Source organism: Streptomyces sp. NBC_00289, assembly GCF_041435115.1.
In the GTDB taxonomy this organism is placed as follows: Bacteria; Actinomycetota; Actinomycetes; order Streptomycetales; family Streptomycetaceae; genus Streptomyces.
In genome coordinates this window covers 7289449-7518298 of sequence record NZ_CP108046.1, presented here as the reverse complement: position 1 = coordinate 7518298, position 228850 = coordinate 7289449, and the positions used below count along the sequence as shown (strand labels likewise).

Annotated in this window: 203 protein-coding genes, 1 tRNA gene, 2 pseudogenes and 2 riboswitches (2 of these 208 running past the window's edge); of the genes and pseudogenes, 79 read left to right on the top strand and 127 right to left on the bottom strand. The window is 71.6% G+C overall.

Translation table 11 applies throughout. The features are described 5' to 3' along the window. Positions 1–812, bottom strand: partial view of a pyruvate kinase gene (pyk, locus tag OG985_RS33960; protein ID WP_371672178.1) — the 5' portion only. 625 nt of this gene lie to the left of the window's left edge; the window shows 812 of its 1437 coding nt (coding positions 1–812); its start codon is at positions 810–812; the stop codon falls past the left edge of the window. Between the two features lie 223 nt (positions 813–1035). Then, the gene (locus tag OG985_RS33955; RefSeq protein ID WP_371672177.1) at positions 1036–1752 is read right to left on the bottom strand and encodes an SIMPL domain-containing protein; all 717 of its coding nucleotides are present in this window, start codon (positions 1750–1752) and stop codon (positions 1036–1038) included. A gap of 148 nt (positions 1753–1900) precedes the next feature. Here OG985_RS33955 and OG985_RS33950 point away from each other — a divergent pair, with 148 nt between their 5' ends. Beyond that, positions 1901–3700: a bifunctional UDP-sugar hydrolase/5'-nucleotidase gene (locus tag OG985_RS33950; RefSeq protein ID WP_371672176.1), complete on the top strand. Its 1800-nt coding sequence runs from the start codon at positions 1901–1903 to the stop codon at positions 3698–3700. 49 nt (positions 3701–3749) lie between these two features. Here the strand turns inward: OG985_RS33950 and OG985_RS33945 are convergent, their stop codons facing one another. From OG985_RS33945 to OG985_RS33895, 11 genes are all read right to left on the bottom strand, one after another. Next, positions 3750–4127 carry a hypothetical protein gene (locus tag OG985_RS33945; RefSeq protein ID WP_371672175.1) on the bottom strand — a complete coding sequence of 126 codons (378 nt, stop codon included), beginning with the start codon at positions 4125–4127 and terminating at the stop codon, positions 3750–3752. Between the two features lie 4 nt (positions 4128–4131). Then, positions 4132–5862: a hypothetical protein gene (locus OG985_RS33940; RefSeq protein WP_371672174.1), complete on the bottom strand. Its 1731-nt coding sequence runs from the start codon at positions 5860–5862 to the stop codon at positions 4132–4134. A 107-nt stretch (positions 5863–5969) separates the two neighbouring features. After that, positions 5970–6350 carry a hypothetical protein gene (locus OG985_RS33935; protein ID WP_371672173.1) on the bottom strand — a complete coding sequence of 127 codons (381 nt, stop codon included), beginning with the start codon at positions 6348–6350 and terminating at the stop codon, positions 5970–5972. A 5-nt stretch (positions 6351–6355) separates the two neighbouring features. Next, positions 6356–7078 (bottom strand): VWA domain-containing protein, encoded by a 723-nt coding sequence (locus OG985_RS33930; protein ID WP_371674580.1) that lies wholly within the window; start codon positions 7076–7078, stop codon positions 6356–6358. A 186-nt stretch (positions 7079–7264) separates the two neighbouring features. Next, positions 7265–8377: a hypothetical protein gene (locus OG985_RS33925; RefSeq protein WP_371672172.1), complete on the bottom strand. Its 1113-nt coding sequence runs from the start codon at positions 8375–8377 to the stop codon at positions 7265–7267. Further along, positions 8374–9639, bottom strand: coding sequence for a protein phosphatase 2C domain-containing protein (locus OG985_RS33920; RefSeq protein ID WP_371672171.1), 1266 nt, complete (start codon positions 9637–9639; stop codon positions 8374–8376). Before OG985_RS33920 ends, OG985_RS33925 begins: the two co-directional genes overlap by 4 nt. Before the next feature lie 407 nt (positions 9640–10046). Next, positions 10047–11483 (bottom strand): lysine N(6)-hydroxylase/L-ornithine N(5)-oxygenase family protein, encoded by a 1437-nt coding sequence (locus tag OG985_RS33915; protein WP_371672170.1) that lies wholly within the window; start codon positions 11481–11483, stop codon positions 10047–10049. Beyond that, positions 11480–12838: an aspartate aminotransferase family protein gene (locus OG985_RS33910; protein WP_371672169.1), complete on the bottom strand. Its 1359-nt coding sequence runs from the start codon at positions 12836–12838 to the stop codon at positions 11480–11482. The genes OG985_RS33915 and OG985_RS33910 overlap by 4 nt, the downstream gene beginning before the upstream one ends. A gap of 681 nt (positions 12839–13519) precedes the next feature. Further along, positions 13520–16051, bottom strand: a complete 2532-nt coding sequence (gene pepN / locus OG985_RS33905; RefSeq protein WP_371672168.1) for an aminopeptidase N — start codon at positions 16049–16051, stop codon at positions 13520–13522. Positions 16052–16107: 56 nt separating this feature from the next. Further along, entirely contained in the window at positions 16108–16689 is a 582-nt protein-coding gene (locus OG985_RS33900) for a two-component system response regulator (protein WP_371672167.1), read from the bottom strand. A gap of 139 nt (positions 16690–16828) precedes the next feature. Next, complete coding sequence (locus OG985_RS33895) at positions 16829–17179, bottom strand: chorismate mutase (protein ID WP_371672166.1); 351 nt, start codon at positions 17177–17179, stop codon at positions 16829–16831. 140 nt (positions 17180–17319) lie between these two features. Here OG985_RS33895 and OG985_RS33890 point away from each other — a divergent pair, with 140 nt between their 5' ends. After that, on the top strand, positions 17320–18201 hold the full coding sequence (locus OG985_RS33890; protein WP_371672165.1) for a hypothetical protein: 882 nt from the start codon (positions 17320–17322) through the stop codon (positions 18199–18201). 38 nt (positions 18202–18239) lie between these two features. On the opposite strand, the gene OG985_RS33885 is transcribed toward OG985_RS33890, so the two are convergent. Both OG985_RS33885 and OG985_RS33880 read right to left on the bottom strand, forming a co-directional pair. Beyond that, complete coding sequence (locus OG985_RS33885) at positions 18240–19145, bottom strand: SDR family oxidoreductase (protein ID WP_371672164.1); 906 nt, start codon at positions 19143–19145, stop codon at positions 18240–18242. A 61-nt stretch (positions 19146–19206) separates the two neighbouring features. Further along, the gene (locus OG985_RS33880) at positions 19207–19941 is read right to left on the bottom strand and encodes an SDR family oxidoreductase (RefSeq protein ID WP_371674579.1); all 735 of its coding nucleotides are present in this window, start codon (positions 19939–19941) and stop codon (positions 19207–19209) included. A gap of 173 nt (positions 19942–20114) precedes the next feature. Here OG985_RS33880 and OG985_RS33875 point away from each other — a divergent pair, with 173 nt between their 5' ends. Genes OG985_RS33875 through OG985_RS33860 form a run of 4 tightly spaced genes read left to right on the top strand, consistent with a single transcriptional unit; the run spans position 20115 to position 23535 of the window. Then, on the top strand, positions 20115–20867 hold the full coding sequence (locus tag OG985_RS33875; RefSeq protein WP_371672163.1) for an enoyl-CoA hydratase family protein: 753 nt from the start codon (positions 20115–20117) through the stop codon (positions 20865–20867). After that, entirely contained in the window at positions 20868–21716 is an 849-nt protein-coding gene (locus OG985_RS33870) for a CoA transferase subunit A (RefSeq protein WP_371672162.1), read from the top strand. Continuing rightward, a complete protein-coding gene (locus OG985_RS33865; protein ID WP_371672161.1) occupies positions 21713–22471 on the top strand; it encodes a CoA-transferase subunit beta in 759 nt (252 codons plus the stop codon). The genes OG985_RS33870 and OG985_RS33865 overlap by 4 nt, the downstream gene beginning before the upstream one ends. After that, positions 22471–23535, top strand: a complete 1065-nt coding sequence (locus OG985_RS33860; RefSeq protein WP_371672160.1) for an NAD(P)H-dependent flavin oxidoreductase — start codon at positions 22471–22473, stop codon at positions 23533–23535. The genes OG985_RS33865 and OG985_RS33860 overlap by 1 nt, the downstream gene beginning before the upstream one ends. 707 nt (positions 23536–24242) lie before the next feature. Here OG985_RS33860 and OG985_RS33855 read toward each other — a convergent pair. From OG985_RS33855 to OG985_RS33845, 3 genes are read right to left on the bottom strand one after another with little or no spacing between them, the layout of a single operon-like run. Beyond that, complete coding sequence (locus OG985_RS33855; protein WP_371672159.1) at positions 24243–25400, bottom strand: acetyl-CoA C-acetyltransferase; 1158 nt, start codon at positions 25398–25400, stop codon at positions 24243–24245. 23 nt (positions 25401–25423) lie between these two features. Then, positions 25424–26038: a TetR/AcrR family transcriptional regulator gene (locus OG985_RS33850; RefSeq protein WP_371672158.1), complete on the bottom strand. Its 615-nt coding sequence runs from the start codon at positions 26036–26038 to the stop codon at positions 25424–25426. Positions 26039–26053: 15 nt separating this feature from the next. Further along, positions 26054–26845: an SDR family oxidoreductase gene (locus OG985_RS33845; protein ID WP_371672157.1), complete on the bottom strand. Its 792-nt coding sequence runs from the start codon at positions 26843–26845 to the stop codon at positions 26054–26056. Between the two features lie 60 nt (positions 26846–26905). On the opposite strand from OG985_RS33845, the gene OG985_RS33840 reads away from it, so the two are divergent. Both OG985_RS33840 and OG985_RS33835 read left to right on the top strand, forming a co-directional pair. Beyond that, on the top strand, positions 26906–28045 hold the full coding sequence (locus OG985_RS33840) for an acyl-CoA dehydrogenase family protein (RefSeq protein WP_371672156.1): 1140 nt from the start codon (positions 26906–26908) through the stop codon (positions 28043–28045). Then, on the top strand, positions 28045–29070 hold the full coding sequence (locus OG985_RS33835; protein ID WP_371672155.1) for an acyl-CoA dehydrogenase family protein: 1026 nt from the start codon (positions 28045–28047) through the stop codon (positions 29068–29070). Before OG985_RS33840 ends, OG985_RS33835 begins: the two co-directional genes overlap by 1 nt. 104 nt (positions 29071–29174) lie before the next feature. Here the strand turns inward: OG985_RS33835 and OG985_RS33830 are convergent. Beyond that, positions 29175–29891 (bottom strand): annotated as a pseudogene (locus tag OG985_RS33830) (VWA domain-containing protein); the annotation flags it as partial. Between the two features lie 148 nt (positions 29892–30039). On the opposite strand from OG985_RS33830, the gene OG985_RS33825 reads away from it, so the two are divergent. Continuing rightward, positions 30040–30960 (top strand): rhomboid family intramembrane serine protease, encoded by a 921-nt coding sequence (locus OG985_RS33825; RefSeq protein ID WP_371672154.1) that lies wholly within the window; start codon positions 30040–30042, stop codon positions 30958–30960. A 311-nt stretch (positions 30961–31271) separates the two neighbouring features. On the opposite strand, the gene OG985_RS33820 is transcribed toward OG985_RS33825, so the two are convergent. After that, positions 31272–32306: a hypothetical protein gene (locus OG985_RS33820; protein ID WP_371672153.1), complete on the bottom strand. Its 1035-nt coding sequence runs from the start codon at positions 32304–32306 to the stop codon at positions 31272–31274. Between the two features lie 32 nt (positions 32307–32338). Continuing rightward, on the bottom strand, positions 32339–34045 hold the full coding sequence (locus OG985_RS33815) for a DUF2334 domain-containing protein (RefSeq protein ID WP_371672152.1): 1707 nt from the start codon (positions 34043–34045) through the stop codon (positions 32339–32341). A gap of 648 nt (positions 34046–34693) precedes the next feature. Between OG985_RS33815 and OG985_RS33810 the strand changes: the two genes are divergently transcribed. From OG985_RS33810 to OG985_RS33800, 3 genes are all read left to right on the top strand, one after another. Beyond that, positions 34694–35938: a glycosyltransferase gene (locus tag OG985_RS33810; RefSeq protein WP_371672151.1), complete on the top strand. Its 1245-nt coding sequence runs from the start codon at positions 34694–34696 to the stop codon at positions 35936–35938. Between the two features lie 134 nt (positions 35939–36072). After that, positions 36073–37236, top strand: coding sequence for a non-hydrolyzing UDP-N-acetylglucosamine 2-epimerase (wecB, locus tag OG985_RS33805; RefSeq protein WP_371672150.1), 1164 nt, complete (start codon positions 36073–36075; stop codon positions 37234–37236). Further along, on the top strand, positions 37233–37946 hold the full coding sequence (locus tag OG985_RS33800) for a calcium-binding protein (RefSeq protein WP_371672149.1): 714 nt from the start codon (positions 37233–37235) through the stop codon (positions 37944–37946). The genes wecB and OG985_RS33800 overlap by 4 nt, the downstream gene beginning before the upstream one ends. Before the next feature lie 110 nt (positions 37947–38056). Here OG985_RS33800 and OG985_RS33795 read toward each other — a convergent pair whose 3' ends face one another. From OG985_RS33795 to OG985_RS33785, 3 genes are all read right to left on the bottom strand, one after another. Next, entirely contained in the window at positions 38057–39520 is a 1464-nt protein-coding gene (locus OG985_RS33795; protein ID WP_371672148.1) for a glutamate synthase subunit beta, read from the bottom strand. After that, on the bottom strand, positions 39513–44126 hold the full coding sequence (gene gltB / locus OG985_RS33790; RefSeq protein WP_371672147.1) for a glutamate synthase large subunit: 4614 nt from the start codon (positions 44124–44126) through the stop codon (positions 39513–39515). The genes OG985_RS33795 and gltB overlap by 8 nt, the downstream gene beginning before the upstream one ends. A gap of 366 nt (positions 44127–44492) precedes the next feature. Then, positions 44493–45224: a VIT1/CCC1 transporter family protein gene (locus OG985_RS33785; protein WP_371672146.1), complete on the bottom strand. Its 732-nt coding sequence runs from the start codon at positions 45222–45224 to the stop codon at positions 44493–44495. A gap of 281 nt (positions 45225–45505) precedes the next feature. On the opposite strand from OG985_RS33785, the gene OG985_RS33780 reads away from it, so the two are divergent. The 6 genes from OG985_RS33780 (at position 45506) to OG985_RS33755 (ending at position 52608) form a co-directional block, all read left to right on the top strand. Further along, positions 45506–46678, top strand: coding sequence for an ADP-ribosylglycohydrolase family protein (locus tag OG985_RS33780; protein ID WP_371672145.1), 1173 nt, complete (start codon positions 45506–45508; stop codon positions 46676–46678). Beyond that, positions 46675–47790, top strand: a complete 1116-nt coding sequence (locus tag OG985_RS33775) for an ADP-ribosylglycohydrolase family protein (RefSeq protein ID WP_371672144.1) — start codon at positions 46675–46677, stop codon at positions 47788–47790. The genes OG985_RS33780 and OG985_RS33775 overlap by 4 nt, the downstream gene beginning before the upstream one ends. A gap of 8 nt (positions 47791–47798) precedes the next feature. Further along, the gene (locus OG985_RS33770; RefSeq protein ID WP_371672143.1) at positions 47799–49004 is read left to right on the top strand and encodes an ADP-ribosylglycohydrolase family protein; all 1206 of its coding nucleotides are present in this window, start codon (positions 47799–47801) and stop codon (positions 49002–49004) included. After that, positions 48992–50380: an ADP-ribosylglycohydrolase family protein gene (locus OG985_RS33765; protein ID WP_371672142.1), complete on the top strand. Its 1389-nt coding sequence runs from the start codon at positions 48992–48994 to the stop codon at positions 50378–50380. The genes OG985_RS33770 and OG985_RS33765 overlap by 13 nt, the downstream gene beginning before the upstream one ends. Positions 50381–50438: 58 nt before the next feature. Next, positions 50439–51644: a CaiB/BaiF CoA transferase family protein gene (locus tag OG985_RS33760; protein WP_371672141.1), complete on the top strand. Its 1206-nt coding sequence runs from the start codon at positions 50439–50441 to the stop codon at positions 51642–51644. 133 nt (positions 51645–51777) lie between these two features. Further along, complete coding sequence (locus OG985_RS33755; protein WP_371672140.1) at positions 51778–52608, top strand: CoA ester lyase; 831 nt, start codon at positions 51778–51780, stop codon at positions 52606–52608. A gap of 84 nt (positions 52609–52692) precedes the next feature. Here the strand turns inward: OG985_RS33755 and lgt are convergent, their stop codons facing one another. The 11 genes from lgt to hisI form a co-directional block, all read right to left on the bottom strand. Beyond that, complete coding sequence (gene lgt / locus OG985_RS33750) at positions 52693–53736, bottom strand: prolipoprotein diacylglyceryl transferase (protein ID WP_371672139.1); 1044 nt, start codon at positions 53734–53736, stop codon at positions 52693–52695. 84 nt (positions 53737–53820) lie between these two features. Beyond that, positions 53821–54597 carry a DsbA family protein gene (locus OG985_RS33745; protein ID WP_371672138.1) on the bottom strand — a complete coding sequence of 259 codons (777 nt, stop codon included), beginning with the start codon at positions 54595–54597 and terminating at the stop codon, positions 53821–53823. A 129-nt stretch (positions 54598–54726) separates the two neighbouring features. Continuing rightward, entirely contained in the window at positions 54727–55545 is an 819-nt protein-coding gene (gene trpA / locus OG985_RS33740) for a tryptophan synthase subunit alpha (protein WP_371672137.1), read from the bottom strand. Next, on the bottom strand, positions 55542–56828 hold the full coding sequence (trpB, locus tag OG985_RS33735; protein WP_371672136.1) for a tryptophan synthase subunit beta: 1287 nt from the start codon (positions 56826–56828) through the stop codon (positions 55542–55544). The genes trpA and trpB overlap by 4 nt, the downstream gene beginning before the upstream one ends. Positions 56829–56885: 57 nt before the next feature. Next, positions 56886–57227, bottom strand: a complete 342-nt coding sequence (gene trpM / locus OG985_RS33730; RefSeq protein ID WP_371672135.1) for a tryptophan biosynthesis modulator TrpM — start codon at positions 57225–57227, stop codon at positions 56886–56888. A 3-nt stretch (positions 57228–57230) separates the two neighbouring features. Then, positions 57231–58040: an indole-3-glycerol phosphate synthase TrpC gene (gene trpC / locus OG985_RS33725; protein WP_371672134.1), complete on the bottom strand. Its 810-nt coding sequence runs from the start codon at positions 58038–58040 to the stop codon at positions 57231–57233. A 178-nt stretch (positions 58041–58218) separates the two neighbouring features. Beyond that, positions 58219–58710 carry a DUF2752 domain-containing protein gene (locus tag OG985_RS33720; protein WP_371672133.1) on the bottom strand — a complete coding sequence of 164 codons (492 nt, stop codon included), beginning with the start codon at positions 58708–58710 and terminating at the stop codon, positions 58219–58221. 64 nt (positions 58711–58774) lie between these two features. After that, positions 58775–59026: an HGxxPAAW family protein gene (locus tag OG985_RS33715; RefSeq protein ID WP_371672132.1), complete on the bottom strand. Its 252-nt coding sequence runs from the start codon at positions 59024–59026 to the stop codon at positions 58775–58777. 117 nt (positions 59027–59143) lie between these two features. After that, positions 59144–59785, bottom strand: coding sequence for a TIGR02234 family membrane protein (locus OG985_RS33710; protein ID WP_371672131.1), 642 nt, complete (start codon positions 59783–59785; stop codon positions 59144–59146). Positions 59786–59869: 84 nt separating this feature from the next. Next, positions 59870–61348 carry an anthranilate synthase component I gene (locus OG985_RS33705; protein ID WP_371672130.1) on the bottom strand — a complete coding sequence of 493 codons (1479 nt, stop codon included), beginning with the start codon at positions 61346–61348 and terminating at the stop codon, positions 59870–59872. Between the two features lie 11 nt (positions 61349–61359). Further along, complete coding sequence (gene hisI / locus OG985_RS33700) at positions 61360–61809, bottom strand: phosphoribosyl-AMP cyclohydrolase (protein ID WP_371672129.1); 450 nt, start codon at positions 61807–61809, stop codon at positions 61360–61362. 140 nt (positions 61810–61949) lie between these two features. Here hisI and OG985_RS33695 point away from each other — a divergent pair, with 140 nt between their 5' ends. Both OG985_RS33695 and OG985_RS33690 read left to right on the top strand, forming a co-directional pair. Next, positions 61950–62585, top strand: coding sequence for a TIGR03085 family metal-binding protein (locus tag OG985_RS33695; RefSeq protein WP_371672128.1), 636 nt, complete (start codon positions 61950–61952; stop codon positions 62583–62585). 16 nt (positions 62586–62601) lie between these two features. Then, positions 62602–63000 carry a VOC family protein gene (locus OG985_RS33690; RefSeq protein WP_371672127.1) on the top strand — a complete coding sequence of 133 codons (399 nt, stop codon included), beginning with the start codon at positions 62602–62604 and terminating at the stop codon, positions 62998–63000. A gap of 22 nt (positions 63001–63022) precedes the next feature. Here OG985_RS33690 and OG985_RS33685 read toward each other — a convergent pair whose 3' ends face one another. The 10 genes from OG985_RS33685 to hisD all read right to left on the bottom strand — a co-directional run bounded on the left by OG985_RS33685 (position 63023) and on the right by hisD (position 70775). Further along, positions 63023–64297, bottom strand: coding sequence for an MFS transporter (locus tag OG985_RS33685; RefSeq protein ID WP_371672125.1), 1275 nt, complete (start codon positions 64295–64297; stop codon positions 63023–63025). Between the two features lie 14 nt (positions 64298–64311). Then, positions 64312–64899 carry an ArsR/SmtB family transcription factor gene (locus tag OG985_RS33680; protein ID WP_371672124.1) on the bottom strand — a complete coding sequence of 196 codons (588 nt, stop codon included), beginning with the start codon at positions 64897–64899 and terminating at the stop codon, positions 64312–64314. A gap of 150 nt (positions 64900–65049) precedes the next feature. Beyond that, positions 65050–65805 carry an imidazole glycerol phosphate synthase subunit HisF gene (gene hisF / locus OG985_RS33675; protein WP_371672123.1) on the bottom strand — a complete coding sequence of 252 codons (756 nt, stop codon included), beginning with the start codon at positions 65803–65805 and terminating at the stop codon, positions 65050–65052. After that, positions 65802–66197, bottom strand: a complete 396-nt coding sequence (locus OG985_RS33670) for a RidA family protein (protein ID WP_371672122.1) — start codon at positions 66195–66197, stop codon at positions 65802–65804. Before OG985_RS33670 ends, hisF begins: the two co-directional genes overlap by 4 nt. Beyond that, positions 66194–66919 carry a bifunctional 1-(5-phosphoribosyl)-5-((5-phosphoribosylamino)methylideneamino)imidazole-4-carboxamide isomerase/phosphoribosylanthranilate isomerase PriA gene (gene priA / locus OG985_RS33665; RefSeq protein ID WP_371672121.1) on the bottom strand — a complete coding sequence of 242 codons (726 nt, stop codon included), beginning with the start codon at positions 66917–66919 and terminating at the stop codon, positions 66194–66196. Before priA ends, OG985_RS33670 begins: the two co-directional genes overlap by 4 nt. Then, positions 66916–67563 (bottom strand): imidazole glycerol phosphate synthase subunit HisH, encoded by a 648-nt coding sequence (hisH, locus tag OG985_RS33660; RefSeq protein WP_371674578.1) that lies wholly within the window; start codon positions 67561–67563, stop codon positions 66916–66918. Before hisH ends, priA begins: the two co-directional genes overlap by 4 nt. Continuing rightward, positions 67554–67718, bottom strand: a complete 165-nt coding sequence (locus tag OG985_RS33655; RefSeq protein WP_358795182.1) for a hypothetical protein — start codon at positions 67716–67718, stop codon at positions 67554–67556. The genes hisH and OG985_RS33655 overlap by 10 nt, the downstream gene beginning before the upstream one ends. Then, complete coding sequence (gene hisB / locus OG985_RS33650; RefSeq protein WP_371672120.1) at positions 67715–68317, bottom strand: imidazoleglycerol-phosphate dehydratase HisB; 603 nt, start codon at positions 68315–68317, stop codon at positions 67715–67717. The genes OG985_RS33655 and hisB overlap by 4 nt, the downstream gene beginning before the upstream one ends. Then, positions 68314–69453, bottom strand: a complete 1140-nt coding sequence (locus tag OG985_RS33645; RefSeq protein ID WP_371672119.1) for a histidinol-phosphate transaminase — start codon at positions 69451–69453, stop codon at positions 68314–68316. Before OG985_RS33645 ends, hisB begins: the two co-directional genes overlap by 4 nt. Next, the gene (gene hisD / locus OG985_RS33640; RefSeq protein ID WP_371672118.1) at positions 69450–70775 is read right to left on the bottom strand and encodes a histidinol dehydrogenase; all 1326 of its coding nucleotides are present in this window, start codon (positions 70773–70775) and stop codon (positions 69450–69452) included. The genes OG985_RS33645 and hisD overlap by 4 nt, the downstream gene beginning before the upstream one ends. Before the next feature lie 159 nt (positions 70776–70934). Here hisD and OG985_RS33635 point away from each other — a divergent pair, with 159 nt between their 5' ends. From OG985_RS33635 to ybaK, 4 genes are all read left to right on the top strand, one after another. Then, positions 70935–72512: an oxidoreductase gene (locus OG985_RS33635; protein WP_371672117.1), complete on the top strand. Its 1578-nt coding sequence runs from the start codon at positions 70935–70937 to the stop codon at positions 72510–72512. Positions 72513–72652: 140 nt separating this feature from the next. Further along, a complete protein-coding gene (locus OG985_RS33630; protein ID WP_371672116.1) occupies positions 72653–73684 on the top strand; it encodes a hypothetical protein in 1032 nt (343 codons plus the stop codon). A gap of 11 nt (positions 73685–73695) precedes the next feature. Continuing rightward, on the top strand, positions 73696–74436 hold the full coding sequence (locus OG985_RS33625; RefSeq protein WP_371672115.1) for an LON peptidase substrate-binding domain-containing protein: 741 nt from the start codon (positions 73696–73698) through the stop codon (positions 74434–74436). Between the two features lie 90 nt (positions 74437–74526). Next, a complete protein-coding gene (ybaK, locus tag OG985_RS33620; protein ID WP_371672114.1) occupies positions 74527–75027 on the top strand; it encodes a Cys-tRNA(Pro) deacylase in 501 nt (166 codons plus the stop codon). A gap of 111 nt (positions 75028–75138) precedes the next feature. Here the strand turns inward: ybaK and OG985_RS33615 are convergent, their stop codons facing one another. The 4 genes from OG985_RS33615 to OG985_RS33600 all read right to left on the bottom strand — a co-directional run bounded on the left by OG985_RS33615 (position 75139) and on the right by OG985_RS33600 (position 79076). Then, positions 75139–75837, bottom strand: coding sequence for an AAA family ATPase (locus tag OG985_RS33615; protein ID WP_371672113.1), 699 nt, complete (start codon positions 75835–75837; stop codon positions 75139–75141). 34 nt (positions 75838–75871) lie between these two features. After that, entirely contained in the window at positions 75872–76696 is an 825-nt protein-coding gene (locus OG985_RS33610) for an ABC transporter permease (RefSeq protein WP_371672112.1), read from the bottom strand. 64 nt (positions 76697–76760) lie between these two features. Then, positions 76761–77732: an ABC transporter ATP-binding protein gene (locus OG985_RS33605; protein WP_371674577.1), complete on the bottom strand. Its 972-nt coding sequence runs from the start codon at positions 77730–77732 to the stop codon at positions 76761–76763. 123 nt (positions 77733–77855) lie between these two features. Further along, positions 77856–79076 (bottom strand): NYN domain-containing protein, encoded by a 1221-nt coding sequence (locus OG985_RS33600; RefSeq protein WP_371672111.1) that lies wholly within the window; start codon positions 79074–79076, stop codon positions 77856–77858. A 224-nt stretch (positions 79077–79300) separates the two neighbouring features. On the opposite strand from OG985_RS33600, the gene OG985_RS33595 reads away from it, so the two are divergent. Next, positions 79301–79465 (top strand): hypothetical protein, encoded by a 165-nt coding sequence (locus tag OG985_RS33595; protein ID WP_371672110.1) that lies wholly within the window; start codon positions 79301–79303, stop codon positions 79463–79465. 249 nt (positions 79466–79714) lie between these two features. Here OG985_RS33595 and dnaE read toward each other — a convergent pair whose 3' ends face one another. Next, positions 79715–83254, bottom strand: a complete 3540-nt coding sequence (gene dnaE / locus OG985_RS33590) for a DNA polymerase III subunit alpha (protein ID WP_371672109.1) — start codon at positions 83252–83254, stop codon at positions 79715–79717. A 271-nt stretch (positions 83255–83525) separates the two neighbouring features. Here dnaE and OG985_RS33585 point away from each other — a divergent pair, with 271 nt between their 5' ends. The 4 genes from OG985_RS33585 (at position 83526) to OG985_RS33570 (ending at position 88324) form a co-directional block, all read left to right on the top strand. After that, positions 83526–84851 carry a DUF2252 domain-containing protein gene (locus OG985_RS33585; RefSeq protein ID WP_371672108.1) on the top strand — a complete coding sequence of 442 codons (1326 nt, stop codon included), beginning with the start codon at positions 83526–83528 and terminating at the stop codon, positions 84849–84851. Between the two features lie 67 nt (positions 84852–84918). Then, a complete protein-coding gene (locus OG985_RS33580; RefSeq protein WP_371672107.1) occupies positions 84919–85611 on the top strand; it encodes a hypothetical protein in 693 nt (230 codons plus the stop codon). 76 nt (positions 85612–85687) lie between these two features. Continuing rightward, positions 85688–86527, top strand: a complete 840-nt coding sequence (locus OG985_RS33575) for a thioredoxin domain-containing protein (protein ID WP_371672106.1) — start codon at positions 85688–85690, stop codon at positions 86525–86527. A 114-nt stretch (positions 86528–86641) separates the two neighbouring features. Next, positions 86642–88324 (top strand): alkaline phosphatase, encoded by a 1683-nt coding sequence (locus tag OG985_RS33570; RefSeq protein ID WP_371672105.1) that lies wholly within the window; start codon positions 86642–86644, stop codon positions 88322–88324. Between the two features lie 10 nt (positions 88325–88334). Here OG985_RS33570 and OG985_RS33565 read toward each other — a convergent pair whose 3' ends face one another. Next, on the bottom strand, positions 88335–88904 hold the full coding sequence (locus OG985_RS33565) for a dienelactone hydrolase family protein (RefSeq protein ID WP_371672104.1): 570 nt from the start codon (positions 88902–88904) through the stop codon (positions 88335–88337). A gap of 107 nt (positions 88905–89011) precedes the next feature. Here OG985_RS33565 and OG985_RS33560 point away from each other — a divergent pair, with 107 nt between their 5' ends. Next, positions 89012–90130 (top strand): mechanosensitive ion channel family protein, encoded by a 1119-nt coding sequence (locus OG985_RS33560; protein WP_371672103.1) that lies wholly within the window; start codon positions 89012–89014, stop codon positions 90128–90130. Positions 90131–90325: 195 nt separating this feature from the next. On the opposite strand, the gene OG985_RS33555 is transcribed toward OG985_RS33560, so the two are convergent. From OG985_RS33555 to OG985_RS33535, 5 genes are all read right to left on the bottom strand, one after another. Continuing rightward, positions 90326–91912: a Na+/H+ antiporter gene (locus tag OG985_RS33555; protein WP_371672102.1), complete on the bottom strand. Its 1587-nt coding sequence runs from the start codon at positions 91910–91912 to the stop codon at positions 90326–90328. 154 nt (positions 91913–92066) lie between these two features. Beyond that, on the bottom strand, positions 92067–92537 hold the full coding sequence (locus tag OG985_RS33550) for a GNAT family N-acetyltransferase (RefSeq protein ID WP_371672101.1): 471 nt from the start codon (positions 92535–92537) through the stop codon (positions 92067–92069). Then, positions 92534–93478, bottom strand: coding sequence for an RluA family pseudouridine synthase (locus OG985_RS33545; protein ID WP_371672100.1), 945 nt, complete (start codon positions 93476–93478; stop codon positions 92534–92536). The genes OG985_RS33550 and OG985_RS33545 overlap by 4 nt, the downstream gene beginning before the upstream one ends. A 51-nt stretch (positions 93479–93529) precedes the next feature. Next, positions 93530–94105, bottom strand: a complete 576-nt coding sequence (gene lspA / locus OG985_RS33540; protein WP_371672099.1) for a signal peptidase II — start codon at positions 94103–94105, stop codon at positions 93530–93532. 99 nt (positions 94106–94204) lie between these two features. Next, positions 94205–95170: a TraR/DksA family transcriptional regulator gene (locus tag OG985_RS33535; protein ID WP_371672098.1), complete on the bottom strand. Its 966-nt coding sequence runs from the start codon at positions 95168–95170 to the stop codon at positions 94205–94207. Positions 95171–95760: 590 nt separating this feature from the next. Between OG985_RS33535 and ileS the strand changes: the two genes are divergently transcribed. Beyond that, positions 95761–98904: an isoleucine--tRNA ligase gene (ileS, locus tag OG985_RS33530; protein ID WP_371672096.1), complete on the top strand. Its 3144-nt coding sequence runs from the start codon at positions 95761–95763 to the stop codon at positions 98902–98904. 185 nt (positions 98905–99089) lie between these two features. Here the strand turns inward: ileS and OG985_RS33525 are convergent. From OG985_RS33525 to rsmH, 17 genes are all read right to left on the bottom strand, one after another. After that, positions 99090–99163 (bottom strand) — tRNA-Leu (locus OG985_RS33525). Between the two features lie 100 nt (positions 99164–99263). Further along, positions 99264–100496 (bottom strand): DivIVA domain-containing protein, encoded by a 1233-nt coding sequence (locus OG985_RS33520; protein ID WP_371672095.1) that lies wholly within the window; start codon positions 100494–100496, stop codon positions 99264–99266. 46 nt (positions 100497–100542) lie between these two features. Continuing rightward, entirely contained in the window at positions 100543–100827 is a 285-nt protein-coding gene (locus tag OG985_RS33515; protein ID WP_033318070.1) for a YggT family protein, read from the bottom strand. A gap of 62 nt (positions 100828–100889) precedes the next feature. After that, complete coding sequence (locus tag OG985_RS33510) at positions 100890–101540, bottom strand: cell division protein SepF (RefSeq protein WP_371672093.1); 651 nt, start codon at positions 101538–101540, stop codon at positions 100890–100892. Positions 101541–101669: 129 nt separating this feature from the next. Then, positions 101670–102389, bottom strand: coding sequence for a YggS family pyridoxal phosphate-dependent enzyme (locus OG985_RS33505; RefSeq protein WP_371672092.1), 720 nt, complete (start codon positions 102387–102389; stop codon positions 101670–101672). Between the two features lie 6 nt (positions 102390–102395). Beyond that, positions 102396–103106, bottom strand: coding sequence for a peptidoglycan editing factor PgeF (gene pgeF, locus OG985_RS33500; RefSeq protein WP_371674576.1), 711 nt, complete (start codon positions 103104–103106; stop codon positions 102396–102398). 32 nt (positions 103107–103138) lie between these two features. Continuing rightward, positions 103139–104347, bottom strand: a complete 1209-nt coding sequence (gene ftsZ, locus OG985_RS33495) for a cell division protein FtsZ (protein ID WP_371672091.1) — start codon at positions 104345–104347, stop codon at positions 103139–103141. A gap of 279 nt (positions 104348–104626) precedes the next feature. Then, positions 104627–105421 carry a cell division protein FtsQ/DivIB gene (locus OG985_RS33490; RefSeq protein WP_371674575.1) on the bottom strand — a complete coding sequence of 265 codons (795 nt, stop codon included), beginning with the start codon at positions 105419–105421 and terminating at the stop codon, positions 104627–104629. Between the two features lie 144 nt (positions 105422–105565). Continuing rightward, entirely contained in the window at positions 105566–106663 is a 1098-nt protein-coding gene (gene murG / locus OG985_RS33485) for an undecaprenyldiphospho-muramoylpentapeptide beta-N-acetylglucosaminyltransferase (RefSeq protein WP_371672090.1), read from the bottom strand. A 6-nt stretch (positions 106664–106669) separates the two neighbouring features. Then, positions 106670–108031 carry a putative lipid II flippase FtsW gene (gene ftsW, locus OG985_RS33480; RefSeq protein ID WP_371672089.1) on the bottom strand — a complete coding sequence of 454 codons (1362 nt, stop codon included), beginning with the start codon at positions 108029–108031 and terminating at the stop codon, positions 106670–106672. A 72-nt stretch (positions 108032–108103) separates the two neighbouring features. Beyond that, positions 108104–109522 (bottom strand): UDP-N-acetylmuramoyl-L-alanine--D-glutamate ligase, encoded by a 1419-nt coding sequence (gene murD / locus OG985_RS33475; RefSeq protein ID WP_371672088.1) that lies wholly within the window; start codon positions 109520–109522, stop codon positions 108104–108106. Next, entirely contained in the window at positions 109504–110577 is a 1074-nt protein-coding gene (gene mraY, locus OG985_RS33470; RefSeq protein WP_371672087.1) for a phospho-N-acetylmuramoyl-pentapeptide-transferase, read from the bottom strand. The genes murD and mraY overlap by 19 nt, the downstream gene beginning before the upstream one ends. After that, positions 110574–111989: a UDP-N-acetylmuramoyl-tripeptide--D-alanyl-D-alanine ligase gene (gene murF, locus OG985_RS33465; RefSeq protein ID WP_371672086.1), complete on the bottom strand. Its 1416-nt coding sequence runs from the start codon at positions 111987–111989 to the stop codon at positions 110574–110576. Before murF ends, mraY begins: the two co-directional genes overlap by 4 nt. A 4-nt stretch (positions 111990–111993) precedes the next feature. After that, positions 111994–113523: a UDP-N-acetylmuramoyl-L-alanyl-D-glutamate--2,6-diaminopimelate ligase gene (locus OG985_RS33460; protein ID WP_371674574.1), complete on the bottom strand. Its 1530-nt coding sequence runs from the start codon at positions 113521–113523 to the stop codon at positions 111994–111996. Between the two features lie 212 nt (positions 113524–113735). Then, entirely contained in the window at positions 113736–115685 is a 1950-nt protein-coding gene (locus OG985_RS33455) for a peptidoglycan D,D-transpeptidase FtsI family protein (protein ID WP_371672085.1), read from the bottom strand. Positions 115686–115690: 5 nt separating this feature from the next. Beyond that, complete coding sequence (locus OG985_RS33450) at positions 115691–116269, bottom strand: septum formation initiator family protein (RefSeq protein WP_371672084.1); 579 nt, start codon at positions 116267–116269, stop codon at positions 115691–115693. A 54-nt stretch (positions 116270–116323) separates the two neighbouring features. After that, entirely contained in the window at positions 116324–117280 is a 957-nt protein-coding gene (gene rsmH / locus OG985_RS33445) for a 16S rRNA (cytosine(1402)-N(4))-methyltransferase RsmH (RefSeq protein WP_371672083.1), read from the bottom strand. Positions 117281–117700: 420 nt separating this feature from the next. On the opposite strand from rsmH, the gene OG985_RS33440 reads away from it, so the two are divergent. The 4 genes from OG985_RS33440 to OG985_RS33425 all read left to right on the top strand — a co-directional run bounded on the left by OG985_RS33440 (position 117701) and on the right by OG985_RS33425 (position 123305). Then, the gene (locus OG985_RS33440) at positions 117701–118249 is read left to right on the top strand and encodes a beta-class carbonic anhydrase (RefSeq protein ID WP_371672082.1); all 549 of its coding nucleotides are present in this window, start codon (positions 117701–117703) and stop codon (positions 118247–118249) included. Between the two features lie 258 nt (positions 118250–118507). Continuing rightward, positions 118508–119548, top strand: a complete 1041-nt coding sequence (locus OG985_RS33435; protein WP_371672081.1) for an AAA family ATPase — start codon at positions 118508–118510, stop codon at positions 119546–119548. Beyond that, complete coding sequence (locus OG985_RS33430) at positions 119548–120921, top strand: DUF58 domain-containing protein (RefSeq protein ID WP_371672080.1); 1374 nt, start codon at positions 119548–119550, stop codon at positions 120919–120921. The genes OG985_RS33435 and OG985_RS33430 overlap by 1 nt, the downstream gene beginning before the upstream one ends. Beyond that, on the top strand, positions 120918–123305 hold the full coding sequence (locus OG985_RS33425) for a DUF3488 and DUF4129 domain-containing transglutaminase family protein (protein ID WP_371672079.1): 2388 nt from the start codon (positions 120918–120920) through the stop codon (positions 123303–123305). The genes OG985_RS33430 and OG985_RS33425 overlap by 4 nt, the downstream gene beginning before the upstream one ends. A gap of 401 nt (positions 123306–123706) precedes the next feature. Here the strand turns inward: OG985_RS33425 and OG985_RS33420 are convergent, their stop codons facing one another. The 3 genes from OG985_RS33420 to OG985_RS33410 form a co-directional block, all read right to left on the bottom strand. Continuing rightward, on the bottom strand, positions 123707–124120 hold the full coding sequence (locus OG985_RS33420; protein ID WP_371672078.1) for a DUF3040 domain-containing protein: 414 nt from the start codon (positions 124118–124120) through the stop codon (positions 123707–123709). 317 nt (positions 124121–124437) lie between these two features. Continuing rightward, positions 124438–125265, bottom strand: coding sequence for a methyltransferase (locus OG985_RS33415; protein WP_371672077.1), 828 nt, complete (start codon positions 125263–125265; stop codon positions 124438–124440). A gap of 216 nt (positions 125266–125481) precedes the next feature. Continuing rightward, positions 125482–126048 (bottom strand): SAV_6107 family HEPN domain-containing protein, encoded by a 567-nt coding sequence (locus OG985_RS33410; RefSeq protein WP_371672076.1) that lies wholly within the window; start codon positions 126046–126048, stop codon positions 125482–125484. 162 nt (positions 126049–126210) lie between these two features. Here OG985_RS33410 and OG985_RS33405 point away from each other — a divergent pair, with 162 nt between their 5' ends. The 5 genes from OG985_RS33405 to OG985_RS33385 all read left to right on the top strand — a co-directional run bounded on the left by OG985_RS33405 (position 126211) and on the right by OG985_RS33385 (position 132398). Next, a complete protein-coding gene (locus OG985_RS33405) occupies positions 126211–127074 on the top strand; it encodes an ATP-binding cassette domain-containing protein (protein WP_371672075.1) in 864 nt (287 codons plus the stop codon). After that, the gene (locus OG985_RS33400) at positions 127046–129130 is read left to right on the top strand and encodes a YhgE/Pip family protein (RefSeq protein WP_371672074.1); all 2085 of its coding nucleotides are present in this window, start codon (positions 127046–127048) and stop codon (positions 129128–129130) included. The genes OG985_RS33405 and OG985_RS33400 overlap by 29 nt, the downstream gene beginning before the upstream one ends. Positions 129131–129204: 74 nt before the next feature. After that, positions 129205–129834: a TetR/AcrR family transcriptional regulator gene (locus tag OG985_RS33395; RefSeq protein ID WP_371672073.1), complete on the top strand. Its 630-nt coding sequence runs from the start codon at positions 129205–129207 to the stop codon at positions 129832–129834. Positions 129835–130198: 364 nt separating this feature from the next. After that, entirely contained in the window at positions 130199–130813 is a 615-nt protein-coding gene (locus OG985_RS33390; protein ID WP_371672072.1) for a DUF4126 domain-containing protein, read from the top strand. Positions 130814–130886: 73 nt separating this feature from the next. Next, positions 130887–132398 carry a phytoene desaturase family protein gene (locus OG985_RS33385; protein WP_371672071.1) on the top strand — a complete coding sequence of 504 codons (1512 nt, stop codon included), beginning with the start codon at positions 130887–130889 and terminating at the stop codon, positions 132396–132398. 37 nt (positions 132399–132435) lie between these two features. Here the strand turns inward: OG985_RS33385 and OG985_RS33380 are convergent, their stop codons facing one another. From OG985_RS33380 to OG985_RS33355, 6 genes are all read right to left on the bottom strand, one after another. Beyond that, on the bottom strand, positions 132436–133410 hold the full coding sequence (locus OG985_RS33380) for a hypothetical protein (RefSeq protein WP_371672070.1): 975 nt from the start codon (positions 133408–133410) through the stop codon (positions 132436–132438). Positions 133411–133466: 56 nt separating this feature from the next. After that, positions 133467–134390 (bottom strand): methylenetetrahydrofolate reductase [NAD(P)H], encoded by a 924-nt coding sequence (gene metF / locus OG985_RS33375; RefSeq protein ID WP_371672069.1) that lies wholly within the window; start codon positions 134388–134390, stop codon positions 133467–133469. A gap of 98 nt (positions 134391–134488) precedes the next feature. Further along, entirely contained in the window at positions 134489–135148 is a 660-nt protein-coding gene (gene thiE / locus OG985_RS33370; RefSeq protein WP_371672068.1) for a thiamine phosphate synthase, read from the bottom strand. A gap of 130 nt (positions 135149–135278) precedes the next feature. Further along, positions 135279–135644, bottom strand: coding sequence for an Rv2175c family DNA-binding protein (locus OG985_RS33365; protein WP_371672067.1), 366 nt, complete (start codon positions 135642–135644; stop codon positions 135279–135281). Between the two features lie 206 nt (positions 135645–135850). Continuing rightward, positions 135851–137080 (bottom strand): NAD(P)/FAD-dependent oxidoreductase, encoded by a 1230-nt coding sequence (locus OG985_RS33360; RefSeq protein ID WP_371672066.1) that lies wholly within the window; start codon positions 137078–137080, stop codon positions 135851–135853. Between the two features lie 32 nt (positions 137081–137112). Next, entirely contained in the window at positions 137113–137463 is a 351-nt protein-coding gene (locus OG985_RS33355; RefSeq protein ID WP_371672065.1) for a hypothetical protein, read from the bottom strand. 52 nt (positions 137464–137515) lie between these two features. Then, a riboswitch (TPP riboswitch) is annotated at positions 137516–137627 on the top strand. Between OG985_RS33355 and thiO the strand changes: the two genes are divergently transcribed. From thiO to OG985_RS33330, 5 genes are all read left to right on the top strand, one after another. Then, positions 137625–138791 (top strand): glycine oxidase ThiO, encoded by a 1167-nt coding sequence (gene thiO / locus OG985_RS33350; RefSeq protein WP_371672064.1) that lies wholly within the window; start codon positions 137625–137627, stop codon positions 138789–138791. Its footprint overlaps the riboswitch before it by 3 nt. After that, on the top strand, positions 138788–138988 hold the full coding sequence (gene thiS, locus OG985_RS33345) for a sulfur carrier protein ThiS (protein ID WP_371672063.1): 201 nt from the start codon (positions 138788–138790) through the stop codon (positions 138986–138988). Before thiO ends, thiS begins: the two co-directional genes overlap by 4 nt. A gap of 3 nt (positions 138989–138991) precedes the next feature. Continuing rightward, complete coding sequence (locus tag OG985_RS33340; RefSeq protein ID WP_371672062.1) at positions 138992–139786, top strand: thiazole synthase; 795 nt, start codon at positions 138992–138994, stop codon at positions 139784–139786. Between the two features lie 134 nt (positions 139787–139920). Then, positions 139921–141861: a Stk1 family PASTA domain-containing Ser/Thr kinase gene (gene pknB / locus OG985_RS33335; protein WP_371672061.1), complete on the top strand. Its 1941-nt coding sequence runs from the start codon at positions 139921–139923 to the stop codon at positions 141859–141861. Between the two features lie 34 nt (positions 141862–141895). After that, complete coding sequence (locus OG985_RS33330; protein WP_371672059.1) at positions 141896–142774, top strand: deoxyribonuclease IV; 879 nt, start codon at positions 141896–141898, stop codon at positions 142772–142774. A gap of 19 nt (positions 142775–142793) precedes the next feature. On the opposite strand, the gene OG985_RS33325 is transcribed toward OG985_RS33330, so the two are convergent. Next, positions 142794–143426, bottom strand: coding sequence for a sulfite oxidase-like oxidoreductase (locus OG985_RS33325; RefSeq protein WP_371672058.1), 633 nt, complete (start codon positions 143424–143426; stop codon positions 142794–142796). A gap of 175 nt (positions 143427–143601) precedes the next feature. Here OG985_RS33325 and bfr point away from each other — a divergent pair, with 175 nt between their 5' ends. After that, positions 143602–144081 (top strand): bacterioferritin, encoded by a 480-nt coding sequence (gene bfr, locus OG985_RS33320; RefSeq protein ID WP_371672057.1) that lies wholly within the window; start codon positions 143602–143604, stop codon positions 144079–144081. Positions 144082–144097: 16 nt separating this feature from the next. Here bfr and OG985_RS33315 read toward each other — a convergent pair whose 3' ends face one another. Together OG985_RS33315 and OG985_RS33310 are read right to left on the bottom strand one after the other, a co-directional pair. Continuing rightward, positions 144098–144349, bottom strand: a complete 252-nt coding sequence (locus OG985_RS33315; RefSeq protein WP_371672056.1) for a bacterioferritin-associated ferredoxin — start codon at positions 144347–144349, stop codon at positions 144098–144100. Between the two features lie 165 nt (positions 144350–144514). Further along, complete coding sequence (locus tag OG985_RS33310; protein WP_371672055.1) at positions 144515–145867, bottom strand: class II 3-deoxy-7-phosphoheptulonate synthase; 1353 nt, start codon at positions 145865–145867, stop codon at positions 144515–144517. Positions 145868–145974: 107 nt separating this feature from the next. Here OG985_RS33310 and OG985_RS33305 point away from each other — a divergent pair, with 107 nt between their 5' ends. Together OG985_RS33305 and OG985_RS33300 are read left to right on the top strand one after the other, a co-directional pair. Next, positions 145975–146031: a trp operon leader peptide gene (locus OG985_RS33305; RefSeq protein WP_225634270.1), complete on the top strand. Its 57-nt coding sequence runs from the start codon at positions 145975–145977 to the stop codon at positions 146029–146031. A 124-nt stretch (positions 146032–146155) separates the two neighbouring features. Further along, entirely contained in the window at positions 146156–148072 is a 1917-nt protein-coding gene (locus tag OG985_RS33300; protein WP_371672054.1) for an anthranilate synthase family protein, read from the top strand. A 77-nt stretch (positions 148073–148149) separates the two neighbouring features. On the opposite strand, the gene OG985_RS33295 is transcribed toward OG985_RS33300, so the two are convergent. From OG985_RS33295 to OG985_RS33280, 4 genes are all read right to left on the bottom strand, one after another. After that, a complete protein-coding gene (locus OG985_RS33295) occupies positions 148150–149178 on the bottom strand; it encodes a 6-phosphofructokinase (protein WP_371672053.1) in 1029 nt (342 codons plus the stop codon). A gap of 122 nt (positions 149179–149300) precedes the next feature. Then, positions 149301–149987 carry a response regulator gene (locus tag OG985_RS33290; protein ID WP_371672052.1) on the bottom strand — a complete coding sequence of 229 codons (687 nt, stop codon included), beginning with the start codon at positions 149985–149987 and terminating at the stop codon, positions 149301–149303. Continuing rightward, positions 149984–151207 (bottom strand): MacS family sensor histidine kinase, encoded by a 1224-nt coding sequence (gene macS, locus OG985_RS33285; protein ID WP_371672051.1) that lies wholly within the window; start codon positions 151205–151207, stop codon positions 149984–149986. The genes OG985_RS33290 and macS overlap by 4 nt, the downstream gene beginning before the upstream one ends. Before the next feature lie 26 nt (positions 151208–151233). Then, entirely contained in the window at positions 151234–152064 is an 831-nt protein-coding gene (locus tag OG985_RS33280) for a lysophospholipid acyltransferase family protein (protein WP_371672050.1), read from the bottom strand. A 160-nt stretch (positions 152065–152224) separates the two neighbouring features. Between OG985_RS33280 and OG985_RS33275 the strand changes: the two genes are divergently transcribed. Both OG985_RS33275 and OG985_RS33270 read left to right on the top strand, forming a co-directional pair. After that, positions 152225–153037: an alpha/beta hydrolase gene (locus OG985_RS33275; protein ID WP_371672049.1), complete on the top strand. Its 813-nt coding sequence runs from the start codon at positions 152225–152227 to the stop codon at positions 153035–153037. Further along, on the top strand, positions 153030–153599 hold the full coding sequence (locus OG985_RS33270) for a hypothetical protein (RefSeq protein WP_371672048.1): 570 nt from the start codon (positions 153030–153032) through the stop codon (positions 153597–153599). The genes OG985_RS33275 and OG985_RS33270 overlap by 8 nt, the downstream gene beginning before the upstream one ends. A gap of 24 nt (positions 153600–153623) precedes the next feature. On the opposite strand, the gene OG985_RS33265 is transcribed toward OG985_RS33270, so the two are convergent. From OG985_RS33265 to OG985_RS33240, 6 genes are all read right to left on the bottom strand, one after another. Continuing rightward, positions 153624–154379, bottom strand: a complete 756-nt coding sequence (locus tag OG985_RS33265) for an endonuclease/exonuclease/phosphatase family protein (protein ID WP_371672047.1) — start codon at positions 154377–154379, stop codon at positions 153624–153626. 69 nt (positions 154380–154448) lie between these two features. Further along, positions 154449–155402: an ROK family glucokinase gene (locus OG985_RS33260; RefSeq protein ID WP_371672046.1), complete on the bottom strand. Its 954-nt coding sequence runs from the start codon at positions 155400–155402 to the stop codon at positions 154449–154451. A gap of 143 nt (positions 155403–155545) precedes the next feature. Further along, entirely contained in the window at positions 155546–156040 is a 495-nt protein-coding gene (locus tag OG985_RS33255) for a DUF5304 domain-containing protein (RefSeq protein WP_371672045.1), read from the bottom strand. Positions 156041–156097: 57 nt separating this feature from the next. Then, positions 156098–157267, bottom strand: coding sequence for an ArsA family ATPase (locus OG985_RS33250; RefSeq protein WP_371672044.1), 1170 nt, complete (start codon positions 157265–157267; stop codon positions 156098–156100). Between the two features lie 42 nt (positions 157268–157309). Next, a complete protein-coding gene (locus OG985_RS33245; protein ID WP_371672043.1) occupies positions 157310–157753 on the bottom strand; it encodes an SRPBCC family protein in 444 nt (147 codons plus the stop codon). A gap of 113 nt (positions 157754–157866) precedes the next feature. Further along, complete coding sequence (locus tag OG985_RS33240; protein ID WP_371672042.1) at positions 157867–158664, bottom strand: metallophosphoesterase; 798 nt, start codon at positions 158662–158664, stop codon at positions 157867–157869. A gap of 295 nt (positions 158665–158959) precedes the next feature. Here OG985_RS33240 and OG985_RS33235 point away from each other — a divergent pair, with 295 nt between their 5' ends. Further along, a complete protein-coding gene (locus OG985_RS33235; protein WP_371672041.1) occupies positions 158960–160756 on the top strand; it encodes a long-chain fatty acid--CoA ligase in 1797 nt (598 codons plus the stop codon). A 13-nt stretch (positions 160757–160769) separates the two neighbouring features. Here the strand turns inward: OG985_RS33235 and OG985_RS33230 are convergent, their stop codons facing one another. Then, entirely contained in the window at positions 160770–162356 is a 1587-nt protein-coding gene (locus OG985_RS33230) for a GMC oxidoreductase (RefSeq protein WP_371674573.1), read from the bottom strand. Between the two features lie 343 nt (positions 162357–162699). Next, complete coding sequence (locus tag OG985_RS33225) at positions 162700–163842, bottom strand: glycosyltransferase family 4 protein (protein ID WP_371672040.1); 1143 nt, start codon at positions 163840–163842, stop codon at positions 162700–162702. Between the two features lie 122 nt (positions 163843–163964). Between OG985_RS33225 and OG985_RS33220 the strand changes: the two genes are divergently transcribed. Next, the gene (locus tag OG985_RS33220; protein WP_371672039.1) at positions 163965–165200 is read left to right on the top strand and encodes a glycosyltransferase 87 family protein; all 1236 of its coding nucleotides are present in this window, start codon (positions 163965–163967) and stop codon (positions 165198–165200) included. A 61-nt stretch (positions 165201–165261) separates the two neighbouring features. Here the strand turns inward: OG985_RS33220 and OG985_RS33215 are convergent, their stop codons facing one another. From OG985_RS33215 to OG985_RS33195, 5 genes are all read right to left on the bottom strand, one after another. After that, on the bottom strand, positions 165262–166452 hold the full coding sequence (locus tag OG985_RS33215) for a hypothetical protein (RefSeq protein ID WP_371672038.1): 1191 nt from the start codon (positions 166450–166452) through the stop codon (positions 165262–165264). 32 nt (positions 166453–166484) lie between these two features. After that, entirely contained in the window at positions 166485–167498 is a 1014-nt protein-coding gene (locus OG985_RS33210; RefSeq protein ID WP_371672037.1) for an NlpC/P60 family protein, read from the bottom strand. Positions 167499–167718: 220 nt separating this feature from the next. After that, positions 167719–168753, bottom strand: a complete 1035-nt coding sequence (locus tag OG985_RS33205) for an NlpC/P60 family protein (protein WP_371672036.1) — start codon at positions 168751–168753, stop codon at positions 167719–167721. A gap of 328 nt (positions 168754–169081) precedes the next feature. Further along, the gene (locus tag OG985_RS33200) at positions 169082–170431 is read right to left on the bottom strand and encodes an NYN domain-containing protein (RefSeq protein WP_371672035.1); all 1350 of its coding nucleotides are present in this window, start codon (positions 170429–170431) and stop codon (positions 169082–169084) included. Between the two features lie 36 nt (positions 170432–170467). Further along, a complete protein-coding gene (locus tag OG985_RS33195) occupies positions 170468–170707 on the bottom strand; it encodes a hypothetical protein (protein WP_371672034.1) in 240 nt (79 codons plus the stop codon). Positions 170708–170864: 157 nt separating this feature from the next. Between OG985_RS33195 and OG985_RS33190 the strand changes: the two genes are divergently transcribed. Continuing rightward, complete coding sequence (locus OG985_RS33190) at positions 170865–171608, top strand: rhomboid family intramembrane serine protease (protein ID WP_371672033.1); 744 nt, start codon at positions 170865–170867, stop codon at positions 171606–171608. Then, on the top strand, positions 171605–171886 hold the full coding sequence (locus OG985_RS33185; RefSeq protein WP_266679341.1) for an Lrp/AsnC family transcriptional regulator: 282 nt from the start codon (positions 171605–171607) through the stop codon (positions 171884–171886). The genes OG985_RS33190 and OG985_RS33185 overlap by 4 nt, the downstream gene beginning before the upstream one ends. A 41-nt stretch (positions 171887–171927) precedes the next feature. Here the strand turns inward: OG985_RS33185 and OG985_RS33180 are convergent, their stop codons facing one another. From OG985_RS33180 to OG985_RS33155, 6 genes are all read right to left on the bottom strand, one after another. After that, positions 171928–173289 (bottom strand): aminotransferase class V-fold PLP-dependent enzyme, encoded by a 1362-nt coding sequence (locus tag OG985_RS33180; RefSeq protein WP_371672032.1) that lies wholly within the window; start codon positions 173287–173289, stop codon positions 171928–171930. Positions 173290–173468: 179 nt separating this feature from the next. Then, positions 173469–173585: riboswitch (SAM riboswitch) on the bottom strand. A gap of 84 nt (positions 173586–173669) precedes the next feature. Continuing rightward, positions 173670–174734: an anthranilate phosphoribosyltransferase gene (trpD, locus tag OG985_RS33175; RefSeq protein WP_371672031.1), complete on the bottom strand. Its 1065-nt coding sequence runs from the start codon at positions 174732–174734 to the stop codon at positions 173670–173672. 133 nt (positions 174735–174867) lie between these two features. After that, positions 174868–176532 carry a cytochrome bc complex cytochrome b subunit gene (locus tag OG985_RS33170; protein WP_371672030.1) on the bottom strand — a complete coding sequence of 555 codons (1665 nt, stop codon included), beginning with the start codon at positions 176530–176532 and terminating at the stop codon, positions 174868–174870. After that, on the bottom strand, positions 176529–177596 hold the full coding sequence (locus OG985_RS33165) for a Rieske 2Fe-2S domain-containing protein (RefSeq protein WP_371672029.1): 1068 nt from the start codon (positions 177594–177596) through the stop codon (positions 176529–176531). The genes OG985_RS33170 and OG985_RS33165 overlap by 4 nt, the downstream gene beginning before the upstream one ends. Beyond that, entirely contained in the window at positions 177593–178402 is an 810-nt protein-coding gene (locus OG985_RS33160; RefSeq protein ID WP_371672028.1) for a c-type cytochrome, read from the bottom strand. Before OG985_RS33160 ends, OG985_RS33165 begins: the two co-directional genes overlap by 4 nt. Before the next feature lie 64 nt (positions 178403–178466). Then, positions 178467–179087, bottom strand: a complete 621-nt coding sequence (locus OG985_RS33155) for a heme-copper oxidase subunit III (protein ID WP_371672027.1) — start codon at positions 179085–179087, stop codon at positions 178467–178469. Positions 179088–179265: 178 nt separating this feature from the next. Here OG985_RS33155 and OG985_RS33150 point away from each other — a divergent pair, with 178 nt between their 5' ends. Beyond that, positions 179266–179667, top strand: a complete 402-nt coding sequence (locus OG985_RS33150; RefSeq protein WP_371672026.1) for a hypothetical protein — start codon at positions 179266–179268, stop codon at positions 179665–179667. A gap of 46 nt (positions 179668–179713) precedes the next feature. On the opposite strand, the gene OG985_RS33145 is transcribed toward OG985_RS33150, so the two are convergent. The 4 genes from OG985_RS33145 to coxB all read right to left on the bottom strand — a co-directional run bounded on the left by OG985_RS33145 (position 179714) and on the right by coxB (position 184288). Beyond that, positions 179714–181069: an Ig-like domain-containing protein gene (locus tag OG985_RS33145; protein ID WP_371672025.1), complete on the bottom strand. Its 1356-nt coding sequence runs from the start codon at positions 181067–181069 to the stop codon at positions 179714–179716. Between the two features lie 131 nt (positions 181070–181200). Continuing rightward, positions 181201–181599 (bottom strand): cytochrome c oxidase subunit 4, encoded by a 399-nt coding sequence (locus OG985_RS33140; RefSeq protein WP_371672024.1) that lies wholly within the window; start codon positions 181597–181599, stop codon positions 181201–181203. Next, complete coding sequence (ctaD, locus tag OG985_RS33135; RefSeq protein WP_371672023.1) at positions 181596–183332, bottom strand: cytochrome c oxidase subunit I; 1737 nt, start codon at positions 183330–183332, stop codon at positions 181596–181598. The genes OG985_RS33140 and ctaD overlap by 4 nt, the downstream gene beginning before the upstream one ends. Next, positions 183329–184288, bottom strand: coding sequence for a cytochrome c oxidase subunit II (gene coxB / locus OG985_RS33130; RefSeq protein WP_371672022.1), 960 nt, complete (start codon positions 184286–184288; stop codon positions 183329–183331). Before coxB ends, ctaD begins: the two co-directional genes overlap by 4 nt. Before the next feature lie 318 nt (positions 184289–184606). Between coxB and OG985_RS33125 the strand changes: the two genes are divergently transcribed. Continuing rightward, positions 184607–185983, top strand: a complete 1377-nt coding sequence (locus OG985_RS33125) for a cysteine desulfurase/sulfurtransferase TusA family protein (protein ID WP_371672021.1) — start codon at positions 184607–184609, stop codon at positions 185981–185983. A 15-nt stretch (positions 185984–185998) separates the two neighbouring features. Here OG985_RS33125 and OG985_RS33120 read toward each other — a convergent pair whose 3' ends face one another. Then, a complete protein-coding gene (locus OG985_RS33120) occupies positions 185999–186973 on the bottom strand; it encodes a carbohydrate kinase family protein (RefSeq protein ID WP_371672020.1) in 975 nt (324 codons plus the stop codon). A gap of 149 nt (positions 186974–187122) precedes the next feature. On the opposite strand from OG985_RS33120, the gene OG985_RS33115 reads away from it, so the two are divergent. Both OG985_RS33115 and OG985_RS33110 read left to right on the top strand, forming a co-directional pair. Further along, positions 187123–187332 carry a hypothetical protein gene (locus OG985_RS33115; protein ID WP_371672019.1) on the top strand — a complete coding sequence of 70 codons (210 nt, stop codon included), beginning with the start codon at positions 187123–187125 and terminating at the stop codon, positions 187330–187332. Between the two features lie 182 nt (positions 187333–187514). Beyond that, positions 187515–189488 (top strand): hypothetical protein, encoded by a 1974-nt coding sequence (locus OG985_RS33110; protein WP_371672018.1) that lies wholly within the window; start codon positions 187515–187517, stop codon positions 189486–189488. 113 nt (positions 189489–189601) lie between these two features. Here the strand turns inward: OG985_RS33110 and erpA are convergent, their stop codons facing one another. Further along, positions 189602–189958, bottom strand: coding sequence for an iron-sulfur cluster insertion protein ErpA (erpA, locus tag OG985_RS33105; protein WP_030039301.1), 357 nt, complete (start codon positions 189956–189958; stop codon positions 189602–189604). A 291-nt stretch (positions 189959–190249) separates the two neighbouring features. On the opposite strand from erpA, the gene nadA reads away from it, so the two are divergent. After that, positions 190250–191434 carry a quinolinate synthase NadA gene (gene nadA / locus OG985_RS33100; RefSeq protein ID WP_371672017.1) on the top strand — a complete coding sequence of 395 codons (1185 nt, stop codon included), beginning with the start codon at positions 190250–190252 and terminating at the stop codon, positions 191432–191434. A 203-nt stretch (positions 191435–191637) separates the two neighbouring features. On the opposite strand, the gene OG985_RS33095 is transcribed toward nadA, so the two are convergent. The 4 genes from OG985_RS33095 to OG985_RS33080 all read right to left on the bottom strand — a co-directional run bounded on the left by OG985_RS33095 (position 191638) and on the right by OG985_RS33080 (position 194755). Further along, on the bottom strand, positions 191638–192318 hold the full coding sequence (locus OG985_RS33095; RefSeq protein ID WP_371672016.1) for a response regulator: 681 nt from the start codon (positions 192316–192318) through the stop codon (positions 191638–191640). Beyond that, a complete protein-coding gene (locus OG985_RS33090) occupies positions 192315–193544 on the bottom strand; it encodes a sensor histidine kinase (RefSeq protein WP_371672015.1) in 1230 nt (409 codons plus the stop codon). The genes OG985_RS33095 and OG985_RS33090 overlap by 4 nt, the downstream gene beginning before the upstream one ends. Positions 193545–193638: 94 nt before the next feature. Beyond that, positions 193639–193917, bottom strand: coding sequence for a hypothetical protein (locus OG985_RS33085; protein WP_371672014.1), 279 nt, complete (start codon positions 193915–193917; stop codon positions 193639–193641). A 40-nt stretch (positions 193918–193957) separates the two neighbouring features. Continuing rightward, the gene (locus OG985_RS33080; protein WP_371672013.1) at positions 193958–194755 is read right to left on the bottom strand and encodes a PspA/IM30 family protein; all 798 of its coding nucleotides are present in this window, start codon (positions 194753–194755) and stop codon (positions 193958–193960) included. Positions 194756–194997: 242 nt separating this feature from the next. Between OG985_RS33080 and OG985_RS33075 the strand changes: the two genes are divergently transcribed. Then, positions 194998–195669, top strand: a complete 672-nt coding sequence (locus OG985_RS33075) for a DUF3043 domain-containing protein (protein ID WP_371672012.1) — start codon at positions 194998–195000, stop codon at positions 195667–195669. Positions 195670–195752: 83 nt separating this feature from the next. Further along, positions 195753–196454, top strand: coding sequence for a class I SAM-dependent methyltransferase (locus OG985_RS33070; RefSeq protein WP_371672011.1), 702 nt, complete (start codon positions 195753–195755; stop codon positions 196452–196454). A 382-nt stretch (positions 196455–196836) separates the two neighbouring features. On the opposite strand, the gene OG985_RS33065 is transcribed toward OG985_RS33070, so the two are convergent. Beyond that, entirely contained in the window at positions 196837–197052 is a 216-nt protein-coding gene (locus OG985_RS33065) for a hypothetical protein (protein ID WP_371672010.1), read from the bottom strand. A 113-nt stretch (positions 197053–197165) separates the two neighbouring features. Here OG985_RS33065 and OG985_RS33060 point away from each other — a divergent pair, with 113 nt between their 5' ends. Further along, complete coding sequence (locus OG985_RS33060; protein ID WP_371672009.1) at positions 197166–198365, top strand: bifunctional adenosylcobinamide kinase/adenosylcobinamide-phosphate guanylyltransferase; 1200 nt, start codon at positions 197166–197168, stop codon at positions 198363–198365. Here the strand turns inward: OG985_RS33060 and OG985_RS33055 are convergent. Continuing rightward, the gene (locus OG985_RS33055) at positions 198354–199928 is read right to left on the bottom strand and encodes a class I SAM-dependent methyltransferase (protein WP_371672008.1); all 1575 of its coding nucleotides are present in this window, start codon (positions 199926–199928) and stop codon (positions 198354–198356) included. The two genes, OG985_RS33060 and OG985_RS33055, sit on opposite strands and share 12 nt — an antisense overlap. A 157-nt stretch (positions 199929–200085) precedes the next feature. Between OG985_RS33055 and cobT the strand changes: the two are divergent. From cobT to OG985_RS33040, 3 genes and pseudogenes are all read left to right on the top strand, one after another. Then, positions 200086–201130 (top strand): annotated as a pseudogene (cobT, locus tag OG985_RS33050) (nicotinate-nucleotide--dimethylbenzimidazole phosphoribosyltransferase); the annotation flags it as partial. A gap of 465 nt (positions 201131–201595) precedes the next feature. Then, positions 201596–203362: a phosphatidylglycerol lysyltransferase domain-containing protein gene (locus OG985_RS33045; protein WP_371672007.1), complete on the top strand. Its 1767-nt coding sequence runs from the start codon at positions 201596–201598 to the stop codon at positions 203360–203362. Then, positions 203359–204054, top strand: coding sequence for a hypothetical protein (locus OG985_RS33040; RefSeq protein ID WP_371672006.1), 696 nt, complete (start codon positions 203359–203361; stop codon positions 204052–204054). Before OG985_RS33045 ends, OG985_RS33040 begins: the two co-directional genes overlap by 4 nt. On the opposite strand, the gene OG985_RS33035 is transcribed toward OG985_RS33040, so the two are convergent. Beyond that, complete coding sequence (locus OG985_RS33035) at positions 203997–204758, bottom strand: hypothetical protein (protein ID WP_371672005.1); 762 nt, start codon at positions 204756–204758, stop codon at positions 203997–203999. The genes OG985_RS33040 and OG985_RS33035 overlap by 58 nt on opposite strands. Before the next feature lie 82 nt (positions 204759–204840). On the opposite strand from OG985_RS33035, the gene OG985_RS33030 reads away from it, so the two are divergent. Further along, a complete protein-coding gene (locus tag OG985_RS33030) occupies positions 204841–205626 on the top strand; it encodes an adenosylcobinamide-GDP ribazoletransferase (protein WP_371672004.1) in 786 nt (261 codons plus the stop codon). Between the two features lie 12 nt (positions 205627–205638). On the opposite strand, the gene OG985_RS33025 is transcribed toward OG985_RS33030, so the two are convergent. Then, positions 205639–206418 carry an endo alpha-1,4 polygalactosaminidase gene (locus OG985_RS33025; protein ID WP_371672003.1) on the bottom strand — a complete coding sequence of 260 codons (780 nt, stop codon included), beginning with the start codon at positions 206416–206418 and terminating at the stop codon, positions 205639–205641. Between the two features lie 674 nt (positions 206419–207092). On the opposite strand from OG985_RS33025, the gene OG985_RS33020 reads away from it, so the two are divergent. The 4 genes from OG985_RS33020 to OG985_RS33005 all read left to right on the top strand — a co-directional run bounded on the left by OG985_RS33020 (position 207093) and on the right by OG985_RS33005 (position 213928). After that, positions 207093–208637 carry a leucyl aminopeptidase gene (locus OG985_RS33020; protein ID WP_371672002.1) on the top strand — a complete coding sequence of 515 codons (1545 nt, stop codon included), beginning with the start codon at positions 207093–207095 and terminating at the stop codon, positions 208635–208637. 244 nt (positions 208638–208881) lie between these two features. Next, positions 208882–210270, top strand: a complete 1389-nt coding sequence (gene lpdA / locus OG985_RS33015) for a dihydrolipoyl dehydrogenase (protein WP_371672001.1) — start codon at positions 208882–208884, stop codon at positions 210268–210270. A 74-nt stretch (positions 210271–210344) separates the two neighbouring features. Continuing rightward, positions 210345–212150 carry a 2-oxoglutarate dehydrogenase, E2 component, dihydrolipoamide succinyltransferase gene (gene sucB / locus OG985_RS33010; protein ID WP_371672000.1) on the top strand — a complete coding sequence of 602 codons (1806 nt, stop codon included), beginning with the start codon at positions 210345–210347 and terminating at the stop codon, positions 212148–212150. A 131-nt stretch (positions 212151–212281) separates the two neighbouring features. Further along, complete coding sequence (locus tag OG985_RS33005; RefSeq protein WP_331718584.1) at positions 212282–213928, top strand: IS1182 family transposase; 1647 nt, start codon at positions 212282–212284, stop codon at positions 213926–213928. A gap of 68 nt (positions 213929–213996) precedes the next feature. Here the strand turns inward: OG985_RS33005 and OG985_RS33000 are convergent, their stop codons facing one another. Next, a complete protein-coding gene (locus OG985_RS33000; RefSeq protein ID WP_371671999.1) occupies positions 213997–214275 on the bottom strand; it encodes a hypothetical protein in 279 nt (92 codons plus the stop codon). Between the two features lie 280 nt (positions 214276–214555). Here OG985_RS33000 and OG985_RS32995 point away from each other — a divergent pair, with 280 nt between their 5' ends. The 4 genes from OG985_RS32995 (at position 214556) to OG985_RS32980 (ending at position 220015) form a co-directional block, all read left to right on the top strand. After that, the gene (locus OG985_RS32995) at positions 214556–215179 is read left to right on the top strand and encodes a GntR family transcriptional regulator (RefSeq protein ID WP_371671998.1); all 624 of its coding nucleotides are present in this window, start codon (positions 214556–214558) and stop codon (positions 215177–215179) included. Positions 215180–215675: 496 nt separating this feature from the next. Continuing rightward, on the top strand, positions 215676–218378 hold the full coding sequence (gene aceE / locus OG985_RS32990) for a pyruvate dehydrogenase (acetyl-transferring), homodimeric type (RefSeq protein WP_371671997.1): 2703 nt from the start codon (positions 215676–215678) through the stop codon (positions 218376–218378). 87 nt (positions 218379–218465) lie between these two features. Further along, entirely contained in the window at positions 218466–219440 is a 975-nt protein-coding gene (locus OG985_RS32985; RefSeq protein WP_371671996.1) for a helix-turn-helix transcriptional regulator, read from the top strand. Positions 219441–219496: 56 nt separating this feature from the next. Then, the gene (locus OG985_RS32980) at positions 219497–220015 is read left to right on the top strand and encodes a DUF4240 domain-containing protein (protein ID WP_371674572.1); all 519 of its coding nucleotides are present in this window, start codon (positions 219497–219499) and stop codon (positions 220013–220015) included. Between the two features lie 25 nt (positions 220016–220040). Here OG985_RS32980 and OG985_RS32975 read toward each other — a convergent pair whose 3' ends face one another. Beyond that, the gene (locus OG985_RS32975; RefSeq protein WP_371671995.1) at positions 220041–220271 is read right to left on the bottom strand and encodes a hypothetical protein; all 231 of its coding nucleotides are present in this window, start codon (positions 220269–220271) and stop codon (positions 220041–220043) included. A gap of 155 nt (positions 220272–220426) precedes the next feature. Next, a complete protein-coding gene (locus OG985_RS32970; RefSeq protein WP_371671994.1) occupies positions 220427–221233 on the bottom strand; it encodes a peptidoglycan recognition protein in 807 nt (268 codons plus the stop codon). A 201-nt stretch (positions 221234–221434) separates the two neighbouring features. Between OG985_RS32970 and OG985_RS32965 the strand changes: the two genes are divergently transcribed. After that, positions 221435–222619 (top strand): MarP family serine protease, encoded by a 1185-nt coding sequence (locus OG985_RS32965; protein WP_371671993.1) that lies wholly within the window; start codon positions 221435–221437, stop codon positions 222617–222619. 26 nt (positions 222620–222645) lie between these two features. Beyond that, a complete protein-coding gene (locus OG985_RS32960) occupies positions 222646–222870 on the top strand; it encodes a hypothetical protein (protein ID WP_371671992.1) in 225 nt (74 codons plus the stop codon). On the opposite strand, the gene OG985_RS32955 is transcribed toward OG985_RS32960, so the two are convergent. Beyond that, positions 222851–223339: an N-acetyltransferase family protein gene (locus OG985_RS32955; protein ID WP_371671991.1), complete on the bottom strand. Its 489-nt coding sequence runs from the start codon at positions 223337–223339 to the stop codon at positions 222851–222853. The genes OG985_RS32960 and OG985_RS32955 overlap by 20 nt on opposite strands. A gap of 72 nt (positions 223340–223411) precedes the next feature. On the opposite strand from OG985_RS32955, the gene OG985_RS32950 reads away from it, so the two are divergent. Both OG985_RS32950 and OG985_RS32945 read left to right on the top strand, forming a co-directional pair. Beyond that, entirely contained in the window at positions 223412–224308 is an 897-nt protein-coding gene (locus tag OG985_RS32950) for a TIGR01777 family oxidoreductase (RefSeq protein WP_371671990.1), read from the top strand. Between the two features lie 190 nt (positions 224309–224498). Next, on the top strand, positions 224499–225866 hold the full coding sequence (locus tag OG985_RS32945) for an NAD(P)/FAD-dependent oxidoreductase (protein WP_371671989.1): 1368 nt from the start codon (positions 224499–224501) through the stop codon (positions 225864–225866). Positions 225867–226808: 942 nt separating this feature from the next. On the opposite strand, the gene OG985_RS32940 is transcribed toward OG985_RS32945, so the two are convergent. Next, entirely contained in the window at positions 226809–228245 is a 1437-nt protein-coding gene (locus OG985_RS32940; protein ID WP_371671988.1) for a regulator, read from the bottom strand. A gap of 209 nt (positions 228246–228454) precedes the next feature. Here OG985_RS32940 and lipB point away from each other — a divergent pair, with 209 nt between their 5' ends. Next, on the top strand, positions 228455–228850 hold the beginning of the coding sequence (gene lipB / locus OG985_RS32935; protein ID WP_371671987.1) for a lipoyl(octanoyl) transferase LipB. It continues 447 nt past the right edge of the window; the window shows 396 of its 843 coding nt (coding positions 1–396); the start codon lies at positions 228455–228457; the stop codon falls past the right edge of the window.

Sequence of the window (228850 nt, the reverse complement as noted above, 5' to 3'; positions counted from 1 at the left end):
GGTTTGGCGTTGCGTTTCGCCAGTTTGATCGCGCGCTTCTGGACGAGGGGGACCTGCTCCAGTGGCATTTCGACGCCGAGGTCGCCTCGGGCGACCATGATGCCGTCGAAGGCGGCGACGATGTCGTCGATGTTCTGGACGGCCTGGGGTTTCTCGACCTTGGCGATGACGGGCAGTCGGTGGCCTTCGTCGTCCATGATCCGGTGGACGTCCAGGATGTCTCTGCCGTTGCGGACGAAGGAGAGGGCGATGACGTCGCAGCCGGTGCGGAGTGCCCAGCGCAGGTCTTCTTCGTCCTTTTTGGAGAGGGCGGGGACGGAGACGGCGACGCCGGGGAGGTTGAGGCCTTTGTGGTCGGAGATCACGCCGCCTTCGATGACGCGTGTGTGGACTCGTGGTCCGTCGATCTCGGTGACTTCGAGGCAGACCTTGCCGTCGTCGACGAGGATGCGTTCGCCGGTGGTGACGTCGGCTGCGAGGCCGGCGTACGTCGTTCCGCATTGTTGGCGGTCGCCTTCGATGCCTTCTTCGACGGTGATGGTGAAGGTGTCGCCGCGTTCGAGGAGTACGGGGCCTTCGGTGAAGTGGCCGAGGCGGATCTTCGGGCCTTGAAGGTCGGCGAGGATTCCGACGCTGCGGCCGGTTTCGTCGGAGGCCTTGCGTACGTGTTGGTAGCGCTCCTCGTGTTCGGCGTGGGTGCCGTGGCTGAGGTTGAGGCGGGCGACGTCCATTCCGGCGTCGACCAGTGCTTTGATCTGGTCGTACGAGTCGGTGGCGGGGCCCAGGGTACAGACGATCTTTGCTCGGCGCATGGTTCGAGCCTAAGACTTACCGGCGGGTAGTGAATTGGTGGGGAATGACTACTCAACAACCTTTGGGTGAAGCATTGTTGACAAGTGTTGCATTGCGCGCCGGGGTGCTCGGATGAGCATTCCGTTTTCGCGGTGGGTGGGGCGGACGAGAATTCGACTTCTTATTCGATAGCCGAATCCTTTCACCGTTGGCGGTCAGCCGTCAGTCGTGGGCTCTCAGCCGTCACAGTTGTGGTGGTGCCATGGTGAAGCGGGCGTTGACCTGGGCGTGGACGTGTTGGCGTTGGGGTTCGAGGTCGAGGGCCGCCGCGATGTCCTCGGTGGCTGCGGCGCGGGCCATGGAGCGCATGCGGCCGGCGGGGGCTGCGGGGTAGGGCTGGGGGGCTTCGGCGCCGATGTCGGCGAGTTCGACGAGGGCCGCGAGTGTGGTCCCGAGTGCGTCGGCGTATTCCCGGGCGCGTTGGACGGCTTCGCGGACGGCTTGTTGGCGGGCTGTGCGGTGGGCGGGTGAGTCGGGGCGCAGGGCCCACCAGGGTCCGTCGACGCGGGTGAGTTCGAGGTCGGCGAGGCGGGTGGTGAGTTCGCCGAGTGCGGTGAAGTCGGTGAGTTCGGCGGTGATGTGGACGTGGCCGTGGTGGGCGTGGACGCGTTCGCCGCGGCCGCGTTCTTTGAGTTCGGGGGTGATGGAGAAGGCGCCGGTTTCGAGGCGTTCGACCGCGTTGCCGTAGGTCTTGATGAGGTCGAGGGCGGTGGTGTTGCGGCGGGTGAGGTCGTCGAGTGCGGTGCGGCGGTCTTTGCCTCGGGAGGCGACGGTGATGCCGATGCGGGCGATTTCGGGGTCGACTTCGAGGTGTGCTTCGCCGCGGACGGCGATGCGGGGTGCGTCGGGGGTGCCGTAGGGGACGGCGGGCTGGGGGTCTTCCGTGGAAGGCGTGGCCATACGTCCCACTCTGTCACGTCTTACCTGGTTGGAGCCCTGCTGATGGCGGGTTAGGTCATCAGATCGCAACCTCGTGGACCTGTTGCCGTCTGTCCTGTGCGGGTCAGAATCTACGCGCGTCGTTGACCTTTCCCCAGGAGAAGCAGACATGCCGTTGAACCGCCGGAAGTTCCTGAAGAAGTCCGCCGCGACCGGGGCGGGGGTCGCGCTGGCCAGTGCCGCGGCGGCGCCGGCCGCCGAGGCCGCGGAGGCGGCGAAGAAGCCCGCGAAGCGGTACTCGCTGACGGTGATGGGCACGACCGATCTGCACGGTCATGTCTTCAACTGGGACTACTTCAAGGACGCGGAGTACAAGGACGCCGCGGGCAACGCGCAGGGGCTGTCGCGCATCTCGACCCTGGTGAACCGGATCCGCGAGGAGAAGGGGCGCGAGAACACGCTGCTGCTGGACGCCGGCGACACGATCCAGGGCACTCCGCTGACGTACTACTACGCGAAGGTGGACCCGATCACCGCCAAGGGCGGTCCGGTGCATCCGATGGCGCAGGCGATGAACGCGATCGGGTACGACGCGGCGGCGCTGGGCAACCACGAGTTCAACTACGGCATCGAGACGCTGCGGAAGTTCGAGTCGCAGTTGCGGTTCCCGCTGCTCGGGGCGAACGCGGTGGACGCGAAGACGCTGAGGCCGGCGTTCCAGCCGTATGTGATCAAGACGTTCTGTGTGAAGGGTGCTCCGCCGGTGAAGGTGGCGGTGCTGGGTCTGACGAACCCGGGTATCGCGATCTGGGACAAGGCGTATGTGCAGGGCAAGCTGGCGTTCCCGGGGCTGGAGGAGCAGGCGGCGAAGTGGGTGCCGAAGCTGAAGTCGCTGGGTGCGGACGTGGTGATCGTGTCGGCGCACTCGGGTTCGTCGGGTACGTCGTCGTACGGTGACCAGTTGCCGTATGTGGAGAACTCGGCGGCGTTGGTGGCGCAGCAGGTGCCGGACATCGACGCGGTGCTGGTGGGTCACGCGCATGTGGAGATTCCGGAGCTGAAGGTCGTCAACGCGAAGACCGGGAGGACGGTCGTGTTGTCGGAGCCGTTGGCGTATGCGGAGCGGCTGTCGGTGTTCGATGTGGAGCTGGTGTTCGAGAAGGGGCGGTGGGCGGTCGAGTCCGTCGCTTCGAAGGTGCTGAACTCCAACACGGTCGCGGACGACCCGAAGATCACGAAGCTGCTGGGTGACGAGCACGCGAAGGTCGTGGCGTACGTCAACCAGGTGGTGGGTTCGGCGACGGAGACGCTGACGACGGTCGAGGCGCGGTACAAGGACGCGCCGATCATCGATCTGATCACGAAGGTGCAGGAGGACGTCGTCAAGGCGGCTCTGGCCGGTACGTCGTACGCCTCGCTGCCCGTCATCGCGCAGGCGTCGCCGTTCTCGCGGACGTCGGAGATCCCGGCCGGCGCGGTGACGATCCGGGACCTGTCCAGCCTGTATGTCTACGACAACACGCTGGTGGCGAAGTTGATGACGGGTGCGCAGGTGCGGGCGTACCTGGAGTACTCGGCGCAGTACTTCGTGCAGACGGCGGCGGGCGCGGTGGTCGACACGGAGAAGCTGACGAACGCGGCGGGGCGTCCGGACTACAACTACGACTACGTGTCGGGTCTGGCGTACGAGATCGACATCGCGCAGGCGGCGGGTTCGCGGATCAGGAACCTGACGTTCAACGGGGCGCCGTTGGACGATGCGCAGCAGTTCGTGCTGGCGGTGAACAACTACCGGGCCAATGGTGGCGGCGCGTTCCCGCATGTGGCGTCGGCGCAGGAGCTGTGGTCGGAGTCGACGGAGATCCGTACGCGGATTTCGGAGTGGGCGACGGCGAAGGGTGTGCTGGATCCGGCGGACTTCGCGTCGGTGGACTGGAAGCTCACGCGGGATGGTGTGCCGGTCTTCTAGGGGTGCGGGGTGGGAGGGCCGGCGGCGGTGTGCCGCCGGCCCTCGGTTGTCACAGCAGGGTGGTGACGTTGTTCTGGATGGCTGCGACGTCGGCCGCGATGGCGGCCGTGGCCTGTACCCCGGGGGCGATGAAGCCGAGCCAGCGCAGCAGGATGTTGCGGCGTGGTGTGTCGCGGACGAGTTCGGCTTCGAGGTGTTCGGCGGCGTCGACGAGTTCCGCGCCGTCTTCGTAGCGGCTTTGGTCTGTGCGGAGTTGTTCGAGCAACAGCCGTGTGGCGGTGCGCAGTTCGGTGATGGCGGTTTCTCGGTCGGTGTCGGTGGGGTGGCCGGTGGTGGCGGTGGAGTGGTCGAGGGCGACGGCGCTGCGGTCGATGCGGAGGTCGCCGCCCGCGTGGATGCCGCTGTTTCTGCCCATGCCTGCTGACATGGTGTCACCTTCCTCTGGTGGCGGGTGTTCCGGCTGAGGCGCCGGCGGACGGTCCCGCGGGGCCGCGGGCGGGGGTGCCTGCTGTCTGGCCGCGGCGGAAGACTCCGGCCATGCTGCCGCCGACGCCGACGGCGGAGCCGTTGAGGGTCATGTTTCCGGCGGCGTACAGGCCGGTGTTGTTGATGGTGGTCTGGCGTTGGATGAGTTCGCTGGGGTCGATGTTGTGGTCCTCCATGAACTCCACCAGCGCGTCGAGTACGCGGTGTTCGACCGTTTTGGCGTACAGCTCGCGGTCGAGTTGCTGGAAGTAGCGGTAGTAGAGCTGGTCGCTCGCCGCGTCTCTGATGCTGAAGGAGGCGCCGTAGTTGAAGGTGCGGTGTCGGATCTCCCGTGCCTGGCGGCGTTGTTTGCGGTGTTCGATGAGGGGTGAGAAGAGGCCGGCGATCACGGAGAAGGGGGAGCCGATGAGCAGGCCCGGTGCGCGGCGTCCCGCGTTGCGGACGAGGGCCCACCATTGGCGGAGGGTGGGCGAGTCGAGGAGTTGGTCGGCGATGCGGTAGGGCTCGCGGACGGGGGCGAGGAGGGAGCTGCTGCCTTCGATGAAGAGCATTTTGCGGTCGGACAGCAGTGCGCAGCGCAGGAAGAGTGTGGTGGCGAGTTCTCCGCTCCAGCCGGTGACGCGGATGGCCAGGTAGGGGCGGGCGCGGCCTTTGCCGTCCTCGCGCAGGTCGTGCATGAGGTGGGGTGAGACCTTTTCGCTGGGGGGTCCGGCGGTGTCGGTCAGGAGTTCGTCGCGGGTGCGGTCGTCGACGCCGTAGAGGAGGTCGGCGCCGTTGACGAGCAGGAGGTTCTCGACGTGGACGCCGGGGAGTTTCAGGTCGCCGACGCGGGTGGCGAGGTGGTCGTTGAGTTCGTGGACGGTGAAGGGGATGACCTGTTTGCCTTCTTCGGGGCGGGCGGTGTCGAGGGCGAACGACCAGGTGCCGGTGGCCTGTCCGTATCCGATGAAGGGTGCGTAGAGGGAGAACACGACGACGTTGCCTCGGTCGCGTCGCTCGATGGCCTCGATGCGCCGCCGGTTTTCGACGCTGAGGGGCTGGGGGGCCTGGCTGGGGGCGAAGTTCTCACGTTTGAGCTGTCCGGCGACGACGCCGTAGTGCACGGTGAGCGATTCGACGGCGACGATAACCCAGGCCGCGAGGAAGCCGAGGACGAGGGTCGCGCCGAAGGTGATCGGCAGGGTGATCAGTACGACGAGGAGCAGCAGGGCGAGGATGATGTCGCGGCGTACCTGGCGGCGGCGGGCGGCCAGTGCGTGGCGCAGGACGCAGCCGAGGTCGACGCCGGGTGAGGAGGCGACGGCTCGCCGGGGTTCTTCCAGGATCTGTTCGACGACGTGGCGGGCGAACTTGGTGTCGGTGTGGACGGCGGTGCACAGGTACCGGGTGACGTCGCGGGCGAAGCGGGGGGCGGCGGCCGGGGGGACGCCGGAGGGGACGGGTGGTGCGGGGACGGTGGGGTGTGTGGTGAGGGTGGGGTGCGCGGTGAGGGTGGGTGGTGGGGCGTAGGGGGGTGTGGGGGGCCGGGCGTGTGCGGTGGGCGGAGGTTTGGTCGTGGTCTGGGCGGCTGTGGCGAGGGGGTCGAAGACGCGTACGGCGCCGCAGTGGTGGCAGGTGGTGTAGTTGCGGTCGTTGGCGGTTCCGCAGCGGGGGCAGTGCAGGGTCGGAAGGGTCATGGTCGTCTGTCTTCGCTCGGCACGCGGGGCGTGCGGTGGGTCGGGTCGGGTTGGGTCGGGTCGGTCGATTGGGTCTGTCTGATCGGGTCAGGTGGCGTCGGGGCGGGTCAGTCTTCGGGGTTGTCGGGGGGCGCGGGGTTGTCCGGCAGCCGGACGTTGTGGGTGGGTTGTTGCGGGTGGGCCGTCGTGGTGACGGGCCGTGGGAGGGACGCGCCGGGTGCCGGGTCGTGTGCGGAGTCCTTGTGGGTGGGGCTCTTCGGCCGGTCGTCCGTCGGTTTGTCCGGGGTCGATTTCGCGGAGTGGCCGGGTTTCGCGGTACGGGTGGCTTTTGCCGGGGCGCTGCTGTGCGACGGCTTGTCGTCCGGGCCGGGTGCCGCGTCGGCGTCGGCGTCGGGAGAGACGAGGCGTAACAGGGCGGCTGCCGCGACCAGGGCGGTGGCGGTGATCAGCAGCCGGTTGTGGGCGGCGGCGGTGTGGCGGGCGGTCATGGCGGTCAGTCCATGTACTCGGCGGAGACGGTCAGGTACTCGTCGCTGACCGGCTGTTCGGTGAAGCCGGGGGCGGAGCGGGGGATCTGCATCTCGCCCGCGCGTGAGGAGGCGACGAGCGAGTTGAGCAGGCTGCCGAGTGCCTGGAGCAGGGCGTGGTCCTGGTCGGTTCCGGCCTCGGCGAGGAAGGCGGCCTTGGTGGCGACCTTGCCGAGGACGTCCGGGTTGGCCGCGCCGAAGCCGTAGCTGATGACGTGCGGGTAGCGCGGCCAGGAGCGGTTGACGAGTCGCCGGAACGCGTCGTGCCAGCCCTTGTCGGTGGGGGCGCCGTCGGTGAGGAGGAACATGACGGGGCGCAGTACGGCCATGCCCATGCTGCGCAGGTCGTCGACGTCTGTTTCGATACGGCTGCGTACGAGGTCGAAGGCGGCGGAGTAGTTGGTGAGCCCGTTGCACACGACTTCCGGCATCGCCTGAATCCGATCGAGATCGGTCATCTCGATGATCAGGTGTGCGTCCGTCGAGAAAGCGATCAAAGACATGTGAGCGAATTCCGATACCCGAGGGCTTTCGGAAATGGTGGCGTGCAGTTGGGTGAGGGTCTGGTTGAGGGTGTTCTGGTGCGGTTGCATCGAACTCGACGCGTCGATCACGAGGTAGGTCGGCAGGCATTTCTGCCGCAGGTGGTAGACGTTGGCGTCCTGGCCGGGTACCGCGTCGTCGTACATGTTCACGGTGTTCCTCTTTCGGTGTTCGAAGCGGTGTGGCTTTTTGCTCCGGAACTTCGGAATCCGGACTCCGGAACTCCGGAACCCTGAGCCGCGGGCCGGGCTCCGGGACGGCGGGCCCGGGCCCGCCGTCCCGGAGCCCGGCCCGCGGAGCGTCCTCGGCTGCCCTGTACGTCCGTCCCGCTGTCAGGCCTTGACCGCCACGAGGAGGACGAGCAGCGCGACGGCCACGAGCAGCGCCACGAGCGCCCAGGCCTTGGTCCGGGGGTCCAGCGGCGGCACGGGCGGCACCATGGGCGGAGGCGGCACGGTGGGCTTGGCGAGGCCGGCGGGCCGGGTCAGGGCCGACTGCAGGGGCTGCGTCGTCTCGCTGCGCGCGGCCGCGGGCCGGGCGGGAAGCGCGGCACGGGTGACGGCGAAGCGGACGACGGGGCCGTCGTTCAGGGCGGCGAGCAGGGCGGCGGTGCGCGGCCTGGTCTCGCGGTCGGCGGCCCAGAGCATGTCGAGCAGCAGTCGCGCCACGTCGGGCGGGACGCCGGGGGGCGGGTCGTCGAGGGTGTGCAGTACTTCCGCGAGGTTGCGGGTGCCCGTCAGGCAGCGCGCGGTCAGCAGGGCGACCCGGTAGCGGTCGGTGGACGGGTCGGCGGGCATGCCCGGCCGGGCGCGCGGGTCCTCCCAGCCGGGCTGGTATATGTCGGCGCCCGTGTTCTGCGCGCATCCGTCCATGTCGATGAGGTAGACGGAGTAGTCGGACGGGTTCCAGAAGGCGTTGGCGTAGTTCCAGTCGGAGTACACGAGCCTGCGCTGTTCGAGTGCGGCGGCGATGCCGACCAGGCAGCGGCAGGCGGCTGTCCGTTGTGCGGGCGTCGGGGGCGGAGTGCCGTCGCGGGCCATCCGCCGGTCGGGGCGGGCCAGCGTGTCGATCTCGCGGAACCCGCCGCCGGGTGAGCGGAAGCCTTCCGGCGCCATGGGGATGAGGCAGCCGACGGTGGCGGAGGTGGCGTCGGTGATCCGGGCGACGGGCCACGAGGTACGGCTGAGCAGCACCTCACGGGCCGGGCGTCCCCCGGCGGCGTCCGAGCGGCCGAAGGCGACGAGCCGGTCCAGGCGGAGCGCGTCCGTGTCGTCCAGAGGCTTCTTGTAGCGCTTGAACAGCAGGTCGGGGCCGGTGCCGTGGCCGCTGAGGCGGGTCACCTCGGAGCTCTGGCCGTTGTTCGTGGCGATCTGTTCGCCGAGCGTGCCCAGTGCGGCCAGCGGAGTCACCGGCGGCAGGGCCCACGCGGACGGGTCCGCGGTCATGTCGGCCACCCGTTCAGACCGCCGCTCCACTCGCCGACCGGTCCGGGCGATCCGCCGGCCGGTCCGGTCCACTCGCCGGCCGGTTCGGGCGATCCGCCGGCCGGTCCGGTCCACTCACCAGCCGGTCCGCCGGGCGGCCGGGGCCGGTTGTCGGGGGCGATCCAGACGGTCACCGACGTACGGTCGTCCAGGAACCGTTCGGCGTCGAAGCCGACGTCGTTGAGGTACGCGGCGATGGGCAGCGGCCGCTGCCAGCGGCCGGCCAGGTAGGCGTTGAGTTCCTCGATGGTGGCGAGACCGTCGCCGACCCCGTCGGACACCAGCGAGATCACGTCACCGGCGCGCAGGGCGAGCCTGGTCTCGCGGGCCGCGTGCGGGTCGGCGGGGAGGGTGTGGGTCACGGCGTTGGAGTCGTAGCCGGCGGTCGCCCCCTTGCGGTCGCCGGCGGCGTAGCGCCAGCGTTCGTCCTCGAGCCGCCAGAGGGAGGCGTCGCCGAGCCAGGCGGCCCACATGGTGCGCTCGCCGGTCGGCGCCGGGCGGGCGGGGATCACCGCGGTGAACAGGACCGCGCACACGTCGGAGGGGTCCAGTCCGCGTCGCGTGGCCTCCCGGCGCATCGCCGTGGCGGTTTCCTCGAAGAGTTCCGTCGCCGAGAGTCGTGCCGCGCCGTCGGGCTCGTCGAGGCGGCGTCTGAGGTGGTTGACGGCGGTGCCGGCCGCGACGGCGGCGCCGAGTTCGGCGTGGGCGCTGCTGGAGACGCCGTCGGCGACGGCCAGCAGCAGGTGGTCGCCCGTCGCGTCGCGGGCCAGGCGGTAGGCGTCCTGGCGGGCGGTGGCCGGTTCCTGGCAGCGGTGTCCCGGGCCGACGAGCGAGGCGGCTCGTACGGCGAGGTCGCCGAGGTGTGCCTCGTCGGCTGCGACGCCGGAGGCGGCCGGCCTGACCGGCAGCAGCCAGGGGAAACGCTGGGCCTTGGAGCCCGCCCCGAAGCGCGGTACGGACTCATCGGCCGCGACCGGGGCCGGGGCGGTTGCCGAGGTGCGGGCGCCGGCGGCGGTGGGTGCTGTGGGCGGGGGCCGGTGTGGGCCGTCGGCCACGAGCAGGGCGTCGTGCCGGGGCGAGGCGGGCCACGTGTTCCCGTGTTCCGGCCGCCCGCTGTCCGCGATGGCGGGCGCACCCGCGTGTGCCCCGGCGGACCTGTGGGTGTCCGCGCCCCCGTGGGTTCCGGTGCCTCCGTAGATGCCCGCGCCCCCGTAGGACGACACGGGCACCGATAACGGCGCCGGAAGTGCTGGTGACTGGTGGGTCCACATACGTATCGCCAGGAACAGTATTCCCGTGGCCACCATGACCAGCAGATCGATTACCAGGCGAAAGAAAAGATCGTCCGCGGGGAAATAGATCACGAGGAAAATTCCCCCGAAAAGAAATATCGCCCAGCTCAGACGCCCCCGTTGCAGCGACATGCCGGGACGGTATCAGGGCGCTGCGGGTACGAGGGAGGGGTATGGCATATTCTGGCGGCCTTTTTTGCGCCCCTTCCTCGTTTTTTCTTTTCAGGATCGTTCTGGCGTTCGCCGTGGCTGTTACCGGAGTGATGGCACGGAATAGCGCACAGGTGTGTGACGCCTGAAAGGGAAGAGGTGCCGCGGGAAGGGTCCCGCGGCTTCTCTCAGCGGCCCTCGGCCAGGGGCGTGAGGGCTGGTGTCGCGCGCCGGGCGGACGGGATGTGGGGCTGCTGTTGCAGCCCGAAGGCGGTGAAGGCGGTGCGCGTGGGCAGTGGGTAGGTCTCCCTGCCTGTCAGGGAGTTGAGGATGGTGGCGCTGCGCCAGGCGGCGAGACCGAGGTCGGGGGTGCCGATGCCGTGGGTGTGCCGTTCGGCGTTCTGGACGTAGACATGGCAGCCGGTGGCCGAGACGGACGGGTCGAGGAGGAGGCGGAACTGCTCGTCGACGCGCGGACGTTCGCGGCTGTCGCGGCGCACGTAGGGGTCGAGTCCGGCGAGGATGCGGTCCAGGGGGCGTTCGCGGTAGCCGGTGGCGAGGACGACGGCGTCGGTGGTGAGGCGGGAGCGGGTGTTCTGCTGGACGTGTTCGAGATGCAGCTCGACCCTGGTGGTGGCGATACGGCCGGCGGTGCGGACGCGGACGCCGGGGTTCAGGACCGCGTCGGGCCAGCCGCCGTTCAGGGTGCGGTGGTAGAGCTCGTCGTGGATGGCGGCGAGGGTGTCGGCGTCGATGCCCTTGTGGAGCTGCCACTGCGAGGCGACGAGGCGGTCGCGGACGGGTTCGGCGAGGGCGTGGAAGTAGCGCGTGTAGTCGGGGGTGAAGTGCTCGAGTCCGAGCTTGGAGTACTCCATGGGCGCGAACGCCTCGGTGCGGCTGAGCCAGTGGAGCCTCTCGCGGCCGGCGGGGCGGGAACGCAGCAGGTCGAGGAAGACCTCGGCGCCGGACTGTCCCGAGCCGATGACGGTGACGTGTTCGGCGGCGAGGAACGTGTCACGGTGGGCGAGGTAGTCCGAGGCGTGGACGACCGGCACGGCGGGCGCCTCGACCAGGGGCTTGAGGGGCTCGGGCACATGGGGTTCGGTGCCGATGCCGAGGACGACGTTCCTGGTGTACGTGCGGCCGAGGGCCTCGGCCTCCCCGTCGGAGTCGAGCTGCGTGAAGTCGACCTCGAAGACGTCGCGTTCGGGATTCCAGCGGACGGCGTCCACCTGGTGAGAGAAGTGCAGTCCGGGCAGTTGCTCGGACACCCAGCGGCAGTAGGCGTCGTACTCGGCGCGCCGGATGTGGAAGCGCTCGCCGAAGTAGAAGGGGAACAGGCGGTCGCGGGCCTTGAGGTGGCTGAGGAACGACCAGGGGCTGGCGGGGTCGACGAGGGTCACCAGGTCGGCGAGGAAGGGGACTTGGATGGTGGCACCGTCGATGAGGAGGCCGGGGTGCCAGTCGAAGGCGGGGCGCTGTTCGTAGAAGACGGTGTCGAGTCCGGTGAGGGGGTGGGCGAGGGCGGCGAGGGAGAGGTTGAACGGTCCGATGCCGATGCCGACCAGGTCGCGGGGCGCGTCGGGCTGGTGGCGTGGGGGGTTGGGGGCCGGGGGGTGGCTCATCGGGGGGTGTGTCCTTCCACCAGGTTCAGGAGGGCGGCCAGGTCGTCGGGCCGGGTGTGGGGGTTGAGGAGGGTGGCCTTGAGCCAGAGCCGCCCGTCGATTCGGGCCCGGCCGAGGACGGCGCGGCCGCCGGTGAGCAGGGTGCGGCGTACGGCGGCGACGGCGTCGTCGGAGGCGTCGACCGGCCGGAAGAGGACCGTGCTGATGGTGGGCGGCGCGTGGAGTTCGAAGCGGGGGTGGTCCTGGACGAGGGTGGCGAACTCGTGGGCGTGGTCGCAGACCTGGTCGACGAGCCGGCCGAGGCCGCCGCGGCCGAGGGTGCGCAGCGTGACGGCGATCTTGAGGATGTCGGCGCGGCGGGTGGTGCGCAGGGAGCGGCCGAGCAGGTCGGGCAGGCCGGCCTCGGTGTCGTCGTCGGCGTTGAGGTAGTCGGCGCGCTGCCCCAGTGCGGCGAGGTCACGGGCGTCGCGGACGGTGAGGAGGCCGGCGGCGATCGGCTGCCAGCCGAGTTTGTGCAGGTCGAGGGTGACGGTGTCGGCGGCTTCGAGGCCGGCGAGCCTGCCGCGGTGCCGTTCGCTGAAGAGGAGGCCTCCGCCGTAGGCGGCGTCGACGTGCAGCCGGGCGCCGTGGGCCGCGCACCGGGCGGCGATCTCGGGCAGCGGGTCGATGAGGCCGGCGTCGGTGGTGCCCGCGGTGGCGGCGACCAGCAGGGGGCCCGGAAGCGTGGTGAGGGCTTCGTCGAGGGCGGCGGGGTCGAGGGTGCCGGCGGGGGCGGGGACGACGACGGGGTCGGGCAGCCCGAGCATCCAGGCGGCGCGGGGCAGCGAGTGGTGGGCGCCCGCGCCGTGGACGAGGCGGACGCCGGCTCCGTGCGTCTCGCGGGCCAGCAGCAGGGCGAGTTGGTTGGACTCGGTGCCGCCGGTGGTGACGACGGCGTCCGCCGCGCCCGTCTCCCGGGCGAGGGCGCGGGTCACCAGCGCTTCCAGGGCGGAGGCGGCCGGGGCCTGGTCCCAGGAGTCGAGGGACGGGTTCAGCACGGAGGCAGCTAGGTCGGCGGCGGTGGCGACGGCGAGGGGCGGGCAGTGCAGGTGGGCGGCGCACAGCGGGTCCGCCGGATCGGCGGCGCCCTCGGCGAGCGCGCGGACCAGGTCGTAGAGGGCGTCCGGATCGCCGTCGTCGGGCAGGACGTCTCCCACCGCGTTCCGGACTCGTGCGGCGACCGCTTCCGCTCCCCCCGCGGGCAGCGGTCCCCCGCGCGCCCGCGCGCCGTCGCTCAGCGCGCCGAGGACGGTGTCGAGCAACGGCCGCAGGGCGAGGGCACCTTCGGGGCCGGAGGCGAGGGGCGGCGTGCTCATGAGGTCCTCCGGGGCGCGGGCAGAGGGAGCTTCCAGCTTGTACGTGGATGCGGCATCGCGCCCGGAAAGTCCAACGATCGGCACTCGAAGGGGGTACGTCGGTGCGGGCAAAGCATGTGGAAGCGTCCCGGAACGCCTGCGCCCCTCCGAGGGGGACCCGGGCCGGCCCGCAGGCGGGCAGGGCCGACCCGCGGACGGCCCGGGGCACGCCCCTGGACGGGCCCCGGGCTGACGCGGGTCGGGCCCCGGGGCAGCCCCACCGATGGACGGACGCCGTGCAGGCCGTAGTGAACCCTGGCGAACTCCGGGCACCCACCCGCGGACGACTCCTAGCCGACCCGTGGAGGGGCCGGGGGGCGAGCGCCGCGGGAGCATCCAGGCAGTCGGGGACCGGTCGTCCCCCTGCTCGGGACCAGTCCGCCGCGTGGTGCGAGGACCGGTCGACCACCACGCGCGACCGACGGTCCCGGCCGCACTGGCCGGAAACCGTGTCTGCACATCGAGAACCGGGTCCGCCCGTCGAAGACCGCGTCCGCCCGTCGAGGACCGGGTCCGCCCGTCGAAGACCGCGTCCGCCCGTCGAGGACCGGGTCCGCCCGTCGAAGACCGCGTCCGCACGACGAGGACCGCGTCCCAGGCGGCTACGGGAGCCCCGGGGAGGGCGGTCGGCTCATCGGGTCGTCAGCGGGAGCCCCGGACCCGCAACGCCCGTGCCAGGTCGTCGAGTTGGTCGACGAGCTTGCGGCGCAGGGCCGGGATCGGGTCGGCGTCGCGCAGGCATTCCTCGCCGAGGCGCAGGGTGTCGGTGTCGACGGCGTGGGCGGGAAAGGCCCACCGGCCGGCCGCGTCGGCGATGGCGGGGCCGCGGCGGGCGGCGACGGCGACCGCGTCCTCGTAGTAGCGCTGCACGTACTCCCGTACGAGGTCGGCCTGTTCGGGCTGCCAGAAGCCCCGGGCGGTGGCCGTGAACAGGTAGTTGGACAGGTCGTCGCGGACGAACATCGCCTCCCAGGCCGCGCGCTTCGCCTCGGGGTCGGGCAGCGCGGCCCGGCAGCGGGCGGCGCCTTCCTGGCCGGTGGCGCTCGGGTCGCGGTCCAGTTCGGCGGCGATGGCGGCCTCGTCGGTGGCGCCGAGGACGGCGAGCCGGGCGAGGACGCGCCAGCGCAGCTCGGGGTCGAGTTCGGGGCCGCCGGGCACGGTGCCGTCGGCGAGCCAGGCGGCGATGGTGTCGGGGTGGGCGGCGACGTCGATGAAATGGCGTACGGCGATCAGGCGCAGGCCGGGGTTGTCGCCGTCCTCGGTGCGGCGGATGAGGTCGCGGCACAGGGCGGTGAGGGTGGCGAGGGCGGCCGGACGCTGCTCGGGGGCGAGGTAGCGGTCGGCGACATGGGTGGTGGCGAAGGCGAGGACGCCCTGGACGAGGGCGAGGTCCGTCTCGCGCGGGAGGTGGGTGCGGGCGACCTCCAGGTAGGCGGCGGCGGTGAGCGGGGGCTCCACGGTCGTACCCGCGGAGTCGCCGCCGCCGTCGCGGACGGCGTCCCGGAGGGCGTTCCAGACGACCGCGCGGGTGAGCGGTTCGGGCAGGCCGGAGAGCGCGGCGCGGACGGTCTCGAAGGAGCCGGCGTCGAAGCGGACCTTGGCGTAGGTCAGGTCGCCGTCGTTGAGGAGGAGCAGGGCCGGGCGCTTGCCGATGGGCTGGGGGGCGGGCTGCGGGATGTCGAGGTCGAGGCGTTCGCGCAGGACGAGGTTGCGGTCGTGGTCGGCGACGTCGAGGTCGTAGAGGCCCGCGGCGATGCGGTGGGGGCGGCTGCCGGTGCGGTCGACGGTGAGGGTGCAGGTGCCGTCGGCGGCGGGGGCCACGCGCGGGGTGAGGGTGTCGACGCCGGTGGTGCGCAGCCAGGCGTCGGCCCAGGCGTGGACGTCGCGTTCGGTGGCGCCGGCGAGGGAGTCGATGAAGTCGGCGAGGGTGGCGTTGGCGAACCTGTGGCGGGCGAAGTGCGTGTTGATGCCGGCCAGGAAGTCCTTCTCGCCGAGCCAGGCGACGAGTTGGCGCAGCGCGGAGGCGCCCTTGGCGTAGGAGATGCCGTCGAAGTTGAGGAGCGCGGAGGCGGTGTCGTCGACGTTCTCGGGCGCGACGGGGTGGGTGGAGGGGCGCTGGTCGGCGTCGTAGCCCCAGGACTTGCGGGCGACACCGAAGTCGGTCCAGGTGTCGGTGAAGCGGGTGGCCTCGGTGAGGGTCTGGTAGCCCATGTACTCGGCGAAGGACTCGTTCAGCCAGATGTCGTCCCACCAGCGCAGGGTGACCAGGTCGCCGAACCACATGTGGGCCATCTCGTGGGCGATGACCATGGCGCGGGTCTGCCGCTCGGTGTCGGTCACGGCGGAGCGGTAGACGAACTCGTCGCGGAAGGTGACCAGGCCCGGGTTCTCCATGGCGCCGGCGTTGAACTCGGGGACGAACGCCTGGTCGTAGGAGTCGAAGGGGTAGGGCTCCTCGAACTTCTCGTGGTAGCGGTCGTAGCACTGCTTGGTGATCTCGAGGATCTCGTCGGCGTCCGCGTCCAGGTGGGGGGCCAGGGAGCGGCGGCAGTGGATGCCGAACGGCAGGTCGCGGTGTTCGGTGCGCACGGAGTGCCAGGGGCCGGCGGCGACGGCGACGAGGTAGGTGGAGATCAGCGGGGTGGTCGCGGCCTGCCAGCGGCCGTCGCCGAGCGGCTCGGTGATGCCGTTGGCGAGGACGGTCCAGCCTTCGGGAGCCCGCACGGACAGGTCGAAGACGGCCTTGAGGTCGGGCTGGTCGAAGGCGGCGAAGACGCGCTGCACGTCGTCCATGAACAGCTGTGTGTAGACGTAGGTCTCGCCGTCGGAGGGGTCGGAGAAGCGGTGCATGCCCTCGCCGGTGCGGGAGTAGCGCATGGCCGCGTCGACGCGCAGTTCGTGCTCGCCGGTGGTGAGGTTCTTCAGCGGCAGCCGGTTCTCGTCCAGGGCGTCCGGGTCGAGGGGTTGTCCGTCGAGGGTGACGGAGCGCAGCTCGGCGGGCTTGAGCTCGACGAAGGTGTCCGTGGCGTCGTGGTCCTCGATGACGCTGAACCGGATGACCGTGCGGGAGTCGAAGGTCTCGTCGCCGGTGGTCAGGTCGAGGTCGATCGTGTAGCGGTGGACATCGAGGAGCCGGGCACGGCTCTGCGCTTCGTCGCGCGTCAGTACGGACATGCAGGACATGCTGCCTGATGGCGGTGTCGTCGCACAGAGGCGGATCGGTTCACGGCCTATGTCCGGGTCCGGTCCGGGCTCCCGGGTGTGCGCCCCTGGGGCGCTTCCCTCACGCCGGAATTCGGCGTCAGGCCCGCTGTGGGCATACGGGCGTCGGGATGCGGCAGGGCGGGGCGGACGGGGCGCTCCGGTGCCTCGGCGTGGTCCTTGACCAGGGCGCGCAGCTCGCGCACCTCCGCCTCCAGGGCGAGGTGGCGCTGGTGGGCGTCGAAGAGATAGCGGACCTTGGTGCGCAGCACCCACGGGTCGACGGGTTTCATGACGAGGTCGGCGACGCCGAGCCCGAAGGCGGTGGAGGTCAGTCCGTGGTCGGCGCCGAAGCCGGTGAGCAGGATGACGGGGATGCGCTGGGTCTGCTCCAGGCGCCGCAGGTAGCGGACCACGTCGAGGCCGCTGACGCCGGGCATGCGCACGTCGAGCAGAAGGAGGCCGACCTGGCCGCGCAGCACCTGTTTGAGCGCCTCGTCGCCGCTGGTGGCGCGGCCCAGCCGGTAGCCCAGTGGGGCCAGTGCGCTCTCCAGCGCGTACAGCGTGTCCTCGTGGTCGTCGACGATGAGGATCCTGGCATCCGACGGCATGGCCCGGCGTCCCTTCCCCGTGGACAACAAGCGTATGTCCGAGGAGCTGACGGTCAGTGTTCGTCAGCAGACAAGGAGTGCACAGCGCAGCATGCCCCGCAGGGGCCCGTGTGTCACCTCCTCGGGGCGTCGGCCGAGGTCAGTTCGCGAGGGTCGCCGTGCCGTTGCCGGTGTCCTCGGCGATGCGCTCGTGGTGGTGGATCACCTCGGCGATGATGAAATTCAGGAACTTCTCAGCGAACGCCGGGTCCAGCTTGGCGCTTTCGGCCAGCGCGCGCAGGCGGGCGATCTGGCGTGCCTCGCGGCCCGGGTCGGCGGGCGGCAGCTGGTGCCTCGCCTTGAGGTGGCCGACCTGCTGGGTGCACTTGAAGCGCTCGGCGAGCATGTGGACGACGGCCGCGTCGATGTTGTCGATGCTGTCGCGGAGCCGGGCGAGTTCCTGGCCGACGGCGGGGTCGACGTCACCGCTCGCGGTGTTGCTGGTGGTCATGGGCGACCACCCTACGTGGCGCGCCGCCGGGTGGTCGGGGCGGTTCGCGTCCGGGGTGTCAGCGTGGGATCGGGCCGGGACCGTCCGCCCCGAGGCCTCGTAGAGTGGAACGGGGTTCACGGCGTCTTGGGGGTAGGGGCGTGGCGAGCGACGGACCGGTCGAGCACGGATTTCCGCACCTGGAGACGGTGCGGGCCGCCGTCACGGCGCTGTACAGGCGGTTGTCGTACGACACCGTCCAGACGTTCGCGACGAGTGTGGCGCCCGCCGACGTGGCGTTCTGCGACACCGACGACCTGTACCCGGGTGTGCAGCGGGTGGCTCGCGAGCTGGTGCGCCACTACCGGCTGCCAGACGCCCGCATGATCGTCGGCTTCCGTGACATGCGGTACGCGGCGAACGTGGAACTCGCCGCGGGTCCCGAGTACTTCGTCGAGTTGAACGACCGTTTCCGCACCCACCGTCGTGACATCGGCGCGGCTCTCGCGCACGAGGTGATGCACGTCTACCTGCACCGTCTGGATCTGTCCTTTCCCGGCACCCGCGACAACGAGATCCTCACCGACACCGCGGCGACGTATCTGGGCGCGGGCTGGCTGTTGCTCGACGCGTACCGCGAGGACGCGGCCTCGTCGCAGAAGCTGGGCTATCTGACGCCGGAGGAGTTCGGTTACGTCCTCGCCAAGCGGTCGCTGGTCTTCGGTGAGGACCCGTCGGTGTGGTTCACCAGTCCGCAGGCCTACACGGCGTACGTCAAGGGCATGGAGCGGGCCCGCCTGGACGAGCGGCAGCCGCCGCTGACCGCGGCCGGCTGGGCGGGCCGCCGCCGCTACGCCCGCGACCGCCGCGACGCGCCCGGGTCGCAGCCCGGGCTGCCCTACACCTTCAGTCCCGACGACGGCGGACGGCTGCGCGTCTCTTTTCCCTGCCCGACCTGCCATCAGCGGATCAGGGTGCCGGTGCGTGGGCGGGTCCGGGCGCGGTGCGGGCTGTGCCGGACGGTGCTGGAGTGCGACACGTAGGTCGTGGCACCCGTTTGTGTGGGCCTTGCCGGGTGTGGTCACCCGCCGTACACCGCCCCCGGTATCTCAGCGCGCGCCAGCAGCTTCAGTGCCGCCTCGCCCGCCTCGGACGGGGCCCACCGGGTGTTCCTGTCGACGGTCGGGCCCCGGCGCCAGCCCTCCATGACGGTGATCCGGCCGCCCTCCGTCTCGAAGACGCGGCCGGTGACGCCCGTACTCGCGGGCGAGCCGAGCCAGACGACCAGGGGCGAGACGTTCTGCGGGGCCATCGCGTCGAAGCCGGCCGCCGGTGCGGTCATGGTGTCGGCGAACGCGCCTTCCGTCATCCGGGTCCTGGCCGCTGGGGCGATCGCGTTGACCTGGACGCCGTAGCGGCCGAGTTCGGCCGCCGCGACCAGGGTCAGGGCGACGATCCCGGCCTTCGCGGCGCTGTAGTTGCCCTGTCCGACCGAGCCCAGCAGGCCCGCTCCGCTGCTGGTGTTGACGATCCGGGCGGTCGGGGTGCGGCCGGCCTTGGTCTCGGCGCGCCAGTGTGCGGCGGCGTGCCGCAGGGGCAGGAAGTGGCCGGTGAGGTGGACGCGCAGGACGGCGTTCCAGCCGTCCTCGTCGAGGTTGACGAGCATCCGGTCGCGCAGGAAGCCCGCGTTGTTGACGAGGGTGTCGAGACGGCCGTAGGTCTCCAGGGCGGTCGTCACCAGGGACGCGGCCCCGGCGTCGGTGGCGATGTCGCCGGCGTGGGCCACCGCCTCGCCGCCGGCCGCCCGGATCTCGTCGGCGACCAGGCCGGCCGGGCTGTCGGGGCCCGGTGTGCCGTCGAGGCCGACGCCGAGGTCGTTGACGACGAGCCGGGCGCCCTCGGCGGCGAAGGCGTGTGCGTGGGCCCGGCCGAGGCCGCGGCCGGCGCCGGTGACGACGACGACCCGTCCGTCGCAGATTCCGCTCATCCCGCTGCTCCTTTCACTTCTCCTGGGGGGTCACTTCGCCCCGTTTCCCGTCTTGTTGTGGTCACTTCTCCTTGTTGGCGGTCGCGGCGTCCAGGAACGCGGGCCGCTCCCCGCCGCCGTGCACGAGCAGGCTCGCCCCGGTGATGTAGGCGGCGGCGTCGGAGGCGAGGAACACCGCGGCCGCGCCGACGTCGGCGGGTGCGGCGAGGCGGCCGAGCGGCACGGTGCGGGAGACGGCCTCGATGCCGTCCTCGCCGCCGTAGTGGAGGTGGGCCAGTTCGGTGCGGACCATGCCGACGACCAGGGTGTTGACGCGGATCTCCGGCGCCCATTCGACGGCCATGGAGCGCGCCAGGTGCTCGAGGCCGGCCTTGGCCGCTCCGTAGGCCGCCGAGCCGGGTGAGGGGCGGCTGCCGCTGACGCTGCCGATCATGACGACGGCGCCCCGGGCCCGCCGGAGGTGCTCGTGGGCGGCGAGGGAGACCGTCAGCGGAGCGAGGAGGTTCAGCTCGACGACCCGGGCGTGCCGTTCGGCGTCCGCGTCGCCCAGGCTCCGGTAGGGGGTGCCGCCCGCGTTGTTGACGAGGACGTCGAGGCGGGGCAGGGCGCCGAGGAGGGCGCGTACGGCCGCGGGGTCGCGCAGGTCGACGGGCACGAACTCGGTGCCCGGGACGGGGACTTCGGGTGGCCGTCGGGCACAGGTGACGACGTCGGCGCCGGCCTCGGCGAAGGCCCGGGCGATCCCGGCGCCAACGCCTCGGGTGCCGCCGGTGACGAGCACGGTCCTGCCGCTCAGCGGCGGGGTGTCGGACCCGCTCAGCGGCGGGGTGTCCGACCCGTCCGGTGGCGGGGCGTCGGAGTTTTCCACAGGGCCTCCCGCTCGGTTGCGGCGACTGCTAGCTTCGAATCCGGCACACCTAACAAATGTTTGGTGGAAAGGCAGTTGAGTGGAAGGTAGCTGATGCGCCGATGGGTGTCTCCACCTCGTCCCCGGAAAAGGGGATTTCCGTCGTCACGGTCGACTTCCCGCCGGTGAACGCGCTGCCGGTGCGGGGCTGGTTCGCGCTGGCCGACGCCGTGCGCGCGGCCGGCCGGGACCCCGGCGTCCGGTGTGTGGTGCTGGCCGCCGAGGGCCGCGGCTTCAACGCGGGCGTGGACATCAAGGAGATACAGGCGCAGGGGCAGGGCGCCCTGGTCGGCGCCAACCGCGGCTGCTTCGAGGCCTTCGCGGCGGTGTACGAGTGCGAGGTCCCCGTGGTGGCGGCGGTGCAGGGTTTCTGCCTGGGCGGCGGCATCGGTCTGGTGGGCAACGCGGACATGATCGTGGCGAGCGAGGACGCCACGTTCGGCCTGCCCGAGCTGGACCGGGGGGCGCTGGGCGCCGCCACGCATCTGGCCCGGCTGGTCCCGCAGCACCTGATGCGCGCCCTGTACTACACCGCGCGCACGGCCACCGCCGCCGAGCTGCACGCGCACGGCTCGGTGTGGCGGGTGGTGCCGCGTGCGGAGTTGCGCGCCGCGGCGCTGGAGCCGGCCCGGGAGATCGCCGCCAAGGACGGAGAGCTGATCCGGCTGGCCAAGGCCGCCATCAACGGCATCGATCCGGTGGACGTGCGCCGCAGTTACCGCTTCGAGCAGGGCTTCACCTTCGAGGCGGGTGTCAGCGGGGTGGCCGACCGGGTCCGCGCCGGCTTCGGGAAGCTCGGGAAGGAGGGTGGGTAGGTGAGTGACAAGACGATGACCGTCGACGAGGTCGTCTCCCGTCTGGACAGCGGCATGACCCTCGGCATCGGCGGCTGGGGCTCACGCCGCAAACCGATGGCCCTGGTCAGAGCGCTGCTCAGGTCGCGGATCAGCGATCTCACGATCGTGTCGTACGGCGGCCCGGACGTCGGTGTGCTCGCCGCCGCCGGGCGGATCCGGAAGCTGGTCGCCGCGTTCGCCACGCTCGACTCGATTCCGCTCGAACCCCACTACCGCGCGGCACGCGAGCGCGGGGCCTTCGAGCTGATGGAGATCGACGAGGCGATGTTCCTGTGGGGACTGCGGGCCGCCGCGAACCGCCTGCCCTTCCTGCCGGTCCGGGCCGGTCTCGGTTCGGACGTCATGCGGGTCAACCCCGGTCTGCGCACGGTGACTTCACCGTACGAGGACGGGGAGACGTTCGTCGCCGTGCCCGCCCTGCGGCTGGACGCGGCACTGGTGCACGTCAACCGCGCGGACCGGCAGGGCAACGGCCAATATCTGGGCCCCGACCCGTACTTCGACGACCTGTTCTGCGAGGCGGCCGATACGGCGTACGTCTCCTGCGAGCGGATCGTGGACACGGCCGAGCTGACCAAGGAGGCGCCGCCGCAGACCCTGCTGATCAGGCGCCACACCGTGACGGGCGTGGTGGAGACCCCGGGCGGCGCGCACTTCACGTCCTGCGCTCCGGACTACACGCGGGACGAGGCATTCCAGAAGTTGTACGCCCGCACCCCCTGGGCGGAGTTCTCCGCCCGGTTCCTCGACGGGGACGAGCAGGACTATCGGGCGGCCGTGCGGACCTGGCACGAGGAGCGGTCATGAGCGAAGCGACACGCGTCGCCGTGCCCGCCCCCACCCGCGCCGAGTACTGCGTGATCGCCTGCGCCGAGGCCTGGCGCGGCGCGGGCGAGATCCTGGCGAGCCCCATGGGCCTGATCCCGTCCCTCGGCGCGCGGCTCGCCCGGCTCACCTTCGCGCCGGACCTGCTGCTGACCGACGGCGAGGCGCTGCTCGTCGGCCCGGACGGCACCGTCGAGGGCTGGCTGCCGTACCGGCAGCACCTGACCCTGGCGGCCGGAGGCCGGCGGCACGTGATGATGGGCGCCAGCCAGATCGACCGGTTCGGCAACCAGAACATCTCCTGCGTCGGCGACTGGAGCAGGCCCACACGGCAACTGCTCGGGGTGCGCGGAGCCACCCTCAACACGCTGAACCATCCGACGAGTTACTGGATCCCGAAGCACTCCCGGCGGGTCTTCGTCGAGCAGGTCGACATGGTGTGCGGAGTGGGCTACGACCATGCCGACGGCGCCCGCTACCACCACCTCGCGCGGGTCGTCTCCGACCTCGGCGTCTTCGACTTCGCCACCCCCGACCACTCGATGCGGCCGGCCTCGCTGCACCCGGGGGTCACACCGGACCAGGTCAGGGAGGCCACCGGCTTCGATCTGGCCGTCGGGGCCGAGGTGCCGTACACACGTGAGCCCACCGAAACCGAACTACGGCTGATCCGCGAGGTTCTGGACCCGGCCGGCACCCGCTCGCGCGAGGTCCCCGACCCGCCGACGGTGATCTGATGGAGACGGCGCTCACCCGGCTGGTCGGGGTCCGGCATCCGATCGTGCAGACCGGGATGGGATGGGTGGCGGGCCCGCGCCTGGTCTCGGCGACGGCGAACGCGGGGGCGCTCGGCATCCTGGCCTCCGCGACGATGACGCCGGACCGGCTGCGCGAGGCGGTCCGCGAGGTCAGGTCCCGTACCCAAGAGCCGTTCGGGGTGAACCTGCGGGCGGACGCGGCGGACGCCGGCGACCGGGTGCGCATCATGATCGAGGAGGGCGTGCGGGTGGCGTCCTTCGCCCTCGCCCCGTCCCGCGAGCTGATCACCGAGCTGAAGGAGGCCGGTGTCGTCGTCATCCCGTCCGTCGGTGCGCGCCGGCATGCCGAGAAGGTCGCCGCCTGGGGTGCGGACGCGGTGATCGTGCAGGGCGGCGAGGGCGGCGGGCACACCGGTGAGGTCGCGACGACCGTGCTCCTGCCCCAGGTGGTGGACGCGGTGCGGATACCGGTCGTGGCGGCGGGCGGCTTCTTCGACGGACGGGGCCTGGTGGCGGCCCTGGCCTACGGGGCGGCGGGCGTCGCCATGGGCACCAGGTTCCTGCTCACCTCCGACTCCACCGTCCCGGACGCGGTGAAGGCGAGATACCTGGCGGCTACGGTCAAGGACGTCACCGTCACCACGGCCGTCGACGGCCTGCCGCACCGCATGCTGCGCACGGAACTCGTCGACGCCCTGGAGCACTCGGGCCGGGCGAGGGCCCTGTTCCAGGCCCTGCGCCGGGCGGCGGGCTACCGGAAGCTGTCCGGCACGAGCTGGCGCCGGATGATCCGCGACGGACGCACCCTGAAACACGGCAAGGACCTGGCCTGGAGTCAGGTGCTGCTCGCCGCGAACACGCCGATGCTGCTGCGGGCGTCGATGGTGGAGGGCCGCACGGACGTCGGGGTGATGGCCTCGGGCCAGGTGGCGGGAGTGATCGAGGACCTGCCGTCCTGCGCGGAGCTAGTGACACGGGTGATGGCGGAGGCCGGGGACATCGTCGGCGCGCTGGCGGAGGGCGGTGCGTCGATGCGCGCATGACTGCGAACGATCAAGAGCCTCGGGGGGGCTGGTGCCTTCGGGACGCGCAGAGCGGCCAATGCCGCCCGTGCGGCCCGCACCCGGTGCCGGCGGCAGCCGAGAGCCCAGGGCCACCTGGCTCAGGAGTTCGGGGTCGCCGGTTCGGGGCACGCACACCGGCCAATGCCGCCCCACACCCGGTTCCGGCAGCAGCCGAGAGCCCGGGGCCACCTGGGCTCCTGAGCTCCGCAACTCAGGTGCTCAGGGGCTCCGGAACTCAGGTGCTCAGGGCCACCGCAGTGGCGGACCGAGGCTCCAGGGCCCCAGGCGCCCCGCGCCGCTCCTCCACTGCACCGCACCGTCGGTGCGACGGGCCGGCCCGTCGATACAGCGGACCCGTGACGGCCGGTGCGGCGGACCCGTGACCGCTGGCCCGGCGAACCCGTGACCGCCGACCCGGCAGACCCGTGACCGCCGACCCGGCAGACCCGTGACCGCCGACCCGGCAGACCCGTGACCGCCGACCCGGCGGACCCGTGACGGCCGGTGCGGCGGACCCGTGACCGCTGGCCCGGCGAACCGTGACCGCCGACCCGGCGAACCCGTGACGGCCGGTGCGGCGGACCCGTGACCGCTGGCCCGGCGAACCGTGACCGCCGACCCGGCGAACCCGTGACCGCCGGTACGGCGGACCCACGACCGGCGGCCGTCGAATTGCCGTCGCGCTCTCAGAGCCGTTCGATGATGGTGACGTTGGCCTGGCCGCCGCCCTCGCACATCGTCTGCAGGCCGAAGCGGCCGCCGGTGCGCTCCAGTTCGTGCAGCAGGGTCGTCATCAGCTTCACGCCGGTGGCGCCGAGGGGATGGCCGAGGGCGATGGCGCCGCCGTTGACGTTGACCCGGTCCGGGTCGGCTCCGGTCTCCTTCAGCCAGGCCAGGACGACCGGTGCGAAGGCCTCGTTGATCTCGACGAGGTCGATGTCGTCGATGGTCATGCCGGCCTTCTTCAGAGCGTGCGCGGTGGCCGGGATCGGTGCCGTCAGCATGCGGATGGGGTCCTCGCCGCGCACGGAGAGGTGGTGCACGCGCGCCCGGGGCGTCAGCCCGTGCTCGCGCACCGCCCGCTCCGAGGCGAGCAGCATGGCCGCCGCCCCGTCGGAGACCTGCGAGGAGCAGGCCGCGGTCACGGTGCCGCCGTCGAGGACCGGTTTGAGGCCGGCCATCTTCTCCAGAGAGGTGTCCCGGCGGGGGCCCTCGTCGACGGTGACCGGACCGAGGGACACCGTCTCCCGCTCGAAGCGGCCCTCGTCGATGGCCCGCAACGCCCGCCGGTGCGAGCGCAGCGCGAACTCCTCCTGGTCCGGCCGGCTGATCCCCCACTTCGCGGCGATCATCTCGGCCCCGGCGAACTGGTTCACCGGCCGGTCCCCGTACCGCGCCCGCCAGCCCTCGCTGCCCGCGAAGGGTCCCTGGGTGAATCCCAGGGGCTCGGCGGCCTGCCGGGTGGCGAAGGCGATCGGTATCTGCGACATGTTCTGCACACCACCCGCGACCACCAGGTCCTGCGTCCCGGACAGCACGCCCTGAGCCGCGAAGTGGACGGCCTGCTGCGAGGAACCGCACTGCCGGTCGACGGTCACGCCGGGCACCTCCTCGGGCAGCCCGGCGGCGAGCCAGCAGGTCCGGGCGATGTCCCCGGCCTGCGGTCCGACGGTGTCCAGGCAGCCGAGGACGACGTCCTCCACGGCGGCCGGGTCGACCCCCGCGCGCGCGACCAGTTCCTTCAGCACATGGGCGCCCAGGTCGGCCGGGTGGACCGCGCTCAGTCCTCCCCCGCGCCGCCCGACGGGCGTCCGGACCGCTTCGACGATGTAGGCCTCGGCCATGGCAACTCCCTCACTCATAAGGGCTATTCACGTACGGCGATCCCGTCCAGCACCATCGACAGGTACTGCCGGGCGATCTCCTCCGGGCTGTGCTGTCCGCCCGGCCGGTACCAGGACGCGGCGACCCACACCGTGTCGCGCACGAACCGGTAGGTGAGCCGGACGTCGAGGTCGGCCCGGAAGACCCGGGCCGCGACCCCGCGCTCCAGCGTGGACAGCCACGCCTTCTCGAACCTGCGCTGGGACTCGGCGAGGAACGCGAACCGTTCCTGCGCCACCAGCTGCTTGGACTCCTTCTGGTAGATCGCGACGGCGGCGCGGTGCCGGTCGATCTCCCGGAACGACTCGGTGACCAGCGCCTCCAAGGTCTCGCGCGGCCCCGACTCGGCGTCCAGGACGGCGTCGTAGCCGCCCCAGAGCTCGTCGAGGAAGGTCCGCAGGATCTCCTCGAGCATCGATTCCTTGGAGTCGAAGTGGTAGTAGAGGCTGCCCGCGAGCATGCCTGCCTGGTCCGCGATCTTGCGGACGGTGGTGGCGTTGTAGCCCTGCTCGGCGAAGACCTCGGCGGCGGTGTCGAGGAGTTCGCGGCGGCGCGCGGGCGCGGCGGTCACCTGGGGCTTCTTCTTGGTAGGAGGCACGGGCCCATTGTGGTCCTAGGGATGCTGGGAGCTGACGGAGACGACCTCGCCCGTCATGTACGAGGAGTATCCGGAGGCCAGGAAGACGATCACGTTGGCCACCTCCCACGGCTCGGCGTGGCGGCCGAAGGCCTCACGCCCGGTCAGCTCGGCCAGCAGCTCGGGGGTGGTCACCTTCGCCAGGTGCGGGTGCACGGCGAGGCTGGGCGAGACCGCGTTGACCCGCACGCCGTACTCCGCCGCCTCCAGTGCCGCGCACCGGGTCAGCGCCATCACCCCGGCCTTCGCGGCGGCGTAGTGCGCCTGCCCGGCCTGCGCGCGCCAGCCGACGACGGAGGCGTTGTTGACGATCACGCCGCCCGTCCCGGCCTCCTTCAGCAGTCGTAGCGCGGCCCGGGTGCAGCGGAAGGTGCCGTTCAGGGTCACGTCGAGCACCTTCGACCACTGGCCGTCGGTCATGTCGACGAGGGTCGAGGTCCCGCCGAGTCCCGCGTTGTTGACGACGATGTCCAGCCCGCCGTGCTCACGCACCGCGGTCTCGAAGAGCCCACGCACCTGCGTCTCGTCGGTGACGTCGCACGGCACCGCGCCGACGGCCCGGGAGCCGAACTCCCCGGCCAGCTCGGCCGCGTGTTCCTTCAGCCGCCGCGCGTGCGCGTCGCTGACCAGCACGCGCGCGCCCTCTTCGAGGAACCGGCGGGCGGTCGCGCCGCCGATTCCGGCGCCTGCCGCCGCGGTGATGACGGCGGTGCGTCCGCTGAGCAGTCCGTGTCCGGGTACGTACGCCGGACCCTCGACGTCTGTCATGCCCTCAAGCTAACCTACCAAACACTTGTTAGGGAAGGACGAGCGCGAAGGACGGTGCCCGTGGACCTCACGCACTCCCCCGCCGACGAGGCCTTCCGGGCCGAGGCCCGCGCCTGGCTCACCGCGCATGTGCCGGCCGGCCCGCTGCCCTCCCTGGAGAGCGAGGAGGGTTTCGCGGCGCACCGCGTGTGGGAGGCGGAACTGGCCGCGGACCGCTGGTCGGTGGTGTCCTGGCCGGCGGTGTACGGCGGGCGCGACGCGGGACTGCTGAGCTGGCTGGCCTTCGAGGAGGAGTACTACGCGGCGGGCGCGCCGGGCCGGGTCGGCCAGAACGGCGTCAGCCTGCTCGCGCCGACCCTCTTCGACCACGGCACCGAGGAGCAGCGAGCCCGGGTGCTGCCGCCGATGGGGCGCGGCGAGGTGATCTGGGCGCAGGCGTGGTCGGAGCCGGAGGCGGGTTCGGATCTGGCCGCCCTGCGCTCCAGGGCCGTCCGCACGTCCGGGGGCTGGCTGCTGAGCGGCCGAAAGACGTGGTCGTCGCGGGCAGCCTTCGCCGACCGCGCGTTCGGCCTGTTCCGCACCGATCCGGCCGCGGCCAAGCCCCACCAGGGCCTGTCGTACCTGATGTTCGACCTGCGCGCGCCCGGTGTCACGGTCCGGCCCATCGCGCGCCTCGACGGGAAACCGGCGTTCGCGGAACTGACGCTGGACGAGGTGTTCGTGCCGGACGAGGACCTCGTCGGCGAGCCCGGCCAGGGCTGGCGCGTGGCCATGTCGACGGCGGGCAACGAGCGCGGGCTCACCCTGCGCTCCCCCGGCCGTTTCCTGGCCGCGGCGGAGCGGCTGCACCGGCTGTGGCGGACCGCGGGTTGTCCGGACTGGGCCCGCGACCGGGTGACGGACGCGCTGATCGGCGCCCGCGCCTACCAGCTCTTCACCTACGCGGCCGCCTCCCGTTTCCTGGACGGCGAGTCGCTCGGCCCGGAGTCCAGCCTGAACAAGGTCTTCTGGTCCGAGTACGACATCGCGCTGCACGAGACGGCCCTCGACCTGCTGGGCGAGCAGGCGGAGTGGGCGGGCACCGACTGGGCCGAGGGCTACGTCTTCGCGCTCGCCGGCCCCATCTACGCGGGCACGAACGAGATCCAGCGCGACATCATCGCCGAGCGCCTGCTCGGCCTGCCGAAGGGACGCCGGTGATGCGCTTCCTCCTCGACACCGAACAGCGGGCGTTCGCGGATTCGCTGGACGCGATGCTGACGGCGGCCGGCACACCGGCGGTGGTCCGGGACTGGAGCCGCGGCGAGCGGGCGGCCGGCCGTGCGCTGTGGTCCAGGATCGCCGGGGCGGGGGTGTTCGCGCTGGCGGTGCCGGAGACGTACGAGGGTCTGGGCCCACGGACCGTCGAACTCGGCGTCGCCTTCGTGGAGTTGGGCCGGCACGCGGTGCCGGGCCCGCTGGTGGAGACGGTCGCGGCGGCGGCGCTGCTCGCCGGGCTGGACGACCCCGGTCCGGCCCGGCGTCTGCTGCCCGCGCTGGCCTCGGGCGCGTCGACGGCGACCCTGGCGGCGGGGCCGTACGCGCTGGACGCGGACGCGGCGGACGTACGGCTGGCGGTGTCGGACCAGGGCGTCCGGGCCCGGCCGCCGGGGGCGGGGGAAGCGGCCGGGCGGGCCGAGCTGCGCCTGGCCGGAGTGCCCGGTGACCCGTGCCCCTCGCTCGACCCCGCCCGCAGGCTCTTCGTCCTTCCGCCCGGCGGCGAGCTCCTCGCGTCCGGCCCGCAGGTCGCCGCGGCCGGTGCCCGCGCCCGCACCTGGGCGCGTTTCGCCACCGCCGCCCAGGCACTCGGGGTCGGTCTCGCGCTGCTGGACAGAACGGTCGCGTACGTCGGGCAGCGCACCCAGTTCGGTGTTCCGGTCGGTTCGTTCCAGGCCGTCAAGCACCAGCTGGCCGACGCGAAGATCGCGCTGGAGTTCGCGCGCCCCCTGGTCTTCGGCGCCGCGCTGACGATGACCCCCGCCGACGTCGCCGCCGCCCACCTCACCGCCTGCGAGGCGGCGTACGCCACCGCCCGTACGGCCCTGCAGCTGCACGGCGCGATCGGCTACACGGCGGAGTACGACCTCTCTCTCTGGCTGGGCAAGGCCCGTGCCCTGCGTACCGCCTGGGGCGACCCCCGGACGTGCCGGGCTCTCGTGCTCGGCGATCCGGGTCGCCGCCGCTGACCTCGCGGTGCTCCTCGGCCCGGCGGCGAGCCGCCGGTTCGGCGAGCCGCCGGTTCGGCGAGCCGCCGGTTCGGTGACGGCGGCCGCCCGCGGCAGGCCCGCGCCCGGACGATCCCCTGCGCCCGCGCGGCCACCAGCCACTTGGGGAACTCGCCCACCAGCCGGTCGTACAACTCGGCGTCGGACAGTTTCCGCGGGTCGGCGCCCGCGTGGAAGAACCCGGCGTTGTCGACGGCCCGCCGGTCCGGTACGGCCAGTTCGTCGAGCTTGCGCAGGAAGTCGAACTGCTTGCTCTGCGGGTTCCCGAAGCCGATGAACTGCCAGAACAGCGGCAGCTTCGCCGCCTTGCAGAGGTAGCGTTCCGCGGCGAGTTTGTTGATCGGCCCGCCGTCGGTCTGGAAGACGACCAGGGCGGGGTCCCCCGACCCGCTGTCGAGGTAGTGGTCGATGACGGCGTCCATCGCCAGGTGGTAGCTGGTCTTGCCCATGTGCCCGAGACCGGCCACGATCCGCTCGACGCGGCCCTGGTGGTCGGCGAGCGCGATCTCGGTGACGGCGTCGACGTCCGTGGAGAAGAACACGGCCGGTACGGTCCCGTCGTCGTCCAGGTGGGCGGACAGCCCGAGCACCCGGTCGGCGAGCGCCTGGACGCTGCCGTCCTGGTAGTACGGCTTCATGGAGCCCGAGTAGTCGACGACGAGGTAGACGGCCGCGCGCTGCCCGCCCAGGCCGTGCTTGACGAGCGAGACACCGGCGCTCTTGTACAGGCTGACCAGCGCGGGCGCGGTCTCCTCCACCTTGCTCAGACTGATCGCGGCCATGCGGACTCCCCCTGGATCACCGGAACTGCCGCCGAGGTTACGTCACCCCGGCCCCGCTTCCCGCCCCCTGCCCCGGCGTTCGCTATTTTGATCGCCGCCGTTCCCACCGGCTCGTCATCAGTCCCGACCCCCATGAGGAGAGCCGGCCGTGGAGTCCGCCGAGTCCGAAGCCACCGTCACCACCTGCTACCGCCATCCCCGGGTGGAGTCCCACGTCCGCTGCACCCGCTGCGACCGGTACATCTGCCCGGACTGCATGCGCGAGGCGGCCGTCGGCCACCAGTGCGTGGAGTGCGTCAAGGAGGGGGCGCGGTCGGTGCGCCGGCCGCGGACCGCGTTCGGCGGCCGGATCACCGCGGCGCCCATGGTGACGTACGTCCTGATCGGGCTCAACCTGCTCGCGTACCTGGGCGAGTTGGTGCGTCCGGCGATCGTGGACCGGTTCGGCATGCTGGGAGCCGGGCTCACGGGCCCGGACGGCGGTCACTATGTGTGGCAGCAGTCCTATCCCGCCGGCTTCCGTCCCGAGGGAGTCGTGGACGGGGAGTGGTACCGCCTGCTGACCGGCGCGTTCCTGCATCTGCCGCCCACCGAGGGGACCTTCGGCATCCTGCACATCGTGATGAACATGGTGTCGCTGTGGAACCTCGGCCGGGTGGTGGAGGCCCAGCTCGGCCGCGTCCGCTTCGTCGCCCTGTACCTGCTGTCCGCGCTGGGCGGCTCGGTCCTGGTGCTGCTGACGGCACCGGGCACCCCCACGATCGGCGCGTCCGGCGCCATCTTCGGTCTGGGCGCCGCGTACTACGTCATGGCCCGCCGGCTCGGCGCCGACATGGGCGCGGTCAACCGTTTCATCGCGGGCCTGCTGCTGTGGCTGCTGATCTCCGCCGGTCTCACCTCCTGGCAGGGCCACCTCGGAGGTCTGCTGGCCGGCGCGGTGGTGACGCTGGCGTACGCGTACGCTCCCCGCGGCCCCCGGCGCTCCCTGGTGCACGCCGGGGTGTGCGTGGGCGTGCTGGTGCTGCTGGCGGTCCTGGCCCTCGGAAAGGTGACGGCCCTGAACGGCTGAGCTGCCGGGGCCCGGCAGCTTCGGCCGGGGTACGGGCAGCTACGGCCGGGATCCCGGCAGCTGCGACCGGCGTCCGGGCCACTTAGGCCGGGGTCCCGGCAGCTACGACCGGGGGTCCCGGCAGCTTCGGCCCGGGTCCGGCAGGCGTTGACCGGGCGCGCCGAGAGACGTCGGCTGGGCGTCCCGCCAGGCGTCGGCTCGGGACCCACAGGCGTCGGCCGCGAGCCGCCATCCGCCGACGCCCCGCCCGACCGTGGCGGACCCGACCCACCGGTCGCGGACCCGACCCACCGATAGCGACCCTGGAGAGCTCAGTCTCCGTCCCACTTCTCCCGCAGCACGCCCTCCGCCGGCTTCCCGTGCGGGGTGTACGCCAGCCGGGCCGGTGTCTCCCCGCTGTCCGGCCAGTCGTCCCACATCCACCAGCACACGCCGGCCCACCACCGCCGGCCCGTGAAGGAGTCCAGCAACGCGCGGTAGGCGGCGGCCTGTTCGGCGTCTCCGGTGTGACGGCTGACGTCCCAGGCGTAGGGGGCGGCCGTCGCACCACGCTGGCTGACGTACCCCGCCTCGGTGAACAGGATCGGCCGGTCCTGGCGCCGGGCGTAGGCGGCGAGCCGCTCGCGGATCGGCGCCCAGGCGCGGCGCAGCCGGGCGGTGTCGTCGGTGGGCCCGCCGGTCAGGGGCCAGTAGGCGTCGATGCCGATGAGGTCGAGCTCCTTCCAGAAGCGGATCTTCTCGTACTCGTCGTAGTTGGCCGCGTAGGTCAGAGGCCCCGGGTACCGGTCGCGGACCTCCCCGACGACCCGGCTCCAGGCGGCCCGGTCGCCGGAGACGCCGGCGAGTTCGGTGCCCACCGCGAACTGCTCGACGCCGGTGTCCGCCGCGAGGTCCGCGTAGTGGGTGATGAAGCGCCGGTAGGCGGCGAACCAGACGGTCCGGTCGCGGGGGCGGATCTCGGCGCGGTCGAGGTCACCGGGCAGGTCCACGTGCGGTTTGACCATGACCTTGAGGCCGGCCGTGTGCGCGCGGCGCACGATCCCCCGCAGGCTCGCGTCGCTCGCGGTCTCCTCGGTGGGACGCAGCGCGGTGTCCTCCGGCCGCCGCTGGTACCAGGTCGGGGTGAAGGTGACCCAGCGTGCCCCGGTCGCCCTGATGTCCCGCAGATAGCGCTCGGCGGCCGGGCTGTCGTAGTCGGTGCGGTACCAGGAGGGCAGGGTGACACCGCGCATCGCCGCGGTTCCCGTACCGGGGCCGGGGTGCGGGGCGCGCGTTCCGCCCGGGTGGCCCGTGCCCGTGCCGTCGCCCGTGCAGGCGGAGGCGGCGAGGAGGACCGCCGCCAGCACGGCGACGGTCCCCCTCCTGGTCGTCTCGGCCCTCACAGGGCCGTCGGGCTGACGAAGGTGTAGCCGAGTGCCCTGATGCCGTCGATGGTGTCCTTCAACGGCTGGACCGGGAAGTACGGGTGGTAGAAGAAGCTGGCCACGCCGTCCCGGACGGCGAGGTTGGCCTTGGCCGAGGCGACGAGGTCGGCGGGCAGCCTCGGCGGATGGTTGTTGTACGCCTCCGGCTCGTAGTTGCCGATGTTCTCGGGCAGCACCTTGGTCCCGTACACATCACGCACCACGTAGGGGAAGAACTGTCCGATGAACCGGTTCGGATCCGCGGTCGCACCGCTCAGCGTTCCGGCGAAGTACAGCGAACGCTCCAGACGGGCCGAGAAGTTCGAGCTGAAGACCTTGTAGTCGGTGGCCGATCCCGCGTAGTGCGGGGTGGTCCACAGGGCCGGTTTCGGCAGACCCGCCAGGGTGAACGCGGCCAGCGCACTGGTGACCCGGCTCTGCGCCCAGGTGGCGGAGTCCCCGGCGACCGGACCGTCGTAGACGACGCTGTCCGAGGCGTCCACGTGGGCGCGGTAGAACTCGAAGTCGTCGCCGGTGACGCCGTTGTAGGGGTTGGCCGTGCTGCCGTTCTGGTGGGTGTAGCCGTGGTTCATCAGGACCGCGCCCCGGGCCAGCATGTACTTGAGCGCGCTGACCACCTGCGGCTTCTGCGCGAGCGTGGACGTCTCGGGGACCCCGTCGTTGTAGGTGCCCTTGGGGTCCGTGTACACCGGGATCACGTTGATGCCGTAGGGGATGCGCTGCGCGTAGAGGTAGTCGGCCATGGTCCGGAGTTCGGCGGGATCCGAGTGGGGGCTGATGTCCTCCAGGCGTACGACCGCGCGGTGCCGTTCGGCGGTGGCCGGTGCCAGGGCGTCGAAGAGCAGGTCTTCGAAGGCGATGACGCGGTCGCTCTCGGAGACGTAGCCGAAGGGGATCTCACCGACGTAGGTGAGGTTGGAGGAGCGCACCGCCCAGCCGAAGGTGTGCCCGTTCGAGGAGTCCAGCCCCTCGGCGACCCGGGTGACGGCCGGGTAGCCGGGCCCCGTCAGGACGTTGGGGCGCAGCACGCCGCCGTCCTGTCCGGCCGGGACCTTCCGGGTGAGGGTCTGCCCCCTGTACGACACCTGCGTCACGGTACCGACCGAACCGCCGTCCTCGTAGTACGACGTCGTCGGGTCCCAGCCGTACTTCTGGGTGAACTGGGTCACGCCGACGGCGTTCGCCATGTTCCAGATGTTGGCGCCCATCCAGGTCACGGGCTTGGTGGTGGTGAGCGCGTCCTGGTAGAAGGCGGCCGGTACCGCGTCCGGGACGTCGCAGCAGTAGTAGGTCGAGCCGATGTAGACCACGGCCGAGTACGAGCCGAGCATGCCCGCGGTGTACTGGGACACGGGCTTGGCCGTCACGGTGCCGAAGTGGCCCGCGAGGTTGGCGGCGGCCATCGCGTACAGCTCGCCCAGCTGCCCGTAGGGGCCCGCCGTGTCGTAGAGCACCAGCGCGCTCGGGGTGGCATCGGCGGCCACGGCGGCCGGAGCCAGGAGCGCTGCCTGCCGGCCGACCGCGGAGGCGGCGGCGAGCGGTGACGAGGCGGCGCTCAGCGGGGTGGTGGGTGTGGCGAGCCGGGTGCGCGGCTGTTCGTGGCGCGCCTTCTCGGCCTTCAGCTGTGCCTTCGCCCAGCCCTTGAGGTCGATCCGGTTCATTCCGGAGGCGGTGCCGGCGGCTTCGCCCGCGTGCCGGTGGCCGCGCCCGGCGGCCTGGGCTCCGGCGGCCAGGAAAGTACCGCTCAGCAGCGCGGCGACGAGTAGCAGAAAAATGGAGAATCTCGGGAATCCTCGTCGCCGAGGACGGTTTACTGGTCTCACAGTGGTTCCCCCCACTTTGCCTTTCATCGGCAAAGTCTTTCGCAGGCAAGAAGTCACCGATTCTTCTGGTGATTCCGGAAGCCTGTCAACGGCGCGAGCGATGAATCCCGGAAGGTTCGACAGCCTCCGGAAAAGGTTCATCACAGGCCACCCAATGATCACACTTGTCCTTTTTTCTGATCTTCGTCTGAGTCGACTCGAAGGTCTGCTACCTTCACTTTCGCGCGTTGGGGACGCGTAGGAAAAAGCGTGGGGGGACAATGTACGGACGACCCGCTCTGGGGGCACTGCTGCCCCTGGCAGGGGCGATGGCCGCGCCGGAAGCGGTACCAGGACTGCCTTTGGCTAAAGCCTTACAGGAAACGGCCGGCGCCGGATTCCTGCTCTACTGCCTGGCCGCATGCCTGATATTGCTGGCCAGGACACGGATACGTCGGCGCTCGCTCAGCGGCCGGACGACCACACAGGTCGAATCCGGGAGCGACCATGATCAATGAGCTGCTCCTCTGGTCGAGCATCACCTTGATCGTCCTGGCCGGCTGTTACAACACCAGCTTGTTCATGCTCTCCAGACGGAGAATTCGACGCTCCAGAACCCAGCGAAGAGAACGGTTCTACGTATTCCTGTTGGCGTGCCTCAACGAGGAACAGGTGCTTTCCGAAAGCCTGGCGCGCATCACCTCTCTGCCCGCGGGCAATTTCCTGGCACTGGTCATCGACGACGGCTCGGACGACCGCACCTCCCAGATCGCCCTGGCCGCCGATCCGCACCTGGTGCGGCTGCACCGGCGCACCCCGCCGAACGCCCGCCGGGGCAAGGGCGCCGCTCTCAACGACGGGGTGCGGCACCTCAGGGAGTCCGGGCTGCTCGCCGGCCGTGACCCCGACGACGTGGTCCTGTGTGTCGTGGACGCCGACGGCCGCCTCGATCCGCACGTCGTGCAGTCGGTCGACCCCTGTTTCGACGACCCTCGGACGGGCGCCGTCCAGGTCTGCGTCCGGATGTACAACCGGCACCTGGGACTGCTCGCCCGGATGCAGGACATGGAGTTCGTGGTCTACGGCGACGTCTTCCAGAGCGCACGCCGCTTCATCGGCAGCGTGGGCATGGGCGGCAACGGACAGTTCATGCGGCTGTCGGCGCTCGACACGCTCGACGGGGAAGGCCCCTGGAGCGACAGCCTCACCGAGGACCTCGACCTCGGGGTCCGGCTGATCGCCAAGGGCTGGACCAACCAGCACTGCACCACCGCGGCGGTCTCCCAGCAGGCCGTACTCAGCCTGCGGCGCCTCATCCGCCAGCGATCCCGCTGGTTCCAGGGCCATCTGCAGTCCGCCGGCCTCGTCCCGCTGATCCTGCGGGACGTGCCGACCCGGGCGGCGCTGGACCTCCTGTACCACCTGTCCAGCCCGGTACTCATCCTGCTCACCTCGCTGCTGCCGCTCTCGTTCCTCGTCGCCCTCGGAGCCACCGTCGTGGCCTCGGTGCGGCTGGGACACCCGCTCGTCTCACCCATGTGGCTGCTGGGCCCGTACCTGCTCTCCTTCACCACCGCGTACGCCTACGGCTTCGTCTACGCCAAGCGGGAACGGGACCTCGGCCTGGTGCGGTCGGTGCTGCTCGCCCACGCCTTCGTCTTCTACGGCTACATCTGGTTCGCCGCCGGCTGGTGGGGCTTCTGGCGGACGCTCACCGGCAAACGCACCTGGCTGAAGACCGCGCGCACCTGAAAGCCCGGGCCGCGCCCGGCCGGCCTCCCTCCGCGCTCCTTCCTCCGACCTCTCCTGATGTCTCTCCGCTTTCGCTCCATACCTCTTCTCTCATCTCGCGCGGTCGCTCGACCGCGCACGCCCTAGGGGGACCCATGTCCACAGATCCGTCAGCCGTGCCCGTACGCGCCATGCTCGTGCTCGGGACCCGGCCGGAAGCGATCAAACTGGCGCCGGTGGCGCGGACGATGGCCGACGGAGCGCGGTTCGAGCCGATCGTCGTCACCACCGGCCAGCACCGCGAGATGCTCGACCAGATGCTCGGGCTGCTGTGTGTCGACGTACGGATCTCACTCGACGTGATGCGCAGCCGCCAGCGGCTGTCCGACCTGACCGCGCGCCTCATGGGAAGCCTCGGTGACGTGATGCGGGAGCAGCGGCCGGACCTGGTCGTGGTGCAGGGGGACACCACGACCGCGCTGGCCGGCGCGCTGGCCGCCTTCTACGAGAAGATCCCGGTCGCCCATGTCGAGGCCGGACTGCGCACCGGTGTCCCCGACAACCCGTTCCCGGAGGAGCTCAACCGCAGCCTGATCGCGCGCATCGCCCGCTGGCACTTCGCCCCGACGGCCCGCGCCGCCCGGCATCTGACGGACGAGGGTGTCTGCCCGGAGCAGGTCTTCACCACCGGCAACACGGTGATCGACAATCTGCTGTGGGTGTTGGCCGAGGGCACCGGCAGTTCCGCGTTCCGTACCGATGCCCGCCGGATCCTGGTGACCCTGCACCGGCGGGAGAACCAGGGCGAGCGGATGCGGGGCATGGGCCGGGCGCTGCGCGGGCTCGCCGGACGCGGGGACGTGGAGATCGTGCTGCCGCTGCACAAGAGCCCCGCCGTCCGCGACGTGCTGCTGCCCGAACTGGCCGGGCAGGACGGCATTTCGCTGGTCGAGCCGCTCGGCTACCTGGACTTCGCGGCGACGCTGGCCGAGTGCGACCTCGTCCTCACCGACTCCGGCGGCATCCAGGAGGAGGCGCCGAGCCTGAGCAAGCCGGCGCTGGTGCTGCGGACCACCACCGAGCGGCCGGAGGCGGTCGAGGCCGGTGCGGCCCGGCTGGTCGGCACCGATCCGGAGGTCATCCTCGGTGCCGCCGAGGAACTGCTCGACGATCCCGTCGTGTACCGGCGGATGGCGAGCGCGGGCAACCCGTTCGGCGACGGGCGGGCCGCGGCACGCGTACTCGCCCAGCTGACCGAGGACTTCGCGGCCGACGTACCGGTCACGGTGACCGCGCCCGGACCGTACTCGGCGGCATGACACCGCCACTCCCGCGCCCCCGCGGGCGGGGCCCCGTGGTCCCGCCGGGGCGCGGGGGCCGGGCCCTGGCCGGCGTGGCGCTGGCTGTCGCGCTGGGTGCCGTCCTCGCGCTCGCGCTGAGCCGGTGCCAGCCGGACCGGGAGCCGCCCCCCACACCCTGGGTCGACGGCTCCACGCACGGCCGCTGGGTGTCGGTGTTCAACGGCCACGGCACCAACGTGGGCGACGACCACAGCCTGTCCCTGTCGCCGAAGCCCGCCGAGGACCCCGGCACCACGCACGCGGGTCTGGTGGTGAGCACGGCCTCGTACGCGGACGTACGTTTCGAGGCCCGGATGCGTACCGTCCGGCAGTTGCGCGACCCGGACCCGAACCCGTGGGAGGTGCCATGGCTGGTGTGGGCGTACACCGACCCCGAGCACTTCTACTACGTCACCCTGAAACCCAACGGCTGGGAGCTCGGCAAGCGGGACCCGGCCTATCCGGGCGGCCAGCGCTTCCTGGCGACGGGACGGCGCGCGTACCCGGTGGGCGGCTGGTACGACGTGCGGGTGGAGCAGCGCGGTGCGGAACTCGCCGTGCTGGTGGGCGGGGAGGAGCTGGTGACCTTCACGGACGCCGAACGGCCGTACCGGGCGGGCCGGGTCGGGGCGTACAGCGAGGACGCGGCCGTGAGGTTCGAGGGCCTGCACGCGGGTCCGGGCCGGTAGACGTGCGACGGCGCCTGCCCGTCGTCCGGTCGGGGACAGGGGCAGGCGCCGTCTGGTGTTCCGTACGCCTTTGTACGTAACGTCTGTCGAGGCGGGTGCCTCGGAAACCGTCAGACCATCAGTGAGCGGTCCGTCGGTCGGATCGGGGCCGGCAGTTCACTGGCGCCGGTGAGGAAGCGGTCCACCCCGCGCGCCGCCGAACGGCCCTCGGCGATCGCCCACACGATGAGCGACTGACCGCGGCCGGCGTCTCCGGCGACGTACACGCCCGGCACGTTGGTCTGGAAGTCGTCGTCGCGGGCGATGTTGCCGCGCTCGTCGAGGTCCAGGCCGAACTGGTCCACCAGGCCGTTGTCCCGGTCGGTGCCGGTGAAGCCCATGGCGAGGGTGACGAGTTGGGCGGGGATCGTGCGCTCCGTGCCCGGCTTCGGGGTCAGCCTGCCCTCGACGAACTCGACCTCGCTGAGGTGCAGCCACTGGACGTTGCCGTCCTCGTCGCCCTCGAAGTGGGTGGTCGAGACGGAGTACACCCGCTCGCCGCCCTCCTCGTGCGCGCTGGTGACCTTGTAGAGCATAGGGAAGGTCGGCCACGGCTGGGACACCGCGTTCCGCTCCTCGCCCGGGCGGGGCATGATCTCCAGCTGCGTGACGGAGGCCGCGCCCTGACGGTTGGCCGTGCCCACGCAGTCGGCGCCGGTGTCGCCGCCGCCGATGACCACGACGTGCTTGCCCTCGGCCGAGATCGGGGGCGCCACGAAGTCGCCCTCCTGCACCTTGTTGGCCAGCGGCAGGTACTCCATGGCCTGGTAGATGCCCTTGAGTTCACGGCCGGGGACCGGGAGGTCACGGGCGGTCGTCGCGCCGGCGGCGATGACGATCGCGTCGTACCGCTTCTTCAGGTCGGTCGCCTTGAGGTCGCGGCCGATCTCGATGCCCGTACGGAAGCGGGTGCCCTCCGCGCGCATCTGCTCGATACGGCGGTTGATGTGCCGCTTCTCCATCTTGAACTCGGGGATGCCGTACCGGAGAAGGCCTCCAATGCGGTCCGCGCGCTCGTAGACGGCGACCGTGTGACCGGCCCGCGTGAGCTGCTGGGCGGCGGCGAGGCCCGCCGGGCCCGAGCCGATGACCGCGACCGTCTTGCCGGACAGGCGCTCGGGCGCCTGCGGGGCGACGTCACCGGTCTCCCACGCCTTGTCGATGATCGAGACCTCGACGTTCTTGATGGTGACCGGCGGCTGGTTGATGCCGAGCACACACGCCGACTCGCAGGGAGCGGGGCACAGCCGGCCCGTGAACTCCGGGAAGTTGTTCGTGGCGTGCAGGCGCTCGGAGGCGGCCGCCCAGTCCTCGCGGTAGGCGTAGTCGTTCCACTCGGGGATCAGGTTCCCGAGCGGACAGCCGTTGTGACAGAACGGGATGCCGCAGTCCATGCAGCGGCTGGCCTGCTTGCTGATGATCGGCAGCAGGGAGCCGGGGACGTAGACCTCGTTCCAGTCCTTCAGCCGCACCTCGACCGGGCGGGACTTGGCGACCTCGCGCCCGTGGTTGAGAAAGCCCTTGGGATCAGCCATTGGTCGCCGCCTCCATCATCTTCTCGGTGATCTCGGTCTCGGAGAGACCGGCTCGCTCGGCGGCGTCCTTGGCGGCGAGCACTGCCTTGTACGTGCTGGGGATGATCTTGCTGAAGCGCTCCACGGACTCGGTCCACTCGGCGAGCAGCTTCTCGGCGACCGTCGAGCCGGTCTCCTCGGCGTGCCGGCGCACCACGTCGTGCAGCCACTGCCTGTCGGTGTCGTCGAGTTCCTCGACCGCGTCGACGTTGCCCACGTTGACGTTGTCGGGGTTCAGGTCGATGACGTACGCGACGCCACCGGACATGCCGGCCGCGAAGTTGCGGCCCGTCTCGCCGAGGACGACCGCGTGACCGCCCGTCATGTACTCGCAGCCGTGGTCGCCCACGCCCTCGGAGACGACGGTCGCGCCGGAGTTGCGGACGCAGAACCGCTCGCCGGTACGGCCGCGCAGGAACAGTTCGCCGCCGGTCGCGCCGTAGGCGATGGTGTTGCCCGCGATGGTCGAGTACTCGGCGAGGTGGTCGGCGCCCCGGTCGGGGCGGACGACGACACGGCCGCCGGAGAGACCCTTGCCGACGTAGTCGTTGGCGTCGCCCTCCAGGCGCAGGGTGACACCCCGCGGCAGGAAGGCGCCGAAGGACTGACCGGCACTGCCGGTGAAGGTGATGTCGATGGTGTCCTCGGGCAGGCCCGCACCGCCGAACTTCTTCGTCACCTCGTGGCCGAGCATGGTGCCGACCGTCCGGTTGATGTTGCGGATGGCGACCTGGGCGCGCACCGGCTGGGCGTCGGTCGCGGAGTCCGCGGCGAGGGCGTCGGCGGCGAGCTTGATCAGCTCGTTGTCGAGCGCCTTCTCCAGGCCGTGGTCCTGCGAGACGACCCGGTGCAGCGCCGTGCCCTCGGGCAGCTCGGGCACGTAGAAGAGCGGGGTCAGGTCCAGGCCCTGCGCCTTCCAGTGGTTGACGGCGCGGGTCACGTCGAGTGCCTCGGCGTGGCCGACGGCCTCCTCGATGGAGCGGAAGCCCAGCTCGGCGAGGATCTCGCGGACCTCTTCGGCGATGAACCGGAAGAAGTTCACGATGTACTCGGCCTTGCCGGCGAACCTCTCGCGCAGGACCGGGTTCTGGGTGGCGATGCCGACCGGACAGGTGTCCAGGTGGCAGACCCGCATCATGACGCAGCCGGAGACGACGAGCGGCGCGGTCGCGAAACCGAACTCCTCGGCGCCGAGCAGCGCGGCGATGACGACGTCCCGGCCGGTCTTGAGCTGGCCGTCGGTCTGGACGACGATCCGGTCCCGCAGGCCGTTGAGCAGCAGGGTCTGCTGGGTCTCGGCGAGACCGAGCTCCCAGGGGCCGCCCGCGTGCTTGAGCGAGGTGAGCGGGGAGGCGCCCGTGCCGCCGTCGTGGCCGGAGATGAGGACGACGTCCGCGTGCGCCTTGGAGACACCCGCGGCGACCGTGCCGACACCGACCTCGGAGACCAGCTTGACGTGAATCCGCGCTTGCGGGTTCGCGTTCTTGAGGTCGTGGATCAGCTGGGCGAGGTCCTCGATGGAGTAGATGTCGTGGTGCGGCGGCGGGGAGATCAGACCGACACCGGGGGTGCTGTGCCGGGTCTTGGCGACCCACGGGTAGACCTTGTGGCCGGGCAGCTGGCCGCCCTCGCCGGGCTTGGCGCCCTGGGCCATCTTGATCTGGATGTCGTCCGCGTTGACCAGGTACTCGGAGGTCACACCGAAGCGGCCGGAGGCGACCTGCTTGATGCTGGAGCGGCGCGCCGGGTCGTACAGCCGGTCCGCGTCCTCGCCGCCCTCACCCGTGTTGGACTTGCCGCCCAGCTGGTTCATGGCGATGGCGAGGGTCTCGTGCGCCTCCTTGGAGATGGAGCCGTACGACATGGCTCCGGTGGAGAAGCGCTTGACGATCTCGCTGACCGGCTCGACCTCGTCGACGGAGATCGGCTGACGGCCCTCGACGCCGGACGTGAAGCCGAACAGGCCGCGCAGCGTCATCAGCCGCTCGGACTGCTCGTTCACGCGGTCCGTGTACTTCTTGAAGATGTCGTAGCGGTTGGCGCGCGTCGAGTGCTGGAGACGGAAGACGGTCTCCGGGTCGAACAGGTGCGGCTCGCCCTCACGGCGCCACTGGTACTCGCCGCCTATGTCGAGGGCGCGGTGCGCGGGCGCGATGCCGCTGGCCGGGTACGCCTTGGCGTGACGGGCGGCGACCTCCTTGGCGATGACGTCGATGCCGACGCCGCCGATCTTGGTGGCCGTGCCGCTGAAGTACCGGGAGACGAACTGGGCGTCCAGACCGACCGCTTCGAAGACCTGGGCGCCGCGGTAGGAGGCGACCGTCGAGATGCCCATCTTGGACATGACCTTCAGGACGCCCTTGCCGAGCGCGTAGATCAGGTTGCGGATGGCCTGCTCGGGCTCGACACCCGGCAGGAAGGTGCCGGCGCGGACCAGGTCCTCGACCGACTCCATCGCCAGGTAGGGGTTCACGGCGGCGGCGCCGAAGCCGATCAGCAGGGCCACGTGGTGCACCTCGCGGACGTCACCGGCCTCGACCAGCAGGCCCACCTGGGTGCGCTGCTTGGTGCGGATGAGGTGGTGGTGCACGGCCGCGGTGAGCAGCAGCGAGGGGATCGGCGCGTGCTCGGCGTCGGAGTGGCGGTCCGAGAGGACGATCAGCCGGGCGCCGTTGTCGATGGCGGCGTCGGCCTCGGCGCAGATCTCGTCGATGCGCGCGGCGAGGGTGTCGCCGCCGCCCGAGACCCGGTAGAGGCCGGAGAGGGTCGCGGCCTTGAAGCCCGGCATGTCGCCGTCGGCGTTGACGTGGATGAGCTTGGCCAGCTCGTCGTTGTCGATGACCGGGAAGGGCAGCAGGACGCTGCGACAGGACGCGGCGCTCGGGTCGAGCAGGTTGCCCTGCGGGCCGAGCGAGGAGCGCAGCGAGGTGACGAGCTCCTCGCGGATGGCGTCCAGCGGCGGGTTGGTGACCTGCGCGAACAGCTGGGTGAAGTAGTCGAAGAGCAGCCGGGGGCGCTCGGACAGCGCGGCGATGGGCGAGTCCGTGCCCATCGAGCCGATCGGCTCGGCCCCGGTCTTGGCCATCGGCGCCACGAGGATGCGCAGCTCTTCCTCGGTGTAGCCGAAGGTCTGCTGGCGGCGGGTGACCGAGGCGTGCGTGTGCACGATGTGTTCGCGCTCGGGGAGGTCGGAGAGCTCTATCTCGCCGGCCTCCAGCCACTCCGCGTAGGGCTTGTCGTCGGCGAGGCCGGCCTTGATCTCGTCGTCCTCGATGATGCGGTGTTCGGCGGTGTCGACGAGGAACATCCGGCCGGGCTGCAGCCGGCCCTTGCGGACGACCTTCGCGGGGTCGATGTCGAGGACGCCGACCTCGGAGCCGAGGACGACGAGGCCCTCGTCGGTGACCCAGTAGCGGCCGGGACGCAGGCCGTTGCGGTCGAGCACGGCACCGACCTGGGTGCCGTCGGTGAAGGTGACGCAGGCCGGGCCGTCCCAGGGCTCCATCATCGTGGAGTGGAACTGGTAGAAGGCGCGCCGGGCCGACTCCATGGAGTCGTGGTTCTCCCACGCCTCCGGGATCATCATCAGCACGGAGTGCGGCAGTGAACGGCCGCCCAGGTGCAGGAGTTCGAGCACCTCGTCGAAGGACGCGGAGTCGGAGGCGTCGGGCGTGCAGATCGGGAAGATCCGCTCGATCTTGTCCTGGTCGCCGAACAGGTCGGAGACGATCTGGGACTCGCGGGCGGCCATCCAGTTGCGGTTGCCCTTGACCGTGTTGATCTCGCCGTTGTGCGCGACGAAGCGGTACGGGTGGGCGAGCGGCCACGAGGGGAAGGTGTTCGTGGAGAACCGGGAGTGCACGAGCGCGATCGCGGAGGCGAAGCGGCGGTCGGACAGGTCCGGGAAGAAGGGCTCGAGCTGGCCGGTGGTCAGCATGCCCTTGTAGACGATGGTCCGCGCGGACAGCGACGGGAAGTAGACGCCGGCCTCGCGTTCGGCGCGCTTGCGCAGCACGAACGCCTTGCGGTCGAGGTCGATGCCCGTGGCGGGCGACGCGGCGGCGTCGGCCACGAAGATCTGGTGGAAGGCGGGCATCGTCGAGCGGGCGGTGGCGCCGAGCAGTCCGGGTGCGACCGGGACCTCGCGCCAGCCGAGCACGGTGAGGCCCTCGTCCGCGGCGATCGTCTCGATCTGTGAGACGGAAGTGGCGAGGCCGTCCTCGGGCAGGAAGGCGATGCCGACGGCGTACGCGCCGGCCGCGGGCAGCTCGAATTCGGCCACCTCACGGAAGAAGGCGTCGGGCACCTGGGACAGGATGCCCGCGCCGTCGCCCGAGTCGGGCTCGGAGCCGGTGGCGCCGCGGTGCTCCAGGTTGCGCAGAACCGTGAGCGCCTGCTCGACCAGCGCGTGGCTCGCCTCGCCGGTGAGGGTGGCCACGAAGCCGACGCCGCAGGCGTCGTGCTCGTTGCGGGGGTCGTACATACCCTGCGCAGCAGGGCGAGCATCCATGAAGGACCACTTCTGGCCATTCGCGGAGTGCTGGGACGGCTGGCGCGGCGTACGCATCGGCTCTCCCGTCGTCGTCTCTGGCATATGCATGTGCCGAGGGACGACGTTGGCCCTCTGCGTGAGTGCAAAATTTCGTGCAGGTTACATGATGGAGCGGTTCTCGGGAACCGGATACTCCGTTCCAACATGCGGACACCACGGGTGCACGGCGGGGTATCGCGCCCGGAGGTGGAAGCTATGGGGGCCGATGCGGACAGATCAGTGTCCTTCGGACCGTGGGCGGGGAGGACGTCGTCGCCCGTCCCGCGGGTACGCGGCAGGCCTCATTGCCCACAGCGCTTACGGCTCATGCCCGGTGGTTAACCGTTCGAAACCAGCGAGTAACGGCTACTTATGCGGCCCATCGCATAAGTTCCAGCCGATCTATCCTACGGCCGTTCCGAACAACCCGCCCAGGGCGTACGTCACACCGGCCGCCGCACCTCCGAGCGCGAGCTGCCGCAGCCCGCTGAACCACCAGCTGCGTGCCGTCACCCTGGCCACCACGGCACCGCAGGCGAAGAGTCCGAACAGCGCCAGCAGTACGGCGGGCCACAGCGCGGTCGCCCCGAGCAGATACGGCAGCACCGGGAGCAGCGCGCCGAGTGCGAAGGCGCCGAACGACGACACGGCCGCGACCAGCGGCGAGGGCAGGTCGCCGGGGTCGATGCCGAGCTCCTCCCGGGCGTGTATCTCCAGGGCCTGCTCGGGGTCCTTCGACAGCTGCCGGGCCACCTCGCGGGCGAGCTCGGGCTCCACACCTCGCGCCTCGTAGAGGGAGGCGAGCTCGGCCTCCTCGTCCTTGGGGTGCTTCCTGAGCTCCCGCCGCTCCACGTCCAGCTCGGCCTCGACCAGTTCACGCTGGGAGGCCACGGAGGTGTACTCGCCGGCGGCCATCGAGAAGGCGCCGGCCGCCAGGCCCGCGAGCCCGGTGATGACGATGGTCTGCTGACCGACCGAACCGCCCGCGACACCGGTCATCAGGGCGAGGTTGGAGACCAGACCGTCCATCGCGCCGAAGACGGCGGGGCGCAGCCAGCCGCCGGTCACATCCCGGTGCGTGTGGTTGTCACGGTGCGCCTCGTGCAGCGCGGCTTCGGTCTCGATGATGGCCATGCGGTCCCCCAGGAAAGCTTAGGCAAAGCTAAGTTTGGACGAGTTCTACTTTTTTACAACACTCAAGGTACGCCCCGCCATTCCGTCCCGCCAGCTAGGAAAGGCTGGGCTAACCTGCGACTTTGCCCTCGGACGCTCATCCGATAGAGGGTCCGCACAGATGTCGACCGGGTGAACCGCGGCGCGCGAGGCTGCGGCGAAGACCGCACCGGGGACAGTTCCGCAAGGGGGTCCACACCCTTGAGACGCCTGCAGAGGCGCCCTTGAGAGGAGACGCCGCGATGGCATCGATCGCCTGCATTCCCTCCGGCCCCGCGTCCGGGAACGCCGCCGAACTCCGTGATCGGGCACGCGGCGCGCTGCTCGGCCTCGCCGTCGGGGACGCTCTCGGAGCACCGGCGGAGAACCTGAAGCCCTCCGAGATCCGCGCCCGCTGGGGCCGGATCACCGGGTACGTCGCCGAGCACCCGGCGGGCACCGACGACACCGAGTACGCGATCTTCTCCGGCCTCCTGCTGGCCCGGCACGGCTCCGCGCTGACCACGGCCCATGTCGAGGCGGCCTGGCACGAGTGGATCGCCGACCGCGACGAGGGCCGCTTCCGGGGCGCGGGCTTCAGCGAGCGCGGCACCCTCGAGAACCTGCGCCGGGGCCTCGCCGCCCCCATCTCGGCCCAGCACCGGCACGCCTGGAGCGACGGCCTGGCCATGCGGGCCGCGCCCTTCGGCGTGTTCGCGGCCGGGCGCCCCGCCGAGGCGGCCCGGCTGGTGGCGATCGACGGTTCGGTGAGCCACGAAGGCGAGGGCATCTACGGCGGCCAGGCGGTGGCGGCGGGCGTCGCGGCGGCCATGGCGGGCGCGCCGACGGTGGCGGTCGTGGCCTCGGCCCTCGCCGTCGTGCCCGACGACTCCTGGACGGCACGCTCACTGCGCCGGGCCGTGGCGGTGGCCCACCTCGGCGAACGCGCGGTCCGCTCCGCCGTCGTCATCGGCGGCTACCCCTGGACCGACCTGGCGCCCGAGGCGGTCGCCCTCGCCTTCGGCGCGTACGCGGCCGCCGACGGCGACTTCAGGGAGGCCGTCCTGACCGCGGTGAACATGGGCCGCGACGCCGACACCACGGCGGCGGTCGCGGGCGCCCTGGCCGGCGCGACCCAGGGTGTCTCCGCCATCCCCGCGGACTGGGCGGCCGCCATCGGCCCGACCCGCGGCAGCTGCCTCCCCTCCATGACCGGCCACCACATCCTGGACGTCGCCGAACTCCTCACGCCGGACGAGAGCGTGAAGTGGGGCGCGAACACCACCACGGGCGACCCCGCCGCCGTACGGCACGAGGAGCGCGTACGGCGTGAGGGTCTCGTCCGTCAGGAGGATCTCGTACGGCAGGACGCCTGGCCGCCGCCCGACCCGGCCGCGTACGTGCTGACCGCGGACGACGCCGAGGTGCGGCCGTGACGCGGCGCGTCGAGGGGCTCCTGCTGGGACTCGCCGCGGGCGACGCGGCCGGCTGGCCCGCCGCACGGCACCGGGCCGCGCGCATGCCCGAGTGGACCCGCCGACTCACCCGCGAGCTGGACACCTTCGCGGAGCAGAACGCGACGACCACCCTCCCCGTGCCGATCGCGCTGAACCAGCCCCCGGAGCCGCTGCGCCTCGGCCCCTCCGACGACGCCGAGTGGGCGGTGTTCGCGGCCGAGGCCCTGCTGCTGGCCGGGAACGACAGCGTGCTCGGTGACCTGAGCCGGGAACGCAGGACCCGCGCCGCGATCGACCTGACCTGGAACGCCCTGGCGAGCGAGGTGGCCGCGGCGGCCGCACGCGCCCCCGAGATCGAGTCGGCGGTACTGCCGATGCGCGCCCGCATCTCCGTCCGGGCTGGCCTCGGCAACCTCGCCACCGGTCTGCGCCCGCCCGCCACCGGCCACGACAACCCGCACTACTTCGACGACGCGGCCTGCGTACGGGCCTGCGTCCTCGCCGTGGCCCACCCCGGCGACCCCCGACTCGCCGCCGAACTCGCCGAGTTCGACGCCCGCTACACCCAGGACGGTGACGGCGTGCACGGAGCACGGGCGATGGCGGCGGCCCTCGCCCGCGCCCTCGTCGGCGCGGAGGTGGAGGAGTGCGTGGCGGTGGCGCTCGCCGAACTGCCACAGGAGACGGAGATCGGGCGCAACGCGCGCGAGGCCCTGAAACTGGCGCTCGACGCGGACAGCGCCTTCGCCGCGGTTCCCCTGCTCGAGCACGGCATCGTCGACCACGTCTACAGCTACGGCATCGCGGCCGCCGAGACGGTCCCGGTCGCCCTGGCCCTGGCCGCCGCCGCCGGCGGCCGGATCGCGGAGGCCGTCCCCGCGGCGGCCTGTCTGTCCCGGGTCGCGGACTCCGCCCCGGCCCTGGCGGGCGCCCTGACCGGCGCGCTCGGCGGCGGCGAGTCGATCCCGGCGTCCTGGCGGGACACCTGCCGCACGCTCTCGGGCTGCGCACTCCCCCGGCTCACCGGTACGGACCTGGTGGAACTCGCCGGGCTCCTGGTAGCCACGCAACCGGCATCACCAGGAGCATGATTCTGGGCATGACGCTCAAAAGCGAAGAAACCCGGGCGGAAAGCCTGGAGGAGCGGATCACCGGAGCACTCGTCGGAGCCGCCGTCGGCGACGCGCTGGGCGGCCCCGTCGAGGGCTACTCCCCCGAGCAGATCCTCGAACGGCACGGCGGCCGCGTCCACGGTGTCGTCGGCCCGTGGAACGGCGACGCCTGGCGCACCGCCCGCCCCGTCGCGCCGTACCACAAGGGTGACGGCCACGTCACCGACGACACCCTGATGACGCATGCGCTGGTACGGGTGTACGCGCGGGTCCGCGACCACCTCGACGCGTACGCGATCGCGGACCACCTGGTCCCGGACCTGATGACGACACCCCGCTGGATCCCGGAGCTGGAGTCGGAGGCCCTCCCGCTGCACCGGATCTTCCTGGCGGAGAAGTGGCTGGTGGCCCGGCTCCACTACGGCCACGTCGACCCCCGCGAGGCAGGCACCGGCAACATCGTGAACTGCGGTGCGGCGATGTACATGGCACCGGTCGGCCTGGTCAACGCGGCCCACCCGGCGGGCGCGTACACCGAGGCGCTGGACGTCGCCGGGGCGCACCAGTCCTCGTACGGCCGCGAGGCGGCGGCCGTCTTCGCGGCGGCGGTGGCGGCGGCGAGCGCACCGGGCGCGACCCCGGACTCGGTCGTGACCGCCTGTCTGTCCCTGGCGAAGGACGGCACCCGGACTGCGGTCGAGAAGGTCTGTGAAGTGGCGTGCCGCCACACGGACTTCGAGTCGGCGCTGACACCGCTGCGGGAGGCGGTGGCGCCCTACGACACGGTGGGCCCCGACTACCGCGCCCCCTCCCTGGGCGCCCGCCGTCCGTCCCGCCTGCACACGATCGAGGAACTCCCGGTCGCGCTCGGCATGTTGCTGGTCGCCAAGGGCGACTACCGTCACGCGGTCCTCGGCGCGGTCAACTACGGCCGCGACTGCGACTCGATCGCCACCATGGCGGGCGCGCTGGCGGGCGCACTGGGCTCACCGGTCCCGCAGGACTGGGCGAAGACGGTGGCGGAGGCCAGCCGTCTGGACCTGTGGGAGCCGGCCAGGACGCTCACGGACGTGACCCGGGAGATCTTCGACCGCGACGTCCGGTGCCGCCGGGCCCACGAGACGGCGTTCGCCGGACTGGTCGGTACGGAGCCCGCGGAAGCCGCGCCGGGAGGCCCGAGATGCTCCGACTGACCTGGGTCCAGCCGGAGGATTTGCTCGGCCACGAACTGCGCCAGGCGGCCCTGGACGGCCGCGAACCGTCGGCGGTCGCCGCACGCTGGCGGGCGGCCGGCGGGGACGAGGCCCCGCTGCGGGCGGGCGCGTCACCGCATCCGGTGTCCCGATACCTGCGGCTGCTCGCGGAGGACCTGCTCGACGAACTGGCGGACCTGCCCAGCGGGTTGAGCGACCGTGAACCGACGGACCTGCCGCGGATCAGGGCCCTGTGCCCCGACTGGCCGGCGAAGCCCGACGAGTCCGCGTCCGCCACCCCGACAGCGCTCCGCCTGGAGGCCGCCTGGCTGGGCCGGGCCGTCGGCTGTCTCCTGGGCAAACCCGTCGAGAAGCTCCCGCTGGACGGCATCCGCCGACTCGCCGCGGCCACCGGCAACTGGCCCCTGACCACCTACTTCACGGCCCGCGGAGTCCCACCCGAACTCCTCGCCGCCCACCCGTGGAACCGCCGCTCCGCGCCCACCTCGCTCGCCGAGAACATCGACGGCATGCCGGAGGACGACGACCTCAACTACCCGCTCCTGAACCTCCTTCTGCTGCAACGTCACGGCAGGCACTTCGGCACCTCGGACGTGGCGGCCGTCTGGCTCGACGAACTTCCCGCGGGCCGCACGTTCACCGCCGAACGCGTCGCCTACCGCAACCTGCTGTGCGGCCTGGAGCCCCCGCACACGGCCCGCCACCGCAACCCGTTCCGCGAATGGATCGGCGCCCTGATCCGCGCCGACATCCATGGCTGGACCAACCCCGGCGACCCGGCGGCGGCAGCCGAACAGGCCCACCGGGACGCCACCCTCACGCACACCGGGAGCGGTGTGCACGCGGCGATGTTCACGGCTGCCGTGATCGCCGCCGCCGCCACCGCGACCCACGACGTCCACGCCTGTCTGCGCACCGGTCTCACGGTCGTCCCGCCCGCCTCGCGGCTCGCCCGGGCCGTCCGCCACGCCATCGGGCTCGCCGCGTCCCACGAGGACTTCGACACCGTGGTCGACGAGCTGCACGCCACCCACGCGGCCACCCACCACTGGGTCCACGCCGTCCCCAACACCGCCCTGATCGCCGCCGCCCTCACCCACGCGGACGGCGACTTCACCGGCTCCGTCTGCCGTGCCGTGTCCGGCGGCTGGGACACCGACTCCAACGGCGCCACCGCCGGAAGCATCGCCGGTCTCCTCGCGGGCGCCCCCTCCGCCCTGCCCGACCGGTGGACGGCTCCCCTCAAGAACCGCCTGGCCACCAGCGTCGGCGACTTCAACGGCGTCGGCTTCGACACCCTGGCCCACCTCACCCACGCGCTCATCGCCCAGCCCCAGGAGGCACCCCGCCCATGACGCACCCCGCCGTGCCCGGCAGCACGCACCCGGACCTGGTCACCGCGCGGTGCGGCGCATGACCCGGCAGCCCCCGGCCCCGCCGCCCCTGACCGGCCTGCGCGTCCTCGACCTCGCCACCCTCTTCGCCGGTCCGCTCTCCGCCACCCTGCTCGGCGACTTCGGCGCGGAGGTCATCAAGATCGAGCACCCGAAGAAACCGGACCCCTCCCGCGGCCACGGCCCCTCGAAGGACGGGGTGGGCCTGTGGTGGAAACTCCTGGGCCGCAACAAGCGCACCATCACCCTCGACCTGTCGACCCGGGGCGGCCGGGCGACCCTCCTGCGCCTCGCCGCCACGGCCGACGTGATCATCGAGAACTTCCGTCCGGGCACCCTGGAGAAATGGGACCTGGGCTGGCCCGAGCTGTCCGCCGTCAACCCGCGCCTGGTCCTCACCCGGGTCACCGGCTTCGGGCAGTTCGGCCCGTACGCGCACCGCCCCGGTTTCGGCACCCTGGCCGAGGCGATGAGCGGCTTCGCCGCGATCACGGGAGAACCGGACGCGCCCCCGACCCTTCCGCCCTTCGGCCTGGCCGACTCCATCGCGGGGCTCGCCACCGCCTACGCCGTCATGACGGCACTCGCCGCCCGCGACCGCACCGGCGAGGGGCAGGTCGTCGACATGGCGATCATCGAACCGATCCTGACCGTGCTCGGCCCGCAGCCCATCTGGTACGACCAGCTCGGCCACGTCCAGCCCCGGACCGGCAACCGCTCCCAGAACAACGCCCCGCGCAACACCTACCGGACCTCGGACGGCAACTGGGTGGCCGTCTCCACGTCCGCCCAGTCGGTGGCGGAACGCGTGATGCACCTGGTGGGCCGCCCCGAGCTGATCGACGAGCCCTGGTTCGCGACCGGCGCCGAACGGGCCGAGCACTGCGACGTGCTGGACGCGGCGGTCGGCACCTGGATCGCCGAGCGCACCCGCGACGAGGTCCTCGCCGCCTTCGAGAAGGCGGAGGCGGCGGTGGCCCCGATCCAGGACGTACGGGAGGTGATGACAGACCCCCAGTACCTGGCCCTCGACACCGTCACCACCGTCGACGACCCCGAACTGGGCCCGCTGCGCATGCAGAACGTCCTCTTCCGGCTCTCCGCCACCCCCGGCGCGATCCGCTGGGCGGGCCGCCCGCACGGCGCGGACACGGACACGGTCCTGACCGAACTCGGCCTGACCCCCTCCGACCTGGTCACCCTCCGCACCGAGGGAGCCGTGTGACCCCCGCCCGCCTGACCTGGCGACACACCCCGCCCGACCACCCGACGGTCATCGACACGCCTACAACGACACCCGCCCCGAACCACACGGCCACCCGCGCCGAACCGACCCCCCTCCGCCCGAAGGGAGCCCCGTGACGCCCGTCCCCCTCACCTGGCTGTACGCCCCGGGCGACCGGCCGGCCGTGGTCGCGAAGGCGCTGACCGCCGGTGCCGACGTGGTGGTGATCGACCTGGAGGACGCGGTCGCCCCCGACCGCAAGGAGCAGGCCCGGGCGGCCACCGCCGAACTTCTCGCCGAGCCGCAGCCCGTCCCGGTTCACGTCCGGGTGAACGCGCTGGACGGGCCCCTGGCAGCCGGTGACCTCGAGGCGGTGGCCGGTCTCCCGGGGGTGTCCGGCCTCCGTCTGCCGAAGGTGACGACCGCCGAGCAGATCGTCCGCGTGGCGCGGGCCACCGCGCCCGCCGACGGCGGCACACCCCCGCTGTACGCCCTCCTGGAATCCGCCCTGGGCGTCGAACAGGCCTACGCGATCGCCTCCGCGCACCCGGCCCTGCGCGGCATCACCCTCGGCGAAGCCGACCTGCGGGCCGACCTGGGCGTACGGGAGGAGGCGGGACTCGACTGGTCCCGCTCCCGTGTCGTCGTTGCGGCCAGAGCCGCCGGACTCGCCCCGCCGCCCCAGTCGGTCCATCCCGACATCCGCGACCTGGAGGGCCTGGCGGCGTCCTGCGCGCACGGCCGCACCCTAGGCTTCCTCGGCCGAGCCGCCATCCACCCGCGCCAGCTCCCCATCATCGAGCGGTCCTACCTGCCGACCGAGCAGGAGATCGAACAGGCGGAGACGATCGTGAAGGCGGCGACACGCGAACAGGGCGCCCAGGCGCTGCCGGACGGCCGCTTCGTCGACGCGGCGGTGGTCGCGGCCGCCCAGCGCACGCTGTCCCTGGCCCAACGGCGCTGAGCCGGTCGCGCCGCCGGCCCGGCTACGTCGACGAGGGCGCCCGGGAAGCGATCCCGGGCGCCCTCGTCGACGTATGACCAGCCGTCAGCTCTTCTTCGCCGAACCGGCCTCGTCGTTCGCCTCGTCGTCGGCGTGTGTCTCGTCCTCGGCGGGTTCCGCCACGTCGCCGCCCGGCTGCGGGTCCGAGTCCGGGTCCGTGTCCTCCTGCCGGTCCGAGGCTTCGGCATCAGCCTTGCCCTCGGCCTCGACCTCGGCCTCGGCATCGGCGTTCTCCGCCTCCACCTCGGTCTCAGTCTCGGTCTCACCGTCGGAAACACCCGGCTCCACCACGGTCTCGCGGCCCGGGCACTTCTTCGCGGACAGCACCATGTACGTCACGGCGAGGACGAACACGACCAGCGCGGTCCAGTCGTTGAGCCGCAGGCCCAGGATGTGGTGGGCGTCGTCGACGCGCAGGTACTCGATCCACGCGCGGCCCACGCAGTACGCGGCGACGTACAGCGCGAACGCCCGCCCATGGCCCAGCTTGAAGCGGCGGTCGGCCCAGATGACGAGCAGCGCGACACCCAGGCACCACAGGGACTCGTAGAGGAACGTCGGGTGGTAGGTGCCCGGCACCCGTCCGTCCGTCGAGGACGTGATCTTCAGCGCCCACGGCAGATCGGTGGGCTTCCCGTACAGCTCCTGGTTGAACCAGTTGCCCCAGCGGCCGAGCGCCTGGGCCAGGGCGATGCCGGGGGCGAGGGCGTCGGCCCACGCGGGCAGCGGGATGCCCCGGCGCCGGCAGCCGATCCAGGCGCCGAGTCCGCCGAGCGCAATCGCGCCCCAGATGCCGAGGCCGCCCTCCCACACCTTGAAGGCGTCCACCCAGTCGCGGCCCTCGCTGAAGTACAGCTCGTAGTCCGTGATCACGTGGTAGAGGCGGCCGCCGACGAGGCCGAAGGGCACGGCCCAGACCGCGATGTCGGCCACCGTGCCGGCCCGCCCGCCGCGGGCGATCCAGCGCCTGTTGCCGAGCCAGACCGCGACGAAGACACCGATGATGATGCAGAACGCGTAGCCGCGCAGCGGAATGGGGCCGAGATACAGCACCCCGCGCGAAGGGCTGGGAATGAAGGAAAGGTCCATGGCAGGGTCGACGCTACCCTGCCGGGCGGGGCACACGGCAAGCCGCCCGGCTACGGGTCCATAACGGGGGGACGTGAGAATCGCTCACCCCTTGGCGGCCTCCTGCACCTGCTGCTTCAGCTTCGCGGGGGTCATGGTCTGGTCCTGGTAGATGTTCTTGCCCCCCAGCAGGACGGTCGGGGTGCCGGAGAAACCGCCTGCCTGGAAGGCCTGGTTGGACTTCGCCACCCAGCTGTTGTGGGCACCGTCCTCCACACAGGTGCGGAACGCCGGCGTGACGAGGCCGTCGACCTTGGCCGCCAGCTCCAGAAGCTTGTCGTTCTGGGCGAAGGCGTCGTCGGTTTCCTTGGGCTGGTTCTCGTACAGCACGTCGTGGAAGGCGGTGAACTTCCCGGCGTCCTGGGCGCAGGCCGCCGCGTTGGCCGCGTTGCGGGAGCCCGTGCCGCCCATGTTCCCGTCGATGAGTGTCGCCAGGTGGTATTCGACCTTCAGCTGTCCGGCGGCCGTCAGTTCGTGGATCACCGGGCGGTACGCCGTCTCGAAGGCCTGGCAGGCCGGGCAGCGGAAGTCCTCCCAGACGGTGAGCGTCGACTTGGCGCTCTCCTTGCCGACCGGGATCGCGAGGCCGTCCTTGCCCTTGGCCCCCGACGGCGCCACGGCCGGGCCCGCCGAGTCACTGCCGTCGTCCTTGCCCGCGTTGGCCGCGACGATGCCGATCACCGCCGCGAGCCCCAGGACGCCGACGACGCTCGCGCCGACGATCAGCCCACGTCGCCGCTTCTGAGCGGACTTCTGCTTCTCACGCTCGACCGCCAGCCGCTCACGGGCGGTGCGCTTTGCCTCATGGTTCTTCTCGCTCACACCCGCAGAACGAACCGGGGAGGCGCAGCGCGCCTCCCCGGCCCCAGGTCCACCCGTTCGAGTGACCGGTCACCCATCGCGGTCCTGAGCTCGTCCTGCGCTTGTCCTGTCGCTCGTCCCGCGCGTGCCCTACGCCTGTCCGCGCACGCCCTTCGCGAGCTCGCCCGCCAGGGCGCGGACCGCCTCGATCCCCGCCGCGTCGTCCGGCGCGTCCAGCATCCGCTTCACGAAGGCCGAACCGACGATCACGCCGTCGGCGAAGCCGGCGACCTCGGCGGCCTGCGCCGCGTCGGAGACGCCGAGTCCGACGCAGACCGGCAGAGCGGCGTTCGTGGCCCGGGTGCGCTCCACCAGGTCCTGGGCCTGTGCGCCGACGGACGCGCGGGTGCCCGTGACGCCCATCAGCGAGGCGGCGTACACGAAGCCGGTGCCCGCCGAGGTGATCTTGGCGAGCCGCTCGTCCCGGCTGCTGGGCGCGACCACGAAGACCGTGGCGAGCCCGTGCTTCTCGGCGTGTTCGCGCCACAGCGCCGACTCCTGGACGGGCAGGTCGGGCAGGATGCAGCCGGCCCCGCCCGCCTCGGCCAGTTCGGCGGTGAAGCGCTCGACGCCGTAGCGGTCGATCGGGTTCCAGTACGTCATCACGAGCACCGGCTTCCCGGTGGCCTCGAACGCCTCCCGGACCGTGCGCATCACATCCGCGATCCTGACCCCGCCGCGCAGGGCGATGTCGTCGGCGGTCTGGATGACCGGGCCGTCGAGGACGGGGTCGCTGTGCGGCAGCCCCACCTCGACGACGTCCGCGCCGCCGTCGAAGACGGCCTTGATGGCCTCGATGCCGCCGTCCACGGTCGGGAACCCGGCCGGAAGGTAGGCGATGAGGGCGGAGCGGCCCTCCGTCCTGGCCGCGGCGAGGGTGTCGCTCAGCAGCTGGATGTTCCCGCTCACTTGGCGTCTCCCTCGATCTCGGCGATGTCGCCGTCCGCGTCGGCGGCGACCTCGGCATCCGTGTCGTACAGGCCGAAGTAGCGGGCGGCCGTGTCCATGTCCTTGTCGCCGCGGCCGGACAGGTTGATCACGATCAGCCCGTCCCTGCCCAGCTCCCTGCCGACCTCGAGGGCGCCGGCCAGCGCGTGGGCGCTCTCGATCGCCGGGATGATGCCTTCGGTGCGCGACAGCAGGCGCAGCGCCTGCATGGCCGCGTCGTCGGTGACCGCGCGGTACTCGGCGCGGCCGGTGTCCTTGAGGTAGGAGTGCTCGGGCCCGATGCCCGGGTAGTCCAGTCCGGCCGAGATCGAGTACGGCTCGGTGATCTGGCCCTCGTCGTCCTGGAGGACGTAGGACCGGGAGCCGTGCAGGATGCCGGGCTCGCCCGCGGTCAGGGTGGCCGCGTGCTCGCCGGTCTCGACACCGTGTCCGGCGGGCTCGCAGCCGATGAGGCGTACGTCCGTGTCCGGGATGAAGGCGTGGAAGAGGCCGATGGCGTTGGAGCCGCCGCCGACGCAGGCGACGGCGGCGTCGGGCAGCCGTCCGGCGCGCTCCAGGAGCTGGCGGCGCGCCTCGACGCCGATGACCCGGTGGAAGTCGCGCACCATGGCCGGGAAGGGGTGCGGGCCGGCCACGGTCCCGAAGAGGTAGTGGGTGCGGTCGACGTTGGCGACCCAGTCCCGGAACGCCTCGTTGATCGCGTCCTTGAGGGTGCGGCTGCCGGACTTCACGGCGACGACCTCGGCGCCCAGCATCCGCATCCGGGCGACGTTGAGTGCCTGGCGCTGGGTGTCGATCTCGCCCATGTAGATGGTGCACTCGAGGCCGAAGAGGGCGCAGGCGGTGGCCGTCGCGACGCCGTGCTGGCCGGCGCCGGTCTCCGCGATGACGCGGGTCTTGCCCATGCGCTTGGTGAGCAGGGCCTGACCCAGCACGTTGTTGATCTTGTGGGAGCCGGTGTGGTTGAGGTCCTCGCGCTTGAGGAACACCCGGGCACCACCGGCGTGCTCGGCGAACCTGGGCACCTCGGTGAGGCTGCTGGGGCGGCCGGTGTAGTGGACGAGCAGGTCGTCGAGCTCGCGGGCGAACTCGGGGTCGGACTTGGCCTTGTCGTACTCGACGGCGACCTCGTCCACGGCGGCGACGAGCGCCTCCGGGATGAACTTGCCGCCGAACGCGCCGAAGTAGCCCTCGACGCTGGGGACCTGACCCTCGGGGTCGGGAATGAAGAACTCGCTGGGCATGCGGAAACCTCACGGTGAGAGTGTGGGAAGACCAATCGCCGTGGGGACCCGGGGTGTTCAGCCGGCCGCGGGCCGGCTGGGGCTGCTCGCGCAGTTCCCCGCGCCCCCCGGGGGACGCCATCGCATCCCGTTGACCTGACCCGGCTCGTCACCGATGACGTACCGCACGCGCCGCCCGTGCACCCGCCGCGCGGGCGCCCGGCAGCCACGCGGCCGGCATCCGCGGGCCAGACGGGCGTACGGGTCCCTGGTCGCCATGGTGATCGAGAACATCGCGGGCGACTCTACCGGCGTACCGCCGTTCGTGTCGCCGCCCGCGGTCGGCCGCACGCACTCCGCCGGACCGGCCGGGTCACAGCCCGTACGGTCGGCGAGGAGGGTTCGGCCGGCGAGGGACACGGATCAGCCCCGCCCGTGCCGCAGCGCCGGGTGCTCGCCCGCGGCCACCAGGTCGGCCACCGCGGCCTTGGGGTCGCGGCCGGTGACGAGGGACTCGCCGACCAGGACCGCGTCGGCGCCGGCGTTGGCGTAGGCGATGAGGTCGTGCGGCCCGCGGACGCCCGACTCGGCGATCTTGACGAGGTGGGCGGGGATCTCGGGAGCCACCCGCTCGAACGTCGTGCGGTCGACCTCGAGCGTCTTGAGGTTACGCGCGTTGACGCCGATGATCTTGGCGCCCGCGTCCACCGCCCGGTCGACCTCGTCCTCGTCGTGGACCTCGACGATGGGCGTGAGCCCGATGGACTCGGCGCGCTCGATCAGGCTCTCCAGCGCGGGCTGGTCCAGGGCGGCGACGATGAGCAGCGCGAGGTCGGCGCCGTACGCCCGGGCCTCCCACAGCTGGTACGAGGTGACGATGAAGTCCTTGCGCAGCACGGGGATGTCCACGCGCGCGCGGACCGCCTCCAGGTCCGCCAGCGAACCGCCGAAGCGGCGCTGCTCGGTCAGCACGGAGATGACGGCCGCGCCGCCCGCCTCGTAGTCCGCGGCGAGCCGGGCCGGGTCGGCGATCGCGGCCAGGGCACCCTTGGACGGGCTGGAGCGCTTGACCTCGCAGATGACCTTGACGCCCTCGCCGCGCAGCGCGGCGACCCCGTCCTTGGCCGCGGGAGCCTTCGCCGCGCGCTCCTTGAGCTCGTCGAGGCTGACGCGCGCCTGCCGTTCCGCGAGGTCGGCACGGACGCCGTCGATGATCTCGTCGAGCACACTCACGCGAGCGGCCCCCTTCCAGACGGTTGACTGTTAAAGCGGTTGCGTTCTCGCCACCGGCCACCTCGTCGCATCGAACCGATGACGAAAACCGATGGTCACTTGCGATGGTATCCGCAGGAAGGCGCAGGCCTCACATCCGGTTGACGCCGGTCCCACTACCTGGACGTTCGTGAATTGATCAAGGGTGGAGCCGGCCACCGAACGGCAGGTTCCGGACAACCGTGAAGACCAGCAGCAGCGCACCCAGGCTCCACAGGTGCAGCGGCCCGAGTTCGATCCGCAGCGGCCGCCCGCGCAGGGAGCGGACCACCCAGACGGTCCACACCACCGCGAAGACGGCATAGGCCGCGACGGCCAGGGCGTTGTCGGTGAGCGCGCCCGCGAGGTCGCCGTGCACGAAGGCGTGCGCGCTGCGCAGCCCGCCGCAGCCGGGGCAGTAGACCCCGGCGTAGCGCAGCAGGGGGCAGGCCGGATAGTGGCCGGGCTGGTTGGGATCCACGGCGCCCACGTACGCGAAGGCTCCGACGACCGCCGCGAGGATGCCCGCGGGCACGGCCAGCCGGGCCGCCACGGACCCGGCGTCGGACGGCACCACCCTCTGGCTGTCGGCGTTCACGCTCGCATTGTGCCCCGCCCGGCCGCCACGCGCGCGAGAGGGGCGGCCCGGCATTCCTGCCGGACCGCCCCTCGGGCGGCTTTCCGTTCGGCTCCGCTGCCGGAGCCTCCTGCGTTGATCAGCCCTCGACGCTCGCCGGCTCCCGCTGCCCGGCGCCCTGGTGCACCGGGTGGGTCTCCTTCGGCATGCCCATGCCCATCGCGCGCATGATGCCGCCGACGACACCGCCGAGGACCACGATCGCCATGCCGGCCCAGAAACCCGCCGGGCTCGCCATCACCATGAAGGCGCCCGCGACGCAGAAACCGATGAAGGCGATGATGACACCGGTCCAGGCGGCCGGGGTGTGACCGTGGCTGCTGCCCGCCATGACTTGCTCCTCGTTGCTGTGTACGTGTCTGAGCCGGACGCTCACCCTCATTGTCCCGCACGCGCGCGGGAGAGGTGCCCGGGGGTCACCCCGCGTGCGGGCGCCGCCCGCACCGGGCTACGCGCCCGTGGGATCCTCGCCCCGGTCGAGTGCCTTCCAGATGTCCTCGGGCCGGTCGGGGTCCACGGCGGGCGCCCTGCGGCGCGGCCGGGGCGCGCCGGACCGCTCGTAGCGGCCCGACATCGCGGGCCACAGCCGGCCGTAGCGCAGGGCGAGCAGCCCGGCGAGGAGGATCAGTACGCCGCCGGCGGCCGCGACGTACGGCCAGGCGGTGTGGGTGAGCGCGCCGACGGTGGCCGAGGTGTCCCCGGAGGCCTGCGCGGCCTTGTCGTCGAGGGCGCCGCTGTCAGAGGCGCCGAGCAGGGCCGCGGCGACGATGCCCGCGCCGGAGAGCGCGAGCAGGGCGGCGACCAGGAGACGGCCCGCCTTGCGGACGGCGAAGACGGCGACGAGCGCGGCGAGGCCGACTATGGCGAGGGCCGCGGGAACGCCCGAGACGTCGCTGCCGCTGGCGGTCAGCGGGAAGTCGCCGCCGGCCACCGTGGCGGTGCCCTCCGACCACTGCTGCCGGGTGGCCAGCAGTGCCACGGCCGCGCCGAGCGCCCCGCTCAGCAGCGCGACGGCGAGACTTCGGCGGCCGGCCGGGGCGGGCCGGGCGGCTTCGGAACGAGGGTGCGGTACGGCAGTCACGTAGTCCACTATCGCCTGAACCCCGGGCGAAGCGGCACCCGGGGTTGAGTGATAAGCGCCCCAATGTGGTGCGAGCGCCGGACGGTGGGCGGCCTACGCGCCCAGGCGATTGGCCGTGTGCACCGCGCGGAGCACCGCGGCCGCCTTGTTGCGGCACTCGGTGTCCTCGGCGACCGGGTCGGAGTCGGCGACGATGCCGGCACCCGCCTGGACGTAGGCGGTGCCGTCCCGGAGCAGGGCCGTGCGGATGGCGATGGCGGTGTCGGAGTCGCCCGCGAAGTCGAGGTAGCCGACGCAGCCGCCGTACAACCCCCGCCGGGACGGCTCGAGTTCGTCGATGATCTGCATCGCGCGGGGCTTGGGGGCACCGGAGAGCGTGCCGGCCGGGAAACAGGCGGTCAGCACGTCGAAGGCGGTACGGCCGCGCGCGACCCGGCCCGTCACCGTCGACACGATGTGCATGACGTGGGAGTACCGCTCGACCGACATGAAGTCGACGACCTCGACCGAGCCGGGCTCGCAGACCCGTCCGAGGTCGTTGCGGCCGAGGTCGACGAGCATGAGGTGCTCGGCGCGTTCCTTGGGGTCGGCGAGCAGTTCGTCGGCCAGGGCCTGGTCCTCCTGCGGGGTCGCCCCGCGGTGCCGGGTGCCGGCGATGGGGTGGACCATGGCCCGCCCGTCCTCGACCTTGACCAGGGCTTCCGGGGAGGAGCCGACGACGTCGAAGCCCTCGAAGCGGAACAGGTACATGTAGGGCGAGGGGTTGGTCGCCCTGAGGACCCGGTAGACGTCCAGCGCGCTCGCCGTGCACGGTGTCTCGAACCGCTGCGACGGTACGACCTGGAAGGCCTCGCCCGCGCGGATGCGCTCCTTGACGTCCTCGACGGCCGCCTGGAAGTCGGGGCCGCCCCACAGCGCCGTGTAGGCGGGCAGCTCGGAGGGCGGGAGCACGGCGGGCGGCTGGGCGACCGGACGGGACAGGTCCGCCTCCATGGCGTCGAGCCGGGCCACCGCGTCGGCGTGCGCCTCGTCGACGCCCGTGTCGAGGTCGTTGTGGTTGATCGCGTTGGCGATCAGCAGGACCGAGCCCTCCCAGTGGTCCATGACGGCGAGGTCGCTGGTCAGGAGCATGGTCAGCTCGGGCAGCTTGAGGTCGTCGCGCTCGCCGGGACCGATCTTCTCCAGGCGGCGCACGATGTCGTAGCCGAGATAGCCGACCATGCCGCCGGTGAAGGGGGGCATCCCCTCCTGGTGGGGGGTGTGCAGGGCCTCGATGGTGGCGCGCAGGGCCACGAGCGGGTCGCCTTCGGCCGGGACCCCGACGGGTGGGGTGCCGAGCCAGTGGGCCTGACCGTCGCGCGCGGTGAGCGTGGCCGCCGAGCGGACGCCCACGAAGGAGTAGCGGGACCAGGTGCGGCCGTTCTCCGCGGACTCCAGCAGGAAGGTGCCGGGGCGCTCGGCGGCGAGCTTGCGGTAGAGCCCGACCGGGGTGTCGCCGTCGGCGAGGAGCTTGCGGGTGACGGGGATGACGCGGCGGTCGGTGGCCAGCTTGCGGAACGTCTCGAGGTCCATGGCGGCTGACCCTACTGATCCACGGCCGGTACGCCGGAATCGGCGTCCTTGAGCAGCACGTCGGCGTCGAAGCAGGTACGCGCGCCGGTGTGGCAGGCGGCGCCCACCTGGTCGACCCGGACGAGCACGGTGTCGGCGTCGCAGTCGAGCGCGACGGACTTGACGTGCTGCACATGGCCGGAGGTGTCGCCCTTGACCCAGTACTCCTGGCGGCTGCGCGACCAGTAGGTGCAGCGACCGGTGGTGAGGGTGCGGTGCAGCGCCTCGTCATCCATCCAGCCGAGCATGAGCACCTCGCCGGTGTCGTACTGCTGGGCGATGGCGGGGACGAGCCCGTCGGCGCTGCGCCTGAGGCGCGCGGCGATCTCGGGGTCGAGGCGACCGGAGGGAGAACCGTGCTGCGAAGCGCCTCGTTGGGGGGCGGAGGCCGGGCGACGGGCGGGCGGGGGCGTGCTGGTCATGGGTGCCATTGTGCCGCGCGCCACCGGCACTCCCGCGGGAGCGTCCACTGGGTGGAAGGGGCCGCGCGCGGCCCCTTCGGGGCGGGCTTTGGCCGGGCGACGGGTGGGCGGAGCGTGGAGGCGGTCGTACGCTGGCTGTCATGTCGACTTTCGCCAAGCGTGAACGACTTCTTCTGGCCGACCTGTTGGAGGCCGAGGGCCCGGAGGCCCCGACCCTCTGCGAGGGTTGGCTCACCCGTGACCTCGCCGCGCACGTGGTGGTGCGCGAGCGCAGGCCCGATGCCGCCGGCGGCATCCTGATCAAGCCGCTCGCCTCGCGCCTCGAACGGGTGATGGCGGAGTTCGCGGCCAAACCGTACGGGGAGCTGGTCCAGCTGATCCGTACCGGGCCGCCGCGCTTCTCGCCGTTCTCCCTCAAGCAGGTCGACGAGATGTCCAACACGGTCGAGTTCTACGTCCACACGGAGGACATCCGCCGGGCCCGGCCCGACTGGGCGCCGCGTGAGCTCGACCCGGTGTTCCAGGACGCCCTGTGGTCCCGCCTGGAGCGCACCGCGCGTCTGATGGGCCGGAGCGTCCCGACGGGCCTGGTGCTGCGGCGCCCGAACGGCGAGACGGCGGTCGCCCACCGCGGCACGCCGGTGGTGACGGTCACGGGCGAGCCGTCGGAGCTGTTGATGTTCGCGCACGGCCGGCAGAGCGCGGCCGACGTCGAGCTGGACGGCGAGAAGGACGCCATCGCGAGGCTGCACGAGGCGAAGCAGCTCGGTATCTGAGAGGACCCCGGCTGCCATGATCAAGGTTGCCATGACCAGTGTGTACGTCGACGACGTCGAGAAGGCCCACGCCTTCTACACCGGCGTCCTCGGCTTCGAGACCCGCCTGCACATGGATCTGGGCGGCGGCACGCTGTTCGTGACCGTGGGCGCGCCCGAGGGGGCCCAGTCCGACCTCCAGTTGCTGCTGGAGCCCGGCCAGGGTCCCATCGCGGAGCCGTACCGTACGGCGCTGCGGGAGGCGGGCCTCCCGTGCATCGTCTTCTCCGTCGACGACATCGCGGCCGAGCACGAGCGGCTGCGGCAGCTGGGCGTCCGGTTCACCCACGCGCCGCAGGAGCAGGGCCCGGTGATCACCGCCGTACTGGACGACACGGTGGGCAACCTGGTCCAGCTGTCGCAGCCCAAGGCCTGAGCGGGCGTGGCCGGGAACCGGGTCAGCGCGGCAGTTCGGCGCGGCGCAGGTCCCCGACGCTCAGGGCCACGACCCCGCCGAGCCCGCACACCACCGCGCTGACGACGAAGACCGGGCCGGTGCCCCAGGCGCCGATGGCCGCCGCCGACAGGGGCATGCTGAGCGGGGCGAAGCCGAGGCTGACCAGGCCGGAGACGGCGGTGACCCGGCCCAGGTAGGCGGGGTCGGCCTGGGTCTGCAGCAGGGCGCCGCACAGCGCGCCGCTCAGGCCGGCGAGCAGCCCGATGAGCAGGGCGGTGCCGACGGCCGCGAGGATGCCGGGGGCGAAGGCGAGGGCTCCGATCGCGACGGAGCCCGCGAGGATGGCGTACGCCGCGACCTGTCCGGCGTGCGGCAGCCGGCCGCGCAGGGTCAGCAGCAGCGAGACGGCGCCCGCGCCGGTGCCGAACCCGGCGAGCACCCAGCCCATCCCGGAGGCGCCCCAGCCGCGTTCGTCGGCGAGCAGGGTGAGCCCCACGTTGAGCGGGCCGACGAAGCCCAGGTCGCCGAGGGCGATGGCCAGCATCAGCGGGGCGAGGACCCGGTGCCGCCGGATGTAGCGCAGTCCGTCGACCAGGTCGCGCCGGGCGGTGCCGCCCCGTCCAGCCGGCCCGTCCGCACGTTCCGCCTTGTCGTCGGGGGGCAGGTCCCGCATCCGTACGGCGACCAGCAGGGGCACCGAGACCGCTATGAGCAGCCCCGCGAGGGCGAACGCGGCCGCGGCACCGCCCACCGCCACCGCGAGGCCGCCCAGCGGAGCGCCGACGATGCTCGCGAACCGGATGCCGAGGCCCCGCATGCCCTGCACGCGCGCGAGCTGGCCGCGACCGGTCAGGCGCGCGGGGAGGGCCCCCACCGCGGGCATGAACACGGCGTCGACGGCACCGAAGACCAGGGCGAGCAGCGCCAGCGGCCACAGCCCGGGGCTGGTGAGGAACAGCAGCCCGGCCACCGCGAGCACGGCCGCGCAGCGCACCGCGTCGCTCCCGATGACGACCCTGCGCGGCCCGAACCGGTCGGCGACCACTCCCCCGCCGAGCATCAGCAGGGCCCGCGGCACGGCGCTGACCGCCATGACCAGGCCGGCCTGCGACGGTGTTCCGGTCTGTACGGCCGCCCAGGACAGGGCGATGTAGTAGACGCTGTCGCCGACCATCGAGGCGGTGTACGCGGCGAGCCAGCGCAGGACGTTGCCGTCGCGGTGGGCGGGGAGTTCGGGGGCGAGCCGTTCGGACACGGCGGGCGCGATGGGGGTCACGGACGTGGCCTTCCTCAGACGCGGAACGGGAATCCGTACACGTGCAGCGCGACGTTCTCGCGCCCTTCGGTGTCGCCGGCGGCCTCGGCGGCCCGGCCCAGCTCGTCGTACTTCCTGGCGAGGGCCAGCAACTCGGCGCGCAGCTCGTCGAGTTCGGTGGCGGTGAGCCGCAGCAGGGACTCACTGTCGGGGGCGGCGGAGTTCCATTCGGGGCCCCAGGTGGGCCGTTCGTCGAGGTAGCGGCGGTACATGGCGGCGCGCTGGTCGTGGAAGAGCCGGGTGGCCGCGAGGTGGGCGGCGGCTCGCTCCGGGGCGTCCCGGAAGTCCTGGTCGCGGACGCTCACGCCCTCCGAGGAGGGCTGCCACCAGCGCTCCCGGCCGTCCCCGCTCTGCGCTTCGGCCGCCTCGATCAGCCCGTGCTCGGCCAGCTTCCGCAGGTGGTAGCTGACCAGTGACACGGCCTCGTCGACCTGGTCGGCCAGCTGTGAGGCGGTCGCCGTACCGGCCACGCACAGACCCCGGTAGAGCTGCATGCGCAGCGGGTGGGCGAGGGCCTTGAGGGTGCCCAGGTCCGTGATGGGGCGGTTCTCCATGCGAGCCATGCCCTCATCCTAGACGCGAAAGAAAAACTGCACAATAAATATTGCGCAACTTGTTTTGCGCAACTTCTCTTTCGGTGTCCGCGTCTCCGCACGACAGAGCCCCGGCCGTGTGACCGGGGCTCTGCGGAACAGCACGGGGCCGGGCCGACGTCACCTGACGGGTCGGCCCGCCTCCCGAAGTGCGTCCTTCACCTCGCCGATCCGCAGATCGCCGAAGTGGAACACGGACGCCGCCAGCACCGCGTCCGCGCCCGCCGCGACGGCCGGCGCGAAGTCGGCCAGCCGGCCCGCGCCGCCGGAGGCGATCACGGGAACACTCACGTGCTTGCGGACGGCCGCGATCATCTCCAGGTCGTAGCCGTCCTTCGTGCCGTCCGCGTCCATCGAGTTGAGCAGGATCTCGCCCGCGCCGAGCTCGGCGGCCCGGTGCGCCCACTCGACGGCGTCGATCCCGGTGCCCTTGCGGCCGCCGTGCGTGGTCACCTCGAAGGAGCCGGACTCCGTACGCCGGGCGTCCACGGACAGGACCAGCACCTGACGGCCGAAGCGCTCCGCGATCTCGCGGATGAGATCCGGGCGGGCGATGGCGGCCGTGTTGACGCCCACCTTGTCCGCGCCCGCCCGCAGCAGCTTGTCCACGTCCTCGGCCGTGCGGACGCCGCCGCCGACCGTGAGCGGGATGAAGACCTGCTCGGCCGTGCGGCGCACCACGTCGTAGGTGGTCTCGCGGTTGCCCGACGAGGCCGTGATGTCCAGGAACGTCAGCTCGTCGGCACCCTCGGCGTCGTACACCTTCGCCATCTCGACGGGGTCGCCCGCGTCGCGCAGGTTCTGGAAGTTGACGCCCTTGACGACCCGGCCGTTGTCCACGTCCAGGCAGGGGATCACGCGTACGGCCAGGGTCATGCGGACACCCCCCGGAACGCCTCCACCTCGACCTCGACGACCAGGCTGGGGTCCACGAAGCCGGAGACGATGAGCATGGAGGCGGCCGGCCGGACGGCGTCGAACAGCTCCTTGTGCGCCCGTCCGACGTCCTCCACGTCCCGGGCGTGGGTGATGTACATGCGCGTACGCACGACGTCCTCCCGGCCCAGACCCAGCTGCTCCAGCGCCGCGAACGCGACGTTGAAGGAGTTGACCGTCTGCTCGTACGGATCGCCCCCGGCGATCTCGCCGTCCACGATCGACGTGCAGCCGGAGATCAGCACCAGACCGTTCGGCAGCTCCACCGCGCGGGAGTAGCCGAAGGCGTCCTCCCAGGGCGCACCGGTCGTCACGCGTCGCACATCGCTCACTTGGCTACCGCCTCCAGGGCCTCTTCCAGGGTGAACGCCTTCGCGTACAGGGCCTTCCCGACGATCGAGCCCTCGACACCGAGCGGCACCAGCTCGGCGATGGCGCGCAGGTCGTCCAGGGAGGACACGCCACCGGAGGCGACGACCGGGCGGTCGGTGGCCGCGCAGACGTTCCTCAGCAGCTCCAGGTTCGGGCCCTGGAGCGTGCCGTCCTTGGCGATGTCCGTCACCACGTACCGCGCGCAGCCCTCGGAGTTGAGGCGCTCCAGCATCTCGTAGAGGTCGCCGCCGTCCCGCGTCCAGCCGCGGCCGCGCAGGGTCGTGCCCCGTACGTCGAGACCGACCGCGATCTTGTCGCCGTGCTGGGCGATCACCTTGGCGACCCACTCCGGGGTCTCCAGGGCGGCCGTGCCGAGATTCACCCGGGTGCAGCCGGTGGCCAGGGCGGCGGCCAGCGTGTCGTCGTCGCGGATACCGCCGGACAGCTCCACCTTGATGTCCATCGCCCCGGCCACCTCGGAGATCAGCGCCCGGTTGTCGCCGGTGCCGAACGCCGCGTCCAGGTCGACCAGGTGCAGCCACTCGGCGCCCGACCGCTGCCAGGCGAGGGCGGCCTCGAGCGGGGAACCGTACGAGGTCTCGGTGCCGGACTCGCCGTGCACCAGGCGGACGGCCTGGCCGTCGCGGACGTCGACGGCCGGAAGCAGTTCGAGCTTGCTCACAGTGTTCCGATCCAGTTGGTGAGGAGCTGGGCTCCGGCGTCGCCGGACTTCTCGGGGTGGAACTGCGTGGCCCACAGGGCGCCGTTCTCCACGGCGGCCACGAAGGGCTTGCCGTGCGTCGACCAGGTGACCAGCGGGGGGCGCAGCGCCGGGTTCCCGGTCTCCAGGCTCCAGTCGTGCACGGCGTAGGAGTGCACGAAGTAGAAGCGGGCGTCCGTGTCCAGCCCCGCGAACAGCTCGGAGCCGACCGGTGCCTCGACGGTGTTCCAGCCCATGTGGGGCACGATGTCGGCCTGCAGCGGCTCGACCGCGCCGGGCCACTCGTCGAGGCCCTCGGTCTCGACGCCGTGCTCGATGCCGCGAGCGAACAGGATCTGCATGCCGACGCAGATGCCCATCACGGGACGGCCACCCGCCAGCCGGCGGCCGATGATCCAGTCCCCGCGGGCCTCCTTGAGGCCCTGCATGCAGGCGGCGAAGGCCCCGACGCCCGGTACCAGCAGCCCGTCGGCGTTCATGGCCTTGTCGTAGTCACGGGTGATCTCGACCTCGGCGCCCGTGCGGGCGAGGGCACGCTCGGCGGAGCGGACGTTGCCGAAGCCGTAGTCGAAGACCACGACCTTCGTGGCTGCGCTCAATTCCAGACCTCCAGCCTCATGACGCCGGCGACGAGACACATCGCGGCGCCGATCGACAGCAGCACGATGAGGCTCTTCGGCATCTGCTGCTTGACGAAGGAGTAGATGCCGCCGGCCAGGAAGAGGCCGACGACGATCAGCAGGGTCGACAGGCCGGTCACAGCGCGCCCTTCGTGGAGGGGAGGATGCCGGCCGCGCGCGGGTCGCGCTCGGAGGCGTAGCGCAGCGCCCGCGCGAGCGCCTTGAACTGGCACTCCACGATGTGGTGCGCGTTGCGCCCGTAGGGCACGTGCACGTGCAGCGCGATCTGGGCCTGGGCGACGAAGGACTCCAGGATGTGCCGGGTCATCGTGGTGTCGTACTCGCCGATCATCGGCGCCATCTTCTCGGGCTCGGTGTGCACGAGGTAGGGCCGGCCGGACAGGTCGACGGTGACCTGGGCCAGCGACTCGTCCAGCGGGACCGTGCAGTTCCCGAACCGGTAGATCCCCACCTTGTCGCCGAGCGCCTGCTTGAAGGCGGCGCCGAGCGCGAGGGCGGTGTCCTCGATGGTGTGGTGGGAGTCGATGTGCAGGTCGCCCTCGGTCTTCACGGTGAGGTCGAACAGACCGTGCCGGCCGAGCTGGTCGAGCATGTGGTCGTAGAAGCCGACGCCGGTCGCCACATCGACCTGGCCGGTGCCGTCGAGGTCGATCTCGACGACGACCGATGTCTCCTTGGTGGTGCGCTCGACTCTGCCGACGCGTCCTTCGCGGGTCATGCGCTCTGCTCCTTCGGGGGTGTGGGGGTGCCCCCCACGTAACTCACCAGTTCACGGACCGCGTCGAGGAACGCGTCGTTCTCGGCCGGGGTCCCGGCGGTGACGCGCAGTCGGCCCGGTACGCCGTTGTCCCGGACCAGGACGCCCCGGTCGAGGATCTGCTGCCACACCTCGTGGGCGTCGTCGAACCGCCCGAACTGCACGAAGTTCGCGTCGGAGGCGGTCACCTCGTAGCCCATCGCCACCAGTTCGGTGACCAGCCGGTCCCGCTCGGACTTCAGCTGCTCGACGTACCCGAGCAGGGTGCCGGTGTGCTCCAGGGCGGCCAGGGCGGTCGCCTGGGTGACCGCCGAGAGGTGGTACGGCAGCCGTACCAGCTGCACCGCGTCCACCACCGCAGGGTGCGCGGCGAGGTAGCCGAGGCGCAGACCGGCCGCGCCGAAGGCCTTCGACATGGTCCGGGAGACGACCAGGTTCGGCCGCCCCTCGATCAGCGGCAGCAACGAGTCGCCGTGGCTGAACTCGACGTAGGCCTCGTCGACCACCACCATCGACGGCTTGGCGGCCTGCGCGGCCTCGTACAGCGCGATCACCGTCTCGGGCGGGACCGCGGTGCCGGTGGGGTTGTTGGGGGTCGTGACGAAGACGACGTCCGGCCCGTGCTCGGCGACGGCCTTCTCGGCCGCCGCGAGATCGATGGTGAAGTCCTCGTTGCGCGGGCCGGAGATCCACCCGGTGCCCGTGCCGCGCGCGATGAGACCGTGCATCGAGTACGACGGCTCGAAGCCGATCGCCGTACGGCCCGGTCCGCCGAAGGTCTGCAGCAGCTGCTGGATGACCTCGTTGGAGCCGTTGGCCGCCCAGAGGTTCGCGAGCCCTACCTCGTGACCGGAGGTGTCCGTCAGGTACCTGGCGAGCTGGGTGCGCAGCTCCACCGCGTCCCGGTCGGGGTAGCGGTTGAGGTTGCGGGCCGCCTCGCGCACCCGCTCGGTGATCCGCTCGACCAGCGCCTCGGGCAGCGGGTACGGGTTCTCGTTGGTGTTCAGCCGTACGGGGACGTCCAACTGGGGCGCGCCGTAGGGGGACTTGCCGCGCAGCTCGTCCCGTACGGGGAGATCGTCGATTCCGAAGTTCACTTGCTCGCCGGTACCTTCCACCCGAACCTGGCCTTGATCGCCGCCCCGTGGGCCGGCAGGTCCTCCGCCTCCGCCAGCGTCACCACGTGGTGCGCGACCTCGGCCAGCGCGTCCCGCGTGTAGTCGACGATGTGGATGCCGCGCAGGAAGGACTGGACGGACAGGCCGGAGGAGTGGCAGGCACAGCCGCCGGTGGGCAGGACGTGGTTGGAGCCGGCCGCGTAGTCGCCGAGCGAGACCGGCGCCCAGGGGCCGATGAAGATCGCGCCGGCGTTCTTCACCCGGTCCGCCACGGCGGCCGCGTCGGCCGTCTGGATCTCCAGGTGCTCGGCGCCGTACGCGTCGACCACCCGGAGCCCCTCGTCGACGCCGTCGACCAGGACGATGGCGGACTGCCGGCCCTTCAGCGCGGGCACGATCCGGTCGTCGATGTGCTTGGTGGCCGCGACCTGCGGCTCCAGCTCCTTCTCGACCGCTTCCGCGAGCGCGAGGGAGTCGGTGACGAGCACGGCGGCCGCCAGCGGGTCGTGCTCGGCCTGGCTGATCAGGTCGGCGGCGACGTGCACCGGGTCGGCGCTGTCGTCGGCGAGGACCGCGATCTCGGTCGGGCCGGCCTCGGCGTCGATGCCGATCTTGCCGGTGAAGTAGCGCTTGGCGGCGGCGACCCAGATGTTGCCGGGGCCGGTGACCATGTTGGCGGGCGGGCAGGACTCGGTGCCGTACGCGAACATCGCGACGGCGGTCGCGCCACCGGCCGCGTACACCTCGTCGACGCCGAGCAGCGCGCACGCGGCGAGGATCGTCGGGTGCGGCAGACCGCCGAAGTCGGCCTGCGCCGGGGAGGCGAGCGCGATCGACCCGACGCCGGCCTCCTGCGCCGGCACCACGTTCATGATCACGGACGACGGGTAGACGGACCGGCCGCCGGGGGCGTACAGCCCGACCCGCTCGACCGGCACCCACTTCTCGGTCACCGAACCGCCGGGCACGACCTGCGTGGTGTGGCCCGTACGGCGCTGCTCGCGGTGGACCAGACGGGCGCGGCGGATGGACTCCTCCAGGGCCGCGCGCACGGCCGGGTCGAGTGCCTCCAGCGCGTCCGCGATCGCCCGCGCCGGAACCCGTACCGACTCCAGGCGTACGCCGTCGAACTTCTCGGCGAAGTCGATCAGCGCCGCGTCGCCCCGATGATGCACGGCCTCGCAGATCGGGCGCACCTTCTCCAGGGCGGCCGCGACGTCGAAGTCGGCTCGGGGCAGCAGGTCGCGCAGGGCGGGGCCCTCGGGGAGGGCGTCGCCGCGCAGATCGATTCGGGAGATCACGTGGTCAATTCTCTCAGACCGGGATCGGGCGTCGTTCGCGCGTATCAATGGCTGATACAGAACCGGGAGGATCCTCTTCACTTCTAGTGTTCCGGGCGTCACTCCGCGGGCATGAACGCCTGTGCGAGGCGATGGGCGCACGAGGGGGACGGGAGAGCGGTGAACGAGGGGGCCGGCATCCGCGGCGGGGACCTGCCGAACGAACTGACCGCCGCCGAGGCCGGCATGTGGCAGGCCTTCCGCAACGGCAGCGTGTACGACCTGAGCAGCGGGGACACGGTCGTCGACGATCCGCACGGCGGGCATCCCTGGGGCGTCGAGCGGACCGTGCGGGCCCGCATCGTGTGCTGGCTGCTCCTGGACGGCCCGCCCGCGCTCGCCGGCCGGGTGTCCTCCCTGAAGCTGGCCGGCGTGCAGATCAGCGGTGTCCTGGACCTCGCGGGCGGCACGGTGGTGCCGTACGTCGAGATGCGCGGCTGCCGGTTCGAGCGGGAGGTGCTGGTGCCCGAGGCCCACTTCACGACCGCGCGGCTGGTGGACTGCTCGGTCCCGCGCCTGGAGGCTGCCCGGGTCCACACCGAGGGCGACCTGCACCTGCCGCGCTGCCGCTTCCACAACGGCGTACGACTCACCGACGCGCACATCGGTACGGATCTGCTGATGAACCAGGCGATCGTCCACCGCGACCGCAGCGGCCGCTCGATCGCCGCGGACGGCATCACCGTGGGCCAGGACCTGCAGGCCGAGCTCCTCGAGTCGGAGGGCGAGCTGAGCCTGCGCAGCGCCAAGATCGGCGTCTCGCTGAGCCTGCGCGGCGCCCGGCTGTCCAACCCGTACGGCCCGCTCGCCCTGAACGCCCCGCAGCTGACCGTCGGGCGCACGCTGTATCTGACCCCGGCGGGCGTCGGCGCCTCGATGCTGAGCGGGGCGACCCCCGCGCGCGGGACGCGGATCCAGCGGTTCGAGTGCCGGGGCGGGGTGCGACTGGACGACGGGCGGTTCGGGGACGCGCTCGACCTCGAGCGGGCCCGGTTCATCTTCACCGACGACCAGGAGCTGTCGCTGCGCCGCGTCCAGGTGCCCGAGCTGCGCTTCCTCGGGGAGCGGCCGCGGCGCGGCAAGGTGGTCCTGTCGGGCGCGCGGGTCGTCAACCTCGTCGACCGGGCGAGCGCCTGGCCGGGCCCCGGCAATCTGCACATGGGCGGCTTCGGCTACGAGAACCTCGTGCCGCAGGGCCCGTTCCCGTTGACGGAGCGGGTGGAGTGGGTGGCGGCGGCGACCGCCGAGTACAACCCGGAGCCGTACGAGCGGCTGGCGGCGGTGCTGCGGACCGGCGGCGAGGACGAGGACGCGCGCGAGGTGCTCCTGGCCAAGCAGCGCCGCCGCCGCGAGAGCCTGCCGCTCGCCGCCAAGCTCTGGGGATACGTGCAGGACTGGACGGTCGCCTACGGATACCGGCCGGGCCGGGCCGCCGTGTGGATGGCGGTGCTGTGGGCGGCGGGCTCGCTCGCCTTCGCCCACGCGGGCGCTCCTCCGGCGAGCGGCGGCGCGCACCCGGTGTGGAACCCGGCCCTGTTCGCTCTGGACCTGCTGCTGCCGGTCATCGACTTCGGCCAGGCGGGTTCCTGGCAGCTGCGCGGCGGCTGGCAGTGGCTGGCCGCCGCGCTGGTCCTGCTGGGCTGGATCCTGGCGACGACGGTGGCCGCGGGGGCGACGAGGCTGCTGCGACGCAACTGACCGCGACGGGGACGCCGGTCGACCCGTCGACCAGTTTTAGTTGAACAATCATCATCTTTTACCGTCCCTTGACCGGACCGCGTACAACTTTTCGCGGTTTGCCCTCAGCGGCTGGCGCGTACCTGACCTGCGGTCTTTCAATGGTCAACACCATGGCTCTGCTGCCCCCCTTCATCCGCACGGCCCGGATGTACCGCCCCCCACCGCACCTCGCCACCGGGCTGACCGGCGACGACGAGGTCCTGCTCGACGCGCCGGACGACCGCCTCGGACCCGCCCTGGTGGCCGCCGCCCGCGGCGACCACACACCCGCGGCCGCCCTGCTCGCCGCCACCCGCGAGGGCGCCGAGTGGGAGCACCGCGACCGCTACGTACGGCGGCTGGCGGCCTTCGCCGCCTCGCGCGGCGAGTGGCTGGAGAACTGGCGCGCGACCGCTCCGAACGACCCGGACACCCTGCTGGTCACCGCCCAGCTCGCGGTGGACCGCGCGTGGCTGTCCCCGGCCCGGGCCGAGCTGCTGCGCGAGGTGAGCCCGCTGATCACAGCCGCCGGGCACGGCGAGGTCCGCGATCCGGTGCCGTGGCGGATCGCCCTGGACCACGCGCGCGGCACGAAGGCGGGGCACAAGTACTTCGAGGAGCTGTGGGCGGCGGCGATCCGCCGCGCCCCGCACCACTACGGCTGCCATGTGGCGGCCCTGCGGTACCTGGCCGCCGGCTGGCACGACGCGCACGGCGAGTGCTTCGACTTCGCCGAGCGGGCCGCGCAGGACGCCTCGGCCGACTCACTCGTCCAGGCGCTGCCGGCCCGGGCCGCGTTCGGCTGTCTGACCGACGGCGTCGTCCCCGGGGTGCCGCGCGAGCGGCTGGACGCGGCGGCCGACCGGGCGATCTCGCTCTCCTTCCGGCTTCCGGCGGCCGACCCCTGGCCGGCCGAGATCCGCAACAAGCTGCTGTACGTCCTCATACGACTCGACCGCCGGGAGGACGCCCTCGATCAGCTGCGCCTGATCGGGCCGTACGCCACGTCCTTCCCCTGGAACCGGCTGTCGGACGACCCGCTGAGCGAGTTCCTCACCGTGCGCGACGACATCCACACGGCACGCCTCGCGCAACCGCCGGGCCATCCACGGAGTGGGCGCGGCGGACGCGCCCACTCCGGCGACCACTAGGCTTTGGCGCCGTGACCAGTGTCCGGCTCCCGCTCTTCCCCCTGAACTCGGTTCTGTTCCCGGGGCTCGTGCTTCCTCTGAACATCTTCGAGGAGCGCTACCGCGCCATGATGCGCGAACTGATCAAGACCCCCGAGGACGAACCGCGCCGGTTCGCCGTCGTGGCGATCCGCGACGGCCACGAGGTGGCCCGGAGCGCGCCCGGCCTGCCCGACCCGACGGCGGTGCCGGAGCGCGGGCCCGCGGCCGGCTTCGGCACGGACCCGCTCAAGGCGTTCTCGGCGATCGGCTGCGTCGCGGACGCCGCCACGATCCGCGAGCGGGCCGACGGCAGCTTCGAGGTACTGGCGACCGGCACGACCCGGGTGCGGCTGGTGTCGGTCGACGCGTCGGGCCCCTTCCTGACGGCCGAGCTGGAGGAGCTGCCGGAGGACCCCGGCGACGAGGCCGGCGCCCTGGCGGAAGGGGTGCTGCGCGCCTTCCGCCAGTACCAGAAGCGGCTGGCCGGGGCGCGGGAGCGCTCGCTCTCCACGGGCGCCGATTTGCCGGACGACCCCTCCGTCGTGTCCTACCTGGTGGCCGCCGCGATGATGCTGGACACCCCGACCAAGCAACGCCTCCTCCAGGCCCCCGACACCGCCTCCCGACTGCGCGACGAACTGAAACTCCTTCGCGCGGAGACCGCGATCATCCGTAACCTGCCGTCGTTGCCCGCGTCGGAGCTGACGCGCGGCCCGACCAGTCTCAACTGACACACGCACCGACCGCACGTCGCAACCGACACCGCGTCCGGACCGGCACGGTCCGGGCGGACGCGGTCTCACTTCTGGGGAACAGGCCGGATGGCGAAGAAGGCGAAGAAGCAGCAGGCGGGCGGCACGCCCGCCACCGTGGCGCTCACGGCGGCCGCCGTGACGTACACCGTCCACGCCTACGACCACGACCCCGCCCATCCGTCGTACGGCGAGGAGGCGGCCGAGGCGATGGGTGTGTCACCGGAGCGCGTCTTCAAGACGCTGGTCGCCGACGTCGACGGGGCGCTGACGGTGGCCGTGGTCCCGGTGGCGGGCTCGCTGGACCTGAAGGCGCTGGCGGCGGCGGTCGGCGGCAAGCGCGCCGCGATGGCCGACCCGGCCCTAGCGGAACGCACCACGGGCTACGTCCGCGGCGGCATCTCCCCGCTCGGCCAGCGCAAGAAGCTCCCCACCGTCCTCGACGACTCGGCGTCCGCGCACCCCACCATCTGCGTCTCGGCGGGCCGCCGCGGCCTCGAGGTCGAACTGGCCCCCGGCGACCTGGCCGAGCTCACCAAAGCGGTCCTGGCGCCCATCGGACGGGCGTGAGCCCCCGATGGCGACCGCGCCCGGGGTGAAGCGGGAAAGGCATGTCGAAGGGGACCGGAGGACGCGGGTGGCGCGGCGAGAAAGGCCGCTGTCACCCCGCCTGGCCGGTGGTCAGGCCGGCGGGGCCCCGTAGGGATCCTTCGGAACCGGACCCTGCTGGTAGGGGCCGTGCTGCTCCGGGTCCCGCGGTCCGAAGAACGCCGTCAGCCCGAGGTGCACCAGCAGTGCTCCCAGCGGCCACGCCAGCAGCGCGCCCTTGGCCCCCAGCTTCAGCGGCGCCGAGAACGTCACGCCCTTGCCCACCGACCTCGCGTGGGCGATGACGTCGTGCTCGGGGCCCAGCCACACGCCGAGCTTCCAGGCCAGCCACGACCCCAGCAGCCCCCCGACCGCGAGCGCCACCACCAGCGGCACTCCACCGCGCCGCCGGACCAGGAACGCGGCGACCGCGCTCACCGCACCGAACGCCAGCCCCAGCAGGATGAACGTTCCGTCGACGCCGATCGCCTGCTCCCCCTCGGTGTCCTTGAGGTAGACGGTCCAGCTCTTGTTCACCACCTCGCCGACCAGCGGAACGTGCGGCGCCAGCCACCACCACAGCACCCCGAGCAGCGCCCCGGAGACCGCCACCGCCAGCGTGACCAGAGCGGCCTCGATCAGTTCGGTCTTCATCCCGGGGCCGTCGTCGTGGTACCCGCCGGTCCAGGCGTCCCGCGGCGCGGATGCCGTGTGCCCGGCGCCCGGCGGCTGCCACGCCTGGTGCGGGGAGTGTTCGTGCGGCGGCGGAGGCGGAGTCAACGGTGCGGTCACCCCGACATCGTGCCAGGCGCGCCTGTGCGGCGCGTCACCGGACGGCCGCACGGCGGTAGGCCCAGGTGGCGACGGCCAGCGAGACGACGCCGACGCCCGCGCACACGGCGAGGTCGCCCAGGACGAACGCCCAGTCCGGATGCGGTCCGAAGGTCCGCGCGAAGGCCTCCACGCCGTAGGTGGAGGGCAGCAGGTCCCGGGCCAGCCGCACGGCCTCCGGCATCCGGTCGGACGGCAGCACCCCCAGCAGCAGGGCCGCGGACATGCCCAGCTGCCCGAGCAGCGTGGCCAGTTCCGGACGCGGGGCGAGCAGCCCGAGCGCGGCGCCCAGACCGGACAGCGCGGCGCCCGCCAGCGGGATCACCGCCAGCAGCACCCACAGGTGCGCCAGCGGGAGCCCGAACAGCACGCACCCGAACACCGCCGTCACCACGGTCCCCGGCACGGTGAACGACGCGTACGCGCCCGCCGCACCGAGTACCACGGCGGCCGGCGGCACCGGCAGCGTCGCGTAGTGGTCGAGTCCGCCGTTGGCCCGCAGCTGGCCGAAGTACTGCGCGAGGAGGTTCAGCGCGACGAAGGCCACGACGAGGACCGACGCCCCGGCCACTACCGACTCGGCCTCGCCGCCACCGTCCACGACCCCCCGCATCAGGACCATGATCCCGACTGACTGGAAGGTCGCCACGAACAGCAGCGGGATCCGCGCCACGCGCGCGCGGGACAGCTGCGCCCGGTACACGGCCGCGAGCGACGGCCACAGCCGCGCGCGCGGCCCGAGCTCGGCCGCGGCGCGCCCGGCGCTCTCCTCCACGGCCAGGGCACTGCCCGGCAGAACCTCAGCGGGTACGACACTCACGTCGCGCTGCTCCTCCTCGCGTTGGCAGTCGCCTTGTCCCTTACGGATCCGACGGCCCGCGTGCTCATGCCTTCACCAGCCCTTTCGGGTTCCCGCCGAGCGCCAGGTACACGTCCTCCAGGCTCGGCGTGGCCAGCGTGAAGTCGTCCAGCGCGGCGAAGGCGGCCCCGCCGGTGACGGTGGCGACGACCGCGCGCGCCTCCTCCGGGGCCAGCCGCAGCGTCCAGCGGCGCCCGGACTCGACGGCCCGCTCGTGCAACGCGGCGACCTCGGGGACGTGCAGCGGGGCCGTCTCGCGCCACACGAGGTCGACCCGCACCTCCCCGGCGACCTGCTCCTTGAGCCCGGAGGGGGTGTCGCAGGCGATCACCCGTCCCTGGTCGAGGACGGCGACCCGGTCCAGGACCGTCTCGGCCTCGATGACGTTGTGCGTGACCAGCAGGACGGTCGTCCCGTGCTCGGCCCGGCGGCGGTCGACGGCGGACCACACGGCCCGCCGGGCCACCGGGTCCATGGCGGTGGTCGGCTCGTCGAGGACCAGCAGCGGCCGCTCCCCCACGAGCGCCGCGGCGAGACACGCGAGCCGCCGCTGCCCGCCGGACAGCTTGTTCAGCGGACGCCCGGCGATCGGCGTGAGCCCCAGCTCGTCCAGGACGGCGTCCCGCTCGGCCCGTGCCGCGCGCACGTCCAGGCCGCGCAGCCGTCCGGTCGTCTCGGCGGCCAGGGACACGGTCAGCTCGTCGAGGGCGGTCGACTCCTGCCCCAGGTAGGCGAGGATGCGTGCGGCCCGCTCCGGATGGCGCACGATGTCGTGCCCGAGGATCTCGACGCTGCCCCGGTCGGGCCGCATCAGCCCGGTCAGCTGCCGTACCAGGGTGGACTTGCCGGCGCCGTTCGGTCCGAGCAGCCCGAAGATCTCACCGCGGCGGATGTCCAGCCGTACGTCGTCGGTGGCCCGTACCTCGGGTGTCGCCGGAGTGCCGCGCCGGCCGCGCACCGCCGGATAGGTCTTGGTCAGCCCGCGCACCGCGCACACGACATCGCCGCCGTGCCGAAGTGCCTGTGCCGCGCGCGTACTCACAAGAACCGAGACTACGGGGTCCGGAACGCCCGCCCGCTCCCGGGTCGGTCCATAACGGTGAATCCGGCGGCACAGATCTCACTCGCCGACAGGTGCGTGCTCCGCCGCCGTCCGCACGTCGATCTCCCGCCAGAATCCGGCCCGGATCGCGTACCGGTCGTGCTCGTCGATCTGGTCGTCCTTGTGCGCGAGCAGTCCGAACCGGGCCGCGTACCGCAGCAGCTCGCCGTCGATCCGGTGCGGGACCCGCGGGTACATCCCGGACAGTTTCTGCACGTGGACCTGGTCCCCCAGCCGCTCCATCCACCGCCGGGCGAAGACCTGCCCCACCTCGAACGGGTCGCCGCCGACGGTGGTGATGTCCTCCTCGCGGTCCGCCCAGCGCTGCTCGGCCGTGGTCAGCTGGGCCAGCGTCGGCATCGAGGCGACCTCGGCGGGCTCGGCGACACCGGGGCGGTCGACCCAGCCCTTGTCGGAGGACCAGCGCAGGGTGGCGGACGCGGGTTGCGGCGGGGCGGGCTGGACGCCGGGGGGCCGCAGCGCGGCGAGGTCCTTCGGGGTCGGTACGCCCTTGGCCGCGGGAACGCGTTCCGGCGCGCCGTTCTCGGAGGCGGCGCCGGCGGACGGGTGCTCGACCTCCTCGGCCTGCCGCTCGGGCGCCGTGGTGAGCCCGGACTCGGGCAGCGGCGCGGACAGGATCGCGGCGATCTCGGGCCGTGGCACGGGCGACGGCGCGCAGATCCCGCCGAAGTCCTTGGCCCGTACCGCCTTGGTGATCCACGTACGGTCCAGGACGCGCCGCTCGTCGGCCTCGGCGACCAGGTCCTCGGACTGGTTGTAGTCCCCGTCGGCCGCCTGCACGGCCCACAGATGTACGGCGACGCCGTGCTCCTTGGCGGCCATCATGCCCGGCAGCAGGTCTCCGTCGCCGGTCACCAGGACGATGTCGGAGCAGGCACGGTTGCGGGCCAGTTCGGTCAGCTCGGCGTGCATCGCGGCGTCCACGCCCTTCTGCGCCCAGCGGCCGTCGCTGCGGGTCAGTGCGCCGAGCCGGACGGTGACCCGGGGCATCACGCGCAGCCTGCGGTGCTCGGGCTGCGGAACGCGGTCGGGTGCCCCGTCGAACCAGTAGATGCGCAGCAGGGGCCGCTCCGTGTCGGACTCGGCGCGCTCGCGCAGCCCCTGGATCAGGGCGGGGTGGTCGACGGTGATCCGTGACCGGGAGGGTTCCCCGGCGAGGAGACTGGCGGCGGCCCCCAGCAGATACCCGGCGTCCACCAGGACGATGCAGCGGTCCACGCGATCCACCCTCTTTCCGGGAGGTTTGCTTCGGGCTTGCTTCGAGTCTGCCCGACAGCGCGGGGGTTAACGGTCCGAACTCGATCTTCGGCGTGGCGTTTCGGGGGATCGCTCCCCGACATTCCCTGTCACACACGGTAATTATCCGAAATGCGCTCCTTGTCAGCCTATGTGAGTCTGGTCGCGGCCCTGGCCCCTAGACCCCCAACAGGAGGCAGATCCCCATGGCCAAGAACAAGAACCGCGAACGCAGACAGCCGCAGTCCGAGCGTGGTCAGCAGGAGAGCCCGCAGTCCTCGCTGGAGACGCAGGCCGAGCACCGCGCCACGCAGGCGACGCCGGGCGACATGGCCCGCAAGGGGCGCGAGAAGCGCTTCGGCCACAACTGACGCTCCCCTCATGGGGCTCGGTTCGCCTCCGGGGCGCCGGAGCCGTTGTCGGGAGCCCGATCGTGCTCGACCCTTCGGGCCTCCGCGCGTTCGGGCTCCCGACAACGGCGCGCCCCTTCGACTCACTCGCCTTAGGTGACCGTTGACTGCGTCACCGCACAACTGACAACTGCATATGGGCCGTTGAAGCCCAGGCACAAGCGAGGGGCGCACCCGACGCCGGGTGCGCCCCTCACGCGCGTCTGCCGCTCAGCCGGCCAGGCAGGACGGTCCGAGCAGTACCTTCAGGTCGCCGAAGAGGGCCGGGTCCGGCTTCACCCGGTGCCGGTCCAGACGCAGCACCGTCGTCTTGGTCGGCCCCTGGAGTTTGATCCGTACCTCGCTGTCTCCCCGGTGGTGGCTGAGGATCTCGCCGAGGCGGCTGACCATCGGCGGGGTGACCCTGGTGGCCGGAATGCTGAGGATCACGGGCGCGTTGGTGCCCGCGTTCGACAGGTCCGGGACCTGGAGCTCCATCGCGACGAGCCGCGGCACGTCCTCGCGCTTGTCCAGCCGGCCCTTGACGAACACGACGGCGTCCTCGACGAGTTGCGTCGACACGAGCTGGTAGGTCGCGGGGAAGAACATGCACTCGATGGAACCCGCGAGGTCCTCGACGGTGGCGATCGCCCAGGCGTTGCCCTGCTTGGTCATCTTGCGCTGGAGGCCCGAGATGATGCCGCCGATGGTGACGACCGCGCCGTCCGCGTGCTCACCGCCGGTGAGCTGGGCGATGCCCGCGTCGGCCTTGTCGGAGAGCACGTGCTCCAGACCGAAGAGCGGATGGTCGGAGACGTACAGACCGAGCATCTCCCGCTCCTGGGCGAGCAGATAGGTCTTCTCCCACTCGTCGGTCGTGAACTCGACGTCGAGTCCGAAGCCGGGCTCGCTGGTCTCCTCGTCGCCCATGCCGCCGAAGAGGTCGAACTGCCCCTCGGCCTCCTTGCGCTTGACCGCCACCACGTTGTCGATCATCGGCTCGAAGTGCGCGGTGAGGCCCTTGCGGGTGTGCCCCATGGTGTCGAACGCGCCCGCCTTGATGAGCGATTCCGTGGTGCGCTTGTTGCAGGCGACCGCCTCGACCTTGTCGAGGTAGTCGGGGAAGGAGGCGTACTTCCCCTTGGCCTTGCGGCTGCGGATGATCGACTCGACCACGTTCGTACCGACGTTGCGGACGGCGGACAGCCCGAAGAGGATCACGTCGTCGCCCTGCGCGGCGAAGTTCTGCTCCGACTCGTTGACGTTCGGCGGGAGCACCTTGATGCGCATGCGCCGGCACTCGTTGAGGTAGACCGCGGACTTGTCCTTGTCGTCCTTGACCGAGGTCAGCAGCGCGGCCATGTACTCGGCGGGATAGTTCGCCTTGAGGTACCCGGTCCAGTACGAGACGAGTCCGTACGCGGCGGAGTGGGCCTTGTTGAAGGCGTAGCCGGCGAACGGGACCAGCACGTCCCACAGGGCCTGGATCGCCTCGTCGCTGTAGCCGTTCTTCCGGGCGCCCGCCTGGAAGAGGACGAAGTTCTTCGCCAGTTCCTCGGGCTTCTTCTTGCCCATCACACGGCGCAGGATGTCGGCCTCGCCGAGCGAGTAGCCGGCGATGATCTGGGCGGCCTTCTGCACCTGCTCCTGGTAGACGATCAGGCCGTAGGTGACGGCCAGGACCTCCTGGAGCGGCTCCTCCAGCTCCTTGTGGATCGGCGTGATCTCCTGGCGGCCGTTCTTGCGCTCCGCGTAGTTGATGTGCGAGTTCATGCCCATCGGGCCCGGCCGGTAGAGGGCCGAGACGGCGGAGATGTCCTCGAAGTTGTCGGGCTGCATCTGGCGCAGCAGCGAGCGCATCGGGCCGCCGTCGAACTGGAAGACACCGAGGGTCTCACCACGGCAGAGCAGTTCGAAGGTCTTGGGGTCGTCCAGCGGGAGCGAGAGCATCTCCAGGTCGATGCCCTTGTTGGCCTTCACCATCTTGATGGCGTCGTCCATGATCGTGAGGTTGCGCAGGCCCAGGAAGTCCATCTTCAGCAGGCCGAGCGACTCGCACTGGGGGTAGTCCCACTGCGTGATCGTCACGCCGTCGGTGTGCCGGACCCAGATGGGGGCGTGGTCGACGATGGGCTCGCTGGACATGATCACGCCGGCCGCGTGCACACCCATCTGCCGGACCAGGCCCTCGACGCCCTTGGCGGTGTCGATGACCTTCTTCACGTCCGGCTCGTTCTCGTACATCGCGCGGATCTCGCCGGCCTCGCTGTACCGCGGGTGCGCGGGATCGGTGATGCCGCTCAGATCGATGCCCTTGCCCAGGACGTCGGCGGGCATCGCCTTGGTGAGGCGGTCGCCCATCGCGTACGGGTAGCCCAGCACGCGCGCGGAGTCCTTGATGGCGTTCTTCGCCTTGATCTTGCCGTACGTGCCGATCATGGCGACCTTGTCGGCCCCGTACTTCTCGGTCACGTACCTGATCACCTCGACGCGCCGACGCTCGTCGAAGTCGATGTCGACGTCGGGCATGGAGACGCGCTCGGGGTTGAGGAACCGCTCGAAGATCAGACCGTGCGGGATCGGGTCGAGGTCGGTGATGCCCATCGCGTAGGCGACGATCGAGCCGGCCGCGGAACCACGGCCGGGGCCCACCGCGATGCCCTGCTTCTTGGCCCACATGATGAAGTCGGCGACCACGAGGAAGTAGCCCGGGAACCCCATCTGGATGATGACGTCCATCTCGTACTCGGCCTGCTTCTGCCGGTCGTCGGGGACGCCGCCGGGGAAGCGGCGCTCCATACCGCGGCGGACCTCCTCCTGGAACCAGGTGACCTCGGTGAAGCCCTCGGGGATGTCGAACTTGGGCATGAGGTTCTTCGCCTCGAACATGCCCGAGGTGTCGATCTGCTCGGCCACCAGGAGGGTGTTGGCGCAACCCTCCTGCCAGGCGTCCGAGGAGTCGATGGCGTACATCTCGTCGGTCGACTTCAGGTAGTAGCCGGTGCCGTCGAAACGGAAGCGGTCCGGGTCGGAGATGTTCTTGCCGGTCTGGATGCACAGCAGGGCGTCGTGGGCGGCGGACTCGTGCGCGTACGTGTAGTGCGAGTCGTTGGTGACGAGCGGGGGGATGCCGAGCTTCTTGCCGATGTCGAGGAGGCCGTCACGGACCCGCCGCTCGATCTCGATGCCGTGGTCCATCAGTTCCAGGAAGTACCGGTCCTTGCCGAAGATGTCCTGGTACTCGGCGGCCGCCTTCAGGGCCTCGTCGTACTGGCCGAGACGCAGCCGGGTCTGGAGCTCGCCGGAGGGGCAGCCGGTGGAGGCGATGAGCCCCTCGGACCACTGGGAGATGGTCTCCTTGTCCATCCGGGGCCACTTCTGCAGCCAGCCCTCGGCGTACGCGTCGGAGGAGAGCCGGAAGAGGTTGTGCAGGCCCGTCCTGTTCGACGCCCAGATCGTCTTGTGGGTGTAACCGCCGGAACCGGAGACGTCGTCCCGCTTCTGGTGCGGCTGACCCCACTGGATCTTGCGCTTGTTGCGCCGGGACTCGGGGGCGACGTAGGCCTCGATCCCGATGATCGGCGTGACGCCGGCCTTCTTCGCGGTGTGGAAGAAGTCGTACGCCCCGTGGAGGTTGCCGTGGTCGGACATGGCGATGTGCGTCATGCCCATCTCGTTGCACGCGTTGAACATGTCCTTCAGCCGCGCGGCACCGTCCAGCAGCGAGTACTGGGTGTGGACATGCAGGTGCGTGAACGGCGGCTTTGACACGGCGGCGGCCTCCAGGGCGAACAGGCATCGACGGATGTCCGACGGGCTGCGGACAGTCTGGCGGACAGCGTCGAAGTCTATGCCTCGGGACTGACACCCGAGACGGATACTGTGACGCGCAGCGCCCCGATGAGGGGCGGTGGCGGCCGGGCGACGGGGTGGGCACTCCCGCATACCTTCACGCGTTGGAAGGGGACGGAGGCCCGTCCGTCCGGACGCCACAGCTGTCCCACACGTCACGCACCACCCCCGTACCAGGAGGCACCCAGCGATGTCGGTCCCGCAGCTCAACGACGAGCACCGCGGCGAGGAGATCCTCGCCGTCTTCGACACCGCCTTCGGCGAGCTCCTGGCCGCCGATCCGGCAGCGTTCCGGGTGAAGTTCCGCAAGATGGCGGCCTCGGCGTTCGCCTTCTACCGCGGCACGGCCTGCCTCTTCTACCACGACCTCGACGCGGAGAAGCGTGGCGGACCGTACCTCGACGAGCGCACCTCGCGCGTGTGGATCCACGGCGACCTGCACGCCGAGAACTTCGGCACGTACATGGACGCCAACGGCCGGCTGATCTTCAACGTCAACGACTTCGACGAGGCGTACGTCGGCCCCTTCACCTGGGACCTCAAGCGGTTCTCCGCGTCGATCGCCCTCATCGGGTACGCGAAGGCGCTCGGCGACGACCAGATCACCGAGCTGGTGGAGGTGTACGCGGGCGCGTACCGCGAGCGGATCCACGCCCTGGCCACCGGCGCCAAGAGCGACGAGGTCCCGCCCTTCACCCTGGACACCGCCCAGGGCCCGCTCCTGGACGCGCTGCGCGACGCCCGCTCGCTGACCCGCTTCGGACTGCTCGACTCGATGACCGAGATCCGCGACTTCGAGCGCCGCTTCGCGCCCGGCGGCGGCTCCATCGAGCTGGACGCGGCCACCCGCTACAAGGTGCTCGCCGCCTTCGACGGCTACCTGGAGACACTGCCCGAGACCTCGCTGGCCCGCCCGGACTCCTACCGCGTGAAGGACGTGGTCGGCCGCCGGGGCATCGGCATCGGCTCGGCCGGTCTGCCGTCCTACAACATCCTGCTCGAGGGCCACAGCGACGCCCTGGAGAACGACGTCGTGATCTACATCAAGCAGGCCCAGACCCCGGCCGTCTCCCGCCACATCACCGACTCGGCGATCCGCGACTACTTCCAGCACGAGGGCCACCGCACGGTGATCTCGCAGCGTGCCCTCCAGCAGCACGCGGACCCGTGGCTGGGCTGGACCGAGCTCGGCGGTACCGGCCAGCTGGTCGCCGAGGTCTCGCCGTACGCCGTCGACCTGGACTGGGGCGACATCGACGACCCGGAGGAGATCGCGGGCGTCGTCGCCGACCTGGGCCGGGCCACGGCCACCATGCACGCGGCGGCGGACGACACCTCCGGCGAGTCCCTGGTGCCCTTCTCCACCGAGCGGGCCATCGACGCGGCGATCGCGGCCGACGAGGACGGTCTGGCGGGCCTGCTGGTGGACTTCGCGCACAGTTACGGCGCCCGCGCGCGGGCCGACCACCAGGTGTTCGTGGACCTCTTCCGCAACGGACGGAGTCCGGGTCTGTAACCGACCGCCGCTCACAGGGTCCCTTTAGGGGTCCCCTACAGGAGCACGTGACACACTCTCCTCCGCTATGGACATATCCGGGACCCACCTCAGAGCCGTACGCGCGGCGCTGTTCACGGCATTCGTCGTGACCCTCAGCACCGCGTCGCACGTGCTGCTGTCCCGGGCCCCCCTGCCGCTGAACACGGTGGCGGCGATCACCGTCGCCGTGTTCGGCGTCGCGTACGCCCTCGCCGGCCGCGAGCGCGGCTTCGGGCGGATCGCCGCCCTGCTGATACCGCTGGAGCTGGCCGCCGACACGGTCTTCACCACCGGCCAGCACGTCTGCTACGGCCGGGCGGGCGGCCCGGTCGCCGGCCCGCTGCGCTCCGTCGGCTTCGACCTGCTGTGCGGCGGCGGCACCGGCGTGGGCAGCCCGCTGGCCCGGGTGACCGGAACCGACACCGATCGGCTCCCGGCCCTGCTGGCGCACGCCGATCCGGCCACCGCCTGGCTGCTGCTGGGCGCGCACCTGTGCGTGGGGCTCCTCGCGGCCGCCTGGCTGCGCCGCGGCGAGCGCGCGCTGGCCCAGGTCCTGCGCGCGACGGCCGCCACCACCTTCCGGCCGCTGCTGCTGGCGGTCGCCGCCGTGACGGTCCGGCGGGCTCCGGCCGTACGGCGGCCCGCGCGTCCCGGCCGTCGTACGACCGCCGTCCGCGACCGGATCCTCGTCCACTCCCTGGGACGCCGTGGACCACCGTGCTCGGTCGCCTTCCTCTGAAGGCCCTTGAGCACCAGTAGTCCCCCATACGTATCCCGCACACGAGGTGTGCGTGTCCCCCATGGAGATCACCAACATGAGCAAGCGGAACAGCCAGGCGTCGAAGTCGGCGGCCCGGGAACGGCTGCGAGTGGAGCGCGAGCGTCAGGCCAAGCGCGCGAAGGCCAAGCGGCAGGTCCTCGTCGCTGGTGCGGTCGTCGGCGTGCTGGCGCTGGCGGGCGGCATAGGTTACGCCGTCGTCCAGGCCAACAAGCCCAGTTACTGGGAGTCCCAGAAGGACGACAAGGTCGTCGCACCGGCCAACACCACGGGTACCGACGGCACCACGGTGGTCATCGGCAAGAGCTCCGCGAAGAAGACCCTCAAGGTGTACGAGGACCCGCGCTGCCCGGTCTGCGCCCAGTTCGAGCAGACCGTCGGCTCGACGGTGCAGAAGGACATCGACGACGGCAAGTTCAAGATCCAGTACATCGGTGGCACCTTCCTCGACGGCGACTCGCTGGGCAAGGGCCAGATCGGCTCGCGCGGCGAGGGTTCGAAGAACGCGATGAGCGCCATGGGCGCCGCGCTGAACGTGAGCGACGAGGCCTTCCTGGAGTACAAGACCGCGCTCTACTCGACGAAGTACCACCCCGAGGAGACGGACGACAAGTTCAAGAGCGACGACTACCTCATCAAGGTCGCGAACACCGTCTCCGCGCTGAAGGACAACAAGACGTTCCAGAACGCCGTCACGAGCGGCACGTACGACGCCTGGGCGCTGGCGATGTCCAAGACGTTCGACACCAACAAGGACGGCGTGACGGGCACCCCGAGCTTCGTCATGAACGGCAAGATCCTCTCCACCTCCGACGGCAACCCCCCGATGACGGTGGCGGACTTCACCTCTCTGGTCGGCGCGGCCCTCAAGGCCTGACCGACCGCGGGGCGAACCACCCCGGAGCCCCCGGGGGAAGCTCCGGGGGAAGAGCGGGCGAACTTTTGCCAGTTCGCCCGCTCTTCCGCATACCGATCAGTAACCTGATCGGTCGTGACCAGTCGATACAGATCATCCGAGAGCGCCCCCGCGGCGCCAGAGAGCGCCAACTCGCTGTCGCCGCGCCGCCGTACGGTCGTCAAGGCCGCGGCCGCCACCGCGGTCCTGGCCGGCCCGCTCGCCGCCGCCCTCCCCGCTCGCGCGGCCGCCGACGCCCCCGCCTTCCTGCACGGGGTCGCCTCCGGCGATCCGCTGCCCGACGGCATCCTGCTGTGGACCCGGGTGACGCCCACCCCCGAGGCGATACCCGGCTCCGGACTCGGCCCGGACACCGAGGTCGGCTGGACCGTCGCCAGGGACAAGGCGTTCACCACCGTCGTCGCCAAGGGTTCCCTCACCGCGACCGCCGCCTCCGACCACACCGTCAAGGCGGACATCCGCGGCCTGGAGCCCGCCACCGACTACTGGTTCCGCTTCTCCGCCGGGGACACCGTCTCCCCGGCCGCCCGCACCCGCACCGCGCCCGCCGCCGACGCGGCCGTCTCCGGGCTCCGCTTCGGCGTGGTCTCCTGCGCCAACTGGGAGGCCGGCTACTTCTCCTCGTACCGCCACCTCGCGGCCCGCGGCGACCTGGACGCCTGGCTGCACCTGGGCGACTACATCTACGAGTACGGCACCGGCGAGTACGGCACGCGCGGCACCGTCGTACGGCCGCACGCACCGGCCCACGAGATCCTCACGCTCGCCGACTACCGCACCCGGCACGGCCGTTACAAGACCGACCCCGACCTGCAGGCCCTGCACGCCGTGGCTCCGGTCATCGCGATCTGGGACGACCACGAGTTCGCCAACGACACCTGGTCGGGCGGCGCGGAGAACCACACCGAGGGCGCCGAGGGCGCCTGGTCGGCACGTCAGGCGGCCGCCAAGCAGGCCTACTTCGAGTGGATGCCGGTGCGCCCGGCGATCGCGGGCACCACCTACCGGCGGCTGCGCTTCGGCAAGCTCGCCGACCTCTCGCTGCTCGACCTGCGCTCCTTCCGCTCGCAGCAGGTCTCCGTCGGCAACGGCTCGGTCGACGACCCGGACCGCACGCTCACCGGCCGCGCCCAGCTCGACTGGCTCAAGACCGGGCTGAAGGCCTCCGACACCACCTGGCGGCTGGTCGGCAACTCGGTGATGATCTCGCCGTTCGCGATCGGCTCGCTCTCCGCCGACCTGCTGAAGCCGCTGGCCAAGCTGCTGGGGCTGCCGCAGGAGGGCCTCGCCCTCAACACCGACCAGTGGGACGGCTACACGGACGACCGCCGGGAGCTGCTCGCCCACCTGCGCGCGAACGCGATCCGCAACACCGTCTTCCTGACCGGCGACATCCACATGGCCTGGGCCAACGACGTGCCGGTGGACGCCGGCACCTATCCGCTGTCCGCCTCGGCCGCCACGGAGTTCGTCGTCACCTCGGTCACCTCCGACAACCTCGACGACCTGGTGAAGGTCCCCGAGGGCGTGGTCTCCGCGCTCGCCGCGCCGGTCATCAGGGCCGCCAACCGGCATGTGCACTGGGTCGACACCGACCGCCACGGCTACGGCGTCCTGGACATCACCGCCACCCGCGCGCAGATGGACTACTACGTGGTGTCCGACCGCACGAAGCCGTCCGCGACCTCGTCCTGGTCCCGCTCGTACCGCACGCTCACCGGCACCCAGAAGGTCGAGCGCACCTACGACCCCGTGTGACGGTGTGACGCTACAGCGTCTCGAGGAAGCCGAGGGCCACCCGCCAGGTGGCCTCGGCGGCCTCCGCGTCGTAGTCCGGCAGACCGGGGTCGGTGTACAGGTGGCCGGCCCCGGCATACCGGTAGACCTCCACGTCGGCGCCGGCTCTGCCCATCTGCAGATACCAGGCGGTGAGCCAGTCGTCCGTCTCGAACGGGTCCGGCTCGGCCACGTGCAGCTGCACCGGCAGCTCGTCCACGGAGGCGTTGGCGGCGATGTCCGAGGTCCCGTGCAGAAGCAGCAGCCCGCGAGCCCGCTCGTCGCCCAGCGCGAGCGTCTGCGCGACGGACGCGCCGAGCGAGAACCCGGCGTACACGAGCCCTCGTTCCGAGTAGGGCGCGGCGGCCAGGACGGATCGCTTCAGCAACTCGTCCTTGCCGATCTCCTCGTTGAAGGCCATGCCCTCCTCGACCGTTTCGAACGTCCGTCCCTCGAAGAGGTCGGGCGTCCACACCTCGTGCCCGGCCGCGCGCAGCCGGTCCGCCGCCGCGCGCACCGCGGGCCGCAGGCCATAGGTCGAGTGAAAGAGCATGATGTTCATGAGGCCATGGTGCCAGCCGGGTACGACAGCCGCGGCCGGCGCCCGTACCCACAATCGCGCAGAGATCACAGGTTCGTCCCGGGCCCGGGCCGGTTACGTTCGAGGGCATGGAGAACGTACTTCGACCCCTGATCGTGGTCGGCGGTTCGGTTCTGCTCACGCTGCTCATCGGCTGGGCCACCGACCGTCTGCTGCGCAAGGCCGACGCACGCGACCGGGACACTCCCCTGTGGGAGCTGCTGCGCCGCGGCCGCATCCCCTACCAGCTGGTGCTGTGCGCGGCCATGCTCAGAGGGTCCTACGACGAGGCGAAGCTGCTGGAGCCGCACCGGATCGGCATCGGCCGAACGCTCACCCTGGTGCTGATCGGGGCCGCCGCCTGGCTGGTGATCCGGATCGCCGCCGCGATCGTCGAGACGTCGTACAGCCGGTACGCCCGCGCCCACCGGGACGTGGGCCGGGTCCGCCGGGTGCGCACCCAGGTCTCGCTGATCATGAGGGTGGTCTCCGCGATCGTCGGTGTCGTCGCCGTGGCGGCGATGCTGCTGACGTTCCCGGCGATGCGGGCGGCGGGCGCCTCGCTGCTGGCCTCGGCCGGAATCATCGGCATCGTCGCCGGTGTCGCCGCCCAGTCCACGCTGGGCAACATGTTCGCCGGTTTCCAGATCGCCTTCGGCGACATGGTGCGCATCGGCGACACCGTCGTGGTGGACGGCGAGTGGGGCACGGTCGAGGAGATCACGCTCACGTTTCTGACCGTACGGACCTGGGACGAGCGCCGGATCACGATGCCCGTGTCGTACTTCACGTCGAAGCCGTTCGAGAACTGGTCGCGCGGCGGCTCCCAGATGACCGGCACCGTCTACTGGCACCTCGACCACGCGGCCCCGATCGACCTGATGCGCGACAAACTCCGCGACATCCTGCGCGCATGCCCGGCCTGGGACGGCCGCGCCTACGGCCTCGACGTCACCGACACCACCCCCAACACCCTTCAGGTGCGGGCCCTGGTGACGGCGAAGGACGCGGACGACATCTGGACGGCCCGGGTCACCGTCCGTGAGCAGATGCTCCGCTGGCTGACCGAACACCATCCCTACGCCCTGCCCCGGGTCAACACGGCGGACGCGGCGGTGCCGCCGGGCCGCGGCGGTGGCCGAGCACCCCACGACGGCGTACCCGCCGCGCGCCGTGCCTACGAGACGCCGCGGACGGGCCGCGGCTAGGGCCCGTCGTCCGGATCAGGCCGGGGCCCACGGGCTGATCGCAACGACAGACCCCAGTGCCGCGGCAGGCGACGTTTCGCGTCGCCTGCCGCGACACCGGTTCGCCGGTTTCCGCGTTCGGCGCCGCCGCTGACCGCTGACCGCTGACCCGGGAGGACACACCCCGACCGGATCACAGCGTCCGCCTGGCGCGGTTCACCGAAGGCTGCGCACGTCCAGATGGCGCAGCACCCGGTCCACCACCTCCGGGTTGGCCCCGGGTTCGCTGCGCGCGGCCATCACCTCGTGCCGCGCCGCGCTCAGCATCTCCCCCTGGATCCGCCGCACCCGCTTCAACCGCCGCACCCGCTGCTCGTGCGCCTCACGCCGTTCGTCCTCCCCCATGTCCGGGCTGATCCGCAGCCCGATGTCGAAGGCCCGCCGCACCATCTGCTCGGACAGCTCCTCGGGCAGGTCCTCGTCCTTCTCGATCTCCTTCAGCCGCCGCTTCGCCGCCTTCGCCGCCCGTATGGCGAGCATCCTCTCGAAGTCCTTCTCCCGTTCCGTGTCGGCCCTCACCCCGAGCCGTTTCACCAGCCACGGCAGGGTGAGCCCCTGGAGCACCAGCGTCGCCATGATCACCCCGAACGCGATGAACACGATCTCGTCCCGGTCGGGGAACGCGGATCCGTCCTCGGTCCGCAACGGGACGGCGAGGGCCAGCGCCACCGAGGCGACGCCGCGCATGCCCGACCACCACATGACGACGGTCTCCCGCCAGCCCATCGGGATGTCCTCGTCGTGGTCCCGGCGCGCGTGCAACCGCTTGGTCAGCCAGGTCGCCGGCAGCAGCCACAGCAGCCGTACGAGCACCACCACGCCCACGATCGCCGCCGCCCACCCCAGCATCTCGCCCCACCGCCCGGACGCGGTCCGGATGGCGTTGTGCAGTTCGAGGCCGATGAGACCGAAGGCCACCCCGGTGACGAGCGTGTCGATGATGTCCCAGAACGTGTGTCCGGCCAGCCGGGTCATCACGTCGTCGGGGTCGGAGGCGTACTCGGCGAGGAACAGCGCGGTGGTGAGCACCGCGAGCACTCCCGAGCCGTGGAACTCCTCCGCCAGCACGTACGAGGCGTAGGGCATCAGCAGGGTCAGCCCGATCTGCAGGGTCGGGTCCCCCACGATGTCCATCAGCCGGTTGGTGCCCCAGCCCAGCACCAGCCCGACCGCCACCGCGACCACGCCGGAGAGCACCAGGTCGAGCCCGGCCCGCCAGGGCGAGAAACTGCCGCTCACGGCCGCGGCGATCGCCACGTGGTACAGCACGATGGCCGTCACGTCGTTGAAGAGCCCCTCGCCCTCCAGGATCGACACCAGCCTGCGCGGCAGCCCCAGCTGCCCGGCGACGGCGGTCGCAGCGACCGGGTCGGGCGGCGCGACCAGCGCCCCGAGCGCCACGGCGGCGGCGATCGGCAGCCCGGGCACGATCGCGTGGGCCACCACGGCCACGCACAGGGTGGTCACGAACACCAGCGCCACGGCCAATAGGAGGATCGGCCGCAGATTGGCCGTGAACTGCCGCCACGAGGTGCGCCGCACCGCCGCGTACAGCAGCGGCGGCAGCAGCGCGGGCAGGATCAGATCCGGCGGGATGTCGACGTTCGGCACGAAGTTCAGCAGCGCGAGGACGATGCCGAGAAGCGTCATCAGCACCGGCGACGGCAGCCCGACGCGGTCTCCGACCGGGACGCTCACCACGGCCCCGAGCAACAGCACGAACAACAGGGCCAACTGATCCACGGTCAGCGCTCCGGCGGGATCTCGACGTTCACACAGCGGGCCTCAAGCCTGCCACGCCGTCGCACGGACACCCGTCGCGGCCCTCCGGCCACGGAACGCGCCGCGACTTGCGCGCGGTGCGCACCGCCACCCCACACCGCCCCGTGCGGTACCGCTACAGACTGTTCCGCATCGCCCGGTGCGGCATCCCCGCGTCCGGGAACTCCGGGCCGTACGCCACGTAGCCCAGCCGCTCGTAGAAACCCAGGGCGTGCGTCTGGGCGTGCAGATCCACGGCCGTCAGCCCACGCGCGCGTGCCGCGTCCTCGACGGCCCGCACCAGCGCGGCCCCGACGCCCAGCCCACGCGCCTGCTTGGTCACGGCGAGCCGCCCCAGCGAACCCACGCCCGGGTCACCGCCGGTCTTCGCCGCGGCCGCCTCGCCGTACAGCAGCCGCCCCGCCCCGAGGGCCACGCCGTCATCCCGCACCGCCAGCACGTGCACGGCGGCGGAGTCGTACGCGTCGTACTCGAGATCCTCGGGGACCCCCTGCTCGGCGACGAAGACCTCCTTGCGCACCGCGAAGCAGGCCTCACGGTCGGTGAGGTTCTCGGCGACGCGCACCGCGTACGACGGGAGGCTCATGCGTACGTCTCCTCGCGGACCTGGTCGAGGGCCTTCTGCAGGTCGGCCGGGTAGTCGCTCTCGAACTCCACCCACTGGCCGTCCCCGGGGTGCTCGAAGCCGAGCCGTACGGCGTGCAGCCACTGGCGGGTCAGGTGCAGACGCTTGGCGAGCGTCGGGTCGGCGCCGTACGTCAGGTCACCGACGCACGGGTGCCGGTGGGCGGCCATGTGGACGCGGATCTGGTGGGTGCGGCCGGTCTCCAGCTTCACGTCGAGCAGGGAGGCCGAACGGAACGCCTCGATGAGGTCGTAGTGCGTGACGGACGGCTTGCCCTCAGCCGTGACCGCCCACTTGTAGTCGTGGTTCGGGTGGCGGCCGATCGGCGCGTCGATGGTGCCGCTGGTCGGGTCGGGGTGGCCCTGGACGAGCGTGTGGTAGCGCTTGTCGACCGTGCGCTCCTTGAACTGGCGCTTGAGCGAGGTGTACGCGCGCTCCGACTTGGCGACCGTCATCAGGCCCGAGGTGCCCACGTCGAGGCGGTGCACGATGCCCTGGCGCTCGGCGGCGCCCGAGGTCGAGATGCGGTACCCGGCGGCGGCGAGGCCGCCGATGACGGTGGGCCCGCTCCAGCCGGGGCTGGGATGCGCGGCCACGCCGACCGGCTTGACGATCACGAGCACGTCGTCGTCGTCGTACACGATCTCCATGCCCTCGACCGGCTCCGCGACGATCTGCACCGGCGCGGGCGCCTGCGGCATCTCCACCTCGAGCCAGGCCCCGCCGTGCACCCGCTCGGACTTCCCGACCACCGAGCCGTCGACCGTGACCTTCCCCGCCGCGGCGAGTTCGGCGGCCTTCGTACGGGAGAAGCCGAACATGCGGGAGATGGCGGCGTCGACGCGCTCGCCCTCCAGGCCGTCGGGCACGGGCAGGTTTCGGATCTCGGGAACGGTGCTCACCCGTCGAGTATGCCGGACGGGTCGGACACCGCCGTACGGGAGCCCGCGGGCTCAGTCCTTGTGGACGGTCCCGTCGGGGTCGAGTCCCCGGAAGGAGAGCAGCACGATCAGGATGCCGCCGCAGACGATCGCCGAGTCGGCGAGGTTGAAGACGGCGAAGTGCTTGGGCGCGATGAAGTCGACGACCGCGCCCTCGAAGACGCCGGGCGAGCGGAAGATCCGGTCGGTGAGGTTGCCGAGCGCACCGCCGAGGAGCAGGCCGAGCGCGATCGCCCAGGGCAGGCTGTAGAGCTTGCGGGCGAGCCGGGCGATCACCACGATCACGGCCGCCGCGATCAGCGTGAAGATCACGGTGAAGGCCTCGCCGAACCCGAAGGCGGCACCCGCGTTGCGGATCGCCTCGAACTTCAGCCAGTCCCCGACGATCTCGATCGGCGCGTGATGCTCGAGCCTCGCCACCACGATCATCTTGCTGACGAGGTCGAGGACGTACGCGAAGGTGGCCACCGCGAAGAGCACGGCGATACGGCGCCTGCCCCGGGGCCGTACGACCTCGCCCTGCTCCGGGCCGGCTCCCGCCGCCTCCGGAGTGTCCGGCGTACCGATGATGCGCTCCGCCTCTGCCACGTGAGTCCCTCAACCTAGGTACCTGACTGAGGACGAGAGTACGGCACGCCTTCCGGCCCGCACGTGCTCAGGAGGCGTACGGCGGCCGATCGGCCGCGGTCAGTACCGGCGCTCCTGCTTCTGCTTGCACTCGACGCAGAGCGTGGCCCGCGGGAAGGCCTGCATCCTGGCCTTGCCGATGGGGTTGCCGCAGTTCTCGCACAGGCCGTAGGTGCCCGCGTCGAGCCGCTCCAGCGCGCGCCCGGTCTGCAGCAGCATCTCGCGCGCGTTGGCCGCCAGGGCCATCTCGCTCTCGCGCGTGATGTTCTTGGTTCCGGTGTCCGCCTGGTCGTCGCCCGCGCCGTCCCCGGAGTCCCGCATCAGGCCGGCGACGGCCCGCTCGGACGAGGTGATCTCGTCGCGCAGCCGCTGTCCCTCGGACAGCAGCTCCGTTCGCGCCTCCTCGGCCTCCTCCGGGGTCCAGGGGTCCTCACCGAGGCGTACCGCGAGCACGCCCGGCTCGGCGGCCGCGACCCTCGTCTTCGGTACCGCCGTCTTCGCCGCCGTGGCCGTGCCAGGAGTCTTCTTCGCAACCACTGTCGTGGCTCCCGTCTGCTCCGCGGCCTCGGCCGCGCCCGCCTTCTTGGCCCTGCTCTTCTTGGCCGCACTCTTCGTGGTGCTCTTCGCGGCAGTGCTCTTCTCGGCGGCCGCCTTCTTCGGCGCCGTCTTTCTCGGCTCCGTCTTCTCCGGCCGGATCCTCCCCGGCTCCGCCTGCTTCGACTCCGTCTTCTTCGCCGCGTCCTGTCCGGCCGCCGCCTTCTTCCCCACCGCCTTCTTCGCGACGGCCTTCTTGCCCGCGACCTTCTTCCCGGCCGCCTTCGCTACGGCCGTCTTCGTGGCGGCCGCCTTCTTCGTCGCCCCCTTCGCGGCCGCGCCCACCGCCTTCACAGCATGGGTCGCACGCTCGGCGGGCGCCCCCTGCGTGCTCTTCTTCCCGCTCGGGTCCTTGGCCGCACCGCCGGAGGCCCTGGATTTCGTGGACCTGTCGGACGCCGACTGCTGAACGGCGGTCTTCTTCGCCACCATGGCCGCGGCCCCTTCACATATTGTGATCTTGCTCGCGAATCGTGCTGGGACGATAAATCGACTCGAGTCCCGCGGCAACGGGGCGCACCGCCCGATTCGCCCGCCTCGCGGATGCCGCGCGGCAAACCTGCATCCGTTGTGCCCAGCTCCCCGCCGGGTAATCCGCCGGGCTTGCCGTCCCGGAATCCCGCCCACCCGCACCGCGCCATTCGGGGCACCCCCCGGGTCGTACGCGCCCGCTCACCCGGGCCCCGGAAAACCGGTCGGTGGCCGCTCCGGCGGCGCCGTACACTGGGCGGAGCGAAAAGCGTGGATGGGGACGAGTAGCGACGTACGCAGCCCAGAGCGACCCGGGGACGGTGGAAGCCCGGGGGCGTGCACGACGTGAAGATCACCCCGGAGCCGCCGGAGGAAAGCCCGCGAGGGTCAGTAGAACCGGCATCGCGACCCCAATGAGGGGGCTCACCGGCGCACAGGACGCACCGGGGAGCCAAGGAGGGTGGTACCGCGGGAGCGCGCCGCAGACGGCGTAGGAACGGCTCTCGTCCCTCCGGACGGAAGGCAGCAAGTCCGCCGGAGGAAGCCCGCTGATGACAACGCCGACGTACCGCCAGGTGCCCGCCCAGGTCGACCTGCCCGCGCTCGAGCACGCGGTGCTCGACTTCTGGCGCGAGCAGAAGATCTTCGCCAAGAGCCTGGAGCAGTCCGAGGGCCGCCCCGAATGGGTGTTCTACGAGGGTCCGCCCACCGCCAACGGCATGCCCGGCGCCCACCACATCGAGGCCCGCGTCTTCAAGGACGTCTTCCCCCGATTCCGCACCATGCGCGGCTACCACGTGGCCCGCAAGGCCGGCTGGGACTGCCACGGCCTGCCGGTGGAGCTGGCGGTCGAGAAGGAGCTGGGCTTCGCCGGCAAGCAGGACATCGAGGCGTACGGCATCGCCGAGTTCAACGCCAGGTGCCGCGAGTCCGTGACCCGGCACACCGACGCCTTCGAAGCGCTCACGACCCGCATGGGCTACTGGGCGGACCTCAAGGACCCCTACCGGACCATGGACCCGGAGTACATCGAGTCCGTCTGGTGGTCGCTGAAGGAGATCTTCAACAAGGGCCTGCTGGTCCAGGACCACCGCGTCGCCCCCTGGTGCCCGCGCTGCGGCACCGGCCTGTCCGACCACGAGCTGGCCCAGGGCTACGAGACGGTCGTCGACCCGTCCGTGTACGTCCGTTTCCCGCTCACCTCCGGTCCGCTCGCCGGCGACGCCGCGCTCCTCGTCTGGACGACGACGCCCTGGACGCTGGTCTCCAACACGGCCGTCGCCGCGCACCCCGAGGTCACCTACGTCGTCGCGACCAACGGCGAGGAGCGGCTCGTCGTCGCCCAGCCGCTCGTCGAGAAGTCGCTCGGCGAGGGCTGGGAGACCACCGGCGAGACCTTCACCGGCGCCGACATGGAGCGCTGGACCTATCAACGTCCGTTCGAGCTCGTGGAGTTCCCGGCACCGGCCCACTACGTCGTCAACGCCGAGTACGTCACGACCGAGGACGGCACGGGTCTGGTCCACCAGTCCCCCGCCTTCGGTGAGGACGACCTCAAGGTGTGCCGCGCCTACGGCCTGCCGGTCGTCAACCCGGTCCGCCCGGACGGCACCTTCGAGGAGGACGTCCCGCTGGTCGGCGGTGTCTTCTTCAAGAAGGCCGACGAAAAGCTCACCGCGGACCTCCAGCAGCGCGGCCTCCTCTTCAAGCACATCCCGTACGAGCACAGCTACCCGCACTGCTGGCGCTGCCACACCGCGCTCCTGTACTACGCGCAGCCGTCCTGGTACATCCGCACCACGGCCGTCAAGGACCGTCTCCTCCAGGAGAACGAGAAGACCAACTGGTTCCCGGACACCGTCAAGAACGGCCGCTTCGGCGACTGGCTGAACAACAACATCGACTGGGCGCTCTCCCGCAGCCGCTACTGGGGCACCCCGCTGCCCATCTGGCGCTGCGGGGACGACCACCTCACCGTCGTCGGCTCCCGGACCGAGCTGACCGAACTGACGGGCACCGACCAGTCGCAGCTGGACCCGCACCGCCCGTACATCGACGCGGTCACCTTCGCCTGCCCGCAGGACGGCTGCGGCGAGACGGCCACCCGCGTGCCCGAGGTCATCGACGCCTGGTACGACTCGGGTTCCATGCCGTTCGCGCAGTGGGGCTACCCGTACCGGAACAAGGACCTCTTCGAGTCCCGCTACCCGGCGCAGTTCATCTCCGAGGCCATCGACCAGACCCGCGGCTGGTTCTACACGCTGATGGCCGTCGGCACGCTGGTCTTCGACAAGTCCTCGTACGAGAACGTGGTGTGCCTCGGCCACATCCTCGCCGAGGACGGCCGCAAGATGTCCAAGCACCTGGGCAACACCCTGGACCCGATCCCGCTGATGGACCGGCACGGGGCCGACGCGGTCCGCTGGTTCATGGCGGCCGGCGGCTCCCCGTGGGCGGCCCGCCGCGTGGGCCACGGCACGATCCAGGAGGTCGTCCGCAAGACCCTCCTGACGTACTGGAACACGGTCGCCTTCCAGGCCCTGTACGCCCGCACGTCGGACTGGGCGCCGAGCGAGGCCGACCCGGCCCCGGCCGACCGTCCGGTCCTGGACCGCTGGCTGCTCTCCGAACTCCACGCGCTCACCGACCAGGTGACACAGGCGCTGGAGTCCTACGACACCCAGCGCGCCGGCAAGCTCCTCTCGGCGTTCGTCGACGACCTGTCCAACTGGTACGTGCGCCGCTCTCGTCGCCGCTTCTGGCAGGGCGACAAGGCGGCGCTGCGCACCCTGCACGAGGTCGTCGAGACGGTGACCAAGCTGATGGCCCCGCTGACCCCGTTCATCACCGAACGGGTCTGGCAGGACCTGGTCGTGCCGGTTACCCCGGGTGCCCCGGAGTCCGTGCACCTGGCGTCCTGGCCGGAGGCGGACCTGTCCGTCATCGACCCGGAGCTGTCCCGGCAGATGGTGCTGGTGCGCCGGCTCGTGGAGCTGGGCCGCGCCACGCGCGCGGAGTCGGGCGTCAAGACACGCCAGCCGCTGAAGCGCGCGCTGGTGGCGGCGACGGGCTTCGAGTTCCTGGCCCGCGAACTGCACGCGCAGATCACGGAGGAACTGAACGTCGAGTCCCTCGCGTCCCTCTCCGAGGTCGGCGGCTCGCTCGTCGACACGACGGCGAAGGCCAACTTCCGCGCCCTGGGCAAGCGGTTCGGCAAGCGCGTCCAGGACGTCGCCAAGGCCGTCGCCGACGCCGACGCGGCCGCGCTGTCGCTGGCGCTGCGCGAGGGCACGGCGTCGGTGGAGGTCGACGGCGAGACGATCACCCTCGCCCCGGACGAGGTGATCATCACGGAGACCCCGCGCGAGGGCTGGTCGGTCGCCTCCGACTCGGGCGCGACGGTGGCGTTGGACCTGGAGATCACGGAGGAACTCCGCCAGGCCGGCCTGGCCCGCGACGCGATCCGCCTGATCCAGGAGGCCCGCAAGAACAGCGGTCTCGACGTGGCCGACCGCATCGCGCTGCGCTGGACCTCGACGGATCCGGCGGTCATCGCCGCCCTGAGCGAGCACGCGGACCTGATCGCCGACGAGGTCCTCGCCACGGACTTCGCCCAGGGCGAGGCGGACGACTCGTACGGCGCCGCGTTCACGGACGAGGGCCTGTCCCTGACGTTCCGCCTGCGCAAGGCGTGAGGCCCACGGCGTAAGGCGTAAGGCACGGCAACACGGACCAGGAAGGCCCGGCACCCCGACTCAGCGGGGCGCCGGGCCTTCGTGATTCCCGCGCTGGGCTGCCGAACCGCCTTGCTGACCGGCGGCACCTCCCCGGTGAGCCCCGCGTGCGCCCACACGCCCACACGCCCGTACGCCCGACGCACCGGGGTGGGCCGGATTCGAACCGGCGTCCTCCTAGATGTTGTCGAGGCGCGACGACCACTGCGCTACGCACCCCGGTGCTGGAAGGACGCTACTCCACACAAAAGGGCGGGGCCCCGGAATTTTCCGGGGCCCCGCCCTGAACGCTGCCGACGCCTAAGGCGTACTAGAGGCCGTCAGTTGTCGTCCTCGTCGATCAGGAAACCACGCATCGGCGAGGGAGCCTGTCCCATCGGCGACGGGCCCTGCGGCCGTACCGGCGCCATCGGCTGGGTCATCGCCGGCGACATCTGCTGCTCGGCGCCGTAGGACGGGCCGGCCGGAGCCGGGCCACCGCCCATGCCCTGGTTGCCACCGTACGACGGGGCGCTCGCGCCGGCCGGAGCCATGGAAGGCGCCGGGGACGGCGGCAGAGACGCGGTCGCCGGAGTACGCGGCGGAGCCAGCGAGTCGTCGGCCTGGGTCTCCAGCTGACGCAGCTGCGACTCCAGGTACGACTTCAGCCGTGTGCGGTACTCGCGCTCGAAGCCACGCAGGTCCTCGACCTTGCGCTCCAGCGTGGCGCGGGCGGACTCCAGGGAGCCCATCGCGACGCGGTGCTTCTCCTGCGCGTCCCGCTCCAGGGCGTCGGCCTTGGCACGGGCGTCACGCTCAAGACCCTCGGCGCGGCTACGGGCCTCGCCGACGATCTTGTTGGCCTCGGAACGGGCCTCGGCGATCGCCTGGTCGGCGGTCTGCTGGGCCAGCGAGAGGACACGAGCGGCGCTGTCGCCACCGGGACCCTGACCACCCATCGGACCGCCCATGGGGCCGCCCATCGGGCCACCCATCTGCTGCTGCATGGGGGGCTGTCCGCCCATCGGGCCCTGACCCATGGGGCCCTGGCCCATCTGCCCGGGACCCTGCGGGCCACCCTGGCCGCCCGGGGGCAACTGCGGCGCACCGCTCGGCAGCTGGGGCGGGCCTCCCATGGGGCCACCCATCTGCTGCTGCGGCGGGCCCGATATGCCGGCCGGCACGGGACCGCCCGGACCGCGCATGCCCTGCGGGGGCATCCCCTGCTGCGGCATTCCCTGCTGGGGCATGCCCTGCTGAGGCATCCCCTGCTGGGGCATACCTTGCTGAGGCATCCCCTGCTGGGGCATACCCTGCTGCTGCATGCCCTGCTGGGACATACCCTGCTGCTGGTCCTGCTGCTCCGGGGGCTTGCGCATGTTCTGCTGGTTCTGGGCAGCGGCACGCGTGGCTGCGGCCAGCTTGGCGCGCAGGTCCTCGTTCTCGCGGAGCAGGCGCGTCAGTTCGGCTTCGACCTCATCGAGGAAGGCATCGACCTCGTCCTCGTCATAGCCTTCTCGGAGGCGGACGGTCGTGAACTGCTTGTTCCGCACGTCCTCGGGGGTCAACGGCATCTCTTCACCTCAACGTAGTCGTCGGCATTCGGCAAGACCGTATCGTTCACAGCCGGCTCACGACGGAGATCAGGATGTAGACGATGATCATCAGTACGAAGAAGGACAGGTCGAGCGCCACGCCCCCGAGACGCAGCGGCGGAATGAACCGCCGCAGAAGCTTGAGCGGTGGATCAGTGACAGTGTAGGTGGCCTCCAGAACGACCACCATCGCCTTGCCGGGTTGCCACGAGCGGGCGAACTGGAAGACGTAGTCCATGACCAACCGGAAGATGAGCACGATAAGGAAGCACATCAGCGCGATGTAGACGACATCCAGGACCACGCTCATTGCTTGTGCTTCCCTCTCCCCTGTTTCCGTACTGCCCTGTACTGCTGTTCCGGTCTTGCGTCTCAGCTCTGGTTGAAGAACCCGCCCTCTGCGATGCGGGCCTTGTCCTCCGCCGTGACATCGACGTTAGCAGGCGACAACAGGAACACCTTCTGCGTCACCCGCTCGATGCTGCCGTGAAGACCAAACACCAAACCGGCCGCAAAGTCGACAAGTCGCTTGGCGTCTGTGTCATCCATCTCAGTGAGATTCATGATCACCGGGGTGCCCTCACGGAAGTGTTCCCCGATGGTACGGGCCTCGTTGTAGGTCCGCGGGTGCAGCGTGGTGATCCGGTAAGGCTCTCGTTCCGACACGACCTTGGGCATGATCACCGGTGCGTTCTTCTCCAGGCTGGCGCGTTCTTGTGTGATGGATGCCACGGGCGCGATGCGCGCCGGGCGCCCGGATTCCGCGCCGAGCGAAGCGGATCGGGGCGCCGGATCGCGCGACGCCGAGGGCTGTACTACTCGTACCGATTCGTCCCTTTCGAGCTGATGGGACTGGTGCGAGCCGTGCGACTGGTGGGACGGCTCGTGCCGTCGGCGGTCCCTCTCGGGTTCCGGATCCAGCTCGGGCTCGAAGTCGTCGTCGGGATCGAACCCGCGGCCGTCGTACCCATCGTCCTCCACGAGGCCGAGGTAGACCGCCATCTTGCGCATCGCGCCGGCCATGCTCTGAGTCCTCCGCTCTGTGGTGGATCGGCTGACTAACGCCAAGTGCCCGCGATCCACGAGGTCGTTACGCCCGCCCTTCGGCGGCATTGACCATATTTTCTGCTGTGGTCCGACTTCCTGGCGACGTTACCCGAGCCTGGGGCGGACACCGAGTACCGAGGTACCGACGCGCACATGTGTCGCTCCGGCCGCCACGGCCTGCTCGAGGTCCGCACTCATCCCTGCCGAGACCATGTTCGCAGCAGGATGGGTTCGGCGCAGGTCAGTCGACAAATCCAGCAGCCGCGCGAACGCCGCCTGTTCGCGACCCGCGTACTCCCCGGCGAGCGGAGCGACGGTCATCAGTCCGTCGAGCCGCAACCCCGGAGCCCCGGCCACGAGGTCGGCCAACTCCGCCACACCGCCCGGCCCCACGCCTCCCCGCTCTCCCCTTCCGCTCGCCTCGGCGTCGAGGGCGACCTGGATGAGGCACCCGATCTCCCGCCCGACCCGCACGGCCTCCTTGGAGAGGGCCGTCACCAGCCGGGAGCGGTCGACGGACTGCACGAGATCCGCGTAACCGAGCACCGATCGCACCTTGTTGGTCTGCAATTGACCGACAAAATGCCAGACAAGCGGCAGATCCGCGCATTCCGCCGCTTTCGGCGCCGCGTCCTGGTCGCGGTTCTCGGCGACATGACGGACGCCGAGATCCGAGAGGATTCGCACATCGCTCGCGGGATAGGTCTTGGTGACCACGATCAGGGTCACCTCCGCACGCTTGCGCCCGGCCGCCGCACATGCGGTGGCGATGCGTTCCTCCACTTTCGCGAGGTTCGCGGCGAGTTCGCCCTTACGGTCCGTCATGTCCCATCAGTCCAGCCAGACATAGCCGGCGAGCCGACCCGTGGTGCGGTCGCGGCGGTACGAGAAGTGGTCGCCCGACTCGAGCGTGCACACCGGAGACCGCTCCCGGTCGCGCACCCCGAGCCGGTCGAGCTGCGCGTGCACTCCGGCGGTCACGTCGACCGCGGGCGTGCCCCAGCTCGTCTCGGCGTGCGCCGCCGGTTCGACGGCCGCGACCTCGGCACGCATCGCCTCGGGCACCTCGTAGCACCGGCCGCACACGGCCGGTCCGGTGCGGGCGAGGATCCGGGACGGCTCGGCGCCGAGTTCCACCATGGCCCGTACGGCGGCGGGGACGACCCCGGCGACCAGGCCGGGCCGGCCCGCGTGCACCGCGGCGGCGACCCCGGCGACGGGATCGGCGAGCAGGACGGGAGTGCAGTCGGCGGTCAGGACGGCGAGGGCGAGCCCGCGCCGGGTGGTGACGAGCGCGTCCACCGCCGGGATGTCGGTGGCGGAACCCCAGGGCTCTTCCACCACCGCCACGTCCGCTCCGTGCACCTGGTTCATCCAGACCACGGAAGAGGCTTCGAGCCCGAGGGACTTGGCGGCCAGTTCGCGGTTGTGGCGTACGGCGTCGGGGTCGTCGCCGACCGCCCCGCCGAGGTTGAGCTCCTCGTACGGAACGGCGCTCACCCCGCCCCACCTGTCGGTGAAGGCGAAGTGCGCGCCGTTCACAGTGCTCGCTTCGGAGCGCTGTCCTGTCACGGTCACTTCAGGAAGTCCGGCACGTCCAGTTCCTCGGCCGCGCTGTCCGAGTAGGTCCGCGACGGCGGGACCGGCGGGGCGACCGGGATCTCACTGGCCGGCTCGGGCGCGGGCTCCGGCTCCTCCTTCGGCGTGACACTGCCGAGCGAGCCGAACGCCGGCCGGCTCTCCGGCTGCCGTACCGGAGTGGGCTCCTCGCGGCGGGCCGAGGACGAGGACGAGGACGAGGAGGAACCGAGGACGGTGTCCCGGCGGGCCGGCGGCTGACCGCCATCGAAGCCGGCCGCGATCACGGTGACCCGCACCTCGTCGCCGAGGGCGTCGTCGATGACCGCGCCGAAGATGATGTTCGCCTCGGGGTGGGCGGCCTCGCTGACCAGCTGGGCCGCCTCGTTGATCTCGAACAGGCCGAGGTCGGAGCCGCCGGAGATGGAGAGCAGCACGCCCCGGGCGCCGTCGATGGACGCCTCGAGCAGCGGCGAGGAGATCGCCATCTCGGCCGCGGCCACCGCGCGGTCGTCGCCGCGGGCCGAGCCGATGCCCATGAGCGCCGAACCCGCTTCGGACATGACCGACTTGACGTCGGCGAAGTCGAGGTTGATCAGGCCGGGCGTGGTGATGAGGTCGGTGATGCCCTGAACACCGGAGAGCAGGACCTGGTCCGCCGACTTGAAGGCGTCGAGGACGGAGACCTGGCGGTCCGAGATGGACAGCAGCCGGTCGTTCGGGATGACGATGAGGGTGTCGACCTCTTCGCGGAGTTCCGCGATGCCGTCCTCGGCCTGGTTGGCACGCCGCCGTCCCTCGAAGGTGAAGGGGCGGGTGACCACGCCGATGGTGAGGGCGCCGAGGTTGCGGGCGATGTTGGCCACGACGGGCGCGCCGCCGGTGCCGGTGCCGCCGCCTTCGCCGGCCGTCACGAAGACCATGTCGGCCCCCTTGAGGACCTCCTCGATCTCCTCGCGGTGATCCTCTGCGGCCTTGCGGCCGACGGCCGGGTTGGCGCCGGCGCCGAGTCCGCGGGTGAGTTCGCGGCCGACGTCGAGCTTGACGTCGGCGTCGCTCATCAACAGCGCCTGCGCGTCGGTGTTGATGGCGATGAACTCGACGCCCTTGAGACCGACCTCGATCATCCGGTTGATGGCATTGACACCACCGCCGCCGACACCGATGACTTTGATGACTGCGAGGTAGTTCTGCGGTGCTGCCACGTCGAAGGCCTCTCGCCTCGAGTTACGTGTCGCCGCCTCGCGGCGTTGCCGCGGTCCGACGACTGATGCCGATTGGGACGGTCCGTATCGCCGACCCGAACCCTAACGTTGAAGTTTAGGGTTACCAGTATGTCTGTTCCCTGGAGTCTTCTGAACAGGACACTAAGTCGACAAGTGGCGCACGTTCAACGAACACGCCGAACCTCCCGTTTTTCTTTTCACCCTATGTGATCAGCCAAAGCAGTGCCCAACCAGGGTGCTGGCCTGCGCTGATGTGCGTCAACTCCCCGATGACGCAGGGGCGGTGGGAACGCTGACGTCGAAGTACCGTGCGCCGGGCGCCGCTTTCATGAGAGCGGTGAGTGTACGGCCCTTGGCGGCGCCCTTCTCGCTGCTTCCCCAAACGACGGTCCGGCCGCCGCTCAACTCCAGCGAGATGTCGTCGTAGGAACGTACCTTGACGGTCCGGGTGTCCTTGGCGACGGCGGCCGGCAGGGCACCGGCGGCGAGGACCGCCTCGCGCACCAGCCGGTCCTCGCCGAAGCGGCGCAGGCTCGCGGCGCGCGAGCCGGTCCGGGAGACGGACAATTCCAGTGCGGGAACCCCTTTCGGGGCCTGCGAAACGGTGGCGAAACGGACACCGTCATCGTCCACTTCGACAAACTGCCCGGCCTTTCGGACCAGCAGCACCGGAGTACGTTCGGTCACTTTCAGGCCGATTTCGTGCGGCCAGGACCGGACCACCTCGACCGTGTCGATTCGGGGCAGTTTCCGGCGCAACCGCGCCTCGATCGCATCGGTGTCGACGGAGAGCAGCGGTTCCCCGACCGGGACGTCGGCCGCCTCGCTCACCTGCGCGGGGGTCAGGACGAGCGTCCCCGACACCGATACGCGTTCCACCCGCAGCCAGTTCGACCCGTACAACACCCAGACGGTTCCGGCTCCCACGACCACCAGGGCCACCGCCAGAATGACGATCGTACGAAGGCGGAGCTGTCTCAGCCTTCGAACGGGCGGCGGGCCGGACGACTTCTGCTGGCGTTCACCGCGCTCGGCGGTCGTCGATCCGGCCACGCGCACTTCCTTTCCTGGCTCGGTTCGCCTCCGGGGCGCGACAGCCGGTGTCGAGAGCCCGACCGTGCTCAGCCCCTCGGGCCTCCGCGCGCTCGACCTCTCAACCCCGACGCGCCCCTTCGGGCCCACTCGCCGATGCGGTTCCTATCGGTGTGCACGGTTGGCGGCGATCGCCTCGTACACCAAGCCGACGAGCAGGTCGTCGGCGTCCCGGCGGCCGAACTCGGCGGCGGCGCGGGACATCTCGTACAGCCGGTGCGGGTCGGCGAGCACGGGCAGGACGGCCTCCCGCACCCACTCGGGGCTCAGTTCCGCGTCGTCGACGAGGAGACCACCGCCGGCCTTGACCACCGGCTGGGCGTTCAGCCGCTGCTCGCCGTTGCCGATGGGCAGCGGGACGTAGGCGGCCGGGAGCCCGACGGCGGAGAGTTCGGCGACGGTCATCGCGCCCGCACGGCAGAGCATCATGTCGGCCGCCGCGTACGCGAGATCCATCCGGTCCACGTACGGTACCGGGATGTAGGGGGGCATCCCCGGCATCTGGTGCACCTGCGGCAGTTCGTTCTTCGGACCGACCGCGTGCAGGATCTGGATCCCGGCCTGCTGGAGCCAGGGCGCGACCTGCTGCACCACCTCGTTGAGCCGGCGGGCACCCTGCGAGCCGCCGGAGACCAGCAGCGTAGGCAGGTTGGGGTCGAGCCCGAAGGCGGCGCGGGCCTGCGGACGCATGGCGGCCCGGTCGAGGGTCGCGATGGAGCGGCGCAGCGGGATGCCGATGTAGTGGGCGTCCCGGAGCTTGCTGTCGGGGGTGGAGACGGCGACCCTCGCGGCGTACCGCGAGCCGATCTTGTTGGCGAGCCCCGGGCGGGCGTTGGCCTCGTGGATGACGATCGGCACGCCGAGGCGCTTGGCGGCCAGGTAGCCGGGCAGGGCCACGTAACCGCCGAAGCCGACGACCGCGTCCGCCTTGGTGCGCTCCAGGATCTGCTCGGCCGCCTTGATCGTGCCGCGCAGCCGGCCCGGCACGGTGATCAGCTCAGGGGTGGGCCTGCGGGGCAGGGGTACGGCGGGGATCAGCGCGAGGTCGTAACCGCGCTCGGGTACGAGACGGGTCTCGAGGCCGCGCTCTGTGCCCAGAGCCGTGATTCCCACGCTCGGGTCCTGCCTGCGCAGGGCGTCCGCGAGGGCGAGCGCGGGCTCGATGTGGCCGGCGGTCCCCCCGCCGGCGAGTACGACATGCACCGAAATTCACCGCTCTCCGGACGAACGCGCCGCCGAGGCACGCCGTCGCATCGTGTTCCATCTCCGAGGCCCCCGGTCCAGCACGGGGCCTCCAGCCCGCTTTCTACCAAAGCGGGTTTGCCGCATCGACAGCGCCGCCCGCGCAGCGGGATCGTCGCGCGCGAAGGCGATCAGCAACCCGATGGCGAACATGGTCGGCAGCAGGGCGGAACCTCCGTAGGAGAACAGCGGGAGCGGGACTCCGGCGATCGGCAGCAGACCGAGCACCGCACCGATGTTGATCACCGCCTGCGCGGTGATCCAGGTGGTCACGCCTCCCGCGGCATACCTCACGAAGGGGTCCTCCGTACGTCCGGCCACGCGGATACCCGCATAGCCTAGAGCCGCGAAGAGGGCGAGCACCGACAGCGTCCCCGCCAGGCCCAGTTCCTCACCGGTGACGGCGAAGATGAAGTCGGTGTGGGCTTCGGGCAGTTGGCCCCATTTCTCCACACTCGCGCCGAGACCGGAACCGAAGAGTCCGCCGGAGGCCAGGGCGTAGATGCCGTGCACGGCCTGCCAGCAGTCGGCGGCACCCGACCGGGGCTCGGTGGCGCCGATGCAGGCGAGGCGGGCCATCCGGTTGGGGCTCGTCTTGATAAGGATCACACCGAGGGTCACGGCGATCGCCAGCACGCCGACGAACAGCCGCGTCGGGGCGCCGGCCAGCCACAGCAGGCCGAACAGGATCGCCGTGAGGATGATCGCCGTACCCATGTCGCCGCCGAGCATGATCAGGCCGAGCAGCATGAAGGCGGCCGGCACCAGCGGCACCAGCATGTGCTTCCACTGGGTCAGCAGCTTCCGGTCCTGCTTGCGGGCCAGCAGGTCCGCCCCCCACAGCACCAGCGCGAGCTTGCCGAACTCGCTGGGCTGGAGCTGGAAGGGGCCGCCGACGGAGATCCAGTTCTGGTTTCCGTTGACCGACCTCCCTATCCCCGGCACCTGCACCAGGGCCATCAGGAAGACGGCACCGGCCAGGATCGGGTAGGCGAGCGCCCGGTGCAGCTTCACCGGCATCCGGGAGGCCACCAGCAGCAGACCGCCGCCGATGACGGCGGCCAGCAACTGCTTGCGGAAGAAGTAGGAACCCGGCAGCGACATCTGCAACGCGGTGATCTGGGAGGCCGAGTAGACCATCACCAGACCGAGCACGGTGATCAGCACGCTGCCGCCGAGGATCAGGTAGTACGCGGTCAGCGGCCGGTCCCAGGCCTTTCGCGCACGCGTGTAGAGGCGCAGGAGCGGGTTCTCGCGGCGCGGCCGGGAGGCAACGGGCCGTCTGGCGGCGCGCTGCACGGGCGGACGTCCGGTACGGCTACTGGGCATCGTCAACTCCGCTGTACGTCGGCCTCGACGGTCCCACGCGTCCCTCCCAGAGTCGCCCGGCAGGCGGCCGGGTCAGGCGCCGAGTCCGCGAACCGCCTCCGCGAACGCGTCGCCGCGCTTGTTGTAGTTGGTGAACATGTCCATGGAGGCGCAGGCCGGGGCCAGCAGCACCGTGTCGCCCGCGACGGCGAGCCGCCGTGCCTCCTGGACAGCCGCGAGCATCGCCCCAGTGTCGGTCCGGTCGAGGTCGACGACGGGTACTTCCGGGGCGTGTCGCGCAAGGGCTTCCCGGATGAGCGCGCGATCCGCGCCGATCAGCACCACCCCCCGAAGCCGCTGTGCCGCCCTGGTGACCAGCTCGTCGAAGGTCGCCCCCTTCGCCAGCCCGCCCGCGATCCACACGATCGACTCGTACGCCGCCAACGAGGCTTCCGCGGCGTGGGTGTTGGTGGCCTTGGAGTCGTCGACGTACGCGACCCCGTCCACGTCGGCGATGTGCGCGATGCGGTGGGCGTCCGGGGTGAAGGCCCGCAGACCGTCCCGGACGGCCGTGGCGGGCACCCCGAAGGCGCGCGCGAGGGCCGCCGCGGCAAGGGCGTTGGCGATGTTGTGCGGGGCCGGCGGGTTGACGTCGGAGACCTCGGCGAGCTCCTGGGCGTTCTGCTGCCGGTTTTCCACGAAGGCGCGGTCGACCAGGATGCCGTCCACCACGCCGAGTTGGGACGGTCCGGGCGTGCCGAGGGTGAAACCGACGGCCCGGCAGCCCTCCTCGACGTCGGCCTCGCGCACCAGGTCCTCGGTGGCCTTGTCGGCCATGTTGTAGACGCAGGCGACGCGATTGCCCTCGTAAATATGGCCCTTGTCGGCGGCGTACGCCTCCATGGAACCGTGCCAGTCGAGGTGGTCGGGCGCCAGGTTCAGCACGGCGGCGGAGTGGGCGCGCAGGGAGGGCGCCCAGTGCAGCTGGTAGCTCGACAGCTCCACCGCGAGCACGTCGTACCGCTCCTCGCCCAGTACCGCGTCCAGGAGCGAGACGCCGATGTTGCCGACGGCGGCCGTGCGCAGTCCCGCCGCCTCGAGGATGGAGGCGAGCATCTGGACCGTGGTGGTCTTGCCGTTGGTGCCGGTGACCGCCAGCCAGGGCGCGGCGTCGGGGCCGCGCAGCCGCCAGGCGAGTTCGACGTCGCCCCAGACGGGGACGCCGGCCCGCTCGGCGGCGGCGAACAGCGGCTTGTCCGGCTTCCAGCCGGGCGCGGTGACGATGAGTTCCGTTCCGTCGGGCAGGGTCGCGCCGTCACCGAGGCGCACGGTGACGCCCAGGGCCTCCAGTTCGGCGGCCTGCGCCCGGGCCCGCTCGTCGTCGCCGTCGTTGACGACGGTGACGCGGGCGCCGAGTCCGTGCAGGACCCTGGCGGCCGGGAGGCCGGAGACGCCGAGTCCGGCGACGGTGACGTGCTTGCCCTGCCAGTCGGTCACTTGTCCGCTGCCCATCCCGCGTAGAAGAGGCCCAGTCCGACGATCACACAGATGCCCTGGATGATCCAGAAACGGACCACCACGAGCACTTCCGACCAGCCCTTGAGTTCGAAGTGATGCTGGAGTGGTGCCATTCGGAAGACGCGCTTGCCGGTGAGCTTGAAGGAGCCGACCTGGATGACCACCGACATCGTGATCATGACGAACAGGCCGCCGAGGAGGGCGATCAGCAGCTCGGTGCGAGAGCAGATCGCGAGGCCGGCGAGCACACCGCCGAGCGCGAGCGAACCGGTGTCACCCATGAAGATCTTCGCGGGCGAGGTGTTCCACCACAGGAAGCCGAGGCAGGAACCCATCAGCGCGGAGGCGATCACCGCGAGGTCGAGCGGATCACGCACCTCGTAACAGGCACCCGGGTTGGTCAGGGTCTCGCCGTTGGCGCAGGACTCCTGGAACTGCCAGACACCGATGAAGGTGTAGGCGCCGAAGACGAGCACGGAGGCACCGGTGGCCAGACCGTCCAGACCGTCGGTCAGGTTCACGCCGTTCGACATCGCGAGGATCATGAACAGCGCCCAGATGACGAACAGCACCGGGCCGATCGTCCAGCCGAAGTCCGTGATGAACGACAGCTTCGTGGAGGCGGGGGTGTTGCCGCGGGCGTCCGAGAACTGGAGCGAGAGCACCGCGAAGCTGATGCCGACGATCAGCTGGCCGGCCATCTTCGCCTTGGCCCGCAGACCCAGCGAACGCCGCTTGACGATCTTGATGTAGTCGTCGAGGAAGCCGACCAGGCCCATGCCGACCATCAGGCCGAGCACCAGCAGACCGGAGTAGGACGGGGTGTAGCCGGTGATGATCTTCGACACGAAGTACGCGACGACCGTCGCGAAGATGAAGGCGATACCACCCATGGTCGGCGTACCGCGCTTGCTGCCGTGCGTGCGCGGGCCGTCGTCGCGGATGTACTGGCCGTAGCCCTTGCGGGCCAGCAGCTTGATCAGCAACGGCGTGCCGACCAGGGTCAGGAACAGGCCAATGACACCTGCGAACAGGATCTGCTTCATCATCGGGCGGAAACCTCACCCTCGGCACCGGTCTCGATGAGCGCCTGCGCCACGCTCTCGAGCCCCACCGACCGGGACGCCTTCACGAGTACGACGTCCCCCGGGCGCAGCTCGCTGCGCAACAGGTCGACCGCCGCCTGTGCGTCGGACACGTGCACCGACTCCTCACCCCACGAACCCTCGTTATATGCGCCCAGTTGCAGCCAGGACGCTTCCCTGCCCCCGACCGCGACGAGCTTGCTGACGTTGAGCCGGACGGCGAGCCGTCCGACCGCGTCGTGCTCGGCGAGCGCCTCGTCCCCGAGCTCGGCCATCTTGCCGAGCACCGCCCAGGTCCGCCGCCCCTTTCCCATGGCCGCGAGCGCGCGCAGGGCGGCTCGCATGGACTCGGGGTTCGCGTTGTAGGCGTCGTTGACGACCGTCACGCCGTCCGGGCGCTCGGTGACCTCCATACGCCAGCGGGAGAGGGAGCCCGCCTCGGAGAGCGCGGTGGCGATCTCTTCCGCGGACATGCCCAGTTCGTGGGCGACGGCGGCCGCGGCGAGCGCGTTCGACACGTGGTGCTCACCGTACAGGCGCATGGTCACTTCGCTTGCACCGGAGGGTGTGTGAAGGCTGAAGGCGGGCTGTCCGCTGTCCGTGAGTCGCACGTTCTCGGCGCGTACGTCCGCTTCGCCGGACTCTCCGAAAAGGATCACCTTCGCCTTCGTACGCGACGCCATGGCCCGTACGAGGGGATCGTCCGCGTTGAGGACCGCGGTGCCGCCCTCCTCCGACGGGGGGAGGCTCTCGACGAGTTCGCCCTTCGCCTGTGCGATCTGCTCGCGGCCGCCGAACTCGCCGATGTGGGCGGTGCCGACGTTCAGGACGAGGCCGATCTTCGGCGGGGTCAGGCCGGCGAGGTAGCGGATGTGACCGATCCCGCGGGCGCCCATCTCCAGGACGAGGAACTTCGTGTCCTCGGTGGCGCTGAGCGCGGTGAGCGGCAGCCCGATCTCGTTGTTGAGGGAGCCGGGGGTCCACACCGTGGGCGCCCTGCGCTGGAGCACCTGGGCGATCAGGTCCTTGGTGCTGGTCTTGCCGGCCGAGCCGGTGAGGGCGACGAGGGTGGCGCCGAGCCGTCGTACGACGTGGCGGGCGAGGGCGCCGATGGCCGTCTGGACGTCCTCGACGACGATCGCCGGCACACCCACCGGCCGGGACGCCAGTACGGCGACCGCGCCCGCCGCGACGACCGCGTTCGCGAAGTCGTGGCCGTCCACGCGCTCACCGGCGAAGGCGACGAAGAGGCTGCCGGGCTCCACCTCCCGGGAGTCCCGGACGACCGCTCCGGTGACCTGGACGGACGGATCCGGTATGTCATGCGTCTGGCCGCCGACGACTGCTGCGATCTCGGCGAGGGAGAGGGCGATCACAAGTTCATCCCTGGGTCTGCTGGATAGCTTCGCGAAGCACCTGGCGGTCGTCGAAGGGACGTACCACCCCGGCGATGTCCTGGCCCTGCTCATGGCCCTTGCCCGCGACGAGAACGGTGTCGCCGGGCCGTGCGCGGGCCACGGCGGCGGCGATCGCGGCGCCCCGGTCCTCGAAGACCTGGACCTCACCGCGTTCGTGTACCGGTACGGACGCCGCGCCCTCGAGCATGGTTGCGAGGATCGCGAGGGGGTCCTCGGAGCGGGGGTTGTCGGAGGTCAGTACGGCGGTGTCGGCGTGCCGGGCCACGGCGGCGCCCATCGGGGCGCGCTTGGTCCTGTCCCGGTCCCCGCCGCAGCCGAGCACGACGTGCAGCCGGCCCTCGGTGACCTTGCGCAGGGCCCGCAGGACCGACTCGACGGCGTCCGTCTTGTGGGCGTAGTCGACGACCGCGAGGTAGGGCTGTCCGGCGTCCACGCGCTCCAGGCGGCCCGGCACGCCCGGCACGGCGGCGACGCCGTCGGCGGCGGTCTGCGGGTCGATGCCGGCGGCGGCGAGGGCGGCGATCGCGGCGAGGGTGTTCGCCACGTTGAAGGAGCCCGGCAGCGGCGACGCGGCGCCGATCCGCTCGCCCTTGGGCCCGATCACGGTGAACGCCGAGCCCAGGGGGCCGGTCCGGACGTCCTCGGCACGCCAGTCGGCGTCGGGATGCCCCTCGGCGGAGAAGGTGATCACCGGGACGGTGGCCTCCCTGACCAGCCTGCGGCCGTACTCGTCGTCGAGGTTGACCACGGCGAGCCGGCTGCGTTCCGGGGTGAACAGCTGCGCCTTGGCCCGGAAGTAGTCCTCCATGTCGGAGTGGAACTCCATGTGTTCCGGGCTGAGGTTGGTGAAGACGCCGATGTCGAAGACGCAGCCGTCGACGCGGCCGAGGACCAGGGCGTGGCTGGAGACCTCCATGGCGACCGCCTCGACACCGCGTTCGCGCATGACGGCGAACAGTGCCTGCAGGTCGGTGGCCTCCGGGGTGGTGCGCTCGGACTTGATCCGGTCGTCGCCGATGCGCGTCTCGACCGTGCCGATCAGTCCGGTGGACCTGACCGTTTTCAGCCCGCCCTCCACCAGGTAGGCGGTGGTGGTCTTGCCGGAGGTGCCGGTGATGCCGATCTGGAGCAGATCGCGGCCGGGGTGGCCGTAGATCGTGGCCGCCAGCCCGCCCATCCGCGCCCGGGGTTCGTCGACCACCAGGACCGGGAGCCCGGTCGCGGCGGCGCGTTCGGCGCCGGTCGGGTCGGTGAGCACGGCGACCGCGCCGAGGCCCGCGGCCTGCGTGACGAAGTCGGCGCCGTGCAGGCGGGCGCCCGGGAGGGCGGCGTACAGGTCACCGGGGCGGACGGCGCGCGAGTCATGGGTGATGCCCGTGACCTCGGCGGCGTCCCCGGGACTCGCGGGCGTTGCGGTACCCAGCTGATCGGCGAGCTCCGCGAGGGGTGTGGCGGAGACCTGAACCGGCCTGGGCGGTCCCGGATATGTCACGGGTGCGCCCTTCTGGGTGGTTTGGGACTGATCGGCGTGTGGCACGGCGGTGAGCGTACCGGGCGCACCCGCTGCGGAGCGAAGTGAGGGCATGGGCGGAGTCTGGTTCCCGGGATCGGGGGTGATCGTTGTCACGAGCTGGTTCCTGGTGCTCTTTCCCGTGGTGCTGGTCGTGGTGCCGATCAGGAGGGGGCGGGGAAGGTCGGGGACGGTCAGGGGGTGAAGGCGACGGGCAGATTCGCGGCCTTCGCCCCGGTGGGCGGGACCTGGAGGGTCTTCAGGGCGAACTCCATCACCTGCTTGTAGATGGGTCCGCAGATCTGCCCGCCGAAGTAGCTGCCCGATGTGGCGTTCTGGATCGCGCAGTAGACGGTGACCCGGGGCTTGTCGGCGGGCGCGAATCCGGCGAACGACGAGGTGTAGCCGTGGTACTTGCCGGTGGCCGGATCCACACGGTTCGCCGTACCCGTCTTGCCCGCCACCCGGTAGCCGGGGATGCGGGCCTTGGTGCCGGTGCCCTCCACGTCGTCCACGACCGACTCCAGCATCCGGGCCAGGGTCTTGGCCGTCTTCGCACTGACGACCCGTGTCTTCTTGGGCTTCGGGGCGGGTGTGAAGCGGCCGTCGGGCCCCTTGGTGCCGCGCACCAGCGTCGGTTCGGTCCGGACGCCGCCGTTGGCGATGGTCGAGTAGACGGACGCCGCCTGCATCGCGTTGAGGGACACGCCCTGGCCGAAAGGAATCGTGTACTGCTGCGAAGTCGACCACTTGTCGGGCGCGGCCAGGATGCCGTCCGTCTCGCCGGGGAAGCCGAGTCCGCTGGCGCTTCCGAGGCCGAACTTGCGCAGGTACGAGTAGAGGACCTGGTTGGCCTGCTTCTGGGTCTTGCCGAGCTGACCGGTCGCCAGGATGGTGCCGATGTTGCTTGACTTGGCCAGTACCCCGTTGAGGGTCAGGTTCCAGGTCGGGTGGTCGATGTCGTCCTTGAAGAGCCGGTCGCCGCGGTGCAGCCGGTTGGGCACGACGACATGCGTCAGCGGGGTCGCGACGTTCTCCTGCAGTACGGCGGCCATCGACATGATCTTGGCGGTGGAGCCGGGCTCGTACGCGTCCTGGAGGGCCGCGTTGCCCAGGGCCGCCGAGTCGGCCTGCGAGAGGTCGTTGGGGTCGAAGCCGGGCGAGTTGGCCATGGCGAGGATCTCGCCGGTCCGGGTGTCCTGCACTATCACGTAGCCGCGGTCCGCCTTGGACTTCGCGACCTGCTCGGTGATCGCGTTCTGGGCGGCCCACTGGATGTCCCGGTCGATGGTGAGCTCGACGTCGCTGCCCGGCACGGCGGGCGTCTCGGTCGAGCCCGCGGTCGGCACCTGCCGGCCGCCGGACTGGGCGTACCGGATCTTGCCGTCCTTGCCGGCCAGCACGCCGTTGAGCTGCTGCTCGATGCCGCCGCCGCCCTTGCCCGCGTCGTTGACCCAGCCCAGTATCCCGGCGGCGAGCTCGCCGTTCGGGTACACCCGCTTGCTGCTGGGCACCGAGAAGACACCGGCCAGCGCGTTGACCGTGGACGGGTCGGTCTCCGCCTTCGTGGCGAGCGCGCTCTTCAGGTCCTTGATCTGCTTCCAGACCTGCGGGGTCCGGCGGACCGCGAGCCGGATGTAGCGCCCGTTCGTCTCCAGCTTCTTGACCAGCGTGTCCTGGTCCTGGCCGAGGATCGGCGCGAGGAGGGCCGCCGCCTGCTGGGGTCCGTCGTCGACCTTCAGCTGGTCGCGGGTGAACATCGTCGGGTCGGCCGTGATGTCGTAGGCGTCCTCGCTGGTCGCCAGGGCCACACCGCTGCGGTCGGCGATCTCGCCGCGCTCGGCGGTCAGCACCTGGCCGACATACCGGTTCTGCTCCGCCTTGGCGGCGTACGTGCTCGCGTCGACGGCCTGCACCTGGAGCAGCCGTACGACGAAGGCGATCAGGACGAGGGTCAGCGCGAGGCTGACCATGCGCAGCCGGGGGCGGGGGCTGCCCAGTCGGATGACGCGGGGGGCCGCGGGCCGCGGCGCCGTCGGCCGGCGGGCCGGGCGGGCGCCGGGGCCCGGTTGCCGCCGGCCGGCGGGGCGGGCGGGCCGTGCGGGGCCGGGCACGCGGCGACGGGGCGGTTGCCTGTCGGACACTTCCGTCACCTGCCGGGGGTCGTGGTGGGCTGGACTGACTCGTGCGGGAACGTCGTGAGGGCTGGCGGGTCGGCGGGTGCCGGGTCGGCGACGGGCGGCTCGGCCGACGGCTGGGCGAGCGGCCCGGCGGGCGGCGCGGCCGCGGCGGGCGGCTCGGCGGCGGCCAGGGCCTCGGGCGCCAGGACGAGGGGATACCCCTCCGCGGCCTGTCGCAGGGCGGCCGGCGCCGGGCTGGGGACGCCCCTGACGGTGCCGTCGGGGTTCAGGAAGGCGGGGTCGCCGCCGGGCACCATGCCGAGTTCACGGGCGCGGCGCTGGAGGGCGTCCGGGGCGGAGTAGGCGTCGACGTCCCGTTGCAGGGCCTGCTCCTCGTCGGTGAGGCTCTTGGTGTCCCGCTGGATGTCGTCGAGTTTGAAGGCCCCCTCACTGAGCGCCGAGTTCAGCACCAGCAGGCCGATGAGGCCACCGCCGAGCAGCAGCACGACGAGGAGCACGAAGGGCGCTCGGGCGGCCTGCCCGGGCCCCGCCGGGAAGAGCCGCGCGAGCCGGGCGGCCCGGCCCTTCAGCTCGGGTCTCCTACTCACTCGTCCTCCCGTGGGTCCGGGTTCCGCACCCGCACACCCGCCCCTTCGACTGGCTCACTCGACGTCCTCCCTGATGCGCTCGGCGCCGCGCAGTCGCGCCGGTGCCGCCCGCCGGTTCTCGGCGACCTCTTCCTCGGTGGGAAGTTCGGCACCCCGCGTGAGGAGCTTGAGCCGCGGCTGGTAGCGCTCGGGGACGACGGGCAGCCCGGGCGGCGCGGTGTTGGCGGCGCCGCCCGCGAGCACCTGCTTGACCAGCCGGTCCTCCAGCGAGTGATACGACAGCACGGCGATGCGTCCGCCCACGTCCAGTGCCCGCACCGCGGCCGGGACGGCCCGCTCCAGCACGGAGAGTTCGCCGTTGACCTCGATGCGCAGGGCCTGGAAGGTGCGCTTGGCCGGGTTGCCGCCGGTGCGCTTGGCGGCCTGCGGAAGCGAGTCCCGGATCAGCTCCACGAGCCGCGCGCTGTTGCTGAACGGCTCCTTCTCGCGTTCGCGCACGACCGCGCTCACGATCCGCTTGGCCTGCTTCTCCTCGCCGTACGCCCGCAGGATGCGGACGAGTTCACCGGGCGGGTAGGTGTTGAGGACCTCGGCGGCGCTCATGCCCGTCGTCTGGTCCATACGCATGTCGAGCGGGGCGTCCTGGGCGTAGGCGAAGCCGCGGTCGGCCTCGTCGAGCTGCATGGAGGAGACGCCGAGGTCGAAGAGGACGCCTTGAACGCGCGGAAGGCCGAGCCGCCGGAGCACCTCGGGCAGCTCGTCGTACACGGCGTGCACCAGGGTGGCCCGCTCGCCGAAGGGGGCGAGCCGCTCGCCGGACAGGCGCAGGGCCTCCTTGTCCCGGTCGAGGGCGACGAGCCGGGCCTCGGGGAACCGCGTGAGCAGGGCCTCGCTGTGGCCGCCGAGGCCGAGGGTGCAGTCGACGACCACCGCTCCCGGCTGCTCCAGGGCGGGTGCCAACAGGTCCAGGCACCGCTGGAGCATCACCGGAACATGTCGACTCTGGCTCAAGGGGCCCTCTCAGATCCGGCGCGGTCGCACGCACCGCCGGGTCCCCGCCCGCTCATGGAGGGTGGCCTGCCGGCGCCGGGAGGCGTCAGCCGACCGGGAGCGGGAGGAGGCCGAGCCGTACGTACGCGCCGCGCACGTGGGGGAAACTCCGGAAAATCGCCGGGTTCTCCGGGTGACAGCAGTCCAGCGGGGAGACCTCGCCTCCCGCTTCGCGTCACTTTAGTCCACGGTGTCTCGCGGTCAATCAACCAGCCTGCGCGGCGCGGCCACCGGTGCGCGCGAAGCCGCGGAAGGCGACAATTCACTCGTTGGAGCACACCCGGGCCACCCCTGTGGGTTAACTCACAACAACGCTCATTGATGTTCTTTGTCCCCTCTCACAGCGGGCCTGGACCGGAGGTGACCAGTACCGTCATAGGTATGACGACTTCTGCATCGGTTCCCGCAGGTCCCGGAGCCGCCATATCCGCCGACGACACGGTCACCGACCGTCTCGTCGAAGCCAACGGTCAGTACGCCGCCGCCTTCACCGACCCCGGGATGGACGCCCGCCCCGTGCTGGAGGTCGCCGTGGTGGCCTGCATGGACGCCCGTCTCGACCTGCACGCCGCGCTCGGTCTGGAGCTCGGCGACTGCCACACCATCCGCAACGCGGGCGGCGTGGTCACGGACGACGTGATCCGCTCCCTCACCATCAGCCAGCGCGCGCTCGGCACGCGTAGCGTGGTCCTCATCCACCACACGGGCTGTGGCCTGGAGTCCCTCACCGAGGAGTTCCGGCACGAGCTGGAGATGGAGGTCGGCCAGCGCCCCGCCTGGGCCGTCGAGGCCTTCCGGGACGTCGACCAGGACGTACGGCAGTCGATGCAGCGGGTGCGCACCTCGCCGTTCCTGCTGCACACCGACCAGGTGCGCGGCTTCGTCTTCGACGTGAAGACGGGCCTGCTGCGCGAGATCGACCCCGCCTGAGCGTCCGGATCCACCGGCGCTTCCCGCGGAAATCCCGCCGTCAGGAGGCCGTACGGAGCCCGTCACGAGGCCGAAAAGGACGTAAGCCCCGACATAACGCGGGCAGTTGTCCACAGTCGAGTGACACGAAACGGTAACGGCAGCAAGAATGCGGGGTGTGGCGTCACGCGGAACGTTTCCCGCGTGGTGTCCGTGTTTCGGGGTGGGCCGGTCCGCATCACAGCGTCGGCCCGGAAAGAACGGGCCGAGGAGGGCCGGGTGACGACCTATGACGATCGAGCGAGCCTCACTGATCTGACCGCCGTGGTGGAACGCGTGCGCAGTTCTGTGGAGAGCGTGATCGAGGGCAAGCCGGAGGTCGTACGGCTCTCGCTGACCGTGCTGCTCGCCGAGGGACATCTTCTGCTCGAGGATGTCCCCGGTGTGGGCAAGACGATGCTGGCCAAGGCGCTGGCGCGGTCCATCGACTGTTCCGTGCGCCGTATCCAGTTCACGCCCGACCTGCTGCCCTCGGACATCACCGGGGTGTCCATCTGGGACCAGCAGCGCCGGGACTTCGAGTTCAAACCGGGTGCGATCTTCGCGCAGATCGTGATCGGCGACGAGATCAACCGCGCCTCGCCCAAGACCCAGTCCGCGCTGTTGGAGTCCATGGAGGAGCGCCAGGTCACCATCGACGGGCAGACCTACGAGCTGCCCGGCCCCTTCATGGTGGTGGCCACGCAGAACCCGGTCGAGATGGAGGGCACCTACCCGCTGCCGGAGGCCCAGCGCGACCGCTTCATGGCCCGCATCTCCATCGGCTACCCGAGCGCCGAGGCCGAGCTGCGGATGCTCGACATCCACGGCGGGGCCAGTCCGCTGGACGACCTCCAGCCGGTGGCGCACGCACACGAGATCCTGAAGCTGATCGACGCCGTCCGCGGCGTCCACGTGGCCGAACCGGTCCGGCGGTACGCGGTGGACCTGGTCTCCGCCACCCGCACGCATACCGACCTCAGACTCGGCGCCTCCCCGCGCGCGACACTGCACCTGCTGCGCGCCGCCAAGGCGGCCGCGGCCCTCAGCGGCCGGGAGTACGCGCTGCCGGACGACGTGCAGGCACTGGCCGTCGCCGTCCTGGCGCACCGCCTGCTGCCGACCGCCCAGGCCCAGCTGAACCGGCGCACGGCGGAGCAGGTCGTGCAGGAGATCCTGCAGCGCACCCCGGTTCCCGCGGCGCCCCAGTCCCAGCAGGGCGGCTTCGGACTGGGGCGCGGCACTCCGGCGTACGGCGAGCAGCCGCCGCGGAGGCTGTGATGACCGCCGGCGGGACCGGGCACGCGGAGGCCGACCGGGGCGACAAGGGCGGCGTGCGCACGGCACTGGCCGGTCTCACCACCCGCGGCCGCTCGTTCCTGGCCGCCGGCATCGCGGCGGCCATCTGCGCCTACGTCCTCGGACAGAGCGACCTGCTGCGGGTGGGACTGCTGCTGGCAGTCCTCCCCCTGGTGTGCGCCACCGTGCTCTACCGCACCCGCTACCGGGTCGCGGGCAGCCGCAGGCTCTCCCCCGCGCGCGTGCCCGCCGGCAGCGAGGCCCGCGTCCATCTGCGCATGGACAACGTCTCCCGGCTGGCCACCGGCCTGCTGATGCTCCAGGACCGGGTGCCCTACGTCCTCGGCCCCCGCCCCCGCTTCGTGCTCGACCGGGTGGAGCCGGGCGGCCGCCGCGAGGTGTCCTACCGCGTCCGCTCCGACCTGCGCGGCCGCTACCCGCTGGGCCCGCTCCAGCTGCGCCTGACCGACCCGTTCGGCATGTGCGAACTGACCCGCTCCTTCTCCACGTACGACACCCTGACGGTGATCCCGCGCGTGGAACCGCTGCCGCCGGTACGGCTCAGCGGCGAGGCGAAGGGGTACGGCGACGGGCGGCACCGGTCGCTCGCCCTGGCCGGCGAGGACGACATCATCCCGCGCGGGTACCGCTACGGCGACGACCTGCGCCGCGTCCACTGGCGTTCCACCGCGCGCTACGGCGAGCTGATGGTGCGCCGGGAGGAACAGCCGCAGCGCGCCCGCTGCACGGTCCTGCTCGACACCCGGGGCGTCGCCTTCGCCGGCGCGGGCCCCGACTCGGCCTTCGAGTGGGCCGTGTCGGGCGCCGCGTCCGCCCTGGTCCACATGCTCGAACGCGGCTTCTCGGCACGGCTGTTGACCGACACGGGGACCGCCGTGCCGGGCGAGGGCGCCGACGGGTTCGCGGGCGCGAGCCAGGAGTCGGCGGACGCGGCCGGACTGATGATGGACACCCTCGCGGTGGTCGACCACTCGGACGGCACAGGCCTGTCGCGGGCCTACGACGTGCTGCGCGGCGGCAACGAAGGACTGCTGCTCGCCTTCCTCGGCGACCTCGACGAGGAGGAGGCCGCCGTGGTCGCGAAGATGCGCCGGCGCAGCGGAGGCGCGGTCGCCTTCCTGTTGGACAGCGAGGACTGGGTGCGGGAACCGACCGACGTGTCCGGCCCGTTGGAGGAGAGCGGGGAGCGTCTGCGGATGCTGCGCGAGGCGGGCTGGACGGCCGTGCGCGTACCCCGGGGCGCCTCGCTGAGCGAGCTGTGGCGCCAGGCGGAGCGGGAGCGCACGAGCACCGGCGCCGCGGGCCGGACGAGCGACGGGGGTGGGTGGTCATGAGCGGTCGGGCCCGACTGGCACTGTTCGCCTGGGCGGCCACGCTGATGTCGGCCTGCGCCCTGCTGCCCCTGGTCGATCCGGCCACCTGGATCCTCCAGGCGGCCGTTCTGCTCGGCATCCAGACCATGGTGGGCGCGGCGACCCGGCGCATTCCGCTGGCCCGGCCGCTGACGCTGGCCGCGCAGGCCTTCGTCACGCTGATGCTGCTGACCCTGAGCTTCGCCCGGGAGCAGGCCATCGCCGGGCTGATCCCCGGCCCCGACGCCTTCCGGCACTTCGCCGACCTGCTCCGGCAGGGCGGCGACGACATCGCCCGGTACGCGATCCCGGCGCCGCTGACCTCCGACGGCATCCGGCTGATGCTCGTCGGCGGGGTGCTGGTGATCGGTCTGGCGGTGGACACCCTCGCGGTGACCTTCCGCAGCGCCGCCCCGGCCGGACTCCCCCTGCTCGCTCTGTACTCGGTCGCGGCGGGGCTGTCCGAGGGCGCCGGCGACTGGGTGTGGTTCCTGATCGCGGCGACCGGCTATCTGCTGATGCTCCTGGCCGAGGGGCGGGACCGGCTCTCGCAGTGGGGTCGGGTCTTCGGCGGTGCGCCGCGCTCTCCGGGCGTGGAGTCCGCGTCGGCCGTGGCGCCCGTCCGTACCGGGCGGCGCATCGGCGTGGTCGCGCTGGGACTCGCCCTGGTGGTGCCGCTCGCCCTGCCGGCGATGAGCGGCGGACTCCTGGAGGGCACCGGGGCGGGCGTGGGCTCCGGCACCGGGAGCGGCGGCACGATCTCCGCCGTGAACCCGCTGGTGTCGCTGCGCGACAGTCTCAACGTGGACGAGGACCGCCAGGTCCTGTCCCTCAAGACCAGCAGCAACGACCTCTCGGACATGTACCTGCGGATCGTGTCCCTGGACGACTTCGACGGCACCACGTGGAAGCCGTCCAAGCGGCACATCGTCGGCGTGCCGGACGAGTTCCCCACCCCCACCGGCCTCTCCCCCGACATCAAGCGCACCGAGATCGCCACCACGGTCGCCGCGGCGAACTGGTACGCCCAGGACTGGCTTCCGATGCCGTACCCGCCGAGCGGTGTCAACATCAAGGGCAACTGGCGTTACGAGCCCGTGGGCATGACGCTGGTCGGCGACCACGGCCAGAACACGCGCGGCGCGACGTACGAGGTGAAGAGCCTGGACGTGCAGCCGACGGCGGAGCAGCTCGCATCGGCGCCCAAGCCGCCGGCCGCCCTGGAGCGCGACTACACCAAGCTCCCGGACTCGCTGCCCTCGGTGGTGGCGAAGACGGCTCGCGAGGTCACGACGGGCGCGACGAACCCGTACGAGCAGGCGGTCGCGCTGCAGGACTACTTCTCCATCACCGGCGGCTTCGAGTACGACACCCAGGTGCAGGCAGGCAGCGGTTCCGAGGCAATCGCCCGCTTCCTGAAGGACAAACAGGGCTTCTGCGTCCACTTCTCCTTCGCCATGGCGGCGATGGCCCGCACCCTGGGCATACCGGCCCGGGTCGCGGTGGGCTTCGCGCCCGGTACCCCGCAGGCGGACCAGTCGGTGTCGGTGGGGCTGAAGGACGCCCACGCCTGGCCCGAGCTCTACTTCGAGGGCGTGGGCTGGACCCGCTTCGAGCCGACCCCGAACCGGGGCTCGGTGCCGTCGTACACCGTGCCGGACTCCTCGGGCAGCTCGCTCCCCGACGTGGCGCGGCCGTCCGCGGGGACGTCCACGTCGCCCTCCACCGCCCCTTCGGCGAGCGAGAGCTGCTCGGCGCAGCTGAAGAAGCTCGAGGCGTGCCCGAGCGAGTCCGCGCAGGCGGTGGCGGCCTCCGGGGACGACGGCCCGAAGTGGTGGATGTTGCTGGCCTGGGTCTTCGGCGGGCTCGCCGTCGTGTTGCTTCCGCTGTCGCCGATGCTGTGGCGGCTGCGGACCAGAGCCGTACGCCTAGGCGCGCACGGCCGCACCGAGGCGGACGCGGCGCGGCACACCCTGACCGTCTGGCAGGAGCTGACGGACACGGCCTGGGACTTCGGGATTCCACCGGACGAATCGCTGACCCCGCGCAAGGCGGCGGCCAGGATCGTCGCACTCGGCCATCTCGACCCGACGACGGCGGCCGCCGTGCACCGGGTGGCGGACGCGGTGGAACAGGTCCTCTACGCGCCGCAGCCCCGCCCGACGGCAGGACTCGCAGGCGACGTCCGCCGGGTGCACGCCGCGCTGCGGGCCACGGTCGGCCGTGGCACGAAGGTGCGCGCGCTGGTCGCCCCCCGATCAGCCGTCAGGGTGGCCTGGGCCGCCTCGGAATGGTGGACCGGCCTCAAAACCCGAGCCACCGCGGCCCGCCCGAACCTGCGCAAGCCGTCCGGCCAACAGAGCTGATCCGACGGACCGACCACGACCGAACCCACCGGCCGAAGGGCGGGTGGGTTCGGCATCGGCGGCCCGCGCGCCGAGCCGCCCGGCCGAATCACCGGCCGGGACGGCGAGGGCGGCTCGGACCACGGGCCGGGACGGTGGTGGCAGCGCTGAGGCCACCGGCCAACACGGCGGGCCGAGGGGAAACCGGGCCGGAAACCGCCGTATGGCTGAAGTCGCCCGCGGGGCCGCGACCGTCACCACCGTCGTAGCCGCGGCCCGTTCGACGGTTTCGACCGGCCCCGGGGCCGGCCCCCGCTCGGTCCGCCGGCCCCCGCGACGAGCCGCAGCCGCATGCGTGAGGGGGTGTCCACCCGGCCGGGTGGACACCCCCTCACGGAGATCTGCGAGAGCTGCGCGTCGAGCTAGTGGCCCTGTTGTTCGTCGCGGCGCCGCTGCCAGCGCTGCTCGATCCGGTCCATCATGGAGCGCCGCTGCCGTCCCTGACGGCGGCCTTGACCCTGGCCCTGGGCCTGCGGTGCACCGCCCGCGGGCTGTTCACCCGGCTTGGGGGCCTTGCGCCAGCCGGTCACGGCGAGGACCGCACAGCCCAGCATGACGAGGAAGCCCACCACGCTGAGCCAGACCTGCTTGGCGACCATACCGGCCATGAGGAGCGCGATACCCACGAGGAAGCCCGCGACCGCCTGGTAGACCCGACGCCGGGTGTACGTACGCAGCCCGCTTCCCTCGAGCGCCGACGCGAACTTGGGATCTTCGGCGTACAGCGCTCGCTCCATCTGCTCGAGCATGCGCTGCTCGTGCTCCGAGAGCGGCACGGAGTCCTCCTCATCGTGCAGTCGCCGGGGCGACCCGGGGGGTCCCTTCAGGATAGGCAGGGAATCGCCCCCGTGAAACCCGCCCCTCTACGCCAATTGGCCAACCGGGATCCGACATGGACGCACCGACTCGCTGAAGATTCCATTCCCCAGCAGCCGACCCGTCATGCCGGGCGGTCTCCCTCGATCATACGGCGCACAGCCGCCGATCGGGGGGCCTGTGGCGTACTCCATGCGCACGTGAGCCCCTGATCAGCGGTGCGCCCCTTGTCATGACCCTTGCGCCTCAGAGGCACGCACGGAGCGCGGAAGGCGGCTCAGGCCTCCCTCGGCACCCGCGTCTCACCGAGCACGTGAAGCTGCGTGGCCACGGAGTGGAAGGCCGGGAGCTCGGCGGCCGCGGCCTCGAGCTTCAGCAGCGCGTCGTGGGCGCCGGGCTCGGTGTCCACCAGCACGCCGGGGACGAGGTCGGCGAAGACCCGCACGCCGTGCACGGAGCCGACGGCGAGACCCGCGCCCTCGACCAGTGCGGTGAGCTGCTCCGCGGTGAAGCGGCGCGGCACGGGGTCGCCGGTGCCCCAGCGTCCGTCCGGGTCGTCGAGCGCCTGCCTGGCCTCCTTGAAGTGGCCGGCCAGCGCCCGGGCGAGCACGGCGCCGCCGAGCCCGGCGGCGAGCAGGCTCAGGACACCCTCGGACCGCAGGGCGGCCACCACGTTGCGGACGCCCTCGGCCGGGTCGTCCACGTACTCCAGGACGCCGTGGCACAGGACGGCGTCGTAGCCGCCCCGCTCGACCACGTCGAAGAGGCCGTGGGCGTCGCCCTGGACTCCCTGGACCCGGTCGGCGACCCCCGCCTCGGCGGCGCGGCGCTCCAGGGCGAACAGCGCGTTCGGGCTCGGGTCGACGACGGTGACACGGTGACCGAGGCGGGCCACGGGCACCGCGAAGTTGCCGCTGCCGCCTCCGGTGTCGAGGACGTCCAGCGACTCCCGGCCCGTGGCCTTGACCCGGCGGTCGAGGGCCTCCTGGAGGACCTCCCAGACCACGGCGGTACGGAGGGAAGCGCGGGGGCGAGAGGGTTCGGAGTGCGGCGACGCCGATTGCGGGCGATGGTGGGAGGCGGGTGGGCGCATCGGATCCGACACGGCAGTTGACTCCTCGGCGCGGCACCGCCTCTGGGGCGGGCGGAGCGAACGGTGCGCCTCCCGGCCCACGGAGCGGGAAGGAAGGCTTCAGGCGCTCCCCACCCTATTGCCTCCGCCCCGCACCTGGTCACTGCGGTGACGTGCCCCTGGGTCCGTCCCGTACGCGGGAGTCGGGGCAGGGAGGCGCGCCGCTGCCGGGAGCGGTCCCGCGGGCGGTCATCCCGCGTCCGGGATGTCGCGGTCGGCGGTGTTGTCGCCCTCCGGCTCGCCCGAGTCCTGGCGGGGCTGGGGCAGGACCGGCTGGAGCACCAGCATCCGCTCGACGAGGCGCAGGAACATCGCCACGTCGCGTATCAGGTCGTCGGCGTCCCGGCGGCCGACGGCGCCCTGGATGCCGGCCTCGGCCCGGGCCCGGCGCCGGGCTCCGGAGGCGAACAGCGCGCTCCACTCCGTGAGCTCGGGCGCTATCTCGGGGAGCACCTCCCAGGCGCTCCTGATGCGTGCCCGGCGTCGGGGGGTGGCTTCCGGGCGCCCGCGCGCGGCGAGCACGGCGGCCGCGGTGCGCAGGGCGGCGAGGTGGGCCGTCGCGTAGCGCTCGTTGGGTGTCTCCAGGACGGTGGCCTCGTCGAGGCCGGCGCGGGCCTGGGCGAGCAGGTCGAGGGCGGCGGGCGGTGCCGTGGTCCGACGGAGCACGGGGTGCACATCGCTTGCCGGGCCGCTCAGTGAGGGGGCAGGGCCGGGGGCGCGGCGCCGACGGGCGGCGGCTGCGTGGTAGTTGGCCATGACGAACCTCCTGTCGTCTGGGTGACGGCACTGTGGCCGTATGTACCCATCGTGAGGTATGGCACTGACAATCCGTTCTGACCTGGCCTTTTGCTTCGATCGCAGGTTCGCGTTACTTTTTGCACTGACCAGTCAGTTCAAAAAGTGCAGGGGGTGGGAGCGGTGGACGGTCCGCACGGACTCGGCGTCACGGCCCGCGACTTCGGACTCAAGGGGCCTCGCGGCTGGGCGTTCCGCGACGTCCGCGTCGACGCGGAGCCAGGTTCGCTGCTGGCGGTCGAGGGACCGTCCGGCTCGGGCCGTACCTGCCTGCTGCTCGCGCTCACCGGGCGGATGAAACCCACTCAGGGAGTGGCCGTGGTGGGGGAGTTCAAACTGCCCCGGCAGATGACGGCCCTGCGCCGGGTGAGCGCCGTGGCGAACGTCGCAGGTGTCACCGACCTCGATCCCGCCCTCACCGTCGGCGAGCACCTGGAGGAACGGGCCCTGTTGCAGCGCCGCTTCGACGGCCCGCTGCGCGGACTGCTGCGGCCCCGGTCCGAACGCCTGGCCGCGGCGAGGCTGCGCGTCGACACCGCGCTCTCCGCCGCCGGACTCGACCGAGAAGCCCTCCCCAAGGGCTTCCGCACCGCCGTACGCGATCTGGAGCGGCTGGAGGCCCTGCGTCTGTCCGTCGCCCTGGCGCTGATCGGCCGCCCGGGGCTGCTCGGGGTCGACGACGCCGACATGAAGCTGTCGGCGGCCGAACGGGAGGAGGTCTGGGCCCTGCTCAGGTCCCTCACCGAGGCCGGCACGACGGTCGTGGCGGTGTGCGGCGAGGCCCCGCAGGACGCCGTCACGGTGACCACCCGGGCCGAGACCGCCCGGACCGAGCGGACCGACGCCGGGACCGCCTCCGACGAGACCGCCCACGACGAGCGCGCCGCAGAAGACCGGCGCACCGGTGAAGCCCGGAAGCCGGAAGACCGGCGGACCGAGGAAGACGAGGAGACCGACGATGCGCTCGCCGAAACTGGCCGCTCTTGAACTCAGGCGTTTCGGCCGGGGGAAGCTGCCACGGGCCGCCCTGGTCGCCCTGCTGGTGCTGCCCCTGCTGTACGGCGCCCTGTACCTGTGGTCGTTCTGGGACCCGTACGGCCGTCTCGACCGCATCCCCGTGGCACTCGTCAACGACGACAGGGGGGCGACCGCCGACGGGAAGAAGATCACGGCGGGCGACGACATCACGAAGGGGCTGCGCGACAGCGACACCTTCGAGTGGCACGAGGTGAACGCGGACGACGCGCGCGCGGGCGTGGAGGACGGCACGTACTACCTGTCGCTGACCATGCCGGCCGGCTTCAGCGAACGGATCGCGTCCAGTTCCGGCGACTCCCCCGAGACCGGCGCGCTCCAGGTGCGTACGAACGACGCCAACAACTACATCGTCGGACAGATCTCCCGGACGGTGTTCAGCGAGGTGCGGACGGCCGCGTCCACCAAGACGTCGCGGTCCTTCCTGGACCGCATCTTCATCTCGTTCTCCGACATCCACGGCGAGACCGTGAAGGCCGCGAGCGGGGCCGACCGGCTCGAAGGGGGCATCGGCAAGGCGGAGAAGGGCTCCCAGGACCTCGCCGACGGGCTGACGGACGCCGAGCAGGGCAGCGGCAAGCTGTCCACGGGGCTGACGAAGCTCCATACGGGAGCCGGTGACCTGGAGGACGGCTCGCGGCAGGTCGCGCAGGGCACCCAGACGCTCGCCGACAAGGTCGACGGCGTCGCCGACAAGGTCGGCCCCTTCCTGAAGGACAACGAGCGGACGATCGGCGACACGGCCCGCCTGGTCGCCGACTCGGCCGCGGCGATCCGCCACAACCTCGACACGCTGGTGAAGACCGCCCCGGCCGCCGCCAAGGGCGCCCACGCCGCCTCCGACACCCTGGACGAGGTCTACACGGCGCGCTGCGAGACCCCCGTACTGCCGGACGCCGCCTGCGCGGACCTCAAGAAGGCCAGGCAGGCCGCCGCCGACGTGGCGAAGGTCGCCGACGACGTCAGCGCGCTGATCGCCGACCAGGACGGCGACCTGGAGGAGCTCGACACCAACCTCGGCACGCTGCAGAAGCAGGCGCAGGCGCTCGCCGACCGCGCGCCCCGCCTCTCCGAGGACCTCGACGACGCCGTCTCCAGGATCGACAAGCTCAACGAGGGCGCCGGGAAGGTCGCCGCGGGCGCGAAGACACTGCACTCGGGGCTCGGCACGGCCGAGACCGGTGCGGCGGACCTCGACGCGGGCGTCGGCAAGCTGAAGACGGGCGCCGAGGACCTCAACGGCGGGATGTACAAGCTCGTCGACGGCTCGGGGAAGCTCTCGGACGGACTGCACGACGGGGCCGAGCAGATCCCCGACTACGGCAAGAAGGACCGCGACCAGCGCACCGAGGTCATGGCCGACCCGGTCCAGCTCGTCTCCCGGGACCTGCACAAGGCGCCCAACTACGGCACCGGGTTCGCGCCGTACTTCATCCCGCTGTCCCTGTGGGTGGGCGCGATGGTGGCGTACATGCTGATCGCCCCGATGAACCGGCGCGCCCTCGCCGCGGGTGCCTCGGCCTGGCGGATCGCGCTGGCGGGCTGGCTGCCGGTGGTGGCGGTCGGGGTGCTGCAGACGGTGGCCCTGATGTCGGTGCTGCACTGGGCGATCGGTCTGGAGATGGCGCGGGCCGCGGGGACCGTCGGGTTCCTGTTCCTGGTGACGGCGTGCTTCGCCGCGCTCGTGCAGTGGCTGAACGCACGTTTCGGGGCGGCGGGCCGCATTCTGGTCCTCGCGCTGCTGATGCTCCAGCTGACGTCCGCGGGCGGCACCTACCCCGTGCAGACCAGCCCCGGCTTCTTCAACGCGCTGCACCCCTTCCTGCCGATGAGCTACGTCGTCGAGGCTCTCAGAAGGCTCATCACGGGCGGCGGTCTGGGGCCCGTGTGGCAGGCGTGCGCCGTGCTGGCGGCCTTCACGGCGGGCGCTCTCGCACTGACCGCGCTGTCGGCCCGGCGCCGTCAGGTGTGGACGCTGGACCGGCTCCACCCGGAGCTGAGCCTGTGAATCCCGCGGTGCACTCCCCCGTGGTCCGGGCTCCCGTGCCGTCTTCCGGACATGTTCCTGTGACAATCGGGGCCATGGAACGCAGCAGCACCCAGTCGGGCGGCAGTACACGCCGCGAGGCCACCCGGCAGAAGCTCTACGAGGCGGCCGTCACGCTCATCGCCGAGCAGGGCTTCTCCGCCACCACCGTGGACGAGATCGCCGAGCGGGCCGGCGTCGCGAAGGGCACCGTCTATTACAACTTCGCGAGCAAGTCCGTCCTCTTCGAGGAGCTGTTGCGGCACGGCGTGGGCCTCCTCACCGCCTCGCTGCTGGAGGCGGCCGAACAGACGGCCCGGGACGGCGGCAGCAAGGTCGACGCCCTGGACGCGATGATCCGCGCGGGGCTCGGCTTCATCGCCCGCTATCCGGCCTTCACCCAGCTGTACGTGGCGGAGCTGTGGCGCACCAACCGGGCCTGGCAGTCCACGCTGATGGTGGTGCGCCGGCAGGTCGTCGCCGCCATCGAGGACGTCCTGCGCGACGGCGTGGCCAACGGGGAGTTCAGCGACGAGATCGATGTCCCGCTGACCGCGGCCGCGCTGGTCGGCATGGTTCTGGTGGCCGCTCTGGACTGGCAGTCCTTCCAGCCGGAGCGCTCCCTCGACGACGTGCACGCGGCGCTGTCCCGCCTGCTGCAGGGACGGGTCAGCGGCCACCGCTGAACGCGCTCGGAGCACGAGAAGGCGCCGGTCCACCGTGGCCGCGTCCCCCGCGGGCCACCTCGAACCGGCGCCTTCTCGTGCTCCCCCGTACTTCCCCCACGGGCCCCCGCGGTCGTCCCCCGGGCCCCCCGTGCCTCGCTCCCGCCGACACCGGCCGGCGGAAGGAGCGGATCCAGGGCCGCTCCGTTCCGGCGCCCCGTGTCGCCGGTGCCGGAGCCGCGCCCCTTTCCGTGTCTCCACTCTCCCTTTCGGGCAGGTCGCTCCCCATCCGCGCCCGTACTCATCTCCCGTACTAGGTACGGATACTCAGCTCTGGGCACTCACCCCCACGACGTCCGGCCGCCGACTGGCTACGATCGCCCCCGTGTCCGTACTCCCCCTGGTCTTCACCAGCGGCTGGGCCAGCGGCATCAACGCGTACGCGGTGGTGCTGCTCCTCGGCGTCTTCGGCGCGACCGGTCTGAGCGACGAGGTCCCCGAGTCCCTGCAACGCCCCGAGGTCCTCGTCGCGGCGGGCGTGCTGTTCCTGTGCGAGGCCGTCGCCGACAAGATCCCTTACGTCGACTCGGTGTGGGACTCGGCGCACACCGTGATCCGGCCGGCCGCCGGCGCCTGGGTGGGCGCGCTGCTCGCCGGGCACAGCGGTTCGCTGTCCGATGTGGCGGCGGGCCTGGTCGGCGGTTCGACGGCGCTGGCCAGCCACGCGGTCAAGGCCGGGACGCGGATGGCGGTCAACACCTCGCCGGAGCCGTTCAGCAACGTGCTGCTGAGCCTGGCCGAGGATCTCGGGGTCGGCGCGATCGTGACGTTCGCGATGTTCCACCCCACGGCGGCCGCCGTCATCGCCGGTGTACTGCTGCTCACCGGGCTGCTGGTGCTCTACTTCCTGATCTCACGCATCCGGCGCTTCCTGCGCCGGCGGGCCCAGCGCCGGGAGGAGAGACGGCTCGCCGTGCGGGCCGGAACACCACCGGGCTGAACCCGCCACCGGGCCGCTTCGCGACGGGCCTCCCCCGGCCGGACTGTCGGTGGCGGCGGATAAAGTCCCACCCATGGCACGGATTGCGGTGATCGGCGCCGGGATGGGCGCGATGGCGGCCGCCGCCCGGCTGGCCGTCGCGGGCCACCGGGTGGCGGTGTACGAGCGTACGGGGACGTACGGCGGGTCGGTGCGCCGCTTCGAGCGCGACGGCTTCGCCTTCGACACGGGTCCCGCCCTGCTGCCCCTGCCCGCGGTCTACCGCGACCTGTTCCTGAAGACCGGCAGGCAACCTCTGGAGGACGGCGTCGACCTGGTCCAGGTCGACCCGTCGGCACGGCACGTCTTCGCCGACGGCACCGAGGTGGCACTGCCGAACGCCTCGCGCGCGGGCGTCGTCGCCGCCCTCGACGAGGCGCTCGGGGCGGGAGCCGGGCAGCGCTGGGGCGACTTCCTGGTGCGTGCCCGTGAGGCCTGGGACCGGACCCGCCGGCCGCTCCTGGAGGAGCCCCTGTGGCCGAACTGGTCGGTGCTGGCCGACCGTGAGCCGTATCCCGCGGTGTCGCACAGGAAGCTGCTGCGCACCCGCCGGGCCGGCACCCTCGCCGAAGTCGGCGCCTGGGAGCTGCGTGACCCCCGGCTCGCCGCCCTGCTGGAGAGCCACGCCCTCGGGTACGGCCTGGATCCCCGCGTCACCCCGGCGAGCGCTGCCGTGCTGCCGTACCTGGAGCACGCCTTCGGCATCTGGTACGTGCGGGGTGGCACAAGGGAGTTGGCGCGGGCGGTGCACGAGCGGTGCGTGGCCAGGAAGGTCGAGTTCCACTTCGGCGCCGAGGTCACGGGAATCGTGGAGAACGGCGGCCGGGCGGCGGGCGTCGAGCTGGCGGACGGCACGGTGAGCGAGGCGGAGCACGTCGTGGCCGGCGTGGACCCCGTCCGTCTGGACGCCCTGACCGGGCATCAGCTGGACGACGACGCGGACGTGCGGCCGGACCTCGCGACCCCGCGGCCGGGCCGGTTCACGGTGCTCCTGGCGCTGCGTGGCGCGCGCGAGGAGGGCGCGGCGCACCGCACGGTCGTGCACGCCCCCGACCGCACCGCCGAACTGGACTTCCTGGGCTCCGGCGGCTCCGATGCCCCGGTGCGGCCCACGGTGACGGTCTTTCGACCGGACGACCCGGCCCTGCGCCCCGACGCGGAGCACGAGTCCGTGGTCCTGTCCGCGGCGGTGCCGGCCGACGCCGGCTGGTCGCCGGGAGACGCCACGGAGCGGTTCACTGATCTTCTCGTCGACGCCGCCGAGAGGGCCGTTCCCGGGGTGCGCGAGCGGATCGTCTGGCGGGAGACACGGACGCCCGCCCACTACGCGGAGGAGACGGGCACCACGCGCGGAGGCATGTCCGCGCCGGCTCTCGCCGCCGGTGGCGGCCACTTCCTCCATCCGGCCAACACCACGCGACTGCCGGGGCTGTACCGGGTCGGCGGCTGGTCGCATCCCGGCGGGGGCCTGCCGCACGCCGGCATGTCGGGCGCGCTGGTCGCTGGCCTGATCGTGGAGGGGCCCGACTTCCGGGGCTCGCGGTGAGAGCGGGGCTCGGAGCGGCCCCGCCGAACAGCCGAACTCAGAAGCGGTACTGCTCGTCGAAGCCGTTGCCCTGCGTCTGGCCCTGACCCTGCCCGTTGTCCTGGTAGCCGTACTGCTGCTCCGGCGGGAGTTCGCCGCCGTACGGGTCGTCGGTGCTGCGCTGCTGCGGTACCCAGACTCCGCCGGCCGGGGTCTCACCGCCGTACGAGCCGGTGGCGTACTGGTCCTGGCCGTAGCCCTGCTGCGGGTACTGCTGACCGCCGTAGGAGGTGTCGTAGGAGGCGCCGTAGGTCTGGGTGCCGATGTACGGGTCCGAGTAGGCGGCGTACTGCTGCTGCCCGGTCGTGTCGTAGCCGTACTGCTGCTGGTCGTAGCCGGAGTAGCCGTCGTAGGAGTACGTCTGCTCGCCGCTCTGGGCCGTCGCCGCGTACTGGTCCTGGGACTGGCCGGCGGCCGCGTAGGACGGGTCAGCGGCGGCGTACGCGGCGTCGCTGTAGACGCCGTAGGAGCCGGTGTCGTCCGGCAGGGGCTGCGGTTCGTAGACCGAGGTGGTCTCGGCGGCCGTGGGGTCGGCGGAGCGCGCCGGCGTGAACACGTCGTCGCGGTCGTAGTCGTCGTCGTAACCCCGGGTCTCGCGGCCGTACTTGCCGTCCGCCTCGGCGAAGCCGCCGTCGGCCGCCTCCAGACCGGAGATCTCCAGGCTCGGGTCCTGGTGCTCCGCCTTGCCGCGGCGCCGCTTGCTTCCCGCCTCGGCGCCCGGGCGGCTGACCGCCCAGCCCGACGCGAAGCCGCGGCGGAACGACAGCGTGACGTAGGTCTGGCCGACCGCGAAGGCGGCGGCACCCAGTCCGATGACGATCACGGAGGGGATGAGCACGCCGAACACCACGCCGACGAACCCGACAAAAGCGAGCAGTCGCCAGCGCAGTCGCGCCTTGTACTGCAGCAGCACCTCACCCAGCAGCCACAGCGCGACGATGCCGAACGCGATGTAGAGGACCGTCCAGCCCATGTACGCCCCTCTCCCAGTGGCCGTTACGCAGTGTGTCGTACAGCGGTGCGGCCGGTCTAGGCCTGCGGGGGATGGTGCAGGCCCAGGTTCTCGTGAATTTCCAGCGTCGCCGTGGAGTTGTTGAGCGTGATGAAGTGCAGTCCGGGCACTCCCTCGGCGAGCAGCCGTGCGCAGAACTCCGTGGCATATTCGATGCCAATGGAGCGTACAGCGGACGGATCGTCTTTTGCTGTGAGGATCCGCTCCTTCAGCCCGGACGGGATGACGGCGTTGCTGAGCTGCGGGAGCCGCTCCAGCATCTTCACGCTGGTCACGGGCATGACCTCGGGAATGACCGGGGTCTCGCAGCCGGCCGCTGCGACTCGGTCACGCAGTCGCAGATAGGACTCGGGCTGGAAGAACATCTGCGTGATGGCGTAGTCGGCGCCGGCCCGGCACTTGTCGACGAAGCGCGCCACGTCGGCGTCCCAGTCGGCGGAGCGCGGGTGCATCTCCGGGAAGGCCGCGACACCGACGCAGAAGTCCCCCGACTCCTTGATGAGTTGGACGAGTTCGGCGGCGTAGGTCAGGCCCTGCGGATGCGCCACCCAGTCGGCCATCGGGTCGCCGGGCGGGTCGCCGCGCACGGCCAGCATGTTGCGGATCCCGGCGTCGGCGTACTGGCCGATGATGTTGCGCAGCTCGGCGATGGAGTGGTTGACGGCCGTGAGATGCGCCACCGGGGTGAGGGTGGTGTCGGCGACGATCTGCTCGGTCTCCTTCACCGTGCCCGCCCGGGTGGAACCGCCGGCGCCGTAGGTCACGGAGACGAAGTCCGGGGCGACCGCCTCCACCCGCCGGAGGGCACTCCACAGGTTGCGCTCGCCCTTGGGTGTCTTCGGCGCCGAGAACTCGAACGAGAACGTCGTCTTGCCGGTGGCGAGCATGTCACGCACCGTGCGTGCGCGGTCAGTCCGGGTGGATGCGGTTCCGAGGGCCATACCCGCAGGTTAGCCAGGGTGCGGCGATCGCCCCACCGAAAGGCGGAATTTTGCCCGCTTTGTCGACTTGTTGTCCATCCCTCGGACAGCCGGACCGGTCACCCCGAGTGCCCGAGCCGCTTGGCGAACTCCGCCGCCGCCGCGCCCGGGTCGTCCGCCTCCGTGATCGCCCGCACGACCACGACCCGGCGGGCCCCCGCCTCGAGCACCTCGTCGAGGTTGCCCAGGTCGATGCCGCCGATGGCGAACCAGGGGCGGTCGGTGCCGAGGGCCGCGGTGTGGCGGACCAGGTCGAGGCCGGGCGCGTGCCGGCCCGGCTTGGTGGGGGTGGGCCAGCAGGGGCCCGTGCAGAAGTAGTCCACGCCCTCCTGGGCGGCTGCCGCGTCGGCCTCCGGAGCGGCGTGCGTGGAGCGGCCGATCAGGATGTCGTCACCGAGGATCGCGCGGGCGGCGGAAACCGGGAGGTCGCCCTGACCCAGATGGAGGACGTCGGCACCGGCCGCGTGGGCGACGTCCGCGCGGTCGTTGACCGCGAGGAGCCCGCCGTGGCGGGCGCAGGCGTCGGCGAACACCTGGAGGTGCTCCAGCTCCTCGGCCGCCTCCATGCCCTTTTCGCGCAGCTGCACGATGTCGACTCCGGCGGCCAGGACGGCGTCCAGGAACTCGGCCAGGTCGCCCTGGCGCCTGCGGGCGTCCGTGCAGAGGTAGACGCGGGCGTCGGCGAGGCGGGCGCGTGCGGTGGTGGCGGTGCCGGGCATGGGTGTGTCCCCCCGTGGGCGGTGCGTTGTCGAGGCGTACGGGCGTGCCGCACCCCGGCCGTGGCCGGGGCGCGGCGCCCGGCCGTGGTCGGCCGGGGCCCGCGCCGGACGGGCGTTCGGGTTGTTCGGTTCAGACGGCGAGCGCCTGGGCCCGGCGCTTCACCTCCGTGCCGCGATTCTCGCTCAGGGCCTGCGCGGGGGTGCCGGGCAGGCTCGGGTCGGGGGTGAAGAGCCACTCGAGCATCTCTTCGTCGGAGAAGCCGTCGTCCCTCAGCAGCGTCAAAGTCCCGGACAGGCCCTTGACGACCTTGTCCCCGTCGATGAAGGCGGCGGGAACGTGCAGCGCGCGGTTCTCACCACGGCGTACGGCGATGAGCTGGCCGTCCTTGACCAGCTGGCGCGCACGCGTCACCTCGACATCGAGCATTTCCGCGATGTCGGGGAGGGTGAGCCAGGCAGGGACGAGAGCATCGATCTTTGCGTCAATCTCGGTCACAGGATCAAGCGTGCCATCCCGGACTGACAGTCGGAAGCCGGACCCCCGCGACCTGCGGCTCCGATCCACCCGGAGAGGTCCCGCCGGGAGGCCCCACACCCGGAGAGGTCCGGCCCCGGGGCCGCCCGGGAAGATCCCGTCCTGACAGGTCCCCCACAGAGGTCCACCCAGGGAAGCAGGACCGGGGAGGCCGGCCCGGACAGGTCCTACGCCGTGGCCGCCTTCAGTGGCCTGGCCGGGTCGGTCAGCAGGGCCGGGTCCATGGGTGTGCCCGCCTCGATGAGGCGCCGTCCCTGGGCGAGGTCCCGCGGGCGGCCGACCGCCAGCAGGGCGATCAGACGGTCGTCGAGCAGCCAGCAGACGGTCCAGGCCGGACCGGCCGGGTCGCCGCGCCACACGGTGGCGTCGGCCGACGCGTGGTGGCCGACGTACTGGACGAAGCGGCCGAACTGCTCGGACCAGAAGTACGGCACCGGATCGTAGACGGCCGGGGTCTCGCCGACGATGTTCGCGGCCACCGTGCGCGGGCCCTGGAGGGCGTTGTCCCAGTGGTGGATCAGCAGGCGCTCGCCGTACCTGCCCGAGGGGAACGAGGCGCAGTCGCCGACCGCGTGCACGTCCGGCGCGGAGGTGCGCAGGTGGTCGTCGGCCAGGACGTCGCCCCGGGGGCCGAGCTCGATGCCGGAGCCGGCCAGCCAGCCGGTGGCGGGCCGGGCGCCGATGCCGACCACGACGGCGCCCGCGGGCAGCCGTGAGCCGTCGTCGAGGACGACCGCGCCGGGCTCGACGCGCTCCACGCGCGCGTGGGTGCGCAAGGTCACACCGTGGTCGGCGTACCAGGCGGCCATCGGGGCGGCCACCTCGGCGGGCAGCGCGCCCGCGAGCGGCCGGTCCGCGGCCTCGACGACCGTCACCGCGCAGCCCGCCTCGCGCGCCGCCGTGGCGAACTCCGCGCCGATCCAGCCGGCCCCGACGACGACGACGTCGTGCTGCCGGGCGAGCACCGGGCGCAGCCGTTCGGCGTCGTCCAGGGTGCGCAGCAGATGCACACCGGGCACCCCCTCCGCGCCCGGCAGCAGGATCGGTTCGGCGCCGGTGGCGAGGACCAGTTCGTCGTACGGCACCGGGCCCTCGGCGGTGTCCAGCTCGTGGTCGCCGGGGCGGACGCCCAGCACCTCCCGCCCCAGCGTCAGTTCGATGCCGAGCGCCTCGAAGTCGACGTCGAAGGCGGAGCCCTCGGACGTGCCGAGCAGCACCGCCTTGGACAACGGCGGCCGGTCGTAGGGCTGGTGGGGCTCCGCGCCGATCAGCGTGACGCTGCCGGTGAAGCCCTGCTCCCGCACGGCGACCGCGGTCTGCACGCCTGCCATGCCCGCGCCCACGACGACCACGCGCCGCGGCTGTGACGTGCCGGATTCCTGCGTCTGCTCGCTCACCTGATCACCATAGACAACTGACAATTTGTCAGTCAGCGGTCGTGCTCAGTGACCTGTTCCACAACGCTCGTCCCGCTGCCGGGCCGCGACTCCCACTCCCACGTCTCCTCGAGCCGCAGCCGGCCGTCGGCCAGCTCCAGGACCGTGGCCGCGCAGTGTCCGGAGGCGGTCGTTCCGTCGTGCTTGAGCTGCACGTACCGGAAGTCCAGCCGGTCGCCGTCCCGGGTCCCCACGAGATGCCCGCGGACGACGTCCCCGCCCGCGTACTCGGCCCAGATCTCGCCGTCCTTCTCGTGGTAGGCGAACCGGGTCCGCGTACCGACCTGACCCGGTGCCTGGTCGGCGACCGGGGCGAGGAGGAGACCGTCGAGCGAACGTGCCACGGCTGGAGGCTCCCTTACTGAGACGGACGGCAGCGGGCTAGGGTGGCCAACGTAGAGCACTCGCGGGAGCCCGGACGCACCGGGCTGAGAGGGAGGCTGGCGGCCTCCGACCGTACGAACCTGATCCGGGTCATGCCGGCGAAGGGAGGGGCTGGACGCCCATGTCGTCTCCACGTACGTCAGACGTCCTCGTCATCGGGGGCGGGATCATCGGGCTGGTCACGGCCTGGCGGGCCGCGCAACGCGGTTTCGCCACCGCCGTGGTGGACCCCGGGCCGGGCGGCGGAGCCGCGCAGGTGGCGGCCGGGATGCTGGCCGCCGTCACGGAACTGCACTACGGCGAGCAGACCCTGCTCGGCCTGAACCTCGCCTCGGCCCGCCGCTATCCGGACTTCGTGGCCGAGCTCACCGACCTCACCGGGCACGACCTGGGCTACCGGCAGTGCGGCACGCTCGCGGTCGCACTGGACGCCGACGATCGCGCCCACCTCCGTGAACTGCACACCCTGCAGCGGCAGTCGGGCCTGGAATCGGAGTGGCTGTCCGGGCGGGAGTGCCGGCGCCTGGAGCCGTTGCTCGCGCCGGGAGTGCGCGGCGGGCTCCGGGTCGACGGCGACCACCAGATCGACCCCCGGCGGCTGGCGGGCGCCCTGGTGGCCGCGTGCGAGCGGACGGGCGTCGTCTTCCACCGCGCGCGGGCCGACCGGCTCAGTGTCGACCGGGGCCGGGCCACCGGCGTCGCCACGGCCGACGGCACCGCGCTCGGCGCCGGCCAGGTGGTGCTGGCCGGCGGCAGCCTGAGCGGGCGGCTCGCCGGCGTCCCCGACGAGGTGCTGCCGCCGGTGCGGCCGGTGAAGGGGCAAGTGCTGCGGCTGACCGTGCCGAAGCCGTACGCGCCGTTCCTGAGCCGCACGGTGCGCGCCGTGGTCCGCGGCAGCCACGTCTACCTGGTGCCCCGGGAGAACGGTGAGCTCGTGGTCGGGGCGACCAGCGAGGAACTCGGCTGGGACACCACGGTGACGGCGGGCGGGGTCTACGAGTTGCTGCGCGACGCGCACGAGCTGGTCCCCGGCATCACGGAGCTGCCCCTGACCGAGACCCGCGCGGGACTGCGCCCCGGCTCCCCCGACAACGCGCCGCTGCTCGGCCCGACCGCCCTGCCGGGCCTGCTGCTGGCCACCGGCCACTACCGCAACGGTGTGCTGCTGACGCCGGTCACCGGCGACGCCCTGGCGCACGCCCTGGCCACCGGTGACCTTCCGGAGGAGGCCCGCCCCTTCACGCCCCGGCGCTTCGGCGCCGTCGCCCGCACGGAGCAGCCCGTATGAACATCTCGGTCAACGGCGAGCCCCGGCGGATCGAGCCGGGCACCGGTCTGGACGCGCTCGTGCGGTCCCTGACCCCGGCGCCCTCGGGGGTGGCCGCCGCCCTCAACGAAACCGTCGTCCCGCGCGCGCGGTGGTCCGCCACCGCCCTCTCCGAGGGAGACCGCGTGGAAGTCCTCACCGCCGTCCAAGGAGGCTGACCCATGGCCGACGATCCCTTCGTCCTCGGGAGCATGCCCTTCACGTCCCGTCTGATCATGGGTACGGGCGGTGCGCCCAGCCTGGACGTCCTGGAGCGCGCGCTGGTGGCCTCCGGGACGGAGCTGACGACGGTCGCGATGCGGCGGGTGAATCCCTCGGTGCACGGCTCCGTGCTGTCGGTGCTGGAGCGGCTGGGCATCCGGGTGCTGCCCAACACGGCGGGGTGCTTCACGGCGGGCGAGGCGGTGCTCACGGCCCGGCTGGCGCGGGAGGCGCTGGGCACCGGCCTGGTCAAGCTGGAGGTCATCGCCGACGAGCGCACGCTGCTGCCGGACCCGGTCGAGCTGCTGGAGGCGGCGGAGACCCTCGTCGACGACGGGTTCACGGTGCTGCCGTACACGAACGACGATCCCGTGCTGGCGCGGAAACTGGAGGACGTCGGGTGCGCGGCGGTCATGCCGCTGGGCTCGCCGATCGGGTCGGGTCTCGGCATCCGCAACCCGCACAACTTCCAGCTGATCGTGGAGCACGCGCGCGTGCCGGTGATCCTCGACGCGGGCGCCGGTACGGCCTCGGACGTGGCGCTGGCCATGGAGCTGGGGTGCGCCGGCGTGATGCTCGCCTCGGCCGTGACCCGGGCGCAGGAGCCGGTGCTGATGGCCGCCGCCATGCGGAGCGGGGTGGAGGCGGGAAGGCTCGCGCGACTGGCGGGCCGGATTCCCCGGCGTCACTTCGCCGAGGCCTCGTCGCCCGCGGAGGGTCTGGCCGTACTGGACCCGGAGCGTCCGGCGTTCTGAGCGGCGCCGAGGTCCCGTCGGCGGCCCGCGACGGCCTCGGCCGGGTGTGCGAAGCGTCACAGGTCGGCTGCAGTCCCGCCCCGATATCGGGTGAAACCGCGGGGCTGTCCGCGTCGGCTCGTACACTCACCTGCGTGGATACGACCCTTCAGGACCCGCTTGTCGGGCAGGTGCTCGACGGCCGCTATCGCGTCGACGCGCGGATCGCGGTCGGCGGGATGGCCACGGTCTACCGGGCCCTGGACACCCGTCTGGACCGTGTGCTCGCGCTGAAGGTGATGCACCCGGCGCTCGCCGCCGACGGTTCCTTCGTCGAGCGGTTCATCCGCGAGGCGAAGTCCGTTGCCCGGCTCGCGCACCCCAACGTCGTGCAGGTCTTCGACCAGGGCACCGACGGGTCGTACGTCTATCTCGCCATGGAGTACGTCGCCGGCTGCACCCTGCGTGACGTGCTGCGCGAGCGCGGGGCGCTGCAGCCGCGCGCCGCCCTGGACATCCTGGAGCCGGTGCTCGCCGCACTGGGCGCCGCCCACCGCGCCGGGTTCGTGCACCGGGACATGAAGCCCGAGAACGTGCTGATCGGTGACGACGGGCGGGTCAAGGTCGCCGACTTCGGGCTCGTCCGGGCCGTGGACACGGTCACCAACACCACCGGGACGCTGCTGGGCACCGTCTCCTACCTCGCGCCGGAGCAGATCGAGAACGGCGTCGCCGACCCCCGGGTCGACGTGTACGCGTGCGGTGTCGTGTTCTACGAGATGCTGACCGGCGAGAAGCCGCACGACGGGGACTCCGCCGCGGTGGTGCTCTACAAGCACCTCCACGAGGACGTGCCCCCGCCCTCGGCCGTCGTGCCGGGGCTGCCCCACCAGCTGGACGAGCTGGTCGCCTCGGCGACCGCGCGTACTCCCGACCGTCGTCCCTACGACGCGGTGGCGCTGCTGGCGCAGGTCCGGCAGGTGCGCGGCATGCTCGGCGCGGAGCAGCTGGACGCGGAGCCGCCGCAGGCCATCACGTCCGGGCACACCAACGCCGAGGACCGGACGAGCGTGATCCCGCGCGCGCTGACCGTGCGCCCGCTGCCCGTCAACGAGGAACACGACGACGTGGCCGGGCAGGACGCGCTGTTCAACCGCACGAGCCGGCTGGAGAGTCCGCCGCCGCTCCCGCCGCGCCGGCGCTCCCGTCCCCGGCGCGGACTCGTCACCGTGATCGCCGCCGTACTGCTGGTCCTCGGGGTCGGCGCGGGCGTCTGGTACATCAACTCCGGTCAGTTCACGCACGTCCCCGCGGTGCTCGGCCAGACCGAGGCGAAGGCGAAGAGCCGGCTGGAGGCGGCCGGGCTCGAGGCCGCCGGCAAGTCGAAGCACGACTACAGCGACACCGTGAAGCGCGGCATGGTCATCGGGACCGACCCGAAGCCGGGCAGCCGTATCCGGGACCACGACACCGTGACGCTGACCATCTCCGACGGCCCCGAGACCGTGCGGGTGCCCGACCTCGGGGGCGTCCGGCTGGACGAGGCGAGGAACCGGCTGCGCAAGGACGGGCTGGCGCCGGGCATGGTGACCCGGGAGTTCAGCGACGAGGTCGCCAGGGGCTCCGTGATCGGCACGGAGCCGGACGCGGGCACGACACGGCACGCGGGTTCGGCGATCGCCCTCCTGGTCAGCAAGGGCAGCCCGGTGGACGTCCCCGACGTCACCGGCGAGAGCCTCGAGGACGCGCGGGCCGACCTGGAGGAGGCCGGCCTGACGGTGGAGGTGGCCGCCGAGCAGATCAACTCCGACGACGACAAGGGCGAGGTCGCCCGGCAGACACCGGAGGAGGGCACTGAGGCCGCCGAGGGCGACACGGTGACGCTGACCCTGTCCAAGGGGCCCGAGATGATCGAGGTCCCGGACGTCGTCGGCGACAGCGTCGACGACGCGACGTCGGCCCTCCAGAACGCCGGCTTCGAGGTCGACGAGGACCGGGGCCTGCTCGGACTGTTCGGTGACACCGTCAAGAGCCAGTCCGTGGAGGGCGGGGAGACGGCTCCCAAGGGGTCGACGATCAGCATCAAGATCAGGTGACCGGGCACTCCCTGGCGCGTGACACCCTGAAACGGTGAAGAATCAACCATCCGGTCCGTCCCGGAATCCCGTCGGCGGCCACGTCCCCGTGGCCGGCGGGCTGCACTCCGTGGGCCTGTCCTACGCCCGTGAGCTCCGGGCCGAGACCGTGCAGGTCTTCGTCGCCAACCCGCGCGGCTGGGCCACACCCGCCGGCAACCCGCGGCAGGACGAGGAGTTCCGCGCCGCGTGCGAGGCCGAGTCGATCCCGGCCTACGTGCACGCCCCGTACCTGATCAACTTCGGCTCGCACACCGAGGCGACGGTGGAGAAGTCGGTGGAGTCGCTGCGGCACTCGCTGCGCCGCGGGAGGGCGATCGGCGCCCGGGGCGTGGTCGTGCACACCGGCAGCGCGACCGGCGGCCGGGACCGGTCGGTGGCGCTGAAGCAGGTACGGGAGTACCTGCTGCCGCTGCTGGACGAGCTCACCCACGACGACGACCCATACCTCCTCCTGGAGTCGACCGCCGGACAGGGCGCCTCGCTCTGCTCCCGCACCTGGGACTTCGGGCCGTACTTCGAGGCGCTGGACGCCCATCCGAAGCTGGGGGTGTGCCTGGACACGTGCCACATCTTCGCGGCCGGCCACGACCTGACCGGGCCGAGCGGCATGCACCAGACCCTGGACCTGCTGGTGGAGACGGTCGGCGAGGGCCGGCTGAAGCTCATCCACGCCAACGACTCCAAGGACGTGGTCGGCGCGCACAAGGACCGGCACGAGAACATCGGCTCCGGTCACATCGGCGACGACCCGTTCCGGGCGCTGTTCGCCCACCCGGCCACCGCGGGCGTACCGCTGGTCATCGAGACGCCCGGAGGCAAGGACGGGCACGCGGCGGACGTGGAGCGCCTGAAGAAGCTGCGGGACGGCTGAGGCGCCGGTGCGGGGCCGGTCAGAGCTCGGGGCCCTCGCCGGGCTCCTCCTGGTAGGAGTACCGCTGCTCCCGCCACGGGTCGCCGACGTTGTGATAGCCGCGCTCCTCCCAGAAGCCGCGGCGGTCGGCGGTCATGTACTCCACACCGCGGACCCACTTGGGGCCCTTCCAGGCGTACAGGTGGGGGACGACCAGGCGGAGCGGGAAGCCGTGCTCGGCCGTCAGCAGTTCGCCGTCCTTGTGGGTGGCGAAGATCGTGTTCTCGGACGCGAAGTCCGCCAGCCGGAGGTTCGAGCTGAAGCCGTACTCCGCCCACACCATCACGTGGGTGACGGTGGGCGCGGGCGGGACGATCTCCAGGATCGTGCGGGCCGGGATGCCGCCCCATTCGGCGCCGACCATGCTGAACTTCGTGACGCAGTGGAGATCGGCCAGGACGGTGGTGTACGGCAGGGCCGCGAACTCCTCGTGGCTCCAGCAGCGCTTCTCGCCGTCGGCGGTGGCACCGAAGACCCGGAATTCCCAGCGCTCGGGCCGGAACTTGGGGACCGGACCGTAGTGGGTGACCGGCCAGCCGCGCTGCAGCCGCTGTCCCGGTGGAAGTTCGGAGTGTGCCGCTGCTCCTGACTCGCGCTTCACCGGCTGACCCATGACTCCATCCTGACAGACCAGGGACGGTGCCCCGGACCAGCCCTCCCCACATTCGGGCAATTCGGACTAAGCCTGCACTTACTTACTAAGTGAAGACTTACTGGACGATCTTCGTCGCCGGTGGAATCATGCGGCGCAACCTGCCAGTTCCCCCCGGTTGGAAGGAGCCTCTGCGATGCAGGGCGACCCCGAGGTCATCGAGTTCCTCAACGAGCAGCTGACCGGCGAGCTCACCGCGATCAACCAGTACTTCCTGCACGCCAAGATGCAGGAGAACTTCGGCTGGACGAAGCTCGCCAAGTACACGCGGCACGAGTCCTTCGACGAGATGAAGCACGCGGAGGTGCTCACCGACCGGATCCTCTTCCTGGAGGGACTGCCGAACTACCAGCGGCTCTTCCACGTCCGGGTGGGCCAGACCGTCAAGGAGATGTTCGAGGCGGACCGGCAGGTCGAGGTCGAGGCGATCGACCGGCTCAGGCGCGGCATCGAGGTGATGCGGAACAAGGGCGACATCACGTCGGCGAACATCTTCGAGTCGATCCTCGCGGACGAGGAGCACCACATCGACTACCTCGACACGCAGCTGGAACTGCTGGAGAAGCTCGGCGAGGCGCTGTACATCGCGCAGCTGATCGAGCAGCCGGAGAGCTGAGAGCCCCCGGGGAGGATCAGGCCGCCTCGTCCAGTTCGTCCAGGCCGCCCATCCCGGCGGACACCGGCTGCCCGGGTTCGGCGGACTCGCGGCGCGGGCGGGCGTCCCGGCCCAGCAGCGCCTGGATACGGCGGACGCACGAACCGCAGTCGGTGCCGGCCTTGCAGGCCGACGCGATCTGGCGAGGGGTGCAGGCGCCGCCCTCCGCGTGCCGCTTCACCTGCGCCTCGGTCACACCGAAGCAGTTGCAGACGTACACGCGGTTCACCTCCTCGACGGGATCGACAGGTCGTGCCGTACCGAGGGCCGAGCGCCCGTTGATCGGTGAGGCTAACCTAACCTTACCCGCCGCGCAGAGGCCGCAAAAGTGGGGTGGGGCGCGGATCGTATGTGATCCGCGCCCCACTTCACGCGTGTGTAACAGGTGCTCCCGTCACTGGTCCCTGTACATCTCCGCCACGAGGAAGGCCAGGTCGAGGGACTGGCTGCGGTTCAGGCGCGGGTCGCAGGCCGTCTCGTAGCGCTGGTGCAGATCGTCGACGAAGATCTCGTCGCCGCCGCCCACGCACTCGGTGACGTCGTCACCGGTGAGCTCCACGTGGATGCCGCCCGGATGGGTGCCGAGCCCCTTGTGGACCTCGAAGAAGCCCTTGACCTCGTCCAGCACGTCGTCGAAGCGCCGGGTCTTGTGACCGGAGGCCGCCTCGAAGGTGTTGCCGTGCATGGGGTCGGTGATCCAGGCCACGGTCGCGCCGGAGGCGGTGACCTTCTCGACCAGCTCGGGCAGCTTGTCGCGGACCTTGTCGGCGCCCATGCGGACGATGAAGGTCAGCCGGCCCGGCTCACGGTCCGGGTCAAGGCGCTCGATGTACTGCAGCGCCTCCTCGGCCGTGGTCGTCGGGCCGAGCTTGATGCCGATCGGGTTGCGGATCTTCGAGGCGAACTCGATGTGCGCCCCGTCCAGCTGACGGGTGCGCTCACCGATCCACACCATGTGGCCCGACACGTCGTACAGCCGGCCCGTCCGCGAGTCGACCCTGGTCAGCGCCGACTCGTAGTCCAGGAGCAGCGCCTCGTGGGAGGCGTAGAACTCGACGGTCTTGAACTCCTCCGGGTCCGCCCCGCAGGCGTGCATGAAGTTCAGCGCCTGGTCGATCTCGCGGGCGAGCTGCTCGTAGCGCTGGCCGGACGGCGAGGACTTCACGAAGTCCTGGTTCCAGGCGTGCACCTGGCGCAGGTCGGCGTAGCCGCCGGTGGTGAAGGCGCGCACCAGGTTGAGCGTGGAGGCGGAGGCGTTGTACATCCGCTTCAGGCGCTCGGGGTCCGGGATCCGGGACTTCTCGTCGAAGGCGAAGCCGTTGACCGAGTCGCCGCGGTACGTCGGCAGGGTCACGCCGTCACGGGTCTCGGTGCCCTTGGAGCGCGGCTTGGAGTACTGGCCGGCGATCCGGCCGACCTTCACCACCGGCACCGAGCCGGCGTACGTCAGCACGGCCCCCATCTGGAGCAGCGTCTTGAGCTTGTTGCGGATCTGGTCGGCGGACACCGCGTCGAAGGCCTCGGCGCAGTCGCCGCCCTGGAGCAGGAACGCCTCTCCCTTGGCGACGGCCGCCAACCGGGCGCGCAGCTGGTCGCACTCGCCCGCGAAGACGAGCGGCGGATACGACTCGAGGTCCGCGATCACTGCGCGCAGAGCCTCGGTGTCGGGGTACTCGGGCTGCTGCGCCGCGGGCAGGTCTCGCCAGGTGTTGCCAGCGCTCGCGCTGGTCTTAGCGTTCACGGTCACGTCCTCAACATTACGGGGTCGTGTCACGTCGTTTTCTCGCGGCTCGACAGGTGAGACGGTGCCGCGCTCACCTGTCGAGGCCACCGCCGTGGGGTAATCTCCCTGCCATGTTCGCGCACTCGACCCAGAACTGGTGGTGGACCGCTCCTCCGGCGGCCCACTGACTGCGCGTACGCAAGACTTCGCGAAGGCCGCCCGAGGGGCGGCCTTCGGTGTGTCCGGGACCTGTTTCCCGGACCGGGCCGTCCCTCCCGAAACGATCACGACGATCACGAGGGAAGAGGAACGATGGACCTGACAGGTCTTCTCGACGACGACCGACCGTTCGCCCTGCTGCGCCGCCGGGCCCCCGGCCACGACCACGATCTGGTCGAGCTGCTGCTCGGCCCGGTCACCGCCTGCGACCGGCTCGCCGACCTCCCCGACGAGTGCCTCGCCCTCGTCCCCTTCCGGCAGATCCGCGAGCGCGGCTTCGACGTCCGCGACGACGGCACCCCGCTGCTGGCGCTGACGCCCGAGGAGCGGTACGAGATCCCGCTCGCCGAGGCACTCGACCGGCTCCCGGCCCACGACGTACGCGTCGAGGACGGCGGCTTCGACGTGGCGGACGAGGAGTACGCGGAGATCGTGGGGCGCGTGCTGCGGGAGGAGATCGGGCGGGGCGAGGGCGCGAACTTCGTGATCCGGCGGACGTACGAGGGCCGGATCGCCGGGTTCGGACGGGCCGACGCGCTGGCCCTGTTCCGGCGGCTCCTGGTGGGCGAGCGGGGCGCGTACTGGACCTTCGTCGTGCACACCGGCGACCGGACGCTGGTCGGCGCCAGTCCCGAGGTGCACGTCCGGATGTCCGGCGGGACCGTGGTCATGAACCCGATCAGCGGAACGTACCGCTATCCGGCCGGCGGACCGACGCCCGAGCACCTCCTCGACTTCCTCGGCGACGGCAAGGAGATCGAGGAGCTCTCGATGGTCGTCGACGAGGAGCTGAAGATGATGTGCACCGTCGGCGACCGGGGCGGGGTCGTGGTCGGACCGCGGCTGAAGGAGATGGCCCACCTCGCCCACACCGAGTACGAGCTGCGCGGCCGGTCGTCGCTGGACGTGCGCGAGGTGCTGAAGGAGACCATGTTCGCCGCCACCGTCACCGGCTCCCCCGTGCAGAACGCCTGCCGGGTCATCGAACGCCACGAGCCCATCGGGCGGGACGGTGTCGGGCGCGGGTACTACGCGGGCGCGCTCGCGCTGATCGGGCGGCACCCCGACGGCGGGGACGAGGAGGCCGGGGCCGCGCAGACGCTCGACTCGCCCATCCTGATCCGTACCGCCGACATCGACGCGGACGGCCGGCTGCGGGTGCCGGTCGGCGCCACCCTCGTACGGGGCTCCGACCCGGCGGCCGAGGTGGCCGAGACGCACGCCAAGGCGGCGGGGGTGCTGGCGGCGCTGGGCGTTCGCGCGCAGCGGCCGCACGAGGAGGGCGTACGGCCGCGGCTGGCCGACGATCCGCGGGTGCGGGCCGCGCTGGACGGGCGCCGGGCCTCGCTCGCGCCGTTCTGGCTGCGGATGCAGGAGCGGTCGGACGCCCTGGAGGGCCACGCCCTGGTCGTCGACGGGGAGGACACCTTCACGGCGATGCTCGCCCATGTCCTGCGGTCGAGCGGCCTGGAGGTGACCGTCCGGCGGTACGACGAGCCGGGGCTGCGGGAGACGGTGCTCGCACACGAGGGGCCGGTGGTGCTCGGCCCCGGCCCCGGGGACCCGTCCGACACGTCCGACCCGAAGATGCGGTTCCTGCGCGCCCTGACCGCCGACGTGATCCGGAACCACGGGCACGGCGTCCTCGGCGTCTGCCTCGGGCACGAGCTGATCGCGGCGCAGCTGGGCCTGGAGATCGTACGGAAGGTGGTTCCGTACCAGGGGGCGCAGACGGAGATCGACCTGTTCGGGCGCCGGGAGACCGTCGGCTTCTACAACAGTTTCGTGGCGCGCTGCGACGACGAGGCGGCGAGGGAACTGGCCGCCCACGACGTCGAGATCAGCCGCGACGCGAGCGGCGAGGTGCACGCGCTGCGCGGGCCCGGGTTCGCGGGGGTGCAGTTCCACCCGGAGTCGGTGCTCACGCTGGACGGCGCCGCGGTCGTGAGGGAGTTGGTCGGCCGGCTGCGCGGTACGAGCCCGCTCGCCGAGCGGCGGCCCGCCCGGTAGCCGCGGGCGCGCCTCGACGACCGCTGACGGGCCGTGGGTCATGGGCCGGCCGCACGGCCCATGACCCGGGTCGCCCGTCAGCCGAAGAAGACCCCGACCTCCTCGTACAGCTTGGGATCCACCGTCTTCAGGTTGGCCGTGGCCTCCGCGATGGGGACGCGGACGATGTCCGTGCCACGCAGGGCGACCATCTTGCCGAAGTCGCCGTCGCGGACGGCCTCGATGGCGTGCAGCCCGAAGCGGGTGGCGAGCCAGCGGTCGAAGGCGCTGGGGGTGCCGCCGCGCTGGATGTGGCCGAGGACGGTCGTACGGGCCTCCTTGCCGGTGCGCCGCTCGATCTCCTTCGCGAGCCACTCGCCCACCCCGGACAGCCGTACGTGCCCGAAGGAGTCCAGGGACTGGTCCTTGAGCACCAGGTCGCCGTCCTGGGGCATGGCGCCCTCCGCGACCACGACGATCGGCGCGTACGACGCCTTGAAGCGGGAGGTCACCCAGTCGCACACCCGCTGGACGTCGAAGCGCTGCTCGGGGATGAGGATGACGTTCGCGCCGCCGGCCAGGCCCGAGTGGATGGCGATCCAGCCGGCGTGACGGCCCATCACCTCGCAGACCAGGACCCGCATGTGCGACTCGGCGGTGGTGTGCAGCCGGTCGATCGCCTCGGTCGCGATACCGACGGCGGTGTCGAAGCCGAAGGTGTAGTCCGTACCGGACAGGTCGTTGTCGATCGTCTTCGGCACGCCGACGCAGGGCACGCCGTACTCGTCGGACAGGCGGGTGGCGATGCCCAGGGTGTCCTCGCCGCCGATCACGATGAGCGCGTCGACCTCCAGCTTGGAGAGGTTCTCCTTGATCCGGCGGATGCCGTTCTCGTGCTTGAGCGGATTCGTGCGCGAGGAGCCGAGGATGGTGCCGCCGCGGGGCAGGATGCCGCGCACGGCGGGGATGTCGAGGCGGACGGTGTCTCCTTCGAGCGGCCCCCGCCAGCCGTCCCGGAAGCCGACGAAGTCGTAGCCGTACTCCTGCACGCCCTTGCGGACGATGCCCCGGATGACGGCGTTGAGCCCGGGGCAGTCGCCGCCCCCGGTCAGTACTCCTACCCGCATGACAATGTCCCTTCGCCGCGGTTGCCTGGTAGGGGTCACGCTAGTAGTGATCCAGGTCACACAGGGATGGGCGGGACAGCGCAAATCCGTTCAATGGCCGGGCGGTTGGTGCGGGCGGCCGTCTACTCGTCGTCGAGTCCGCGTTCTATCGCGTACCGAACGAGCTCCACGCGGTTGTGCAGTTGCAGCTTGCCGAGGGTGTTCTGCACGTGGTTCTGGACCGTGCGGTGGGAGATGACCAGGCGTTCCGCGATCTGCTTGTAGCTCAGGCCCTTCGCGACCAGCCGCAGCACCTCCGTCTCCCGGTCGGTGAGCTGCGGGGCCCCCGGCTGGTCGGTGTCCGGCGCGGGCGCGGGCTCGGAGGCGAGCCGGCGGTACTCGCCGAGGACCAGGCCCGCGAGACCCGGCGTGAAGACGGGGTCCCCCACGGCCGTACGGCGCACCGCGTCGAGGAGTTCCTCCGTCGAGGCCGACTTCAGCAGGTAGCCGGTGGCACCCGACTTCACCGCCTCCAGGACGTCCGCGTGCTCGCCGCTCGCCGACAGGACCAGCACGCGCAGCGCCGGGTTGGCGCCGACGAGTTCCTTGCAGACCTGGACGCCCGGCTTGGCCGGCAGGTTGAGGTCGAGCACGAGGACGTCGGGGCCGACGGCCCTGGCACGGCGTACCGCCTGCTCGCCGTCGCCGGCGGTGGCGACCACCTCGAGACCGGAGGCGGCCAGGTCGCGTGCCACGGCGTCCCGCCACATCGGGTGGTCGTCGACCACCATGACCCTGATGGGGGCCTGTTGGCTCCCGGTGTCCGTCATCGCTGCTCCGCCTTCCCCCGTGACACCTTCGTGTCCTTCGGTACCGTCAGTTCGACCTCCGTGCCCTGGCCGGGCACCGAGATCAGCTCGGCGCTGCCACCGAGGTCACGCAGCCGGCCCCGGATGGACAGGGCCACACCGAGCCGTCCCTCGCCCTCGGCCTGCGCCAGCCGCCCCTCCGGGATGCCGGGACCGTCGTCCCGGACGGTCACGACGACGGAGTCCGGCTCGTCCTCGACCAGGATCCACGCGCGTGCCTCCTCCCCGGCATGCTCTCGGACGTTGTCCAGGGCCGCCCCGACAGCCGCGGCCAGCTCCGTCGCGGCGGCCGGCGGCAGCAGCACGGGAGCGCCGGGCCCGGCGAGGCCGACCTTCGCGGCGGCGTACCGGGCGAGCAGGGCGCGCAGGTCGAGCGGCCCGTCGTCGTCCGGCTCCTCGACGGTCCGTACGACCGCGCCCAGGGCCGCGTCCTCCGACGCGCGGGAGACGGGGACCAGTCCGCCGGAGACCAGCGTGCGCAGCGCCACCTCCTGCTCGCCGGCCATCCGGCCCAGCTCGGCCCCCTCGCCGCCCATCACGGCGCCACGCCGCTGCACCATGGCCAGCACCTGCAGGACCCCGTCGTGGATGTCGCGGGCGAGCCGCTCCCGTTCCCGGGTGGCCGCCTCGATCTCCAGGGCGCGGGCGAGGGTGCGCTCGGAGGCCCGGGCGACCTCGACGACGTACCCGATGGCGATGGAGGCGACCCACACGAGGATCACGTTGTGGACGGTGTCGCGCGCGGGGACGCCCCGCTCGACCAGGTTGGCGACGGCCACGGCCGTGGAAGCGAAGGCCGCCCAGCGCCAGCCGCCCTTCACGGCGAAGGCCAGCACCGAGCCCGCGGTCCATATCGACGGCAGGGTGGGGCCCCCGTCCACGATCCGCTCGTGCGCGTCGGCGACGGGCGTGAGCAGGATGCCGGTGAGGGCGACGGTCAGGTCCGCGGCCAGGAACCGCTTGGTGCAGTTCGCCGCGTTCGCCACTCTGGGGAGGGTCGCCAGGGTCCAGACGAACAGGACGCAGTAGTACGTGACGGCGACCCAGGGGCGGGTGAACGTGTCGTACGCGGTGGCGAAGAGGCCGACCGCGTACAGCATCGTGAGCACCCGGTACCCGGTGAGCGCACGCCACAGCGGCTGCTCCACCGACATGCGCATGACTCGCTCGCGCTCGGCCAACTCCCCCACCCCCGAACCCGACCGCGCTAGGGCGCGCCGTCCGTCTCCGTCTGTTCCTTCTGCTCTGCCTCGTCCCGCTGTGCCCGCGCGTCCTTCTCCGCCTGCGCGTCCTTCTGTGCCTGCGCGTCCTTCTGTGCCTGCGCGAGTGCGGCCCTCGCCGCCTTCTCCGCTTCCTTCTCGGCCTTCGCCGCGTCCGCGATCCGCCGCTTGGCCGCGGTCGCGTAGATGTCGACGTACTCCTGGCCGGAGAGCTTCATGATCTCGTACATGACCTCGTCGGTCACCGCGCGGAGCACGAACCGGTCGTGCTCCATGCCCTGGTAGCGGCTGAAGTCCAGCGGCTTGCCGATCCGGATGCCCGGCCGCATCAGCTTCGGCATGACCTTCCCGGGCGGCTGGATCTTCTCCGTGTCGATCATGGCGACCGGGATGACGGGCGCGCCGGTGGCGAGCGCCACGCGCGCGAGGCCGCCCGGTTTGCCGCGGTACAACCGCCCGTCGGGCGAGCGCGTGCCCTCCGGATAGATCCCGAACAGCTCACCGCGCTCGAGCACGTCCATGCCGCTCCTGATCGCCGCCTCGCCGGCGCCGCGTGCGCCCGAGCGGTCCACCGGGAGCTGCCCGACGCCCTTGAAGAAGGCGGCCGTCAGCCGCCCCTTCACACCGGGCGTGGTGAAGTACTCGGCCTTCGCGATGAACGTGACCTTGCGGTCGAGGACCGCGGGCAGGAAGAACGAGTCGGAGAAGGAGAGGTGGTTGCTCGCCAGGATCGCGGGGCCCTCGGCGGGTACGTTCTCCAGGCCTTCCACCCAGGGCCTGAAGGCGAGCTTCAGCGGCCCTCCGATGGATACCTTCATCGCGCCGTACAACAACCGAGTGCCTCCTGTGTCTGTCGTTCAGACCTTAACCCGGCGCACTGTCAAAGAACCCGACGACCCTGGTCGGTGTCAGTGCGGTCGCGTACCGTGAACCTCACCTGACTTGTTCACGCCCCACTGACGGACAGGAGACCTGAAGGTGCCGGTCCTCTCCGGAGCCGAGCCGTTCCGCCACGAGGGCGGAGCCGCAGGCGTCCTCCTCTGTCACGGTTTCACCGGTTGCCCCCAGTCCCTGCGCCCCTGGGCGGAACACCTCGCCGGGCGCGGGCTGACCGTCTCGCTCCCCCTGCTGCCCGGACACGGCACCCGCTGGCAGGACATGCAGCTCACCGGCTGGCAGGACTGGTACGCGGAGGTGGATCGCGAGCTGCGCGCCCTGTCCGAGCGCTGCGAGAAGGTGTTCGTGGCCGGCCTGTCGATGGGCGCCGCGCTCGCGCTGCGACTCGCCGCCCGGCACGGCGCCGGCGTCGACGGCGTCATCGCCGTGAACCCCGCGAACAGGATGCACGGCCTGGCCGCGCACGCCCTTCCGGTGGTCCGCCATCTCGTGCCCTCCACGCGGGGCATCGTGAGCGACATCGCGAAGGAGGGCGGCGTCGAGCTGGGATACGACCGGGTGCCGCTGCACGCGGCGCACTCGCTGCGCGCCTTCTTCCGGCTGGTCGACGGCGAGCTGCCGCAGGTCACCCAGCCGCTGCTGCTCCTGCGCAGCCCGCAGGACCATGTGGTGCCGCCGTCCGACTCGGCCCGGATCCTCGGCCGGGTCTCCTCCACGGACGTGACGGAGATCCTGCTGGAACAGAGCTACCACGTCGCGACGTTGGACCATGACGCGGACCGGATCTTCGAGGAGAGCTTCGCGTTCATCGACCGGCTCGCACCCGGTGCCGGCAAGGAGGCGTCCGGCGCCGGTCAGGTACGCAGGCAGGAAGGGACGGCCGCAGGTGGCTGAGAGCGACTCCGACCGCGAGGACCGCGAGCCGGACGAGAAGGGCGTCCCCTTCGACGAGGCGGCCGCCTGGGCGGCGATCGTGGAGGGGTACGGCGACGAGCCGCCGGACCCGCCGGGCGCGAAGCCCTTCAAGTCGATCGAGGACCTGGCCCTGCTCGAGCCGGAGACCAACGACGACAAGCCCCGGGAGGAGAAGCCCGCGGGTCCGCTGGGCAGCTCCGTCTCGTTCGCACCCGGCGTCGGCCCGCGGGACTACAGCGCGCCCGAACCGGCCGCGGAGAGCGCCAAGGGGCATGACGACGACGAGGACGACGAGGGCCACTTCGTGCCGCCGGAGCCGCCGCCGCTGCCGGCCGCCGATCCGACCGCGAAGTTCGCCTGGCTGGGGGTGCTCGGCGGACCGGTCCTGCTGCTGCTCGCGGTCCTGCTCGGCTGGGACATGACCTGGTGGCTCACCACGATCGGCATCGGCGGCTTCCTGGGCGGCTTCGCCACCCTGGTGATGCGGATGAAGACGGACGACGAGGGCGACGACGACCCGGGGCGCGGCGCCGTCGTCTAGGAACGGTCCGATCCGGCGATGGCGTCAGGATGCCGGGACTCTGAGGGCGGCCAGGACGGGCAGGTGGTCCGTGGCCGCCCTCAGGTCGTGCTCCGTCACCCCGGGGTGCCCCAGCGGCACCCCGCAGCCGAGCACCTCGACGTTCCTGGTCGCGAAGATCGCGTCGATGCGCCGGTGGGGCTCGTCGCGCGTCCAGGTGTGTTCGCCGCCCCGGGGAGCGACCGCCCAGCCGTCCTGGAGTCCGGCCGACAGGCTGCGGAAGGTGGGGCCGCCGGGGCGCTCGTTGAGGTCGCCGCCCGCGACCGCGTGCTCCACACCCATTCCGGCCAGCCGGTCCAGGAGCATGGCGCCCTGCGCCTGACGCTCCTCCTTCTGCAGGCTCAGGTGGCAGCTGAGCACGCCGAGCCGGGCCCCGCCGAAACGTACGACCGCGGTCGCGAAGCCCCGCCGGTGCAGGCCCGGGGTGAGCGGCAGCAGCACGTCCTCGGTGCGCTCGACCGTCGCCCGCAGGGAACACAGCAGCGCGGGACCGGCGGCCGTGCCGCCCCCGGAGAGGATCACCTGCCCGGAGGCCGCCGCGAGCCGGGCCAGTTTCTTGCGCCAGCGGAAGAAGAGCGGGGCCTCCTGGACCAGGACCAGGTCGGGGGCGCAGGCGGTGATCACCCGGGCGAGGGCGGCGGTGTCGTCGCGCATCGAGCGGATGTTGTAGCTCAGCACCCGGATGACGGCCGAACCGTCGGCTTCGGTGCGGGAGTTGGGAAGCTGCATGCTGGTCGCCATGGCGATCAACATACGACGATGCCCGCCGTCCCGGGGCGGGGCTCGACGGGCACTGTCGTACGGAGGGTGCTACATGACCGGGTCGGGCTCCCGGGCCAGGTCCGCCGCGCCCACCAGGCCGGCCTTGTTGCCGAGCTGGGCGGCGATCACGTCGGCGACCGGGCGCCAGTTGCCGCCGACCAGCCAGCGCTTGTAGGACTTGCGGATCGGGTCCAGGACCAGTTCGCCCTCGTCGGAGAGGCCGCCGCCGACGATGAAGGCGGAGGGGTCGAAGAGGGACGCCAGGTCGGCGAGGCCGGCGCCGGCCCAGCGGGCCAGCTCACGGTAGGAGTCGACAGCGACCGGGTCGCCCTGCCGGGCGGCCATGGAGATGTGCTTGCCCTCGATGCCGTCGGGGTGGCCGTCGCCCAGCGACAGCAGGATCTCGGCGTTCTCGGGCGTCGCGTTGGCGCGCTGCTTGGCGTATCTGACGAGGGCGCGCCCGGACGCGTACTGCTCCCAGCAGCCCTGTGAGCCGCAGCCGCACAGCAGGCCGTCCGGCACCATCCGGATGTGGCCGAACTCGGCGGCCACTCCGAAGTGCCCGCGGCGCAGCTTGTTGCCGATGATGATGCCGCCGCCGAGGCCGGTGCCGAGGGTGATGCAGATGACGTTGCGGTGCCCCTTGCCCGCACCGAACTTGTACTCGCCCCACGCGGCCGCGTTGGCGTCGTTCTCCACGACGACCGGAAGGCCCACCCGGGCCTCGACCTTCTCCTTCAGCGGCTCCTGGCGCCAGTCGATGTTGGGCGCGAAGTAGACCGTGGAACGCTGACGGTTGACGTAGCCGGCGGCACCGATGCCCACGCCGACGATCTCGTGTCCCACACGTGCGCCCTCGACGGCGGCGGCGATGGCGTCCACGATGCCCTCGGGCGTGCCCGGGGTAGGCACCTGGTGGGTCGAGAGGATGTTGCCTTCCTCGTCGACCACGCCGGCCGCGATCTTCGTGCCGCCGATGTCGACGCCGATGGTGAGTCCCATGAATCCCTCAGTTTCGGTCGAGCCCCGCTACGGCCAACCGTACCCGAGGCCCTGCCGTCGAATTCCCGTCGTCCGCACGGCGGACACGCCCGGGCGGGCCTGCGCGTACCGCGGCCGCGCGGGGCGATCCGAAGGGACGTGCCTCAGTCCAGGTCGATGCGCTCGCCGGGGCCGGTGCCCTCGCCACGGTCACCGCGGTCGCCCGGGTGCCCGGGGTCCTCGGCGCGCGCGGTCCAGCGCTGCTCCTGGGCCTGCACGGCGGAACGGTAGGCGGCGAGGAGTTCGTTGCCGGCCGCGGCGAGGTGATCGAAAACGTCCGGGTTGCGTTCGATGACGGGCTCGACGGCGGCCTTGGCCTGCTGGACGACCTGGCGTACCACCTGCTGGGCCGCGGGCCCGGCGACCGCTCCCAGGAGCGGCGACTGGACTCCGGACAGTTTGTCGGCGACCACGTCGACGAGCTTGCGCAGCTCCTCGGCGGCCGAGACCCGGGGCGGGCCGTACTCGGCGCGACGGCGGGCCTTCTCCGCCGCGAGGTCCTCGGCACACGCCGTCGCCCAGGCGTCGTCGTCTCCCGCCCGCGGTTCGTCGACGGCCTCCGGCCCGGTGGCGTCGGGCGTGGGGCGCTCTTCGCTCATGGCGGACTCCTGACTACGGTTCGTCCCTACGACGTTACCCGAACGGCCGTACGCGGTTCATCGTGTCCGCGGCCACAGATGCGGATCCGGGGCGAACCGGACGCGCAGTTCGCCCTCCCGCAGCGCGGCCCCGGCGACGGTGCAGCGGCGCAGGGCGGACGGCAGCGGCACGATCCGGCGGAGCCGGCCTGCCGTGACGACGAGTTCGTCGCCGCGGCGCACCAGGTCCAGCTCGTCCCGTATCGCGCCGGGCAGGGGCAGGTGCCAGACGAGCACGCCGTCCTCGGCGAGCCGGTCGGCGACGGTCCACTCCACGGTGGAGGTCGTGCCGTTGACGCCCGGCACGGCAAGCGCGGCGAGGTCGTCGGCGCCGCGGGGGTCCTGGCCGAGGTGGGCGACCGGGCGGACGTCGTACGACTCCCGCCACTCCTCCAGGACCTTGCGCTGCTGGGCCACGGGGCCGGCCAGCCAGCCGTGGGCCGCGTCCTCCGGCAGGACGCGGCTCGCGACCAGCACGTCGGGGCGCAGTCCGCGCAGGGCCAGGGCGAGGGTGGCGGCGCGGACGGAGTCGGCACCGGCCGGACCGGGTTCGGCGACCAGCCGTACGACGGTGTCGCGGTCGGCGACGACGGCCTCGACGGCGGCGAGTTCCAGGTCCCAGCGCGCGGCCGTCTCGTACAGCCACTCGGCGGGCATGGGGACGCCGGCGAGCCGGCCGAGGACCGGGCGCAGGGCGCGGGCCGCCTGCCGCTCGGCCGGGAGCAGCCGGCGGAGGTAGCGGCGGAGTTCCTCGGGCAGGGCGAGCAGGGCGAGGGCCTGCGGGGTGGGCGGGAGGTCGACGACCAGGAGGTCGTGGCTCTCGGCGAGGGCCGCGTCCCGCAGGGCGCGCAACAGGGCGAGCTCCTCGGCGCCGGGCAGGGGGGTGAGCTCCTCGGGGTCCAGGCGGGAGGCTCCGAGGAGGTCGAAGGCGGAGGCCGCGCGGGCCTGGAAGGCGGTGAGGTCCTCCCGGAACCGCTCGGCCGCGTCCGGCCGCCAAGCGGTGAGGCGGGGCGCGACCTCCTGGGGGACCGGTCCCGTCACCGCGTCCAGGGCCGCGCCGAGGGTGTCGGTGCGGTCGGCGCTCAGCACGAGGGTGCGGGTGCCCTCCCGGGCGGCGGCGAGCGCGGTGGCGGCCGCGGTGGTGGTACGGCCACCGCCGCCGGGGCCCGTGATCAGGATGGTGCGCATGATGGTGAACGGTACCTCTGCGCGCCGGTCCGGGCGGTCGGGCTACTTCTCGCCCGACTCCACCCGCTTCTTCAGTCCCGCCAGCGCCCGGTCGATGATGACCTTCTCGGCCTTGCGCTTGATCATGCCGAGCATGGGGATCTTGACGTCCACGGTGAGCAGGTACGTCACCTCGGTGGCCCCCGCGCCCGCGGGCTTGAGGATGTAGGAGCCGTCCAGGGAGCGGAGCATCTGGGACTTGACCAGGGTCCAGGAGACCTCGTTCTCGCCGGTCCAGGTGTAGCCCAGGGTCTGGTCGTCCTTGATGGCTCCGGCGTCCATGACGAGGCGGACCTGCTCGGCGCGGCCCTGCTCGTCGGTCTTGAGGACCTCGGCCTCCTTCACCTCGCCGGTCCAGTCCGGATAGCGGGCGAAGTCGGCGATGACCGCCATGACGTCGGCCGGTGCCGCCTCGATCGTGATGCTCGAGCTGGTGTGTTCCGCCATCGCGGTGGCTCCTCCAGATGCGGGCCGGTAAACAGGTCGTCGTGCGCACGTGTGTGCAGCGTGAAGGCTACCGCGCAGTGGACGGCCGGAGTTCACCCCCTACCAGGGGACTCTCACCATTCCAGCGCCCACGGCTTCCCGGATCCCGCGAAGTGACCGACGTTGACGCACTCGGTCGCCCCGATCCGCATCCGCCGGACCAGTGGCTGGTGGACGTGGCCGAACAGCGCGTACCGCGGCCTGGTGCGGTGGATCGCGGCCAGCAGGGCCCGGCTGCCCCGTTCGAAGCGGCGCGCGACGGTGTCGTAGACCAGTTCGGGCACCTCCGGCGGAATGTGGGTGCACAGCACGTCGACCTCGCCCACCGCCTCGATCTTCGCCGCGTACTCCTCGTCGCTGATCTCGTACGGCGTGCGCATGGGGGTGCGCAGGCCTCCGCCGACGAAGCCGAAGACCCGGCCCCCGATCTCCGCCCGTTGCCCGTCCAGCACCGTGACGCCGGGTCGGGCGTACTCGCGCCACAGGGGCGGCATGTCGACATTGCCGTAGGTGGCGTACGTCGGTGTCGGGAAGGCGGCGAACAGCTCGGCGTACTGCCGGCGGACCGCCCGCTCGATCGCCGTGGCCCGGTCGGTGTCGATGCCCGCCCACAGCCGGGCCCCGAGCTCCCGCGCCTCCTCGAAGCGGCGGGCGGTACGCAGCTCGACGAGGCGGTCGGCGTTCTCGGCGCCGAACAGGTCGGGGAAGATGCCGCGCGAGTGGTCGGCGTAGTCCAGGAAGAGGACGAGATCACCCAGACAGATCAGCGCGTCGGCGCCGTCGCCGGCTCTGGCCAGGTCACGGGCGTTGCCGTGGACGTCGCTGACCACGTGGACGCGTGTCCCGCGGTTGCCCGGTGGTGTGGATGCCATGGCGATCAAGAGTAGGCGTGTGCGGCATACGTGAACAGTGGCGGCAGGGCCTGCGGTTACTGGCCGGTCAGTTAGGGGGTGGACTACTGTGCGTCAAGGAATACCCATCCGTGTGACGCAGCGAACATCTCGTCGGGACCCCCTGTCGAAGAAGCCATACCGGCGGGTAACGTCCGGGCAGTCCAATCGTGCTCAGGTTTTCAACCACTGACTTCCTGAGTACTGCCCGAGCCGTGGACCGCACCGTCGCATCGCACAACGTCGTGGCGCCGGCGCCCTATGAGGAGCAGCAGTCTTGCGCGAGTTCAGCCTTCCGGCTTTGTACGAGGTCCCTTCGGACGGCAATCTCACCGACATCGTCCGCAGAAACGCCGCGCAGCATCCCGATGTCGCCGTCATCGCCCGCAAGGTCGGCGGCGTCTGGCAGGACGTGACGGCGACGGCGTTCCTCGCGGAGGTGCACGCCGCAGCCAAGGGACTCATCGCCTCCGGCGTCCAGCCGGGCGACCGGGTCGCTCTGATGTCCCGTACCCGCTACGAGTGGACGCTGCTCGACTTCGCGATCTGGTGCGCGGGCGCGATCACCGTGCCGGTGTACGAGACCAGCTCCCCGGAGCAGGTCCAGTGGATCCTCTCCGACTCGGGCGCCACCGCCTGCGTCGTCGAGTTGGACGGGCACGCGGCCGCCGTCGAGTCGGTGCGCGACCGGCTGCCCGCCCTCAAGCAGGTCTGGCAGATCGAGGCCGGTGCCGTCGAGGAACTGGGCCGCGCCGGCCAGGACATCAGCGACGCCGTGGTCGAGGAGCGCAGCTCCGTCGCCAAGGCCGACGACCCGGCGACCATCGTCTACACCTCCGGCACCACCGGGCGGCCCAAGGGCTGTGTGCTCACCCACCGCAGCTTCTTCGCCGAGTGCGGAAACATCGTGGAACGCCTGCGGCCGCTGTTCCGCACCGGCGAGTGTTCGGTCCTGCTCTTCCTGCCGCTCGCGCACGTCTTCGGCCGGCTGGTGCAGATCGCGCCCATGATGGCGCCGATCAAACTGGGCAACGTTCCGGACATCAAGAACCTCACCGACGAACTGGCCGCCTACCGGCCGACGCTGATCCTGGGTGTGCCTCGCGTCTTCGAGAAGGTCTACAACTCGGCGCGCGCCAAGGCGCAGGCCGACGGCAAGGGCAAGATCTTCGACAAGGCCGCCGACACGGCGATCGCCTACAGCAAGGCCCTGGACACCCCGGCGGGCCCCTCGCTCGGTCTGAAGATCAAGCACCGGACGTTCGACAAGCTCGTCTACAGCAAGCTGCGCGCGGTGCTCGGCGGCAAGGGCGAGTACGCCATCTCCGGCGGCGCACCGCTGGGCGAGCGCCTGGGTCACTTCTTCCGCGGCATCGGCTTCACGGTCCTGGAGGGCTACGGCCTGACCGAGTCCTGTGCCGCCACCGCGTTCAACCCCTGGGACCGCCAGAAGATCGGCACGGTCGGCCAGCCGCTGCCCGGCTCGGTGGTGCGGATCGCGGACGACGGCGAGGTGCTGCTGCACGGCGAGCACCTGTTCCAGGGCTACTGGAACAACGAGGCGGCCACCGCGGAGGCGCTGGCCGACGGCTGGTTCCACACCGGTGACATCGGCACCCTCGACGAGGACGGCTACCTCAGGATTACCGGCCGCAAGAAGGAGATCATCGTCACCGCGGGCGGCAAGAACGTCGCCCCGGCCGTGATCGAGGACCGTATCCGGGCGCACGCGCTGGTCGCGGAGTGCATGGTGGTCGGCGACGGGCGGCCGTTCGTGGGCGCGCTGGTCACCATCGACGACGAGTTCCTGGGCCGCTGGGCCGCCGAGCACGGCAAGCCCGCGGGCTCCACCGCGGCGTCGCTGCACGCCGACGCGGACCTGCTGGCCGCGATCCAGTCGGCGGTCGACGACGGCAACGCCGCGGTGTCGAAGGCGGAATCGGTGCGGAAGTTCCGCATTCTGTCCTCCCAGTTCACGGAGGAGTCGGGCCACCTGACGCCGTCCCTGAAGCTCAAGCGCAACGTGGTGGCCAAGGACTACTCGGACGAGATCGAGGCCATCTACCAGAAGTAGGAAGCAGGCCGGCTCATGGCGCGGTGTCCTCGGCGAGGACCCGCGCCATCGTGCGTTCCGCGAGCGCGGTGATGGTGACGAACGGGTTCACCCCGATGGACCCCGGCACGAGCGAGCCGTCGGTGACGTACAGCTTCGAATACCCCTTCACCCGGCCGTAGTTGTCGGTCGCCTTCCCCAGCACGCAGCCGCCCAGTGGGTGGTAGCAGAAGTCGTCCGCGAAGACCTTGTTGGACGAACCGAACAGGTCGTACCGGTAGATCGTCGAGTTCGCCGCGTTGATCCGGTCGAACAGTTTCCTGGCCATGCTCACGGAGACGGCGCTCTGCGCGGCGGTCCAGCCCAGCCTGACCCCGCCGCTCGCCGCGTCGTACGTGAACGACGCCCGCTGCGGGTTCTTGGTGATCGCCAGATAGAGGCTGACCCAGTGCTCCAGACCCATCGGCAGCGGGGCGATCTCGGCGAACACCGGGTTGGCGGTGTTCGCCCAGTCGTCGATGCCCATGACCGGCATGGTCGACTGGTTGGCGCCGACGGTGTCCCACAGGTGGTTGGCGCGGCCCAGCATCACGTTGCCGTTGGTTCCCCAGCCGGCGCCGACGCTCGCGTCGAGAGCGGGCAGCGCGCCCGTGTCCCGGGCGCGGACGAGGAGTTCGCTGGTGCCGAGACTGCCGCCGCCGAGGAAGAGGTACGTGCAGCCGTACTCCTTCGTCTCGACGACGGCACCCGTGTTGTCGATGCGGTCGGCGGTCAGGACGTACGTCCCGTCGGTGGCCCGGCGGATCGCCCTGACCCGTTCCATGGTGTTGATGGTGACGTTCCCGGTGCCGAGCGCGGCGGCCAGGTAGGTCTGGTCGAGGCTGCGCTTGCCGTGGTTGTTGCCGTAGATGACCTCGCCGCCGAGTGCGGACTTGGTGGCGGTGCCGGCCGCCTCGCGCTGCATGTACCCGAAGTCGTAGACGTTCGGCACGAAGGTGGTCTTCAGGCCGGCGTTCTGGGCGTGCTTGCGGGAGACCCGCGTGAACTTGTACCACTCCGTCGACTCGAACCAGGCGGGGTCGACGGTGTTGACGCCGAGCATGGCGCGGGCCCGCGGGAAGTACGTGCCGTACATCTCGGCGGCGTCGACGGTCGGGAACTGCTCGCTGAAGTACGACTGGAGCGGGGTCACCGCCATTCCGCCGTTGACCAGCGAGCCGCCGCCGACGCCGCGGCCCACGTACACGGACATGTCGGCGAAGTGCACCCGGTCCAGGACGCCCGGATATCTGCTGATGTCCCGGTTGACGAGGTCCAGCCACAGGAACGAGGCAAGCGGTGCCTCGGTGCGGGTGCGGAACCACATGGACCGCTGGTCCGGGGCGCTGGTGGTACAGAAGACCTTGCCGTCGGAGCCGGGTGTGTTCCACAGCCGGCCCATCTCGAGGACGAGGGTGCGGATGCCGGCCTGGCCGAGGCGGAGGGCGGCGACGGCCCCGCCGTAGCCCGAACCGATCACGATCGCGGGGGCGTTGTCGACGACGGCGGGTTCGGCCGCCGAGGCGGACTGGAGGCTGATACGGGTGAGACCGGCCGCGGCGGCGGTCTGCAGGGCTACCATGCCCAGGATTTGACGTCTCGTCAGCTGACGCTGCATCAGTTTTGCTGTCATGCGCGCAGCATGTGCGGATTATTCGGTTCCGCCTAGGGGCTGCGCCGGTTTTGGGGCGCCGTCCCGAGGCGAGGTTTCGCGAAGTCCGCGGCTGCGGGTTGTACGTGGCCTGTCGCGCCGTTCCCCGCGCCCCTTCGGGCGCGTCTCAGCGAGCGTTGCCCATCGGGCGACCGGTCTCGCCTGTGTGCGCCATCCCGAGGCGAGGTTCGCGAAGTGCGCGGCTGCGCGTTGTACGTGGCTTGTGGCGCCGTTCCCCGCGCCCCTTACGGGCGCGGCCCTGAGCGGTGGGGTTCTACAGCAGGGTTTTCAGGCGATCCGCCAGGAGATCCCAGCGCCATTTCTCCTCGATCCAGGCTCGTCCCCGTTCGCCCATCCGCCGCCGGAGTTCCGGGTCCGCGAGGAGGACGGTGATGCGGTCGGCCGTCTCCTCGGGGGAGCCGCCGCGGACCACCCAGCCGGTTTCGCCGTCGAGGACCGCGTCGGGGGCGCCGCCGGAGTCACCGGCGACGACGGGCAGGCCGGTCGCCGAGGCCTCCAGGTAGACGATTCCGAGGCCCTCCACGTCGAGCCCGCCCCGCCGGGTCCTGCACGGCATCGCGAACACGTCGCCGGCGCCGTAGTGCGCGGGCAGCTCGGCCCAGGGCACCGCCCCGGTGAAGCGCACCGAGCCGGCCACCCCGGTCGACCGCGCCAGTGCGCGCAGCTCCTTCTCGTACGGCCCGCCGCCGACGATCAGCAGCACGGCCTCCGGCTCGGCGGCCAGGATCCGGGGCATGGCCAGGATCAGCGTGTCCTGCCCCTTGCGCGGGACCAGCCGGGACACGCACACGACCACGGGACGGTCGGTCAGCCCGAGCCTGGCCCGGACCTCGGCACCGCCCGATCCCGGGTGGAAGGTCTTCTCGTCGACCCCGGGCGGCAGGTGCGCCATCCGCGCGGCCGCCCGCGGGGTCAGCGCGGCGGCGATCCGCGAGCGCGTGTACTCCCCGAGGTAGGTGACCGTGTCGGTGGACTCCCCGATCCGGCGCAGCAGCTGCCGTGCCGCGGGCAGCTGGGCCCATCCGGCCTCGTGGCCGTGGGTCGTGGCCACCAGCCGGTCGGCGCCCGCCCTGCGCAGCGCCGGCGCCATCAGCCCGAGCGGGGCCGCCGCCCCGAACCAGACCGATGTGCAGCCGTGCTCGCGCAGCAGCCCGACGGCCCGCCGGGTCACGTCGGGCGTCGGCAGCAGCATCGTCGTACGGTCGCGGACGACGGTGAAGGGCTGCTCGGCGTCGAAGGCGGCGGTCGCCTCGACGCCCTCCCGGCCGCGCTTCCAGGTGGAGGCGTACACGACGAGCCGCTCGGGGTCGACCCGCAGCGCCATGTTGTGCAGGAAGGCCTGGATACCGCCGGGCCGGGGCGGGAAGTCGTTCGTGACGACGAGGGTCTTGTGCATCGCCGCCGACCCTACCGAACGGGCCGCTCACAGCCGGGCCCCGGCCGCACCTGTGGCAGGCTCACAGCAGGGCGGGACATCATGTTCTCCTCAGGGCGCGCAGCGAACGGGCAGGGGTTCACGTGAAGACGACGGTCGGATGGCGGTCACTGGCGTGGCTGCTGGGGACCTGGGGCGTGACCAGGCTGTTCCTCCTGCTGTTCGTCTTCGGGGTGTACGTCTTCCCCGGCCCCGACGTCACCAGCGACGTCTCCGTCATCTACCAGGGCTGGTACGACGTGCTGCGCACCGGCACCTTCCCGCTGGACGACGTGACCTGGCAGTACCCGCCCGCCGCCGCGCTCGCGATCCTCTCCCCCGGGCTGCTGCCCTTCCTGGACTACACCCAGGCGTTCTTCGTCCTCGCCTTCGTCGCCGACCTCGCCGTCCTCGCCCTGCTGCTGTACGCGGGCCTGCGCCCCGGCAAGACGCTGCGCGGCGTGTGGGTGTGGGTGGTGGGCGTACCGCTGCTCGGGCCGACCGTCTACGCCCGCTACGACGTGATGGTCACCGCGGTCGCGGTCGCGGCGCTGCTCGCGGCCGGCCGGCATCCACGGGTGGCGGGCGCGCTGGCGGGCTTCGGGGCGCTGCTGAAGGTGTGGCCGGTGCTGGTGCTGGTCGCCGCGCGCAGGCGGGGAGTCCGGGCGTCGGCGGCGACCACCGTGGTTGCGTTGGCGGCCCTGTTCTCGATCGCCATGCCCGGCGCCTTCGCCTTCCTGACCTTCCAGCGCGACCGCGGCACCGAGGTCGAGTCGCTGGGTTCGCTGGTCTTCCACGTGGCCCGGCAGTACGGCTGGGACGGCCAGGTGCTGCTCAACTACGGCTCGGTCGAGTTCATCGGCCCATATGTCGACCTGGTGAGCACGGCCGCCCTGTTCCTCACCGGCATCTCCTTCGGCTGGCTGCTGCTGTGGCGGATGATGGCCACCCGCTTCCAGCCGCACACGCTCGCGGACGCGGCGTTCGTGGCGGTGCTGATGTTCACCACCACCAGCCGGGTGATCAGTCCGCAGTACCTGGTGTGGCTGATCGGTCTGGCCGCGGTCTGCATGTGCTTCCGGGCCAGCCGGATGGGCCTGCCGGTCTGCCTAGTCCTGGCGGCGAGCCTGGTGACGGTGCTGGAGTTCCCGATCTGGTTCTCGCACGTCGTGATGAGCGACCCCCTCGGTGTCACCCTCCTGTTCGTGCGCGACGGCCTGCTGGTGCTCGCCACCCTCGCCGGGGCCCGCGTGCTGTGGCGCTCGACGGTGCCCCGCCCCGATCCGGCCCCGGTGCCGGCTCAGGCCGCCCGCACCAGCAAGACCTCCCTCTCCCCCTGATCCGGTCCGGCGAGCGGGAGCTGCGGCGCGACTGGCCCACCGAGGCCCTGGCCCTGCCGGATCAGGCCAGCTGAGCCCGCAGATAGCCGCGCCACCGCTCGGTGAACGCCGCCGGTGTCGTGCCGAGCACCTTGCTCATCGCGTCCTCGACCGCCCCGGCCCGCTTCTCGTGCCCGCCCACGGCCCGGTAGAACGTGCGCAGCCGCGCGTCGCCCCAGTGCTCCGCGATGAACCGGCAGGCCATCCAGCCGCCCTCGTACGCCTTCGCCAGCTTGGTCGCGTCCCCGGTGAAGCCGAAGTCCCGGTCGTCCGGCAGCGCGGCGGGGACCTGCCCGCCGGTCACCGCCCGCCACAGCTCGGGCGCGGCCTCGGCCGGCGTACGCCCGGTACCCAGGTAGCCGATCCAGTCGGCGTACCCCTCGGACAGCCACAGCGGGGTGGCGGCGCTGGTGGCCGCGCGGGTGGCCACATGCGTGGTCTCGTGGGTGAGCACGACCTGCTTGCCGACGCCGCCCAGGACGCCGTACGCGTCCGGATTGACGATGATCCGGTCCGCGGGCGCCCGGGCGGGGGCGCCCGTCTCCCCGGTGGTGACCGCGGCGATCCCCCGGTAGGAGGAGGCGGGCGAGCCGAGCAGCCCCGCCATCCCGTCCAGCGACCTCGGGACGAGTACCACGACGTGCCGGCTCCAGCCCGTGCCCCAGGCCGCCGACACGGCCGGCACCGCGTGGTCGGCGAGCTCCGCGTACCGGTGCAGCGTCTCGCCGGACTGCCCGACCCCCAGCACGAGGCTGTGCGCACCCCGTACGACGGTCACCTCGCCCTGGTCCCACAGCTGCTGCGCGGTCCTGTGGGCGGGCAGCTCCGCGTCGACGTACCACCGCCCGTGCGCGTCCCGGCTCAGGTTCAGCGTGCGGCCGACGGTGACCGGGGCCGTGTCGTACCCCTCGACGCGGTAGCCCAGCTCGGCGTCGGCGGTGGCGGTGGAGCCGGTGCGGTGCACGGCGGTGACGCGGTACGACCAGGCCGCGAGCGGCACCGCGCCGAGGTTCCCGAACCAGCTCAGCGCACCGGTGCGGACGAACGCGGCCCGGTCCCGGTCGAGGACCGCGGTCGCCCGCCGGTCCAGGACCCGCTGGACGTCGGCCTTCGCACTGTCGGTCGCCGACCGCCCCCCGCATCCGACCAGGGAGACGAGCAGCAGACACAGCGCCACCACTCCCGATCCCGCCACCCGCCGTCGACCAGCCACTTCCCGATCGTACGGTGGCCGGGGGCGCCGGGTCAGACCCTCGTGACCGACGAGACGGGCATCATGCCCACCGGGTCGTAGCGCACCGGCGCGCCGGGGTAGGGCGCGTGGATCACCTGGCCGTTGCCCATGTACATCCCCACGTGGCTGGCGTCGGACCGGTAGGCGACCAGGTCGCCGGGCTGGACCTGGGAGAGCGGGACCTGTCGGCCGGCGTACCGCTGGGCCTGCGAGGTGCGCGGCAGGGAGATCCCGGCCTGCGCGTAGGACCACTGCATCAGGCCCGAACAGTCGAAGCCGGTGGGCCCGGTCGCGCCCCAGACGTACGGCTTGCCGAGCGCGGAGCGGGCGGCGGCGACCGCGGCGGCCGCCCGGCCGGAGGGCGCGGCGACGCCGGTGAGGTCGGGCAGGTCGGAGCGCCCGGAACGGGAGGCCCGGTCGTAGGCCGCGCGTTCCGCCGACGGCAGCAGGTTGAGCAGTTGCCGGGCCTGGGCGAGCTTCTTCTCCACAGTCCGCTTGTGGGTGCCGACGGCCTTGCGGCTGCGCTCCAGTTCGGCGAGCTTGCCGGCCGCCTCCGCCCGCTCCTGGGCGAGTTCGCGCATCGCCGACTGGAGTTCTTCGAGCTCGCCGGCCTGGCGGGCGGTGATCCGGTCGAGCGCCGCGGCCTTGTCGAGGTAGTCGTCCGGGTCGTCGGAGAACAGGAGCGCGAGCGAGGGGTCGAGGCCGCCGGAGCGGTACTGCGCGCCGGCCAGCGAACCGAGCGACTCCCGCATGGTGTTGATGCGTTCCTGCTGCCGGGCGATGTGGTCCTGCGCGTCGCTCACCTGCCCGCGCAGTGAATCGGCGCGCTCGTCGGCCTTGTTGTAGGCCTCGGTGGCCTGCTCGGCCGCCTCGTAGAGGCGGTCCACTTCAGCACGGGTGTCGTCGTGCGGCGCGGCCACCGCCGGTACGGCGCCGAGAGCGGCGGCTGCGGCGGACAGGACGCACAGGGCGGCACTGGCGCCCCGGTCGAACCCGGACGGTACAAGGCGGCGATGGAACCCCACGGGAAGCCGCACTCCTTCCGCTGGCGGACACGGACTGCCCCCCGCGCCGGGGCGGAGCTCCGGCTTCGGGAAACGCGGCAGACAGTAGCCCCGTGACCGGGCAGCCACCAACGACCTTCGCGGGCACACAACGTGACGCCCCGCCTATGACGCAGGTCATGGGCGGGGCGTGGGGTCAGCAGCGGTTGTGGCAATTCGCCCGTTCGGGCGGGAGCCGGAGTCAGATACGGACGCCGAACTGGAACGGCATGTTGCCGATCGACTCGTAGCGCACGACGGTGCCGGTGCGCGGGGCGTGCAGCACTTGGCCGTTGCCGGCGTAGAGGCCGACGTGGTGCATGTCGCCGTAGAAGATGACCAGGTCGCCGACCTTGAGGTCGCTCTGGTTGTAGATGCGCGTACCGGCGTTCGCCTGGGCCTGCGAGGTGCGCGGGATGGTGACACCGGCCTGCGCGTAGGCCCACGAGGTGAAGCCCGAGCAGTCGAAGGAGGAGGGACCGGAGGCGCCGTAGACGTACGGCGTGCCGATCTTGCTCTGTCCGGCGGCGAAGGCCGCGGCGGCCCGGTTGGAGGCGGAGGTGGTGCCGCCGAGGTCGACCCGCTCGCTGGCGGAGCGGCTGGCGCGGGCGTCCGCGGCGTCGAGCGCCGCCTGCTCCGCGGCCGTCAGGGTGTTGAGCAGCTTGCGCGCCTCGGCGAGCTTGGTCTGGACTTCCTGCTTCTTCTTGCCCAGTTCCGTGCGGGTGGAGGCGAGGTCCTTGAGCTTGTCGGAGGCCTCGGAGCGCTCCTGCGCGAGTTCGCGCTGCTTCTGCTGGATCTTCTTCAGCGCCTCGACCTGCTGGCCGCTCAACTGGTCGAGCGTGGAGGCCTTGTCGAGGTAGTCGTCCGGGTCGGCCGACAGGAAGAGCTGGACGGAGGAGTCGATGGAGCCGGTGCGGTACTGGGCCGCGGCCGCCAGGCCGATGCTGTCGCGCAGCTCGTTGAGCTCTTCCTGGCCGCGGGCGACGTTGTCCTGGATGGTGGAGATCTCCTTCTGGAGCTTCTCCTGCTTCTCCTGGGCCCCGACGTACTTCTCGGTGGCCTGCTCCGCCTCTTCGTAGAGCTTGTCGACCTTCGCCTTGACCTCGCCCTTGCTCGGCTTCTCGGTCGGCGCCGCGTTGGCGGCGTTGGCACTGAGAGCCACGGCTGCTGCGGCGGCGGTGGTGAGCACGGTCACACGGGTGCGGCTCGGCTGCTTGGGTCGACGGTGGGACGCCACGAAGGCGAGCTCCTTCTTCCTCCAGCCGCCTACCGAGACGCCGGCGGGCGGTGCCCCCTCCGCCGTCACTCCCAATGAGTGATCACCCGAGCGGGGGTTCGAGCCCAGACCCTAGTGACCTTCCTGTGATCAGTTCAAATCCTGGCGTGAAAAATGTTTGTCACACCCTGCATTCTTTACACTCAACTCACGTGCAGTGATGCGCACCTGACACTACGTTGCGTGAAGACCCTGCCAATTGGGGCAATGCATCCGTAGGTTGCGCTTGGTGCGTACGCGACGCATGGGACTTAAGGGACAGTTCGGCCGAGGCGGATTCCGAGCCGTCTCAGGCCCTCGAGAACCGCTTCAGAAGCACCGCCGAGGCGACCGGCCGGGCTCCCGCCCGGGCAACCCCGTCGGCCACCTCACGGTCGGTGGAGACGACGATGACCGGGCGTCCGGGCGGCTCCGCGCGCACCAGCTGACGGATCAACTCGTCGGCCGTCACGCCGGCTTTGGAGAACAGCACGCGCACCCCGCGCGGCGGCGCGAGCAGCACCGGCGCGGCCAGCTCGGCCCCGTCGAAGACACAGGTAGCCTCGGCCCCGGTCTGCGCGGCGAGCTGCGAGAGCTGCCCCAGAAGTCGCAACCGCTGCTTCTCCAGAGGCATTTGGGGATAGCCTGTCTTGGTGACGTTGTAGCCGTCGACCACGAGATGCGCCTGCGGGAGCGCGAGCAACTGGTCGAGAATCGCCGGGTCGTTCTCGGACAGAGCGCGCGCGGCGATGTCCTTCGGGGTCATTCGTCCCGGTTCGACCGCGTCGACGGTTTCCGCGGGCCGTACGGACACCGGTGGCAGCGCCAGCTCACGCCGCAGCCCCTGGGCCGCGTCGAGCACGGTGTCGAGCAGGAGCCGCACCCGCATGTCCTCGACGCTGCGCCCCTCCCGGGCCGCTCTGCGGGTGGCCTCCAGGGCCGCCTCCGCCTCTCCGAGCCGCGCCTTGAGCCGCCGCGACTCGCTCTCGGCTGCGGACACCTGGGTCTGCCCCTCGGCACGGGCCGTCTCGGTCTCGCCCTGGAGCTTGCGCAGGGCCGCCTCGCCGCGTTTGACGTCACTGAGGGCCGCGCGCAGCTTGCGGTGAAGCGATTCCGTTTCCTTCTTCGCCGCGTCCAGCTCGGTCCGCAGCCGCTCGGTGTCGGCCCTGGTCTGCTCACGGGCCTGGGCGAGCTCCTCACGCAGCCGCGCCAGCTCCGCCCGGTTCTCCTCGTCGGCCCGCTCGGCGTCCGCCCGCAGGGCCTCCTCGCCGGCCGCGGTCACCAGCTTCACCCAGCCGGTGGGGCGCAGTACGTAGGCCGCGGCCGCCACGTCCAGCGGATCCGCGGCCGGCGGCGGCGAGCCGGAGTCGAGGGCACCGGCCAGCTCCGCCTGGGCCTCTCTGAGCTTCTCCCCGATGCGCTGCCGGAACAGCGGATCGGTCTCCAGAGCGGTGGCCATCGCGTTCCCGGCGAACTTGGCCCGCCGGTTCGGCGCGAACCGGGCGTACTGTCTGAGCTGCGTGGGCAGTTCGCCGACGGTCAGGCCGCCGAAGCCGTCCGAGACGATCTGTACGACCCTGCGGCGCACGCCGTCGGGCAGCGGACGGTCGAGCACCTCGGCGGTGCCGTCGCCCGGCTCCCCGCCCGTGGTCTCCACCATCCGTCAACCCCAATACCTGTGCGGGACCCGCTCCCCTCAGGAGCCGGCACCCGGCCTGTCCACGAGTTCCACCTGATCCACCGCGTTGCACCAGCGGCACCGCACCGACTCGATGGTCTCACTGAGCGTCTCGCGCTCCTCGACCTTCGGCTCACCCGCCAGGTCGAGGTGGATGTACTCGACGACCTTCGACGAGCGCGTCACGTCGAAGCGGGTGAGGTTGCCGCAGAGGGTGCAGCGCCAGCGGGTGGCGTCGGTCGGCAGGGGAACCGTCATCGTGACTGTTCGCTTTCCTTCTAGTGTCCGTGACGCGCCGGATTCCCCGGTGCGTGTGGCTCGTAACCCTACGGCCTGGCGGCATCCCGCCGCCCGTCCGTCCAGGGCGGCGAGGCGGTCTGTGCGGCTCGGCCCCCTTACGTCATGCTCTGTACCCATGATCAGCAAGTGGAGCGTGACGGTCGGCAGGACGGCCGGGAGGGTCCGGACGCCGTCGGCGCCGGTGACATACGGCCTGATCGCCGCCTGCTGCCTGCTGTTCGTGATCGGCCCGGCCTCGGGCCTCGATCCGGCGTACGGCTCCGGCGACGGGCTGCTCGCCGCGCAGCGGGCCTACTTCCGCCGCTGGGGCGTGGTCCCCGCAGAACTGTTCGAGGGCTCCCCCCGCGCCGCCCTCACCCCCGCCACGGCCCTGTTCGTCCACGGCAGCTGGGTCCATCTGCTCGGCAACATGCTCTTCCTCTACGTCTTCGGCGCGCTGACCGAGGAACGGATGGGCCGCGTCCAGTTCACCCTGTTCTATCTGGGCTGCGGCTACCTGGCCCTGCTGGGCTACGCGGCCGCCAACGCCGACTCCACGCAGTCACTGGTCGGCGCCTCCGGGGCGATCTCCGCCGTCCTCGGGGCGTGCCTGTACCTGTTCCCCGGCGCCCGGGTGACCAGTCTCCTGCCGTTCCTGTTCTTTCTGCCCCTGCGCTTCCCGGCCTGGGTCGTGCTGCCCTTCTGGGCGGCCCTGCAGTGGCTGGCGGCGGGACGGGCGGCCCAGGGACCGGGCGTGGCGTATCTCGCGCACCTCGTGGGGTTCTCGGTGGGCTTCGGCTACGCGTGGGTCCGTTTCGGCCGTACCACTAGAGTGAAGGCCGCCCCAGCTCCGGCCCCCGAGGGAGAGAACCAGCCGTGATCACCGCGATCGTCCTCATCAAGACCAGCGTGGACCGGATTCCCGAGATCGCGGAGTCGATCGCGGCCCTGGAGTCCGTCAGCGAGGTCTTCTCGGTCACCGGCACCTACGACCTGATCGCGATGGTCCGCGTCAAGCAGCACGAGGACCTGGCCGAGGTCATCCCCGGGCGGATCAGCAGGATCCCCGGCGTGGAGGGCACGGACACGCACGTCGCGTTCCGCACCTACTCCCAGCACGACCTGGAGGCGGCGTTCGCGATCGGCCTGGACTCCTGACCGCCTGAACACCGCCTCCGGGCACGGACCGGACCCAGACGTCACACCGCCGGGACGCAGCGGCCGCCCTCCGTGCGGTACTGCCAGCGCGCGCCGTCCCGCACGAGCTCCTTCACGGCCCCCACGAAGCGCTCCACGTGCTCGTCGGGGGTGCCCGCGCCGAAGCTCACCCGGATCGCGTTGAGGGACTTCTCGCCCGGCGCGGCCTCGGGGGCACCGCACTCGCCCTGGGTCTGGGGGTCGCTGCCCAGCAGGGTGCGGACCAGCGGGTGGGCGCAGAAGAGGCCGTCCCGGACGCCGATGCCGTACTCGGCGGAGAGGGCCGCGGCGAAGTGCGAGCTGTTCCAGCCCTCGACGACGAAGGAGATCACGCCGACCCGCGGGGCGTCGTCCCCGAACAGGGACAGGATCCGCACCTGCGGCACCTCGGCGAGGCCCGCCCGCACGGTGTCGATCAGGTGCCGCTCGCGGGCGACCAGGGTGTCGAAGCCGGCCTCGGTGAGGGCCTTGCAGGCGGAGGCGATGGAGTAGACGCCGATGACGTTGGGCGAGCCGGCCTCGTGACGGGCGGCGGTGTCGTGCCACTCGACGTCCACTCCCCCGTCCTCACGCCGGGTGACCTTGCGGCTGGCGCCGCCGCCGGCCAGGTACGGGTCGGCCTCGCGCAGCCAGTCGGCACGGCCGGCCAGGACTCCGGAGCCGAAGGGCGCGTACAGCTTGTGACCGGAGAAGGCGACCCAGTCGACGTCCAGGTCCCGCACCGACACCGGGTGGTGCGGGGCCAGCTGGGCGGCGTCCAGGACGATCCGGGCGCCGTGGGCGTGCGCGGCGGCCGCGAGCTCCCGTACGGGCCACAGCTCGCCGGTGACGTTGGAGGCGCCGGTGACGCAGACCAGGGCCGGGCCGTGCGGGTCACGGGCGGCGAGGGCGCGCTCCAGGGTCTCGACGGCCTGGCGCGGGGTGCGCGGGGCGTCGAGGTAGCTGACCCGGGCGTCCTTCCAGGGCAGCAGCGAGGCGTGGTGCTCGGTCTCGAAGACGAAGACCTGGCAGCCGTCGGGAAGCGCGGCGGCCAGCAGGTTCAGGGAGTCGGTGGTGGACCGGGTGAAGATCAGCTGGTCGTCGGTCCGGCAGTCGAGGAACTCCGCGACCGTCCGGCGGGCGTTCTCGAACAGGTCGGTCGAGAGCTGGGAGAGGTATCCGGCCCCGCGGTGCACGCTGCCGTAGTACGGCGCGTAGGCGGCGACGTCGTCCCAGACCCGCTGCAGGGCGGGAGCGCTGGCCGCGTAGTCGAGCGCGGCGTAGGTGACCTCGCCGCCCGTGACGAGCGGGACGGTGACGTCTCCACCCAGAACGGGCAGCGGGGAACAAAGCGACTGGGCGGCGGCAGCGGTGGAGACAGACATGGCGAACTCCCGTGAGAAGCAGCGGAATCACCACGCGAGCGGGTACGGCTCGGCGCGGGACAGGAAGAGAAAAGGGGATGCGGAGGCGGGGCTCTGCGGCCCTATCGCATTCGCTTGCTCACGGGGGACTCCCTCGAGACCAGGACCCCTGGGCTGTATCCACTCGAAAGAGTGCGAGGGGTCCGCGCTTGCCGTGGACCTCGCTGCCCACGGCCTGGTCTTCACCCGGGGCACCCCGCCACGGACGGAGGGTTGCCGGACAGTCGGCCGGGGCCTCATGACTGTCACTCATGACCTGCCGAACATCCTGCCACACGATCTTCCACGCGCAAGGCGCAGTCCGAATTCTGGACTGCGCCTCGCGTCACACCGTGCGGAACTCAGGCGTTGCTGATCGCCACCCAGCGCTCCAGGGTCCGCCGGGCCGCGCCGGAGTCGATCGACACGGCCGCCTTCTCCATGCCGGCCCGGATCTGCTCGGCGAGCGGCCCGTCCCCGGGCTCCAGCGCGACCAACGCGGCCGCCGAGTTCAGCAGTACGGCGTCCCGCACCGGCCCGGTCTCCCCGCTCAGCAGCCGTCGGGCCACCTCCGCGTTGAACGAGGCGTCGGCGCCCCGCAGGGCCTCCACCGGCACCAGCTCCAGGCCGACGTCCCGGGGGTCGAAGGCCTCCTCGGTGACCTTGCCGTCGCGGACGACCCACACCCGGGAGGTGGCGGTGGTCGTCAGCTCGTCGAGACCGTCGTCGCCCCGGAACACCAGCGAGGAGTTGCCGCGCTCGGCGAAGACACCGGCGACGATCGGCGCCATCCGCAGGTCGGCCACCCCGACGGCCTGCGCCTTGACCTTCGCCGGGTTGGTCAGCGGGCCGAGGAAGTTGAAGGTCGTCCGGATACCCAACTGGCCGCGCGCGGCGGCCACATGGCGCAGCGCCGGATGGAACTTCACCGCGAAGCAGAAGGTGATCCCGGCTTCCTCGGCCACCTCCGCGACCCGCTTCGGCGTCAGTTCGAGATTGACGCCGAGCTTCTCCAGGACGTCCGAGGCACCCGAGGCGGAGGAAGCGGCCCGGTTGCCGTGCTTGACGACCTTCGCGCCGGTGCCGGCCACGACGATCGAGGACATCGTGGAGATGTTCACCGTCCTGGCGCCGTCGCCGCCCGTGCCGACGATGTCGACGGTCGCGCCCGGCACCTCGATGACGTTCGCGTGCTCGTACATCGTCCGGACGAGCCCGGCGATCTCCTCGACGGTCTCGCCCTTGGCCCGCAGCGCCACCGCGAACCCGGCGATCTGTGCGTCGGTCGCCTCGCCGCGCAGGATCCGGTCCATCGCCCAGGCCGTCGCCTCGGCGCTCTGGTCCCGGCCGTACAGCAGGGCGTCCAGTACCTGGGGCCAGGAACGGCCCGCCGCGGTGTCGCCTCCAGCGGGGGTCACAGCGCTCATAAGCCGCTCCTGGGTCGGTCCCGTACCACGGGACGCGGATCTCAACAGGGCCACCCTATCCAGCCCGGAGCACGGCGAAGGGCCCCCGTCCGAAGACCGGACGGGGGCCCTTCAACCGTGGCGTGCGCAGTGATCAGTGGTGGCCGTGGCCGCTGGTGATCTCCTTGTACTCCTCGACGGTGGGCTTCGCGATCTGGGCCTCGTCGCCGTAGTACGCCTCGCTCAACTTGGCGCGCAGCTTCTCGGGGCCCTTCACCTTGCGCTCGACACCGTTCGCGTCGACCGTCGGGCCGATACCGGCCGGCTTGTACTGCTCGTGCGCGGTGAGGGTGTGCAGCTGCTCCTGGCTGAGCGGCTCGTGGATCTCGACGAACTCACCGTGCGGCAGGCGCTTGATGATGCCCGACTCGCGGCCGTGCAGCACCTTGTCCTTGTCGCGGCGCTGGAGGCCGAGGCAGATCCGCTTGGTGATGACGAACGCGACGACCGGCGCGACGAAGAACGCGACCCGGACGAACCAGGTGATGGCGTTGATCGACAGGTGGAAGTGGGTGGCGATGATGTCGTTGCCACCACCGACCAGCAGGACGAAGTACCAGGTCATCCAGGCCACACCGAACCCGGTCCGGGTGGGGGCGTTGCGCGGGCGGTCCAGGATGTGGTGCTCGCGCTTGTCGCCGGTGACCCAGGACTCGATGAACGGGTAGACCGCGATCGCGACCAGGACCAGCGGGAAGATGACCAGCGGGATGAACACGCCCAGCACGAGCGTGTGACCCCAGAAGTTGATCTCCCAGCCCGGCATGACACGGATCAGGCCCTCGGAGAAGCCCATGTACCAGTCGGGCTGTGCGCCCGTGGACACCATGTCCGGCCGGTAGGGGCCCATGGCCCAGATCGGGTTGATCGAGGCGATCGCCGCGATGGCCGCGATGACACCGAAGACCAGGAAGAAGAAGCCTCCGGCCTTGGCCATGTAGACGGGCAGCAACGGCATGCCGACGACGTTGTTGTTCGTCTTTCCGGGGCCCGCGAACTGCGTGTGCTTGTGGTAGAAGACCAGGATCAGGTGGCCGACCACCAGGCCGAGCATGATGCCCGGCAGCAGCAGGACGTGGATCGAGTAGAAGCGGGCCACGAAGTCGCCGCCCGGGAACTCGCCGCCGAAGAGGAAGAACGACAGGTACGTGCCGACGATCGGCACGGACAGGACCGCGCCCTCCATGAAGCGGACACCGGTGCCGGAGAGCAGGTCGTCCGGGAGCGAGTAACCGGTGAAGCCGGTGAACATGCCCAGGACGAACAGCAGGAAGCCGAACAGCCAGTTGACCTCACGCGGCTTGCGGAACGCACCCGTGAAGAACACGCGCATCATGTGCACGAACATGCCGGCGAGGAAGACCAGCGCCGCCCAGTGGTGGATCTGCCGGATCAGCAGACCACCGCGCACATCGAAGGAGATGTGCATGGTCGAGTTGAACGCCTCGGACATCAGCTGTCCCTGCAGCGGGACGTAGCTGCCGTGGTACTCCACCTCGTTCATCGACGGGTGGAAGAACAGCGTCAGGTACACACCCGTGAGGATGATGATGATGAAGCTGTAGAGGCAGACCTCGCCCAACATGAACGACCAGTGGTCGGGGAAGATCTTGCGCATGTTGGACTTGGCCAGGGAGTAGATCCCGAGCCGTCCGTCCGCCCAGTCGGCGACACGCTCGCCGGCCGGTGCCTTCTCGCGTGAACCGTGCGCCGCGCCGTTGGCTGCGGAGGGGTTCGTGTTACCGGGTGTAGTACTCATCCGCGCTCCCAGAATGCAGGACCGACGGGCTCCTCGAAGTCGCCGAGCGCCTGGAGGTAGCCCTCGTCGTTCACGCCGATGCGCAGCTGCGGCAGGGCGTGACCGGCGGGGCCGAAGATCACCCGGGCACCGTCGGAGAGGTCGAAGGTGGACTGGTGGCAGGGGCACAGTACGTGGTGCGTCTGCTGCTCGTACAGGGAGATCGGGCACCCCACGTGGGTGCAGATCTTCGAGTACGCCACGATGCCCTCGTGCGACCACTCGAGCTCGCGCTTGTCCTTGATGTTGTCCGGCTGGATCCGGACGATCATCAGGGCCGCCTTGGCGATCTCGGTCTGGAACTCCTCGTCGTGCTCCTCCAGGCCCTCGGGCTTGGCGAAGGTGAGCGAGCCGACCGCGACGTCAGAGGCACGCAGCGGCTGGTTCGTGTTCATGTTGACGAGCAGCTTGCCCTTGGACCACAGGGTGTGGCGGAGCTTGGTGCCCGGGAGCGGGCCGAGGTCGCGCAGCAGCATGATGCCGGAGAGCGGGAACAGGGCCAGCGCGCCGAACATCGTGTTGCGGATCAGCTTGCGGCGGCCGAGCGCGGACTCCTTGGCACCCTGCTTGAAGTCGGCCAGGACCTTGGCCTTGACCTCGGGAGGCGCCTCGATCGGGTGACGCTCGTCGGCGACCTCCGCGTCGGACATCAGGGTGCGGGCCCAGTGGACCGCGCCCGCGCCGATCGTGAACAGCGCCAGCCCCAGCGTCAGGCCCAGCGCGAAGTTCAGCGCGCTGACCCTGCCGATCGGGAAGACGTAGACCGACCTGTCGGCCGGGATCGTCACGTACGAGGCGATGAAGCCGACGGTCGCCAGCATCGACAACGTGAACAGGAACGCGACGACGCGCTCGGACCGCTTGGCGGCCCGCTCGTCGATGTCCTGCACCCGGTGCTCGTGGGGCGGCAGGCCCGGGTCGGCGAACGGGTTCTGCTCGTCCGCGACCGTTACCGCGCCGTGCCCGTGGTCGTGGGCGGCCTGCTCAGCGGGCAGGTTCTCTTCTGGAATGTCTTGGCTACTCATGACTTCTTGGCCTTTGCGGTCCGAGCGGCGACCCAGACGGCGACCGCGATCAGCGCGCCGAGTCCGAAGACCCACCCGAACAGTCCCTCGGTGACCGGACCCAGTCCGCCCAGCTCAAGGCCGCCGGGGCTCTCGGTGTCGTCTCCGTTGACCGCGTTCAGGTACGCGATGATGTCCTTCTTGTTCTGCTCCGACAGCGTGGTGTCGGGGAAGGAGGGCATGTTCTGCGGGCCGGTCTGCATGGCCTCGTAGATGTGCTTCGGGTTGACGCCTTCGAGGTCCGGTGCGTACTTCCCGTGCGTCAGGGCGCCGCCCTTGCCGGTGAAGTTGTGGCACGCCGCGCAGTTGGTGCGGAACAGCTCGCCGCCCTTGGCGATGTCGGCGCCCTCGGGGCCGAACTCCGTCTTGGTCGGGACGGACGGACCGGCACCCAGCGACGCGATGTACGCGGCCAGCTGGTCGATCTCGGCCTGCGAGTAGATGACCTTCTTCTTCGGGATCTGCGCGCCGGGCTGCTGGGCCGGCATACGGCCGGTGCCGACCTGGAAGTCGACGGCCGCAGCGCCCACGCCGACCAGGCTCGGACCGTCAGAGGTGCCCTGACCGCCGGTGCCGTGGCAGCTGGCGCAGCCGACCGAGTAGAGCTTCTGGCCCTCCTCGATCGTGAGGGACTGGGCGGTTTCGTCGGCCTGCGCCTTGCTCGCGGGTGCGAACGCGGCGTACAGCCCCCCGGTGCATGCCAGCGCGAGGAGTAGGACGACGAGCGCCGCCAGCGGATGGCGTCGTCGTGCGGAGAGCTTTTTCACGGATTACCCCGGTGTCAGGATCTTCTGCGTCGATGCTTCTGGATATGTGCGGGTACGGCCGCGACTACTTGATCAGGTAGATCGTGGCGAAGAGGCCGATCCAGACGACGTCGACGAAGTGCCAGTAGTAGGACACGACGATCGCGGCGGTCGCCTGCTCGTGGGTGAACCTCTTGGCCGCGTAGGTGCGTCCGAGGACGAACAGGAAGGCGATGAGGCCGCCCGTCACGTGCAGGCCGTGGAAGCCGGTGGTCAGGTAGAACACCGATCCGTACGGGTCGGAGGAGAGCGAGAGCCCGTCCTTCTTCACCAGCTCCGTGTACTCGAAGATCTGACCGCCGATGAAGATCGCGCCCATGACGAAGGTGACGATGAACCAGCCCCGGAGCTTCTTCACGTCACCGCGCTCGGCGGCGAAGACGCCGAGCTGGCAGGTGAGTGAGGAGAGCACCAGGATCGTGGTGTTCACCGACGAGAAGGGGACGTTGAGAGCGTCCGCCATCTCCTTCCAGTGATCGGGCCCCGTCACCGATCGCAGGGTGAAGTACATCGCGAAGAGGGCCGCGAAGAACATCAGCTCGGAACTCAGCCAGATGATGGTTCCGACGCTGGTGAGGTTCGGCCGGTTGACCGACGGGTGCGCGTGCCCGGTATCTACTGTCGTTGCTGTCGCCACGACCGACATTATGTCGGTCCCTTATCCCGCCCTCACTCCGGGGGGTGCCGTTCGGAGTGTCCGCAGCGTGTGCAGTGCCCGTATGGCCCATCGAAGCGGTGTCCGAACCGGTGTTGACGAGGTGGACGAGGGAGTAACATCCGCCGCATCGGTTCTGTCCGTACGACGCTGACGTCCCGGAGGAAACATGCAGCCGACCGCCACGGTGCTGGTCTACAGCGACGACTCCAACACCCGTGAACAAGTGCGGCTCGCCACCGGGCGGCGGCCCGCTCCCGACGCTCCCGTGGTGGAGTTCGTGGAGTGCGCGACGCAGGCCGCCGTCATCAAGGAGCTCGACAAGGGCGGCATCGACGTCTGCGTGCTGGACGGCGAGGCCGCGCCGATGGGCGGCATGGGCCTGTGCCGGCAGATCAAGGACGAGGTGTTCCACTGCCCGCCCGTGCTGCTGCTGATCGGCCGGCCGCAGGATGCCTGGCTGGCCACGTGGAGCCGGGCGGACGCGGCTGTGACGCTGCCGGTGGATCCGGTGGAGTTCGCGGGCGCCCTGGCTTCCCTGCTCCGGCAGAAGCGGGCTCTGAGCGCCTGAGCGTCCGGTCGGGCCTCGCCCCCGAGGTCCGTGGCCCCGAGGGGTGTCAGACGCTCTGCGGCCGCAGTCGGGCCCGTTCCGCCGCGCTCGGCGCGTCGGGGGTGTCGGCGACCAGGGCGCTGCCCGTACGCCACTTCTTCCAGGCCAGGTTCCAGTCGCCGAAGCCGTTGCCGAACGACTCCATGGTGTCGCCGTCGGAGTTGACGACCTGGACCAGGTCGCCCTCGCGGACGTGCTCGAAGAACCACTCGGCGTTGCTCGTGCTCATGCCGGTGCAGCCGTGGCTGACGTTGGCGTAGCCCTGGGAGCCCACGGACCAGGGGGCGGCGTGCACGTACTCGCCGCTCCAGGTGACGCGGGTGGCGTAGTAGACCGGGAGGTCGTAGGAGTCGGCGGAGCCTTCGGCTATGCCGACGGTGGTGCCGCGCATCCGTACGAAGTACTCCTTGCCCAGGACGACCTTGACGCCGTTGCGGGTGTCGAAGCCGGGCTTGCCGGTGGTGACGGGGATCTCGTTGATCACCTCGCCGTTCTTGTAGACCTTCATGGAGTGCGTCGAGGCGTCCGTGACGGCGATGACACGGTCGCCGGTGGTGAGCTTGAGGGGCTTGGCCGGGCCGCCCCGCAGACGGTCGCTGATCTTCACGCCGTCCAGGTTGCTGTACACCTGGATGGTGGCGTGGGCGGGCCAGTACTCCTTGGGCCGGTAGTGCAGCTTCTTGTCGTCCACCCAGTGCCACGTGCCCTGCACGGCGGGCGTGGAGTCCACCCTGAGGGCACGCTCGACTATGGCGCGCTGCGCCTTGTCCTTCACCGGCTTGTTCAGTTCGGCCGTGACGGGCTGGCCGACGCCGTAGGTGCCCGACTTGGGCCCGAAGGTCACCGTCAGCCGCTTGCTGGTGGTGGGCTTGCTGGTGTCGAAGGTGAGGACCTTGCGGCCGGGCGCGCCGTCCTCGTCCTCGGTGCTCACCCGCACCGTGTAGTGGGCGTTCGCGGCCAGCGGCGAGGTGCTGTGCCAGCGGCTGCCGTCGGCGGAGAGTTCGCCGACCACGTACCGGCCTGTCGCGTCCACGGCCGTGACGTCCGTGAGGCGCCCGTCGGAGTCCTCGGCGGTGACCTCCAGGGGCTTGTCCGGGTCGACCTTCTTGCCGCCGCCGGTGAGGCCGTTGAAGGAGATCTGGTCGGCCGCGTCGTACGGCGTGGCCGACAGCGGGTTGCCGTCGCTGCCGCAGGCGGTGACGCCGGCGCCGAGGGCTATCACCAGCAACGTGCAGCACAGGACGGTGCGAGTGCGCGGGCGTGCCGGGGTCGAGAGGTCGAGCGCGTGGGGGCCCGAAGGGCTGAGCACGGCCGGCCTCTCGACACCGGCTGTCGCGCCTTGGGAGGTGTCAGAGTGGCTCATGAGCTCAACGTAGGAAGCTTCGTCAACAGCGGCGCGCTGGGTGACACGGACGAGGGACGCGCATTGCGGCAAAAGCAGGAGCCCGGACCCTCCTGACGGAGTGTCCGGGCTCCTTGAGCGCTCGGCGCGTGCTACTGGGTGCGGTTCTCACCGCGGTAGTACTCGAAGACCCAGCCCCACAGGCCGATCATGATCAGCGGCGCCGAGAAGTACATCAGCCACCAGCCGATCGCGATCGACAGGAAGGCGAGAGCTCCACCGATGCCCAGAGCGAGCGGCTGCCAGCTGTGCGGGCTGAAGAACCCGACCTCGCCGGCGTCGTCCGCGACGTCCGCCTCCTTGTTGTCCTGGGCACCCGCGTCGACCCGCCGGGCCGTGAAGCCCAGGTAGAAGCCGATCATGATGCACAGGCCGAAGGCCAGGAAGAGGGCCGTGGTACCGGCCGGCTCCTTCGACCACACGCCGTAGACGACCGCCATGGCGAGCACGAAGACGCTCAGCCAGATGAACATCCTGCCCTGGATCTTCACTTGCCGGCCTCCTTGCCACCGGAGAGGGCCTTCTCACCGTGACCGACGTTCTCGAGCTGGTCGAGCGCGGCGATCTCGGGGTGGTGCAGGTCGAACGCCGGGGATTCACTGCGGATCCGCGGCAGGGTGAGGAAGTTGTGCCGCGGCGGCGGGCAGGAGGTCGCCCACTCGAGCGAGCGGCCGTAGCCCCACGGGTCGTCCACGCCTACCGGCTTGCCGTACTTGGCCGTCTTCCACACGTTGTAGAGGAACGGCAGGATCGACAGGCCGAGCAGGAACGAGCTGATCGTCGAGATCGTGTTCAGGGCGGTGAAGCCGTCGGCCGCGAGATAGTCCGCGTACCGGCGCGGCATGCCCTCGGCACCCAGCCAGTGCTGGACCAGGAAGGTGCCGTGGAAGCCGATGAACAGCGTCCAGAAGGTGATCTTGCCGAGGCGCTCGTCGAGCATCTTGCCGGTCATCTTCGGCCACCAGAAGTGGAAGCCGGAGAACATCGCGAAGACGACGGTGCCGAAGACGACGTAGTGGAAGTGCGCCACCACGAAGTACGAGTCGGACACGTGGAAGTCCATCGGCGGCGAGGCCAGGATGACACCGGTCAGACCACCGAAGGTGAAGGTGATCAGGAAGCCGGTCGCCCAGAGCATCGGGGTCTCGAAACTCAGGGACCCCTTCCACATCGTGCCGATCCAGTTGAAGAACTTCACGCCCGTCGGTACGGCGATGAGGAACGTCATGAAGGAGAAGAACGGCAGCAGCACTCCGCCGGTGACGTACATGTGGTGGGCCCACACGGTCACGGACAGGCCGGCGATGGAGATGGTCGCGGCGATCAGGCCCATGTAGCCGAACATCGGCTTGCGGGAGAACACCGGGATCACTTCGGAGATGATGCCGAAGAACGGCAGCGCGATGATGTACACCTCTGGATGGCCGAAGAACCAGAAGAGGTGTTGCCACAGCAGCGCTCCGCCGTTGGCCGAGTCGAAGACGTGAGCGCCGAACTTCCGATCCGCCTCCAGCGCGAACAGCGCGGCGGCGAGCACGGGGAAGGCGAGCAGGACCAGGACCGCCGTCAGCAGCACGTTCCACACGAAGATCGGCATGCGGAACATCGTCATGCCGGGAGCGCGCATGCAGATGATCGTGGTGATGAAGTTGACCGCGCCGAGGATGGTGCCGAAGCCGGAGAAGGCCAGACCCATGATCCACAGGTCGGCGCCGATGCCCGGCGAGCGGACCGCGTCCGACAGCGGGGAGTAGGCGAACCAGCCGAAGTCGGCCGCGCCCTGCGGGGTCAGGAAGCCGCCCACCGCGATCGTCGAGCCGAACAGGTACAGCCAGTAGGCGAACATGTTCAGCCGCGGGAACGCCACGTCGGGCGCACCGATCTGCAGCGGCATGATCCAGTTCGTGAAGCCGGCGAACAGCGGCGTCGCGAACATCAGCAGCATGATCGTGCCGTGCATCGTGAACGCCTGGTTGAACTGCTCGCTCGACATGATCTGCAGACCCGGCCGGGCCAGCTCGGCGCGCATGAACAGCGCCATCACGCCACCGATGCAGAAGAACGCGAACGACGTGACCAGGTACAGCGTTCCGATCGTCTTGTGGTCAGTGGTCGTCAGCCACTTGACGACGATCTCGCCGCGCCTCTGGCGCCGGACCGGCAGCTCGTCCGCGTAGTGGGACCCTGCGGCCGCGGCACCCTGGGGTTCGTTGAGGATGCTCACAGGTTGTTCGTCTCCCGGTTCTTCTCGTGGCTCGTCTGCGCGATGCCGGCGGGAATGTAACCGGTCTGCCCCTTCTTGGCGAGGTCCTTGAGGTGCTGCTGGTAGCGCTCGGGGGAGACGACCTTCACGTTGAACAGCATCCGGGAGTGGTCGACGCCGCAGAGCTCGGCACACTTGCCACGGAACGTTCCCTCCTTGTTGGGCGTCACCTGGAAGGAGTTGGTGTGGCCCGGGATGACGTCCTGCTTCATCAGGAACGGCAGCACCCAGAAGGAGTGGATGACGTCACGCGAGGTGAGCACGAAGCGGACCGTCTCACCCTTGGGAAGCCAGAGGGTCGGGCCGGGGTTGCCGTTCTGCGGGTTCCGCGTGCCGGGCGTACCGACGTCGTAGACACCGCCGGCGTTCGCCGGGAACGCGTTCTTGAAGCGGTCCGGGATCGCGGCGAGGTTCTTGTCGGTCGCCGCGTCACCCGTGGAACCGGCGACGGGCTCGATGTAGTTGAAGCCCCAGCTCCACTGGAAGCCGACGACGTTGATGGTGACGTCGGGCTTCTTGTCCAGGCTGAGGAGCTTCGACTCGTCGCGAGCCGTGAAGTAGAACAGCACCGAGACGATGATCAGCGGGACCACCGTGTACAGCGCCTCGATGGGCATGTTGTACCGGGTCTGTGGGGGAACTTCGACCTTGGTGCGGCTGCGCCGGTGGAACATGGCGCTCCACAGGATCAGACCCCACACCAGCACGCCCACGGCGAGCGCGGCCGCCCAGGAGCCCTGCCACAGGGAGAGGATCCGCGGAGCCTCTTCCGTGGTCGGGGTGGGCATACCAAGGCGGGGGAAGTCCTTGTATGTGCAACCGGTCGCGGTCGCCAGGACCAGGCCCGCGGTCATTGCCTGCAGCAGCTTCCGCCGCATCGGGCGCCGCGGCGAGCGGTCGGAGCCGTTGGGACTCACGTAGCGCCTTCCCGAGAGTCTCGCCCGCGCTGTCGGCTGCGGCCTTCTCGCTGGTCGGTCGCCGCCCTGCGTCGGGCAGGGGTTTGGATGTTTATGCGGACCAAACCCTACTGGACGCGTTTTGGGGTCGCGCGGGGAGGGTCCCCAACGCGCCGGGGGTCCAGCCGAAGGGGTGGGATGTCCGGCTCGGGCTGCCTTTCTGACGGGGGCTCGGGGCGCCCACCTGCTCGCTTGCTGCCGTTATGCGCGGTGAGCGCGGGCCGGTGGGGGTTTGTCGCGCGCTTCCCCGCGCCCCTCCAGGGCGCTTAGCGTGGTCGTGTGTCCTACTTCGATGCCGCTTCCGCCGCTCCTCTGCATCCCGTTGCCCGTCAGGCCCTGCAGGCCTCGCTCGACGAGGGGTGGGCGGACCCCGCACGTCTGTACAGGGAGGGGCGGCGGGCCCGGTTGCTGCTGGACGCGGCGCGCGAGGCGACGGCCGAGGCGGTGGGATGCCGGCCGGACGAACTGGTCTTCACCTCCTCCGGCACGCGGGCGGTGCACTCCGGGATCGCCGGTGCGCTGGCGGGCCGCCGCCGCGTCGGGCGTCACCTGATCGTGTCTGCCGTCGAACACTCCTCGGTCCTGCATTCGGCGGAGGTGTTCGAGGCGGACGGCGGGTCGGTGTCGGAGGTACCGGTCCTTCGTACGGGCGCGGTGACCGCCGAGTCGTACGAGAACGCCCTGCGCGCCGACACCGCGCTGGCGTGTCTCCAGTCGGCCAACCACGAGGTGGGTACCGAGCAGCCGGTGGCCTCGGTGGCCGAGGTGTGCCGGCGAGCCGGTGTGCCGCTGCTGGTGGACGCGGCGCAGTCGCTGGGCTGGGGCCGGGTGGAGGGCGACTGGTCGCTGTTGACGGCGAGCGCGCACAAGTGGGGCGGCCCGTCGGGGGTCGGCCTGCTCGTCGTACGCAAGGGGGTGCGGTTCGCGCCCCAGGGGCCGGTGGACGAGCGCGAGTCGGGGCGGGCGGCGGGTTTCGAGAACCTCCCGGCCGTGGTGGCCGCGGCGGCCTCTCTGCGCGCGGTGCGTGCCGAGGCGGCCCTGGAGGCGGCACGGCTGCGGGAACTGACGGAGCGGATCCGGGCGCGGGTGCCGCGGTCGGTGCCGGACGTGGAGGTGGTCGGCGACGCGGACCGGCGGCTGCCCGGGATCGTCACCTTCTCCTGTCTCTATGTCGACGGGGAGACCCTGCTGCACGAGCTGGACCGGGCCGGGTTCTCCGTCTCGTCCGGATCGTCGTGCACGAGCAGCACGCTGACGCCCAGCCATGTGCTGAAGGCGATGGGCGTGCTCAGCGAGGGGAACGTACGGGTGTCGCTGCCGTCCGGGACCCCGGCGGAGGAGGTCGACCGGTTCCTGGACGTGCTGCCCGGGGCGGTCGCGGCGGTGCGCGAGCAACTGGGGGCGCCGGCGCCGGAGACGGTGGTGCGGGACGACGTCCTGGTCGTGGACGCGCTCGGCAAGCGCTGCCCGATCCCGGTGATCGAGCTGGCTAAGGTCATCGGGGACGTGCCGGTCGGCGGCAGGATCCGCGTCCTGTCCGACGACGAGGCGGCCCGGCTGGACATCCCGGCCTGGTGCCAGATGCGGGCGCAGGAGTACGTCGGCGAGGAGCCGGCGGACCAGGGCTCGGCCTACGTGGTCCGCCGGCTCTCGTGAGCCGGAAGGGGCGGGTCAGCCGAGGTACGCCCGGACCTCGGCGGCGGCGTCATGGCCGTACGCCTTGGTGAAGCGGTCCATGAAGTGGGCGCGGCGCAGCGTGTACTCCTGCGTGCCGACCGTCTCGATGACCAGTGTGGCGAGCATGCAGCCGACCTGGGCGGCGCGCTCTAGGGAGACGCCCCAGGCGAGGCCGGAGAGGAAGCCGGCCCGGAAGGCGTCGCCGACACCGGTGGGGTCGGCCTTGCGCTCCTCCTCCGCGCAGCCGACCTCGATCGGGTCCTCGCCGACCGCCTCGATGCGCACACCGCGCGAGCCGAGCGTGGTCACGCGGTGGCCGACCTTGGCGAGGATCTCGGCGTCGCTCCAGCCCGTCTTCGACTCGATGAGGCCCTTCTCGTACTCGTTGGAGAAGAGGTACGTCGCTCCGTCCAGCAGTATCCGGATCTCGTCGCCGTTCATCCGGGCGATCTGCTGGGAGAAGTCGGCGGCGAAGGGGATCGAGCGGGAGCGGCACTCCTCGGTGTGGCGGAGCATCGCCTCCGGGTCGTCCGCGCCGATCAGGACCAGGTCGAGTCCCTCCACGCGGTCGGCGACGGTCTTGAGCTCGATCTGCCGGGCCTCGCTCATGGCGCCCGTGTAGAAGGAGCCGATCTGGTTGTGGTCGGCGTCGGTGGTGCAGACGAAGCGGGCCGTGTGCAGCGTCTCGGAGATGCGCACGGACTCGGTGTCGACGCCGTGCCGGTCGAGCCAGGCGCGGTACTCGTCGAAGTCGAAGCCCGCGGCGCCGACGAGGATCGGCCGGGTGCCGAGCTGTCCCATGCCGAAGGCGATGTTGGCGCCGACTCCGCCCCGGCGTACGTCCAGGTTGTCGACCAGGAAAGAGAGGGAGACGGTGTGCAGCTGGTCCGCGACGAGCTGATCGGCGAATCGGCCGGGGAAGGTCATGAGGTGGTCGGTGGCGATGGAGCCGGTGACTGCGATGCGCACGGCGTGGACTCTCCTGCGGGGAGACGACTTGACAGTTCACGCTACCGGGTCGGAGGGGGCTCTGCGAGGTTGCGTGCCGCGAGGAAGCAGGCAAAACTACCCGATAGTAGATCTTTCTTCGCCGCCTTCGACGTGCCTACGGTGCCGCTATGACGAACCTCAAGGTCCACGCCCCCGTCCCGGCCGACCTGGACGGCGACCTCGCGTCGCTGCGTGTCGACTGCGCCCGGATGGCCCCGCACTGGGCCGCGCCCGACCGGATCACCACCCTTCCCGTCTCCCCGTCGCTCATCCACGGCGTGACCGTGCCGCCGGCCTCGGCCCGGCTGCTGGACGCGATGTCGGACTACGGCGACTGACCCGGGCGAGTCCGACCGGCGCTCTTCGGGAGCCGTGCGCTCTCTGTGGAACCGCGCGCTCCCCCGCTGCGTCCCATCGCTGTCCCCCGTGAAGGGGATGCGGGATACGACCCACCGGCAAGCCGAACAGGCAGGTCCGGGTCAGAATCACAGGGACTGTGCGCAGCCGAAGGAGCGATGCGGTGAACACCGAGCGACCCGACAACGACGACGCCGCCGAGGCCCACGAGGCCGCCGAGGAGAAGGCCGCCTCGGAGACGGCCTCGGAGGACGGGCGCGCCCGGGAGGACATCGACGGCACGGAGGACGCGGCGGGCCGGGAGGACGCGGCCGGGTCGGAGGACACCACCGGGCCGGAGGGCACCATCGACTCGGAGGACGCCATCGGTTCGGAGGGCACCACCGGTTCGGACGATGCCACCGGTTCGGAGGGCACCACCGATTCGGAGGTGCCGGGTAGTTCTTCCGAGGGTGCCGGGACCTCTGACGCTCCTGAAGCCCAGGCGGTTTCGGAGGCTGACGAGGCTTCTGGGACCGCTGAAACTTTTGAAGCTGCCGAAGCCACGGAGCCTTCTGAGCCTTCCGAGGCTTCTGAGCCTTCCGAGGCGTCGGCGGCGGGGTCGGGCGCATCGGCCCCGGCCACCGACCCCGACCGCGACCCCGACCTTGATCTCGCCAGGTCGGCCCGGCGGCGCTCCCCGATGGTCGTCGCCTCCGTCGCGGCCGCCGTCCTGCTGGTCGGCGGAGGTGGGGCGTACTTCGCCGCGACCGCCTCCGGCGGCTCCGGCGGTTCGGACGACGCCCGGAACTCCGCCGTCCCGGGCTCCGACGGCACTCCCCCGCCGCTGGCCCTCGACGACTACGCCGCTCAGGACGGCGGCACGAACGGCATCGCGCCCGGCGAGCCCAACCCCTACGGCGTCACCTACCGCGCCGCCGGCACCCTCCCCGACGGCCCCGGAACAGCGCCGGTGTACCGGGCGAAGGGCCAGGTCACCGAGGACGAGGTGGCCCGGCTGGCCAAGGCCCTCGGGGTCGACGGGAAGCCGGTGGTCAGCGGGCAGGACTGGCAGGTCGGGCCGGTGACAGACGGTGCGGGACCCACTCTGCGGGTGACCCGTCAGGCACCGGGCGCCTGGACGTTCCACCGCTACGTACCGGGCACCGACTCCTGCAAGAGCACCCTGGTGTGCGCCCAGGACCCCGCGAACCCGGCCGGCGACACGGTCGGGGTGGAGGCCGCGAAGAAGGCGGCCGCGCCGGTCCTGAAGGCGGTCGGCCAGGACGACGCGAAGGTCGACGCGAGCCAGATCATGGGCGCCCAGCGGGTGGTGAACGCCGACCCGGTGGTCGGCGGGCTGCCCACGTACGGCTGGACGACCGGGCTGACCGTCAGCGCCCAGGGCGAAGTGGTCGGCGGGAGCGGCCAGTTGAAGGCACCGGTCAAGAGCGACTCGTATCCCGTGCTGAGCGCGCAGAAGACGCTCGACGAGATGAACACGGCGCCCGAGGCCGACCATCGCATGGGGATCGGCGGCTGCGCCAGCCCCGTACCCCTGGGGGAGCGGCTGGAGGCGCCCTGCGGCTCCTCCACGTCGACGTCCGCACCGAAGTCCTCGCCCGCGCCGACGCCCACGCAGGCACAGAACACGATCACGGTCGACAAGGCGGTGTTCGGGCTGGCGATGCACGTGGTGGACGGCCGGTCGGCGCTGGTTCCGTCCTGGCTGTTCGGCGTACGGGCCTCGGGGGCGCAGAACGCTTTCACGGTGACGCATCCGGCGGTCGACCCGGCGTACCTGACGGCCCGGGTGCCGGCCACGCCGAGCGACGAGCCGACGACCTCGAAGGCGAGCCCGCGCGACGTGCAGGTGGACGGCTACACGGCCGACGGCAAGGAACTGACCGTGGGCTTCACGGGCGGTGTCTGCGCCGACTACAAGGCGTCGGCGAGTGAGTCCGCCGGCAAGGTGACGGTCACGGTGACCCAGACGCCCTGGCCGGACAAGGTCTGCATCATGATCGCCAAGGAGTTCCACCGGACCGTGTCGCTGGACGAGCCGCTCGGCGGCCGCAAGGTCATGGGTGCGGACGGCAAGGCGATCCCGCTGGAGAAGGCGGGAGCGCGGCTGCCGGCGACGCCCGAGGCGCGGTAGCGCGGGGCCGGGAGAGACGCCCGGACGCGCGAAGGCGGCGGCCCTGTTGGAGGGGGCCGCCGCCTTCGCGCTGTCGAACCGGTGTCGTCCGAGGAGACACGGGCCGCGGGTGACTAGCTGAAGGAGTCGCCGCAGGCGCAGGAGCCGGTCGCGTTGGGGTTGTCGATCGTGAAGCCCTGCTTCTCGATGGTGTCCACGAAGTCGATCGACGCGCCGCCCAGGTACGGGGCGCTCATGCGGTCGGTGACGACCTTGACGCCGTCGAAGTCCTTGACCACGTCGCCGTCGAGCGACCGCTCGTCGAAGAAGAGCTGGTAGCGCAGGCCGGAGCAGCCACCGGGCTGGACGGCGACACGCAGCGCCAGATCCTCGCGGCCTTCCTGGTCGAGCAGGGCCTTGACCTTCGCCGCGGCGGCGTCGGACAGGATGATGCCGTCGGTGACGGTGCTGGTCTCGTCCGATACGGACATCTACATCTCTCCAAGGTTGTACGGAGACTGCTTGCCGACGGTTGCAACCGGCGGAGCCACGGATTCATTCCGGGCCGAGCGCTTCTTTTCGCCTCTCTCTTCATGCTCGCACACGCGCGGCGAAGCGGACAGCGACCGAAGTGCGGTACCGGGCACCCCGCGCCGCCGTGTCCTCCGCAGAGGTCTCCGCCGGGATTGATGTCACATCGACGCTATGGCCGTCGTCAAAGTGACGTGAAGCGGTTATGATAGATAGCGTCAGTTAGACGAAAAGTAGAAAGGGTGCGTGTCGTGACCACCGCCCAGACCCAGGAGCTCGACGTACAGCCGACGCCCCTCGCCCTGTTGCTGCTCGGCCGTGAGGCCGACCCGAGGAGCGAGCGGGGCGTCGAGTGTCCCGGCGACCTGCCCTCGCCGTCCGACCCGGATCTGGTCGAGCGCGCCCGTGCAGCCAAGGAGAAGCTCGGCAGCAAGGTCTTCGTGCTCGGCCACCACTACCAGCGCGACGAGGTCATCCAGTTCGCCGACGTCACGGGCGACTCCTTCAAGCTGGCCCGTGACGCCGCCGCGCGCCCGGAGGCCGAGTACATCGTCTTCTGCGGTGTGCACTTCATGGCGGAGTCCGCGGACATCCTCACCTCCGACGACCAGAAGGTGGTCCTGCCCGACCTCGCCGCCGGCTGCTCGATGGCCGACATGGCGACGGCCGAGCAGGTCGCCGAGTGCTGGGACGTGCTGACCGAGGCCGGGATAGCCGAGCAGGTGGTGCCCGTCTCGTACATGAACTCGTCCGCCGACATCAAGGCGTTCACGGGCAAGCACGGCGGCACCATCTGCACCTCCTCGAACGCCCAGCGGGCCCTGGAGTGGGCCTTCGAGAAGGGTGAGAAGGTGCTGTTCCTGCCGGACCAGCACCTCGGCCGCAACACCGCGGTGCGGGACATGGGGATGTCGCTGGAGGACTGCGTCCTCTACAACCCGCACAAGCCCAACGGCGGGCTGACCACCGAGCAGCTGCGGGCCGCGAAGATGATCCTGTGGCGGGGTCACTGCTCGGTGCACGGCCGCTTCAGCGTGGAGTCGGTGAACGACGTACGCGAGCGCATCCCGGGAGTGAACGTCCTGGTGCACCCGGAGTGCCGGCACGAGGTCGTGGCGGCGGCGGACCACGTCGGCTCGACCGAGTACATCATCAAGGCCCTGGAGGCCGCTCCGGCCGGCTCCAAGTGGGCCATCGGCACGGAGCTGAACCTCGTACGGCGGCTGGCGAACCGTTTCGCGAGCGAGGACAAGGAGATCGTGTTCCTCGACAAGACGGTGTGCTTCTGCTCGACGATGAACCGCATCGACCTCCCCCACCTGGTGTGGACCCTGGAGTCCCTGGCCGAGGGCAACCTGGTCAACCGGATCGAGGTGGACCGGGAGACGGAGGCGTTCGCGAAGCTGGCGCTGGAGCGGATGCTGGCGCTGCCGTAGCCGACGGCGGACGACCTCGGGGCCGGGCGCGCGTGGCGTGCCCGGCCCCGTCGTCTCACACCCCGGCGGGCTCCCGCTCCGCCGGGACGGGCGGGTCCTGGCCCGGGTGTCGGTCGCGGCCAGGCCGGCGCCCGGCGCCAACTCCCGCCTGACGGTACGGACTTCCTGCTCGCCCTGGTCGCAGAAGCTCGCCCGGGCCGAGCTCAGTCCACCCGCGGACGGACCAGGCCCGACTCGTACGCGATCACCACGAGCTGCGCCCGGTCCCGGGCGCCCAGCTTGGCCATGGCACGGTTGACGTGCGTCTTCACGGTGAGCGGACTGACCTCCAGCCGCTCGGCGATGTCGTCGTTCGAGTGCCCTCCGGCCACCTGGACCAGCACCTCGCGTTCGCGCACGGTGAGCGCGCCGAGCCGTTCGGCGCGGGCCGGGTCGCGGTCGTCGTCCCCGTCGCCCTGGGCGAGGAAGCGGGCGATCAGTCCCTTGGTGGCCGCCGGGGACAGCAGGGCCTCACCGCCGGCCGCGATACGGATCGCGCTGAGCAGTTCCTCGGGTTCGGAGCCCTTGCCGAGGAACCCGGAGGCTCCCGCGCGCAGCGACTGCACGACGTAGTCGTCGACCTCGAAGGTCGTCAGGATGACCACACGGACGTGGGTGAGGGCCGGGTCGGCGCTGATCATGCGGGTGGCGGCCAGCCCGTCCGTACCGGGCATCCGGATGTCCATCAGGACCACGTCGGGCCGCTGCTCCGCGGCCAGCCGCACCGCCTCCGCACCGTCGGACGCCTCGCCGACGACCTCCATGTCCGGCTCGGAGTCGACGAGCACCCGGAAGGCGCTGCGGAGCAGCGCCTGGTCGTCGGCGAGCAGGACACGGATCGTCATGCGGGCTCCCCCGGCTTTCGCGTGGCGGCTGTGCGGGCCTTGACCGGCAGGATCGCATGGACGCGGAAGCCGCCTCCGTAGCGGGGACCCGTGGTGAGGGTGCCGCGCAGGGCGGTCACGCGCTCCCGCATGCCGAGCAGTCCGTGGCCGCCGCCGGAGTCGGGGTCCTCGTCCTCGCCGGAGCCGTTGTCGAGCACCGTGATCTCGACGTTCGGTCCGACGCGCACGATGCTGACCTCGGCCTTCGCCTCACACCCGGCGTGCTTCTGCACATTGGTGAGGGCTTCCTGGACGATGCGGTAGGCGGCCAGGCCCACGGCGGCGGGCAGGGTGGTGCCGTGGTCGGCGCGGGCGACCTCGACATGCAGGCCCGCGCTGCGGAAGGTGCCGACGAGTTCGTCCAGGCGGTCGAGCCCGGGGGCGGGTTCGGTGGGGGCCTCGGGGTCACCGGACTGGCGGAGCAGGCCGACCGTGGCGCGCAGCTCGTTGAGCGCGGAGCGGCTGGCCTCCCGTACGTGTGCGAGGGCCTCCTTGGCCTGGTCGGGCCGCTTGTCCATGACATGGGCGGCCACGCCGGCCTGGACGTTGACCAGGGCGATGTGGTGGGCGACCACGTCGTGCAGGTCGCGGGCGATACGGAGGCGTTCCTCGGCGACCCGGCGGCGGGCCTCCTCCTCACGGGTGCGTTCGGCGCGTTCCGCGCGCTCGCGGATGGCGTGCACGAAGGCGCGGCGGCTGCGGACCGCGTCGCCCGCGGCGGCCGCCATACCGGTCCAGGCGAAGATGCCCAGGTTCTCCTGCGCGTACCAGGGCAGGGGGCCGCCGAGCATCGCGGCACCGGTCAGGATCGTCATGGTGAGGACGCCGACGCGCCAGGTGGTGGGGCGGTCGGTGGAGGCGGCGACGGTGTAGAGGGCGATGACCGCGGACATGGCCACGGGGGCGCGGGGGTCACCGGTGACGCACTCGACGACGGAGACAGTGCCGGTCACCGCGAGGACGGTCATGGGGGCGCGGCGGCGGAACACCAGGGCGACGGCGCCGAGCGTGATGAGGACCAGGCTGAGCGAGTCGGGGGTACGGACGCCCCAGCTGACGCCGTTCTCGCTGTGCGGATCCACGAACGAGCCGGCCACCATGCAGCCGAGCACGCCGGCCGCGAGTACGGCGTCCAGGGCCAGGGGATGCGCTGTCAGCCGGCGCCGGGCACGGTCGAGGATGCTCACGTCCAGTAAAGGTACGGAAGTCCTGGCTGGGGCGGAACGGGGGCCGGCCGCGGGTTGCCCGGGGCCGGAGGTGCCCGTGCCTGTCAGTCCGGGATCAGCCCGGGATCAGTCCGTCGTCGCTCAGGAGCTCCCGGACCTCTTCGAGAGTCGCGTCGGGTGACGGGAGGATCAGCTCGGAGGGCTCCAGGGAGTCGTCCGGCAGGGGGGCGCCCAGTTCGCGGACCCTGGACAGCAGGGCATCGAGGGTGCGGCGGAAGCCCGGGCCGTCGCCGTTCTCCATCTCGGCCAGGAGTTCGTTGTCCAGTCTGTCCAGCTCGGTGAGGTGGCTGTCAGCCAGTCTCACCTGTCCTTCCCCCATGATCCGTACGATCATGTCGCCCTCCTCGGCGTGGGCCCCGGCCGCTGTCCGGTGGTTACTGCTTGTCGAAGCGCGGGGTGTCCTGCGGCTGCTGCTGGGACTGCGGCTGTCCGGCACCGCCCTCGATGGCCTGCTGACCACCGGAGGTACCGCCGGCCAGTTCGGCCTTCATGCGCTGCAGTTCCAGCTCTACATCCGTACCACCGGAGAGCCGGTCCAGCTCGCTCTGGATGTCGTCCTTGGCCAGCCCGGACTGGTCGTCGAGGGCGCCCGAGGCGAGCAGTTCGTCGATCGCGCCGGCGCGGGCCTGGAGCTGCGCGGTCTTGTCCTCCGCGCGCTGGATCGCCATGCCGACGTCGCCCATCTCCTCGGAGATGCCGGAGAACGCCTCGCCGATCCGGGTCTGCGCCTGGGCGGCGGTGTACGTGGCCTTGATCGTCTCCTTCTTGGTGCGGAAGGCGTCGACCTTGGCCTGGAGCCGCTGGGCCGCGAGGGTGAGCTTCTCCTCCTCGCCCTGCAGGGTCGAGTGCTGCGTCTCGAGGTCCGTCACCTGCTGCTGCAGGGCGGCGCGCCGGGAGAGCGCCTCACGGGCCAGGTCCTCGCGGCCGAGCGCGAGCGCCTTGCGGCCCTGGTCCTCCAGCTTGGTGGACTGCGACTGCAACTGGTTGAGCTGCAGTTCCAGACGCTTGCGGCTGGTCGCCACGTCGGCTACGCCGCGGCGCACCTTCTGGAGCAGCTCCAGCTGCTTCTGGTACGAGTAGTCGAGGGTTTCGCGCGGGTCCTCGGCCCGGTCAAGGGCCTTGTTCGCCTTCGCGCGGAAGATCATCCCCATACGCTTCATGACACCGCTCATGGGCTTCGCGCGCCCCCTTCTGACGGACTCCGGCTTCAGCACCTGCGACAGAACCCACAGTACGGGCCCTGCATCCATTACCGCACTGTTCGGGGACGGAAGTGCTCCTCCCCAAGGACGACTGCTCACGACCCCGCTCCGGCGTAGGGAGTAGGTGTCTCCCGGGGATGTCCGGGGGTCCGTCAGGGATACCCCGGAGATCGGCGGGCGGAAGCGCGTGCAACGTCCCCTCTGTCCCCTTGATGACGACTGGTGTTGCCGGATCGTTCCCCAGCGGACTGGGGTCCATGCCCTCGTACCCCGTACCCTTGGGTTTTGTGTTCCGTAGCCGCGCCAAGGAAGAGAAGGGCCCCGCCGCCAAGGCGGCGGTGACCGACTCCACTCAGCCCCGTCACCCGCAGGCCCCGAAGGGCCGCCCCACGCCCAAGCGCAGTGAGGCCCAGACCCAGCGTCGCAGCGTCGCCAACACGGCGACGACGCGCAAGGGCGCCGCCAAGCGCCAGCGCGACGAGCGCCGTGCGCAGATGGAGAGGCAGCGCCAGGCGCTCGCCGGCGGCGACGAGCGGTACCTGCCCGCCCGCGACAAGGGCCCGGTCCGCAAGTTCGCGCGCGACTTCATCGACTCGCGCTTCAACGTGGCGGAGTTCTTCCTCCCGATGGCCGTGGTCATCCTCGTGCTGAGCATGGTGCGGGTGGGCTCGCTCCAGAGCATCGCGCTGCTGCTGTGGCTCATCGTGATCGTGCTCATCGTGCTCGACTCGATCGCCACGGGCTTCCGCCTGAGGAAGCGGCTCCCCGAGCGCTTCCCGGACCAGAACCGGAAGGGCGCCGTCGCCTACGCCCTGATGCGCTCGCTCCAGATGCGTCGCCTTCGGCTGCCGAAGCCGCAGGTCAAGCGCGGAGAGCGGCCCTGAGCGCGACGTCTTTCTCCGGGGGCGCGGCGGATGCCTGGCTGAGCGGACTGGGTGGCCTGCGCAACGCCGTACGACAGGAGCTGGTGGCCCGGCAGCTCGACGAGCAGATAGTCGGCCGGTTCCCGGTGGGGCAGCGGCTGCGGGTGCTCGACGTGGGCATGGGCCAGGGTACGCAGTCGCTGCGGCTGGCCCGGGCCGGGCACAAGGTCACCGGTCTCGAGCAGGACACGCGGATGGTCGCGGCGGCCCGCGAGGCGCTGGCCGGGGAGCCCGAGGGCATCCGGGAGCGGGTGCGGATCATCGAGGGCGACGGCCGGGACACCGGTGTGCACTTCCTGCCCGGCAGCTTCGACGTCGTGCTGTGCCATGGCGTCCTCATGTACGTCGAGGGTCCGGACGCCCTGCTGGCGGGGCTGGCCCGCATGCTCGCCCCCGGCGGGCTGCTCTCCCTGCTGGTGCGCAACGGGGACGCGCTGGCCATGCGGCCGGGGCTGTCCGGTGACTGGGCGGGCGCGCTGGGCGCGTTCGACACCGTGTCGTACCGCAACCGGCTCGGGCTGGACGTCCGTGCGGACCGGCTGGACACGCTGACGGGGACGCTCGCCGGGATCGGGGCGCCGTTGCAGGCCTGGTACGGGGTGCGGGTCTTCACGGACACCGCCGTGGACGAGGCGGAGATTCCGGCCGACATCGAGGCCTTGCTGGCTGCCGAGGAGCGGGCGGGGCGGACCGATCCGTACCGCGGGGTCGCGGCACTGCTGCACCTGTGCGGCGTACGCGGCTGATTTCCGCCTCGGGTACGCGGCCGAATCGGCCCGGCGTACCCGGCTGGGCGCGCCAATCGGCCCGGCGTACCCGGCTGAGCGCGCCGGGCGTCTGCGGCTGAGTGCGGCAGATGTGTACGGCTGCGCCAGCCGGGCGTCTGCGGCTGAGCGCGGCAGACGTGTACGGCTGAACCCGCCGGGCCGGGCCTCTACCGCTGCGCCCGCCGGGCGTCCGCGGCTGAGAGCCCGCTCGGACGCACACCGCGGGCCCGGGCATTCACCCCAACGAGACCGGCCGGACGCGAAAGCCCGACAACCCGAAAGTCCGAAAGGCACGGGTGGCGGGAAGGCCCGGAACGCGAAGGGCGGCGGCCCGTCCGGGACCGCCGCCGCTCCTTCTCGCCTAGGCCTCCTCGGCCGCGCGCAGGCTCATCGGGCCGTAGATCTCCGTGGAGTCCTCGAACAGCCGCACCTGTTCCGCGCCGCCCGCGAGCAGGTCCTTCCACTGCTCCCCGATCCAGGACTCGGCGTCCCCCTGCGTGGTGAACTCCTCGGGCACGACCGCGGGCTGGACCTCCGCCCCGTCGGCCTTTTCGAACCGCCACGTCCATGCCGCCATGTACGCCTCCAACGTATGAGCACATGCAGAGCGGAAGCCGGATCTTGGTCCGGCTCCCGCTCAGAGCCTAGCCGGACGCGCAAGACGTGCTGGGACAAGCCAAAATCAGGTCCGTGGAACTGACTCTGCTCGGCACCGGCGCCCCCGCGGGACTCCCCCGCCCCGACTGCCCCTGCGCGACCTGTGCGACCGCGCTCGGCACACACGCGCGGGCGGCGACCGCGCTGCTCGTGGACGGCTCACTGCTCCTCGACCTGACGCCGGGCGCGGCGTTCGCCGCCGCGCGGGCCGGGCAGTCGCTGAACGGCGTACGGCAGGTGCTGCTGTCGCATCCGCACAACGGGCCGGCGGTCGAGGTGCCGGCCGGGCTGCCGCAGCCCGGCCGGGTCCCCGACGGGCGGGAGTTGGCGCTGCTGACGGGACATCGGGTGCGGGCGGTGGCACTGGACGCCCCCGGCACCGGCTACGCGGTGACCGGCCCGGACGGCCGACGGCTGCTCTACCTGCCGCCCGGGGGCGCGCCGGCCGGCCTGGAAGGGTCCGTTGAGGCGTACGACATGGTCCTCGCGGATGTCGTGGGGCGGCCGGACGCGCTGGCGAGGCTGCGGGCGGTGGGCGCGCTGGGACCGGCCACGGATGTCGTCGCCGTGCACCTCGACCACGACGTGCCGGCAGGGCCCGAGCTGCGGCGGCGGCTCGCGGCGGCGGGCGCGCGCGCGGTGCCGGACGGGACGACGCTGACGGTGGGCGTCTATGAGGACGTACCGGATGTGCCGCGGCGGACCCTGGTACTGGGCGGAGCGCGGTCGGGGAAGTCGGTGGAGGCCGAGCGACGGCTCGAGGCCTTCCCGGACGTCCTGTACGTGGCGACGGGCGGCACCCGTGGCGGGGACGGCGAGTGGGCCTCGCGGGTCGCGGTCCACCGGGAGCGGCGGCCGGGTTCCTGGCGTACGTCCGAGACCTGCGACCTGGTCCCACTCCTGGCCGAGGACGGGCCGCCGCTGCTCATCGACTGCCTGTCCCTCTGGCTGACGGACGCGATGGACGCCGTCGGCGCGTGGGACGACGCACAGTGGGCGGACGGCGGTGAGCGCGCGCTGCGGGAACGGGTGCGGGAGCTGACGGGTGCGGTGCGGGCGACCCGGCGGACCCTGGTGGCCGTGTCGAACGAGGTGGGTTCGGGCATCGTGCCGGCCACGGCGTCCGGCCGACGCTACCGGGACGAACTGGGCCGCCTGAACGCCGCGTTCGCCGCCGAGTGCGAACACGTACTACTGGTGGTGGCGGGCCAGGCGGTGGCTCTACGGGGCTGATGCCGGGGTGGTCGGGGCGGCCGGCGGGGCTGACTCGGCCGGGACGGCTGGGGCGGGCGTGGTGGCGGGGGTGGCCGACGTGTCCATCGAGTCCGGAGTGGCGAGGGCGGCTGAGGCGGCAGGCGGGGCGGGAGCGGGGGTGGCCGAAGCGGCTGGCTTGGTCGGGTCGACCGAAACGGCCGGGGCAGCAGGGGCGGCCGAGGTGGCCGAGGCCACTGGACCGGCGGGCTCGGGGTCGGGGTCGGGGTCGGGGTCGGGGTCGGGGTCGGTGGCAGGGTCGGTCGGGCTTGCCGGGGTGATCGGAGCCGACGGGCCGGCCCCAGCCACCCCGGTCGCCGGACCGGCAAGATCGGCCCCCGTGGCAGGGTCGGTCGGAGTCGCCGGGGGGATCATCGCCGGAGGGCCGGCCGCAGCCACCCGAGTCGCCGGACCGGCGAAGTCGACCTCCGTGCCGGGGTCGGCCGCAGCCGCCGGGGCCACCGCCGCCGACCGGCCGGCCGCAGCCACCCGTCTCCCTTGACCAGCAAGGTCGGCCTCCGTGCCAGGACCGGCCGTAGTCACCGGGGCGATCGGCGCCGGCGGGACGGCCGCAGCCACCCCGGTCGCCTGACCGGCAACGTTGACCTCCGCCTCGGGGCCGGGGGGAGTCGCCGGGGCGGCTTGTGGGGGGCGGGTGGGGCGGGTCATTCGTGTGGGCTTGCGGGCGATGATCCGGTACGTGGGGGTGAGGCGGGCGCGGTGGAGCAGGCGGGCCGGGTCGTGCTGGTCCGGCGTGACGATCGTGCAGCCCTGGGCCTCCAGTACCGAGCGCAGGTTGTCCGGGGGCATCAGATGCACGTTGCGGGGCTGTGTGCGGGGCAGCCACCAAGGGCGCAGCACGGTGGCGAAAAGGCCGCGCGGGTCGAGGACTTCCAGCAGGAGATGACCGCCGGGCCGTAGGACCGCGAGGGCGGCGCGGAGTTCCTCGCGCGGATCGGCGGCACGCTGCAGGTGGTGGAACATGCTGACCACGTCGTAGCGGGCGCGCAGGTGGGCCACGACGTGCGGGTTGGTCAACCGGCCCACGTACGCCTCCTCCACCCGGCCGGCCGCGCGGCCCTGTTCCACACGGGAGGTGGGGTCGAGGCCGTCGAAGGACGTGTAGGGGAAGAACTCCTTCGCCACCGCCGCGAAGCGGGCCCCGCCCGCCCCCACGTCCAGCCAGCTCTCCGGCTCCGGGAAGGACAGCATCGCGCGGGCGGCCGAGCGGTGCCGACGGTCGGCGCCCCGCCCTTCGCCGGCGCCCGTGAGGCAGGCGGCCAGGCTCTGCGCGGTCAGCCTCGGGTTCTGGAACCGGTGGGCGCAGTCCCGGCATTCGTCCACGAGGGAGGCGCCGGCCGCGCGCCGACGCGGGGCGGGGCTGCGCAGCCTTCGCGAGCCGCACCAGGGGCAGTCGTCGCGACGCGGCTCGAGAACGCGGTGCGCGGAGAGCCCGGTCGGAGCGGTGGCGGGGACCGGGGGCTCGGGAGGTGCGGAGAACACTGGGGCCGCCGAGGGTGCGGGCGGTCCGGAGGATGCTGACATGGGCGGCTCCCGGGCGCGTGGGCGTACGGCGGGGTCGTATGACAATCCAGTGCAAATGGGAACGTATGGGATCACGATCCCGGGTGCAACGACGTGCGGGAGGCGTGGTGGCCATGTGGCGCCGTTCTGTTCGATCGGGGCCGGTACTGTTCGGCGAATGAGCTCGCTTAATCTCGACGACTTCACCGATCTGATCGAGCGCCCCGACGGTGGGGTGCGCCGCGACGCCGAGGCGCGTCGGGAGCGCCAGATCGTGCCGCCCGGGTCGCTGGGCCGCCTGGACGACCTGGGCGAGTGGCTGGCCGCGGCACAGTCGGCCGTGCCGGTGCGGCTGATCGAACGGCCCCGGGTCGTGCTGTTCGCCGGTGACCACGGGATCGCCGAACTCGGCGTCTCGGCGCGGCCGGCGGGCACCGCGGACCGGCTCGTACGGGAGGTGCTGGAGGGCGGCCGTCCGGTGTCCGTGCTCGCCCGGCGCCTCGGGGTGCCGGTGCGGGTCGTCGACATGGCGCTGGACTGCGACCCGGCGACTCTGCCCGCCGAGGTCGTAAGGCACCGAGTGCGGCGCGGCAGTGGACGGATCGACGTCGAGGACGCCCTGACCCTCGAGGAGGCGGAGGCCGCCTTCCGGGCCGGGGTCGCCGTCGCCGACGAGGAGGCCGACTCCGGTACGGATCTGGTGGTGCTCGGCGATGTGAGCGTGGGCGGAACGACCGCGGCGGGCGTACTCGTCGCCGCGCTGTGCGGGACCGACGCGTCCGTAGTGACCGGGCGGGGCGGGCTGGCGATCGACGACCTGGCGTGGATGCGTAAGTGCGCCGCGATCCGGGACGCGTTGCGGCGAGCCCGTCCGGTGCTGGGGGATCAGCTCCAGCTGCTGGCGACGGTGGGCGGCGCCGACCTCACCGCGCTCACCGGCTTCCTGCTCCAGAGCGCGGTGCGCAAGCTGCCGGTGATCCTGGACGGAGTCGTCGTGGCCGCCTGCGCGCTGGTGGCGCAGCGGATCGCGTTCCGGGCGCCGGACTGGTGGCTCGCCGGACAGAACAGCGGAGAGCCGGGGCAGGGCAAGGCGCTGGACCGGATGGCGCTCGAACCGCTGCTGGACCACGGGGTGACGGTCGGCGAGGGCGCCGGGGCCCTGCTGGCGCTGCCGCTGGTGCAGGCCGCGGCGGCCCTCGCGGCCGAGCTTCCCGAGCAGCCGACGACCGACGACGACAAGCCGACGGACGACAAGCCGGACGACAAGCAGACGGAACTCACCGAGCCGGAGGCCGCCGCCCACGAGCCGGAGGCCGCCGCCGAGGAGGCGGAGACCGTCGACCACCAGCCGGAGGATGCCGCCGAGGAGGCGGATGCCGCCGGCCACCGGTCGCAGGGTGCCACGGAGTCGGAGCCCGCCCCGTCCCCACAAGCCGCCACCCCCACCCGAGCCGCCGTCGACGACAAGGCGGAGGAGCCCGCGCCGTCCGCGCCGTCCGAGGCTCCGAAGGCGCCCAGGAAGCCGGACGCGTTCGCCGAGCTCAAGCAGTTCGCGGAGGCCGCGGAGGCCGGGGAGCCGAAGGATTCCGGGGGGCCCGCGGAGCCGAAGGAGTAATCCCCGGGGCGGAGCCGTGCGCGGCGGCCCAAAACGGACGTTCATCGCAACAGCGCCCATATGATCACCCCTCATGGGAGATGTCCACGTTGCGCCCGTTCGGGATCACCGGCCCACCGCTGTCTCGCGCCGGGCCGCCGCCTTCGCCGTCTGGTACCTGCGGGCGGTCGCGTTCGTCAACTTCCTCAGCGCGGTGTGGGTCTCCCTGGGGCAGGACGTGCGGCGCCACAACCAGGAGAACCTCTTCACGCCGTACCTGCTGACGGCCGGCTTCGCCTCCGGTGTGTTCACGGTGTTCCTCGCCGTCACGATGCGGCGGCGCAAGCGGGCCGCGTGGATCCTGAACCTCTCGCTCGGCGGCCCGTTCCTCGCGTTGTTCGGCTTCGCCATGGCGTTCCCGGAGATCCGGCGGTACGCGCAGAACTGGATCTCCCTCGCCCTCACCGCCGCCTTCGTCGCCGCTCTCCTCCTCGGACGGCGTGAGTTCTACGCCAGGGGCGACCGGTCCAACCCGAGGCTCGCCGCGGCCGTCGCGGTGGGCGGGCTCCTGGTGTCCTCGCTGCTCGCCGCGCTGCTGGTGACGGTCACCAACCAGGCGCGCGACGCCCACCGTTCGACGTTCTGGGAGCGGTGGCGCTACGGCACGCTCCGGCTGGTCTCCGTGGCCGGCGACGACTCCCACTTCCCCGGCATCTCCACGCCGAACTGGGTCGGTGTCGCCGTCAACGGCCTCAGCACGGTTCTCGTCCTCGCCGCCCTCTACGCCGCGTTCCGCTCCCGGCGTGCCGTCGACCCGCTCACCGAGGACGACGAGAAGCGGCTGCGGGCCCTGCTGGAGCGGCACGGAGACCGCGACTCTCTCGGCTACTTCGCGCTGCGCCGGGAGAAGAGCGTCGTGTGGTCGCCGACCGGCAAGGCGGCCGTCGCCTACCGCGTCGTCGGCGGGGTGTCGCTGGCGTCCGGGGATCCGCTCGGCGACCCGGAGGCGTGGCCCGGTGCCATCGGGCCCTGGCTCGCCGAGGCACGGGCGCACGGATGGATCCCGGCCGTGATGGGCGCGGGCGAGGAGGCGGGGACGGTGTACGCCCGACACGGTCTGGACGCCCTGGAGCTGGGGGACGAGGCCCTCGTGGAGGTGGCCGAGTTCACCCTGGAGGGGCGCGCGATGCGGACCGTGCGACAGGCCTACAACCGGGTGAAGCGGGCCGGGTACACCGTGCGCATCCGGCGGCACGAGGACATCCCGGCCGACGAGGCGGCGTATCTGGTCCGGCGGGCGGACGACTGGCGCGACGGGGCGACCGAACGCGGGTTCAGCATGGCGCTGGGGCGTCTCGGGGACCCGGAGGACGGGCGCTGCGTGATGCTCGAATGCACCGACGGGCAGGGCGAGTTGAAGGCGCTGCTGTCCTTCGTGCCGTGGGGGCCGCGAGGGCTCTCCCTCGATCTGATGCGGCGTGACCGCGACGCGGACAACGGACTCATGGAGTTCATGGTCATCGATCTCCTGCGCCGGGCCCGGGAGACCGGGATCACTCAGGTCTCGCTCAACTTCGCGATGTTCCGTTCGGTCTTCGAACGTGGCGCACGTCTCGGCGCCGGGCCGGTGCTGAGGCTGTGGCGGTCACTGCTCAGCTTCTTCTCCCGCTGGTGGCAGATCGAGTCGCTGTATCGCGCCAACGCCAAGTACCGGCCCATCTGGGAGCCGCGGTTCCTGCTCTTCGAGAAGAGCGCGGACCTGCCGCGCATCGCCATCGCCTCGGCACGCGCGGAGGGGTTCCTGGAGGCGCCGGGGCTGCCGAAGTGGCTGCACCGCAAGCACCTGGAGACCCGTAGATGAGCACCCTCGCCCGCTGGGCCCGCGCCGAATGGGGACTGCTGTACGTCACCGTGCGCGAGCCGCTGCTCAAGCGGAGGTGGCGGGCGGTGCCGATGACGATCGCGGCGGTGTGTCTGACAGCGGTCGTGCAGGTGGTGCAGAACCAGTCGTGGGGCTTCGGGTTCGTGCGGAACGTCGGGGCGGTACGGGCCGAGGAGCCGCTGTGGCTCGCTCTGCTGCGTACCCCCCTGTCGTTGTTCGTACCCGCGCTGGACCTGCCGGTGTGGGGTGCGCTGGCGCAGATCCTGATCGTGTTCGGGATCGCGGAGATCTGCCTCGGCTGGTGGCGGACGCTCGCCGTCGCCTACATCGCCACCCTCGCCGGGACGCTGTTCGCCCGGGTGGGCATCTGGCTGGGACCGGAGGGTCTGCTCGGGCTGCCCGGCTCGGACGCGCAGGTCGTGGACACCGGCCCGTCGGCCGCGGTGGTCGGCCTCGCGGTGTTCCTCGGCTGGCGCTACGGCGCCTACGTCACGGCGGGCGTGGTGGTCGCGGCGATGATCGTCGAGGTGCTGCTGAAGGGGAACCTGGCCGGCAAGGAGCACCTGGCGGCGATCGCGGCGGTGCTGGTGCTGTGCGCGGTGTCGGCGCTGCGTCACCGGCGCAGGGCGGGCACCACCGGCTCGTCGGGTTTGCCGCCGATCAGGTCCTGAACGCGGCGGCGGGGGCCGGCCCAGCGGCGGTCGTGGTGGTAGACGCGCAGGATGGAGCGGGCGCGGGCGCGTGGGCGCCGGCGGTAGAAGCGTCTGGCCCAGGGAGATCCGGGGCGCGCCAGACGGATCGCGCCGACCAGGGCGACGACGGGCACGACCACGCCGAAGATCGCGGTACGGGCCTTGCCCTTGCTCAGGGCGAGCAGGGAGAAGGCGAAGTTCACCGCGATGCTGGAGATGACGGCGCCGCGGTCCTGCAGTTCCTCGTCGGAGAGGTCGTTGACGCCGAAGGGCACGAAGCCGGCGAGCAGCAGGCCGACGAGTGCGGCGGTGACCACCACGACCTCGACGCTCTGCCGGCCGGCCTCGGTCCAGTAGACGTCGTCGAGATGCAGGATCAGCGCGAACTCGTCCAGGACCAGGCCGGCGCCGATACCGAAGACGACCGCGGCGAGGCCCGCGCCGAATCCGTGCCGGGCGCTGGCGACCGCACCGAAGCCGCCGACGACGGTGAGCACGACGCCGGGGACGACGTGATGGATGTGCACGCCGCCGGCGCTGACGTTGCCGAAGGGTCCCTTGCCCGCCCGGATCATGCGGGTGACGACCCGGGTGATCACGAAGGTCAGGACGAAGGCGGTGAGGGCGAGGAGCAGGGGCAGCTTGCCCGGCTCGACGATGTTCCGCTGCAACCAATGTCCCATATGATCACTTTATCCTTGCCTTTCGCGGCTGCCATCCGCGGCCGCCACCGGCCTCTTCGCGACCGCCGGGTAACCTTCGCCGGTGTCCAAGACCCCCTCCTGGCCGGACGGCCTCCGCTTCGCCTTCGGCACCCTCACCGCGCTGCCGGTCCGGGTGACCCGCTGGGACCGGGAGGCCGCTCGCCGCGGCATGCTGAGCGCTCCGCCGGCCGGGCTGGTCGTCGGCGCCTGCGCGGCGGCCGTCGGCGTCCTGCTGCTGTTCCTGGGCGCGGGCGCGCTGCTCGCCGCCGTCGCCACGGCCGCCGTACCGGCCGCCCTCACCCGTGGCCTGCACCTCGACGGCCTCGCGGACACGGCGGACGGGCTGGGCAGCGGCAAGCCCGCCGAGGACGCCCTGCGGATCATGAAGCAGTCGGACATCGGGCCCTTCGGCGTCCTCGCCCTCGTCTTCGTGCTGCTCGCCCAGGTGGCCGCACTCGCCCAGCTCTACGGCTCCTCGTGGGCCCGGGGCGCGCTCGCGGCCGTCGTCTCGGCGACCGCGGCCCGGCTGGCTCTGACGCTGGCCGCGCGCACCGGGGTGCCGGCCGCCCGGCCGGAGGGGCTGGGTGCGGCGGTGGCGGGGGTGGTGCCGGTGGGCGGCGCGGTGGCGGCGGGGCTCGCCGTCACGGCCGCGGCGGCAGCGGGGGGTGCCCTTCTCGGGGCGCAGGACGCGGTGCGGGCCGCGCTCGCGGTCCTCGTGGCCGCCGGCGCCGCCGAACTCCTGCTGCGGCACTGCACACGACGGTTCGGCGGGGTGACCGGGGACGTGTTCGGGGGGCTCGCGGAGACAGCGGCGACCGCCGCCCTGGTCGTGTTCTGCCTCGGGTGAGTACCCGCGGGCTCAGCACGCCCTGCGCCACACCCCCAGCTCGTACTTCTTCAGCATCGAACTCAGCCTCAGGCGGCGGGAGTCGGCGCAGAAGCGGCTGACCGGGAGTTCGTACTCCACATGGAAGACCGCCTTGTCCGCCGCGACGAAGGGCTTCAGGTCGGCGCACTCGCCGTACTGGGCGCACTGTTCGTTGACCGCGAAGTCGAAGTCTCCGACCAGGTCGGGGATCTGGTCGAGGTCGTTCTTCAGGCCGACCGCCATGCCCCGGTCGTGGGCCAGCCTCGCGATCAGCCGGTTGTAACGGAGCTGGTCGCCCGCCGACAGGTCGAAGCCCGTGCGGTTGCGGTAGCCGTCCATGTTGTCCGGCTCCACCGCGTCGAAGCCCTTCTCCCGGCACAGGTCGAGACGGGCCGCCATCAGGGGTTCCAGGACGTCGGTGCGGCGGATGTCGAGCCAGCGCTCGCCCTTCCAGCCGTTGCCCCGGCCGAGGACCGACCTGGGGAACTTCTCCGCGTCGGGGCGGAAGTCCTCCCAGGCGCCGGTGGAGAGATAGCAGATGACCTTGCGGTCGGCGCGGTGCAAACCGGTCACGGCGGCCTTGGAGTGGTCGAAGCCGTCGATGTCGTAGACGGGCACGTCGACGGAGGTGTCGAGGCGGCCGCTGAGCTGCCACTGCCAGGCGACACCGGGGCGCGGGCGCCACCGTTCGCCGGCCGGCTCGTCGTCGGGCGTGGCGGTGCAGGCCGCGAGCAGCAGGATCAGGGCGGCGACAACGGCGGTGCGTCTCAACGGATGGGCTCCAGGTGTGCGGCGGCGTCCCCCAAGGATGACCGCCGCGCCGGACACCGCGCGGTGCGGGGTGGCGGCGCCGAGCACGCGGGCCGCGCCACGAGAAGCCGCGCACGGACGGGACGCCGTACGGGAGTTGGCGCAGCGGGGTTCCGGTGCCGCCGCGAGACCACACCGCACGGGACGCCGTACGGGAATTGACGCAGCCGGGCTCCGGTGCCGCCACGAGACCACACCGGACGCGACACCGTACGGGAATTGACACAGCCGGGCTCCGGCGCCGCCACGAGACCACACCGGACGCGACACCGTACGGGAATTGACACAGCCGGGCTCCGGCGCCGCCACGAGACCACACCGGACGCGACACCGTACGGGAATTGACACAGCCGGGCTCCGATGCCGCCACGAGAGTTGCCTCGGCGAAGGACGGGGCGGGGTGTCCGCCGGGCCGCCGGGCGGGTCGGGGTCCAGGTCGTGGTGAACGGATCGAGGGGCACACCGAGGTGATCGGACCCCGTGCCGAGCGTAGGCTCATGCCGGGTGTTCGCCCGCCCGGGCACGGACCCGGGCGCGGACCTCGTTCAAGGCCGGAAATAAAGTCGGATGCCGGGCCTGGCCGACCCCATCCCGATCGGCCACAGCTACTTCAACGGAAGCGAGATTTCACCACCGTGACTGCTCTCACTCTCAGCACCGCCGCGGCGCCCGGCCTCCGGGCCGACGCGATCGTGATCGGTGTCGCCAAGAGCCCGAAGGGCGGCGCCGGGCTCGTCGTCGCACCGGGCGCCGAGGCCGTGGACAAGGCGTACGACGGCAGGCTCGCCGGCGTCCTGGAGACCCTCGGTGCCTCCGGGGCCGAGGGCGAGGTGACGAAGCTGCCCGCACCGGCCGGCTTCAAGACGCCGCTCGTGATCGCGGTGGGCCTGGGCGAGGAGCCCGAGAAGGACGAGACCTACGGTGCCGAGGCGCTGCGGCGCGCGGCCGGTGCCGCGGCCCGTGCCCTCTTCGGCGCCAAGAAGGCCGCCTTCGCCCTGCCGCTCACGGACGCCGCCGACGCCGGCGCGGTCGCCGAGGGCGCGCTGCTCGGCGCGTACTCCTTCGACACCTACAAGGGCGCCGCCGACAACGGCAAGGACGCCAAGGCCAAGAACGGCAAGGCCCCGCTCGCCGAGGTGACCCTGCTCGGCGGCAAGCCCCGCGACAAGGCGTACAAGGCCGCGGTCGAGCGCGCCACCGCCGTGTCCCAGGAGCTGAACCGCGCCCGCGACCTGATCAACATGCCGCCGAACGACCTGAACCCGCAGTCGTTCGCCGCCCTGGCGCAGGCCGCGGCCAAGGAGCACGGCATCAAGGTGCAGGTGCTCGACGAGAAGGCGCTGGAGAAGGGCGGCTACGGCGGCATCCTCGGCGTCGGCGTGGGCTCCGCCGCGGCTCCCCGCCTGGTGAAGCTGTCGTACACGCACTCCAAGGCGGCCAAGCACCTCGCCTTCGTGGGCAAGGGCATCACCTACGACTCGGGCGGCATCTCCCTCAAGCCGGCCGGTCACAACGAGACGATGAAGTGCGACATGAGCGGCGCGGCCGCCGTGTTCGCCGCGGTCGTAGCCGCCGCCCGCCTCGGCCTGGAGGTCAACGTGACCGGCTGGCTGGCGCTGGCCGAGAACATGCCGTCGGGTTCCGCGACCCGGCCGGGTGACGTGCTGCGCATGTACAGCGGCAAGACGGTGGAGGTGCTGAACACCGACGCCGAGGGCCGCCTGGTCCTCGCGGACGCGCTGTGGGCCGCCTCTCAGGAGGTGCCGGACGCGATCGTGGACGTCGCGACCCTGACCGGTGCGATGGTGCTGGCGCTGGGCAGCCGTACGTTCGGGATCATGGCGAACGACGACGCGTTCCGCTCCACGGTCCTCGAGGCCGCGGAGGAGGTCGGGGAGCCGGCGTGGCCGATGCCGCTGCCGGAGCACCTGCGCAAGGGCATGGACTCCCCCACCGCCGACATCGCCAACATGGGTGAGCGGATGGGCGGCGGCCTGGTCGCCGGGCTGTTCCTGCGCGAGTTCGTGGGTGAGGGGATCACCTGGGCGCACCTGGACATCGCGGGGCCGGCCTACAACGAGGGCGGACCGTTCGGTTACACGCCCAAGGGCGGTACCGGCAGCGCGGTGCGGACGCTGGTGCGGCTGGCCGAGCTGACCGCGGCCGGCGACCTGGGCTGAACCGACGGTGACGGCGGGGCCTCGCACGCGGGTAGCGCGAGGCCCCGCCGCCCGTTCGGTCGGTCCCCGGCGGACGTGGGACGTCTCACACACCATCCCGGCGTCTCGTCCACCCCTGACAAGTGCGAAGATGGGGCTCGGCAGGACAGGGCCCCACCACAGGGCCGAAGAAAGAGCGGCCGGACACCAGCCGCCGCCCGGTCGTCGTCGACCGGCGTACGGCGCACAGCATGGAGGACGTGACGTGGCGAACGACGCCAGCACCGTTTTCGACCTAGTGATCCTCGGCGGTGGTAGCGGTGGTTACGCCGCGGCCCTGCGCGGGGCGCAGCTGGGCCTGGACGTCGCCCTGATCGAGAAGGACAAGGTCGGCGGCACCTGCCTGCACCGGGGATGCATCCCCACCAAGGCCCTGCTGCACGCGGGCGAGATCGCCGACCAGGCCCGCGAGAGCGAGCAGTTCGGCGTCAAGGCCACCTTCGAGGGCATCGACGTACCCGCCGTCCACAAGTACAAGGACGGCGTGATCGCCGGCCTGTACAAGGGCCTGCAGGGACTCATCGCCTCCCGCAAGGTGACGTACATCGAGGGTGAGGGCCGCCTGTCCTCCCCGACCTCCGTCGACGTGAACGGCCAGCGGATCCAGGGCCGCCACGTCCTGCTCGCGACCGGCTCCGTGCCGAAGTCGCTGCCGGGCCTGGAGATCGACGGCAACCGCGTCATCTCCTCGGACCACGCCCTCGTCCTGGACCGCGTGCCGAAGTCGGCGATCGTCCTCGGCGGCGGCGTCATCGGCGTCGAGTTCGCCTCCGCCTGGAAGTCCTTCGGTACGGACATCACGATCATCGAGGGGCTGAAGCACCTCGCCCCGCTCGAGGACGAGAACTCCTCCAAGCTTCTTGAGCGCGCGTTCCGCAAGCGCGGCATCAAGTTCAACCTGGGCACCTTCTTCTCGAAGGCCGAGTACACCCAGGACGGCGTCAAGGTCACCCTCGCCGACGGCAAGGAGTTCGAGGCGGAGCTCCTCCTCGTCGCCGTCGGCCGCGGCCCGGTCTCCCAGGGCCTGGGCTACGAGGAGCAGGGCGTCGCGATGGACCGCGGCTACGTCCTGGTCGACGAGTACATGCGGACGAACGTCCCGACCGTCTCCGCCGTCGGTGACCTGGTCCCGACGCTCCAGCTCGCGCACGTCGGCTTCGCCGAGGGCATCCTGGTGGCGGAGCGCCTGGCCGGTCTGAAGACCGTTCCGATCGACTACGACGGTGTCCCCCGGGTGACGTACTGCCACCCCGAGGTCGCCTCCGTGGGGATCACCGAGGCCAAGGCCAAGGAGATCTACGGCGCGGACAAGGTCGTCGCTCTCAAGTACAACCTCGCGGGCAACGGCAAGAGCAAGATCCTCAACACCTCCGGCGAGATCAAGCTCGTCCAGGTGAAGGACGGTGCCGTGGTCGGCGTCCACATGGTCGGCGACCGCATGGGCGAGCAGGTCGGCGAGGCCCAGCTGATCTACAACTGGGAAGCGCTGCCCGCCGAGGTCGCCCAGCTCATCCACGCCCACCCGACGCAGAGCGAGGCGCTCGGCGAGGCCCACCTGGCCCTGGCCGGCAAGCCGCTCCACTCCCACGACTGAGCCTTCGGTCAACGGACGCGCGATTCCACGCGACGACACAGACTTCCGCACTTCCGTAAGGAGCAACCGAAACCATGGCGGTTTCCGTAACCCTTCCGGCGCTCGGTGAGAGCGTCACCGAGGGCACTGTCACCCGCTGGCTGAAGGCAGAGGGCGAGCGCGTCGAGGCCGACGAGCCGCTGCTCGAGGTGTCGACCGACAAGGTCGACACCGAGATCCCCTCTCCCGCAGCCGGCGTCCTGGCCTCCATCAAGGTCGCCGAGGACGAGACTGTCGAGGTCGGCGCCGAGCTGGCCGTCATCGACGACGGCACCGGCGCACCCGCTGCCACCCAGGCCCCGGCCGCCGAGGAGGTGGCCCCTCCGGCCCCCGAGCCGACTCCGGCCGTCCAGCCGTCCACCGAGCAGGCGGCTCCGGCCCCGGCTCCCACCGCCGAGGCCGCGTCCGGCGGCGGCTCCGCCGAGGGCACGGACGTCGTCCTGCCCGCGCTCGGCGAGTCCGTCACCGAGGGCACCGTCACCCGGTGGCTGAAGGAGGTCGGCGACTCCGTCGAGGCCGACGAGCCGCTGCTCGAGGTCTCCACGGACAAGGTCGACACCGAGATCCCGGCGCCCACCTCCGGTGTGCTGCTCGAGATCACGGTCGGCGAGGACGAGACGGCCGAGGTCGGCGCCAAGCTGGCCGTGATCGGCGCCCCGGGTGCCGCTCCGGCGGCCGCTCCGGCTCCCGCCGCCCCGGCTCCGGCCCCCGCCGCCCCCGCTCCGGCCGCTCAGGCCCCGGCGCCCGCTCCCGCGCCGGCCGCCCCCGCGGCTCCGGCTCCGGCACCGCAGGCGCCCACGGCTCCGGCACCGCAGCAGCAGGTCACCCCGGCTCCCGACCCGGCCCCGGCCGCTCCGGCGCCCGCGCCCGCCCCGGTCACCCCGGCTCCGGCGCCCGCCGCGACCTCGGGTGACGACGGCGCCTACGTAACCCCGCTGGTGCGCAAGCTCGCCGCCGAGAACGGCGTCGACCTGGCCGGCGTCAAGGGCACCGGTGTCGGCGGCCGTATCCGCAAGCAGGACGTCATCGCCGCCGCCGAGGCCGCGAAGGCCGCCGCCGCTCCGGCTCCGGCCGCGGCTGCTCCGGCCGCCAGGAAGGCGCCGACCCTGGAGGCCTCGCCGCTGCGCGGCCAGACCGTCAAGATGCCGCGCATCCGCAAGGTCATCGGCGACAACATGGTCAAGGCACTGCACGAGCAGGCGCAGCTGTCCTCGGTCGTCGAGGTCGACATCACCCGCCTCATGAAGCTCCGCGCGCAGGCGAAGGACTCCTTCGCGGCCCGTGAGGGCGTCAAGCTCTCCCCGATGCCGTTCTTCGTGAAGGCGGCGGCCCAGGCGCTGAAGGCCCACCCGGCCGTCAACGCCCGGATCAACGTGGACGAGGGCACGATCACCTACTTCGACACCGAGAGCATCGGTATCGCGGTGGACTCCGAGAAGGGCCTGATGACCCCGGTCATCAAGCACGCGGGCGACCTGAACATCGCCGGTATCGCCAAGGCCACCGCCGATCTGGCGGGCAAGGTCCGGGCGAACAAGATCACCCCGGACGAGCTGTCCGGCGCGACCTTCACCATCTCCAACACCGGTTCACGCGGCGCGCTCTTCGACACGATCATCGTGCCGCCGAACCAGGTCGCGATCCTGGGCATCGGCGCCACGGTCAAGCGCCCGGCCGTCATCGAGACGGAGGAGGGCACGGTCATCGGCGTTCGCGACATGACCTACCTGACGCTGTCCTACGACCACCGTCTGGTGGACGGCGCCGACGCGGCCCGCTACCTGACCGCGGTCAAGGCGATCCTGGAGGCCGGCGAGTTCGAGGTCGAGCTCGGCCTGTAGGTTCCACGAGCCGTAGCGTGCCCCCGTCCGGAACTCCGGACGCTGTTGGTAAATCCGGGGTTTGCGTGACGACGGCCTGTGTGACCCCGTTGGGGTTGTGCAGGCCGTCGTCGTGTTTCTGGGGTGGGTTCGTGTCGTTGCGTGGGGTGGAGTTGGCGGAGATCCCTGAGGAGACCGTGCGGTTGGCGCGTGCGGTGTTCCCGAAGGGCTGTCTGGTGATGCGGGTACGGGATGCGCTCGGGCCGGTCTTCGCCGACGTCGATTTCGAGGAGCTGTTCCCGGTGCGAGGGCGTCCGGCGGTGTCACCGGCCCGGCTGGCGCTGGTGTCGGTGTTGCAGTTCGCGGAGGGGCTGACCGACCGGCAGGCCGCGCACGCGGTGCGCTCGCGTCTGGACTGGAAGTACGCCCTGTCGCTGGAGCTGGCCGACACGGGGTTCGACTTCTCCGTGCTCAGTGAGTTCCGGGCCCGGCTAGCCGAGTCGGATGCGGGCCGGGCGGTGTTCGACGCGGTACTGACCGCCGCCGGGGAAGCGGGGCTGGTCACGGCGGGCAAGCGGCAGCGCACGGACGCCACTCATGTACTGGCCGTGACCAGGGACCTGAGCCGGCTGGAGTTCGTGGTCGAGACGCTGCGCACGGCACTGAACCAGATCGCCGAGGCGGCCGGGGACTGGCTGGTGACCGTGGCGGCGCCGGAGTGGTTCGACCGGTACTCGGCCCGGCCGGAGGACAGCCGTTTCCCCTCCCGGTGGGCCGCCCGCGTCGAGCACGGCGACCAGTGCGGGGCCGACGGCATGGTGCTGCTCCAAGCCGCCTGGTCGGCGTCGGCACCGCCCGGCCTGCGGCATCTGCCCGCGGTGGAGTTCCTGCGTCAGACCTGGGTGCAGCAGTTCCACCAGGCCGAGGGGGCCGTGCGCTGGCGGGAGCCGAAGAACACCCCGCCCGGTCTGATCCGCTTACGCACCCCGCACGAGCCCGAGGCCAGGACCGGGGCGAAGCGGGATCTGGGCTGGTCCGGATACAAGGTTCATCTCAGCGAGACCTGCGAGCCCGACGCCCCGCACCTGATCACCCACATCCACACCACCCCGGCACCAGTGACCGACGGCGCGGTGCTGGAGGACATCCACACCGCCCTGGCTGAACGCGGACTGGTGCCGGACGAACACCTGGTGGACGCCGGATACGTGGATGCCGAGCAGATCCACCACGCCCGCCGCGATCACAGCATCGACCTCGTCGGACCGGTGGGGAAGAACACCAACCGGCACCAGGTGACCGGCGGCTTCTTCGACAGCACCCGCTTCACCATCGACTGGGACCAGCGCCACGCCGTCTGTCCTGGTGGCCACATCAGCGTTTCGTGGCGAGACACCCGCAGCCACCGAGGCACCCCGGTCACCCGCGTCCGCTTCGCCGAACGGCACTGCGGCCCCTGCGAACTGCGAACGTCCTGCACCAACGCCGGAACCGGCCGCAACCTGACCCTGCGGCCGAAAGCCGAGCACGAGATTCTTCAGCAGGCCCGCACCGAGCAGGACACCGACCACTGGCGCCGCCGCTACGGACACCGCGCCGGCGTCGAGGGCAGCATCTCCCAAGGCGTCCAAGCCTTCGGCCTGCGCAGATCCCGCTACCGCGGTCTCGCAAAGACCCGACTGCAACACCACTTCACCGGCGCCGCCATCAACCTCGCCCGCATCGATGCCTGGCTCACCGGCAGACCCCTCGCCCGCACCCGCGTCTCACCCTTCGCAGCACTCCGCCCCGCCGGATGAGATCCAGCGGGGCGGATTTACCAACAGCGTCCGGAACTCCGGGCGGGGGCATCGCCGTTCCGGCGGCGCTACCGTGGTGCCGACGCCCCGTCCGATGCTGCCGGGACCCTGTCCGGCCGTTCCGGTCCCACCAGCGCCCCGACCCGCACGGTGAGCTCACCGGGCCGCGCGTCGACTCCGGCGACAAAGTTGTCGTCCCCGCCCCTGACCTGGTACGACGCGCTCGGCTCCGGCTGCGCGCGGGTGGGCATCTGCCGGCACCCGGCGACGCCCACGAGCACCGCCACCACACCCACCGCGGCCGCGGCGGACCGCCACCGCCTTCCGGTCCGTCCCCCGATGTCCATGCCGTCCCCCGCCGTTCCCGGGGGCGCCTCCGAGCGAGCCCCCTCGCCGACCACGACACATCCGCGGCCCCGCGGGTTCGCGCGGTGACACGGCGGTGACGGCTCCGGGCCGGACCCGGTACGGGGCTTTACGGGAAACGCCGCCGTGACAGGCGTGTAAGTCTCGTCTCACCTGCATGAAAGCGCCCCCGTGCGCCTCTCCCGGACAGGCCCCCGGCCTTATTGTCTAAACGTCAAACGCCCCAGGGGCCGATGGGCGGCCCCTCCCTAAGGAGCACTCATGACCGCGCCCGTCGTCCACTCGCTGCGCGAGCAGATCCGCGAGCACATCGTGGAGGGGATCGTCAGCGGGCGCTGGAAGCCGGGCGAGCGGATCGTCGAACGCCGGATCGCCACCGAGCTGGAGGTCAGCCAGACCCCGGTGCGGGAGGCGCTGCGCGAGCTGGAGTCGCTGCGGCTGATCGAGTCGGCGCCGAACAAGGGCGTACGGGTGCGGAACCTGACCGCCGCCGACCTGGAGGAGAGCTACCCGGTCCGGGCCGGCCTCGAGGCGATCGCGGCGGAGCTGGCGGCGGCTGGTCTCGCGGAGGACTGCTCGGCCCTGGAACCGCACGTCGCGGCCCTGTACGAGGCGGACCGCAGGGCGGACGGGACGGGCCAGGTGCGGCACACGGTGGGCTTCCACCGGGAGCTGGTGCGGGCGGCCGGCAACTCGGTGCTGCTGCACACCTGGGAGGGCCTCGGCATCGAGGTGTTCACTGCGCTGTCCATCCGCTGGCTGGGGACGGTGCAGCAGTCGTACGCGGAGGAGCACGAGGAGCTGGTGGCCGCGTTCCGGCGGCGGGATCCGCGGATCGCCGAGATCGTGAAGGCGCACGTCCTGGGCTGCGCCCCGCGACCCTGAGACGGCTCCGCGCCGACTGCTCCGGGACGGTTCGCGACGACTGCGGGGCGGTTCGCGCCCACTACAGGACGGTTCGCGCCCACTGCAGTGCGGCCTTCGGAACGACCCCGCGGCCACCGTACGACGGTTTGCGACGACCCTACGGCGGTCCTCCAGCGCTCCTACGGCGGTCCACGGGCCGTCCTTCAGCGGTCCTCCGGCGGTCCTACGACCACCTCGCGACAGCCGAGCGCCCCCACGCTCACCTGCGAAAACGGTCCAAAGAGCCTCGGAGAACCCGGCCCGAAGACACGACACCCCGTGCCTTCGGCCGAGGCACCGCGTGCCGACTTTCTCGTGATCAAGAGGTTTTGCCCCTCAACCCTTTGATCGATCATCGATCAGCGAGTTACAGTCACCGACGGACTCCTACCAGAGCCCACGCCCTGTCCTGCCAAAGACAAAGGGCACCCCCAAAACCCCACAGGGAACCCCTTCGACTGAGGAAGGCGGCGACATGACCGACCCCAACGCCATCCAGCCGAGCGAGCTCGACCAGCTCCCGGACCGCGACCCCGAGGAGACCGCCGAATGGCAGGCCTCCCTGGACGCCGTCACCAAGGCGGCCGGGCCGCACCGTGCCGCGTACCTGATGCGCCGCACGCTGGAGCGCGCCGAGGGCAACGGCATCGCGCTGCCCAAGCTGCTCGAGACCGACTACGTCAACTCCATCCCGACCGCCGCCGAGCCGTCCGCGCCCGGTGACGAGGCGATGGAGCGCCGGATCACCGCGTGGAACCGCTGGAACGCGGCCGCGATGGTCACCCGGGGCGCGAAACACGGCGTCGGCGGCCACATCGCCACCTTCGCCTCCGCGGCCTGGCTGTACGAGACCGGCTTCAACCACTTCTTCAAGGGCAAGGAGGCCGACGGTTCGGGCGACCAGCTCTACATCCAGGGCCACGCCTCCCCCGGCATCTACGCCCGCGCCTTCCTCGACGGCCGGCTGACCGAGCAGCACCTCGACAACTTCCGCCAGGAGGCGGGCGGCAACGGCCTCCCGTCGTACCCGCACCCCCGCCGGCTGCCCTGGCTGTGGGAGTTCCCGACCGTCTCGATGGGCCTCGGCCCGCTGTCGGCGATCTACCAGGCGCGCTTCAACCGCTATCTGACCAACCGCGACATCAAGGACGTCTCCGCGTCCCACGTGTGGGCCTTCCTGGGCGACGGCGAGATGGACGAGCCCGAGTCGACCGCGGCACTCGCCCTGGCCGCGCGCGAGGGTCTGGACAACCTGACCTTCGTCATCAACTGCAACCTGCAGCGCCTCGACGGCCCGGTCCGCGCCAACTTCAAGATCGTGCAGGAGCTGGAGGCCCAGTTCCGCGGCGCCGGCTGGAACGTCGTCAAGTCGCTGTGGGGCAACGCCTGGGACGAGCTGTTCCAGCTCGACACCACGGGCGCGCTCGTCCGCCGCCTGCGCCAGGTACCCGACGCCCAGGTCCAGACGTACCAGACCCGCGACGCCGCCTACATCCGTCAGGACTTCTTCGGCGCCGACCCGGCGCTCGTCGAGATGGCGAAGCTGCTGAGCGACGACAAGATCCTCGAGTGCTTCCACCTCTCCCGCGGTGGCCACGAGGCGCGGAAGGTCTACGCGGCCTACAAGGCGGCCGTCGAGCACAAGGGCGCGCCGACCGTCATCCTGGCCCAGACCGTCAAGGGCCACACCCTCGGCGAGGGCTTCGCGTCGAAGAACGCCAACCACCAGATGAAGAAGCTCTCGGTGGACGAGTTCAAGACGATGCGTGACCTTCTCGAACTTCCCATCTCCGACAGCCAGTTCGTCGACGGGGTCGTGCCCTACGGCCACCCCGGCGCCGACTCCCCCGAGGTCCGCTACCTCCAGGAGCGCCGCGCGACCCTCGGCGGCCCGGCCCCCGCCCGCCGTACGCATGCCCTGGCCCCGTTGCCCGCCCCGGCGGAGAAGGCGTTCACCTCCTTCGACAAGGGTTCCGGCAGCCAGAACATCGCCACGACCATGGCGTTCGTCCGCCTGGTCAAGGACCTGGTCCGCGACAAGGAGAGTGGCAAGCGCTGGGTGCCGATCGTCCCCGACGAGGCGCGCACCTTCGGCATGGAGAGCCTCTTTCCCTCCCTCGGCATCTACTCGCCGAAGGGGCAGACGTACGAGCCGGTCGACCGTGACCAGCTGATGTACTACAAGGAGGCCAAGAACGGGCAGATCCTCAACGAGGGGATCACCGAGGCCGGTTCGATGGCCGACTTCATCGCCGCGTCCACCGCGTACTCCACGCACGGTGAGGCGATGATCCCGTTCTACATCTTCTACTCGATGTTCGGCTGGCAGCGCACGGCCGACCAGATGTGGCAGCTCGGCGACCAGCTCGGCCGCGGCTTCCTCGTCGGTGCCACGGCCGGCCGTACGACGCTGACGGGCGAGGGCCTCCAGCACGCCGACGGCCACTCCCCCGTCATCGCCGCGACCAACCCGGCCGCGCTGAGCTACGACCCCGCGTTCGCCTACGAGGTGGCGACGATCGTCAAGGACGGTCTGCGCCGTATGTACGGCGAGGCCGCGCCGGGCGAGGACCAGAACGTCTTCTACTACCTCACCGTGTACAACGAGCCGATGCCGCAGCCGGCCAAGCCGTCCACGCCCGGTCTCGACGAGGGCATCGTCAAGGGCCTGTACCGCTTCAACACGGCGGAGTCGGCCGGGCTGTCCCCGGTGGCCAACGCCCCGCGCCTCCAGCTCCTCGGTTCCGGCACGGCGATCCACTGGACGCTCGCGGCACAGAAGCTGCTCGCCGAGGAGTGGGGCGTCGCGGCCGACGTCTGGTCGGCGACCTCCTGGACCGAGCTGCGCCGGGACGCGCTGGACGCCGACGCGGCCCTGCTGCGCGGCGAGGAGCGCGTGCCGTACGTCCGTCAGGCGCTGGCCGGCGCCGAGGGCCCGGTCCTCGCGGTCTCCGACTACATGCGCCAGGTCCCGGACCAGATCGCGCAGTGGGTCGAGCAGGACTACTCGTCGCTGGGCGCGGACGGCTTCGGCCTCTCCGACACCCGTGACGCCGCCCGCCGCCACTTCGGCGTCGACGCCCAGTCGATCGTCGTCGCCGCGCTGGCCCAGCTCGCCCGCCGCGGCGAGGTCAAGGCCTCGGCGGTCAAGGAGGCCCGGGAGCGCTACGGCCTGTAAGGCCTGCGGCGGGACCAGGGGTTCCACGAAGGGGTACGGCGGCTGCCGTGCCCCTTCGTTGTCGGTGGGCCCCGGCATCATGGCCGTATGCGTGCTGCCCGGCTGATCAAGATGGTGCTGCTGCTCCAGTCCCGGCCCTCCATGACCGCCGCCGAGCTGGCGCGGGAGCTGGAGGTGTCCGAGCGGACGGTCACGCGCGACGCGCAGGCGCTGTCGGAGGCGGGGATCCCGGTGTACGCCGACCGGGGGCGGGCCGGCGGGTACCGGCTCGTCGGCGGCTACCGCACCCGGCTGACCGGGCTCGCCCGGAGCGAGGCCGAGGCGCTGTTCCTCAGCGGCGTGCCGGGAGCGCTGCGCGAGATGGGGCTGGGGGACACCGCCTCCGCGGCCCGCCTCAAGGTGTCCGCGGCCCTGCTGCCCTCCCTGCGGGACGCCTCCCGGACGGCTGCCCAGCGCTTCCACCTGGACGCGCCGAGCTGGTTCCAGGAGCCCGAGACGCCCGGACTGCTGCCCGCCGTCGCGGAGGCGGTGTGGGACGACCGGCGGATCACCGCGCGCTACCGGAGCCGGGAGGCCGAGGTGGGGCGCGAGCTCGAACCGTACGGTCTCGTCCTGAAGGCCGGGGTCTGGTATCTGTGCGCACGGGTGGCGGACGGTGGTTCCTTCCGGGTGTACCGCATCGACCGGTTCACGGCGGTGGAGGCGGCGGGGGAACGCTTCGAACGGGCGGAGGACTTCGACCTGCCGGACTTCTGGGCGGAGCGGGCGGAGCAGTTCGCGCGCTCGATCCTGCGGGCCGAGGTCGAGGTGCGACTGTCGAAGGAGGGGGTGCGGAGACTGCCGTACGCCGTCGATCCACCGACCGCCCGGGAGGCGCTGGGGTCCGCGGGCGACCCGGACGCCGAGGGGCGGGTGACGGTGACCCTGGCGGTGGAGTCCGAGGAGGTCGCCCACACCCAGCTCACCGCGCTCGGACCGGAGGTGGAGGTGCTGGCGCCGGAGCGGCTGCGGGCGCGCTTCGCGGGCGACGCGCTGCGGCTGGCCGGGCTGTACGGGACATAACAATCCGCCGCACTCCACGTGCGCCCCACCCGTCCAGGGCTGATGCTTGTCCCGTGATGGACGAGACGGAGTTCTGGGAGCTGGTGGACGCCACCCGCGATGCCGCCGGGGGCGACCCGGAGGACCAGGCCGACCTCCTCGTGGACCGGCTGCTCCAGTTCGACCCCGAGGTGGTCCTCGACTTCGCCCGTCACTTCGAGGCCCGCTACAACCGCGCCTACACCTGGGACCTTTGGGGTGCCGCCGCGGTCCTGCTGGACGGAGCGAGCGACGACGCCTTCGACTTCTTCCGGTGCTGGCTGATCGGCCAGGGCCGGGAGGTGTACGAGGCCGCCGTGCACGACGCCGACTCCCTCGCCGGCCTGCTGGACGACTTCGACGAGGAGATCGACGGCGACGGCGAGGATCTCGGCTACGCGGCCGACGAGGCCTACGAACAGCTCACCGGCACCGTCGCCCCCGACCTCGGCATCCTCCCCCCGCCCACCGAACCGGAGGGCACGCCCGTCGACTTCGAGCACGACCGCGTACTCGCGGAACGCTTCCCCAAGCTGTGGGAGCGCTTCAGAGCCTGACTCACCACAGCGCCCTCGAAGGGCGTCAGGCCGCGGCCCGTCGGCGGCTCGGGTCCGTCGGGATGTACGCCTGCTTCTGGTCGGCCTTCACCGCGTGGTGCAGCGGTGCCGCGTTGGCCTGGTCCAGTGCGGACGCCGTGACGGCGGCCGGGCCCAGAATGACCGTCGCGACGGCGCAGACCACCGTCCAGGGGCCGCGTACGGCCCTGCTCCAGCCCGCGGTCCGTTGCGTGGACTCGTTACGACTGCTGCTCATGATCCCCACCTCCGGTCGGCTTCTGGTGACGACCGTAGATCGCGGGGATCTGAGTGGTCTGCGTACCGGCTGTGGCGTTCCTGTGGACCTGCCGGCCGGGGGCCCGGGCCGAGCACGGGCGGGCCCCCGCCCGCGCGGCCGTACGCCCCGTCGGCTCATCTTCGGCCCTGGAGCCGCGCCGCCCGCTCCCTGATCTCCGGCAGCCGGGCGCTGAGGGCCGCGCCGGGGCAGCTGGTCATGTAGCCGTCGTCGTGGCCCGCGAGGGTGGGCAGGGTGGCGGAGGTACCGGACGCGAACCGGCTGTGACTGTTGCTGGAGACCAGCTTCACCCGGGAGCGCGGGTCGACGCCCGTCAGGCCCAGTTTCCAGGCGGCCAGCGCGGCGATCGCGTCGGTCATGGCCCGGGGCACGGGCACTCCGGCCGTGAAGGTGCCCAGGGCTGCGATGCCCGACGTGCGGTGGTTGAAGCCCTGTGTGTGGGCTCCCGTGACGGGGCGGTCGATGCCGCCCGCACGGCCCTCGTAGATGGTGCCGCAGCGGTCGACGAGGAAGTTGTAGCCGATGTCGTCCCACTGGCGGGCGCCGGTCTGGCCCGCCGCGAGGTAGCGGATGATGCGGGGCACGTCGGCGCAGGCGTAGCCGTTGGGCGAGTCGGTGTGGTGGACGAAGACGGCGACGACCTTGTCGTCGTAGCGCGGGGGCGGCCGGTCGCGGGCGTCGTCGCCGGCCCAGGCCGACCGCGGCACGATCCGCGGTCTGGCCGCGGTGTGCCGGCTTTCGGGCCGGGCCGCGACGGCCTGCCGCGCCGCCGCCTCACCGTCTCGGTCGGCGTCGCTCGCGGACAGGGCGAGCGCGCCCACGGCGGCGATCACGGGCAGACAGGCCAGCAGCACGACCACGGCGCCGGGTATTCGTACCGCCCGCCGTTTCCGCGCCCCCCGCGCTCTTCGGAAGACACGCATGGACCCACTGTCGGCCTGATCCGCTCCGTCCGCGATGTGGGCTGTGCCACCCGGTGGAACCATCGTCCTGGTCCACGACGTTTTCCCGGGTGGACGCACGTGTGGCCGGTTCCGGGGGCCGCGCGCGGTTGGCTGATCACTGGGCCCGTCCGGCGCGTACTAGGAGACGCCCCCTGAGGGGTCCGAGAGAAAGGCGGCTCCGTGGACCTGCTCGACATCCTGCTGTTGCTGGCCGTCCTGGCCTACGCGGCTTCCGGCTACCGGCGTGGGCTGGTGGCCGGCTGTGTCTCGCTGGCCGGGTTCGTGGGCGGCGCGGTCGTCGGCGTGTGGGTGCTGCCCTGGATGATGGACCTGGCCACGCCGGGGACCACCGCGGCCACGGTGACGGCGGTGCTGACCGTGCTGGTGCCGGGCGTGGTCGGGCACGAGCTGGCGGGGCGGCTGGCCCTGAAGCTGCGGCGCGAACTGGACGGCGGACCGCTCAGGGTGGCCGACGGCGTGGGCGGGGCCGCCGCGAACTCGGTGGCCGTGCTGATCGTGGCCTGGGTGGCCGCGAGCGTGCTGGGCGTGTCCTCGTCCCCGCTGGTCACCACGGCCATCCGGGACTCCGTGCTGCTGGGCGCGGTGCAGGACACCATGCCGGACACGACGCCCACCTGGTTCTCCCGAGCCACGTCCGCGCTCACCGAGGCGGGTTTCCCGCAGGTCTTCAACCCGTTCGAGAACGAGTCGACGGCCGAGGTCGCCAAGCCCACCGGCGACAGCGTCACGGCGAGTGCCACGAACGCCGCCAAGACCAGCACGGTGAAGATCGAGGGGGTCTCCGGCGACCAGGGCCGCGAGGGCAGCGGCTTCGTGTACGCGGACCGGCACGTGATGACCAACGCGCACGTGGTGGCCGGCATCGACCGGCCGAACGTGCGGATCGGGGGCGTCGGGCGGTCGTACGAGGCGCGGGTGGTGCTCTTCGACCCCGACAAGGACGTGGCGGTGCTGTACGTCCCGGACCTGCGGGCGCCCGTGCTGCGCTTCGACGGCAAGGCCGAGCGCGGCGACTCCGCGGTCGTCGCGGGGTATCCGCAGGACGGCGACCTGAATCTGCAGGCGGCGACGGTCGCGGGCCGGATCCGGGCCAAGGGGCAGAACATCTACAACAACGCGATGGTCACCCGCGAGATCTACTCGATCCGGTCCACCGTCCGCCCCGGCAACTCCGGCGGCCCCCTGCTGACCACCGACGGCAGGGTCTACGGCGTCGTCTTCGCCCGCTCCACCTCCGACGACGAGACCGGCTACGTCCTGACGGCGGCCGAGGTCGCCCCCGACGCCCGGCGGGCGGCGGACGCGACGGCCCCGGTGAACACGGGTGACCTGGTCACGTCCTGAGCGGGACCGGCGTGCGGGTGATCTCCGTGGCCCAGGTGTTCCGACGGGCCGCCGCCGTCCTCGCGCCGCTCTCCCCGTCGGCCCTCGCCGCCGCGCCCGCGGGCGAATCCGGCGGGCGCGGCCGGGTGCTCGCCGGTTTCGTGGCGGCGGCGGCCGTGGCGGTGGGGGCCGCGCTGCGGCCGGTCGTGCGCAGATCGCGCCCTCTGACCTGGTCGGCCGCGGCCGACCAGGTCAGAGGGCGCGTCCCATGAGCACGTCGTCGACGTACTCGCCGTCCAGCAGGAACTCCTCGGGCAGGACGCCCTCCACCACGAACCCCTCGGACTCGTAGAGCTTGCGGGCGGCGGTGTTGTGGCCCAGGACGCGCAGGGTGAGGCGCCGGGCCCCCAGCCGCGTGGCCTCCCGCACCGCGGCCCGCACCAGTTCGCGCCCCACCCCGGCGCCGCGCGCCTCGTCGGAGACGGCGAGACCCTGGACCTGCCGGACGTGGGCGTTGCACGCCAGGGACGTCGGGAAGCCCAGCCGGAGATACCCGACGACCTCGCCGCCCAGCTCGGCGACGAGGTGGTCCCGCGGCCCGAACCGCTCGGTGTAGAAGGGCGGGTACGGCGGCCGGGGAGGCGGCTGGACGGAGTGCAGGGTGGACCACGTGGCGCGGTCGAGGCGACCGAGCGTCTCCTCGTCCTCAGGGGTGGCGTGACGTATGTACGGAACCGGCATGGCGGCCAGCCTACGGCGGGGACGTGAGGGTCCCGCATGGGGTTTTCCGTGGCAACCGGGCAGGATGGAGTCATGGAACGTTCCCGAATCGCGGTGGCCGGTGCGTCTGGTCTCATCGGCGGCGCGCTGGTCCGGTCCCTGACGGCCGACGGGCACGCGGTGGTGCGCCTGGTGCGCCGTGCGCCCCGGGCCGAGGACGAGGTCCGCTGGGACCCGGAACGCCGATATGTCGACACGGCCGGGCTTGCCGGCTGCGACGCCGTGGTCAACCTGGCCGGGGCGGGGGTCGGCTCGCGCCGCTGGACGGACGCGTACAAGGCGCGGATCCGCAGCAGCCGGGTGCTCGGTACGGCGACCCTCGCCGAGGCCGTGGCCTCCCTCGACGTCCCGCCGCGCGTCTTCGTGAACGGCAGCGCGATCGGCATCTACGGGGAGACCGGCGACCGGGCCGTGGACGAGGACGCGCCACCCGGGGACGGCTTCCTGCCCACGGTGTGCGTGGAGTGGGAGGCTGCCGCGGCGCCCGCGCGGAAGGCGGGCGTACGGACGGCGTTCGCGCGCACCGGGCTGGTGGTTGCCCGCGAGGGCGGGGCGTGGGGACGGCTGTTCCCCCTCGTGAAGGCCGGACTGGGCGGACGCATGGGCGACGGGCGGCAGTACTGGTCGTTCGTCTCACTGCACGACGAGGTGGCCGCGATCCGCCATCTCATCGACACCGACGGTCTGTCCGGGCCGTTCAACCTGACCGCGCCGCAGCCGCTGACGAACCGTGAGATCACCGAGGCGATGGGACGCGTGCTGCGCAGGCCGACGGCGTTCACGGTCCCCGCGCCCGTGCTGCGGGCCGCGCTGGGCGAGATGGCCGGGGACGTTCTGGGCAGCCAACGGGTGCTGCCGATGCGGCTGCTGGAGTCGGGGTTCACCTTTGCGTTCCCGGAGATCGAGGGGGCGATCAGGGCTGCTCTGTGACCGCCGCGCCCCGCCTCGCGGCCGTGTGCGACCGTCTGGGGCCGCATGCGACCGCCGTGCGTCCGTGCCCTGTGCATGCGCGACTCCCCCGGGCCGGTCGCGGCCCTAACCTCGACCCGAACTCGGGTATTCCCGGAGCCAGTTGGGAGCAGTACGCTCCCGCCGGCCGCGCAACCTCGAGGAGGGGCACGTGCTTGAGCCCGCGTACCAGGCTGACGTTGTGGTGGTGGGAGCCGGGGTCGCCGGACTCTCGGCCGCGCACCGGTTGACCAGCGCAGGAGTGAGGACCGTGGTCCTCGATGCCGCCCCCTGGGTGGGCGGCCGTATGACGACGGAGAAGGTGGACGGCTTCCGGCTCGACCGGATCGGGCAGCTGCTGTCCACCGCGTATCCCGAACTGGGCCGGACTCCGGGGCTCGACGCGCTCGTGCTGCGTCCCTTCGCACCCGGTGTTCTGCTGCACGCCGACGGACGGCACCACCGTGCGGGCGCCCCGGCGAACACGGGGGGCGCGAGGGGCGCACTCCATGCGGTGCGCGCCCTGGCAAGCGCCCCCCGGAGCGCCCCCCGCGGCCCGTCCGCGCCCCGGGTCCGCGCGGGCGCCCCGCTGGGCACGCCCGTCGACCAGGCCCGCCTCGGCGCGGCGCTCACCCGGATCGCGGGCACGCCCGTCGAACGGCTGCTGGCCCGCCCCGAACTGCCCGCCGGCCAGGCCCTCGCCGCCCGAGGTGCCCCGGCCCGCACGGTCGACGGCTTCCTGCGGCCCCTGCTGGCCGCGCTGCTGTGCGACCCCGAGCTGACCACGTCCAGCCGGTGCGCGGACCTCGCGCTGCATGCCTTCGCCAGAGGGCGGCTGTGCGTGCCGGAGGGCGGCGCCGAGGCGCTGCCGGAGCTGCTCGGGCAGGGGCTGCCGCCGGACACCGTGCACACCGGCGTGCGGGTGACCGCCGTCTCCACGACCTCGGTGACCACCGCCGAGCACGGGGAGATCCAGTGCCGGGCGGTGCTCGTCGCGACGGACGCGCGGGCCGCCGCCGACCTGCTCCCCGGCCTGCGGGTACCCGACTTCCACCCGGTGACGGTGGTGCACCACACGACGAACGAGCCGCCGGCGACCGGGGCCTTTCTGCTGCTCGACGCGGACCGCGGCGGCCCGGTCGCGCACACCGCGGTGGTCAGCGAGGTGGACCCGAGCCGGGCTCCCGCGGGCCGCACCCTCGTCTCCTCGACGGTCCTGGGGCCGCCACCGCCCGACGTCGACACCGCCGTACGCTCACACCTGTCCCGGCTCTACGGCACCCCGACCGCGTCCTGGGAGACGCTCGCCGTGCACCACACCGCCGAGGCCGTACCGGCGATGCGCCCACCGCACGACCTGCGCCGCCCGGTACGCCTGCTGGCGGGCCTGTACGTGTGCGGCGACCACCGGGACACCAGCACGGTCCAGGGCGCGCTGCACTCGGGCCACCGCGCCGCATCCGCCATCCTGACGGACCTGCGCGCCACCGGCCCCCTCCACACAGCCGACCCACCCCGCACCCTCCGCCCGGCAGCCTGACCCCCCCGCCGCCACGCAGGCACGGCGGATCCTCCCCACGGACACCGCCGTGCCACCGCCTCAGCCACACCTGCCCGGCAGCCTGACCCCCCGCCGCCACGCAGGCACGGCGGATCCTCCCCACGGACTCCGCCGTGCCGCCGCCTCAGCCACACCCCGGCCCGACCCGGCCGTGCGGGCACGACGGCCCCTGCGGGCCCGGCAGGCACAGGGCAAGCGCCGGAGCCGCCGCACCCGCAACGCGCCGACGACCGCCCGGCCCGGCGCCACCACCACACTGCCGACCAGGACCACGTCACGGACCGACCCGGATGCTGCCGGCCCGGCAACGCCGCGGGCCTGTGGGCACGGCAGGCACAGCGCAGGCGCGGCAGCCGCCCGCACCGCAACGCGCCGACGACCGCCCGTCCCGGGCTGCCGACCACGCCACGGACGGACCCGGGCCGAGTCAGGGCCCTATGGACACGACAGCTTCTGCGGGCACGGCAGTCACGGCGCAAGCGGGGCACCGCCCCGCCGACGACCAACCGCCCGCACCCGCAACGCGCCGAAGCCTGCCCGGCCCGGCGCTGCCCCAGGCTGCCGACCACGGCCACGCCCCAGAACGACCCGGGCCGACCCGGGCCGACCCGAGCCGACCCGAGCCGACCCGAGCCGACTCAGGCCGACTCAGGCCGACCCGGAATCCTGCGGGCCTACCAGGCCCGGCAGGCACCACGGCGCCTGGTAGGCCCCGCCTGCCCTGCGTCGCCCCGGAACGACCCGGCCGACCCGGCCCGACTCGGAATCCTGCGGGCCGAGCAGGCCCGGCAGGCACCGCGGCCCCGGCGGCCCCCGCCGACCCTGCGTAAGCGGGGCAGCCCGCGGTGCTCCGCTCCGGGCCCGGCCGCCCCGAGGCGGGGCCGGGTCGGGAAAGCCGCCCCGGTCCGTGGTCTCGGGCGGTCACCCCAGAGCTGCGACCTTGTCGCGGTAGCCGCGTACCGGGGCCGCGTCCTTGTACGGCTCCAGTCGGCGTTCGAAGTCCCTGACGTACTCGATCGCTCGTACCGAGCGCATCTCCGCGGCCGCTCCGGCCGCTTCGGCGCCCAGTTGGCAGGCCTGGTCGAGTTCGCCCAGGCCGAGGCGGGCGGAGGCCAGGACGACCCGGCAGAACAGCCGGCTGCGGGCGTAGACGGGGGCGCGCAGTTGCAGGGAGCGTTCCGCGTGCTGGGCGGCCGCGCGGAACTGCTGCAGGTCGCGGTGACAGTGCCCGAACTCGTCGGCGAGCTGCGCCTCGTCGAAGAACCGGGCCCAGTGCGGGACCTCGTCTCCGGGCCGGGCGGCCTCCAGGGCCCGCTCGGCCCGTACCAGCGAGGCCGTGCAGGCCCGCACCTCGCCGAGCACGCCGTGGCCGCGCGCCTCGGCCGAGTGCAGCAGTGCCTGGACGGCGGGCGGGGCGCTGGTGCCGACCCCCTGCTGTGCCACCCGGGCGAGCTGCACCGCCTCCCGCCCGTGCCCGAGATAGACGGCCTGCCGGCTCATCGTGACCAGCACGTACGAGCCGTACGACCGGTCCGCGGCCGCCTGCGACAGCCGTAGCGCCTGGACGAAGTAGCGCTGGGCGAGTCCGTGCGCCGCGATGTCGTACGACGTCCAGCCGGCGAGCCTGGTCAGGTCGGCGGCCGCCGCGAACAGGCGGCGGCCGGTCTGCTCGCCGTAGGTGCCGCGCAGCATCGGCTCGCACTCGTGCTCCAGGTAGCGCACGAGGGCCTGGCGGGCGTGCCCGCCGCCGTACATGTCGTCGAGGGAGCGGAACAGGTCGCCGACCGAGCGGAGCGCCGAGATGTCGCCGCCGCTGACCTTCTGGCCGGGGCCGCGCTCGACCTGGCCGCGCTGGCGGGGCACCCCCGGGCGGCCCTGCGTCGGGACGCGGAGGGGCGGTTCGCCGCGGGCGACCCGGTCGTCGGCCCGCCCGATCAGCCAGTCCCGGCTGGGCACGACGAGCCCCGCCGGGGTGAAGGCGATCTTGCGGAGCTCGGCGTGGCTGCCGGAGTCCTTGCGCCACAGCCCGCCGACGATGTCGACGGCCTCCTCGGGACTGGCGGCGAACTCCAGGCCGGCGTACACGGGGGCGCAGGCGTCGAGCCCGAGGTCCTGGGCGGTCAGGCGCCGCCCGAGGCGCCGGGTGAAGACCTCGGCGATCAGGGCGGGGGTGGTGCCCCTGGGCTGCTGCCCGCGCAGCCACCGGGTGACGGACGTCTTGTCGTATCTGAGGTCCAGTCCGTGTTCGAGACCGAGCTGGTCCACGCGACGGGCGAGACCCGCGTTGGAGAACCCCGCTTCTGCGATGAGCGCGGCGAGCTGTCGGTTGGGCGTGCGCTGCGCGGGTCGTTCCGTCATCTGCGGTGCGGTCTCCTGCCTTTCGGGCCTTGCGGCGGCCGCTGCGGCCGCCGCCTTGCCCGGATTGCCTGTGAGCAGCCGTTATGGCCTCGTGAACGGCGCGAATGTAGCGGAGCGTAAGCAGCCGATCGCACACTTCGACGTTCATTCATCCGATCGTGTGAGGATTGCCCGCGACGCTGACGTGACATGGCCGGACGTACAGTGGCGTGGGCACGGTTCGTGCCTTACGAGCTTCCGAGGAGGCGCTTGCCGTGAGTGGGTTGCGGTTCGTCCGCATGGGATTCGGTGCCGAGGCCGTCGAGTACCAGGAGGCGTGGGACGAGCAGCGCCGGGTGCACGCGGCGCGCTTCGAGGACGGGATCCCCGACACCGTTCTGCTGGTGGAGCACCCCCCGGTCTACACGGCCGGCCGGCGCACGGCGGACAACGAGCGCCCGCTCGACGGCACCCCGGTCATCGACGTGGACCGCGGCGGCAAGATCACCTGGCACGGCCCGGGCCAGCTGGTGGGCTACCCGATCCAGAAGCTGCCGCGTCCGGTGGACGTGGTGGCGCACGTACGGCGCCTCGAGGAGGCCCTGATCCGCACGTGCGCGGAGTTC

Bases quoted from the DNA above. Each gene is read 5' to 3' on its own strand.
- OG985_RS33955 (WP_371672177.1), bottom strand. From the start codon at position 1,752: ATGGCCACGCCTTCCACGGAAGACCCCCAGCCCGCCGTCCCCTACGGC.
- OG985_RS33950 (WP_371672176.1), top strand. From the start codon at position 1,901: ATGCCGTTGAACCGCCGGAAGTTCCTGAAGAAGTCCGCCGCGACCGGG.
- OG985_RS33945 (WP_371672175.1), bottom strand. From the start codon at position 4,127: ATGTCAGCAGGCATGGGCAGAAACAGCGGCATCCACGCGGGCGGCGAC.
- OG985_RS33940 (WP_371672174.1), bottom strand. From the start codon at position 5,862: ATGACCCTTCCGACCCTGCACTGCCCCCGCTGCGGAACCGCCAACGAC.
- OG985_RS33935 (WP_371672173.1), bottom strand. From the start codon at position 6,350: ATGACCGCCCGCCACACCGCCGCCGCCCACAACCGGCTGCTGATCACC.
- OG985_RS33930 (WP_371674580.1), bottom strand. From the start codon at position 7,078: ATGTACGACGACGCGGTACCCGGCCAGGACGCCAACGTCTACCACCTG.
- OG985_RS33925 (WP_371672172.1), bottom strand. From the start codon at position 8,377: ATGACCGCGGACCCGTCCGCGTGGGCCCTGCCGCCGGTGACTCCGCTG.
- OG985_RS33915 (WP_371672170.1), bottom strand. From the start codon at position 11,483: ATGAGCCACCCCCCGGCCCCCAACCCCCCACGCCACCAGCCCGACGCG.
- OG985_RS33910 (WP_371672169.1), bottom strand. From the start codon at position 12,838: ATGAGCACGCCGCCCCTCGCCTCCGGCCCCGAAGGTGCCCTCGCCCTG.
- pepN (WP_371672168.1), bottom strand. From the start codon at position 16,051: ATGTCCGTACTGACGCGCGACGAAGCGCAGAGCCGTGCCCGGCTCCTC.
- OG985_RS33900 (WP_371672167.1), bottom strand. From the start codon at position 16,689: ATGCCGTCGGATGCCAGGATCCTCATCGTCGACGACCACGAGGACACG.
- OG985_RS33895 (WP_371672166.1), bottom strand. From the start codon at position 17,179: ATGACCACCAGCAACACCGCGAGCGGTGACGTCGACCCCGCCGTCGGC.
- OG985_RS33885 (WP_371672164.1), bottom strand. From the start codon at position 19,145: ATGAGCGGAATCTGCGACGGACGGGTCGTCGTCGTCACCGGCGCCGGC.
- OG985_RS33875 (WP_371672163.1), top strand. From the start codon at position 20,115: ATGGGTGTCTCCACCTCGTCCCCGGAAAAGGGGATTTCCGTCGTCACG.
- OG985_RS33865 (WP_371672161.1), top strand. From the start codon at position 21,713: ATGAGCGAAGCGACACGCGTCGCCGTGCCCGCCCCCACCCGCGCCGAG.
- OG985_RS33860 (WP_371672160.1), top strand. From the start codon at position 22,471: ATGGAGACGGCGCTCACCCGGCTGGTCGGGGTCCGGCATCCGATCGTG.
- OG985_RS33855 (WP_371672159.1), bottom strand. From the start codon at position 25,400: ATGGCCGAGGCCTACATCGTCGAAGCGGTCCGGACGCCCGTCGGGCGG.
- OG985_RS33845 (WP_371672157.1), bottom strand. From the start codon at position 26,845: ATGACAGACGTCGAGGGTCCGGCGTACGTACCCGGACACGGACTGCTC.
- OG985_RS33835 (WP_371672155.1), top strand. From the start codon at position 28,045: ATGCGCTTCCTCCTCGACACCGAACAGCGGGCGTTCGCGGATTCGCTG.
- OG985_RS33815 (WP_371672152.1), bottom strand. From the start codon at position 34,045: ATGAACCGGATCGACCTCAAGGGCTGGGCGAAGGCACAGCTGAAGGCC.
- OG985_RS33810 (WP_371672151.1), top strand. From the start codon at position 34,694: ATGATCAATGAGCTGCTCCTCTGGTCGAGCATCACCTTGATCGTCCTG.
- wecB (WP_371672150.1), top strand. From the start codon at position 36,073: ATGTCCACAGATCCGTCAGCCGTGCCCGTACGCGCCATGCTCGTGCTC.
- OG985_RS33800 (WP_371672149.1), top strand. From the start codon at position 37,233: ATGACACCGCCACTCCCGCGCCCCCGCGGGCGGGGCCCCGTGGTCCCG.
- OG985_RS33795 (WP_371672148.1), bottom strand. From the start codon at position 39,520: ATGGCTGATCCCAAGGGCTTTCTCAACCACGGGCGCGAGGTCGCCAAG.
- gltB (WP_371672147.1), bottom strand. From the start codon at position 44,126: ATGCGTACGCCGCGCCAGCCGTCCCAGCACTCCGCGAATGGCCAGAAG.
- OG985_RS33785 (WP_371672146.1), bottom strand. From the start codon at position 45,224: ATGGCCATCATCGAGACCGAAGCCGCGCTGCACGAGGCGCACCGTGAC.
- OG985_RS33780 (WP_371672145.1), top strand. From the start codon at position 45,506: ATGGCATCGATCGCCTGCATTCCCTCCGGCCCCGCGTCCGGGAACGCC.
- OG985_RS33770 (WP_371672143.1), top strand. From the start codon at position 47,799: ATGACGCTCAAAAGCGAAGAAACCCGGGCGGAAAGCCTGGAGGAGCGG.
- OG985_RS33765 (WP_371672142.1), top strand. From the start codon at position 48,992: ATGCTCCGACTGACCTGGGTCCAGCCGGAGGATTTGCTCGGCCACGAA.
- OG985_RS33760 (WP_371672141.1), top strand. From the start codon at position 50,439: ATGACCCGGCAGCCCCCGGCCCCGCCGCCCCTGACCGGCCTGCGCGTC.
- lgt (WP_371672139.1), bottom strand. From the start codon at position 53,736: ATGGACCTTTCCTTCATTCCCAGCCCTTCGCGCGGGGTGCTGTATCTC.
- trpB (WP_371672136.1), bottom strand. From the start codon at position 56,828: ATGCCCAGCGAGTTCTTCATTCCCGACCCCGAGGGTCAGGTCCCCAGC.
- OG985_RS33720 (WP_371672133.1), bottom strand. From the start codon at position 58,710: ATGCCGGGCCGCCCCTCTCGCGCGCGTGGCGGCCGGGCGGGGCACAAT.
- OG985_RS33715 (WP_371672132.1), bottom strand. From the start codon at position 59,026: ATGGCGGGCAGCAGCCACGGTCACACCCCGGCCGCCTGGACCGGTGTC.
- OG985_RS33705 (WP_371672130.1), bottom strand. From the start codon at position 61,348: ATGGACCTCGAGACGTTCCGCAAGCTGGCCACCGACCGCCGCGTCATC.
- hisI (WP_371672129.1), bottom strand. From the start codon at position 61,809: ATGACCAGCACGCCCCCGCCCGCCCGTCGCCCGGCCTCCGCCCCCCAA.
- OG985_RS33695 (WP_371672128.1), top strand. From the start codon at position 61,950: ATGTCGACTTTCGCCAAGCGTGAACGACTTCTTCTGGCCGACCTGTTG.
- OG985_RS33690 (WP_371672127.1), top strand. From the start codon at position 62,602: ATGATCAAGGTTGCCATGACCAGTGTGTACGTCGACGACGTCGAGAAG.
- OG985_RS33680 (WP_371672124.1), bottom strand. From the start codon at position 64,899: ATGGCTCGCATGGAGAACCGCCCCATCACGGACCTGGGCACCCTCAAG.
- hisF (WP_371672123.1), bottom strand. From the start codon at position 65,805: ATGACCCTGGCCGTACGCGTGATCCCCTGCCTGGACGTGGACAACGGC.
- hisB (WP_371672120.1), bottom strand. From the start codon at position 68,317: ATGACCCGCGAAGGACGCGTCGGCAGAGTCGAGCGCACCACCAAGGAG.
- OG985_RS33630 (WP_371672116.1), top strand. From the start codon at position 72,653: ATGGTCAACACCATGGCTCTGCTGCCCCCCTTCATCCGCACGGCCCGG.
- ybaK (WP_371672114.1), top strand. From the start codon at position 74,527: ATGGCGAAGAAGGCGAAGAAGCAGCAGGCGGGCGGCACGCCCGCCACC.
- OG985_RS33595 (WP_371672110.1), top strand. From the start codon at position 79,301: ATGGCCAAGAACAAGAACCGCGAACGCAGACAGCCGCAGTCCGAGCGT.
- OG985_RS33585 (WP_371672108.1), top strand. From the start codon at position 83,526: ATGTCGGTCCCGCAGCTCAACGACGAGCACCGCGGCGAGGAGATCCTC.
- OG985_RS33580 (WP_371672107.1), top strand. From the start codon at position 84,919: ATGGACATATCCGGGACCCACCTCAGAGCCGTACGCGCGGCGCTGTTC.
- OG985_RS33575 (WP_371672106.1), top strand. From the start codon at position 85,688: ATGAGCAAGCGGAACAGCCAGGCGTCGAAGTCGGCGGCCCGGGAACGG.
- OG985_RS33565 (WP_371672104.1), bottom strand. From the start codon at position 88,904: ATGAACATCATGCTCTTTCACTCGACCTATGGCCTGCGGCCCGCGGTG.
- OG985_RS33560 (WP_371672103.1), top strand. From the start codon at position 89,012: ATGGAGAACGTACTTCGACCCCTGATCGTGGTCGGCGGTTCGGTTCTG.
- OG985_RS33550 (WP_371672101.1), bottom strand. From the start codon at position 92,537: ATGAGCCTCCCGTCGTACGCGGTGCGCGTCGCCGAGAACCTCACCGAC.
- OG985_RS33535 (WP_371672098.1), bottom strand. From the start codon at position 95,170: ATGGTGGCGAAGAAGACCGCCGTTCAGCAGTCGGCGTCCGACAGGTCC.
- ileS (WP_371672096.1), top strand. From the start codon at position 95,761: ATGACAACGCCGACGTACCGCCAGGTGCCCGCCCAGGTCGACCTGCCC.
- OG985_RS33520 (WP_371672095.1), bottom strand. From the start codon at position 100,496: ATGCCGTTGACCCCCGAGGACGTGCGGAACAAGCAGTTCACGACCGTC.
- OG985_RS33515 (WP_033318070.1), bottom strand. From the start codon at position 100,827: ATGAGCGTGGTCCTGGATGTCGTCTACATCGCGCTGATGTGCTTCCTT.
- OG985_RS33510 (WP_371672093.1), bottom strand. From the start codon at position 101,540: ATGGCCGGCGCGATGCGCAAGATGGCGGTCTACCTCGGCCTCGTGGAG.
- OG985_RS33505 (WP_371672092.1), bottom strand. From the start codon at position 102,389: ATGACGGACCGTAAGGGCGAACTCGCCGCGAACCTCGCGAAAGTGGAG.
- ftsW (WP_371672089.1), bottom strand. From the start codon at position 108,031: ATGCCCAGTAGCCGTACCGGACGTCCGCCCGTGCAGCGCGCCGCCAGA.
- murD (WP_371672088.1), bottom strand. From the start codon at position 109,522: ATGGGCAGCGGACAAGTGACCGACTGGCAGGGCAAGCACGTCACCGTC.
- mraY (WP_371672087.1), bottom strand. From the start codon at position 110,577: ATGATGAAGCAGATCCTGTTCGCAGGTGTCATTGGCCTGTTCCTGACC.
- OG985_RS33440 (WP_371672082.1), top strand. From the start codon at position 117,701: ATGACGACTTCTGCATCGGTTCCCGCAGGTCCCGGAGCCGCCATATCC.
- OG985_RS33430 (WP_371672080.1), top strand. From the start codon at position 119,548: ATGACCGCCGGCGGGACCGGGCACGCGGAGGCCGACCGGGGCGACAAG.
- OG985_RS33425 (WP_371672079.1), top strand. From the start codon at position 120,918: ATGAGCGGTCGGGCCCGACTGGCACTGTTCGCCTGGGCGGCCACGCTG.
- OG985_RS33410 (WP_371672076.1), bottom strand. From the start codon at position 126,048: ATGGCCAACTACCACGCAGCCGCCGCCCGTCGGCGCCGCGCCCCCGGC.
- OG985_RS33400 (WP_371672074.1), top strand. From the start codon at position 127,046: ATGCGCTCGCCGAAACTGGCCGCTCTTGAACTCAGGCGTTTCGGCCGG.
- OG985_RS33395 (WP_371672073.1), top strand. From the start codon at position 129,205: ATGGAACGCAGCAGCACCCAGTCGGGCGGCAGTACACGCCGCGAGGCC.
- OG985_RS33385 (WP_371672071.1), top strand. From the start codon at position 130,887: ATGGCACGGATTGCGGTGATCGGCGCCGGGATGGGCGCGATGGCGGCC.
- OG985_RS33380 (WP_371672070.1), bottom strand. From the start codon at position 133,410: ATGGGCTGGACGGTCCTCTACATCGCGTTCGGCATCGTCGCGCTGTGG.
- metF (WP_371672069.1), bottom strand. From the start codon at position 134,390: ATGGCCCTCGGAACCGCATCCACCCGGACTGACCGCGCACGCACGGTG.
- thiE (WP_371672068.1), bottom strand. From the start codon at position 135,148: ATGCCCGGCACCGCCACCACCGCACGCGCCCGCCTCGCCGACGCCCGC.
- thiO (WP_371672064.1), top strand. From the start codon at position 137,625: ATGTCGTCTCCACGTACGTCAGACGTCCTCGTCATCGGGGGCGGGATC.
- thiS (WP_371672063.1), top strand. From the start codon at position 138,788: ATGAACATCTCGGTCAACGGCGAGCCCCGGCGGATCGAGCCGGGCACC.
- OG985_RS33340 (WP_371672062.1), top strand. From the start codon at position 138,992: ATGGCCGACGATCCCTTCGTCCTCGGGAGCATGCCCTTCACGTCCCGT.
- OG985_RS33325 (WP_371672058.1), bottom strand. From the start codon at position 143,426: ATGGGTCAGCCGGTGAAGCGCGAGTCAGGAGCAGCGGCACACTCCGAA.
- bfr (WP_371672057.1), top strand. From the start codon at position 143,602: ATGCAGGGCGACCCCGAGGTCATCGAGTTCCTCAACGAGCAGCTGACC.
- OG985_RS33300 (WP_371672054.1), top strand. From the start codon at position 146,156: ATGGACCTGACAGGTCTTCTCGACGACGACCGACCGTTCGCCCTGCTG.
- OG985_RS33295 (WP_371672053.1), bottom strand. From the start codon at position 149,178: ATGCGGGTAGGAGTACTGACCGGGGGCGGCGACTGCCCCGGGCTCAAC.
- OG985_RS33290 (WP_371672052.1), bottom strand. From the start codon at position 149,987: ATGACGGACACCGGGAGCCAACAGGCCCCCATCAGGGTCATGGTGGTC.
- OG985_RS33280 (WP_371672050.1), bottom strand. From the start codon at position 152,064: ATGAAGGTATCCATCGGAGGGCCGCTGAAGCTCGCCTTCAGGCCCTGG.
- OG985_RS33265 (WP_371672047.1), bottom strand. From the start codon at position 154,379: ATGGCGACCAGCATGCAGCTTCCCAACTCCCGCACCGAAGCCGACGGT.
- OG985_RS33260 (WP_371672046.1), bottom strand. From the start codon at position 155,402: ATGGGACTCACCATCGGCGTCGACATCGGCGGCACGAAGATCGCGGCC.
- OG985_RS33255 (WP_371672045.1), bottom strand. From the start codon at position 156,040: ATGAGCGAAGAGCGCCCCACGCCCGACGCCACCGGGCCGGAGGCCGTC.
- OG985_RS33250 (WP_371672044.1), bottom strand. From the start codon at position 157,267: ATGCGCACCATCCTGATCACGGGCCCCGGCGGCGGTGGCCGTACCACC.
- OG985_RS33245 (WP_371672043.1), bottom strand. From the start codon at position 157,753: ATGGCGGAACACACCAGCTCGAGCATCACGATCGAGGCGGCACCGGCC.
- OG985_RS33240 (WP_371672042.1), bottom strand. From the start codon at position 158,664: ATGGCATCCACACCACCGGGCAACCGCGGGACACGCGTCCACGTGGTC.
- OG985_RS33230 (WP_371674573.1), bottom strand. From the start codon at position 162,356: ATGGTAGCCCTGCAGACCGCCGCCGCGGCCGGTCTCACCCGTATCAGC.
- OG985_RS33225 (WP_371672040.1), bottom strand. From the start codon at position 163,842: ATGCACAAGACCCTCGTCGTCACGAACGACTTCCCGCCCCGGCCCGGC.
- OG985_RS33200 (WP_371672035.1), bottom strand. From the start codon at position 170,431: ATGGTGGAGACCACGGGCGGGGAGCCGGGCGACGGCACCGCCGAGGTG.
- OG985_RS33195 (WP_371672034.1), bottom strand. From the start codon at position 170,707: ATGACGGTTCCCCTGCCGACCGACGCCACCCGCTGGCGCTGCACCCTC.
- OG985_RS33190 (WP_371672033.1), top strand. From the start codon at position 170,865: ATGATCAGCAAGTGGAGCGTGACGGTCGGCAGGACGGCCGGGAGGGTC.
- OG985_RS33180 (WP_371672032.1), bottom strand. From the start codon at position 173,289: ATGTCTGTCTCCACCGCTGCCGCCGCCCAGTCGCTTTGTTCCCCGCTG.
- trpD (WP_371672031.1), bottom strand. From the start codon at position 174,734: ATGAGCGCTGTGACCCCCGCTGGAGGCGACACCGCGGCGGGCCGTTCC.
- OG985_RS33170 (WP_371672030.1), bottom strand. From the start codon at position 176,532: ATGAGTACTACACCCGGTAACACGAACCCCTCCGCAGCCAACGGCGCG.
- OG985_RS33165 (WP_371672029.1), bottom strand. From the start codon at position 177,596: ATGAGTAGCCAAGACATTCCAGAAGAGAACCTGCCCGCTGAGCAGGCC.
- OG985_RS33155 (WP_371672027.1), bottom strand. From the start codon at position 179,087: ATGTCGGTCGTGGCGACAGCAACGACAGTAGATACCGGGCACGCGCAC.
- OG985_RS33150 (WP_371672026.1), top strand. From the start codon at position 179,266: ATGCAGCCGACCGCCACGGTGCTGGTCTACAGCGACGACTCCAACACC.
- OG985_RS33145 (WP_371672025.1), bottom strand. From the start codon at position 181,069: ATGAGCCACTCTGACACCTCCCAAGGCGCGACAGCCGGTGTCGAGAGG.
- OG985_RS33115 (WP_371672019.1), top strand. From the start codon at position 187,123: ATGACGAACCTCAAGGTCCACGCCCCCGTCCCGGCCGACCTGGACGGC.
- erpA (WP_030039301.1), bottom strand. From the start codon at position 189,958: ATGTCCGTATCGGACGAGACCAGCACCGTCACCGACGGCATCATCCTG.
- OG985_RS33095 (WP_371672016.1), bottom strand. From the start codon at position 192,318: ATGACGATCCGTGTCCTGCTCGCCGACGACCAGGCGCTGCTCCGCAGC.
- OG985_RS33085 (WP_371672014.1), bottom strand. From the start codon at position 193,917: ATGATCGTACGGATCATGGGGGAAGGACAGGTGAGACTGGCTGACAGC.
- OG985_RS33080 (WP_371672013.1), bottom strand. From the start codon at position 194,755: ATGAGCGGTGTCATGAAGCGTATGGGGATGATCTTCCGCGCGAAGGCG.
- OG985_RS33075 (WP_371672012.1), top strand. From the start codon at position 194,998: ATGACGACTGGTGTTGCCGGATCGTTCCCCAGCGGACTGGGGTCCATG.
- OG985_RS33065 (WP_371672010.1), bottom strand. From the start codon at position 197,052: ATGGCGGCATGGACGTGGCGGTTCGAAAAGGCCGACGGGGCGGAGGTC.
- OG985_RS33055 (WP_371672008.1), bottom strand. From the start codon at position 199,928: ATGTCAGCATCCTCCGGACCGCCCGCACCCTCGGCGGCCCCAGTGTTC.
- OG985_RS33045 (WP_371672007.1), top strand. From the start codon at position 201,596: ATGGGAGATGTCCACGTTGCGCCCGTTCGGGATCACCGGCCCACCGCT.
- OG985_RS33040 (WP_371672006.1), top strand. From the start codon at position 203,359: ATGAGCACCCTCGCCCGCTGGGCCCGCGCCGAATGGGGACTGCTGTAC.
- OG985_RS33035 (WP_371672005.1), bottom strand. From the start codon at position 204,758: ATGGGACATTGGTTGCAGCGGAACATCGTCGAGCCGGGCAAGCTGCCC.
- sucB (WP_371672000.1), top strand. From the start codon at position 210,345: ATGGCGGTTTCCGTAACCCTTCCGGCGCTCGGTGAGAGCGTCACCGAG.
- OG985_RS33000 (WP_371671999.1), bottom strand. From the start codon at position 214,275: ATGGACATCGGGGGACGGACCGGAAGGCGGTGGCGGTCCGCCGCGGCC.
- OG985_RS32995 (WP_371671998.1), top strand. From the start codon at position 214,556: ATGACCGCGCCCGTCGTCCACTCGCTGCGCGAGCAGATCCGCGAGCAC.
- aceE (WP_371671997.1), top strand. From the start codon at position 215,676: ATGACCGACCCCAACGCCATCCAGCCGAGCGAGCTCGACCAGCTCCCG.
- OG985_RS32985 (WP_371671996.1), top strand. From the start codon at position 218,466: ATGCGTGCTGCCCGGCTGATCAAGATGGTGCTGCTGCTCCAGTCCCGG.
- OG985_RS32980 (WP_371674572.1), top strand. From the start codon at position 219,497: ATGGACGAGACGGAGTTCTGGGAGCTGGTGGACGCCACCCGCGATGCC.
- OG985_RS32975 (WP_371671995.1), bottom strand. From the start codon at position 220,271: ATGAGCAGCAGTCGTAACGAGTCCACGCAACGGACCGCGGGCTGGAGC.
- OG985_RS32970 (WP_371671994.1), bottom strand. From the start codon at position 221,233: ATGCGTGTCTTCCGAAGAGCGCGGGGGGCGCGGAAACGGCGGGCGGTA.
- OG985_RS32955 (WP_371671991.1), bottom strand. From the start codon at position 223,339: ATGCCGGTTCCGTACATACGTCACGCCACCCCTGAGGACGAGGAGACG.
- OG985_RS32950 (WP_371671990.1), top strand. From the start codon at position 223,412: ATGGAACGTTCCCGAATCGCGGTGGCCGGTGCGTCTGGTCTCATCGGC.
- OG985_RS32940 (WP_371671988.1), bottom strand. From the start codon at position 228,245: ATGACGGAACGACCCGCGCAGCGCACGCCCAACCGACAGCTCGCCGCG.